Raw genomic sequence first — 177,618 nt, 5'->3', positions numbered from 1 at the left:
AGCGGCACAAGGCTCGAAACCCTCCCGGAGTGGATCGGCCAACTCACGAACCTCACCACCCTCAACCTCAGCGGCACAAGGCTCGAAACCCTCCCCGAATCAATGCGAGGACTCGTCAAACTGACCGCCTTGGATCTTGGGGGTGTGAGACTCGAAAACCTCCCGGAGTGGATCGGCCAGCTCACTAAGCTGGCCACGCTAAATCTCAACGGCACGCGCAGCAAAGTCCTGCCGGAGTGGATCAGCCAACTAGCCAACCTAAATACTCTTGAACTAAGTTTTTCTAGCGTAGAAATTTTGCCGGATTGGATCGACCAGCTGACTAATTTGAAGACTCTGGATCTTAGCGGCACTAATTTGGTAGACCTACCAGACGCTTTGGGAAATCTCGTCAGCCTAAATGAGCTGGATTTGAGTTTTACGCATACAGAGCTGCCAGCGAATCTGGGTGGTCTGACCAATTTGACTCGTCTGGACCTAACGTTCTCCAGGATGACCGCACTGCCGGATTGGATCAGCCAGCTAACCAAGCTGACTACCCTCAATTTGCTGGGCAGCAGTATTGAAACGCTACCGGAGTGGATCGGCGAGCTCACAAACCTAACCAATCTCAACGCTAGCACCTCCGACCTTGAACTCCTCCCGGACTCAATGCGTAATCTCGTCAAGCTAACGAGTCTCAACCTAAGCATCAAAGATTCATCCGCGCTGCCCGAGTGGATCAGCCAGCTCTCCGATTTGACTACGTTGGCTCTTACTGTACGTGAGTCGGGTACACTGCCAGACTGGCTCGGACAACTAACGAATCTGCATTCACTGCATCTGGGCATGCAAGGAATGGCCGCACCTCCAAACTGGATCTCTCAGCTGACCAATCTAGAATCCCTAAGTCTAGTGGGAGGCGAGTTGGCGGTCATCCCTGATTGGATTGGCAGACTCGCCAAATTGAAGATTCTAGGCCTGGCATACAACGAGCTGGAGAGCATCCCAGAGTCGATCGGCCAGCTCACCAAATTGCGGAGTCTCGACCTTAGCAACAATAATTTTTCCACATTCCCCGAGGTGATTAAACAGCTGCCCATGCTGACTTCACTCGACCTGGAAGCAAACGATCTGGCGGAACTTCCAAATTGGCTCGGGGAGCTTACTAGACTGAAAACACTGAGGCTGGGCCACAACAAGGGGATAGGAGAGAGCGTAAAATACATCGATAAACTGACTTCTCTGCAGTCAATCGATCTAAGCGGCTGCGGTTTGGCACACCTTCCAGAATCGCTGAGGAATCATGCGAGCCTGACTTCACTTAGGCTGAACGGGAACAAGCAGCTAGAGGTACTCCCATCATGGATCGGCCAACTGGGCGACCTTAGGCAACTGGATCTTATGAACTGCGGCCTCCGATCTCTGCCGGCAGAGATCGGAGAACTGAAACAACTGACGAACCTAGACCTAGACGGGAACTGTCTGACTTCTCTGCCTGATTCACTAGGCCAATCGGCGTCCCTCAAAATGCTCGACCTACGCAACAACGAAATCGGCACAATTCCTGAAAGTATCGCCGATCTTAAGAGACTTCAATCCCTGCATTTGCACAACAACAAGTTGACGCTGCTTCCGCCCAAGCTTGGTACGCTAAAACAACTGGCGACAGTTGTCGTCGAGAACAACCCTCTCCCTCCAGAGGTACTCGCTGCAGACGAGGAGGGGACTGAAGAGCTGCTCAATTTCATCCACCTACTACACTCCGAAGGCGAGCTAATTCGTGAGGCGAAACTTGTATTGGTGGGGGAAGGCGCTGTTGGAAAGTCGAGCCTTCTAGCAGCCCTTCGCGGGGAGGAATGGATCGAGGATCGCAATACCACTCACGGCATCGAGATTCGTCCGGTAGAAGTAACCCACGAGCAGTCCAGAATAGTTCTAAATAGCTGGGATTTCGGTGGTCAAAAGATTTACCGGCCTACCCATCAATTGTTTTTCACGGAACCAGCCGTATATCTCGTGGTCTGGAAGCCGCGAGAAGGGCCTGAATTGGGACTGGTCGATGAGTGGATCTCACTCATTCGACACCGGGCCGGAAGTAGTGCAAGGGTGCACGTTGTAGCTACCCACGGAGGCCCGGGCCAGCGCTACGCTCACATCGACGAAGCTGCACTGCGAGATCGCTACGGCGACATGATCGTCGCATTCCATCATGTCGACAGTAAATCCAGTCCTGCTGGAGGAATTTCCGAGCTCAAATCTGCAATTGCCGCAACGGCTGCTGGACTTCCTCATGTAACCCGTTGGTACCCGGGTACTTGGCGCAGCCTTCGGGAGACACTGGAGAACCACCCTGCCGCTTACTTGCGTTACTCGGAATACCAAGAAATTGCTGCACGGAATGGATTGTCACCGACCAGCGCCCGGTCTCTCGCAAAGAATGCGCATGCGCTCGGACACTGGATTTATTACGCAGACGATCCAAATTTGGCAGAGTTGATTATCCTCAAAGCCGACTGGCTGAGTGTGGCAATTGGATTGGTCCTTGAGGACGGACCCACCATTGCTAACGAAGGGCTGTTGCCGCATCGCCGACTGTCGGAAATCTGGGATGACCCGAATCGTGATGCCACGCATCGGTATCCACACCCACTACAGCAGGTATTCCTGCGTTTGATGGAGCGCTTCGAGATCAGCTACCGCGTTCCGGAGCTTACGGGAGGGGAACCGCTGAGCTTGGTTGCGCAGCTGCTGCCAAGTGAGCGCCCAAACCTGTCCGCCGAGTGGGACGGTTACCGGCCTAACGATTCTGAACTTGTACAGATCTGTAACATCCAAGAAAGAGAAGGCCGCAGAGCTGTCCAGCCTTATGGCCTCATGTATCGCCTGATTGTTCTTTTTCACCGACACTCTCTCGGTCGAGGCGACATCACCCAGGCCCTGCATTGGGCTGGTGGAATGGTGCTCCAAGATCGATATGGCGCCCGTGCCCTAATTGTCTTGGGCGATGAAGGATTGACTATTCGGGTCCGGGGACTCAACCCGCAGGCATTCCTTGACCACCTTATACAGGAGGTGCGTGAGTACGTAGAGGGTTTCTGGAGAGGACTGAATACTAGGGTGTTGATTCCCTGCAGGGCAGTCTGCCAGTTCGGCGATTCTGGGCACGGCCTTTTTGATCTAGACAAGTTGTACCGTCGGCTAGAGGCCGGTAAGCGTGAATACACGTGCACAGATCCGTCCTGCGACGATGATGTTAAGGTTGAAGCACTGCTGCGAGGTCTGGGCCGGCGAAAGGCTCCAGAAACACAACTGGAGCACGTTGTGCGTGAGGCTGTCAGCAACGCACTGGACTCTCACGTCACACGCCTACTCACGGCTCAGGATGCAGGCGCCAGGCAGGTCCTAGCTCGCATCGATGAATTGGACGACAACACCAAGGAAGCGTTCAGCCGCGCTGAAGATCAACTCGCGAATCTTCTGCGTAGCTTGGATGACGATGCAGCAGACGGGCCACGGCTGTTTAGCCTTGAAATGCTTGATCGCAGCGTGTGGCGCCCGGGAGTCACAAAGCGCCGAATGAAATTGACACTCTGGTGTGAACACAGCCGCCTACCTGTACACGTGCTTGAACCTGATCGAAGTGAGGCAGGTGTCTATTTTATCGATGTGCCTCGAGAGTGGTGGGTAAAAGCAGCTCCCGCCATCAAGGTAACATCCCTGCTACTTAAGACCATCTTGCCAGTCAGTCTTGCAGCGATCGAATTCGACCTCAACGATCAACAATGGGATGCAGTAAAAGAGCAGCTTGCCTTGAGTAAAGAAATCCTCGGTGCTTCTGCTGAGGCTGCAGAGGCACTGGAAGCAGAAGCGGATGGCTCGCTGGATGCAGATACGGGGCCAGCGCCAACCCGCGCGGAAGGTGGGCTGCTACGCATGTTGCATGCGTCACTGCGCGAGCAGGACGTGACATTCGCTGATCTCCGGCGAGTGCGTGATGCCCAGGGGCGGTTCCTATGGGTGCATCAAAGGTTCGTAAGCGAATATCAGCCGCCTCTACCTGTCATTCCGTCAGGCAGAGAAAATTAAGGCTCTCAGTGCGACGGTTACCCCCGACCAACTTCTGGACCTCATCGCCGACGGGCGTTCAGTAACCCGAACCCAGGAAACACAACCCCGCCCGCCCGGACCCGATCCACCCGGGTCGGTGAACCCGAGATCAGCCTATCTCGCGAAGATCGAGCGAGCGGTGGACCGGCCCCGTGCCTCATATGCAGGACAGCCATTCGTGGCGGTCCATCAGGGACTTGTATCAAAGCGCTGAAAGACGAGGGCGCTCAACATGTCGTGGACCAGGTCGTCCAGGAGTTAGCGCGTCAGATCTCTGATGTAGCAGCTGAGCCACAAAGAGCAGCGGGGTGAGTGTATAACTGCGTGACAACGCCGACGAACACCGGCGGACGAGCGCGAACGTCTGCGGACCATCAGCGCAGGTGACAGCCTCATTAGCCCAAGGCAGCGCTCCCACTCAAGTTGCTTCGGGACGAAGAGGTCCTCACCCAAGGTCTGGCGAACGAACCTGACTATGCGGCAGCTCGCGCCGCTGTTCGGGTCTGGATGCGGCTGCATCCCGGTGATATCTGTTGAGATCGCCAAGCGCAGCAAGGGGGGATGGCGTGACGAGCCAGCATGACGGTCAGCCGGGGGGCGAAGAGCAGCGGGCACTGACAGTGCTGCCGCCTAGGCTCAGCATGCCGAGGATGGCGACGCCGAAGCAGACGGTCACTTTCCTGTACGACCCCGACGAATTCGAGGAGTTCGTGAAGGAATGGGTGCCGACGCAGGGGGCGAAGTACGACCTCGTTGAACGGCAGGGAGGCGCGGGGGACCACGGCATCGACGTGGCGGGCTTCCTGACGCAGGCGAAGTTGGAGGGGGAATGGCACAACTACCAGTGCAAGCAGTACAAGCGGGATCTGTCCTGGACCACTGCGGCCCAGGAGATGCGGAAGATGTTCGTGGCCGCCGCGGCCGGTCACTTCACCGTCCCCAGCCGCTATGTCTTCGTTGCTCTCACCTTCGCTGCCAGCCTGAAGCGCCTCATCTCGAAGCCGTCCGAGTGCCGGGCAAAGTTCCTGGAGGACCTGTCTACAACCAGGGACAAGCTCGTGACCAAGCTCGATGATGACGAGCGCCGCAAGGTCGAGGAGCTGGCGGAAGGCACCGACTTCGGCATGTTCTCGTGCATCGATCTCGATCAGGTGCTCGAAGAGCACATGACCACACCGCACTGGCTCGCGCGTTTCCCGCACGTTCCGCCGGCGAACGGGCCGAGCAAGTTGACTCCTCCCGAGCGGCCCCGCCACGACGAGGCGCGGTATGTGCAGCGCCTCGTCGATGTCTACCGGGAGCGGTTTCCCGACAAGATCAACACACTGGAGCAGGTCGAGGACGTAGCCGAGGCCAAGGGGCACCTCCTGCGGCAGCGGGTGGCCTTCTTCGCCGCCGAGTCCGTGCGCGTGTTCGCGAGGGACTCGACCACGCCGGAATACTTTGACCAGGTCAAAGAGGATATCTACACAATTGTCGTGGAGGAGTCGGAGCGGTCTCACCCGAACGGCTGGGAACGCCACGCAGCCGTCATGATCTGCGCGGGAACCGTGGAAGTGACCGAGACGATCCTCAAGCCCTACGTGGGGCCGGAGGTCCGCAAGGGGGTATGCCACCACCTGGCGAACGACAACCGCCTTATCTGGTGCCGGGAAGGAGAACAGTGACCCCGCTCAACAGCCCGCTCGAGGTGGGCGTGCGCGCTCTTGTCCTCCTAGCCGAGAGCCACCCCCAGCCCCTGGACCTCACCCAGCTCGTCGCGCTGGACTACCTCGTACTCCACAGCGGCGAGTTCGACGGCCCGCACAGCCTCCACCCCGACCTGCCGGCTCGGGAGGGCGAACTCGGCAGGAAGCGAGAACTCCTGGAACAAGGTCTTCTCGTGCTGATCCGGGCCGGGCTGGCCGACCTCGTCAGCAGCGACGACGGCCTCATGTACGCGGCCACGGAAAACGGCCCCACCTTCATCGAAGTGCTGGAAGCCCCCTACATCGCATCTCTGCGCGAACGCGCCGAGTGGGCCCTCCGCCACTACGCCTCCCCGGCGCACGCCCGCGGCGTGACCCATCAGATCATCAACCGCGCCGCAACAGGCTCCGCATCCGAAGGGGCTGGCCATGGCTGACCTGCGTCTGACACACCTCACCTACGCCTCCGCGGCCAAGCCGCTCGCCACAGTGGACTTCGACCCGTCCCTCACCGTCGTCTACGGCGCCTCGGACACCGGCAAATCGTTCGTCGCGGAGTCCATTGAGTACATGCTCGGCGGCAGCAAGCTCGACCTCGTCTCAGAAGCCGAGGGATACAGCCAGATCCTCCTCGGCCTCGAACTCGACGACGGCACGCCGCTCACCCTGCTGCGCGTCCCGGAATCCAACACCATCCACGTGCACTGGGCCGACCTGCGGGAGCTGGTCACCCGCCCCTCCGACTTCGACGTCACGGCCAAGCACACCGCACGCAGCAAGAACAGCCTCTCCCAGTTCCTCCTGGGCAACCTGGGATGGGACGACCTGCGCATCCGCACGAACGACGCAGGCGGCACGCGCGAACTGCGCCTGAGCGACCTGGTGCACCTCTCGGTCGTTCCCGAGAACCGCATGGTCGACAAACGCTCCCCGGTCCTGCACTCCTCCTCGGCCAACGGGAAGACCGCGGCGACCTCCGTCATGCGGCTGCTGCTGACTGGAGAAGGCGACGCCGGGGTCACCATCGGCATGAACGCCGGCCAGCGCCGCGTCAACAAAGGACAGGTCAGCCTCCTCGACCGGATCATCGTCGACCTGCAGAACAAGCTCCGCACCTCTGAGAACGTCCAGGAACTCCGCGACCGGCACCGGCGCCTGCAGACAACCATCGACGGCTACTCCCGCGCAGTCGAGACCATCACCCAACAGCACCTGAACTCCGTGGCCGAACGTATGTCGGTCACGGAGGAGCTGGCCGGGATAGAAGCGCGCCTGGCCGAGGTCGGCGACCTCATGTCCCGGTTCACCCTGCTGGAAAAGCAGTACCGCTCCGACATCGACCGGCTCGTCATGGTCACCGAGGCCGGCAACCTCCTGGGGTTCTTCAAGGTCGGCACCTGCGTCTTCTGCGGCGCCGAACCCGAACACCAGCACCCCGACCACAGCGAACGCGAGACGACTCAGCTACATCTCGCAGTGGAGACCGAGATGGCCAAGACCACCTCCCTCCTTGATGACCTTCGGCCGACCATGCGCGACCTGCTCAGTCAGCTCGAAGAGCTCAGCAGCCGCAGGGAGGAGCTGAAGGCATCCGCTGCTCGCCTCGACGCGGACATCTCCGTCACCCGGGGACGGCTCGCCCCGCTGCGCGAGGACATGGACCAGCATCTTGAGGTCCGCTCGGCCATCGAACGCGACCTGGACCTTCACCAGCGCATCGAGGAACTGGAAGAACGCCGGTCGCAGCTGGACGGTGAAGCCGCAACTCCCGCCCACCGGCCCACCGACTACATTCCGAACCGGGCACTCTCCGCCTTTGACCAGGTCCTCCAGCACACGCTGGAGGCGTGGAGGGTGCCCTCCGTCGAGTACGCGGAGTACGACCAGTACCAGATGGAGATCAGGGCAGGTAACCGACTGCGGGCCTCTCGGGGCAAGGGCGTCCGCTCCGTGCTGCACTCCGCATTCACCACGGCCTTGGCCCACTACTGCCGTGAGCACGACCGGCCGCACCCCGGGCTCGTCGTCCTCGACTCGCCCGTCGTCACCTACCGCGGCCCCCACAGCGATCCCCAGGGCGACGCCCCAGGTGACGACGTACCGATGACATCGACCGTCGTCGATCACTTCTACCGGAACATGCTCACCTTCCCAGGACAGGTGATCATCTTCGAGAACGGTGACCCGCCCCACGACGTCATCGCCCAAGCCCGCACCCACCGGTTCGGCCTGCAAGAAGGCGACCGAGCCGGCTTCTTCCCTTCAAGGCGGGAGAGGCGGTCCGCTCCGTAAGCGGCTGACGTCACGAGCTGCTGAGGGCGTCAGCGGACATGAAGTTCGGTTTCTGGGTTAAGCAAGTAAAGCGACTTTACGAACGTCATGGAGCTGGTCTGGCCGTGGCCTGAGACCAGCTCTTTGAGTGTCTAACTGCGCGATAGCGACGACGGACAGCGGCGAACAAGCGCGGACGCCTCCGAACCATCGAACCAGGTGGAAGGCGTACGCACCCAAGGTCAGACGCCTCTCCAAGTTGCTTCGGGACAAGAGGTCGCCGGCGAGCGGCAGGCGGCCGGCCCGCGGGCATGCGAAGCACGCCAGGACTGAAAAGCCAGGTCAGAAGACTGTGGGAGCGCCTCACAGGCCGGTCCTAAAAGCCGGTCCCGTCGTGCTTCGGTGCTTGCCCCTGGGCTTCAGGGGCAAGCACCGAAGCACGTGTGTCACTTGAGCTTCGCCTCATGGAGGCGGCGCGCAGTAACGGCGAGGAGGCGTCGAAGCTTCTCTCTGTTCTCGCCGTAGGTCTTGAGGGCGTGGCAATTCGGGCATAGAGCGATCATGTTCGAGGGGACGTCGGGTCCGTCTTTGGCCAGGTCCTTGACGTGGTCGACCTGCAGGATGGGCAGGCCGGCTGTGGTTCGCTCGGTGGGGTGGCCGGCGCATTCAGGGCTTTCGCACCTGTTCTGGCAGCGCTTGATGACCGCGGCTCTCGCGCTGGGGTCGCGGACGTACTTGTCGGCCAGCGTGGGCTTCTTCAGCTGGCCCCGACGCTCGGCGTTCGCTTCTGCCTTCTGCGTCAAGCGCCTATACGTGCCCTCGTCGCTCTCTCCGGTGCCGGGCGCTTGGGGATCGACGTCACTGGGGCGGTAGTCGTCCGTTTCGTCGTGCAGCTCGCCCGTATCAGTCTCCAGTGCCTCGAGCACCTCAAGGGGCCAGGTTTTACGGTCCGGGGTGGGGACAGGCGCCAGAATCCAGAGGAACTCGCGGCGAGGCTGCTTATCCTCTCCGGTGCCCCAGCGCAGCCGGCGTTGCACGATCACGGCCCAGGTTTCGAAGCTCCACTGTCCCTGGAACGGCTTGTGCCAGTAGCGCAGCGGGCGACCAACGCTCTGATGCTCTGCCATGAGCTCGTTGCCGTCAGTGAGCTTCTGGTCGCCCGAGAGCCCGTCGCCGACGTAGGCGATCCAGTTTGCATCCGGGATGCGTCCGTCGGCGTAGGGGCCTTTGTCGTCCGAGAAGACGCTCAGGATCCCGTCGGCAAGACAGCCGATCCCTGCCATCTTCTGTCCGCCGTAGGTGCGCCAGATGGCCTCGCGGTCTTTGAACGTTTCCCCCAGCAGAGGCCGCAGAGCATCCGGCCACCTGCCGGCGAGCAGCTCGTGGAGGCCGAAGTCTTCCAACAAGCCTGCGGGAAGGAGGTGGAAGTAGCGGAGGATCAGTCCTGCCGCCGCGGAGGCCGCGGCATCAGGGTGCGAGCGGAGCAGGTTGTAGTCGTCCTCGCGTAGGCCGCCAGAGGGGTTGACCTCGTTCAGAGATTCCAGCGTGGGGCGCCGCCCCCGGCTGGTCAGGGTGAGCTCCTGCCCCTGCTCAATGGTCCAGAGCTCATCGCGGATAAGGGCCCAGAACGGGTAACGGGCTCCGTCCGCACCGTCTTCGACCTGGCCGTACTTCACCATGAGCGGAGCAACGGCATCACGGGTAGCCGACCAGGGCTGCAAGCGGGGGGCTCCGGCCACGGCCTGCCCGATTGACCACAGGAGAAGAACGGGGCGGTGCAGGGCGGGACCCTTCGCACGACGAGCCGGCCGGACATCTCCCACTCGCCGGTGAAAGGTCTTGGGAGGCTCTACGACGGTGAAGCCCTCCCGCCTCAACCAAGCCACTGCGTGCTTGAGACCACCACTGAACCCGGGGGTAGAGGGCTTGAGTGCTACGCCGAAGTCGTACTTGTGGGCAACGCCGGCTATCGCCTTCGAGTCGTACAACCTCCCCTCGTGCTCAAGGAGATAGGTAACCGCGGCGCGGTAGCCGTAGGTGTCCCGGAATGCCTCCGCGCCAAGCCGGTCATGCTCTGCAATCGCCTGCAGGATGCCTGCACGAGTGATCTCAGACGGTGCCATGGCCGACACCGTAGACCAGACCACTGACAACAGACTCTGGATGCCTCATCCAGGGCACCACCGATGACTCGTCCCGCCCGTTGCGCAGGTCTCAGTTCAGGTCATCGACGGCCCGCACAGGCAGCGTGGGATCGGCCGCGACGACGGGTGTTCGCCTGAACAACGGGGTGAGCGCCTGCAACGATGAGAGCATGCCGACGCCTGGAACGCCTCTCCCCGCTGCGCTCATCCCCGACTGCACCAAACCGGAAGCTCACCACGCGGCGTACAGAAGCGCCAAGACCAACGACGCGATCTTTGTGTGCATCGCTCGCCAGGGACCGCGCTGGATGGTGGAGCTTGACGCCTTTGCCAGCAGTGGACCCACCATCCCCGAACAGGCAGTGGCAGTCCTGCAGTCCGCGGTTGAAGCATTGATATCTGATGGCACAGTGACGCAGGCCAACATTGCACCTGACTACATCTCCATGCGGGCGATCGAGAGCGAGCAGAAGGCCCGCGAAATCGCGGCGGCATTCCACGCCGCCATGCACGGACTCCGACAGCTATACGTCGCCGTCCCAGTCCCGCGCAGAAAGGCCTAACCTCGCGCCTCGCGGTGCCTCGCGCCGAGGGCGGTGGTGCGGCCAACAGATCACCCATCCTGTCGAAGTGCCCAGGTAGGGCGTTGACCATCATCAGCCGCGTCGGTGATCAGTGTAGAGAACGGCTCCGCGAGGCTGCCACCTACCAGATGGACCGCGATTCCCTCTCCTACCATCGCAGTCACCATGCTCAGATCCTTACCAAAGCACCGTAAGACGACTTGCGAGAGCGCCACAGCCGCACGTGGACTACCTGTGGACTGGACCGCGTTCCAGCGGCAGATCACAGGCCTGTGACCTGCACAAACTTCGGACACTGAAGGGGCCTCCGGAGCCGTGTGCGCAGGTTCGAATCCTGCCGGGGGCACTCACCTAGGAACAGCAGAGATCAAGCGCTGACCAGGGCGGATGCCGAGAGAAGAGGGCGGGAGCCAGTCTCACTGACTCCCGCCCTCTCTCGTTGCCTCTCACTATTCGCACACTATCTGCCGTGGATCAGACCTGGAATTCTGGGAGCAGGGATCAGCATTCCAGCGCGGCGCTAGGCGTCATGGGGGTTACGCCAGCGGCAGGGCGCAGGCTCGCGGCACGGTCACGCCAGTACACCCACGCCGTCGAACACGTCCGACCCTGTACGGCGGGGACAGCCTTGAAGACCGTGGTCGTCGTCGCCTCATCGAGATCCGGCCCTGCCCACCAGAGCGGTGACCGGCCTCATGGTTCGCACGGCGCGCTGGCTTACGTTGCGCTGAGGCCCGCACACGGCCGCTCGCGGTCGGGCAGGACGCAAGGTGTGGGTCCGCCGCGATCGCGGCGGACCCACACCTTGACCGTCGCAGCCGTTACCGCCGGCTCGGCCCCCACCAGCCCGCCAGGACGGCGGACATCACTTCACCACGACGTTGTCCCCAGACGACGTCGACGGCCCGGTGGTGGTGTTGCCGTAGTACACCCAGCGCCACGTACCCGTCTTGGAAGCCTTCACGGTCGTCCTGAGATCACCCGAGCCGTTCGCGTACACCTTCTTCACCGTGGTGTAGGAGGTGGTGCCGGCAGGCTTGAACTGCAGGCTCACCAGGCGGCCTCCGTAGGAGGCGTACTTCCTGGTCTCCCAGTTGGCCCGCGTGACCTTTCCGGTCACGGTGATGGTCCTGTCCTTGGACACCGGTTCGGGCGAGGCGTTGACGGTCAGGCGGGAGTTGCGCTTGACGTGGACGGTCAGACCCTCGTCGTCGGTGTCACCACCGCCGCCCTCGAAGTACACCTCGGCACCGACCTTCCAGGCCCCGGCCTCGCTGTTACGCATGTCCCACACGCTCGGGTCGAAGTACATCGTCTCGTTGAAGTCGCAGACGCCCGAGCTCACCTTGATGCAGTCGCTCGTCTCGACGGCGTGCCACAGCCGATCACCCGCACCACTGCGGTACAGGAACACCGCTGGCCACTTCCACTTGTGAGTGGTCGCCATCCGGAAGGAGGCGGGCACCGCGACCTCGTTCGACACCCCGATCACAATCGGCTTGCCGCCGTTCACCTGGACACGGGTGAACGAGACCCCACCCTCGGCCGCCCCGGCCGGCACCGCAGCCACGGCCGTGAACACCGCCGCCGCACCACCGGCCACGACGACTCTCCAGACCTGCTTCCCCACCTGATCCCCAATCTCCTTACGGAAAGGCACCGAAGGCTCATGCCTCCAGCGCCTTACAGACAGCCGGGATCCACACGGGGTTGTACACCCGCGAATCACAATGGGGCATCAAACAATCCCCGCCTCCCGCGAGTCGGAGAGGTCGGTGCGGTGCGGCGAGCGAAGCACGCACTCCTAACTTGACTCTGTCGGGGATCTTGGATTTTCCCGGTGCGTCAGCGCGATCACCGTGCATGCTCAAGGCTGTTCCACAGGCCGATGCAGTTGTCGAGGTGTCGTTGTCGCTCCGTCCCCGTTCCGGTGAGCAAGTCCCTTCCATGACCGCGCAGATCGCGCGGGCGAGCAACCCGGCCGGTACGACAGCTATATGGGTGCGGGACCGGTTGGACGGGCTCTGGCGCGACGAGGACTTCGCCGGCTGGTACCCGCGCGACGGCCGTCCCGGTCTCTCGCCCGCCCAGTTGGCCACCGTCTGCGTGCTGCAGTTCCTGCTCGGTCTGTCGGACCGGCAAGCAGCAGAAGCGGTCCGCTGCCGCATCGACTTCAAGTACGCGCTGGCCATGGAACTGGACGACCCCGGCTTCCACCACAGTGTGCTGGCCGACTTCCGCGAGCGCATCGCCCAGGACGACCGCGCCGACCGACTCCTCGACCTCGCGCTCGCGCGCCTGAAGGAAGCCGGACTCGTACGCGAGCGCACCACTCAGCGAACCGACTCCACCCATGTCCTGGCCGCGGCGCGCGACCTGACCCGGCTGGAACTGGTCACCGAGGCCGTCCGCGCCGCGCTGGAAGAAGTCGCCCGCACGGCCGGGCACCTGCTGGTCGGCCTGGTCGACGAGGAGTGGGGACGCCGCTACGGCCGTCCGGTCCGCCTGGGCAAGAACCCCACCCGGCCCAAGACCAGGATCCTCGCCGCCGGCGACGACGCCTGTCGGCTGCTGGAACGCCTCCACCGGCCCGGCCCGCAGGCCAAGGCCCTGCGGCAGATCGTCGTGCAGAACTACTACCGCGACGCGGCGGGCCGCCTGCACCGGCGCACCGCCGACGACAGTGGGCTACCGCCCTCCTCCACGGCGATCGTCTCCCCTTACGACACCACGGCGCGCTACGTCCGCCACGGGCACATCATCCGCTGGAAGGGATTCGCCGCCCACGTCACCGAGACGTGCGCTTCCGACAGCGCCAACGTGATCACGGACGTGACCACCACCTCGGCCGCCACGAACGACGCCCAGACCCTGCCCGGCATCCACACCCGCCTGGCGCGTCGCGGACTGCTGCCGGCCGAGCACCTGGTCGACGGCGGCTACACCTCCCTGGTCCACCTGGAACGAGCCCAGCGCGAACACCAGATCACCGTCAGCGGTCCACTGCCGGGCAACCCCACCCGCCAGCACCGCAAGAACGAGGGATTCGACCGGGACGACTTCCACATCGACTTCGACCGCCGCGCCACCACGCGCGATCTGGAGATGATCGTGATGCTTACCGTCCACCAGCCCCGCTGCCGGCCATTCCCGCCCCTCGGCCGAACACCAGGCGCAATATCCATATCCTCCGGCCATGAGACTCTTCCGACCGCGCGCCAAGCGGACGACTGAACCCCCTGTGTCGCGGGCCATGGCCCTGTACAGGGCCGGGCGCTACGAAGAGGCGGTGATCGAGGCCCGTGCCGTGGCCCGGTCGCTGCCACACGATGACATGTACGCACCGCTGGCATCGAGCATCACCGCAAACGCGACGGGCGCCCAAGGCCGCCACGCCGACGCTCTCGCCATATACGACGAAGTACTGCCGGCCGTCGGAAAGACTTTCGGAGCTGATCACTGGCAGACCCTGAAACTGCGCTCCGACCGCGCCCAGACGCTGGCCGCGCTCGGTCGGTACGCCGAGTGTGAGGCAGAGTGTGCGGCCGTCGCCCAGACCGCGAGCCGCGGTACAGGGGAGTTGCAAAACGTAGTAAGGGCCGCCAGTAACGGGCTGGTCTTCGCTCTCAGCGCGCAGGGGCGCCACTCGGAGGCCGAGGCACGCGCCCGCGAGGCCCTGGCCGCCCATCCTGAACCGGACCGGCTGACTCTGACATTGCGGCTCGGCCTGGCACGCAGCCTCAACGGCCAAGCCCGCCACGAGGAGGCCCTCGCCGAGGCGGAGCGCGCCCATGAGCTGCGCCGCAGTCTGCCCGGGGGAGAGAGTCGCCCAGAGACCGGCGCTATCGAGCTGGCCGTGGCCACCGCCCTCCTGGGACTACGCCGCGACACCGAAGCTCGCCTTCAGGCCGCAGCTGCTCACGAGGCCTGTCTGGCCTCATTCGGCCCGGACCATCACCGGACAGTCGAGGCTCAGGCTCTGCTCGATCGAATCGACGGCGCTTGATCCGACGGGCATCGCGACTCCGAACAGGGGTGTCCCGGTGCCCGACTGTCCGGATGTGGCCCTCATCTGCACAAACAGCCCGGACAGCTCAGGGTGGCGGTGTCCGGGCTGTCCGGTCACAGACGGCTGCAACACTCAAGGGGGTGTTACAGCCCCGTCGGCGGAGCCGACCTTGACGGGTCGGCGTCGGGTGATGCTTGACACCTGACCCGGACAATCCTCTGCCAGCCGATCAGCAAGATCGACCAGTGAGTTCCCACCCGACCTCACGCTTGGGCGCGCGATGAGTGGGAACGCGATCAGTTCCAGAGCGTGCGGTGGTGTGAACGCCACGGACCATGACCACCCGGGCCCGCGGGCCAACCCGGCCATGCAGTGCTCGGGCCGCCAACGGACGGAATCCCCGTCCCCGGGGCCACGGACGGTGCCGACGGTGCAGCACTCGGGCCACCAGTGGGCTGGCTCCCCGTGCCCGGGGCCACGGTCGGTGCCGACGGTGCAGCACTCGGGCCGCCACCGGACTGGCTCCCCGTACCCGGAGCCTGCGCGCCTCCGCCGGCCCACAGCTCGTCGACACGCGCGCGCTCGGTTGCGTCCGGCTGGCGGTTGGTGCAGGACGGGCCGGGGCCGCCACCCGACATCAGCTCACTGCACGGCCCGCTGTAGTCGTCCGGCAGACCCAGCACGTGCCCGGTCTCGTGGGTGACGACGCGAATCGAGTCGTACTGCTGGCTCTGGGTGTAGTCGAGGAAGATCTGGCCGCCTCCGTGGCCGTCGGTGGAGGCGTGGGATCCGCGGGGGTCGTTGCCCTCGGTGTAGGAGAAGTCGGCGCTGCTCGAACCGCTCGAAGCCTCCTCGAGCTTCACGTTGGACTCGGCGCTGTTCCAGATCTCGGCCGCGCTCGATATCTGCGAACGGAACGTCGGCGCCTTGGAGGCGTCGTAGTGGAGGGTCACCGCCTGCCCGCTGGGCTGGGCGGCGCTCTTCTGGGCGACCGACTTGAGCACGGCCTCGAAGAACGCCTTGTTGTTCGCAGCCTCCCCAGCCGACCCGTCGTACCCCGCCACGGAGGTGTCGGCGGAATCGGAGGGAGTGGCGGCCGGCTGGGCGCTCGCCGGCACCGCCACGGCCAGCGCGCTGGAGGCCAGACCCAGGCCGAGAGCGAGGGCAAGGAATCTCGGGGACATCCGGGACGAATTCATGTGGGGGGTGCTCCTACTCACTCGGTGACGCCGAGCGCCACAGCGCGCGGTCGACTCGGCGTGAACACCGGTTCCGAACTGCAGCGACGTCCTGTGGGTCGACATTCTTAGAACCGGCCGACAAGGCGCGCAATGGGTCCCACCACTACGTCGCTTCGTAGGCCCGAGGACCTCGCCAGGGCCGTGCGCACGCCTCCGGTCCTCACACAGCGACAGGAGGAGAAGCTGTCACGGCGTCAAAAGCCTTACAGCGCGAGGCAATGGGCGTGCCGGTCGGCCGGGAAGAATTCCGACACACACCGCAGGACCCACATCCAGGTCAAGACGGACAAATACTCAGATGTACGCCATGACACATCTACTAAGCGCACCGGTTGATTCGCGGAGCACTGTGACTGACGTCACGAAATAATTGGCTTCCGCTCCTTTTGCGCCCCACTGACCCCGAGTCGCCCTCCCCAGGGAGTCACCCTCGGCGCAGGGCAGAGCCCCTCACCACTGAGCCGCCACCGCTCAGTCCTGATCACGATGGAAGCCAGGCCCGCCGTGCGGCACGGCGAGCGGCACAAGGAGAGGTCGGTCGGTTCCTCGCCCGCCTCCAGCAGCGCGTCCGCCGCATCCAGCGGCTTCAGGACCATGGGGGCCAGGCTGTCGCCAGCCGCACGAACAAGGCGCGCGCCCGGAAGTGGGCGGGACGCCCGAAAGCCGCTGACCGCCGGGCTTGATGGCGGACGCCGAAAGTCCCCCGGACGTGGACTCAGCTCCAAGGTCCGCCGACATCACGCTCAGTAGCGACACGGAAGTTGATCACAACCGATTCTGTCGTACGGCACAAGTCGAGCGTTCAGCCAGTCAACACGCTGTAACGGACTGTAGTAGAAGTGGACTGGCCCAGGGCGCGCGAAGTGCCCATGTGACTCACCACGGAGGAGCCGGTGCAGTCCCGGCAGCGACGGCGTGGTGGAGGTTCAGTCGAGGCTGTGCGCGACGGGGTGCAGCGACTGGTCAACGGAGGAGGCCGGCTGGGCGTGGTTTCCGGCACGCGCAGGCCACAGAGAGCAGGTGCGACGCAATGAACCGGCCCCGGCGCGCCCTTCGGGGGCGCCGGGGCCGGTTCGGTTCGGATCGCTGGCCCCTCCTACGGGCCGGTGCCGGCGTCAGCTACCGGGTCAGCGGTGGCAATCGCGGTGGACGGGGCGCCAGACGCGGGCCCACTGGCCGGGGTGCCAGCGGTGGTGCCGGTCCCGGAATGCCGGCTGCCAGTGGCGCGCCCAGTGGCCCCGCTCCTCCTGGCAGTGGTGCGACGCCACCGGCGGCCGGTGGTTCTGCGGCGCGGCCGACGCGGTGCCGACCATGCCGACGACCGTGCCCGTGGCCAGAGCCACCGTCGCCGCCCCCAGGGCCGCAGCCCTCTTCAACCGGTTGATCATGTTCAGACCTTTCCGTACGAACCGGGGCTGGCGCCCCGTCACTGCCCGAACCGTTCGGCCGGGCACGCCCCGATCCTTGCCCTCCGACACGGCAAAATCGCCATAGAACGCCGACTGTCATGAAATACCAATCAATTTCTCATTGCTCTCAAATACTCATATAAATACGGCAATAGGGTGTAGCGGGATGGTCAGCCGGCTGTCAGGAGTTGTGAGCGAGTCGGTCCGGCTGAGCAGCATTGCCGACTGAGCTGCACACGCTGCTTGTTCATCCGGTCGATGTCGACGCTGGAGCCGGATTGATCATGGAAAAGCGAGGCGAGCGGGGTGATTCACCTCGGCGGTGAGGGGGCTCGGCCGGGTTGGCAACTCGCCTTAGCCGTGCGGTGGGGCCCCGGGTGGCAACACGTTCCGGGCGGTGACCCGTTCGACGAGTCGACGCTCGTCGGGCCGCCGATCGGCGAGGCGGCGTACACCGGGATGCGGTCTGCCCTCGGTCGCGCGGCCGAGGAGGGCGGCACCGTGTGCCGGCAGCGTTCACGGTCAGATCGAGGTCCGCCGAAGGGGTCACGACGGCCGCGTTGTTGCCGCCGAACTCCAGGATGCTGCGCGACAGGGAGCCGACCGCAGGCGGCGCCGAGCCGCTCCACGACCGTGTCGGCGATGTCCTCGCGCACGATCAGCCTGCGGAGTGTGGTGCACCGCCGGCCGGCCGTCCCCGCGGCGGCGAACACGCGCGGGCGGCGGCTCGCGCAGGAGGCGCCCGGTGCCTACTACGTCGGTCCTGCCCTCGTGCGGATGCCGACGCAGACCCCTGTGCTGAGGGAGGAGACCTTCGCGCCGATCCTGTACGTCCTCACGTACCGCGATCCGGACGAGGCGATCGCGCTGCACACCGACGTGCCGCAGGGGCCGTCCTCGGGGATCTTCACCGGTGACCAGGGCGAGGCGGAGCGGTTCCTCGCGGCGGACGGCGCGGACTGCGGCATCGTCAACGTGAACATCGGCGCGTCGGGTGCCGGGATCGGGGGCGCGTTCGGCGGTGAGAAGGAGACCGGTGGGGGTCGTGAGTCCGGCTCCGACGCCTGGCGCGCGTACATGCGCCGGGCCACCAACACGGTGAACTTGTCAGGCGGGTGGCACTGGCGCAGGGCGTGGAGTTCTCCCGGCAGTCCCCAAGTCCGGCTGCTGCGAATATAAATGACGTGATGTCTGTTGCGCGGGTGGGGACATTTCGCGATCGTTCAGAGCGGCGGTAATTCTGTTTCCGTGACATCTGCGGGCCGGTGCGGAATTGCGGTCCTCGTGAACATATACCGCTGGCATATTTCATGCGGTACTTCGTCTTCTCCAGCGGTACGGGAATTGAGTGCGCGGCATTCGTGACGTTGCGCACTACCTGGCACAGGGACCTAGGCAACTGGCGAATCGTCGTCGACAGTTGATGCCGACATTCCCCCCATGCACCGAAGGCTCCGCCATGCGCGATTCGTCCGACGTCCCCGTACAGCCCCACGCCGTCACCGTCGCCGAAGTGATTCCCGGTGATCTCCTCGCCCTCTCCGAACAAGAGGTGGCGGCGGACACGTGGCACGTGGTCATGCACACGCTTCCGGAAAGCCCGCACACCATTCGGCTGACCCTGCGGCCGCCCCTCGGGGGAATCGATCACGACCAGGTGCTCGAGCGCGGCCGGCGGGTGACGGTGGACTGCCGTCGCATGGACGTCTCCGGAATTCCGCGGATCAAGTCGGCCGATCTCGCCGAGGCGGAGTTCCGCGACGGCGACCGCGTCACCTCGCTGCGCACCGTCGACCCCCGAGCCGTCGAGGAGTCGTACACCCGCCGGTGGGGCCGGTGGCACCGGGACCTGGAGAGCCGGACCGAGGAGCCGCTGCCGGACGCCGCGCTGCGCGAGCGTCTCGACGCCGCCGCCCAGGACGGTTGTGTCGTACGGCACTTCCCCCGGCCGCGGCGCGACGCGGCGGGCGGGGCCGGCGCACCCCGGCGGGTCGTCGTCACCGGCCTGGGTGCCGTCACACCGCTCGGCATCGGCGTCGAGGAGCTCTGGCAGGGGCTGATGGAAGGCCGTTGCGGGATACGGGAGCTGGAGGGCGAGGAGTTCGCCGAACTGCCCGTTCGGGTGGCGGGCAGCATCCCCGTGGACCCGGCCGGGCTGCTGCCGCGACCGCAGGCGCGGCGGATGAACCGCGCCGCCCAGCTGGCGGTGCTCGCCGCACGCGAGGCGTGGCAGAACGCCGGGTTCGACGTGGCCGGCACGGCCGGGAGCGGGCTGGACCCCGAGCGCGTCGGTGTGAGCGTCGGCGCCATCCTCGGCGACGCCTCCGTGCTGGTCGGCGGTGACCGCAAGCTCCGCGACAAGGGACCGCGCGCCGTGTCACCGCTGACCACGCCGATGACGGTACCCTCGCAGGCCGCGTCCCAGGTGTCGCTCGCGCTGCGGATCACGGGTGAGGCCCGCACGGTGACCAGTGCGTGCGCGTCCGGTACCGAGGCCATCGGGCAGGCCATCGACCGCATCCGGTACGGGCACGTCGACGTGGCCCTCGCCGGTGGCGCCGAGGCCGTGGTCACCCCGGCGATCATGGCCTCGTTCGCGGCGATGCGCGCCCTGTCCACCCATGAACTCGGAGGCATCAGCCCGTCACGTCCCTTCGCCAAGGACCGTGACGGCTTCGTCAACGGCGAAGGTGCCGGCTTCCTGCTGCTGGAGTCCGAGGAGCACGCGCGGGCGCGGGGCGCGCGGATCTACTGTGAGGCCGCCGGCTGGGGGCTGTCGGCCGACGCCCACCACATGGCGGCGCCGGACCCGTCGGGCAGTGGTGTCGCGCTCGCGCTGCGCCGCGCGGTACGGGACGCGGGCGCCCACGCGGTGGACGTCGTGCACGTCAACGCCCATGCCACCGCCACCACGGACGGCGACCTCGCCGAGGCGAGCGCTCTGCGTGCCGTACTGGGCGGGGACGTCCCGGTGACCGCCCTCAAGGGGCACCTCGGTCACCTCCAGGGCGCGGCGGGCGGGGTGGAGGCGGTGGCCACCGTCCTCACGCTCCATCACGGCCTGATCCCGCCGACCATCGGCTGCGAGGAGCAGGACGACGCCATCGAGCTGGATGTGGTGACCAAGGCTCCCCGTGCCCTACCGGCCCTCGGCGACCTGGCGCTCAGCAACTCCTTCGGCTTCGGCGGCCACAACGCGGTACTGGCCCTGCGCCGCACGGCCTGACCTCGGGCCTGCCGGGCCCGCCGGACCCACCGGGCCTGCCGGGCCTGCCGATCCCACCGGACCCGCCAAGCCCACCGGACCCACCGAACCGCCTACGAGGGCGGGGCGCCCGGGCATATGGGCGCCCACCTGCGAGGGCGGGTCCGCCGGGCATACGCGGCCGGTCTCCGGAGAGGCTCGCGCTCCGGTCCGCCGGGCACCGGTCTCTCCGGAGAGGCTCACGCTCCGGTCCGCCGCGCCACGGATGCCCGTGCCCGGGCCACTGGAGCGGGTCTGCGGGAACGGCCTCCGCGGGAACCGGTGGTCGGGCCCGTGGCACGGTGCCCGCGGCAACGGTCTCCACGGGGCCCCGGCCCGAGGCCGGTCTCCGCGCGCCTCCGCACGCGGCGCACCCGCCGAGCCCGCTGCGCCCGGCAAGCCCCACGCGCCCGCCGAAACCGCCAAGCCCCACGCGCCCGCCGAACCCGCCGAACCCGGCAAGCCCCCGCGCCCGCCAAGCCCGCTGCGCCCGCCGAACCCGCCGAACCCTCCGAGCCCGCCCCTCCCGCCCGCCGAGCCTCTCGCGCCCCCGTGTCCGCCCCTCAGGCAGAGGCCCGCTTGCGTCCCGTCGTCTTCTTCGCGGCCGTCTTCTTGGCGGCGGTCTTCTTGGCCGCCGCCTCCTTGCCGGTGCTCTTGGCGGTCTTGGACGTGCTCTTGGACGTGCTCTTGGCCGCCGTGCCGGACGCCGTCTTCTGGCCGGCCGACTTCTGGGCCGTCGACTTGTGGGCCGTCGACTTGTGGGCCGTCGACTTCTGCGCCGTCGACTTGTGCGCCGCCGACTTCTGGGCCGTGCTCTTCCTGGCCGCCGTCCGCTTCGTCGACGTGGACTTCTTTCCGCCGACCTCCTTGGGGGCCGTACGGGCGGACTTGCGGCGGGCCGGGAGCGGGGTGACCTCCGCCTCCCCGCCCTCTCCCGCTTCCGACCCGCCCGCTTCGGCCGCACCCGCTTCCTCCCCGGCCGCTTCCCCGCCGGCTGCCTCGCCCCGCGACTCCTTGGCCGCGCGCACGCTCTTCTCCAGCGCGGCCATCAGGTCCAGCACCTTGCCGCCGCCCGCCTCGCGCTCGGGCGCGCTGGGCGTCTCCGCGCCGGAGGCCTTGGCGGTAATAAGTTCCTCGACGGCCTCGCGGTAGTCGTCGTGCAGGTCTTCGAGGTCGACCTCGCCGAGGGTGTCCATCAGCGCGTCGGCGAGGTCCAGTTCCTGCTCGCGGACGGTGACACCGGTGTCCGGGGCGACCTCGTCCGTGCCGCGGATCTCGTCCGGCCAGAGCAGGCCGTGCATGGCGATGACGTCGTCGACGACCCGCAGCATGCCCAGCCGCTCGCGCCCGCGCAGGGCGAACTTGGCGATGGCGACCTTGTTGCTGCGCTTCAGTGCCTCGCGCAGCAGGGTGTAGGGCTTGGCGGCGGGGACGCCGTTGGCGGAGAGGTAGTACGCGGTGTCCATCTGGAGCGGGTCGATCCGGTCGGCCGGCACGAAGGCGACGATCTCGATCGTCCTGGCGGTGGGGATCGGCAGCGAGGCCAGGTCCTCGTCCGTGACCGGGATGAGTGTGCCGTCGGCGTCCTCGTACGCCTTGCCGATCTCCGGAGTCGTGACCTCGCGGTCCTCCAGTTCGCAGACCTTGCGGTAGCGGATCCTGCCGCCGTCGTCGGTGTGGATCTGGCGGAAGGAGATCGAGTGGCTCTCCGTGGCGTTCACGAGCTTGATGGGGATGCTGACCAGGCCGAAGGAGATGGCGCCGTTCCAGATGGATCGCACGTGCGGCATCCTTCCGATCGATATCCGATATCAGCCGGTTTCGTGGGATTCTCATCGTATGACGCCGATCACGGAGGTGGAGGGGCGAAGGCTCGCGCTCAGCAACCTGGAGAAGGTCCTCTATCCCGCCACCGGCTTCACCAAGGGCGAGGTGCTGCACTACTGCGCGACGGTGGCGGACGCCCTGCTCCCGCATCTGCGCGACCGGCCGGTGTCCTTCCTGCGCTACCCGGACGGGCCCGAGGGCCAGGTCTTCTTCACCAAGAACGTGCCGCCGGGTACGCCCGGCTGGGTCACGACCGCCGAGGTGCCGCGCATGGAGGGGCCCGCCCGCATGGTCCTGGTCCAGGACCTCGCCTCGCTGATGTGGGCGGCGAACCTGGTGACCGAGTTCCACACGCCGCAGTGGACCGTCGGCACGCCCGGGATCGCCGACCGGCTGGTCCTCGACCTGGACCCGGGGGCGCCGGCGACGGTGGTCGAGTGCTGCGAGGTGGCCCTGTGGCTGCGGGAGCGGCTGGGCGAGGACGGGATCGAGGCGTACGCGAAGACGTCCGGGGCGAAGGGGCTTCATCTGCTCGCCCCCGTCGCGCCGACGCCGTCCGAGGACGTCAGCGCGTACGCGAAGGAACTCGCCGTCGAGGCCGAGCGGGCGATGCCGGGGCAGGTCACGCACCGCATGACGAAGAGCCTGCGGCCGGGCAAGGTGTTCGTCGACTTCAGCCAGAACGCGGCGCGCAAGACCACGGCGACGCCGTACACGCTGCGGGCGCGGCCCGAGCCCACCGTGTCCACGCCGGTGACCTGGGACGAGGTCGCGTCCTGCACACATGCGTCGCAGCTCGCCTTCCTCGCGCCGGACGTCGTGCCGAGGCTGCAGCGGTACGGGGATCTGCTGGCGCCCCTGTTCGATGCGGGGCGCGCGGCCGCCCTGCCGTGACGGCCCGGGCGGCGCTTCGCACGGCCCGGGGCGGCGCTTCGTCGTCCTAGACCCGCAGCCAGGTGTGGCGGTCGCGGGCCATGGCGTGGAGGGCCTCGACGTCGGCCGGCTTCAGGACGCCGCCGAGGCGGGTCAGGTTCGGCAGGTCGGCGTCCTGGAGGATGCGGATCTCCCGCGGTGGTGCCACGACGTCCAGGGTGGCGGGGCCCGCCACGGCCAGCACGGGGTGGACCTCGGCGGTCAGCGCGTACGCGGCGCGGTCGGCGTCCGCGCGGAGCCGGCGCAGCAGCGGGCGCGGTTCGTGGCGGCCGACGGTGACCATGGGGTCGGTGACGAGGACGCGTTGTTTGCGCGCGTAGAGGGTGCGCACGGCGAAGATGCCGGCCGGGCCGACGACCAGGTGGTGGATGCGTTCGCCGCCGGGCAGGGGCACGGAGTGGAGGGTGTGCCACCCCGCGCCCTCCATGCGGTCCAGGGCCTCGCCGACCGTCTGCTCGGCGGCGAGTGCGCGGCGCCGCGGATCGGGTCGCAGGCGGCGTGGCGGGCCGGGGTCGCGGTCGAGGGCGACCAGCAGGGCCTCGCCGGGCCGGTTGGGCGCGAGGTCGTCGTCGGGGTGGAGGGTCAGCCGGGCCATTTCGGCCGGGGTCGGGGCGGGCGGCGGGCCCACCGTCACGGGGCCGGCCAGGAACGGGCCGAGCGCGTCGAGCACGTCCTCGCGCCGGTCCTCGCTGAGCAGGTTGACCCGGGCCGTCTCACGGTCGTACCAGGCGACGTTCCTGCCGTCCGTCAGGCACACGTACAGCCGCTCCTGACCGTGCCGCCAGGTCGGTACGACGCGCAGTCCCTTCATGCACCATCACCCCTTGACCATGGGAGCAGGCGGGGTGCTCCAGGGGCAAGAACCCGGATACCTTTGTGGACAGCTGGGGAGTTGGGTGGGAGGCGCCGTTGCGGACCCGCAGGACACAACCCGATGTACCGGCTCCGGACAGCCCGTGGAGCGAGATCGTGCCCGGCCTGTGGATGGGCGGGCACGCGTTCGCGGGCCGCGCCGGTCAGCCGGAATTCGCCGTCGTGCACGACGAGTTCGACCTCGTGCTCACGCTGCTGCGACTGCCGGGGCACGGGCCGGATCCGGGGGTGGAGCACCATGTATGGCCGATTCCGGACGGCCCCCTCGACGGTACGCAGTTGGCGGGCGTGATCCGGCTCGCCCAGGCGGCGGACGACGCGCTGGAGGCGGGGCGCCGGGTCCTGGTCCGCTGCTACCACGGCTACAACCGTTCGGGGCTGGTCGTGGCGCACGCGCTCGTCCTGGCGGGATACACCAGCGACGAGGCGATCCGCCTGATACGGAGCCGGCGCTCGCCCTGGGCGCTGCACAACGAGCTCTTCGAGGAGTACCTGCGTGCCGGGCTCGCCACCGCCCGGCTCCTGGAGGAGCTCGCGGAGCCGTGAGCCGGCGGGAGGCTCGCACGCGAGCGCGCCCACGGGAGCCGCGCGCGGTCCGGCCCGGGCGTGTGCCCGATGCCGCCGGGGCAGGCGCACCACCCGGCGGGAGCACACGATCCGCGGGAGGACGGGGCGCGGCCCGCGGGAGGACGAGCACAGTCCGCGGGACGGCGGGCGCGGCCCGATAGGTGAACAAAAAGTACTTCCATACGAATAAGGTGTACACGGCGACCGATCTCCCCGCGCCGTGTCCGCACACCCGTCGCGAACCGGTCGCGGACGGTCACCGCTTCGACGACATCGTTCTCCACGCCGGCCCGTGCCAGAGCGCCTGCGGGCCGGGGTGGCCCGGACGCGGGAGTGCAGTGATCCACAGCCGCCGTGCGCGCACAGCCCTCGGTGCCGCCGCCGCGAGCGCCCTGCTGGTGGCGGCGCTGGCGGGCTGTGGCGACTCCGGCGACCTGCGCGGCGCGGGCGCGACGCCCACCGCTGTCGGCCCGACCCGGCTGTGGCCCGAGCTGCCGCCGGCCTCCACGCCCGCCATCGACTACGGGGAGGCCGACACCGAGACGGTCAAGGGCATCACGGCGCCCGGCGACGACATCCACAAGGTGGACCCGCTCGCCGTGGTGCGCGCGGAGGTCGCCGCGCACCCGGCCGAGTACAGCGGTCCGCACGCGAAGTACGCGCAGACGGCCGACCGGCTGAAGGACTGCGGCGAGAAGGGCGCGACCGGCGAGAAGTGCCCGGTCCTCCAGGCGTACTACCGCGATCTGACCGGCGACGGCAAGGACGACATGGTGCTCGGCATCCGCTTCCCCGCAAACCAGCTCGCGGTGCGCGTCTACACGTTCCTGGACCACAGGCTGGTGCAGGTGATGGGGACCTCGGACAGGGTGGTCAGCGTGGAGCTCGCGGGCCGCGAGGTGATCATCCGCTCGCCGTCGACACTGCCGGGTTACGAGTTCCGCACGGTCTGGAGCTGGGATCCGCACCAGAACGCGATGCTCGCGACGCGCGACGAGATCCTCCGCGTCGGGCCTCCCACCGGGACCGCCGCACCCACGCCCTCCGCCACCCCCACACCCTCCGCCGCGCCTCCCGCCCCGCCGTCCGCTTCGGCGCCGTCCTTCTCGCCGTCGGCGTCCGCACGCACGCCCGCGCCGTCCGCGAGGGCCTCATGAGGCGGCCCCTGCTGCGTCCGCCGCGCTGGACCGCCACCCTCACCTGGAAGGCGGCCGCCTTCATTACGGTGATCTGCTGCGGTCTGGCCGCGCTCCTCGGGATCCTCGTGCACGTCTCGGTGACCAACCAGACGGTCGGCGAGGCACGCGGGCGCGCGCTCGACCGGCTCACGGACGCGACGGCCGCGTACGAGGCGGGCGACCGGCTGCCGCCCGGCGCGGGTGTCGACCCGCCCGGGCTGCCGGTCACGCTGCGCGCGCTGGCGGCGGGCGGGAGGCGCGGCACGATGGTCGCCGACCGGACCGCGCACCCGACCATGTGGGCGGCCGGGCCCGCGGACGGGGGACGCGCGCTCGCCGTCCAGTACGACTACGCGCAGGGCGCCCACATCATCAAGACCCTGGACCGGTCGATCGTGTGGTCGTCGGCGCTGGCGATCGGCGCGACGCTGCTGGTGGGTGCGTTCGCGGTGACGCGGGTGACGCGGCGGCTGCACGCGACGGCCCGGGTGGCGCGGCGGATCAGCGCGGGCGATCTGGACGCCCGCGTGAACGACCCGCGCGCGCAGGACCCCACGAGCCCGCAGGACGAGGTGGCCGCCGTCGCGGCGGCCCTCGACACCATGGCGTCGTCGCTCCAGAGCAAGCTGCTGAGCGAACAGCGCTTCACCGCCGACGTGGCGCACGAACTGCGCACCCCGCTGACCGGGCTGCACGCGGCGGCCGAACTGCTGCCGCCGGGACGGCCGACGGAGCTGGTGCGCGACCGGGTGGCGGCACTGCGCACGCTGACCGAGGACCTGCTGGAGATCTCCCGCCTGGACGCGCGCAGCGAACGCCTCGACCTGGACTCGGAGCAGCTCGCCCCGCTGGCCGAGCGGGTGGTGCGCGCCTCCGGGACGGACACCGAGGTCCGGGTCTTACGGGACGCGCGGGTGGAGACCGACCGGCGGCGGCTGGAGCGGGTGCTCGGCAATCTCGTGGCGAACGCGCACAACCACGGCGCGGACCCGGTGGTGCTGACGGTCGACGGGCCGGTCGTCACGGTGCGGGACCACGGCGAGGGCTATCCGGACTACCTGCTGGACCACGGGCCGCAGCGCTTTCGCACGGAGGGCGGGGCGAAGGGGCACGGGCTCGGGCTGACGATCGCGCTGGGCCAGTCCGAGGTGCTGGGCGCCCGGCTGCTGTTCGCCAACGCACCCGACGGCGGCGCGGTGGCGACGCTGACGCTCCCTCAGTCCGGTCCCGCCTGAGCGCCGCACCCGCACCGGGCCCGGTGGACGACCGTAGGGAGCAGCCCGGACGGCTCCGGGTCCCCGATGGCGCAGCGTGACCTGCGTGCGCCCGGCTTCGCTCCTAATGTGGCGATAAGTCAGGTCCGCCCCTACTCGGAGGAGTCACCCATGTTCCTGCGGTCCACGTGCAGCAGGCTCGGCATAGCGGTCGCCGCCGCGAGCCTCTTCGCCCTCGCCGGAGCCGGCCCCGCCCTCGCCGACGAGGCGACGACCTCGGGGCTCGACGTCGACCGCAGCCTGGAGGCCGGTGCCTCCTTCGACACGGGCATCGGGCGCAGCATCGGCTTCGACGACGAGTTCGGCCTCGGTGTCAGCGGCATCGACGAGGGGTTCTTGACCCGGGGCAGAGTCGACGCCCCCCGCGGGCTGGCGCTGCGCAGCGACCCGTTCCGCGGTGGGCGGCTGATCCGTATCGCCCGGCACGGCGAGCGGGTCGGGATCTTCTGCAAGACCCATGGCGAGCCGGTCGACGGCGACACGATCTGGTACCTGCTCGCCGACAGCACCTGGTCCTGGGCTCCCGCCCGTTCCATCGAGACCTTCGGCGACACGCCCCCGTGGTGCTGAGTTCCGGCTCACCGGTGTACCTCATCGGGACCGCACCCCGTGAGGTACACCGGAACAGCCCGTTTATCACTACATAACGGGACATCAGGTTCACCACTTGCTACGTTCCGGACATGATCCAGCCCGGACTGCCCGGAACGACCGTGGTGGCGGACCCGCCCGCCCCGGCCGTACGCCTGCCCCGGCGCCGGGGCATCGAGTTCACCCTCATCGTCGTCGCCGTCCTGCTCTGCGTGTGCGGCTACTGCGCCGTGGGTCTCGCACGGAAGGGCACCCTCCCGCCCGGCGCCGCCGGATACGGCGCCGGGCTCGGCGTGCTCTCCCTGCTCGCGCACGTCGCCGTGCGGTTCCGGGCGCCGTACGCCGACCCGCTGCTGCTCCCCATCGCCGTCCTCCTCAACGGTCTCGGACTGGTCCTCATCTACCGGCTCGACCTCGACACCCCGGCCGACCAGGCCGCCCCCATCCAGCTGATCTGGTCGACGCTGGGCGTCGCGTTCTTCATCGCGGCAGTGCTCTTCCTGCGCGACCACCGGGTGCTCCAGCGGTACACGTACGTCTCCGTGGTCGCCGCGCTGGGCCTGCTGACGCTGCCGATCTTCTTCCCGGCGGTGAACGGCGCCCGCATCTGGATCAGGATCGCCGGATTCTCCATCCAGCCGGGCGAGTTCGCGAAGGTGCTGCTGGCGGTGTTCTTCGCCGGATACCTCGCCGCCAACCGCAACGCGCTCGCCTACGCGGGCCGCCGTATCTGGCGGTTCGAGCGGCTCCAGCTGCCGGCCGGCCGGGTGCTCGGACCGATCGTCGCGATCTGGCTGCTGAGCGTCGGCGTGCTGGTGCTGGAGCGGGACCTGGGGACGTCCCTGCTGTTCTTCGGACTGTTCGTGATCCTGCTGTACGTCGCCACCGGCCGCACCGGCTGGATCGCCGTCGGGCTGCTGCTGGCCTGCGCGGGCGCGATGGCCGTCGGTCATCTCGAACCGCATGTGCACGGCCGGGTGCAGGACTGGATGCACCCCTTCGCCTCGATCGAGGCGGGCCAGGGGCCCAACCAACTCGCGCAGTCCCTCTTCTCGTTCGCCGCCGGAGGGGTGACCGGCACCGGTCTGGGGCTCGGCCACTCCATCCTGATCGGCTTCGCCGCCAAGTCGGACTTCATCCTGGCGACCGCCGGCGAGGAACTGGGACTGGCCGGCCTGTCGGCCATCTTCCTGCTCTACGCCCTGCTCGTGGAGCGCGGCTACCGGGCGGGCATCGCGCTGCGCGACCCGTTCGGGCGGCTCCTCGCGATCGGCCTGGCGTCGATCGTCGCGCTCCAGGTGTTCGTGATCGCGGGCGGGGTGACCGGCCTGATCCCGCTGACCGGGATGGCGATGCCCTTCCTCGCACAGGGCGGCTCGTCGGTGGTCACCAACTGGATCATCGTGGCGCTGCTGATCCGGATCAGCGACGTGGCCCGCAGCCAGTACGACGGGACGGCGGCGCCGTGAACGGCCGGGAGGTCGCCCCCATGACCAAGTACATCCGCCGGGCCGCCGGGCTGTGTGCCGTGCTGCTCGTCGCGCTCCTCGTGAACGCCGCACGCGTCCAGGTCTTCCAGGCCTCGTCCTACGACGACAACGTGGCGAACCGCCGTCAGACGATCGCGCGCTACGAGCAGCCGCGCGGGGACATCATCGTCGACGGCAGGACGATCACCGGCTCCGCGGACACGGGCGAGCAGCTGCGTTACGAACGGACTTACACGGACGGCCCGTTGTACGCGCCCGTCACCGGCTTCGCCTCCCAGCTGTACGGGACGACGTTCCTGGAGAACGCGGGCGACGAGATCCTCTCCGGCACCGACCCGATGCTCGCCCCGCTCCCCCTGTGGAACGACGTCACCCGCGCCCAGAACCCCGGCGGAAAGATCGTCACCACCCTGAACTCGGCGGCCCAGCGGGCGGCGTACGACGGGCTCGCCGGGCGCCGGGGCGCGGTCGCCGCGGTCGAACCGGCCACGGGGAAGATCCTCGCGCTGGTGTCCACGCCGTCGTACGACCCCGCGGAGCTGTCCGGGACGGGACCGGCGGCGACGCGGGCCTGGAACCGGCTGAACGACGCGCCGAGCAAGCCGATGCTCAACCGGGCGATCCGGCAGACGTATCCGCCCGGGTCGACGTTCAAGGTGGTGACCGCCGCCGCGGCGCTGGACGCGGGCGTGGTGCGGGATCTCGACGCGCCGACCGAGTCGCCCGACCCCTACCGTCTCCCCGGCACGACGACCTCGCTCACCAATGAGGTCGACGGCTGCGAGAACGCCTCCGTGCGGTACGCCTTCGAATGGTCCTGCAACTCGGTCTTCGCGAAGCTGGGAGTGGACATCGGCCTCGGCGACATGACGGAGGCGGCGGCGAACTTCGGCTTCAACGACCGGAAGCTGAAGATCCCGTTCTCCGTGTCGCCGAGCAACTTCGACCTGACGCTCGACAGGGCGCAGCTGGCGCTCTCCTCCATCGGGCAGTTCGACACCCGGGCGACTCCTCTCCAGATGGCGATGATCTCGTCGGCCGTCGCGGGCGGAGGTTCGGTCAAGGCGCCGTACCTGGTGGAGCGGACGACCACGCAGGGGGGCCGCACGATCGCCACGACCGGGCAGCGGACCCTCCACCAGGCGATGAGTCCGGCGACCGCGCAGCGGATGCGCGAGCTGATGACCGACGTCGTGCGCGAGGGCACCGGCAGGAACGCCGCCATCCCCGGCGCCACCGTCGGCGGCAAGACCGGCACCGCCCAGCACGGGATCGGCAACTCCGGGGTGCCGTACGCATGGTTCATCTCCTGGGCGCAGGCCGAGGGCTCGCTGGAGCCGGCGGTGGCCGTCGCGGTCGTCGTCGAGGACGCGGCCGCCGACCGCGGGGAGATCAGCGGGGGCGGGAACGCGGGGCCCATCGCCAAGGCGGTGATGAAGGCGGTGCTCGGGTTCTGAGACGGGGGTTCCGCCGGGCGCCCACGGCGACCTGACGTTCGGTCATGACTCGGTCCCCTGCCGTGCACGAGCTCGCCCAGGTGAACATCGCCCGTCTCAAGGCCCCTTTGGACTCGGCTGAGTTGAAGGACTTCGTGGAGGCGCTCGACCCGGTGAACGCCGTCGCGGACACGGCGGACGGCTTCGTCTGGAGGCTGCAGAGCGAGTCGGGCAACGCGACGGACGTACCCGTGTTCGGGGACGACTGGCTGATCGTCAACATGTCCACCTGGCGCGATCCGAACGCGCTGACCGCGTTCATGTACCAGGGGCAGCACCGTGAGCTGCCGGCCCGCCGCCGCGAGTGGTTCGAACGCCTCGACGAGGCGGTGACGGCGCTGTGGTGGGTCCCCGCGGGTCACCGGCCGACCGTGCGGGAGGCCGAGGCCCGCCTCCTCCACCTGCGTGAGCACGGGCCGACGGCGCACGCCTTCACCCTGCGGACGTCGTTCCCTCCGCAGGGCTAGGCGCCTTCGGTACGCGACGCGGGGGCCGGCGCCGTCGATGCGGCGGGCCGGCGGGCCCGGTCCGGCCGGTCAGGACTGCGCGCCCTGCTCGACGGCGTCCGCCACCTCGGCGACGCGCTCCCTCTCCTCCTCGGCGAACCGCCGCGCGTCCAGTTGTTCGGCGATCTCCTCGTCCTGGGCCATCAGCAGGTCCAGGTTGGAGTCGCCCATCTCGAAGACGCCCATGTCGACGTAGGCCTGCTGAAGACGCTTGCCCCACAGGCCGATGTCCTTGACGCAGGGGACGATGCGGCTGAAGAGCAGCCGGCGGAACAGGTGCAGGAACTCGGACTGCTCGCTGTACTCCTCGGCCTCGGCCTTCGGGATGCCGAAGTTCTCCAGGACCTCGGTGCCGCGCAGCCGGTCCCGCATCAGATAGCAGCCCTCGATGACGAACTCCTCGCGCTCGCGCAGTTCGGGGTCGGAGAGCTGCCGGTAGTGGTCGCGCAGGGCCATGCGGCCGAAGGCGACGTGCCGGGCCTCGTCCTGCATGACGTAGGCGAGGATCTGCTGCGGCAGGGGCTTGTCGGTGGTGTCGCGGATCATGCCGAAGGCGGCGAGGGCCAGCCCCTCGATCAGGACCTGCATCCCGAGGTACGGCATGTCCCAGCGGGAGTCGCGGAGGGTGTCGCCGAGGAGCGCCTGGAGGTTGTCGTTGATCGGGTAGAGCATGCCGATCTTCTCGTGCAGGAAGCGCGCGTAGATCTCCGCGTGCCGGGCCTCGTCCATCGTCTGGGTGGCCGAGTAGAACTTGGCGTCGAGGTCGGGGACCGATTCGACGATGCGCGCCGCGCAGACCATCGCGCCCTGTTCACCGTGCAGGAACTGGCTGAACTGCCAGGAGGCGTAGTGCATGCGCAGTTCGCCCTTGTCCCGGTCGGTGAGCCTCGCCCAGTACGGGGTTCCGTACAGCGTCATCGACTCGTCGGGGGTGCCCAGCGGGTCGTGCGGGTCGACCTCCAGCGCCCAGTCGATGCGCTTCTGGCCGTCCCACTGCTTGTCCTTGCCCTTCTGGTAGAGGGCGAGCAGCCGGTCGCGACCGTCGTCGTACTCCCAGCTGAAACGTGCCGCCCCGGAGGCCGGAACCTCCCAGTGGGGATCCCCCGCGTCCTTCGCGTACAGCTCATGAGTGGACATACATCGCAGGCTCACACGGGGTAGACGCGTCGTCAACAAGTCGCGCGCAGGGGATTGACGAGCTTGCTGACAAGCAGTCTCATAAGACGTGACCGCCGGTAACTCCTGTGGATCCCGTACGACGAGGTGGGAACAGTCATGACGACGGTGACGGAAGACGCACTCGATGGTCTCCGAGACGCGCTCGGTCGGCTCAAGGACCGGGAACAGGTGGCCGAGCGGCTGCTCGACTCTTCCGCCAAGCACTCCTTCGATCCGGACAGGGAACTGGACTGGGAGGCGCCCTTCGAGAAGGGCAAGTGGTTCTGGCCCCCGGAGCTGGTGTCCCTGTACGACACCCCGCTGTGGCGGCGGATGAGCGAGGAGCAGCGGATCGCGCTCTCACAGCACGAGTCCGCGGCCCTGGCGTCGCTGGGGATCTGGTTCGAGATCATCCTCATGCAGCTGCTGGTGCGGCACATCTACGACAAGGCGGCGACGAGCGCGCACGTGCGCTATGCGCTGACCGAGATCGAGGACGAGTGCCGGCACTCGAAGATGTTCGCCCGGCTGATCACCCGCGGCGGAACGCCGTACTACCCGGTCAGCCGCGCCCATCAGAACCTCGGGCGACTCTTCAAGACCATCTCGACCACACCCGGGTCCTTCACGGCCACGCTGCTCGGCGAGGAGATCCTCGACTGGATGCAGCGGCTGACCTTCCCGGACGAGCGGGTGCAGACCCTCATCCGCGGCGTCACCCGCATCCACGTGGTGGAGGAGGCGCGGCACGTGCGCTACGCGCGGGAGGAGCTGCGGCGCCAGATGGTGACCGCCCCGCGCTGGTCACAGGAGTTCACGCGGCTCACCTCCGGCGAGTTCGCACGCGTCTTCTCGGTCGCCTTCGTCAATCCCGAGGTCTACACGAACGTCGGACTCAACAAGCGCGAGGCGTTGGCCCAGGTCAAGGCCAGTGGTCACCGCCGCGAGGTGATGCAGACCGGCGCCAAGCGGCTGACGGACTTCCTCGACGACATCGGCGTGCTGCGGGGCGCCGGGCGCCGGCTGTGGAAGTCGTCCGGCCTGCTGGCCTGACCCCCGTTCTCCCGCCGTACGGGCACCCGCCCGGGCTGCGCCGAGCATCACGCGCGGGGCGCCTCGGGCCGGGCGGTCCGGCGGCCCCTGGGGCCACGGGCCCGCCCGCCTGTACCGGCACTTCGACACGGGCCGGTCCGCGTCAGTACCGGCACTTCGACACGGCCGGTCCGCGTCTGTACCAGCACTTCGACGCGGGCCGGTCCGCGTCTGTACCAGCACTTCGACGCGAGGCCGCCGCGAGCCTCTGTACCGGCGTTCCGCCCCGGGGCCGTCGCGGGCGCGGGAGGGCTGTCCGTCGCTGTCCGGTTACGCTGCCGGACATGACCTCGCAGGCGCCCACCCCCGCATACCGTCGGCTCAGCGTCGAGGAACGGCGCAGCCAGCTCCTCGACGCGGCGCTCTCGCTGTTCGCCCAGCGAGCGCCCGAGGAGGTCTCCCTGGACGACGTGGCGGAGGCGGCCGGGGTGTCACGGCCCTTGGTGTACCGGTACTTCCCGGGCGGCAAGCAACAGCTGTACGAGGCCGCCCTCCGGTCCGCCGCAACGGAGCTGGAGCAGTGTTTCGCGGAGCCGCCGCAGGGGCCGCTCACCCAGCGGCTCGGGCGGGCGCTCGACCGCTATCTCTCCTTCGTCGACGAGCACGACGCCGGGTTCAGCGCCTTGCTCCAGGGCGGCAGCGTCGTGGAGACGTCACGGACCACGGCCATCGTGGACGGGGTGCGCCGGGCCGCCGCCCGGCACATCCTCGATCATCTGGCCGTCCGCGACCCCGGGCCGCGGCTGCGCATGACCGTGCGGATGTGGATCACCGCCGTGGAGGCCGCCTCACTGATCTGGCTCGACGAGGACAAGGAGCCGCCGCTCGACGAGCTGCGGGACTGGCTCGTGGAGCAGTTCGTCGCGACGCTCGCGGCGGGCGCGGGCAGGGACGCGCAGACCGCGGCGGTGGTGAAGGCGGCGCTGGCCATGGAGACGGCGGACGGGGCGGTGGGCTCGCTGGCCCGCCGCGTGATCCCGGTGCTCGGTGACGCCGCGCACCTGCTGTGACGCGCGTGCCGCCGCGGCCGGGGCGCTCATGGACCGGCGTGACCGCGGCGTTTGTGACACTGGGGGCGTGAAGAGCCAAGACACCCCCTTCGTGGGCGGCCCCCTCGACGGGCGGGTGCTGCCGGTCCTGCTCGGGCCGACCGGCCATCCGCCGAAGACCTACCGCGTCCCGGTGCCGGACAAGGACGGCGGCCCGCCCACCGTGCTCGTCTACCGGCGCGTGGAAGCGGGCCGCAGCAAGCGGCTCGGGCTGCACCAGGGCTGGAAGTACGAGTACGACCCCGAGGGGAAGCGGGGGCGCGGGCCGGTCTGGCCGTGGTCCAAGAACAAGAGCGGGACCGCGACCGGGGCCGAGGGCAAAAGCGGGGAGACGGCCGGCGGCGCCACGCCGGGCCCCCATGCCGACGAGTGACCTTCTTGGGCCGAAGCGGCCAGTCTGCGCGCGATCGGGATGCGCTCGTCCCATCCTGCCGGTGCGAGGTGGAGGTACCACCCCGGCTCCGGAGGTGATGACGTGTCAGGAAGGCTTCTGCGTCTGGTCTGTACGGCGGCGGTCGCGGCCGGGACGCTGCTCGCGCCGGCCCCGGCGGCGGCCGTCCCGGAACCGGGCCCGGGCACGGGCACGGGCACGGGCACGGGCACGGGCACGGGCACGGGCACGGGCACGGGCAGGAAGGCGGACACGTCCGCGAGTACCGCCGGACAGCGCTCTGTCGCCCAGCTGCTGACGGACCTTCAGCGGTTGTACCGGGACGCGGAACGCGCCACCGAGACGTACAACGCGACCGCGGACAAGCTGAAGAAGCAGCGCGCCGAGGTCACCCGGCTCGACGCCGACCTCGCTCGGGCCCGCCTGTCCCTGCACGACAGCCGCGGGGAGGCGGGGCGGCTGGCCCGCCAGCAGTACCAGGGCAGCGGCGATATCTCCTCGTACGTGCGGCTGCTGCTCGCCCGCGATCCGCAGCACGCCCTCGACCAGGGCCACGTACTCGGGCAGCTGTCGCTGGAGCGCGCCGAGACGGTGCAGCGGGTGACGGGGAGCGAGAAGCGCACGCAGACGCTGGCGCTCGCGGCCCGCAAGGCGCTCGACACGCAACTCGGCCTCGCCGAAAGGCAGAAGAAGGAACGCGACGATGTGAGCAAGCGGCTCGACGCGGTGCAGGACCTGCTGGCCTCGCTGAGCGCCGATCAGCTCGCCGAGCTCGACAGGTTCGAGAAGTCGGGCGTGGCCGAGGCGCAGAAGAAGTTCCTGGCCTCGGGCTCGCTCAGCAGCGAGAAGCCGCCGTCGCGGGAGGGCGAGAAAGCGGTGCGGTACGCCGTGCGACAGATCGGGAAGCCGTACGTGTGGGGTGCCGAGGGCCCGAAGTCGTACGACTGCTCGGGGCTGACCTCGCAGGCATGGGTCCACGCCGGGGATCCCATCCCCCGGACCAGCCAGGAGCAGTGGGCGCGGCTGCCGCGGATCCCGCTGAGCGAGCTGCGCCCCGGCGACCTGGTGATCTACTTCCCCGAGGCCACCCATGTCGCCCTCTACCTGGGCGACGGCATGGTGGTGCAGGCGCCGCGGCCGGGAACCAACGTGAAGGTGTCACCGATCGCGGCGAACCCGCTGCTCGGCGCGGTCCGCCCCGACCCCGCAGGCAAGCCCCTGCGGCACTACACCCCGCCGAAGCTCCCGGCACAGGCGACGAAGGGCTCGGACACGGGCAACAACAACACGCTGTAGCCCGCGGCCGACGATCGGGCGACCCCAGCGACCGGCGCCGGGGACGCCTCGGCCTTCTCCGGCTCGGAGCGGTGCGCCCACGGCCGTGCAGGCCGTTCACCTGCAAGAAGTACACCGTCGGTCTCGCGAGCATTCCGAAGGGCGGCACGGTCGGCTCCGCCAAGGTTGTCCGCGTCGACGACGACGGCGACGCGAATACGTACAAGGTCGACGACATCCAGATCAAGAAGCCCGCGAGCGGCCCCCTTGACCGTCAACCTCGCGTGACCTGATCAAGACCCGGAGGCCCCGGGACGTGGTGTCCAGGGGCCTTGCGGTCGGTCGGATGTCACGCCCCGGCGACCGACGCCAGGTACGCCTCCGCCTTCTCCGGCTCGAAGAAGAAGTTCTCGAAGTCGGCCGGGTTGTCGAAGCCGTTGGCGAAACGGTCCGCCACGGGCTGGAGCTGGCCGGCGGCGCCGATGAGGTTCAGGACGTGCTCCGGCGGCACGCCCAGCATCGCGTTGGTCCACTTCGTGACGTGCTGGGCGGTGTCCCAGTAGCGGTCGAAGGTGGCCTGCATCCACTCCTCGTCGAAGGGCTTGTCGCCCTGTTCGAGGATCGAAGCGAGGTACGCGGCCGCACACTTGGAGGCCGAGTTGGAGCCCTGGCCGGTGATCGGGTCGTTCGCCACGACCACGTCGGCGACGCCGAGTACCAGGCCGCCGCCGGGCAGCCTGCCGATCGGGTTGCGGACGGTCGGGGCGTAGCGCCCGGACAGCGTGCCGTTCGCGTCGGTCAGTTCGACCTTGGTGGCGCGCGCGTACTCCCAGGGCGTGAACCGCTCCATGAGTTCCAGGGTCAGGGAGAGGTGCTCGGCGGGGTCCTTGACGCCGTTGAAGGCGTCGAGCGGGCCACCGGGTATGCCCTCCCAGAAGAGGATGTCGGCGCGGCCGGAGGTGGTCAGGGTCGGCATCACGAAGAGCTCGCCGACGCCGGGGACCAGGTTGCAGCGGACCGCGTCGAAGTCCGGGTGCTCGGGGCGCGGGCCCAGACCGTGCACGTAGGCGACGGCGAGGGCGCGCTGCGGCTCGCTGAACGGGGAGCGGGAGGCGTCGCGGCCGAACATCGACACCAGCTCGCCCTTGCCGGCCGAGACCAGCACCAGGTCGTAGGTGCGGGAGAAGTAGTCGAGGTCGGAGACCGCGGCGCCGTGGATGACCAGCTGGCCGCCGCGCTGGGCGAACGTCTCCATCCAGCCGGCCATCTTGACCCGCTGATCGACCGACTGGGCGTACCCGTCGAGCTTGCCCACCCAGTCGATCGCGCGCTGCGAGGGGCCCGGGTCGAAGGAGCCGGGGGCGGCGACCGAGACGCCGAGCCCCTCGATCTTCGGGGCCTGGGACTCCCAGAAGTTCAGCTGGAGATCGCGCTCGTGCTGCAGGGCCGTGTCGAACATGCACTGCGTCGACATGACACGGCCGGCACGGATCTCGTCCGCCGTCCGGTTCGACATCAGGGTGACCTCGTACCCGCGCGACTGGAGGCCGAGGGCGAGCTGGAGTCCGGACTGACCGGCTCCGACGACGAGTATCTTCCGCATGCGGCTTGTTTCTCCTAGGACCTAGGCGTCCCTATTCGGGGCTTACTTCGAGCGCGTGGCCGACCAGGGCCAGCAGGGTCTCCACGACCGAGATCCGGCGACGCGCGTCCATGATCATGACAGGTATGTGCGGAGGTACCGTGAGGGCCTCACGCACGTCCTCGGGCTCGAACCGCTCGCTGCCGTCGAAGTGGTTGACGGCGACGACGTACGGCAGTCCGCAGCTCTCGAAGTAGTCCAGTGCGGGGAAGCAGTCCGACAGGCGGCGGGTGTCGGCGAGGACCACCGCGCCGATCGCGCCGCGCACCAGGTCGTCCCACATGAACCAGAACCGCTGCTGGCCCGGCGTACCGAAGAGGTAGAGCACCAGGTCGTCGTCGAGCGTGATGCGGCCGAAGTCCATGGCCACGGTGGTGGTCAGTTTGTCCGGCGTACCGGTGAGGTCGTCGGTTTCCTCACTGGCCTGTGTCATCAGCGCCTCCGTCTGGAGGGGCTGGATCTCGGAGACCGCGGTGACCAGCGTGGTCTTGCCCACGCCGAAGCCGCCCGCGACGACGATCTTGGTGGCGATCGGGGCGCGGGTGCGATCCGTCTGCCAGGCCTGCAGATTCTCCTCGTCGTCGAGGAGAGGGGCGACGCCAGGGGCGGCGTCAGAGACGACGGAGTCCACTCAGCACCCTTTCCAGCAGAGCGCGGTCCGGCTGTCCCGGGCCGTGACCTGTTCCGTACACGCGGATCTTTCCCTGGTCCGCCAGGTCGCTCAGGAGGACCCGGACCACGCCGAGCGGCATCCTGAGGAGGGCGGCGATCTCGGCCACCGTCCGCATCCGGCGGCAGAGTTCGACGATGGCGCGCATCTCGGGCATCACCCGGTACGCGGGCCGGCCGTCGGTGAGTTCCTTGCGCTCCTCAGGAGCCTCCAGCGCCGCCACGAACGTCTCGACGAGCAGGACGTGCCCGAAGCGGGTCCGGCCGCCCGTGAGCGAATAGGGCCGTACGCGGGCGGGCTTGCGATCGCCGCCGCGCACCGGGAGCCGGGCCGCGGCGGACGTACTGCTCGACGTACTCATCGGGTACTCCCCATCGAGTCGGACTCAAGGGATTTTCGGAGTTCACTGCGCAGTTCGGGGGTCAGCACATGTCCGGCGCGGCCGACGAAGAGCGCCATGTGGTACGCCACCACGCTCATGTCGCAGTCCGGAGAACCGTGCACCCCGAGCAGCGAACCGTCGCTGATCGACATGACGAAGAGGCTGCCCTCGTCCATCGCGACCATCGTCTGCTTCACCCCGCCGGCGTCCATCAGCTTGGCGGCGCCGATGGTCAGGCTGCCGATGCCGGAGACGATGGTGGCGAGGTCCGCGGAGGATCCCTTGGGGCCGCTGGGGCGCTCCGTCTCCGCCGTCCGGGCCTCGGCGTTCCTGCCGGGGTCGGAGGAGAGCAGCAGCAGCCCGTCGGAGGAGACGACCGCGACCGACAGGAGTCCCGGCACCTCCTCGACGAGGTTCGTCAGCAGCCAGTGCAGATTGCGGGCCTCACTGCTCAGGCCGAAGGTACTGGGCGCGGTCAACTGCTTGCCTCCTCGACGGTGCCCCCCGATGCTTCTACGTCTCGCGCGTTGAGCGTCTGCGGCGCGTTGGTCTCCGTGGTGCGTTCGGCGATCTCCGCCTCCACGTCGCGGCGGCCCTCGACGGCGCCCCGGTGGAAGCCGCCGAGCCTGCGCCGCAGTGCCTCGGCGTCCACACCGCCGGTGCGCGGGCGCGGGGCCGGGGCGGGCGCGGAGATCTTCGGCGTCCGCTTGGGCAGGCCCTTGTCGGTGATCCGCGGGGTCTCGTCCGGCACCCGCTCGTGGGTGTCCGGGCCTATGGCGTACGGGTCGGAGGCCGCCTGGGCGGTTCCGTCCCCGTCCTGGGCGGTGCCGGCGGCGGGGCCGGTGAACCGGGGTGCCGCTCCCGTGGTCCGGGAGGTCTCCGCCCGGGGCTCGGGCTCCGGCTCGGGCGCCACAGGTCCGGGCTCCGGCACGGGGGCCGCGGTCTCGGGCGCTCCGGTCCCGGGCGTGGCCGGTCCGGGCTCCGGCGCGAGGGCCGCGGTCTCGGACGCTCCGGTCCCGGGCGTGGCCGGTTCCGGCGCCGGCGGTTCGGCCGGGGGGAACGGGAGCAGGAGCTCCATCGTGGTCTCGGGGGTCGGCCCGGGTGCCGACGTGTCCGCGAAGTCCGCCTCGGGCGCGATCCGGGGTTCGGCCTCGCGCCGGGGTCCGGGCACGCGGTGCTGCTCGGCGGCGGCCGGCGCCTCGGGCGCCTGCTCCGGCTCCGGCGTCCGCTCCGGCTCCGGAGCGACGGCGTCCTGCGACCGGTCGGCGTCCTGAGGCTGATCGGTGTCCTCGGGCCGGGATTCGGTGTCGGCCTCGCGGACGGCCGCCTGGGCCGCGGCGATCAGCGGGTCCTCGTCCCCGGCGGGGTCCGAGGCGGTGAGCGCCGCACGCCCGCGCAGGACGTTGGAGTTGGCCTCGGCGTCCGCTCCGGGGAGGGTCACCGAGGGCGCGCCCCCGACGTGCCGCGCGGTGGTGGGGACGGCCGCGGAGGGCGCGGCGGCGAGCAGTGCCTTCGGGAGGACGACCACGGCGGCGACGCCGCCCTGCTTCTGCTCGCGCAGCTGCACCCGCACACCGTGCCGGTGCGCGAGCCGCGCCACCACGTACAGGCCGAGGCCGAGGCCCTCGCCGCTCTCCTGGTCGTACGCGTCCTCGGGGTCGAAGGCGGCGAGGCGGTCGTTGAGCTGGGTCATCCGCTCCGACGTCATGCCGATGCCCTCGTCCTGCACGGAGAGCATCACCTCGCCGCTCTCCAGGAGCCAGCCGGAGACCTCGACGGGGAGGTCGGGCGGCGTGAACGACGTGGCGTTCTCCAGCAGTTCGGCCAGCAGGTGGCTCATGTCGTCGGCGGCGAAACCGGCGATGTGGGCGTGCGGCGGCAGCGCGGCGATCCGGACACGCTCGTAGCGCTCGATCTCGCTGACCGCGGCACGGACGACGTCGACGAGCGGGACCGGGCCCGCGTGGTGCTGGACGTGCTCGGCGCCCGCGAGGACCAGCAGGTTCTCGCTGTGCCGCCGCATGACGGTGGCGAAGTGGTCCAGCTTGAAAAGTGTGGAGAGACGGTCCGGGTCCTGCTCGCGGTCCTCCAGGCCCTCGATGACGCCGAGTTGACGCTCGACGAGGCCGAGCGTGCGCAGCGCGAGGTTGACGAAGGTGCCGTGGATGGTGCCGCGCACCTGCTCCAGGTGGGTGGCGGCCTCGGCGAGTTCGCCGCGCAGCCGGTCGCGTTCGTCGGCCATCAGCTGGCGCTGGCCGATGAGGTGCTTGCGGTCGCCCTCGAGGGTGGCGAGCCGCTCGTGGAGTCCGGCCGCGTGCGCGTGCAGCGCGTTGACGGAGCGGACCACCTGGGCGAACTCGTCGTTGCGGCCGGTGAACTTGACCGGTTCGTCGGTGCCCGGGTCGGCGGCGAGCCGGGCGGAGCCCAGGCGGAGCACGGCCAGCGGGCGGGTGAGCGAGCGGGCCATGGCCATCGAGACGCCGACCGCGACGAGCAGCAGCGTGCCGATCAGGGCGATACGGATCTCCAGCGCGGTGACGTCGTCGTCACGCAGCTGTTCGAGGTCCTCGGTGCGGTGCTCGTTGAGTGAGGCCTCCGCGCCGCGCATCAGCTCGATACGGGCGGACAGTGCGGCGTCCAGCTTCTTCACGGACGTGTCGAGTTCGGCGCCGGACAGCGTCGGCTGGTCGGTCAGGCGCGCGAGGTACCGGTCGGCGGTGCCGACGTCCGGTCCGGTGACCGTGGAGTCGTAGGACGCCTTGGCGCTCTTCGGCGCCGTCTCCCGGAAGTCCGCGAGGGCCGCGTCCGAGCGGAGGCGGGCCTGCTGGGCCGCCGCGCTCAGCGCGTCCCGCTGCTTGGTGTCGGCGGCCGACGAACTGCTGGTCGTGGTCGGCAGACCGGTGGCCGGGTCGATGACCGTCTGTGTGGAGCGCGGGACACCGAGGGCCGCGAGGAGCAGGCCCCGGGCGGCGGCGGACTGCTGCACCGCGGAGTCGAGTTCGGCGAGGGCGTGCGCGCCGGAGCCCGAGCGGGGCGGCAGCTGGTCGGCCAGGTCCTCGGCGAGGGCGTGGAGTTCGGTGATGGCGGCGGAGTACGCCTGGTGCGCTTCGAGGGCGGTGCTCTTGCCGGTGAGCGCGGACCTGCGCAGGGCGGAGATGCCGTCGAGGTCCTTCAGGAGGGTCGCCGGGGCGTCCTCGTCCGCTCGCAGCTCCTCGACCTGCCGGTCGACCCGGGCGCTGCGCTGCTCCGAGGGTGCCTTGTCCTTCGGCCGGCCCCCGGCGACGTAGGACGTGACCTCGTCGCGCTCGTCGGCCAGCGAGTGCGCGAGGGTCAGCGCCTGCTGGGTCCGCTGGGCGAGCGTCACGAGGTTCTGGGAGTCGTTCAGTTGCTCGGAGGCGGCGAGCACGGTCGGGGCTCCCGCGCCGGCGATGGCGGCCGCGACGACCGCCACGGCGACGATCAGCCGGTTGCGTACGTGGGCGCGCCTCCCCCGGCCCGCCGAGTCGGCGCCGTCGCCGGCGGCGGCCCCCGCCGATGGGCCCGAGGGCCCGGAGGGCCCGGTGGCCGCCTGCTTGCCTGTTCGCCTCGGCCGCGTCTTCTGCACCGGTGCTCGCATTCCTGACTCGTTAACCCATGGGCCCGGGTGACATCCCGTCAACTGCGGCGTCCGCCCGGTACGGCCCCGACCCTCCCAGTGCCGGTGGGCAGTGGTCCCGCATCATCTGACCCGCCACTCGAAGGAGTGAACCCCGGACGGGAGTTGGCGGGCAAGTTCCCCCGCCACCCGCCGACGCCTCGTGCGGCGGGCCGGTTGGACGTCGGCGACGCCCTTTGGCAGTATTCGCCGCCACGCCTTCCCGGAGTCGATCATTCCATGCCAAACCCGACGCCTGAGCTGCTGGTCCGCAGGCGTCGGGCAACCGATGTCGCCCTTTCGTGGGCCTTGTGAAGGGCTCGTGCAGACTGGCTGGATGCGCACTGAACTCGTCTCGGAACCGGGCGACCCGGGCCGCCCCAATGAGGACTTCGCGTCGGTCGGACTTCCCGCCTCGGGACAAGGGGGTTCACTGGTCATCCTCGACGGGGTGACACCTCCCCAGGGTGAGTACGGCTGTCTGCATTCCGTCTCCTGGTTCTCCGCCCGACTCGGCGGCGCCCTGACCGAACTGTCCGTTTCGCTCAGGGAATTGACCCTGACCGAGATCCTGTCGCGTGCCATTCGGAGGGTGGCCGAGTTCCACGTCGGCACATGTGACCTTTCTCACCCGCGCACGCCCCAGGCAACCGTGGTCCTCGTCCGGTGGTCCGCGACCGAGGTGGAGTACCTGGTCCTGTCGGACTCGGCCCTGCTGGTGGAGTCCCCCACCGGCGAGGTGACGGCGCTGCTGGACGACCGGCTGTCCCGCCTGCCGCGCGCCTTCCTCGCCACGGACGCGGTCGCCGACGCGACCGTGCGCAACATGGAGGGCGGCTTCTTCACGGCGGCGGCGGATCCTTCGGTGGCCTCCCGCGCGGTGACGGGCGCTCTGCCGCGGGACTCGGTCCGCGCCCTGGCCGCGCTCACGGACGGCGCCACCCGCTGGACGGAGAAGTTCCGCGCGGGCGGCTGGTCCGAACTGCTGGCCCTCGTGCGGAAGGAGGGCGCGCAGGCCCTCGTCGACCGCGTACGGGCCCTGGAGGCCGCGGACGCGGAGGAGCGGGTACATCTGCGCCGGAGCAAGACGCACGACGACGCGACGATCGTGTACGTGGAGCTGTGAGCGGGGCCCCGCGGGGACGCGGAGCGGGGTACGGGGCCCGGCGGGGAGTCCGGGCCGGGACGCGGGGCCCGGCAGAGACGCGGGCGGGGTACGGGGCCGGGGACGCGGGCGGGGTCCGGGGCCCGGCGGGGAGGTCCGGGCCGGGACGCGGGCCCGGGCAGAAAAGTCCGGGCCGGGGCCCGGGGACCGGGGCTGGGCCCGGGGCTTCGGCCCGGACCCCAGGACTTGAGAGGGGAGTCGCCCGTCTCCGGGACCTGGGAGAGGAGTCGCCCTTCTCCGGGACCTGGGAGGTGGGAGGGGAGTCGCCGGCACGGAACCCTCCGCCGGCGCCCGGGCGCGGCGATGACCGTCGGTCAGGGCGGGCTCAGGTGACCGGGACGCCCCGAAGTACGCCCCTAGCGCTGCTCCATGCCCGTGTTCAGCTGGTGCAGCAGACGGGCGAGTTCGGCGACCTCGCGAGGGTCCCAGTCCGCGAGCTGGCGGACGTAGCGCGCCCGGCGGGCCTCGCGGACCTTGCGGAAGCGTTCCCTCCCCTCGTCGGTGAGGTGGACGAGCCAGGCGCGGCCGTCGGCGGGGTCCGGCTCGCGGCCGACGAGGCCGAGCTCTTCGAGGGCGCGGAGCTGCCGCGACATCGTGGCCTTGCCGACACCGATGTACGCGGCGAGTTCCGTGGCGCGCTGCCGGCCGCACTCCTCCAGCCGGAACAGCAGCCCGTACGCCGAGGACTCCAGGTCGGGATGGACCTCCCGGGCCATCTCGCCGGAGGAGGCGCGTGCACGCCGCAGGAACACCGTCAACTCGCGCTCCAGTGCCGGGAACTCCTGGTCCACACCACTTCCCGACGCCGCGGATTCGACACGCTGCCCGCCGCCGTTTCCGTTGTCGTGCACGTCAGCACCCCTGACCCGGTTTCCCGATCCTGAAAGTTTCCGCCAGAACTCGCCATTGCCGCAGCTCCGTCAGTATTTCGCAGGCGTAGACCAACGGCAGCCTCCGACCCCTCTTCCCACGCCGCGCTCTACGTGCGTAGCTTCTTTATCAGGCACTCACTGGCATGCGCACGCCATTCCAGGCCGACGAAGGCCTGACTCCCCAGTGCCACGGCGGCGCGCATGCCCGCGCACTCCCCCCCACCGAGCTCCATCGAGCCCCTTCGGAGGCACGCACATGCCCGTGCACAGATCCGGAACGGCCCACCGCCTGCGTCTGCTCGCGGTAGGAATCCTGCTCGCCGCGTTCTCCTCGCTCAGCACACTCCCCTCGTCCGCCGCCGACACCCCGGCGCGGGGCACCGCCCGTATGGGCATGGGTGTCGTCGCGCACGACGGCCAGGGCGGCACCCCCAACAGCGGCGACGCCACCCAGACCGAAGGCGTCGACGTCTCCGGCCATCAGGGCAACGTCGCCTGGTCGACCCTGTGGAACAGCGGGGTCAAGTGGGCCTACACCAAGGCGACCGAGGGGACGTACTACACGAACCCGTACTTCGCCCAGCAGTACAACGGCTCGTACAACATCGGCATGATCCGCGGCGCCTACCACTTCGCGACGCCCGACACGACGACCGGCGCCACACAGGCCAACTACTTCGTCGACCACGGCGGCGGCTGGTCCCGTGACGGCAAGACGCTCCCCGGTGTCCTCGACATCGAGTGGAACCCGTACGGCGCCGCCTGCTACGGCAAGACGCAGAGCGCGATGGTCAGCTGGATCAGCAGCTTCCTCGCCCAGTACAAGGCCCGCACCGGCCGGGACGCCGTGATCTACACGGCCACCAGCTGGTGGGTCGACTGCACCGGCAACTACGGCGGCTTCGCCTCGGCCAACCCGCTGTGGATCGCCCGCTACGCCTCCACCCCGGGCACCCTGCCGGCCGGCTGGTCCTACTACACGATGTGGCAGTACACGTCGTCCGGACCGACGGTGGGCGACCACGACAAGTTCAACGGAGCCCTCGACCGGGTGCAGGCACTCGCCAACGGCTGACACCGCGGGCGGACATGGGGAAGGCCCGGGCTCCCTCACGGACCCGGGCCTTCCCGTACCGGACGCGCCGGCGGCGGCCGTCACGCCACCACCGGCGCCTCCGGGGTCACGCCGCGAGCGGTACCCGCGGGCTCGCGCCGTTCGTCGCCGGGGCGAGGGCCAGTTCGAGGACCTGGCGGACGTCCGTGACGGCGTGGACGTCGAGCTTCTCCAGGACCTCGGCCGGGACGTCGTCCAGGTCGGCCTCGTTGCGCTTCGGGATGATCACCGTGGTGACACCCGCCCGGTGCGCGGCGAGCAGCTTCTGCTTCACGCCGCCGATCGGCAGCACCCGACCGGTCAGGGAGACCTCACCGGTCATCGCCACGTCCGTACGGACCAGACGGCCAGACAGGAGGGACGCCAGCGCCGTCGTCATGGTGACGCCCGCGCTCGGCCCGTCCTTGGGGACCGCGCCCGCCGGGAAGTGGATGTGCACACCCCGGTCCTTCAGGTCGCCGACCGGCAGTTCCAGCTCGGCGCCGTGGCTGCGCAGGAAGGACAGCGCGATCTGCGCCGATTCCTTCATCACGTCGCCCAGCTGACCGGTCAGGGTCAGCCCGGCCGCGCCCGTCTCCGGGTCGGCGAGCGACGCCTCCACGAAGAGCACGTCGCCGCCGGCGCCCGTGACGGCCAGACCGGTCGCCACGCCGGGCACCGCGGTGCGGCGCTCGGCCGGGTCCTGAGCGGACTCGGGCACGTGGTGCGGCCGTCCGATGAGACCGCGCAGGTCCGCCTCGGTCACCGTGAAAGGCAGCTCGCGCTCACCCAGTTCGTGCTGGGCCGCGACCTTGCGCAGCAGTCGCGCGACGGCCCGCTCCATGTTGCGCACGCCCGCTTCCCGCGTGTACTCGCCGGCCAGCTTGCGCAGCGCACCCTCGTCGAGGGTGACCTCGTCCGGCTTGAGACCGGCCCGCTCCAGCTGGCGCGGGAGCAGGTGGTCCCTCGCGATGACGACCTTCTCGTCCTCGGTGTAGCCGTCGAGGCGGACCAGCTCCATACGGTCGAGCAGGGCCTCCGGGATGGCTTCGAGCACGTTGGCCGTGGCCAGGAACACCACGTCGCTGAGGTCGAGTTCGACCTCCAGGTAATGGTCGCGGAAGGTGTGGTTCTGTGCCGGGTCGAGCACTTCGAGCAGGGCCGCGGCCGGGTCGCCGCGGAAGTCCGACCCCACCTTGTCGATCTCGTCCAGCAGGACCACCGGGTTCATGGACCCGGCCTCCTTGATGGCACGGACGACACGGCCGGGCAGCGCTCCGACGTAGGTACGCCGGTGGCCGCGGATCTCCGCCTCGTCCCGGACGCCGCCGAGGGCGACGCGGACGAACTTGCGGCCCATCGCGTGGGCGACGGACTCGCCGAGCGAGGTCTTGCCGACGCCGGGCGGGCCGACGAGCGCGAGCACGGCACCGCCGCGACGTCCGCCGACCACTCCGAGACCGCGCTCGGAGCGCCGCTTGCGCACGGCGAGGTACTCGGTGATCCGCTCCTTCACGTCCTCCAGGCCGGCGTGCTCGGCGTCCAGCAGCGCCTTCGCGCCCTGGATGTCGTACTGGTCCTCGGTCCGCTCGTTCCACGGCAGTTCGAGGACGGTGTCGAGCCAGGTCCTGATCCAGCTGCCCTCGGGCGACTGGTCACTGGACCGCTCCAGCTTCTCGACCTCCTTGAGCGCGGCCTCACGGACGTTCTCCGGAAGATCGGCGGCCTCGACGCGGGCACGGTAGTCGTCGGACTCGTCCTCGGGGGACTCGCCCTTGAGGTCGCGCAGCTCCTTGCGCACGGCCTCCAGCTGGCGCCGCAGCAGGAACTCGCGCTGCTGCTTGTCGACGCCCTCCTGCACGTCCTTCGCGATGGACTCGGCGACATCCTGCTCGGCGAGGTGCTCGCGGAGCTGCTCGGTGGCCAGCTTCAGCCGGGCGACCGGGTCGGGGGTCTCCAGCAGCTCCACCTTCTGTTCGATGGACAGGAACGGGGAGTAACCGGAATTGTCGGCAAGGGCGGAAACATCGTCGATCTGCTGTACGCGGTCCACGACCTGCCAGGCGCCGCGCTTGCGCAGCCAGCTGGTGGCGAGGGCCTTGTATTCCTTGACCAGGTCGCCGACCCGGCCGGGCAGGGGCTCGGGCAAGGTCTCGTCGACCCGGGTGCCCTCCACCCACAGTGCGGCACCGGGGCCCGTCGTCCCCGCGCCGACCTTCACACGCCCGCGCCCGCGGATCAGCGCGCCCGGGTCGCCGTCGGCCAGGCGGCCGACCTGCTCGACGGTGCCGAGCACGCCGGTGCCCGCGTACGTCCCGTCGATGCGTGGAACCAGCAGCACCTGCGGCTTGCCGGGCGTCGATCGGGCGGCGGCCTGGGCGGCCTCCACCGCGGCGCGCACATCGGTGTCGTTCAGGTCCAGCGGAACCACCATTCCGGGCAGCACGACCTCGTCGTCGAGCGGCAGCACGGGCAAGGTGAGCGGTGTGGACGTCGAAGCCATGATCTCCCCTTCGGCAGTCAAGTTGAGCTACGCCGACTCAATGCTGGAGGCGCTTCGATTGTTCCCCGGGTTCCGTTCGCTGTGAGCGATCGCTCATTTCCGGGCCCGGTCCGGGGGCCCACCGACGGCGGTCGCCCCGGGGAATGCCTGGTGAAGCCGGTGGTCGGCGCCGGGCGGGGGCCATGGTCCACGATCGGGCGAGGGCCGTGGTCGGCGACGCCGGGCGACTCCGGTGCTCACGGTGCCGCCCGCGCCGCCCGCGCCGGGCCAGGGTGCGGGCGGAGATCCCCACGGCGAGGGCCATCGGTTGTCCCCACTCGGTCATGGGGGGGGCGATCAGGTCCGCGACCGGCATCGCGCCGAAGCCGGTCAGGAGCGGCAGGCACAACCGCGGGGACAGCGGTCCGGCGAGCGCGCCGACGTTCCTGGCGCCGCCGAAGCCGACGCCGCGGTCCAGGCGGTGCAGAGGGCTGGGGGCAGGTGGCCGACGAGGACCGCGAGGCCGACGGGCACCTCGGTGGCCGGCGTGGCGGCCGTGTGCCCGAGCAGGAAAACGCCGGGCCGTGCGCAGCCCGCCGGTCCGCGGCTCCAGCGCGGTGAGGACGACGGCACGTCCCGGGCGTTTCGTGCCGAGTCCGGCCCGCGCGGCCGTCTGCGCAGACCGTCGGACCGGGCCGCCCGTGACCCGCCGGGACACGTTCGGATGAATCCCCCGGCAGCCCCGGCGGGCCGCCGCACCGGAGGCGGCCGGCGACGGCGCCCCTCGTCGCGGGATCCCGTGGCGTCCGGCGCAGTTCGTCCCCCGCGGACACCACCCCGGACACGGAAAATTCGGATGCCCGTCCGGGCGGAAGTGCCAGGATGAGCGCCATGACCACCTCGTACGACACTCCTGTAGTCATCGACCGCAGCGAGGGCCCCTACGGCGAGGTCGTGCTGCGGCGACACGGTGCGCTGCTGCAGATCATCGCCAACGGGTGCTTCCTGATGGACACTTCCGACGGCCGCTCGGAGCGTCTGCTCGTCGACGCCGCGTACGACGCCCTGGACGGGCGCAGGGATCCGGACGTGCTCATCGGGGGTCTCGGCGTCGGGTTCTCGCTCGCACACGCCGCCGCCGATCCACGCTGGGGGCGTATCACCGTCGTCGAGCGCGAGCCCGCCGTCATCGGCTGGCACCGGGCAGGCCCACTGGGCGAGTTGTCCGCGGCGGCGCTCGCCGACCCGCGCACGGACATCGTCGAGGCCGATCTGCTCGCCTACGTCAATGAGACATCCGACACGTACGACGCGCTCTGCCTGGACATCGACAACGGACCCGACTGGACCGTCACCGAGAGCAACGAGGGGCTGTACGCGAACGCCGGACTGGCAAGCTGCGCAAGGGTGTTGAAGCCCGGCGGAGTGCTCGCTGTCTGGTCGGCCCAGCCCTCTCCGGAATTTGAAGGAACCTTGCGGAATGCCGGGTTCCAACGGGTGCGTACCGAAGAGATCCCGGTTGCCCGGGGCGTTCCGGACGTCGTGCATCTCGCGGTCAGGCCTGGATAGCCGCGGCACGGTGACTGCCCGTACTCTGCTTCCCTGACGCGGATCATTCAAGCGTCAAGCGCAGTCATGGGATCACCCCACGGATTCCGGAAAGCACACCTCAGGGGCGGGCGATGGAGCAGACACACACCTCCCAAAACGGCACGGCGGCGACTCCGGGCGCTCAGCGCCGGGTGCTGGTGGTCGAGGACGACCCGACGATCGTCGACGCCATCGCAGCCCGCCTGCGTGCCGAGGGATTCCTGGTGCAAACCGCGGGCGACGGCCCGGCCGCCGTCGACACCGCCGAGGCATGGCAGCCCGACCTGCTGATCCTCGACATCATGCTGCCCGGCTTCGACGGCCTGGAGGTCTGCCGCCGTGTGCAGGCCCAGCGCCCGGTTCCGGTGCTGATGCTCACCGCGCGCGACGACGAGACGGACATGCTGGTCGGGCTCGGCGTCGGCGCGGACGACTACATGACGAAGCCGTTCTCCATGCGTGAGCTGGCCGCCCGCGTGCACGTCCTGCTGCGGCGGGTCGAGCGCGCCGTGGTCGCGGCGTCGACGCCGCGCAGCGGCATCCTGCGGCTCGGCGAGCTGGAGATCGACCACGCCCAGCGGCGGGTTCGGGTCCGTTCCGAGGACGTGCACCTGACGCCCACCGAGTTCGACCTCCTGGTCTGCCTGGCGAACACCCCGCGCGCGGTACTCTCGCGCGAGCAGCTGCTCGCCGAGGTGTGGGACTGGGCGGACGCTTCCGGGACCCGCACCGTGGACAGCCACATCAAGGCCCTGCGCCGGAAGATCGGCGCCGAGCGGATCCGCACGGTCCACGGTGTCGGCTACGCGCTGGAGACCCCGACTCCCTGAGCCGGGTCGTCGGGACCTTCGAGGGGGCTGATGTGATGAGCGGGCTCGGGGAGCGCGGAGCCGGCCGGCGCGAGTTCGGCCGGCACGAGTTCGAGGAGCGCAGGAGCGTGAGCCCCTGGGGCGGCCTGCGGCCCTTCTCGATCAAGACGAAGCTCGGCACGCTCGTCGTCGTCTCCGTGTTCATCACGACCGGTCTGTCGATGATCGCGGTGCACACCAAGACCGAGCTGCGCTTCATCACGGTCTTCTCGATGATCGCCACGCTGCTGATCACGCAGTTCGTGGCGCATTCGCTCACCGCGCCGCTGGACGAGATGAACGCGGTCGCCCGGTACATCTCGCACGGCGACTACACGCGCCGGGTGAGCGACAACCGGCGCGACGAGCTCGGCGACCTGGCCGAGACGATCAATCTCATGGCCGACGAGCTGGAGGCCCAGGACCGCCAGCGCAAGGAGCTCGTGGCGAATGTCTCGCACGAGCTGCGCACCCCCATCGCGGGTCTGCGCGCCGTCCTGGAGAACGTCGTGGACGGCGTCTCCGCCGCGGACCCCGAGACCATGCGTACGGCCCTGAAGCAGACGGAGCGGCTGGGGCGGCTCGTGGAGACGCTGCTGGACCTGTCGCGGCTGGACAACGGCGTGGTGCCGCTGCACCAGCGGCGCTTCGAGGTCTGGCCGTATCTGTCGGGCGTGCTCAAGGAGGCCAACATGGTCTCCTCCGCGCGCGGGGGCATCGCCTCGGGCTCCGGCAGCCACACGCGCACCGACGTGCATCTGCACCTCGACGTGTCCCCGCCCGAGCTGACCGCGCACGCGGACCCGGAGCGGATCCACCAGGTGGTGGCGAATCTCATCGACAACGCGGTCAAGCACAGTCCGCCGCACGGCCGGGTGACGGTCAAGGCGCGACGAGGCGACTACCCGGAGTCGCTGGCCCTGGAGGTCCTGGACGAGGGCCCGGGCATCCCGAAGTCGGAGTGGCACCGCGTCTTCGAGCGGTTCAACCGGGGAGGGGTGCCCGCCCCGCACGGTCCGGGCAGCGACGGCGGCACGGGACTGGGCCTGGCGATCGCGCGCTGGGCGGTCGATCTGCACGGCGGCCGGATCGGTGTGGCCGAATCTCAGCGGGGCTGCCGGATTCAGGTCACCCTTCCGGGGCTCCCCTCTCTGCCAAGTTGACGTAAAGTTCGAACCGGAGCCACAAGATCCATCCGTGTCGGCGCTGGCGGACACGTGTGATCAGGCAGAGGGCCGCGTGAGGACTGCCGCGACCTCGAGCCGCCGTACCCATTCCGTACCGGAACCTCGCTTGTTTCCCGCCATTTCCATGCCCGAAACACGCTTTCCGGTGTGACTTACACGACGTTGGACGGGCCCGGCCTGACCTTCCCGGCCATGGGGGCGTAGCCTTTATTTCCGCTGTCCATCACCTTGTGAAGCGGAAGAGGGCGGTTGCCGCCGTGTCGCCACAGTCCCCCAGTAACTCGAGCTCCATGACCGACGACCAAGCCGGGAAGAACCCCGCTGCCGCGTTCGGTCCCAATGAGTGGCTCGTCGACGAGATCTATCAGCAGTACCTCCAGGACCCGAATTCGGTAGACCGTGCCTGGTGGGACTTCTTCGCCGACTACAAGCCGGGGGCGGCTGCCGCCTCGGCTCCGGCGGGTACTGCGGCCGCGGGGGCCGCAGGGACCACGATCACGCCGGCTCCGGCCGCTCCGGCGGCCCCTGCCGCGCCCGCGGCTCCGGCCAGGACCGCTCCGGCGGCTCCCGCGCCGGCTCCCGCGGCCCCGAAGCCCGCGGCCGCCGCCCCGGCTCCCGCGAAGGCCGCCCCGGCCGCCGCCAAGCCGAAGGCGGCCGAGGCCACCGCGCCCGCCGCAGGCCCCGAGCTCGTCACGCTGCGCGGCCCCGCCGCCGCGGTCGCGAAGAACATGAACGCCTCCCTGGAGCTGCCCACGGCCACGTCCGTGCGCGCGGTCCCGGTGAAGCTGCTCTTCGACAACCGCATCGTGATCAACAACCACCTGAAGCGTGCCCGGGGCGGGAAGATCTCCTTCACCCACCTCATCGGCTACGCGATGGTGCAGGCCATCAAGGCCATGCCGTCGATGAACTACTCCTTCGCGGAGAAGGACGGCAAGCCGACCCTGGTCAAGCCGGAGCACGTCAACTTCGGTCTCGCCATCGACCTGGTGAAGCCCAACGGCGACCGCCAGCTCGTCGTCGCCGGCATCAAGAAGGCCGAGACGCTGAACTTCTTCGAGTTCTGGCAGGCCTACGAGGACATCGTCCGCCGCGCCCGTGACGGCAAGCTGACGATGGACGACTTCACCGGTGTCACGGTCTCCCTGACCAACCCCGGCGGCCTCGGCACCGTCCACTCCGTGCCGCGTCTGATGCCCGGCCAGTCGGTCATCATGGGCGTCGGCTCCATGGACTACCCGGCTGAGTTCCAGGGCACCTCCCAGGACACCCTGAACAAGCTCGGCATCTCGAAGGTCATGACGCTCACGTCGACCTACGACCACCGGGTGATCCAGGGCGCCGCCTCCGGCGAGTTCCTGCGCATCGTCGCGAACCTGCTGCTCGGCGAGAACGGCTTCTTCGACGAGATCTTCGAGTCGCTGCGGATCCCCTACGAGCCGGTCCGCTGGCTCAAGGACATCGACGCCAGCCACGACGACGACGTCACCAAGGCCGCCCGCGTCTTCGAGCTGATCCACTCCTACCGGGTCCGCGGCCACGTCATGGCCGACACCGACCCGCTGGAGTACCGCCAGCGCAAGCACCCAGACCTGGACGTCACCGAGCACGGCCTCACCCTGTGGGACCTGGAGCGCGAGTTCGCCGTCGGCGGCTTCGCCGGCAAGTCCTTGATGAAGCTGCGCGACATCCTCGGCGTGCTGCGCGACTCGTACTGCCGCACCACCGGCATCGAGTTCATGCACATCCAGGACCCGAAGCAGCGCAAGTGGATCCAGGACCGCATCGAGCGCCCGCACACCAAGCCGGAGCGCGAGGAGCAGCTGCGCATCCTGCGCCGCCTGAACGCGGCGGAGGCCTTCGAGACCTTCCTGCAGACGAAGTACGTCGGCCAGAAGCGCTTCTCCCTGGAGGGCGGCGAGTCCGTCATCCCGCTCCTCGACGCCGTCATCGACAGCGCCGCGGAGTCCCGCCTGGACGAGGTCGTCATCGGTATGGCCCACCGCGGCCGCCTGAACGTCCTCGCGAACATCGTCGGCAAGTCGTACGCGCAGATCTTCCGCGAGTTCGAGGGCAACCTCGACCCGAAGTCGATGCACGGCTCGGGCGACGTGAAGTACCACCTGGGCGCCCGGGGCACCTTCACCGGCCTGGACGGCGAGCAGATCGCGGTCTCGCTGGCCGCGAACCCGTCCCACCTGGAGACGGTCGACCCGGTCATCGAGGGCATCACCCGCGCCAAGCAGGACATCATCAACAAGGGCGGCACGGACTTCACCGTCCTGCCGGTCGCCCTGCACGGTGACGCGGCCTTCGCCGGCCAGGGTGTGGTCGCCGAGACGCTCAACATGTCGCAGCTGCGCGGCTACCGCACGGGCGGCACGGTCCACATCGTCATCAACAACCAGGTCGGCTTCACCGCCGCCCCGGAGTCGTCGCGCTCGTCCATGTACGCCACCGACGTGGCCCGCATGATCGAGGCGCCGATCTTCCACGTGAACGGCGACGACCCCGAGGCCGTCGTCCGGGTCGCCCGTCTGGCCTTCGAGTTCCGCCAGGCGTTCAACAAGGACGTCGTCATCGACCTGATCTGCTACCGCCGCCGCGGACACAACGAGTCCGACAACCCGGCGTTCACGCAGCCGCTGATGTACGACCTGATCGACAAGAAGCGCTCGGTGCGCAAGCTCTACACCGAGTCCCTGATCGGTCGCGGCGACATCACCCTGGAAGAGGCCGAGCAGGCGCTGCAGGACTTCCAGGGCCAGCTGGAGAAGGTCTTCACCGAGGTCCGCGAGGCGATCTCGGCCCCGGCCGAGGCGCACGTGCCCGACCCGCAGGCCGAGTTCCCGGTGGCCGTGCAGACCGCGGTCTCCCAGGAGATCGTGAAGCGGATCGCCGAGTCCCAGGTCAACATCCCCGACCACGTCACGGTCCACCCGCGTCTGCTGCCGCAGCTCCAGCGCCGGGCCGCGATGATCGAGGACGACACGATCGACTGGGGCATGGGGGAGACCCTCGCCATCGGTTCGCTGCTCCTGGAGGGCACCCCGGTCCGCCTGTCGGGCCAGGACTCCCGCCGCGGCACCTTCGGCCAGCGTCACGCGGTGCTGATCGACCGGGTCACGGGCGAGGACTTCACCCCGCTCCAGTACCTCTCGGACGAGCAGGCCCGCCTGAACGTCTACGACTCGCTGCTCTCCGAGTACGCGGTCATGGGCTTCGAGTACGGCTACTCGCTGGCCCGCCCGGACGCGCTGGTGATGTGGGAGGCGCAGTTCGGCGACTTCGTCAACGGCGCGCAGACGGTCGTCGACGAGTACATCTCGGCCGCCGAGCAGAAGTGGGGCCAGACGTCCGGCGTCACGCTGCTGCTCCCGCACGGCTACGAGGGCCAGGGCCCGGACCACTCCTCGGCCCGCATCGAGCGCTTCCTCCAGCTGTGCGCCCAGAACAACATGACGGTCGCCCAGCCGACCCTGCCCTCGAACTACTTCCACCTCCTGCGGTGGCAGGTGCACAACCCGCACCACAAGCCGCTGGTGGTCTTCACCCCGAAGTCGATGCTGCGCCTCAAGGCCGCCGCGTCGAAGACGGAGGAGTTCACCACGGGCGCCTTCCGCCCCGTCATCGGCGACGACTCGGTCGACGCCGCGGCGGTCCGCAAGGTCGTCTTCTGCGCCGGCAAGCTGTACTACGACCTCGAGGCCGAGCGGAAGAAGCGCGGCGTCACGGACACGGCGATCATCCGCATCGAGCGCCTGTACCCGCTGCCGGGTGCCGAGCTCCAGGCGGAGGTCAACAAGTACCCGAACGCCGAGAAGTACCTGTGGGCCCAGGAGGAGCCGGCGAACCAGGGTGCCTGGCCGTTCATCGCGCTCAACCTGATCGACCACCTCGACCTGGCGGTCGGCGCGGACGTCCCGCACGGCGAGCGCCTGCGCCGGATCTCGCGTCCGCACTCCTCCTCCCCCGCCGTCGGTTCCGCGAAGCGGCACCAGGCGGAGCAGGAGCAGCTGGTCCGTGAGGTGTTCGAGGCCTAGTCCTCGGAGCACGACAGCCCGAAGGGCCCGGTGCCCGATCCCCGTCCGCGGGGTTCGGCACCGGGCCCTTCGGGCTTTTCACGTGCGGTCGCGGCCACCGGCCGTCGGGCCACCTGAGGAGCCGTCCCGGCACACATGCGGAAGCAGCCCACCCTCTTGACAAGAAACTTGACTGCAGATGACTGCGACTGTTGAAATTGATGCATCGGGAAGTCGGTCGAGGAGACAGGACAGCGATGGGGGACGACAGCACGGTCGGCATCATCCTGGCCGGCGGCCGGGGGGAGAGGGCGAAGCCCATCACCCTGCAGTCCGCCGACTACATCCGCAGCAAGGCACTCATCCCGTTCGCCGGCAGACCACTCATCGAGTGGATCGTCGAGTCCTGCCGTGACCAGGGCATCCGTTGCTTCTACGTGGTGGCGCAGGGAGCGGAGAACCGCAGTCAGATCAAGCTCGTCCTGGGCCACGGCGAGCGCTACGGCGTGGAGATCGACTACTCGCGGGCCCGCTTCGACCAGTACAACGTGGGCTCCGGAGCGGCCACGCTGCACAATCTGGAGCAATGGAACCTGACCGGCTCCGCGCTTGTCATGCCGGTTGACTCGCTGTTCGACTACTCGCTCGACGACCTGCGGGCCACTCACGAGGCGACCGACGCGGTGGTCACCGTGGCGGCCGTCCCCCGCACCCCGGAGGAGATCGCGGGGAAGTACGGCGTCATGCGGACCACCCGCGACGGCCTCGTCTCGGGGTTCCTGGAGAAGCCCCGACTGGGCCGTATCCACGAGGAGTTCGCCAGCATCGGCGTTCCGTGGGCGTCGTCCACCCTGCCCACCAACGCCGGGATGTATCTGATCGACTGCGCCCGGCTGCGGCTCGCCGCGCGCACCCCCGAGCTGATCCGGCTCGCCCAGCAGCGTCTGGACTGGGGGCACGACCTGCTGCCCTGGCTGGTGGGTCACGATCAGCCGGTGGCGGTCGACCCCATCGCGCGCCTGGGCGACCTGGGCAGCATCGGCGACTACCTCGGCACGCTCGGCGAGGCCCTCAACGGCCTCTACCCGTACGTGAACCGCGCGCTCGGCGACCCGCTCAGCGAGAAGCCGCGCTACTGGATCCACGAGACGAGCCTGCGCACCAAGGACAGCGTGAGCGGCACGACCCTCGCCCAGAAGATCGCCGAGGGCAGCGTCGTCCTCGGCCCCGGGGTGCGCATCGGCCGGCATGCCGAGATCGGCACCGGCGTCCACCTCCAGTACACGGACATCGGCGACGGTGTCGACGTCGCCGAGGGCGTACGGCTGGACCGGACCGTCATCGGGGACGGAGCCGTCATCGGCCCGCACGCGCACATCAGCGACTCGTACGTCGGCCCGATGGTCCAGGTGCAGTCGGACCGCCGTGCTCCGGTCCGGCTGGAACAGCACACCGCGGTCGGGGACGGCGCGCACCTGTGGCCGGGCACCCGGCTGTCCGGGGTCAGTGTCTATCCGCGGCTGCGCGTCCCCGCCCTGTCGGGGGTTCCCGCCGGCACCCAGCTCACCAGCTCGGACGACGTGCTGCAGTGGATATGAAGCCTGCTCAGGAGAGTTCCGTGAAGAGTCCCATCGGCGGCACCGGCACCGTGGGCCGGCTCGTCACACGCGAGCTGACGGCGCGGGTGGGACCATCCGCGTCATCGGTCGCGGCACCCTGCGTGCCCACCGTCATCTGCCGCCCCTGGCCCAGTGCTTCGTGTCCGACCTGCGGCGGCCCGAGACCCTGCGCACCCCGCTGACCGTCCGAGGGTCCTGACCGGCCCGGTTCACCCCGGGCGTCACGCCGAACAGCGCGACCGACCATCCGCACACCAGTGAGGCAAATGACCAGGGGTGACTCGACATCCCTGTCATGAGACCGGGGAGAGATCATGACCGAGGCGCCGGACATCACAGCAGGACGTCCGCAGCCGCTGGGCAGCACCGTGGACGCGGACGGCGTCAACTTCTCCGTCTTCTCGGAGCACGCGACACGTGTCGACCTGCTGCTCTTCGACCGCTGCGACGACCCCGAGCCCTCCCGCACCGTCCAGCTCCACGCGGAGGAGCACCGCAGCTTCCACTTCTGGCACTGCCATGTCGGCGGCATCGGCGCGGGGCAGGTCTACGCGTACCGCATGGACGGCCCCCATGACACGAGCAAGTCGGGCGCGCGGTTCGACCACCGCAAGGTGCTGCTGGACCCGTACGCCCGTGCCAACATCAACAGCCGCTGGGACCGCACCGCCGCCATCGGCCTGGAGGACAACGTCGCGCACTCCATGCGCAGTCTGGTCGTCGATCTCGACGACTACGACTGGGAGGGGGACCGGCCATTGCGGCTCCCGATGGCGGAGACCGTCCTTTACGAGATGCACGTGCGCGGTCTGACCGCGTCGCCGACCTCGCGCGCGGCGAGCCCCGGCACCTTCTCCGCGGTCGTCGAGAAGATCCCGTACCTGCAGGAACTGGGCATCACCGCGGTCGAGTTGCTGCCCGTCTTCGACTTCGACGAGACACAGGTGCTGCGCGTCGGCCCGGACGGCGAACGGCTGCCCAACTACTGGGGCTACGACCCCTACGGCTTCTTCGCGCCGCACACCGGCTACTGCACCTCACCCCATCTGAACACGCACATCAGCGAGTTCAGGGACATGGTGAAGGCCTTCCACCGGGCGGGCATCGAGGTGATCCTCGACGTCGTCTTCAACCACACCAGCGAGGGCAACGAGTTCGGCCCGACCATCAGCTTCCGTGGTCAGGCCAACGAGGCGTACTACCACCTGTGGCCGCAGGACCGCAGCCACTACATGGACTTCACTGGCTGCGGCAACGCCGTCAACGCCAACCATCCCTTCGTCTCCAAGTTCATCGTCGAGTCCCTGGAGTACTGGGTCACCGAGCATCACGTCGACGGATTCCGATTCGACCTGGCCTCGGAACTGTCCCGCGGCGACAAGGGCTACGAGATGGCCGTGCCGCCCGTGCTGTGGGCGATCGAGCTGTCGAAGGTGCTCGCCGAGACGAAGATCATCGCGGAGCCCTGGGACGGCGGCGGGCTCTATCAAGTAGGCCGGTTCCCGGGGAAGCGCTGGTCCCAGTGGAACGGACCGTTCCGCGACGACGTGCGCCGGTTCGTCCGCGGCGACGCCGGACTCGTCGGAGAGGTCGCCAAACGGCTCGGCGGCTCGGAGGACCTCTTCGGCCCGCAGAACGAACTGCCCACCAACAGCATCAACTTCATCACCTGCCACGACGGCTTCACCCTCAACGACCTGGTGTCGTACGACCACAAACACAACTACGCCAACGGAGAGGCCGAGGCCGACGGCGCGAACGAGAACTTCAGCTGGAACTGCGGGGTCGAGGGCCCCAGCGAGGAGCACGAGGTCGAGCGGCTGCGGGTACGGCAGATCAAGAACCTGCTGTCCGTTCTGATGCTGAGCCGCGGTGTGCCGATGCTGCTGGCCGGCGACGAGTTCCGCAACAGCCAGGGCGGCAACAACAACGCCTACTGCCAGGACAACGCGACGTCCTGGCTGGACTGGGACCAGGCCGAGAAGGAGCAGGAGACCAAGGACTTCACCCGCCGGATCATCGAGCTGCGCCGGCGCTACCGCACCTTCCGCGAGGCCCGGTTCTTCAACGGACACCTCAACGCGCGGCGGCTGCCCGACGTCACCTGGCACGGCACGCGGCTGGAGCAGCCCGGCTGGGAGGACACCAACGCCCGGGTGCTGGCGTGCACGCTCGGCGGGTTCGAGGGCGATCCCGACCTGCATCTGATCCTCAACATGTACCACCTGGGGCTGGACTTCGAGCTGCCCCACATACGCGGCCACCGGTGGCACCGCGTCCTCGACACGGCCTGCCGCGGACCGCACGACATCCTCGCCGAGGGCCGGGAGGAGGCGGTCGACGGCCACTTGCTGCACGCGCACGGCCGCAGTGTGGTCCTCCTCGTGTCCCTGCCGGACGACGCGGACGGCTCCCGGTGACGACCTGAGAGGTACCCCGGCGGCGGTTCCTCAGCCGCCGGGGGCGCCTTTCACCCAGCCGACCTCGGCGAAGTCGATGTCGCCGAGTCCCGGGACGCCGAAGTTGGCGAGGTCCTTGCGCACGGCCATCACCTGGGGGCGCTGGTAGAGCTCGACGTCGTGGCCGAGCCGCCATATCTCGGCGTCGGCCTGGTTGTAGAGCTCGGTGGCTCGGGTCCGGTCGAGGGTGCCGGCGGCCTGCTTGAGCAGGTGGTCCAGCTTGGCGTCGGAGACCCGCCCGTAGTTCAGGTAGGCCTGGTCGCCCTTGGGCTGCTGGTAGATCGACACGGTTGAGCTGGGGTGGACGAGCCCGGTGAAGCGGAAGATCACCATGTCGAAGTTGCCGGTGAACAGGTACTTCGGGCCGTAGTCGTTGGCCGGCACCTTGGTGATGTCCACCCTGATGCCCGCTTGGGCGAGCATCTGCTGGACCAGCTGGGCGAGGTCGAGACCGAGGCGGTTGGTCGCGTTGCTCAGCACGAACCGCAGCCGCAGTTCCTTGCCGTCCTTGACCCGTGGCCGGCCCGCGCCCCGGTTCTTCCAGCCCGCCCGGTCCAGGATGCGCCCGGCCTCCGCCAGGTCGTACTTGCCCCACGGTGCGGAGTGGTCGACGTAGCCGGGCTGGTTGGTCATGAAGATGTGGTTTCCGAGCAGCGGGACGCCGACGGGCAGCCCCTCGGCGGCGACGTCCGCGAGGGCCTGCCGGTTCACGGCCCGCTGGACAGCGTGCCGGACGTCGATGTCGGACAGCGGACCGCCGGCGCCGTTGAGGGACACATGGACCTCGTCCCAGGCCGAACCGATCCTGATGTCGCTGTTCTTGGCGCCCTTGAGCTTCCCGTAGTCCTCCGTGGTCGCCGCGTTGACCGCGTCGATCTCTCCGTTGAGGTAGGCCTGCTGGGCGGCGGCGGGCAGCAGCGTACGAAAGATGACCTTGTCGAGCCGCGGCGGCGTGCCCCACCAGTGCGGATCGGGCACCGCGGTGACGGTCTGCTCCGTGCGGTCGATCGACGCGATCCTGAAGGGGCCCGCGGTGACCGGGATCCTGTTGACCCAGCCCTTGTTGAACTGCTCCGGGGTGCCGATGGCGGAGGCCGGGAAGAGCGGCGTGAACAGCCGCTGCCAGTCGGCGTACGGGGTGCGGAAGACCACCTTCACCTCGTGCGGTCCGGCACCCTGCCGCACCTCCTTGATCCGGTCGTACCCGGACGGATCGGCGATGTTGTACCGCTCGTCGCCGGTGCCGAGGGCCCGCCACTGGGCCTCGAAGTCCGTCGCGGACAGGGGCCTTCCGTCGGACCAGCGGGCCTTGGGGTTCAGCCGGTAGGTCACGGTCTGCGGCGAGGTGGAGGTGACGGTCGCGGAAGCGAGGTAGTCCGGGTTGGCGTGCGGGACGCCCTTCGCGTCGAGGTGGAAGAGGACGGGTTCCACCAGGCTGTCGATCTGCGCGACCTGGTCGACCGCGCCGTCGGTCTGGTTGTAGTTGTACTGCGTCGCCCACTGTGGGATCGCCAGTGTGAAGGTGCCGCCCTTGCGCAGCTCACTCGCGGGACGGGCGTTGATGTCCTGTGTGCCGAACTCGACCGGCTTGGACGGGGTACCTCCGTCGGGACGGGCACCTCCGGAGGAGGTGCATCCCGCCAGCAGAACCGTCATCGCCAGACCTAACCCGAGCCACACCCGACGTAAACGCCCCACACCAGCTCCTTCACTGACATTGAGGTGAACTGGGCGAACTGATCTACGATTCACGCGCGGAGACCATAGCATTGCCGAGTGTCACACCGGTGAAGCCCATGACCCCCACTGACCATGAGGAGTCGCATGGTCGGCCGCCTGTCCCAGCGTCTCATCCACAGTGCCATCCTGCTCGTGGTCTCGACCCTTCTCTCGTATCTCGTCAGCTCCGCCGCACTCGATCCGCGGGCGTACTTCGCGGACCGTCAGCCACCGCCGCCCGCAGCCTCCGTCGACCGCGAGCTCGCCTCCTTGCAGCTCGACGAACGAGAGCCAGTACTGCACCGGTTCGCGCACTGGTCCTGGCACGCGCTCCACGGCGACCTCGGGCGCACCATCGACGGAGCCTCGGTCAACGACGAGTTCTGCCGCCGGGTGGGCGTCTCGGTGCGGCTGCTGCTCATCGGCACGCTCGTCGGCACCGGGCTCGGCGTCCTCGCGGGGGTGTGGGCCGCGGTGCGCAGAGGCCGGCTGCCGGACCGGACGCTGACGGTCTTCTCCTTCCTCGTGCTCTCGGTGCCCACCTTCGTACTGGCGCTGCTGCTCAAGGACGGAGCGCTCCAGCTGAACCAGGCCGTGGGCCACACGGTCATCCGCTACACGGGCGAGAGCACCCCGGGCCGCTCCGGCGGCCTGCTCTCCCATCTCCGCGACAGAGCGGGCCACTTGGTGCTGCCGGCGGCCACGGTCGCACTCGGCTCGATCGCGTCCTACAGCCGCTACCAGCGCGGCGCCACCCTGGACGTGCTGGGCTCCGACCACCTGCGCACGGCCCAGGCCAAGGGACTCACCCCCGGCCGGGCCCTGCTGCGGCACGGGCTGCGGACCTCGCTCATCCCGATGACCACCTTCTTCTCCTTCGGGTTCCTGACCCTGTTCACCGGTTCGGTCTTCGCCGAGCAGATCTTCGGCTGGCCCGGCATGGGCAGCTGGTTCATGGACGCGGCGCAGAAGGGCGACGTCAACTCGGTCGTCGCGGTCAATCTGTTCGCCTCCGTGACGGTCCTGCTCGCGGGCCTGGTCGCCGACGTCCTGCTCGTCGTGCTCGACCCGAGGGTGCGGCGCGGGTGACGCCGGGACTGCGCGGCCTGGCCCGCTCGCCGCGTGCCGTCGTCGGCGCGGTGCTGATCGCCGCCCTCTTCCTGCTCGCCTTCGTGGGTCCCCACCTCACCTCCTGGAGCCACACCGACGTGGACTACACCGCGCTGCGGTCGGCGCCGAGCACCCGACACTGGTTCGGCACCAGCCGGATCGGCCAGGACGTCTTCGCCCAGACGGTCCGCGGTCTGCAGAAGTCCCTGCTCATCGGGTTGTTCGTGGCGCTGTTCAGTACGGGGCTGGCCGCGGCCGTCGGCACCTGCGCGGGGTACTTCGGCGGCTGGACGGACCGCCTCCTGATGTTCGTGGTCGACCTGCTCCTGGTGATCCCCGGCTTCCTGGTCCTGGTCGTCGTGGCTCCGTCGCTGCGTGACGCGGGCTGGATGGCCTTCGTGGGGCTGCTCGCCGCGCTGGGCTGGATGCTCACGGCGCGGGCCGTGCGCGCCATGACGCTCTCCCTGAAGGAACGCCCCTACGTCGTCGCCGCCCGGCACATGGGCGTCCGGCCCTTCCTGATCATCCGGCGCCACGTCGTGCCGCACATGGCGTCCTTCCTGATCACCCACGCGACCATCGCGGTGGCGGGCGCGGTGATCAGCGAGACGGGCCTTTCCTACTTCGGCTTCGGGGTGCAGCCGCCGGACGTCTCCCTGGGCACGCTGATCGCCGACAGCACGGACGTGGCCCTCACCTATCCGTGGATGTTCTTCTTCCCGACCGGTCTGCTGCTCTGCTTCGTCCTCGCCGTGAACCTCGTGGGCGAGGCGCTGCGTGACGCGCTCGACCCGGTGGCGGTCCGCGCGGAGGTTCGCGCATGACGGGGGGCGCGATACTCGAAGTCCGTGACCTGCACGTCTCGTTACCGGCCGGGCGCCGGTCCGCACCCGTTCCGGTGGTCCGCGGTGTGAGCCTCACCCTGCGCGCCGGCGAGGTCCTGGGCCTCGTCGGGGAGTCGGGGGCGGGCAAGTCCATGACCGCGCTCTCGCTGCTCGGGCTGACCCCGCCCGGTGCCGTCGTCCGCGGCTCGGTCCGGCTGCTCGGCACCGAACTCGTCGGGCTCCCAGTGCGGGAGCTGGCGCAGCAGCGGGGGCGCCGGATCGCCATGGTGTTCCAGGACCCGCTGACCGCTTTCACCCCGGTGCGGCGCATCGGGGACCAGATCGGTGAGGCCCTCCGCATCCACCAACGGCCCCGGCCGACCCGGGAGTCGGCACTGCGCCGCGCCGTCGGGCTGCTGGAGAGCGTGGGCGTGCCCGAGCCGGACCGGGCCGCGCGCGCGTACCCGCACGAGCTGTCCGGCGGCCTGCGCCAGCGGGCCTTGATCGCGATGGCCGTAGCGAACCGCCCCGACGTCATCGTCGCGGACGAACCCACCAGCGCCCTCGACGTCACCGTGCAGGCACAGGTGCTCGACGCCCTCGCGGTGGCCCGCAAGGCGACCGGCGCCGCGCTGCTCCTGGTCAGCCACGACCTGGGAGTGATCGCGGGCGCGGCCGACCGGGTGGCGGTCATGTACGCCGGACGCATCGTGGAATCGGCGCCGGTGGACGACCTGTTCTCCCGCCCCCGGATGCCCTACACCGTGGGCCTGATCGGCTCGGTCCCCCGGCTGGACGACGTGGGGACGCTCACCCCGGTCCCGGGCACACCTCCCGCGCCCGGCGCCGCACCGCCTGGCTGCTCCTTCGCGCCGAGGTGCCCGATCGCGGACGCGCACTGCGAGCAGGCCGAGCCCCCGCTGGCCCGCGTGTCCGGGGCGACCGCCGCGACGGTGCCGGGGGCCGGGGACAGACATCTGGCCGCCTGCTTCCACACCGGCACGACCGCCCGGCACACCGCGCAGGAGCTGTTCCCCCCATCGGTGCCGGGCGAACGGTCCGGCGGGCCGGTCGCCGGGTCCAAGCCGGGGGCAGGCGCGGCCAAGGCGGCGGTCACCGGAGCGAAGGCGACGGCCCCCGGACTGAGGCCGGGGGCGGCCCAGGTGCTGCGGATCACCGGGCTCACCAAGAGCTACCCGCTCCCCCGCCGTTCCGGCCCCCGGCTGCGCCGCCGCCCCGCGGAGGCCCTGTACGCCGTGGAGCGGGCGGACCTGGACGTCCGGCGTGGGGAGACCGTCGCCCTGGTGGGCGAGTCGGGCGCCGGCAAGTCCACCACACTGTCCGAGGTCATCGCGTTCGCGGCACCCGAGGCGGGCCGCATCGAGATACTCGGCCACGACACGGCCCACCTGCGCCGGGCGGACGTACGGGGGCTGCGCGGACGCGTCCAGCTGCTCCTTCAGGACCCCATGGCCGCCCTCGACCCGCGGATGACGGTGGGCGCCATCATCGCCGAACCGCTGCTCGCCCAGCGGACCGACAAGGCGCGGGCCGCCGCCCGCACACCGGAGCTGCTCCGGCAGGTCGGCCTCGACCCCTCCGCCGCCGGACGCTACCCCCACGAGTTCTCCGGCGGCCAGCGGCAGCGCATCGCCTTCGCCCGCGCCCTGGCCGTCGAGCCGGAACTGCTGCTCCTGGACGAGCCGGTGTCCGCGCTCGACGTCTCCGTGCAGGCCGGGATCCTGGAGCTGCTGCGCCGGCTCAAGCGGGATCTCGGCCCCGCCTGCCTCTTCGTCACGCACGACCTGGCGGTGGTCCGGCAGATCGCGGACCGGCTGGTGGTGATGTACGGAGGCCGGACCATCGAGTCCGGGAACGTCACCGATGTGTTCGCCCGGCCCCGGCACCCGTACACCAAGGCCCTGTTGTCCGCGGTCCCGCTGCCCGACCCACGTGCCGAGCGGGCCCGTGAACGGATCATCCTGCCCGGTGACCCGCCGAGAGCCGGAGGAGGCACCGCCGGCTGCCTGTTCCGTGCGCGCTGCCCGGTCTACCAGGCGGCGGCGCCCGAAGCGCGTGCCCTGTGCGAGCGGGCGACGCCCCAGCCGGCCGGCCGGAGCGCCGACGACCCGCACGTGGCGGCCTGCCATTTCCCCTACCCGGACGGCAAAGCGCCCCTTCGACACCGGCCGGCGTCGAAGGGGCAGCTCTGAAGCATCGAGCGGGGCGCCTGGCCGGCGCCCTGGTTCACCGTGCGGAGAGGACGTCCTGATAGACCTCCATCGTCCGCTCGGCCGCGCGGTCCCACGAGAACTCCTCGACCGCCCGCACGCGGCCCGCTGCCCCGAGGACTGCGGCCCGTGCGGGATCGTCGAGCAGTTCACCGACCGCCGCGGCCAGTCCGGCCGCGAACTTCTCCGGATCCCGTGGCGCGCCCGAGGCATCGGAATGTGCCTCGAACCCGACCAGCGTTCCGGTCGTCCCGTCGTCGACGACCTCAGGGATCCCGCCGACCGCGGACGCCACCACGGGCGTACCGCACGCCATCGCCTCCAGGTTCACGATGCCCATCGGCTCGTACAGCGAAGGGCACACGAACACGGTGGCGTGGGTCAGCAGTTGTCGTACCGACGTCGTGTCCAGCATCCCGTCGATGCGGATCACTCCGTCCCGTTCCCTGCGCAGTTCCTCTACGAGCGCCGCCACCTCGGCGGCGATCTCGGGTGTGTCCGGCCGGCCGCAGCACAGCACGAGCTGGGCGTCCGGCGGCAGGTCGAACGCCGCGCGCAGCAGGTGCGGCAGTCCCTTCTGCCGGGTGACCCTGCCCACGAACAGCACGATCGGCCTGTCCTGTGCGATGCCGAAGCGACGGAGCGCCTCGGTGCCGTGATCGGCTCTGTACTCCTTCGTGTCGATGCCGTTGTGGATCACCCGGACCCGCGCCGGCGACACCTCCGGGTAGACCCGGAGGATGTCCTCCCGCATCGCGGCGGAGACCGCGACGACCTGGTCGGCCGACTCGACGGCGGTGCGCTCCATCCAGCACGAGAGCGCGTACCCGCCTCCCAACTGCTCGGCCTTCCAGGGGCGGAGTGGTTCCAGGCTGTGCATCGTCACGACGTGCGGTACCCCGTGCAGCAGTCCCGCGAGATGGCCGGCCATGTTGGCGTACCACGTGTGGCTGTGCACGACTCCCGTACCGGCACAGTCACCCGCCATCGCCAGGTCGACCCCGAGGAACTTCAGCGCCCCGTCGGCGTAGGCGAGTTCCTCGGGCGGTCGATACGCCTCCACGTCCGGAGCCGTCCTGGGGCTTCCCAGGCAGCGCACCCTCACGTCGGTGAGCCTGCGCAGACTCCTGGCGAGTTCGGCGACATGGACGCCCGCTCCACCGTAGATTTCGGGTGGGTATTCGCGGGTGAGTATGTCCACGCGAGGCTTTACACCGCTGTCAGCAGCAGTCACAGCAGAGGGGCTTCACCGTCGCACTCGGTGCCCCGATAATCGCTCCATTTGCAGACCCCTCGGAAGCCGCGGCGAATGCACTGGAGGAAACACCGATCGCACAGATCAAAGAAGCGACGACCAGAAAGAAGCGCCTTCTCATTGCTTCACCTTTCAATCCACGACGAATTGACTCCATGAGTCAAGTTCATCTTACTCAGTCAGTCAAGTTATGGTTTGGTAAAAGATGACCTTTGATTGAAATCGGAATACATGCATCCACTTCGAATGACCACTCCCGCTTTTTCTGGGCGTCACCCGGGGGTCAATTGACGCGTGCCACCACGCACACTGAGTTGACTTTTTGACAACCTTCGGTCAAACTGGTAACTTGGGTTTGTAATCTGGACTGTGAAAGCTCCGGAAGGAGTCCAGGTGGACTACACCGAGGCGCACGCACCCACAGGCCTTGGCGATCGCATAAGGACGCTCCGCACGAGGCATGGGCTGAAGCAGCAGGATCTGGCTTCCCAGGACGTGTCGATCAGCTACATCTCCTTGATCGAGGCGGGGAAGCGAACCCCGTCGGACGCGGTGCTGGCCACGATCGCCGCCAGACTCGGAAGCTCCGTCGAGTATCTCCGCACCGGACGGGACGGGCACGAGCTCGGCGAGACCCAGCTCAAGCTGGCGTTCGGCGAGATGGCGCTGCGCAACGGCGCCAACGGCGAGGCCCTGCAGACCTTCAGCGAAGTCCTGGCCCGCCGCTCGGCCCTGGACGCCGCGACGACACGCCGCGCCCTGGTCGGCCAGGCCACCGCGCTCGAGAAGCTGGACCGCCTGGAAGCCGCCATCCCGATCCTCGAGGACGTGTTCAACGACCCCACCCTCGCCGCCGGCTCGGACGACTGGTGCAGGATCGCCGTCGCTCTGTCCCGTTGCTACCGCAACGCCGGCGACATCACCGTCAGCATCGAGATCGGCGAGCGGGCCCTGGCGGAACTGGACTCGCTCGGGCTCGACGTGACGATGGATCACATCCAGCTCGGCTCGACGCTCATGGGGTCGTACCGCATGCGGGGCGACCTGACCCGGGCGCACCTCCTCGGTGAACGGCTCATCCCGGCCTCCGAGGCGGAGGGCTCCTACGCGGCACGCGGCGCCGTCTACTGGAACGCCGGACTCGTCGCCAACTCCAGGGGCAAGCTGAACGAGGCACTCGCCCTGGTCGAACGGGCTCTGGCCATGATGGCCGAGGGCGACAACCAGCGCCACGTCGCCATGCTCAAGCTGAACTTCAGCTACCTGCTGATGCAGAGCAGCATGCCCGACCCCGACCGGGCGAAGGAACTGCTCGAATCCGCCCAGCAGTCCCTGGCCGAGGTCGGCAACGCGGACGAGCTCGCCCACTGCGAGATCTCCCTCGCCGACGCGGAGAAGGCGCTCGGGCACTGGGACGAGGCAGTGGCCCACGCGGAACGCGCGCTGGGGCTGCTCGGCGCCGAGCCCCGGATCCAGTCCGTGACCGCTCGGGTGACCCTGGCCGAGATCTACTTCCTGAGGCAGGACCCCGACCGGGCACTGCAGTACCTGAAGGCGGCGACCCGGCACCTGCGGCACTTCCCGCCGTCCCGGGACACCACCCTCAACTGGCGCTACATCGGCGACCTGTGGCAGCGCCACGGCGGGGACGTCAAGGAGGCCCTCCAGGCCTACGACATGGCGCTCTCGGCGGCCGGCGTGGCCCGCACCCCCCACGTCCAGGCATCGCTCGCCGACGACCGGGGATAGCGACATCCCGCGCCGGGTGCGGAACGTCCCCGCTCGTCACTCCTCATCGCCTTCCGAAGAGGCGGGAGACAGCCAGAACACCCCGAGCGGCGGCAGCGTCAGCGCCGCGCTCCGCGCCTGCCCGTGCCAGGGCAGCGGCTCCGCCCTGATCACCCCGCCGTTGCGTACGCCTGTTCCGCCGTACGCGACGGCGTCGGTGTTGAGGGCCTCCCGCCACGGGCCGGCCTCCGGCAGCCCGACGCGGTACCCGGTGCGCACCACCGGGGAGAAGTTGCAGACGGCCACCAGCGGGCGCCCCTCCGCGTCGCGGCGGACGAACGACAGGACGTTGGCCTCCGCGTGGGACCCGTCGATCCAGGCGAAACCGTCCGGTGAGGTGTCCAGCTCCCACAGGGCGGGGGTCGCCGTGTAGACCCGGTTCAGGTCGCGGACCAGGGACTGTACGCCCCGGTGGTCGTCGTGGGCGGGCCAGTCCTCGTCCAGCAGCCACCACTGCGGGCCCGCGTCGTGGTCGAACTCGGCGCCCTGCCCGAACTCCTGTCCCATAAACAGGAGTTGCTTTCCGGGGTGGGCCCACATGAATGCCAGACAGGCTCGCAGATTCGCCCGCTGCTGCCACCAGTCCCCCGGCATCTTGGCCACCATGGCGCGTTTGCCGTGCACGACTTCGTCGTGGGAGAGCGGCAGCAGATACCGCTCGCTATAGGCATAGACCATTGCGAAGGTCATGTCGTCGTGGTGATGGACCCGGTGCACGGGGTCACGTTCCAGATAGCCGAGCGTGTCGTGCATCCAGCCGAGGTTCCATTTCAGATCGAAGCCGAGTCCGCCGAATCCGTCGGGTCCCACGTCGAAGGTGGGCCGGGTCACCCCCCGCCAGGCGGTGGACTCCTCGGCGATCGTGAGGGCGCCCGGCACCCGGCGGCGGACGGTGTCGGTCAGCTCCTGGAGGAAGGCGACCGCGGCGAGGTTCTCCCTGCCCCCGCGCTCGTTGGGGACCCAGCCGCCCTCCGGGCGCGAGTAGTCGAGGTAGAGCATGGAGGCGACCGCGTCCACCCGCAGCGCGTCGATGTGGAACTCGGAACACCAGTAGACCGCGTTCGCGACGAGGAAATTACGGACCTCGCGGCGGCCGTAGTCGAATTCGAGGGTGCCCCAGTCCGGATGGTTCGCGCGCCGCGGGTCGGAGGGTTCGTAGAGATGATCTCCGTCGAAACGGGAGAGGGCGAAGTCGTCCCGGGGGAAATGCGCGGGGACCCAGTCGGCGACGACCCCGATTCCGGCTGTGTGAAGCGCATTCACCAGGTGCCGAAAATCGTCGGGGCCGCCCATCCTTGCGGTGGGTGCGTAGAAACCGGAGACCTGATATCCCCAGGAGCCGCCGAAAGGATGCTCCATCACGGGCATGAACTCGACATGGGTGAATCCCATGTCGGCGAGATAGGCGGGGAGTTCCTCGGCGAGCTGCCGATAGGTGCGCCCGGGGCGCCAGGACGGCAGGTGCACCTCGTACACGGACATCGGGGTGAGCCGGCAGTCCTGCCCGCCGCGGCTCGCCATCCAGTCCGTGTCCGTCCACTCGTACGTGGAGGTGTGGACGACGGACGCCGTGGCGGGCGGGCACTCGGCGGCGCGGGCCAGCGGATCGGCCTTCTGGATCAGCCGTCCGTCGCGGGTGCGGATCTCGTACTTGTACCGGGTGCCGGCGCCCACGGCGGGCACGAACAGCTCCCAGACCCCGCTGGACCCGAGCGAGCGCATGGGGTGGGCCACGCCGTCCCAGCCGTTGAAGTCACCGACGACGCGCACACCTTGGGCGTTCGGAGCCCAGACGGCGAAGGCGGTGCCCGTGACGCCGTCGAGGGTCAGCACCCGTGCGCCGAGGACACGCCACAGCTCCTCGTGACGGCCCTCGGAGATGAGGTGCAGGTCGAGCTCGCCGAGCGTGGGCAGGAACCGGTAGCCGTCGTCGTGCGTCTCCGCGCCTTCCCCGTACGTCACCAGCAGGCGGTAGCGCGGGATCTCGTCGGCCGGCAGCCTGCCGGTGAACAGCCCGGCCGACTGATGGACCAGGTCGATCCGGGCGCCGCGGTCGGTGAGCACGGCGACGGCGCCGGCGAGCGGACGGAGCGCGCGCACGACGACGCCGGAGCCGTCCTCGGCCCGGTGGGCGCCGAGGACGGCGTGCGGGGCATGGTGCGCCCCGGCGAGCAGCCGGTCGAGCTCGGCGTCGGCCATCCGTGCCCCGGTGAGCCCGGGTCCGGCGGTGAGGGCGTCGGCGTCCCGTGTCTGCAGCAACGGTGGGGGTCCTCTCGTTGTCGGTGGTTACCGGTACCGGCCGGGCCGTGGTGCCGGGGCGGTGCCGGGCCGACCGTCGGATCGGCGTGACTTCCGTGCGGGGTGGGCTCCTCCAGGGCGGCCCGCGTCGGGCGGCGCGGCACTCAGCCGCGCACTCCGGCCAGACGGTGGACGGCGGTGAGCGGGATGCCGAGCCAGTCCGGGCGGTGCCGCGCCTCGTACACCGCCTCGTACACCGCCTTGTCGGCCTCGAACGCGCGCAGCGGCACCGGGTGGCAGCGCGGGTCGGCGCCCCCGGCACCGGCGTACCCGGCGATGAACGCACGGCGGTTGCGGATCGCCCAGGCCTCCGCGCGGCGGGCGTGCCGCAGACGGATCCCCGGCGTCCGGTCGGCGGACCGTTTCCGCACGGCGGCGAGGCCGGTCCGCGCGGCGTAGTCGAAGGAACGCAGCATCCCTGCGACGTCCCGCAGGACGGGCTGGGGCTCGGCGCGCTCGGCGGCGGAGCGGTCCGGCTCGCCCTCGAAGTCGATCAGGCGCCAGCCGTCCGCCGTGGGCAGCACCTGCCCCAGGTGCAGATCGCCGTGGACGCGCTGGGCGAAGACGGGGCAGCCGCGTCCCGCGTGGCGTGCGTAGTCGTCGTAGAGCGCGCCGATCCGGCCGCGGTAGCGGTCGAGGGCGGGCACCTCGTCGGCGGCCAGCCTCAGCCGCAGCTTCATCAGCCGGGCCTCCTCGGCCACCTCCTCCGGCGTGACCCTGGTCCGCGGGAAGGCGTCGGCGAGCACGGCGTGGACCTCGGCGACGGCCTCGCCGAGGGCGCGGGCGTGCGCCGTGAAGCCGCCGGTGGCGGGGGCCGCGCTGTCCCGCCCCTCCAGACAGTCGCCGACCTGGTGCAGGGCGGTCTGCCATCCGTCCGCCTCGACGGGCAGGAACTCCTCGAACATGCCGAGGACCAGGCCTTCGCCGCCGGGGGCGTCGGTGTACAGCGTGCCGTGCAGAGCGGGGGTACGGGCGCAGTGCCGCTCGGTGAGGGCCCGCAGGGCCTCCACCTCCAGGTGCGGCCCTGGCTCGGGACGCCGGTAGATCTTGAACAGCAGCCGGTCGCCGTACACCACGGCGCTGTTGCTCTGGTCGGCGGACAGCAGACGGGGCACCAGGCCGACGGGCAGGGGGTGCGCGAAGGTGCGCTCCAGGCGGGGGCCGTCGCGTCGGCCGCGGACGGCGAGGGAGCGCAGCAGCACCCCCATCAGCGCGGCGTCCTCCGTCGCCTCGTACAGCGTCCAGCCCTGCCAGCGGCCCTCGGGCACGGTGGCGATGGCCGCGCCCGCGAGGCGTGGCGGCAGCGCGGGGCACAGGCCGAGGAAGAGCTGGTAGAGCTGTTCGGCGCCGTCCGGCCGCGGGACGCCGAGCACGGCGTGCACGAGGACGGGCGCCTCGTCGTGGACGACGGAGACCACGACGGGCCTCACGGAGTCCAGGGCCCCGCCGCCGGCGCCGAACCAGCGGCGGGTGCGCAGCCACGGCGTCAGCGCGGGCAACAGGGGTTGGAGCACGGGCTCCGCGACGGCGACGGTCATGACGCCTCCCCCGAACCGGCGGGGACCAGCAGGTGCGCGGGCGTCAGCCCGGGTTCCAGGCGTACGTACGTGTCGCGGCCCCAGCTGTGGATCGCGCCGGTCAGTTCGTCGCGCACCTTCAGCGAGCCGTCCTCGGGCAGGCCGAGCGCGGCGAGATCCACGTCGACGGTGGTCTCGCACATGCGGTGCGGATCGAGGTTGACGACGACGATCACGGTGTCGGTGTCGCCGTCGGGCCGCACCACCTGCTTGGAGTAGGCGATCACCTGGTCGTGGCCGGTGTGGTGGAAGCGCAGGTTGCGCAGTTCCTGGAGGGCGGGGTGGGCGCGGCGCAGCTGGTTGAGGCGGGTGATGAGCGGGGTGATGGTGCGTCCCCCGGCCTCGGCCGCGGCCCAGTCGCGCGGGCGCAGTTCGTACTTCTCGGAATGCCGGTAGTCCTCGGTGCCGCCCTTCAGCACGTCGTTCTCGCACAGCTCGAACCCGGCGTAGACGCCCCAGGTGGGCGCGAGGGTCGCGGCGAGCACCGCACGGGCCTCGAACGCGGGCCGGCCGCCGTCCTGGAGGTAGGCGTGCAGGATGTCCGGGGTGTTGACGAACAGGTTGGGGCGCAGGAAGTCGCAGCTCTCGCGGGCGAGTTCGGTGGCGTAGGCGGTGAGCTCCCGCTTGTCGTTCTTCCACGTGAAGTAGGTGTACGACTGCTGGAATCCGGCCTGGGCGAGGGCGTGCACCATGGCCCGGCGGGTGAACGCCTCGGACAGGAACACCACGTCGGGGTCGGTCAGCGCGATGTCGCCGATGACCCGTTCCCAGAAGGCGACCGGCTTCGTGTGCGGGTTGTCGACGCGGAAGATGCGCACGCCCTGGTCCATCCAGTGACGCAGCAGCCGCAGGGACTCCTCGACCAGCCCCTCGAAGTCCGTGTCGAAGGAGAGGGGGTGGATGTCCTCGTACTTCTTCGGGGGGTTCTCGGCCGGGGCGAGGGTGCCGTCCGCCCGCTGGGTGAACCACTCGGGGTGCGCGGTCAGCCACGGGTGGTCGGGCGAGCACTGCAGCGCGAAGTCGAGGGCGATCTCCAGGCCCAGTTCCCCCGCCCGGGCGACGAACCGGCGGAAGTCGTCGAGGGTTCCGAGGTCCGGGTGCACGGCGTCGTGCCCGCCCCGGGCCGAGCCGATGGCCCAGGGCGACCCCACGTCGTCGGGCCCGGCGGTGAGCGCGTTGTCCGGCCCCTTGCGGTGCGTGTGCCCGATGGGGTGGATGGGCGGCAGGTACACCACGTCGAAGCCCATGGCGGCGATCGCGGGCAGCCGCCGGGCCGCCGTCTCGAAGGTGCCGCTCACCGGGGGCGCGCCGGGCCAAAGCACGGCGCCCTCCGAGCGCGGGAACATCTCGTACCAGGAGCCGACCAGGGCGCGCCGCCGCTCCACGAGCAGGGGCAACGGCCGGGAGACAGTGATGAGTTCTCGCAGTGGGTGGCTCTCCAGCGCGGCGACCACCTCACGGCCGGTGGTCGCTTCGAGCCGGCGGGGGGAGGGGCTCGCTTCGTCGCGGAGCGCTCCGGCCACTGCCGTCACCGCCTCCCGGCGGTCCTTGTCCGGGATGCCGAGGGCGGCCCGCTCGTGCAGCAGGGCCCCCTCCGCGAGCATCAGCTCGACGTCGACCCCGGCGGGGATCTTCAGATGTGCGTCGCGGCGCCATGTGGTGAGCGGGTCGGCCCAGGCCTCGACGGTGTACGTCCACAGCCCGGTGCGGCCCGCCCCGACGACGACCGTGGCCTCCCAGCGGTCCGAGTCGGCGTCCACGAGGGTCATCGGGGTCCAGGGGCCCCGGCGGCCGGCCGGGTCGTAGAGGACCACATTGGCGCCGACCGCGCCGGCGCCCTCCCGGAAGACGGTGGCGCTGATGGTGAGGGTCTCGCCGCGCACCGCCTTGGCGGGGACCTGCCCGCCGCGCACCTGGGGGCGGATGTCCCTGATCGGGATGCGTTCCCGTGTCGTCGGGTGGGCGTGCGAGGGCACGATGGCGGTCATGTCCCGCTCCTCACCGGTGTCCGGCGCCCCGGGACGCCCGGCCTCTCCTTGCTCGCGAGAAGGTCGATGATGGTGCGGGCGAACACGTGACAGTGCTGGCCGGTGCGCGCGGTGACCAGGTCGTCGTGGACGACGACGTCCTCGTCGACGTACTCGCCGCCCATGTTGCGCAGGTCGCCGAGGAGGTTGTTGTGGACGACGGCGCGCCGCCCGCGCACCAGGGAGGGCAGCGGCGCGGTGAGCCACATGCCGTGGCAGATGATGCCCTTGACGATGGCCGGGTCCTGGAAGGCGCGGCGCAGGAACGCGGACGCGGGCGGCAGTTTGTCCGGGTCCTCGGTGTAGCGGAGCCGGTCGGAGACCATCCCCGAGGGGACGATCACGGCGGAGAACTCCTTGAGGGCGAACTCGTCGATGTCCTCGAAGGACTCGGACACCTCGAAGGGCATCCGGTGCTCGTGTCCCTGGAAGGTCATCGAGTCCTGGCCCCACAGCCGGGACAGGAAGTGGACCTCGGCGCCCTCCTCCGGGAAGCGGAACTGGTAGTAGAGGATCTCGGGCTCGTAGAAGTCGCTCTCCATCAGGACGGCGATCTTGTGGCCGGAAAGCCGCACGGCTAGTCCCTCCCCCTGCCGGTGACCAGGTCGATCAGGAACGGCCCGTCGGTGCCCAGCGCCTCGGCGACGGCCGCCTCGACCTGGTCGGGCTTCTCGACGCGCACGGCGGGCACGCCGAGCGAGCGGGCGAGTCCGACGAAGTCGATCGCGGGCTGCGAGAGGTCGAAGATCTCCGGCTGCTCGTGCGCGTCGACGGACTGCGTCCTCCAGTACTCCTCGATGTTGAGTTCGAGGAGCTTGTAGCTGCTGTTGTTGCAGATCACGAACTTGGCGCCGATGCCGTGGCGGGCCGCCGTCCACAGCGCCTGGATGGTGTACATGGACCCGCCGTCGCCGGTGAAGCCCACGACGGTACGGTCCGGGTGCGCGAGCCGGGCGCCGAGCGCGCCGGGGATGCCCACGCCCAGGGAGCCGCCGCGGGTCTGGAACCAGTGGCCGGGGCGGTTGGGCGGAAGGTGCCGCGAGATGTCGGGCGAGGCGGTCAGCGCCTCGTCGAACACCATGGTGTCCTCGGGGAGCCTGCGGGCGAGTTCACGCAGGAACGCCGTGGTCGGCAGGGCGGTGGGGGCCAGTTCGCCGTCGTCGGGGCGGCGGGCGTCCGCGATCTGCCGCTCCCGCTCGACGGTCCTGCGGCGCAGCCACTCCCCGGCGCGTGCGCGGCCCGCGGCGTCCATGCGGGTGCCGAGCGCACGGGTGAGTCCCGCGAGGGCCCGCCGTGGGTCGGCCACCAGGCCGAGGTCGACGGGGAAGTTCTTCGCGATCGCGTCCGTGTCCAGGTCGATGTGGACGACCGGGGCGCCCTCGGCGAAGACCCCGTCGAGCAGCGGGTAGACCTCGGGCAGCGTGTACGTGCCGACGACGAGCACGGCGTCGGCGGCGGCGGTGACGCGCCTGCTGGACTCGCCGAACATGTGTCCCAACTGGCCCGCGTAGGCGGGATGTTCCGCCGGGAGGTTGACCTCGGCCCAGTCCGCGCCCCACACGTCGGCGCCCCATGTCTCCGCGAGGTCGCCGAGTTCCTTCTCGGCCCCTGCGAAGTGGACGCCGTCGCCGGCGATGACGATCGGCCGCTCCGCACCGGCGAGCAGCCCCGCGGCCCGGCCGAGCGTCTCCGCGTCGGGAACGCTGTCCGTGACCGGGTACGACGTCGGCACGGCCGCCTCGGAGGTGTCGCGATCCATCACGTCGGCGGGCAGCACGACGAGGACGGGCCCGTACGGGGGTGTGGCGGCCACCTTGAAGGCGCGGCGCAGGACGCGCAGCGTGGACTCGGGGTCGACGACCCGGGTGGCCCACTTGGTGACCGGCCGCGCCATGCCGACCAGGTCGGCGGCCATCTGCGCCTCCATCGCCTCGTAGCGCAGGCCCGCCTCTCCGACGAGCACCACCAGCGGGGCGTGTCCGCGCATCGCCTGGTAGAGCATGCCGATGCCGTTGCCGAGGCCGACGCCGCTGTGCAGCTGGCAGACGGTGGGCGTGCGGGTGGCCCGTGCGTAGCCGTCCGCCATGCCGACGGCGGTGGCCTCCTGCAGCGCGAGGACGTATTCGAGCTCTGGGAAGTTGCGCAACTCGTCGAGGAAACCCTGCTCGACCGTGCCGGGGTTTCCGAACATGTACCGGACCCCGTCGGCCCGCAGCTGTTCGAGGATCGCGACCCGCGCGGGCCTGCTGACCATGATGCGTCCACCTCTCGATCTACTGTGCCTTCCGGGGATCCCCCGGACCCCCGGCCGTGCCCGCTCCGTCAGCCGGCGGCCCTGAAACCCCACTGGCGCAGGCCGTTCTCCAGCACCTCGACGACCTTCTCGCCGGTCAGGTACGAGTCGGGCGTCGAACGACCGGTGATGAACGGGTAGTCGACGATGACGGAGGTCGTCCTGCCGAAGTTGCCGTGGAAGGCGCCGTCGGGGCCGGTCGCGTCGCGCAGGATGTACTCCAGCGGGTACGGCGGCGGGCCGATCACGAAGTCGGTGCCCATGAAGCCGGTGCCGTCCTTGTAGTCGTACTCGATGCAGTGCCCGGTGACGTGCTTGCCGCGGATGATGGAGCGGCGGTCCTCCTGGTCGCGGGCGAAGGCCAGCGCGGCCACTCCGTAGCACTCGGCGGCGATCGGCAGGTCGAGCGCGTGGAAGGCGAGGATCAGGTCGTGGACCCGCCAGTTGTTGGCGAGGTCGACGATCGGGCCGCTGCCGCCGACGACGAGCAGCGCGTCGTAACGGCCCGCGATCTGCTCGCGGATCTGCTCCAGGCGGGTGTTGTACGCCTCCCAGTCCCGCAGGAAGTAGGGCTTGCTGCGGTAGGGGCGGTCGGGCAGCCAGGACGACAGGTCGAGCGGGTCGTCGAGGCGGGAGGAGCTGTCGATGGCCCGGACCTTCGCCGCCATCTCGGGCGTCGTGACCGAGCGGCCGAGGGGCGGGTCGATGTAGTCGGGGTCCATGCTCGGCGGCAGCGCCACGGGGCGCTTCCCGGTCGGCGTGGCGAAGCTGACGTGGTACCCGGCCTTGTCGAAGGTCTCCAGAGGGCCGATCAACTCTTCGCCCCAGTACCCGTATTCGGACAGGACGACGAGGATGCGCTTGCTCATGGGGATGTCCTCTCGTTCGGTTCGGTCCGCGAACCGTCGAACTCATGTCTACGTTCCGCGGGTTCGGGACGACCACGAGTGGCTGATGTGATGGGTTCATATCGGCAAGTGGCCGGAAACACTTCCGCACATCGGGCATTCCTCAGGCGCCTGCCGGGCGTTGGCACGGTCCCGGAAGCCGGCGGATCGGTACCCGGAAGCGTGTCGGCCGGTTCCTTCGCAGGTCGGGGTGCGTTCCGGTACGGGCCGGAGCGGCTTTCCGTGCGGGTCGGGACCGGGTCCCGGCGGTGTGTGCCGTGCGGTCTCCGGGCGGCCCCCGAGCCGAGATCAGCCTGTCTCCGCCCCGACTTGGCGATGTACCCCCGCTGTCGCGCGGGAGCCCGGTCGCGCCGGTCCCCGGGGCCAAGGATGAGAACCGGCTGTGCGCCGACGGACGAGGAACGTCCGTGCGCCGACCGAACCGTGCGCCGACCGAAAGGATCCCCAGCCATGCCCGACACCCCGAGCACGGACCTGAGCCCCCGCGAGGTCCTGGAGGCCTACCACCGAGCGATCGTCGCGGCGGACGCGGACGCCGTCGCCGAGCTGTACGCGGTCGACGCCGTCCACGAGTTCCCGTTCCTGTTCCCCGGAGTCACCGACTACCACGGCCGCGAAGAGGTCCGGGCCGGCTATCGGGCCGCCTGGGAGCAGAGCCCGGCACGGACGGAGAAGGTCGTCGAGGTCGCCGTCCACGAGGGCAAGGACCGCGAACTCGTCATCGCGGAGCGCTTCTTCGAGGGGACGATCTCGCCGACGGGCGAGTCCTTCCTCGTCCCCAGCATCCTGGTCCTGCGGGTCCGGGACGGCCGGATCGTCCACGCCCGCGACTACATGGACGGCCTCGGCACCGCCAAGGCCATGGGCGCCCTGGAGTACGTGGTGAGCGCACTGGGCGCGAACGCCTGAGGGCCCACACCACCGCAGGACCCCCACCGCACCGGGCGGCACCGGAATCACGCCGCCCGGTGCACACGTGTGCGCGCCCTCCGGGGGCTCCGCCCCCAGACCCCCGGATCGGCCCGAACGGCCTCGTCCTCAAGCACCGGACGGGCTGAAACAGCCCCTCCGGCGCTTGAGGAGCGGGGTCCGGGGCCGGAGGCCCCGGGTACGGGACGGGCAGGGGCGTAGGGGGCGAAGAACGGCCGTACCCAAGTGGGCCGGCACATGCGAAGGCCCCCGCCGTCGGGGGGAGGAGATGACGGCGGGGGCAGGGGGCGGCCACGTTCGGTGTGACGTGGGCCCGCGACTCGCTAGGAGGCGGCCCCCGAGGCGTGCTGCTCGTCGACCGCGGTCTCGATGACCCGCGCGGCGGGCGCACTCTGCGCGGCAGGCCGCGTACGTGTCGCCAGCCAGCCGATCAGCGCACCCACGATGATCATCGCTGCTGCCACGAGGAAGCCGAGCCGGAACCCGGCGGTGAGCGCGGAGTCGTCCACGGGTCCGTCCGCGATCCGGTCGCTCCGCCAGTTCGCCACGGAGGCGAGGATGGCGAGCCCCAGGGCGCCACCGATCTGCTGGGACATGTTGATCATGCCGCCGGCGATGCCGGAGCGCTCCGGGTCGACACCCGACACGGAGGACACCACGAGCGCCGTGAAGGCGAACCCGCTGCCGACCGCGAGCAGGAGCCCGGGGCCGAGGATGCTCCGGAGGAAGGAGCCGTCCGTCGACAGCTGGGCGAACCACAGGAAGGACACGGCGGTCAGGCCGAGCCCGATGACGAGGATGGTGAAGATGTGCAGCTTGCCCATGAGCCGGCCGACGACCACCTGGGAGGTGATCACCTGGCCCACCGCGATCGGCAGGAAGCACAGCCCGGCCGCGATCGGACCGTAGTCCAGGACTCGTTGGACGTAGATGGTGACGAAGAAGGTCATGGCCACGGCGCCGGCCGAGAACATCAGCATGATGACGTTCGCGGCGCTGAGCCCACGCACCCGGAAGATGCTGAAGTCGACCACGGGCTCGGGCACGTTGAGCTCGGTGACCAAGAAGACGGCGAGCAGGACCGCCGCGGCGGCCAGCGCCACGCCCGCGCGCGCGTCCCAGCCGTGCTCACCGATCCGCACGAACCCGTAGATCAGCGCGGACAGACCGGCCGTCACACTGATCGCGCCGAGCAGGTCGAAGTGGCGTGCGTTGCCGCTGCGTTCGGCCTCGGTGAGCAGACGTACGCCGACCAGCGCGCCGCCCAGCGTCAGGGGCACGTTGATCCAGAAGACCCACTCCCAGCCGAAGGCGTCGGTCAGCACACCGCCGAGCACCACGCCGGCCGCGCCACCGGCGGCGGCGACGGCGCCCCACAGGGCCATCGCCCGGTTGCGCTCACGCTCCTCCGGGAAGGTCACGACGACCAGGGAGAGGGCCGCGGGCGACATCAGCGCACCGCCCAGACCCTGTGCCGCACGCGCCGCCACCAGCTGTCCGCTCGTGTCGGCGAAGCCGCAGGCGAAGGAGGCGAGGCCGAACAGGGTCAGGCCGAGCAGGAAGACCCGCTTGCGGCCGAACAGGTCGGCCGCACGCCCGCCCAGGAGCAGGAAGCCGCCGAATGTCAGCATGTAGGCGTCGACAACCCACTGCAGACCGTCCTGGGTGAACCCCAGCGGGGCTTGCATCGACGGCAGTGCGATGTTGACGACGCTGATGTCCAGGATTACCACGAACTGCGCTATGGCCAGCAGGGTGAAGACACCCCAGCGCCGGTCGATTACCGATTTCACGGCTGTCATACGCTCCTCGAATTCTGAACTCTGCCCCGTGGGGACCGAGCCGCCTTCCGTCACACCCCTTCGGGCAGCAACGGCTCCACGTTCGGGTCCCAGACGACCGAGATGTTGAAGTGCAGGTGCCGGATCTTCAGGAACATCCGGGAATAGAGAGCCACGAACATCTCGGGACCCCGGGCCGTCGTGATGTCACCCAGGTCGAAAATGGTGTCCTCGCCCCAGCCGAACTGGCCGAGCAGGGAGGCGACTTCGTCCTTGGCGGCCTTGTCGTTGCCGCTCACGAAGACGTTGTGGTGTCCGGACAGCACCTTCGGATTCACCATGATGTCGCAGTTCATGGTGTTGAGCGTCTTCACCACCCGCGCCGTCGGGAAACGGCGCTGGATGCGCTCGCCGAGGCTGTCGTCGTTGAGAATGCCGAGCGAGGGCGGCTCCACCTCGCTGGTGATGACCAGCGGGTTCGCCACATCCATGACGGTCTTGCCGGCGAGGTTCTCCTCGCCTGCCGCCTCCAGCACGTCGAGCGAGATGATGCCCCGGGTGGCGTTCACGACGACGGAGCCGAAGGCGGCGGCGTCGGCGAACGTACCGCCACTGGCCGACTCGCCGTTCTCCTCGACCCAATTCAGCAGATTCTCGTTGTCCGAGGTCCGCGACCCCAGACGCACTTCATGTCCGACTTCCACAAGGCGAGAAGCTATGGCCTTTCCGACCATTCCGGTGCCCAATACGCCGATGCGCATGCGATGCATCCTTCCGGTTGTCCGGCATACGAAGGCGATATCGCCCGCTCTTATTGCTAGCACCGGAAATGCGGGCCCGCCCGCGGCCGTGGCCGCCGTGCGGGAACTGTGTCAAGTCGCCGCCGGTGCTTCGTGATGACGCCCTCCACGGGCCGCGGGGCACCGCCGGCGCTGGTGCGCCGCGCGGGGACCGTCGGGCGCCGCGACCTGACGCAGTGCGGTCGCCTCGCGCGGTGCTACGCGTGTCACGGCAGCTCAGGCGTCTAGCATGCGGCCGAGTTCTACACGGGAGGACAGACATGCTCTATCAACTGCTGGGGCAGACGGGGCTACGGGTGTCTGAACTGTTCCTCGGCGCCATGACGTTCCACGGACGGGACCGCGACGGTAATGCGCACAAGGGATACGAACGTATCGTCGAAGCCTATGCGCAGGCCGGCGGAAATGTCATCGACACCGCGGTGAACTATGGCGAAGGGGAAAGCGAGGAAATTCTCGGGGAATTACTGAAGAAGGACCGGGACCGATTCGTTCTGTCCACCAAGTACACGCTCTACCGCGACGCCTCGGACCCCAACGCCTCCGGTAATCACCGGAAGAACCTGAGGCTGTCCCTCGAAACCAGCCTCCGCCGGCTGCGGACGGACTACATCGACCTCTACTGGGTGCACATCTGGGACCCGAACACACCGATCGAGGAGACGATGCGCGCCCTCGACGACGTGGTGCGCTCGGGGAAGGTCCTCTACCTCGGCATCTCCGACACCCCCGCCTGGGTGGTGGCGCGGGCCAACACACTGGCGGAGCAGCACAGCTGGACCCCGTTCTCGGCGGTCCAGGTGCCGTACAACCTGCTCAACCGGGATGTCGAGCGCGAGGTGCTGCCGATGGCGGAGGCGACCGGGCTGTCCGTCGCGGGCTGGGGTCCACTGGCCAGCGGCGCCCTCTCCGGCAAGTACACCCGGCCCGACCGCAGGCCGACCGGTCCGACCCGCATGTCGGCGCAGGACATGAGTCCGCGCGACCGTGCCGTCGCGGAGGCCGTGGCCGAGGTCGCGGACGAACTGGACGCCACGCCCTCCCAGGTGGCGATCGCCTGGACGCGGGCGCGGTACAGGTCGGTGCACCCGATCGTGGGCGTCCGTACGCTCGACCAGCTCACCGACAACCTGGGCGCCGCCGGCCTGTCGCTCTCCGCGGAGCAGCTGACCAGGCTGGAGGCGCCGACCGAGTTCAGTCGCGGGTTCCCGCTCGACTTCATCGAGCAGACGGCCCAGTGGGTCTACGGGTCGGTGGGGCACCGGGTCGTCCCGCGCGCTCGCTGAACACCCGGGACCGCACACGGAGCCGGCGCACGACGCGACGGTGGGCCGGGAGGTGTCCGCCTCCCGGCCCACCGTCGTCCGGCGCCGCCCGCGTCGCGGGCCGCGGCCGGGCAGCTCAGGCGAAGAACTCGTTGTATTCGGTGGTGCCGCTGCCGAAGATCGCGCCGCGACCCTCGACGATCTTGCCGTCGCGCCAGCGCATGACGTGCACCACGTCGATGTCGAGCTTGCGGGACGTGTCACCGGCGCGCGTGGCGGTGTTGTGCGTCAGGTCGACGCTGGTGTCGCCGAGCACGAGGGTGGCCGAACGCTCCATGACGAAGGAGTTGTCGGCGAGCGCGCCCACCTCGCCCATGAAGGAGAGGAAGTTGTCGAGGCCCTGCTTGAGGCCCGAGACCGGCGCCTCACCGGGAACCAGCCACGTCATGTCGGCATCCCAGTACTTGTCGATCTCGGCACGGTCGCCGCTCGCCAGCGCCGCGTAGGCGGCGACCACGCGCGCCTCGTCGAGACGGTGGGCGATCTGCTCGTTGGAGATGGCCTTGCCGCCGGCCACCATCTCCGCGTCCGCGACGACACCGCCGATGGACCAGGAGCCGGGCTTCACTTCCCGGATGAGGGAGAAGATGTTCGGCTTGGTGATCTCGCCGAAGACGTCGACGACCACGTTCGCGAGCCGGGTGATGACATCCGACTTCTGGTCGTCGTCGGCGAATCCCTCGACCAGGGTGAGCTCGATGATGGGCATGTGTGTCTCCTGTCTGGGTTCCGACCTAAGGGTGCGGGCCTGCTACTTGGCCCACCTGTCCGGAATGGGGGCCAAGTCGTAAGCGGCCCAGAAGAAGTTGTCGGCCGCGTACTGGTCGCTCATGTAGACCTGGACCTCCGCGATGCGCCCGTCGCGAATGCGGTAGTGCGTGCAGTTCAGCGCGTCCAGCTCGGCACCCCGGGATTCGCCGTATCCGCGGTGCACCTCGACCACGGTGTCGTCGCCCCAGGCGTCGATCTGAACGATGTCGACCTTGATTCCCGAATTGACGAGACCGCCGAAGAAGGCGATGACCTCGTCCGGTCCGTTCTTGACCCCACCGACCGGATTGCGTCCGGGCAGCGTCCATACGAGGTCCGCCGCGAAGACTTCTTCCTTCAGGAGGCTCAGGTCTCCGGTGTTGAAGAGCTCATACATCCGCTCGACCAGCGCCACATTCCGCTTGGCCGGCTCATCTTCGTGCGGCACAGCTTCTCCCTTCGGCACTGCGGTTTTCTCCCGTTCAGCAGTGAACTTCCGAAGGCGTCCGGTCCGCGACAACTTGAAAGTGCTTGCCCCACACTTCTGGGAGTCGACCTGGTATTCGACGACGCGCACCACAAAGGCCCGCACCCCTTTCACCAGGGGTACGGGCCTTCGGCACGCGTGCGGTGACGCTCAGGTCGACTGGGGTTCGAAGTCCCAGTAGGGCCGGGTGCGGGAGCGCGCCGAGATGGTGTGGACGTGCTGGTCGCCGAGGGTGGCGGCCAGGTCGGCGAGGGCTTCCTGCTCGATCTTCTCGGCCTGCTGACGCTCCCTGAGTGCCCGCAGGTCGGCGGCGAGGGCGATGCGCGCGGACAGCGTCAGGGGGTGGGTGCGGCCGAGGGTCTCGCCGGCCTGGGTGACCGCGGCCTGGCTGAGCGCGGCGGCCCCCTCGGGGTCGCCCACGAGGTTGCGCAGGGCGGCGGCGTTGATGGCGCACCCCAGCGTCCAGGGGTGGGCCTCCCCCACCGCGGCGGCCATGTCGGCCAGCGATTGTTCGATGAGGACGTGGGCGTGGTCCCGCTCGCCGACACTGCGCAGCACCAGGGCGTGGTTGGCGCGCACCCCGGCGATGTAGGGGTGGCCCTCGGCGAGCATCACCTCGTAGCGGGCGACGACGGACTCGCCGAGCTCCCGGGCCTGGTCGATGTCGCCGTGCTCGCGGGCGAAGCAGCTGGTGGTGGTCGCGAAACGCAGTGTCTGCGGGTCGGTCTCGCCCAGGACGCGCTCGCAGCGCTCCAGGACGCGGCTGAGCATGGGTCCGGCGGTGGCGCGGTCGCCGCTGCGGTAGTGGCACAGGGCGAGGTTGTGCTCGGCGTCCAGGGTCTGCGGTCGGTCGGCGCCCATGACGATGCGGTTCTCCCGCATGTTCTTGGTCTGGATCGACGCGGCCTCGGCGTAGCGGCCGAGCAGGCGCAGGTCGGTGGCGTACGAGTTCTCCGAGTTGAGCGTCCAGGGGTGGCGGGCGCGCAGCAGCAGTCTGCGTGCCTCCAGCGTCCGCCGGTCGGTGTCGAGGGCCTCCTGGTACCGGCCGAGCAGGCGCAGCGAGACCGCGAGGTTGTTCTGGGCGCCGAGGGTGCGGGAGTCCTGTTCGCCGAGGAGGTCCCGGTAGGTCACCAGGAGCCGCTGGGAGAGCGTCAGGGCCTCGTCGTACCGGGCGAGGCCGCGCAGGTCGGCGGCGAGGCCGCTGACGGCGCGGGAGTGGTCGAGGTCCTGCTCGCCGCGCTGTTCCCGCAGATGGTCGACGGCGGCACGCTCGATGGCCTCGGTGCGCTGGTAGTCGCCGACCGCGCGGAGCAGGTTCGCGTAGTGGTGGGTCAGCTCCCAGATCCTCGGGTGGTTCTCGCCGAGCAGTCCGCGCCAGGCCTTCAGGGCACGTTCGCCGAGCTTGATGCCCGCGCGGTACTCGCCCGAGATGTACATGTAGCGCAGGCAGTTGAAGACCAGCGACTGCACCGCCGGGTCCTTGCTCTGCAGGACGTCCGCGTACTTCAGGTGCGGGACGATCTCCGCGTAGCCGGGCCACAGCCGGGTGTCGGTGGGCCGACGGGGGTCGGCGGCGGCCAGGGCCCGCCGCACCACCTCGATGAACTCGGCGCGGTCCTCGTCGGGCATGTCCTTGTGGACGATCTGGTGGACCATGCGGTGCAGGTAGAGGGACTCGCCGGAGGAGGAGGTCTCGTCGCCGGCGGACTCGTGGGACTCCAGGCGGACGACGGAGTACTGGCGGAGCTGGTTGATCGCCTTGTTCCACAGGAGCGGGTCGTTGAGGAGGCCGGCGATCTGTTCGGGGAGCTCGTCGTGCGGCATCTCCTTCAGCAGGCGCACGGGGATGAATCCGGGGGCGAAGAAGGTGCACAGGCGCAGCAGGTCCACTGACTCCGGGACGGTGTCGCGGAGCTTGTTCAGCAGTATCGACCAGGCGGTCTGGAAGGCGACCGGGAAGTCGGTCGAGATCTTGACGACGTCCTGGTCGATGCCGCCTTCGAGGAGGCCGATGTACTCCTCGACGGAGAGGGCCGAGTCGTTCAGCCAGCCGGCGGTCTGGTCGAGCAGGAGGGGCAGGTCCTCCAGCGCCTCGGCGAGCTGGTCGGCCTCGGCCTCGGAGAGCCGCGGGGCGCGTCGGCGGATGAAGGCGACCGACTCGTCGCGGTCGTAGACCGGGACCTCCAGCAGTCGGCTGTTGTGCTCGCTCCACTCGGGGTTGCGCGAGGTGATCAGGACGTGTCCGGGACCGTTGGGCACCAGATCCCAGATCTGGTCCGGTTCGTCCGCGCCGTCCAGGATGAGCAGCCAGCGCGCGTACGGGTCGCCGCGGCGCAGCGAGTCCCTCACGGCGCGCAGCCGCTCGCCGTACTCGGCGCCGGTGTTCAGCCCCAACTGCGGTGCCAGTTCGGCCAGTCGGCGCCGGTAGGTGACGCGTTTCTCGGCGTTGACCCACCACACGACGTCGTACTCGGAGCCGAATCGGTAGACGTACTCGGCCGCCAGCTGTGTCTTGCCCACACCTGACATGCCGTGCAGGGTGACCACGCCCGCGCCCGGCTCGGCGCCCTGGAGCAGGTGGTAGGCGTCGTTCAGGAGCGGCTCACGGCCGGTGAAGCGGGTGTTGCGGCGCGGTACTCCGCCCCACACCTCGGGCATGGCCGCGGGAAAACGGGGGCCCTGGCGGGCGCCGTCGGCGGGGACCGGGAGCGGGTCGGCGGGCAGGTCGAGACGGTCCAGGACGCGCCGCTCGGCCTCGTCGGCACCCATGTTGTTCAGCTCGACCGCGCCGAGGACGGCGGCGGCGGCCGGCAGGGTGCTGTTGGTGACGGAGACGGCTGCGAACCGGGCCGGGTCGGGGGCGACGACCTCGCGCAGGGCGGTGTTCCACTCCTCGTGGGTGCGCGGGCCGAGCTGGAAGTACCACTCGCTGACGATGACGAGGATGCGGCCCTGGGCCAGCGTCAGGTCGCGGAGCAGGTCAACGAGCGCGACCTCGGCCGGGGAGTCCCAGCGCTGGTACACGACGCGATGGCCGCGCCGCTCCAGGCGGTCCCCGATCCAGGCCGCCCAGGCCCGGTTGAACCCGGCGAAGCTGATCGTGACGGTCTGCTTCGCGGCCCCCCTCTCGGTTGGCCCGACCGGCGTACGAGCTCCAGACATGCAGCGGCCTCCCCGCGTGATTTTAGAACCTGAGCCCGGCAACAACCAGTGGCCTGCCACCAGTAGCTGCTGCCGTGGTTCGTTTCCTCAAACGCGACGATCTTCGCGCAAGGATCTTGAAACGGCTGGCATCCGGGATTATTCGGCGGGTGCATGGCGCTGCGTCCACAGGGCGCGCGCCGCCCGGACGTACGCCGCCGCCCGTGCGGCCTGGCCCCGCGGTGCCGGGCGCTCGGCCAGTCGTTCGTACACCCGGACCATCTGGTTCACGAACCTGCGTCCCGGCTCGGTGAGATCGCCCGACCCGACGAGCGTCGGCAGGGCGGCTCCGACCTGCTCCTGGTAGCGCGCGTGCTGGGCCCAGGCGGCGTCCCGGTCGGCCGGCCGGTCGGTGGCGAGGGCGCGGCGCTGGAAGAAGTCGGCCAGCGCGAGGTGGGAGTAGGTGCCCTGCAACAGGCCGTCGTACGGCCGCGGGTCGGGTCGCCACGGCGCGAAGTAACGTGCGTGCTCTCCTGCGTGATGAAGCGTCATCATGTCCGTGAGTGCGGCGAGTTTGGTGTGCTGGATCTCGTGGACGAATGTGGCGGCCAGCGCGGTGGGTCCGGCCGGGGTGCTGCTGAGCACGGCGCCGAAGGTCTCGCGCCGGGTGACGCTGCAACTGCCGCCGGGGCGTCCGCCGGGCAGCGAGCCGGGCGGCGCGGACAGCGGGACCAGGCAGCGCAGCAGGGACACGGCCTCCGCGAGCCGCTGCGCGCCGCCGAGTCCGAGTTCGGGCGCGGTACCCGACCAGGCGTGCAGCCAGTGCTTGCGTTCCTCGTCGTCGAGCGTCACCGGGCCGCTGAGCGTGTGGGGGCGGGGCCCGCCGCGTGCGGTGCGGTAGGGGTCGAGGTCGTCCAGGGGCACGGGCGCCGAGCCCGGGAGCAGACCGGGCAGCGCGTGCGCCGGGGTCCAGGCGGCGGCGTCGGACCACGCTCCGACGCCGGTCTGGAGGTGCACGATCACGTCCGCCGCACCGGCCCTGCGGAACGTCAGGCGCCCGCGGCGATGCACCACGTCCACCGGTGTGTCCCCCGATGTGTGCGTACGCAGCGCGCCGAGCGAGGGCAGGGTGAGCACGCCGTCGAGTGCGGTCAGCCGTACCGCGAAGGCGATGCCGGCCCGCGTGGCCGCGGCCGCGGACAGTGCACCGAAGTGGGCGAGTCCGCAGGCCAGTTCACGCGTGTCGTGTTCCGTGCGCTGCCCCGGCAGGGTACCCAGTCCGCTCAGGCAGTGCCGGGCCCACGGGCCCACGAACGGATGCAGCAGGAGGGCTCGGACGGAGGACAACGGCGGGGCGGCGAGGGCGGAGACCGCCTCGGCGGCGCCACGCACCGCGGGGTCCGCGTGCGGTGCGGGGCCCGAGGGCAGCCCAGGGTCTCCGCACGTCCCGAGGTCGCCGTACGTCCCACGATCGCCGCGCGTCCCGCGATCGCCGTGCGTCCCGCGATCGCCGTGCGTCCCGCGATCGCCGTGCGTCCCGCGATCGCCGTGTAGCCCGGCGCAGCCGCCCGCCGCCCGTGCGGAGGGCACCGGGCCCCGGTGCGCCCGGCCCGGCCGTTCCACCCGGTCGGCCTCCTCCAGGAGCGCCCAGTCGTCCCGCAGCCGGGCCCGTGCCGCGGCGGAGCAGACCGCCGGGCCGGCCGCCTCCGCCGCGTCGAGCACCGCCCTCAGCAGCAGCAGCCGTCGGGTGTGCTGGTCGCGGACGAGGAGCCCCAGGGTCTCGGGGCCGCCTTCGGTGCGGCCGAGTTCGGTCAGGGCCCGCTCCGGGACCGCCGGCAGGATCACGGGATGCCTCCTTCGCGAGAGGCGGGGACGGGCGCCGCCCCGGCGAGCCTCACCGCCACATGGCGGATGAAGCGCTGCAGGTCGGCGCAGTAGACGGAGGGGTTGGCGAAGCCGTGGCCGGCCCGGTATCGATGCGCGTAGTGTCCGCCGCCGCAGACGGAGAGCAGCGGGCAGGCGCGGCAGCTCGTGGCGAGCCCGGCGGAGCCGGCCTGCCGGGCCACGACACCGGGGTGGCGCAGGGCGTCGTCGAAGCTGTGCCGGAAGACGTCGAGGCCGGTCTCGGCCGCTCCTTCGTAGCAGGACTTCAGTGAGTCGACCTGCTCGATCGACCCGTCGGTCTCCACCACCACGGCGTCGAAGGGGGCCAGGCCCAGCGACTCGGTGGCGGCCGGCAGCCCGAGCAGCAGCGCGACGCACTCCTCGAAGAGACGTACCCGTGTCTCCCGGCGTCCGGCTCCCCACCAGCGGTCGAAGACGGCGCACAGCCAGTTCCCGTAGGGGGTTCCGGTGCCGTCCCGGCCCGGTGGCGGGGCGGACCAGTTGCCGTGCGGCAGCAGCAGGTCCAGAGCCGGTGGCCGCAGCTCGAGCAGGGACTCGTAGACCTCGACCGGGTCGGTCGTGGGGTCCACGACGGTGAGGATGCCGGCGTACGCCTCGGGGTGGCGGTCGGCGATCAGGCGGGCGCCGCGCGCGGCGGCGGGCCAGGACGGGCGCCCGGCGCGGTCGGTGCGCAGCGCGTTGTGGGCGGGCAGGCCGCCGTCCAGGCTGATCCCGACGCGGATGCCGTGCCGGGCGAGGACGGCGAGCCGCCGCTCGTCGAGCAGGGTGGCGTTCGTCTGGACGGTGGCGTGGACGGCACAGGCGCCGGGGACACGGGCCCGCACGAGTCCGGTGAAGCGTGCGAGTGTGTCCGCGCCCGCGAGCAGCGGCTCGCCGCCGTGCAGCACCAGGGAGACGGCCGTGGCCCGGTGGGCGCGGGCGTGTTCGCCGATGCGGGCCGCGGTCCGCTCCAGCACGGCGGCCGGGGCGGCGGCGGGGCGGGTGCGCCAGCCGCGGTCGGGGCCTTCGTAGAGGTAGCAGTAGCGGCAGGCGAGGTTGCAGCGGCCGTGCATCTTCACGATGAACTGCCGGAAGGGAAAGGGTGGTTCAGGAGTACTCACGCGGCCGCGCGGGACCGGGGAGCGCGCCGGCGACCCGGCGGACGCCTCCTGCGCCGTGGCGGCTGCGGGGGCCGGAGTACCCGTCAATTTCGGAGTACCGGTCGGGGTCGGAGTACCGGTGAGGACCGGAGCCCCCGTGCGGGGCGGAGACGTGGCGGGGGCCGGAGGATCGGTGGGTGTCGCCGGGATCACGGAGGTCACCTCGTCAGACACTCCGGCACCCCCATGCTGTCCGGCCCGCGGCTTCGACCGTACGGTCCTTGCCACGGGCCCCTGCCCGTACGGAGCGCCATCCCCCGGCGGTCCGTACGGGGCGCCATTCCCTGACAGGGGCCCGACACAAACGCGGCACGTTGGAACTTGTCCGGTTCAACCACGGAACCGACCGGAACTGACGCTTAATGAGCGAAGATTGACCGCTTTTCGCTCGGCTCACCGGCCTCGTTCGCCCGTCAGAACGCGTTGTTGAACCCCCACAGCATCTCGCTCGGCTGCCCGGCCCGGTCCCTCAGCTCCGTCAGCACCTCGGCCAGCACCGGGTGCTGGATCGTCCTGAGATCGGCGAGGTCCAGCTCCAGCAGGTCCGGCAGTTCCTCCGGAGCCGGCCGGTCCGCCAGGCCGGGCAGCCGCTCCGCGGCGACGTCGGAATCCAGTGCTTCGTCCCGTGCACCCATGTCCTCCCCCTCATCCTCACTCGCCCCGGCGGCCGCCGGTACGCGCTCCCTCACTCCAGCTCGGCCAGTCGCTGAGCCGTCTGCCGGGCCGTCGGCTCGCCCATGCGCACGGCGCCGTCCGGCAGCCGGGACCACTCGCTCCTGGCGGCCCGGTAGGCCTCACGCGCGGCACGCGGACGCGCCGCCGCCTCGTAGGACATACCCCGCCAGTGGTGCGCCTGCGCACCCAGCTCCACGGCCTCCTCGCGCCTCCGGTCCGTCTCCGCGTCCTCCTCGGCCTCACGCGCCGACTCCGCCGCCGCGCGGAAGGCGTCGATGGCCTCGTCGAGCCGCGCCGGCCGGCCGAGGCTCTGGTACGCCTCGAACTGCGCCTGCCCGAGCTCCAGCCAGCAGCGCGCGGCCGTCAGCGGTTCGCCGGCCTCCAGGGCCGCGAGCCCGAAGAGGTGCTCGGCCTCCCTCAGGTCCACCCGGTCGCCGCGGACCCGGTAGCGCAACATCAGGGCACGGCCCAGGAGCAGCAGGCGGTGCGCCAGTTCCGCGCTGCCCGCCGGGGTCTCGGTCCGGCAGTCCCGCAGCACCCGGATGGCCCGGGAGAGCGTCTCCCGGGTGCCGTCGCCGTCGTCCAGCACGGCGCGGCGCAGCAGCGCCTCGCCCCATTCGGCGAGCACGTCCGCGTGCGCGGGGGCGTCCCGGGGCACGCCGCGCGCAGCGTGCTCGAACCGCTCCGCGGCGCCCTGGAGTTCACGAGGGTCGCCCGACTCGCCGTAGCGCGCGACCTTGATGCGCCCGGCGCGGACGGCCAGTTGTGCGCGCGGCCCCTGTTCACGGGTCAGGCCCAGTGCCTCGTCGACATGGGCCTGCGCCTCGTCCAGCGCGCCGCCCGACTTCAGGAGCGCGTCGACCAGGTCGAGGAGCACACGGACGCGTTCGCGCGGGGTCTCTGCCCCGGCCGCCCGGTCGCCCTCGGGCTCCGACTCCAGCGCGGCCCGCAGGGAGCGCGCACCCTGTTCCGCGTACAGCCTGGCCTGTTCGTGGTCGGGCGTGGCCCGCGACAGGTGCAGCAGCACACGGCCGTGCGCCAGCGGGAGTTCGGGCGGCCGGTGGCGCCGGTCGGGCCAGGCGTCCGCGAACGCCTCCAGCATCCCGACGGCGCCCTGGAGCAACGCGCTGTCGCCGCCGAGGCGCCACTGGGCCTCCAGCGCCCGCACCCGCTCCAGGGTGAGCCGCAGCGCCTCCGCGGCGTCCAGACCGGGTGCCGCGCAGGCCACCGCGTACTCGCGGTCGGCGCGGCGCAGCAGGTCGAGCGCGCCGCGCCGGTCGCCGCGCCGTCTGCGGTCGGTGGCGGCGGCGTGCAGCACCCGCGCCAGTACCGCCCGCTCGCGCAGGGCCCGCGGGTGCGCGACGGCCCGCTCGGCGGCGGTCTCCGCCTCGCGCAGCAGCTCGGCGCCGCCCTGCACCTCCCACAGCCGCAGCAGGCAGTTGGCGTACTCGGCCCACAGCTCCGGGTCGGCGCCGGCGGGCCGTTCGTGCTCGGTGGCACCGCGCAGGAACTGCACCGCGTCGATGAGGTCCTGCACCATCCCGTCCGTGTCGAACTGCTCGACGAGGGTGCGGGCCCGGATCACGGCCGTGTGCGTGGGCCGCTCGTCGGTCAGGTCCGCGCGCCCCCGGCCGCCGTACAGCGCGAACTGCTCGGGCAGCGGCATGAACCGCTCCAGGACCCGGGCGGCGACCTCCGCGAAGGGCTGCGGGACCAGCGTGGCGCCGCCGTTGTCGCCGTTGTCCCCGTGGCCGCCCGGATATCCGGTGCCCGGCGCGTAGGGCCGCCCGGAGCCGGCGTCGCCGAGCTGCGCCAGCGCGAGGGCCGGGAAGTTCGGGCCGCCCTTGCCGAAGCGGTACTCGATGTACTCCGAGCAGTGTTTGAGCACCAGCATGGCCTCGTCGCGGCCCAGCGGCGACAGCAGCGCCTCCTGCACGCCGGGCGCGAACTCGTACCACTGGGTGCCGTCCGCGCCGTGCTCCTCGGCCTTGGCGCGCGACACCAGGCCGCTGAGCAGAACCTCCGCCAGCTCGGACGGTCCGGAGTCGGGCAGCATGGTCCGCTGCACCAGCTGCATCACCGGCAGGCTGAGCGGCGCCGCGGCCAGATAGCCGGCGAGGCGTCCGGCCGCCTTCGAGGCGTTCGAGCGGAACCGGCTGACCAGTTCGAGGGCGGACAGCCGGCGTCCGGGGCGGGCGGCCCGGGCTGGCGGATGGTCGTGGCGCACCCAGCCGACGGCTCCGGCCACGGGTCCCGCGCCGGCCCCGGACAGCAGGCGGGCCCAGGCACCGAGTGCGGCGGGCTCGGGCGGCAGGACGGGCACGGGCAGCGCCCCGGCGCGGGCCTCGGGCGGGCTGCCGGCCGGCAGCCGGACCCTGAGCGTCGCGGCGCCCGCGAGGGCCTCGCCGCGCGTCAGGTCCCCGTACGAGACGGGCAGCCGGGTGCGGTTCCACATGCGCTGCGGCAGGGGCTGGAGCACGGCGGCGGGGCCCAGCCGGGACAGGTGGTGCAGCAGCCGGTGGGCGTGCCCGCTGTGCCACAGGGGGCCCGCGCAGTCACTGACCAGGAGGGTGATCCGGCGGCCGGTGGGGTCGCTGAGCCGGTCGGCTGAGTGCAGGGGGGCCGCGCCGGGCTCGGCGCTCCGGCTGACGGCGGGCTCGCCGTCCGGCCCCTGATGCAGATGACTGACCTCTATGTCCCAGAAGGCGCCCAACTGGCCGAATACCTGCTCCAGTTCGGCGAACATCCGGTCCCACACACGCATCGACGAGGAGGCGTCCATCACCAGCTGGAGCGCCGCGTCGGCCCGGGTCACGCCGCGGAACACCGGCAGGACGAGGCCGCCGGCCCGCGCGCTCAGCTCCGCCGTCGCCGTCTCGTCGAGGACCGTGCGCAGGGGTGGTGCCGCGGTGCGGTACCCCTGCAAGGGGCGTAATGCGCGCTGGAGTTCGAGCGGGGAGGGGAACGCGGCGGCCGCCGGGACCCCGATCGGGAGCACCGTCACCCGGCCCTGTCCGTACCCCCGGGGCGCACCGTCCCGCGGCACCGGGTAGAGGGCGACGCGGCGGTCCGCGCTCTCGTCCTGCGGCGGTGGCGCGGGCCGGTCGTCCGTCACGGGCGGGGCGGCATCGCGCGGGTCCGCGCGCTCAGGCACCGGATCGCGCCCCGCGCCCGGCGTCGTGCCGGTGGGCGCGCCTTGGCCCGTCGGTGGTTCGGCGGTGTCGGTGGGACGCGCCCAGCGGGCGAGCCACAGCGTGTCGCAGAGCTGTCCGGCATCCGGGTCGAGGCCGATCTGCCGCATCCGGGCGACCAGTTCGGCGATCGGATCACCGCCGGAGCCCGACGCGGATCCGGCGGAGCCGGACGGACCGGCGGAGTCGGCGGGCCCGGACGGACCGGCGGGTCCGGGAGGTACGGCAGGCTCGGCGGGTTCGGGCCCGTGGCGCGCCGCGGCATCAGGCATCAGGCATCACCTCGGACGGTCGAGTCGCTGGATGAGGAGATCCGCGAGCCGGTCACGACTGGGCGGTGCCGCCGCGTCGGTGAGGTAGATGGCGTTCAACAACTGGTCGGCTGCGACGAGTTCGCTGCGCGAGCGCTCCAGGAAGTGGGTGATGAGGTCGTCCCCGGCCCGCGCCGCCTCGTCGCCCAGGTGCGCGCGTACGAAGGTGGCGAGCCGCTTGTGGTCGGGCCGGCCCAGTTCGAGGTGAATGCAGCGGCGCATCAGCGGGGCGGGGAAATCGCGCTCGCCATTGCTGGTGAGCACCACGAAGGGGAAGGCGCGGCAGCGCACCCGGCCGTCGCGCACCTTCGCCTTGGTGCCGTCCGCGGTGAGCACCTCGGCCTCCCCGCCGGGCAGCCGGTCGGCGACGCGCTCCAGCTCGGGGATGGCGAACTCGCCCTCCTCCAGCACGTTCAGAAGGTCGTTGGGCAGGTCGATGTCGCTCTTGTCGAGCTCGTCGATGAGCAGCACCCGCGGGGTGTCGGAGGGCAGCAGAGCGGTGCCGAGCGGACCGAGGCGGATGTAGCTGCCGATGCCCTCGACGGAGCCGGGCGCCCCGGGAGCGGCCGGATCGCTGCCCAGCGGTGCGGCGATCTGGACGTCCTGGAGCCGGGCGATCGCGTCGTAGTGGTACAGCCCGTCCTGGAGGCTGGACCGGCTGACGATCGGCCAGCGCAGCACGTTGCCCAGGCCCAGTTCGTACGCCACCGAGTGCGCGAGCGTGCTCTTGCCCGCCCCGGGGCTGCCGGTGACCAGCAGCGGGCGGCGCAGATAGAGCGCCGCGTTGATCATTTCGAGTTCCTCGGCCCCGGGCCGGTGCAGTTCGGCCAGGTGGCGGTGCGCACCGAGCCTGCGGTCCTCGGAGCCGTCGCCGTCGCTCCCGGCCGTGTCCCGGCTCGCGAAGTCCCGCCATGGAGGCGGTGCGGGGAGACGGGCCAGGCCGTCATGGGGTTCGCCGGCGCCTCGGTAGATGAGCCACTCACTGGATTCGGTCATTGCCCAGTCCTCGTCGTCACTCGACCCCCCACGACAGCCGTCGATCGTGCTTCACCGTATCGACCCCCGTAAGTGCCCGGAAGGGGCTCCCGAGGGTGACTCGGTGCGGCCCTGCCCCGGCTCCTTCGGCGGTCGCGGTCACGGCGCCTCCAACAGGTCACCGGTCCCCGGCAGAGGCCGGCGCGGATCGTCGTAGAACAGGGCGATCCCGTCGGCCCAGAAGGTCTCCGGCTTGCCCGCCCGCAGTCCGGCGCGCAGCGCGTGCACCAGCTCCGGGAGCCGGTCCGCGCTGCCCGCGCCGGCCACGACGTCCCCGGCCCTTCGGTGGAACTCCCCGCACACTGCGTCGGGTTGGCCCCGCCAGCGCCGCCACAGCGCGACTCCGTACCCGCCGTGCACGATCCGGACGAGCGCCCCGGGGTCGCCGTCGAAGCGGTGGTCGCCGTAGCGGCACAGCACCGGGATCGTCCTGTGCGGCAGCCCGCGCAGCCACTCCCCGGGCGGCACGGGTACCCGCAACCCGTCCTCGCAGTCGAGGACTTCGGCCCGTGCGCCGTAGGCATGGATCCACCGCCATCTGGCCTCCCGCTCCTCCTGCTCGTCGTCCGCGGCGAATTCCTTCCCGCCGACCGCGAAGAGGGCGTCTCCATCGGGCAGTTGTTCGCGGTCGGCGCAGCGCACGACGACGGGCCGGTGGGCGCCGAGCGGAGGCTCGTCCGGCCCGAGCTCCCAGGCGTCGACGTCGAGACCGAGCAGCAGATGGGGCAGCGCGACCTGGAGGTCCGCGGGCCGCCCCGGTTCGTCGCACTGGCGGAACGCCTCCGCGAGCGGCTGGGCGAGGACACCGGGCAGGTCGTCCAGCGTGGCCCGTTCACCGTCGCGCAGGCGCGCCACCTCACCGGTCGGGTGGCCCACCGAGACGTGCCAGTCGCAGCGGCCTGGTTCCCAGCCGAGCTGCTCCAGTTCGAGCAGGACGAACATGCGGGGCGCACGATCGGCCGCATGCGCCGCGGTGCGCGCCGCCCGTGCATCGGCCGCGGACGGGTCGTGCCGCGGCACCTGGAGCCGCTCGATCCACTGCTGGCCCAGACGCCGCCGGTACGCCGGACCCGGGCGGCCCTCCGCGATCTGCCGCACCCACTCCCACAGCGCCCGCTCGGCGGCCTGGGTTCCCGGCGTGATGAAGGGACGCTCGGCGGACATGGCCCGCATCGCGTAGTCGAGGACGAGTTCCAGGGCGCCGTCCTGGCGCGAGCTCTCGTACAGCGCCCCCAAGGCGTCGCGCCAGCCGCGCGGCGCCGGATGCGGGATCGCGGCCCTGCCGCCGAGGAGCGATTCGAGCAGACCGAGCAGGGAGCGGGTGCTGACCGGGGGCGGCAGGTCGGCCAGCCTGCCGAGCAGCTGGGTCCGCTCCTCCGGGCTGAGCGCCCGTCCGGGCCGCGCACCGAGCTCGTTCTGCACGTCGGCCCAGGTGCTGCGGGCGGTGTCGGGGTGCCGCTGCCGGTCGCGGTGGTAGCGGTCGTGGGCGTGGAAGACGGACTGATAGACGTCGTCGTGCTCGGCCAGCACCTCGCCCGCCGGTACGGGCAGGGACCGTAACTGCTCCACTCCCGTGCAGGTGCCGCCGAGGCCGCGGTCCGCCTGGGACTTCAGGACGCCGACGACCTCCCCGCGCGCGAGATCGACGACCGGCCCCCCGGAGACGCCGGGCGGCAGCACGTCCCCGCCCAGCCGGATCTGCTCGTCGTCCGACCAGCCGCCGAGCGTCCCCTGGACCTTGCACGTCCCGCTGAGCCGGCGCAGCTCACCGCCGACCACGGACCAGCCGGAGTAGAGGACGACCGCCTCCTCGTAGTACGCGGCGGGTCGTTCGGTGACATAGGCGCAGTCGTGGTCCACGGGCTCGCGCAGCCGGACGAGCGCGAGGTCCGGGGCCGGCCACGTGCCCCGGACGGGACGCTCGGCGTGCTCCGGGAGGGCCGCGGCGACCTCGCCCGCCACGGCGGACGTACCGCGGCCCGGCCCCGTCTCGTAGACCACCGTCACCTCGCCCCCCTCGCCGCTCCGAGCCACGTGCGCACAGGTCAGAACCCAGTTCGGAGCGAGGAAGAAGCCGCTCCCGAGGAACGTGCCGGGTTCGTCCAGGGCATACCCGGAGCCCGCGCGATGGATGCGCACCGTGGCCGCCATGACGAGATCACGCAGCGCACGGTGAGCGGTCCCGGGGCCGCCCGGTGCGCCCGGGGCGTGCCCGTCCGTCATGCCCCGCCCCCGGCGGAGGAGTCACCGGGGCCGCCGTGCGCCGGGGCGCCGGTGGACGCGCCCGCGTGCGGGCCGGCCGTGCCGTCCGCCCGTGCGTTCGCGTCGGCAGCCGTGGCGTCCGGGTCGCCCCCGCTGCCGTCGAGGTCCGGCGGGCCGCCGTTCCACGTGAGCGTCACCGTGATCCCGGCCTTGGCCTCCCCGTCGGCGAGCAGGCCCACGACCTTGCCGGCCTTCGCCGTCAGTTCGATCCCGAACTCCACGCTGACCTCGTCCGGCCGCACGGCGCGCAGCGGCGCGGCCAGCGAACGCGCGACTCCCGTGATCACCGACTGGAGGCTCTCGACCTGCGCCTCGATCCGTTCACCGAACCCGGTGTCCGTGAACGACAGCTCGCCCGAGGGGAGCTCCAGTTCCTCCGCCCCCGAGATCCGTGCCCACACCGGTGTCCCGTCCGGCAACTCGATCCGTGCGATCCGGGTCACTGCGTCACCCATGGCATCCCCCGTTCCCCCACGCCCCCGTGGTACCGCCGACCTTGCAGGCTAGCCGCAGAGGAGGGCCCACGACAGAGGACCTCCGCGCGCCGCCCGCCCCGCCTATCCTTTTCCCAGCGTTGCACTTCACTTTCACCGACGGAGCACCATCCATGTACTTCACCGACCGTGGCATCGAGGAACTTGAGAAGCGGCGCGGCGAGGAAGAGGTCACCTTCGAGTGGCTCGCCGAGCAGCTGCGCACGTTCGTCGACCTCAACCCGGACTTCGAGGTGCCCGTGGAGCGGCTGGCGACCTGGCTGGCACGACTGGACGACGAGGACGACGAGGAGTAGCCGGAAGGTTCCCCAGGCGCTACCCGCGCCGGGGGCGGCAGTGCCGGACACGGCGCCTGCGGGCCGCCTGTGCCGCCTGGGGGAACGGGCCCGCCGCCCGAAGAGACGGCGGACCCCGCCTTTCACCGCTGAGACCACCAGACGAGGCCGGTCACCACGGCCGCGCCGAGCGCGGACGTCAGGCCCTGGACGAGGCCATGACCGGCGGTGCGGCCCAAGGACCGCAGACCGCTTCGTCGCTTCGTCGCTTCGCCCGGAGGCCTCGTCCGGCGTGGGACGAGGGCGAGACCATACCGGGGCGATCGGCCCGGCCATCCGTCGCCGCGCGGGGCCCTCCAGCAGGTGTCCGGTAGCGGGCAGCGGCCGCTACGGGTCGTCGTAGAGCAGGGCGATGCCGTGAGCCCAGAAAGTCACCGGCCGGCCTTCCCACCGGTGGAAATCCCCGCACACGGCGTCTGGCCGGCTCCGTCACGGCACGTCCCACGGCCGCCCGGCACGATGTGTGCGACGAGGTGCTCCCCTCTGGTCGTCGTGAAAGCCGGTCCCCCTGGCGGCAGAGCACCGGCACCGTCCCGCGGATCCGCGGGCGCAGGCCGGAACCCGGTTCGGAGCGACGAAGAAGCCACTTCCGAGGAACGTGCCGGGTTCGACCGGGTCTGCCCGGAGCGCACACGCTGGAGGCGCACCGTGGCCGCCATGACGAGATCACGCAGCGCACCGCGACGGGCCCGAAGCCCTCTGTGCGCCCCGGAGAACCCGCCGCCGCAGCGCCGGCATCGCGTGCCTGCGGCTCCGGCCGCAGCGCCTGCGCCAGGACCTGCGGTCCCGCGTCAGTCGAAGGCGCGCAGCCGGTCGTAGGCCAGGCCGAGACCGCCATGGATCGTCAGGAGCGCTCCCGCGGCGATCCACCCGGCGCTTCGCCGCCGCACGCCCCAGGCGGTGAGCGGGAGGCCGGCGCCGACTTCGGCGCAGGCCAGGACGCGTGCCCTCGTGCCGCGGAGCCAGGGTCCGAGGACCCCCTCCTCCGCCGTGCCGGGTTCCGCGCGCACGGCCGCGCTCCGACGGTCCCGCTCCGTCCGCTCGGCACCGGGCAGGACGCGGGCCACCTCACGGAGCCGGTCCGCGGGCACCCCGGGGCCGAGGCCGGCGGGGAGCACCATTCCCGTGCGTGTGAGGACGGCGAGGAGCGCCCGCACGCGCGCGTGCCCGTCGGCACCGGCGTCGGGTTTCGTCAGGCGCTCCAGGTCCTGCACGTCGAGCACCGGATCCAGACCGAGCCGGGCGGCGAAGGCGTGCATCGCCTCGTCCTCGCCGACCGGGGTGCCGTCCGCCAGCCATCCGTAGCCGACGGGGCGGCGGAACCCCGAGGCCAGGGCGCAGCCGCTGCGGTCGGCGTCCCACCACAGGGCCAGTACGGGCCAGGGGGTGCTGACGGCCAGGGCCGCGGCCCACCCGGTGAGAACCCGGTCGACGGGTTCGGCTCCGTGCCGCCAAGGACCGCCCTCCGGCACCAGCACGCTCCACTCGGGTCCGGCGCCGGCGAGCAGCATCCGCTCGTGCAGCAGCCGGGCGGCGGGACCGACGGACGCGGGGTGCGCACGGCACAGGAGCAGGGCACCGGGTTCTTGGGCCGAGGGCTCTCCGGACGGAGTCGACATGGTCACACTTTAGGACGATCTGCCCACTTCAAACTGCCACTGATCCCCAGAACGGGTGTCTTGACTTTCGCGATCCGCGATATATCGTGAATGACAGAAGACGCGATATGGCGCGTCGCGTTCGGGCTCACGTGGGGGGTCCGGCCCGGTCGAGGAGGTCTGCACCATGTCCGAGTGGTCCGTGGCAGAGCCGCAGAAGCTCTCCTTCGACGACCCGGTGACGGCACTGCACGTGCGCATCGTCAACGGAACGGTGAACGTCGTGGGCACCGACGAGGGTTCCGCCCGCCTGGAGGTCTCCGACCTGGAGGGCCCGCCGATCCGGGTGACCCAGCAGGACGGCACCCTCACCGTGGCGTACGAGGACCTTCCCTGGAAGGGCTTCCTCAAGTGGCTCGACCGCCAGGGGTGGCGTCGTGACGTGGTGGTCTCGCTCGCCGTCCCCAGCGACACCCGGGTCGAGGTCGGGGTGGTGGGCGCGGCCGCCGTGGTCTCCGGGATGGACGGGCGCGTCGAGGTGAAGGGCGTCACCGGCGACACGACCCTCGTCCGCGTCGCCGGGCCCGTGCGCGTGGACACGGTGTCCGGGAATCTGGAGGCGCAGGCCGTCACGGGCGACCTCCGCTTCAATTCCGTCTCCGGCGATCTGACCGTGGTCGAGGGCTCCGGTGCCTCCGTGCGCGCCGACTCGGTGAGCGGCTCGATGATCGTGGATCTCGACCCCACGGGCACCCCGACGAACGTCCAGCTGACGAACGTCTCGGGCGAGATCGCCATCCGCCTCCCGCATCCGGCGGACGCGGAGGTGGAGGCGAACACCGCGAGCGGCACCGTCTCCAACGCCTTCGAGGACCTCAGGGTCAGCGGACAGTGGGGCGCCAAGAAGATCACCGGCAGGCTCGGCGCGGGCAATGGCAGGCTGAAGGCGATCACCGCCTCCGGCTCCATCGCACTGCTGCGCAGGCCACCGGCGGAGGACGATCCGTACGACGACGGCCCGTACGACGACGGCCCGGAGCCGCTCGACGACATCCCGGCCGAGGCCCCCGCGGACACCGTGGCCCGGACCCCGGCCGACGACATCACGGCCGACGACACGGCGACCGAGGACACCGCAGCCGATGACGCCGTTCCGACGGCCGGCACCACCCCGTCCGACGCATCGACCGACGCCTCGACTGCCGACAAGGACGCATCGACCGACAAGAAGGTGCTCTGACATGCCTCCCGTCTTCGCCCACGGCCGTCTGCGCCTCTACCTCCTCAAGCTGCTGGACGAGGCCCCGCGCCACGGGTACGAGGTGATCCGGCTCCTGGAGGAGCGTTTCCAGGGTCTGTACGCGCCGTCGGCCGGGACCGTGTACCCGCGGCTGGCCAAGCTGGAGGCGGAGGGGCTGGTCACCCACACCACCGAGGGCGGCCGCAAGGTGTACGCCATCACGGACGCCGGCCGCGCCGAGCTGGCCGACCGCAGCGGCGAACTGGCCGATCTGGAACTGGAGATCCGCGAGTCCGTGGCGGAGCTCGCGGCGGAGATCCGCGCCGACGTGCGGGGCGCCGCGGGCGACCTGCGCCGCGAGATGCGGGCGGCGGCCACGGAGGCCAGGCGGGGCCCGAAGGGCGGCGGGGCGAAGGAGCGCGATGGCTCCGCGGGCGACTTCGGCGGCATCGGCGACTTCCAGGACAAGGAGTCGTGGCGGGCCGCGAAGGAGGAGATGCGGCGCGTCCGCCAGGAGTGGAAGGAACAGGCCCGCCGCGCCAAGGACGAGAGCCGCCGCGCCCGCGACGAGGCCCAGCGCGCCCGGCGCCAGGCCAAGGAGGCCCAGGAGAGGGCCCGCGCCCAGGCGCAGGAGGAGATGCAGCGCATGGCCAAGCGGGTCCAGGAGCAGGTTCAGGACCATTTCGCCCGGGGCGACTGGCCCACGGGCGTTCGCGAGGGCCTGAGTGAACTGGCCAAGGAGTTCGGCGAGTTCGGCAAGAACTTCGGCAAGGACTTCGGCTTCGGCCGCACCCCGTCCGGGGCGCCCACGGATCCGGAGTACACGGACACCCCGAAGGACTTCCCCGCCGACTACGAACCTTCGTGGGCCCACGAGGAGTCCACCGGCAACCCCGCCCGCGACCTCGACCGCCTGCTGGACCGCTTCCGCGACGACATCCGCGACACCTCCCGCGACCACGGGGTCACGGAGGAGCAACTGCGGGAGGCCCGCCGCCACCTGTCGACGGCGGCGGCCCACATCGGTGCGGCACTGCGCGGGCCGCTCGCCTCCGGCGAGCGCTGACCTCGGGACCATCGCCCTTCCCTCCGCCCAGGCCCCGGCATTGCGGACCGCGACCCCGGGGCGGGCAGGGCCGTCGACCCCGGGCCTCACCCGGCGTCGGGCCTTACCCCGCCTGGACCGCGCCCCCGTCGCCGTACAGCACCCGCGTCACCGCCTCGTAGGTCACCCCGTGGTCGGCGAGCACCTCCGTGGCGAGACCGCCTCGCGCGGTGAGTGCCATGAGCAGGTGCTCGTCACCGATGTGCCGGTCCCGGCGGACATGGGCCATCCTCAAGGACTGCGCCAGCACCCCCTTGGCCTCCGGCGCGAAGGGCCGCCGCCGCGTCCGCCGCCCGTCCACGGACTTCACGCCCGCTCCGGATCCCGGCCCCAACGCGCCTTCCCCGTGCGCCTCCTCGACCCGCGAGACGATCTTCGACAGATCGATACCGAGCCCGGAGAGGGCCTCGGCGTCGGCACGGGACAGGCCACCGCGACGGCGCGCCTCGGCGAGGTCGCGCTCGACCGAGTCCCGGCGGTCGGCGAGACCGAGCGCGGCCAGGGCGAAGGAGCCCCGGCTGCCCTCCCTGTCGAGGAGCGCGAGCAGCATGTGCTCCTCCCCCACAGTGTCGGCGCCCGTCCGCTCGGAGTGCAGCACCGCCCCCTCGACGACGGCACGCGCATCCTTCGTGAACCGCTCGAACATCACTGCCTCCCGTACTTCTTGTGCACGGCCTGCCTGCTCACTCCGAGTTCCGCGGCGATCTCCTGCCAGGACCAGCCCTGATTGCGCGCACTGCGCACCTGTACCGCCTCCAGCTGCTCCAGCAGCCTCCGCAGCGCGGAGACGGCCCGCAGCCCGATCCGCGGATCGCGATCACCCGCGCGCTCGGCGAGATCCGTTGCTTCGGTCATGATGTCAACTTACGTTGACGCGCCACTCGCGTCAACCATGGTTGACATATGCCGACGGCCGGCCCGGGAACCCGGACCGGCCGTGAAGGAGGCTTGCGAGAAGAGGAAACGTCAGCCGTTCGTCAGCACGATCTTCCCGAACTGGCCGCCCGACTCAAGGCGTTCGAACCCCTCGCGGGCACGGTCGAGCGGAAGCACCTCGTCGATGACGGGACGCACACCGGTCGCGGCACAGAAGGACAGCAGGTCCTCCAGCTCGTCCTTGGTGCCCATCGTGGAACCGACGACCTTGAGTTCGAGGAAGAAGATGCGCGTCAGCTCGGCGTGGGACGGCCGGTCGCCGCTGGTGGCGCCCGAGATGACCAGACTGCCGCCGGGGCGAAGCGACTTCACCGAGTGCGACCAGGTGGCCGCGCCGACCGTCTCGATGACCGCGTCCACACGCTGCGGCAGCCGCGCGCCGGATTCGAAGGCCTCGACGGCTCCCAGCTCGAGGGCCCGCTTCCGCTTGGCCTCGTCCCGGCTGGTGGCGAACATCCGCAGCCCCGCGGCCTTCCCGAGCACGATCGCGGCGGTGGCCACGCCGCCGCCCGCGCCCTGCACGAGCACGGAGTCGCCGGGCCGCACCCCGGCGTTGGTGAACAGCATGCGGTACGCCGTCAGCCAGGCGGTCGGCAGACAGGCGGCCTCCTCGAAGGACAGCTCCTTGGGCTTCGGGAGGACGTTCCACGTCGGCACGGAGACCTGCTCGGCGAAGGTGCCCTGGTAGCGCTCGGTGAGGATGGAACGGGGCTCGTCGGGGCCGACTCCGTGTCCGCTCTGGCCGATGACGGAGTGCAGCACGACCTCGTTGCCGTCCTCGTCGACTCCGGCGGCGTCGCAGCCGAGGATCATCGGCAGCTTGTCCTCGGCCAGGCCGACCCCGCGCAGGGACCACAGGTCGTGGTGGTTCAGCGAGGCGGCCCGCACGTTCACGGTGGTCCAGCCCGGCCTCTTCTCCGGGGCCGGGCGCTCCCCCAACTCCAGGCCGCTCAGCGGCTGGTCACGGTCGATTCGGGCGGCATAGGCAGCGAACATGACCTTGACGATAGGCTCCGCCCCCGCCGCACGGAACCACGTCCCGGTGTGACACAGGTCCCGCCAGGCCCGGCCCCGCGCTCCCCGGCGCCTCTCGTTCCTCCGCCCCTGCCCTTCAGCGTCCCTGGGGACTCCGCCCCCAGACCCCCGATCGGCCTGGACGGCCTCGTCCTCGATCGCCGGACAGGCTGAAATCAGCCCCTTGGGCGTTTGAGGAGCGGGATCCGGGGCGGAGCGCCGGGTACGGGAGGGGCAGGGGCGGAGGGGGCGAAACACGGCGAAACACCACCCACCCGGACCAGCCCCGGGGCGAGGAGCCCAGCCGGACGGACCATCCGACGGGAAAGGACCCGGTCCGACCGACCCCGGGGAAGGGCACCGGACCGACCCCGGGGAAAGGCACCGGACCAACCGACCCCGGGGAAGGGCACCAGACCGACCGACCGGGAAAGGAAAAGGCCCCGCCGGGACAACCCGGCGGGGCCACAGCGCGCGCACCGCGTCAGCGGCACCGCGTCCCGTCAGCGTCGAGCCACACCCTCGGCCCGCGCGGCCGCGGCGACCGCCGCGGTGACCGCCGGAGCGACCCGCTCGTCGAACGGCGAGGGGATCACGTAGTCGGCGGAGAGGTCGTCCCCGACGACCGCGGCCAGCGCCTCGGCCGCCGCGATCTTCATTCCCTCGGTGATCCGGGACGCCCGCACCTGGAGCGCTCCGGCGAAGATGCCGGGGAAGGCCAGCACGTTGTTGATCTGGTTCGGGAAGTCCGACCGCCCGGTCGCGACGACGGCCGCGTACTTGTGGGCGATGTCGGGGTGGACCTCGGGGTTCGGGTTGGCCATGGCGAAGACGAACGCGCCCTCGGCCATCGAGGCCACCGCCGGCTCCGGCACCGTACCGCCGGAGACGCCGATGAAGACGTCGGCGCCCGCCAGGGCGGACTCCAGCGAACCGGTGATCCCCGCCTTGTTGGTGATCTCCGCCAGCTCACGCTTGACGTCCGTCAGGTCGTCCCGGTCGCGCGACACGACGCCCTTGCGGTCCGCGACGGCGACGTCGCCGAGCCCCGCCTCCAGCAGGAACTTGGCGATCGCGACCCCGGCCGCACCGGCGCCGGAGATCACCGCACGCAGGTCGCCGAGCGAGCGCCCGGTCAGCTTCGCGGCGTTCCGCAGGGCCGCGAGGGTGACCACCGCGGTCCCGTGCTGGTCGTCGTGGAAGACGGGAATGTCCAGCCGCTCCTGGAGCTTTCGCTCGATCTCGAAGCACCGCGGCGCCGAGATGTCCTCCAGGTTGACGCCGCCGAAGGAGGGAGCGAGCCGGGCCACGGTCTCGACGATCTCGTCGACGCCCGTGCAGTCGAGCGCGATCGGGACGGCGTCCACGCCGCCGAACTGCTTGAAAAGAATCGCCTTGCCCTCCATGACCGGGAGGGAGGCCTCGGGACCGATGTCCCCGAGACCCAGGACAGCCGTCCCGTCCGTCACGACGGCGACGACGGACGACTTCCAGGTGTAGTCATGGACGAGTTCGGGCTGCTCGGCGATCGCGCTGCACACTTTCGCGACGCCGGGCGTGTACGCCAGGGACAGGTCGTCCTTGTCACGGATGGGCACGGTGGCCTGCACGGCCATCTTGCCGCCGCGATGCAGCGCGAACGCGGGATCGAAGGAATCGAGGGGCTCGGCCCCTCCGTCCTGATCCGTATTGCTGTCGCTGCGAGGATTGACGATCTCCGCTGCCACTTTGGTTTACCCCTTAAATCTTCATGGGTTGAGGGTGACCACTCCTGGTTGAGGGGTGGGCGGGCACCGCGCAGACCCTGCCGCCGTGATTGCGTACGGGCCGTGCGCGACGGGCGCGCCGCACACGCGCCCTGAGCCCCGGATGAGGGGTGTAAAGAACCTTCTTACCCGACCGACACTGCCGCCGACGAGACCATAACGTGAAGGTCACACGACGGTGACATGACTCATGGCCAGATGCATTGACAAGTCCGGACATGCACTCATGTTGTCGCGAGCGCGGAGTAACGGCCGCTCGCATCGCGAGATGCACCGAAGATCTTCCGGCCGGAATGAAAGATTCCCGCACAAGATCCGGCATGGACGTACCGGTCGGTAGCGGTTCGGGGGTCACCCGTTATCCGATTTTGACATAGCGAGTTCCCTGAATCGCGCAGTCCGAATGGCAAGATGCGGTCATCACACGAGGTCGCGACACCCGATGGTGTGTGTTCTCGTCGACCTATCGGCTACTCCCTCATCCGCCGGAGGAACCCACCATGACCGCAAGCTCCACCCGTCGTACGACCGCGAAGTCCCGGATAGCAGCGGTCGGTGCGATCGCGGTCGCTGGCGCCCTGATCCTCACCGGCTGCGGTGACCAGACCGACAAGGGCGGCAGCTCCTCGGAGACCGCCAAGTCGAACAGCGCTCCGCTGTTCTCCAAGCTGCCGAAGAAGATCCAGGACGCGGGCGTCATCAAGGTCGGCACGAACGCCGAGTACGCCCCCATGGAGTCGACCGAGGGCGGCAAGATCGTCGGCGTCGACCCCGACCTGGCGGACGCCCTGAGCAAGCAGCTCGGCGTGAAGTTCGAGTTCACCTCCGGCTCCTTCGACGGCCTGATCACGGCCGTCAACTCCGGCCGCTACGACATCGCGATGTCGTCCATCACGGACAACAAGCAGCGCCAGGAGGGCCTGGACGACAAGGGCAAGAAGCTCGGCGAGGGCGTCGACTTCGTCGACTACTTCGTCGCGGGTACGGCCATCTACGTGAAGAAGGGCAACCCGGAGAACATCCAGGGGCTCGAGGACCTGTGCGGCCGGACCGCCGCCGTCCAGCGGGGCACCACGTACGAGAAGGCCCTCCAGGACCAGTCCAAGAAGTGCAAGGACGCGGGCAAGAAGGCCATCGACATCGAGTCGTTCGAGAACGACACCGAGGCCCAGACCCGTGTGAAGTCCGGCGGTGCCGTGGCCGGCATCAACGACTACCCGGTCGCGGTCGACCTGGCCCGCAAGGCTGACGGCGGCAACGCCTTCGAGGTGATCAACAAGCAGTACGACGCCGGCCCGTTCGGCATCGTCCTCAGCAAGAAGAACACCGAGCTGCGCGACGTCCTGAAGGAAGCCGTCGACGCGATCATCAAGGACGGCTCGTACAAGAAGGTCCTCGAGAAGTGGGGCGCGCAGTCGGGCGCGATCGACCAGTCCGCGATCAACGGCGGCAAGTGAGCCGAGCGCACCACTGAAGGGCAGTCACGTGACTGACAATCTCGACAAGTCTCCCGCGGACACTCCGCCCTCGGGGCCGACGTTCTCCAAGACGTCGGTGCCCGCGGGCGGCCCGGAGGCCATCAGGGCGATCCCCGTGCGGCACTACGGCCGGTGGGCCAGCGCCGTCATCGTGGTCGCGCTCCTGGTGGCGCTCGGGTACGCGTTCTCGCAGGGCAACATCCAGTGGCACACGGTCGGCGACCAGCTCTTCGAGTCCAGCGTCGTCAAGGGCGCGGGCCGAACGCTGCTGATCAGCGTGCTCGCCATGATCGTGGGTGTGGTGCTGGGCATCCTCCTCGCGGTGATGCGGCTCTCGAAGAACCCGGTGACCAGCAGTGTCGCCTGGCTGTACATCTGGTTCTTCCGCGGCACCCCGGTCTACGTCCAGCTGCTGCTGTGGTTCAACCTGGCGCTGATCTTCCCGGTCCTCAATCTCGGTCCGATCTACAAGAACGAGATGACGGACGTCATGACCCCGTTCATGTGCGCCCTGCTGGGCCTCGGCCTGAACGAGGCCGCGTACATGGCCGAGATCTGCCGCGCCGGCCTGCTGGCCGTCGACGAGGGTCAGACGGAGGCCGCGCACGCGCTGGGCATGAGCCACGCCAAGACGCTGCGCCGGATCGTGATCCCGCAGGCCATGCGCGTGATCGTGCCGCCGACGGGCAACGAGTTCATCAACATGCTGAAGACCTCGTCGCTGGTGTACGCGGTCACCTACAACGAGCTGCTGCGTTCGACGTCGGCGATCGGTTCCACCAGTTACGCCGTGATGGAGATGCTCTTCGTGGCCTCCATCTGGTACCTGGCGATGACCAGCGTGTTCAGCGTCTTCCAGTACTACCTGGAGCGCTACTACGCCCGCGGTTCCAGCCGCAGCCTGCCGCCGACGGTCTTCCAGAAGATCCAGTTGAACCTGTTCTCGAAGGGCAGCTTGAGGGGAGCCGTGTGATGACCGCCATGGTGAAGGCCGAGGGCGTCCACAAGTCCTTCGGCCTGGTCGAAGTCCTCAAGGGGATCGACCTGGAGGTGAATTCCGGCGAGGTGTTCTGCCTCATCGGCCCGTCCGGGTCCGGCAAGTCCACGTTCCTCAGGTGCATCAACCACCTGGAGAAGATCAACGCCGGTCGCCTGTACGTCGACGGGGAGCTGGTCGGCTACCGCCAGAAGGGCGACAAGCTGTACGAGCTCAAGGACAGCGAGGTGGCCCTGAAGCGCCGGGACATCGGCATGGTCTTCCAGCGCTTCAACCTGTTCCCTCACATGACGGCCGTCGAGAACGTCATGGAGGCGCCCGTCCAGGTGAAGAGCGCCAAGAGGTCGGACGCGCACCACCGGGCGATGGAGCTCCTGGACCGGGTGGGTCTGTCCGACAAGGCGGGCAACTACCCCTCGCAGCTGTCCGGCGGCCAGCAGCAGCGTGTGGCGATCGCCCGCGCGCTGGCGATGGACCCGAAGCTGATGCTCTTCGACGAGCCGACCTCGGCGCTCGACCCGGAGCTGGTCGGTGACGTCCTCGACGTCATGCGCGACCTCGCCGAGTCCGGCATGACGATGGTGGTCGTCACGCACGAGATGGGCTTCGCCCGTGAGGTCGGCGACTCGCTGGTCTTCATGGACGGCGGTGTGGTGGTCGAGTCCGGCCACCCGCGTGACGTCCTGACGGACCCGCAGCACGAGCGCACCAAGTCGTTCCTGTCGAAGGTGCTCTGACTTCGGCGTTCGATTCCGCGAGAGCACGAGAAGGGGCGGTACGGGACTCTCCCGAACCGCCCCTTCTCCGTGTCCGCCCTCCCCCTGTCCGCCCTTCTCCGTGTCCGCCCGGCTACGGCAGCAGGTGCGGGTTCAGCGTCAGCTTGCGCAGCTGGTCCCGGTCCAGCGGCGGTGTCTTCAGCAGCGGGCCGAGCTGGCCCTTGCCCTGGAAGCCGCCGTTGGCGCGCACGTGCAGGACCCGGCCGTCGGCGAGCCGGAGGGTCGCGACGAGCTCCGGGCCCCACGTCGGGTAGGAGTAGGTGCCGGGATCCGGCGCGCCCGTCCGGTAGATGCCCAGTACGTTCCCGTTCGGGAGCTTCTCGCTGGTGCAGTCCACCGTGCCGTCGCGGGGCGAGTCCTTGCAGGGGTCCTGGAGCCCCAGGCCGCCCGTCTTGACCTCGACCTCCTTGGCCGTGGACAGGTGGACGCTGATGTAGCCGACTCCGCCGTGCCGGCTGACGGCGTAGTCCCCGTCGTACGGTCCGACGGGCTTGGGCAGCGGGGCCTTAGGCACCTGCTTGACCAGCCGCAGCAGCGAGACCTCGCTGATCCTGCCGGTCCCGGCGGGCAGCAGCTTCGCGAATCGGGCCGCCCTGGAGGTGAGCTCTCCGGCGGTGGGCCGGCCGGCCACGCTCGTCTCCCGGCCCTTGTCGTCGAGCAGTCCCGGTCCGAGGACGAGTGCCGCCGCCACGGCCGCCGCCGTGACGCCGGTCGTCGCCGCCCGGCGCCGCCACCGCAGCCGGGAGGCCCGTGCGAAGACGGCCTCGCTGCCGTGCTCGTGCGGCGTCCGGACGTCGTCCACGGCCCGTCCGAGCAGTTCCCGGACGCGCTCCGTCTCCATCTCCCGCAGGTTCATACGTATTCCTCCCGCACCGCGGCCCGCAGTGCCGCGAGTCCCCTGGCCGTGTGGCTCTTGACCGTGCTCTCCCGCATCCCGAGCAGCTGGGCCGTGGCGGCCACGCTCAGGTCCTCCCAGTAGCGCAGCACCAGTACGGCGCGCTGCTTGGGTGCGAGCCGCGCGAGGGCGGCCCGCACCACGAGTCCGGTGTCGCTGTCGACCGACAGTTCCGCGACGTCCGGCACGTCGCCGTACGCCTGCTCGCGCCGCCAGAAGCGGCGGCGCGCGGAGATGAAGGTGTTGACCAGCGTTCTGCGCGCATAGGCCTCGAGGTTGTCGAGGCGGCCGTGCCGGCGCGCACCGAGGACGACCTTCACCAGGGTCGTCTGGACGAGGTCCTCGGCCTCGTCCCGGTTTCCGCACAGCAGATAGGCGCTGCGGAACAGCGCCGTCCGTCTGCCCTCCACGAAGGCGTGCAGAGCGGCTTCCTCGCCGCGCGTCATCCCGCCCCCTTCCCCGGCCCGCGGTCGCGGGCCGTCTCACCCTTCCAGTGCGGTGGGCTCCTGCGGGGGTTGCAGAAGAGGCGGTACGGATTTTCCGTACCGCCTCCTGAGTGACGTACCGCGGCGGCTACTTGACCGCGAGGACCAGCGCGTCCGAGGGGGAGCGCCAGACCGTCCGGGCCTCCCCGAAGCCCTTCTCGCGCAGGACGCGCGCGTGCCAGTCGGCGGACGGGGTGTCGCCGTCGGCGTGCTCGCCGTAGATCTCGAAGCGCCGGGCGGTGGGGCCGGCGAGGACGGGGTCGGCGGCGGCCAGCTCCCACCATTGGGCCCAGTCGAGGGCGCCGTCCTTCTTGGCCTGATCCATGCGGGCGTGCCGCTGGGCGCGCTCGGCCGCGTTGATCCTGGGGGTCGTCTCGTCGATCATGTGGTCGGCGTTCATGAAGACACCGCCGTCGCGGACGAGTCCCGCGATCCGACCGTAGAGGGCCGCGAGGGGTTCGCTGTGCAGCCAGTGCAGGGCCGTCGCGGTCAGGACGGCGTCGTACGAGTCGTACGGCAGCAGGGACGCCCAGTCCGGGTCCTTGAGGTCGGCCGTGACGAAGGAGACCCGGTCGTCGCCCTCGAAGGTGCCCTCGGCGATGGCGAGCAGGGCGGGATCGAGGTCGACGCCGGTACTGACGGCCTTCGGGAAGCGGGCGAGCAGCCGGGCGGTGATGGTGCCGGTGCCGCAGGCCAGGTCCAGGATGCGCGGCTCGGGACCGACGAGGGCCTCGACCATGTCGAGCATGACCCGGAAGCGCTCCTCGCGGTCCGGCATGTACCACTCCTGCTGCCGGTCCCAGCTCTTCTGCCAGGCTGCCCAGTCGGTTCCCGGTGTGGTTCCGGTCGTGGTGGTCATGGAGTCCCCTTCTTCGCCGCACCTCGTAATACCCTGGAAGCACGATCAGCTGTTACCCGACCGCAGACATGACGATAGAGCGCGCCCGTAAGGACTACAAGTGGAACTGGCCTATTACTCGGATTACGCCGTCCGTCTCGTCAACAGCGAGGAACCGGCCCGGGGCAAGGACGCGCTGACCTCGGTCGAGGCGGTCCGCGACCTCTTCGGCGGCAACTCCTCGGCCGCGCGCCGTGCCACGGACGCGGACGTCACCCGCTTCCGCTCCGTACGGGCGCGGCTGCGCGGGGTCTTCGAGGCGGCGGACGGCGGCGACGAGACCCTCGCCGTCGACCTGCTGAACTCACTCCTCCTGGAGTTCCCGGTGAGCCCCCAGATCTCCGGCCACGACCACCGGGACGACGACGGCCGCCCCCTGTGGCACATGCACCTGGCGGACCACCCCTCGAACGCGACCGCGGGCTACGCGGCGATCGCCGCGATGGGGCTCGCCTTCCACCTCACCGAGTACGGCGTCGACCGGCTGGGGCTGTGCGAGGCGGCGCCCTGCCGCAACGCCTACCTGGACACCTCGACCAACCGCTCCCGGCGCTACTGCTCGGACCGCTGCGCGACCCGTGCCAATGTCGCGGCCTACCGGGCCCGCAAGCGCCTGGAGGCGGACCGGTCCGACAGTACGGGCCTGGCCGCGCCGAACGCCCAGCGCGCCAGCGCGACCGGCGAGCGCTGACCCCGCTTCAGGGGCCGGTAGCGGAACCACACCTTCCCGAGGACGAGTTCCTCGGGGACGGTTCCGTAGTCGGTGCTGTCCCCGCCCGCGAAGGCGTTGTCGCCGAGCACCCACCAGCCGCCGTCGCGCCGCTCCGCGGCCCGTTTGACGACCAGCAGGTCCTGCTGGAACGGATGGCGCAGGACGACGACGTCGCCGACCCTGACGCGTGCCCCCCATTGCACGACGAGCCGGTCCCCGTGCTGGAGCGTGGGCACCATGGACGGTCCCGTCACCTCGGCCGCGCCGAACGGCAAGACGGCCCTCCCACGCTCGGTCTCCTGCGACAGCTCCGGCATCACCGGCACCTCCCCGGTCCTATCCTCCACCAGTCCCAGTTTCACCCTGGACTTTTGTCCTAAGCCCATGGGGGCACTCGCGAAAACCCGTCTTCCACGGAGTAATGTCCCACCTGAGAAGACGATCACGAGGAAGGACAGCTCAATGCTCTCCCGCCTGTTTGCCCCCAAGGTCAAGGTCAGCGCACACTGCGACCTGCCCTGCGGTGTGTACGACCCGGCCCAGGCCCGCATCGAGGCGGAGTCGGTGAAGGCCGTCCAGGAAAAGATGGCCGCCAACGACGACCCGCACTTCCAGGCTCGCGCCACCGTCATCAAGGAGCAGCGCGCCGAGCTCGCCAAGCACCACGTGTCGGTGCTCTGGAGCGACTACTTCAAGCCCCCGCACTTCGAGAAGTACCCGGAGCTGCACCAGCTGGTCAACGACGCCCTGAAGGCCCTCTCGGCCGCCAAGGCGTCCACCGACCCGGCGACGGGCCAGAAGGCGCTGGACTACATCGCCCAGATCGACAAGATCTTCTGGGAGACCAAGAAGGCCTGATCCTTGGCCAGGCCGTTCGACCTGAGGTTTCGTGGGTCGTATCGCCTACCTGTCCGCACCCGGTCCGCAGGCCGCCGAGCACGGCGTCCATGACGGTCCGGGTGCGGTCGTCTTCTTCCTCGCCGTCCTTGACCCGTTGGTCTGGGGCACCGAGACCTTGATGACCGCCGAAGCCTCCCCACTGCCGACCCCGCCCGTCCGCAGCGACGAGGGTGAGCTACCGCAATTCACGTGGATCACGACCACACCCGAACTGCACCGCTCGGCACCGTCTTGAGCGACGGTTCGGTTCCGGGCAAGGCCCGAACGCGACACAGATCAAGGGGAGTTCAGGTGACTGACGTGCGACGCGGCCAACGCATGCGAGACCTCGGATTCGTCCGGCGAGGCGTCGGCTTCCTGATCGCGTGCGACATGCCACGTTCGACGTAATAGGCACTTTGGGCTGGTCGGCCGCGTCACACTGAGAAGGTTGATCACGGTCGTGTCGGGAGCCTGTGTGTACAGACCACGTGAGAGGGTCGAGCGGATCGGCCATGACCGCCGAAGGGCCCCGAGCCTGCCGGGGCGGGGGCCTCATCCGCGGCACGAGGTCAGCAGGAACACGATGACCGAGACTTCGGGGACACAGGTGCAAGAGCGCGGCCATGGCACAAGGTGAGCGGCGACCGGAAAGCGGCATGACGGACCGGTCGGAAGGGTTCGGTGAGCGGCTGCTGGGTGTGCTGCTGGACCGGGCACACGAGATGCCGCCGCAGCTGATCGCCCCGCTGATCGCGGAAGAGGTGGCCAGGGTCGGTGGTCGCGACGTCTCGATCCTGCTGCAGGACTACGGCCAGCTGGTTTTGGTGCCACTGCCAGGTCGGCGGCTGATGGTCGGTGAGCCCGAGCCGATCGATGACTCTCCCGCCGGCACCGCCTTCCGGCAAGCGACCACCGTCGAGGTGCCGGGGACCGACGGCGTCCGGATGTACCTGCCGCTGCTGGACGGCAGCGACCAGGTGGGCGTGATGGCCCTCACCCTGGACACCGTCGATGACGACGACCGGCGGCTGCTGCGCAGGCTCGCCGGCCTGGTCGCCGACATGCTGGCCACGAAGCACAGCTACACCGATCAGTTCTTCCGCGCCCGGCGCCGTGAACCGATGAGCGTGGCCGCGGAGATCCAGTGGTCCCTGCTGCCGCCGCTGGCGATGTCCGTCCCGCAGGTCGCGGTGGCCGGAATCCTGGAGCCCGCCTACGACGTAGCGGGCGACAGCTTCGACTACGCCCTCAACGAGGACATCCTGCACGTGGCCATGGTCGATGCGATGGGCCACGGCCTGGACGCCGCCACGATGGCGACCGTCGCCGTCGGGGCCTACCGGCACGCCAGACGTGCCGACATCGGCCTGTCCGAGATCTACGCGTTCATGGACCGGGCCATCGCCGACCAGTTCGGGCCCGACCACTTCGTCACCGCGCAGATGATGCGTCTGAACATCGCAACGGGCCACCTGCAATGGGTCAACGCGGGCCACCCCGCACCGCTGCTGATCCGCGACCACCAGGTCGTCCGGCAACTGGCAGGCCCGACCACCCTGCCGGTCGGCTTCGGCGGCGAAGAGCCCCGGATCAGCGAGCAGATGCTCCAACACGGCGACCGGGTGCTGTGCTTCACCGACGGCCTGATCGAGGAACACGAAGCCGGCGAAGAACAATTCGGCGAAGAACAACTCATCCACTGGGTCAACCGCGTCGAACACACGGAGAAGGGGGTACGCGCGGTGGTGCGCGCACTCTCCCACGCCCTCAAACAGCAACGGGGCGGCCGCACCACCGACGACGCGACGCTCTTCCTGATCGAATGGCGCGGCGGCACCGCCGAACACCTCGCCATCCTGGAGTGAGCCGACCCCGCACCACCATGAATGGCAGCTCGGTTCAGGAGACCGGCCGAGTCACGCTGCACGGGGCCGGATCCTCAGCTCTTCCTGCGCTCCGTGCGCGGTCGTGCTCGTGCAGAGAGGCGAACAGCCGGTCCGGCAGCCTGTGTTCCAGGCGCAGGGCCGACTGTCTCATGGCAGGCCGTCCTGGTACGTGGCCCCCTTCCGCTGAGCCGTTGTGCAGGCTGAGCCGGTCGTGCGGGGGTCACTTCTCGGTTCGGTGCCACGGCCGGAGCCGCCACAGCCGGGTATGACCGGAGGGCAAGGTCGCCGTGCGATCGTCGTGGCGCCTCGTGAACAGCTGAATCACGAGCACGCCCACGGCGATCATCGCCACAAGCAGGATCACTGTCGAGAAGGTCTCCATGCCTTCACATTCCTTCTGCCGGGGTCGGCAAGGGGGCAATGACCGTTTCGACAGGGCCATGTGAGGTCGGGTGGCGGGCGTCATGCCCGCCTTCGGATTCCCAGACCGCCTCCCGCATCGAGTCCGAGTCCGCCTCGTCCTCTGCCATGGTCCGGAAGCCTTCGGCCTCACGCATCAGGCCGCTCGCCGTGAGGTTCCGTGACGGGTCGGTGGCCGTGACCATCAGCCGGGCAGCGGTGGCCGGGTCTGTCTCCGGTGGGATCACCAGCAGGTCCCAGCGGCCAAAGGTGTAGGACAGCAGCAACAGCTTGTGCGCGTCTTGACGGGCGTCGGACCAGCCGACGCGCACCATGTGACCGTGCGCGGGTACTTTTCCCGGAATGACCGGCCAGAACGTGCGGCTCACCGCTACCCGGGTGATCCGCCCCCACAGCGCGTCGAGACATTCGACGAGCGCCGGGAGCTGCTCCGTCAGGTTGCGCGAACGGGGCCACCAGGCCCCGTCGACCAGGGCCGGAGAGACACCGGCCGGCGCCAGCGTGAGTCGGAGCGGTGACGAAGAAAGGGCCCGGTCTTCGACTGTGGGCGTGAACGGAATGGTCGCAGTCATGGCGCGGACCCAACCCCGGGCCGGTCACGGCCGGCCCGGTTGTCGTTAATCGCCGAGAACGACGTCGGCCTGGAAGCCTGTGTACGAGATGCTCTCGGTAATCGCCACGGTACTCCTCGCCGAGCCCCGACGGACCGATGCGGAGCGACGGGCTGAACGGACCACGAGACCCTGGTCGTCCGCCTCCGCAGTCAGCGGAGGAGTTGCCCATGCGAGCGCCGGAACAGTCGCACGGCGACGAGGGCCATGCCGGCCACGAGGCGCGTCCGACTACGACGGCCCGCCGCTGACCGCAAGCGCGCTCATCGCCGCAGGCGAGACCCGGTGGTGGTGCGGGCGAGCGATCCGTGCCACCGGAGCGGACTCGTGGCCGATGCCGGTCGCGCGGACTCCGGGCATCGGCTGATGATGGGAGTACGGCCGAACACGCGGAGCTGATCATGACGGGTTGGCGGGTCAGGGACTACACCCAGGACGATCTCGAAGCGCTGATCCGAGTCGACATGGAGAGCGGCACGACCGAGGAGCCGCCGCTCTTCCCGCTCTCGGATGCCGTGACGGCTCTCCAAGCACGCCACCCGGCTGTGGTGGCCACAACCGACGACGTGGTGATCGGCGCCGCGGTGAGCCGGGTGGAGGGCGAACGGGCATGGATCCTGCTCATCTGCATGGCGCCCGGCTGGCGGCAGCGCGGGCTGGGCAGTGCCCTGATCACCGCCCTTGAGCAACGGCTCTTCACCGCCGGCGTCCGGGCAGTGCACGCCGTCCTGCCCGAGGGTGAGACCGGTGACACCGCCCTGCGCAACTGCGACTTCGGCGCCCGCCCCGGGCTGGTCTTCTTCGAGAAACGCGGGCCGGTGACTCCGCAGTCGGCCGGCACGCTGTCCTCGCTCGGAGCGGAGCTGCCACCGGGGGGGCTGTGGCAGAAGGTCGCGGGCATGCAACGGGAGAAGCAGCTCATCGAGCGTCGCCTGGTCCTGCCGCTGGCCCATCCCGAACTGGCCGCCCAGCACGGAGTGGAACTGCCGCGGGCGGTGATGCTGTTCGGCCCGCCCGGGACCGGCAAGAGCACCTTCGCGCACGCGATCGCCAGCCGCCTGGGATGGCCCTTCCTCGAGCTGTTCCCCGCCCGTCTGGCCGCCGAGTACGGCCTGGCGACCGGGCTGAACCGGCGCTTCGACGAGATCGCCCGGCTCGACCACGTCCTCGTCTTCATCGACGAGGTCGAGGAGATCGCCGGCGAACGCTGCGGCGCGGACGCGACCGCTGTCGGCGTCGTCAACGAACTGCTCAAGGCGATCGTCCGGTTCCGAAGCCAGGACGGACGGCTGCTCGTCTGCGCCACGAACAACGTGACCACGCTCGACTCCGCGTTTTTGCGACACGGCCGCTTCGACTACGTGCTGCCGATCGGCCCTCCCGACCACACCGCCAGGACCGCGCTGTGGGAGAGCTACCTGGCCCGAGCGGGCGCGCAGGCCGACAGCGCGGTCCTGGCGTCCGCCAGCGAGGGGTTCACCCCCGCCGACATCGCCCATGCAGCGCGAACCGTCTCCCAGGCCCAGTTCGAGCGCACCTTCGACACCGGAACCCGGGCCGCCCCCACCACAGACGACTATCTGGACACGATCAGCGACACCAAGCCCACGGTCAGCGCCGCCATGGCCCAGGAATTCGCCCAGCAGACGGAGAAGTTCGCCCGCATCTAGCCTAAGGGAGTCGTCCGTGACGGAACTCCCCGTGCTGCGCGAGCGCTTCGCCGCAGTGCGCGGTTATGGAAACAGGCAACGGCTCCGGCGTGAAGCCGCCGGAGCCGCCCTTCCGGGTCATTGCACGTGAGCGTGCGCCGACCCGCTTTCCACATTACGCCAAAGGGATTAATCCGACACGAACAATCCTTGCGAAGGTTCGCTTCGGTCCGAGGAGCCGACGCGGCCGCTCAGCCACGTCCTTCCTCTTCTGTCTCCATCTGCCGGATCCCCTGGTGCGTCAGCGTGATCATCGCGGGCGTGTTGCCCCTCTCCCAGTCCACGACGACCCAGCCTTCGCCCGCCAGGTACATACAGGCGGCGGCCATGTCCTGCTCAGGGATACCGAGGTCGGTGCGGAGCTTCGCCCCATCGACGCCCAGGAGGCGATTGCCTTCGGCGGCTTGGTACAGAGCCTGCATGATCCTGTCGCGGTACGTCTTCCGGTCTCGCAATATCGCCATGACGTGCCTTCCTCTACCGCCCTCGGTCGGGCTGAAGTCGATGTCATCCACGGTCGCTGTCGCGGTGGGGCGCGGCGGAACGGTTTTTCCCGTCACCGCCGACCGACACTGTCTCCGGGGCCGACGCCCGATCCCCGGCAGAACATCGCTGTAGTGGAAGGCGGCGATCCGTTCGTCGTGCTGACCGTTGAGCCGGTGGATCAGAACGACTCCGACGGTGATCAGAAGGAGCAGCACGGCCACGGCGATGGCAGTCATGGTTCTCTCACCTCCGCGGACCGCCGGGCGAGAGCCCTGCCGAGCCGATGGGCCGGGGCAGGGACGACGGCCGATCCGCTCCGCCGTCGGTGTCCCACGCTTCTTGCCTGGTTCGGTCATCGATCCTGTCTGCTGCTTCCTCCCGGGCCGGGGCACCGATACCGTCGCCGGCCATCAGCTGCGCGGCGGCATCGGCACCGCTTTCCGGCGGAACCACCAGCACGTCCCGGCGGCCATCGGTGGAGAAGAAGGTCAGTCTGTGCGGATCCTGCTCCTCGGTGGTCCAGCCCACATGCACCGTGCGCCCGGCGACGGACACCCAAGTCGGGATGACGGGCCAGTAGGCCGGGTTCACCGTGATACGCGTGATGCGACCCCAGAGGTCGCCCAGTGCGGCCGTCAAGGGTGGCAGCTCACGGGTGAGGGCACGGGAGCGAGGCCACCACGTTCCGTCCAGCCCGCCGGGCGCCGACGTCAGGGACAGGCGAACCGGCAGCAACGGCGCGCGCCTGCTCGATTTCGTACGGTCAATGGTCACGGGCATGGCGCGGCCTGTCCCCGGGCTCGTGGGTGCGGCCCGGCGTTGTCGATCACCGGAAACGGCACCGCGGCGGAGCCGGTGCGCGAAGAACTCCCGGTGTCTTCACACTACTCCGCTCACCGGCCCGAAAAGCCGGGGGTGACCAGGTATTTCCCTGCCTTCGGAACCTGGCGTACAGCTTCGGTCTCACGGCGCCCGGCCGCGAAGAGCAGCCCCTCCAGCTCCTTGATGCCGTCGTGCAGTCGCTGGACCGCGGCGAAGTGCCCGTCCACGAGTGGTCGAGCAGGCCGTGCAACAGGAATCCGACGCCGTGACCGGCGGGTCCGGGCTCTCGTCCCAGCGGGCGACGACGTTCTCGATGTCGGGACCGTCGTCCTTGCGGACGGTGATCACGGCCTGGCCGATGAGGAATGCGGTGATCTCGCTGTACGTCAGTGCCGCACCGTCCGGGCTGACGGTCACGGTACGAGAGCGGCCACGTGCGCGCGGTACTTGCGCAAGGACACGTTCAGCGCACGGGCCCCGGTCTCTTCCTTGTCGTGCCCGGCCAGCGCGCGCAGGACCCGCGCCTCCGTCGCACTGAGGTCGAGCCCGTCGAGATCCGCGGCCCGCTCCCACAGTTTCTCGAACAGCGCGACGAGCACGGCCACGATGCCGGGCTGACGGATCATCAGCGCGTCGGTGTCCGACCGGCCCGGTTCGAGCAGCACGAGGGCGACCCGGCGGTCGATGACGAGCAGCGGCAGGAACGGCTCGGCCGTGACGCGGTGCAGATCGCCCAGGCCGTGCAAGTGCCGGGCGTAGGCCAGCTCTTCGGGCAGGTCGAGGGCCGCCGCACCGGCCAGGGTTCGGCTGACCGGACCGTCGGCGAGCTGCCGGCGGTCGCCGCGTTCGTCCTCCCCGTCCTGTTTACGGTGCGCCTCCCCGACATCGCACGCGCCCGTCACTCGGCGTCGCGCGACGCGGTCGCCGAGTGACCGAGCCGGCCGGGCGCGTCCCGGCCGGGGGCCTCCCCCGCTTCACCGGACGCGGCGCTCCCTGAGAGAGTGCGTTCCGGAAAGCACGATGAACGCCGAGGAGTCCCCCATGCCGTCCGCGCGCCCCCGCGTCCTGTTCGTCAGTGACCTGGCCTACCCGGCCAAGGGCCGCCGCTACTGCGACGAGGACATCCTCCTCACCTCTCGGCTGCGTGAGGAGTTCGACGTCGCCCTGTGCCACCCGCTGGACGCGGAGCGGCTGATGCACGGCTTCGACGCGGTGGCCGTGCGCAACAGCGGGCCGGTGCTGAACTACCAGGAGCAGTACGACGCGTTCCGCGCGCGGGCGGTGGCGGACGGTGTGCGCGTGTTCAACGAACTCTCCGGGAAGGGAGACATGGCGGGCAAGCGGTACCTCCTCGATCTGACGGCCGCCGGGTACCCGGTCATCCCCACCGTCGACCGTGCCGAGGACCTGGGCCTGCTGCCCGACGCCGGCCAGTACGTGGTGAAGCCCGAGCTGGGCGCGGACTCGATAGGCCTGGAGTTCGTCTCGCGCGAGCAGCTCGCCGGGCGCGCGTACGGCGACGTCCTCGTCCAGCCCCGTATCGACTTCCGCTACGAGGTGTCCTTCTACTTCGTCGACCGCACCTTCCAGTACGCCCTGTACGCCCCCGCCCCGGACCGGCGGTGGGCTTTGGAGCCGTACGAACCGACCGCGGCCGACCGTGAGTTCGCCCAGCGGTTCGTCGACTGGAACGACATCGACCACGGCATCCAGCGCGTGGACGCCTGCCGTGCCCCCGGCGGTGAACTGCTCCTCGTGGAGCTGGAGGACCTCAACCCGTACCTCTCCCTGGACGTCCTCTCCCCCGGCGTGCGGGACTCGTTCGTCGAGAGCGTGAAAACCTCGTTGCGCGGGCTGATCGCGCGGGAGACGGTACGAGCCGTACCGGCCGACCGACAGGGAGTGCCCCGATGACCGAGCCGATCCGGTGGACCTACGCCTTCGTCGACCGGCCCATGAAGGAGTCCGGCACCGCCCACGACTTCTGGACCGCCGTCACGGGGACGCGGTTGTCCGAACCGCGCGGCGACCGGGACGAGTTCGTCACGCTGCTGCACGACGGAGCGGACGCGTGCGTGAAGGTGCAGGGCGTCGCGGACGGCGACGCGGGCGCGCACCTGGACCTGGCCGTCCAGGACGTGACCGCGTTGGTGCGGTCGGCGCGGCGCCTGGGTGCCGAGGTCGTGGCCGGGCACGAGGGATGGACCGTCCTGCGCTCCCCCGGCGGGCAGTCGTTCTGCGTGGTGCCCTGGCAGGGCGAGTCGACGCGCCCACCGGTGGTCGAGGTGCCGGGCGGCGGGGCGACCAGCCGCCTCGACCAGGTGTGCCTGGACCTGGCGCCGTCCGTGTACGACGCCGAGGTGGCCTTCTGGGGTGAGCTGACCGGCTGGGCGTCACGGCCCGGCGCGTTCCCGGGGTTCCACGTGGTCAGGCCGCCCGCGACGCTGCCGTTCCGCATCCTCCTGCAACGTCTGGACGACGAGCGTCCCGCGTCCGCCCACCACGACATCGCGTGCTCGGACGTCGACGCGGTCCGCGCCCACCACGAGAGCCTCGGCGCCTCCCTCGTCGCGCGCGGCGCCCACTGGAACGTCATGCGGGACCCTGCCGGCGGCACGTACTGCCTGACCCCTCGGGATCCCGCGACGGGCAGCCTCACCTAGTGATCTGGTTCGGAGACCCTGTCGCAGTAGCGGCAGATGCGGTCGAGGATCTGGTCGGCGGTCTTGGTCCATTTGAAGGGCCTGGCATCGTCGTTCCAGACCTTGATCCACTCTTCGAGTGCGGTCTTGAGGTCGTCGAGTGAGCAGGACACCCCACGTGTGAGGCAGCGTCGTTCCAGCTCGGCGAACCACCGTTCGACCTGGCTGATCCAGGACGAGTAGGTCGGGGTTGAAGTGGAGCTGGAAGCGGGGGTGCGCGAGCAGCCACTTGTGCACCACGGGCGCCGTGTGGGCGTAGGCGTTGTCGCAGATGACGTGGACCGCAAGGCTCTTGTCGGTCTGGCGGTCGATCTCGTCGAGGAAGTCGCGGAAGTCGACGGCCCGGTGTTGGGCGGACAGTTTCGTGATCACCTTGCCCTTGGCGGTGTTCAGTGCGGCGGACAGGTCGACGGTCCCGTGCCGGACGTAGTCGAAACTCGGCCGCTCGGGCACTCCCGGAATCATCGGCAGGACCGGTGCGGTCCGCTCAAGAGCCTGGATCTGTGGTTTCTCGTCCATCGCGAAGATGACGGCATTGGCCGGCGGGGCGAGGTAAAGGCCGACGACATCGCGGATCTTGTCGATCAGGAACGGGTCGGGTGAGATCTTGAAGGTCTCAGTCCGCCACGGCTGCACGGCTGCAGGCCGAAGGCGTGCCAGATCCGCAGCACGCTCGCCGGCGAGATCCCCACGACCTTGGCCGGCTCCCGCTTCGACCAGTGCGTCCCGCCCTGTGGCGTCTGCTCCAGGGTACGGACCACGACCTCTTCCACCTGGACATCGGTGATGGTCCGCGGCACCCCGGGCCCGCGGCTCGTCGGCGAGTCCGTCCAGTCGCCGGGCAAGGAACCGTGTGCGCCAGCGGCGCACGGTATCTCTGCCGACACCGAGTCGCGCGGCGACCACGGTGTTGTTCCAGCCGTTCGCGCACGCCAGCACGATGCGTGCGCGAACGGCCAGTCCCTGGGCGGTCGAGCGGCGCTCGGCCCAGCTCTCCAGCGTCAGCCGCTCGGCCTCCGACAACACGACATGTTCCAGCCGGGTATCGCCCATCCACGCAGCACAGCGCGAGCGCGCTACCCGCCGCAGCAGCACGCCGCAATCTGAAAGAGGGGACGCCTCACGTGGCGACCCACGATCTCAAAACCAGATCACTAGTACGTCCTGCGAGACGCCGTTCCTAGCGCATCAGCAGTCCCCGCATCCCCAGCCCGTAGTGCACGCGCAGTCGGTGCAGCTCCCACAGGCCCACCGCCGTGACGGAGAGCGGGGCGCCCAGGATGAACACGTACCGGATCACCGTCGGCACGCCCTCGTGGGCGCCGGTGAACATGTCGATCAGTGCCATCTCCCACGCCAACGCCATGATCAGCAGCGGCGGCACCGTCTCGTGGATGTCCGCGGTGCGGAACACGTGCTGGACGGCGAGTCCCACGCCCCAGACGACGAACGGCGTCACCCAGAAGAGGACGAAGATGGTGAGCGCGAGGATGAGGCCCTTCGTCACGGTGAAGTGGCCCTCCACGAGGGGTTCCTGGCCCTCGAAGAACCCTGAGAGCACGATGATCGGGAAGACGGAGGCCGCCGCCATCATGGCCACGATCGCGCCGAAGCACCGCCCCGCCCGGTGCAGCAGGTCCCGTCGCGCCGCCGGAGCGGCCAGGCCGTACAGGACGCCGACGACGACCGGGAGGGTCGCCGCCAGCACGAGGGCGCTGGTCCACGACTTGTCGACCTGCTCGTCCGCCGCGTCGCTGAGCTTGGGGGCGAGCTTGTAGGCGTAGGACGTCCACAGGAACGCGCCCACGCCGACCAGGGTCCTGATCTTCCGCATCCGCGCCACCTCAGGATCCGAGACGATGCCCGGCCGTGACGGGGTGAAGACCCTGCGCGCGGTGTGGATGGGGCCGATCCGCCGCCGCAGCCGGGTGATCGGCCCGCCCGGCGGCGGCCCCGGCGGCCCCGGGTAGGGCGGCTGGGGCTGTGGCGGCACGTAGGGCTGGGGCGGATAGGGCTGAGGTGGCTGCGGCTGGTAGGGCTGCGGCCCCTGGGGCGGCTGTCCGCCCGGGTTCCAGTTGCTCATCGTTCGTCCCCCGGTATGCGAGTGTGCGCCGCGATGGGCGCGATCGCCGAGTGTATTGAGCACACAGGGTCCGCGCAGCCCTCGCCCCGGGTCGTGCACCGAACGGCCGCAATTATGCAATCATGCTTGCTTGTTTTCATCGGCGCTGCCATGCCCGAGGGGAGCGTCCCGTGTCCGATCCGACGCCCGTGTTCGACGACCTGCGCGAGGAGAGCGAGGAACTCGACCGGCTGGTGGCCGAGTTGCGCGCCGAGCAGTGGGCGCTCGCCACCCCGGCGCCCGGCTGGAGCGTCGCCCACCAGATCGCGCATCTCGCCTGGACGGACCATTCGGCGCTGCTGGCCGCGACCGACACGGACGCCTTCCACGTCCTGGTGGAGAAGGCGCTGGTGTCGCCGGGCTCCTTCGTCGACGACGGTGCCGAGGAGGACCGCTACGCCGGGACCTACCTCGGCAAACGCGAACTACGCGCGCTGGTCGCCAACCCCCGCCTCCAGGTCTACGAAGACCCGAAGGCGTTCCTGACCTGCAACCACTGCAGCCCTGGCGCACGAAACTTTCAAGATCTCTCCGGACCCGCTGCTGATCGACAAGATCCGTGACGTGGTCGGACTGTATCTCGCCCCGCCGGCGAACACGGCCGTCTTCGCGGTCGACGAGAAACCGCAGATCCAGGCCCTGGAACGGACAGCGCCGGTGCTGCCGATGGCGCCGGGCACCCCTGAGCGCCGCAGCTTCGACTACGTCCGGCACGGCACCGTGGACCTGTTCGCCGCCCTGAACACCGCCACCGGCAAGGTGATCGGGAAGCTGTCCGCACAGCACCGCGCGGTCGACTTCCGTGACTTCCTCGACGAGATCGACCGCCAGACCGATCCCGGCCTGGCGGTCCACGTGATCTGCGACAACCTCTCCGCCCACAAGGCGCCGGTTGCACAAGTGGCTGCTTGCGCATCCCCGGTTCCGCCTGCACTTCACCCCGACCTACTCGTCCTGGATCAACCAGGTCGAGCGGTGGTTCGCGGAGCTGGAACGACGCTGCCTTGAACGCGGCGTGTTCTGCTCACTTGATGAACTGAAGACCGGGCTCGAAGAGTGGATCAAGACCTGGAACGAACAGGCTCGGCCCTTCAAGTGGACCAAGACCTCAGATCAGATCATCGACCGCATCTGCCGCTACTGCGACAGGATCTCCGGACCGGGACACTAGGGGCCTGTCGACAGGCCCTGGGCAGGCCCCTAGGTCTGCGGGTCCCAGGTCTCCACGTCCACGACGGCCTCCACCGGGATGGGGCCGTAGACGTGCGGGAACTCCTCGCCCCCGGGCTTCATCGCCTCGTAGCGCACCGGCGCACCGACCCGCTCGGCGTCGATGACGAGGACGACGAGCTCGTCGGGACCGGCGTAGGAGCCGTACAGGAAGGAGGCCACGCCCGGGAGTTGGCGGCGTGTGGAGCAGTGGACGAAGCCCTCCTCGCCGAGGGTGCGGCCACGTGTGGACATCTCGTACGTGCCGGACGCGCGGGCCGCGTCCCACAGGGAGCGCTCGGTGATGTGCAGCAGAGGTTCAGGCATGCGCCCACGCTACGGTCCCCCGTCCGTGGCCCGCACACGGCTGATGTCCGCTCCCTGGGCGTTCGGGCGCGCCGGCTCCTCGGGACGGTCGCCCGGTCCTTGTTCCGGCCGGTCGACGGCCGCTCGGTCCGCCCGCTCGCCGGACGCGTCGTCCGGTGCGCAGCCCGGCGCGTCGTCCGCTGTGCGGCCCGGCGCGTCGTCCGCTGTGCGGCCCGGCGCGTCGTCCGGCTCGCGGACGGGGTGCCGGCGGGGCTCGGCGAACCCGGCCTCGCACTCGGGGTTGTGGCAGGGGCCGGGGCCCCACACGGGGACCCAGGCGCCCAGGGTCTTGTGGCGTCGCACTACGGTGTCGACCGGCTGCCCGCAGGAGGGGCAGACGTGCTCGTCGGTGCCCATGACCCCAGGGTATTGCGGCGGCGGCCTCAGCGCTTCCTGCTGTACGTCCGCACGAGCACGCCGTTCTCGAAGGTGCGCACCGAGTCGAGCGCGAACTCGGCGACGTCGAACCCGGACCCGAACATCGGCATACCCGAGCCGAGCACCACGGGGTAGGTCTTGATGACGAGCTCGTCGACCTCGTCGATCAGGGCTCCGGCGAGCTGCGAGCCGCCGCAGAGGTAGATCCCGAGTTCGCCGTCCTCGGCCTTGAGTTCGCGGATCTTCCCGACGACGTCGTCCCCGACGACCGTCACGTTCGGGTCGGGCGACTCGTCGAGGCCGCGCGAGGCGACGTACTCGCGCAGATGGGCGTACGGGCTGGTCACGCCGATATCCAGTGCCAGGTCGTAGCTGACGCGGCCCTGTATCACCGTGTCGAAGCGGCGGTTGGCCAGATTGTCGATGCCGAGCGCCCGCCGGCCGTGCGTCGCCAGGGTCTCCGGATACTCCGCCTTGAGGAAGGCGAAGTACTCCTCGTCGACGAACGGCATGAAGAACTGCCAGCCCCCCTTCGGGTCTGCGATGAAGCCGTCGATCGAGCAGGCGATGAAGTACGTGAGCTTGCGCAAGCGGGTCTCTTTTCGTGGACGACACGTTCGGGTGGTCCGGCCACGCGACCGAACCACTCCAGTTATAGTGCTTCATCTGTAGTGGTTACAAGGGGATTCCCGGAGGACGTCCATATGGCAAGGAACCCGGAGCGCAGGGCCGCCCTCGTCGACGCGGCCGTGGCGGTGCTGGCGCGCGAGGGGGCGCGCGGGCTGACGTTCCGTGCCGTGGACGGTGAGGCCGCCGTGCCGGTGGGGACCGCGTCGAACTACTTCACCGACCGGGACGACCTGCTGAACCAGGTCGACGCCCACCTCCACACGCGCCTCGCCCCCGACCCGGCGGTGTTCGCCGAACTGCTCACCAGACCGAAGGACCGCTCGCTGGTGCTGGAGTTCATGCGGGACCTGCTGGCCCGCGCCACCGGCGACCGCACGGGCTACCTGGCCCTGTTCGAGATGCGTCTGGAGGCCACCCGCCGCCCCGCTCTGCGGGCCTCGTACACCGAGTCGGTGCGCGGCGACCTGGAACAGGGCATGGCGTTCCACCGGGCGGCGGGGCTGCCCGGCGGCGACGAGACCGTGACGGTGCTCTACCTGGCCGTGCTCGGGCTGCTCCTGGAGCAGCTGACCCTGCCCGGTGTCCTGGACGGGGTGCTGCCGGGTGTCACCGTCCCGGACGAGCTGCTGGAACGGATCGTGGCGACGATCGTGCCCGAGGCCTGAGGCCTCAGGCCTGACAACTGACGCCTCAGGCCTGAGGCTCGCGCCACATGGGCCACATCTGCGGCCCGTCCGGCAGGTCGAGCGGGCGGCCCTCGAGGGCGAACCCGAGCCGCTCGTACAACGCGCGGCTGCGCGCGCTGCTCGCCTCCAGATACGCGGGCAGGCCCTCCCGGTCGCAGCGGTCGAGAACCGACCGGATCAGCGTCGTACCGAGTCCTTCGCCCTGCCGTTCCGGTGCCACGGCGATCATCCACAGATACTCGTGGGCGCGGCCCGCGGGGTGGATGTCCGCCGTCAGCCGGCCGATCTGCTCGACGCGTTCGTTGCCCGGGTCGACGGCCTCGCGCAGCTGCGCCGGACCGTCCTCGTCCGCGTCTCCCTCGCCGTGGTCACCGGCGGGGACGGACAGCCACAGGGCGCAGGCCGTGCCGTCCTCGGCCAGGTCCACCCGGCCCTCGGCCAGCACGGCGTCGAGGAAGGCGGCCATCAACTTGTGGTGCGTCGCACGGCGGTCCGCCTCGTCCGGGAAGACCCAGCCGCTGACCGGATCGTCCTGGAAGGCCTCGTCCAGCAGCCGGACGACCAGCTCTCTGTCGCCCTCGTCCGCCGCCCGGATCGCCACGCCCATGTCCCGCCCCGCCCTTCGCCCCAACTCACGTTGATCGTATGGCCGTTGCAGCCTAGTCGGTCTCCGCGGAGGGCGGGCACCGGAGGCCACGCACCGGGGGTGACGAAAGGGGGCGGCTCCCGCACACCGTGGGGATGTGCGGGACCCGCCCCGTCCGGGGCCCGGCGCCGTACGGAGGTCAGGTGCCGTACGGAACCGGGCCCCGGGGCCTGGGGCCGGCGCGCGGGCCGGACGACCGGCGCGCCGCTCCGGTCAGTTGCTGCGCCGCGTGACGAACTCCGCCAGCGCGAGGAGGCCGCCCGCCGCCTCCGGGTCCGGGATCGCCCGGGACAGCTCGTGCATCGCCCGGGCCATCCGGTCGGCCGCCTGGACCTGCGCCCAGTCACGGCCGCCCGCCCGCTCGACGGCCAGCACCGTGCGCTCCAGCTCCCCCGCGTCTCCTTCCCCGTACGGCACTCCGTACAACTCGGCCAGTTCGTCCGCCGCCGTGGTCCCCGAACCGAGCGCGGCGACCACGGGCAGGGACTTCTTGCGGGCGATGAGGTCCGCACCGGCCGGTTTGCCGGTGCGGCTCGGGTCCCCCCAGATCCCGATCACGTCGTCGATCAGCTGGAAGGCGAGCCCGGCCGCACGGCCGAACGCGTCCAGCGCCGCGACGTCCTCCTCGTCCGCCCCCGCGTAGAGCGCACCGACCGCGCAGGCGCAGCCGATCAGCGCTCCCGTCTTGGCCTCGGCCATGACCAGGCAGTCGTCGAGGGTGACCTCGTCCGGGCCCAGCTTCTCCATGGCCGTGTCCGCCTGCTGGCCCGCGCACAGCTCGACGACGCAGGCGGCGAGCCGGGCGGCGGCCGCCGAGGACGCCGGATGCGGGTCCTCGGCGAGCAGCTGCTGGGCCAGCGCCTGGAGCGCGTCGCCCGCCAGGATCGCGTCGGCGTCACCGAACACGGTCCATGCGGTGGGACGGTGCCTGCGGGTGGTGTCCCGGTCCATGACGTCGTCGTGCAGCAGCGTGAAGTTGTGGACCAGCTCCACTGCCGCCGCGGCCCGCACGGCCGCACTGTGCCGCCCGCCGAGCGCCCTGACCGCGGCGAGCACGAGCGCGGGCCGGATCGCCTTGCCCGCGTTGCCCGCCGCCGGGGTGCCGTCCGCGTGCTCCCAGCCGAAGTGGTACAGAGCTACCCGGCGCATGGAGCCGGGCAGCGTGTCGATCGCCCTGCGCAGCTCGGGGTCGACGGACGCCCGCGCGCGCTCCAGGATGCCCGCCGCCTCCTGCCCGTCGAGCGGACCCGGCGGGGCCTGTGTGTCCATGGGCCTCCCGGTGGGGCTCCGCCTTTCCAGGATCTCGGTCGGGCCCTGCTTCGTGTCCGTCATGAACTCACCCATGGGACCGCCTCGGAAGGTCTGCGGACGGTGGCTCTCCGCGGCTGCCGGGCGCGCGCCCCCTCGCGCACCCGCCCCAAAGGACGGGGACACGGCGCACGGCGTGCGGTGACGTCACCGCCAGCGGCCGATCTCGACGTTCTCCAGGATGCCGAGGGCGTCCGGCACGAGGACGGCGGCGGAGTAGTACGCCGTCACCAGGTAGGAGATGACCGCCTGTTCGTTGATGCCCATGAAGCGCACCGACAGGCTCGGCTCGATCTCGTCCGGGATGCCCGACTGCTGGAGGCCGATCACGCCCTGCTCGGCCTCGCCCGTACGCATGGCGATGATCGAGGTCGTACGGGTGTCGCTGACCGGGATCTTGTTGCACGGGAAGATCGGCACCCCGCGCCAGGTCGGGATGCGGTTGCCCGCCATCTCGACGGTCTCCGGGACCAGACCGCGCTTGTTGAGCTCGCGTCCGAACGCGGAGATCGCGCGGGGGTGCGCCAGAAACAGCTTGGTGCCGCGCCGTCGGCTGAGCAGCTCGTCGAGGTCGTCGGGCCCGGGTACGCCGTCGTGCGGCTGCAGCCGCTGGTCGTACTCGCAGTTGTTGAGCAGTCCGAACTCCCTGTTGTTGATGAGCTCGTGCTCCTGGCGCTCCTTCAACGCCTCGACGGTGAGCCGGAGCTGCTGCTCGGTCTGGTTCATGGGCTGGTTGTAGAGGTCGGCCACACGCGTGTGCAGGCGCAGCACGGTCTGGGCGATGCTCAGTTCGTACTCGCGCGGCGCCGCCTCGTAGTCCACGAAGGTGCCGGGGATGTCGGGCTCGCCGGTGTGGCCCGCCGCGAGGTCGATCTCCTTCTCGCCGTACTTGTTGGTGCGCTGCGCCGGAATGGAGCGCAGGCTCTGGAGATGGTCGCGCAGGGAGTCGGCGCGCTCCGCGACCTGTTCGAGGTCCTGGCGGGGCAGGGTGAGCACGGTGACCGAGGTGACCGCGCGAGCCGTGTACTCCCAGATCGCGTCCGGGTCGATGAGCGCCTGCTCGCCGAAGTAGGCGCCGTCGGCGAGGACACCGAGGACCGCGTCGTCCCCGTAGGGACCGGTGCCGATCTTCTCGACCCTGCCGTGCGCCAGCAGGAACACCGCGTCGGCCTGGCTGCCGAACGAGGCGAGCACCTCGCCCGGTGCGAACTCCCGCTGCCGGCAGCGCTGGGCGAGCTCGCCCAGTACTTCCTGGTCCTCGAACGACCTCAGCACGGACAGCTCGCCGAGCTCCGCCGGGACGACCTCGACCCGGTCGCCGGTCTTCACGAACGTCACGCGGCCGTCGCCCACGGAGTAGCTGAGCCGCCGGTTGACTCGGTACGTGCCACCCTGCACGTTCACCCACGGAAGCATGCGCAGCAGCCAGCGGGAGCTGATCTCCTGCATCTGGGGTGCGGACTTGGTGGTGGTGGCCAGGTTCCGCGCGGCGGATGTGCCGAGGCTCTGCTGCGGCTTGCCCTGCTGCGGGCGGACCTCTTCGCCTACCGACATGAAAATTGCCCTCCCGGTCGTGCATGCACTGATCTGCGCGGACCAGCCTTCCATCACGGAGCGTGCCGGTGCTATTACACGAATGAGGGGGAATGGATCACCGGCGAGTGGGCATTGGCCGCGATTCTGTCCAGGGAACTCCAAGATCCGGCCAACCGTTTGACCCAGCGACGGACAACGAAGGGAGACGGCAGTGGCAGGCTTCCTGGACCGCGCCAAGGAACAGGCGCAGCGCGGCCTCACACAGGGCAAGCAGAAGCTCGACGAGGTGCAGGCGCAGCGCGCCGGCGGCGACCTCCTGAAGAGGCTCGGCGCGGCGTATTACGCGGAGCGGCGCGGCAGCGGCACCCCCGAGGCGACCCAGCAGGCCCTCCAGGCCCTGGAGAGTCACATCGCCGCGCACGGGGACGCTTTCCTGCACTCCTGAGCGGCCCGGCCGGATTTCACGGTCCCGGCGGCCACCGGCCCAGCCGTTCGGCGGTCCGCCGGGCCGGTGAAGTGGCCCACCCGGCCGCACGATCCACCGGTTCCACCGCTTCCGTCCCGCATGTCCGGATCGGCTCGCACGCTGTGCGAACGAGTAGTACCGGCCACCCTGTCGCGGGTACAAGCTGCGGTACGAGACGGCCACGAGAGGTGGCCGCCGTGCAGCACGAAGGAGGCGGCCGTGGCCCCACCCATGTCCGCGCGTACTTTCCTGGACCGGCTCAGGGACGCAGGCGTCACCGTCGTCGAGGTCGGCGACTGGGAGCATCACAACCGCAACCACAAGGGCCCGTGGGGCCCGGTGCACGGCGTGATGATCCATCACACGGTGACCTCCGGCAGCGAGCGCACCGTCGAGATCTGCCGCAAGGGTCACTCGGAACTGCCCGGGCCGCTGTGCCACGGCGTCATCACCAAGGACGGAGTCGTCCACCTCGTCGGCTACGGACGCGCCAACCACGCGGGCCTGGGCGACGACGACGTCCTGCGGGCGGTGATCGCGGAGAAGGCGCTCCCCCACGACAACGAGGCGAACACCGACGGCAACCGCCATTTCTACGGCTTCGAGTGCGAGAACCTCGGCGACGGGAAGGACCCGTGGTCCGAGGCGCAGCTGGAGGCCGTCGAGCGGGTCTCCGCCGCGATCTGCCGCCACCACGGCTGGACGGAACGCTCGGTCATCGGCCATCTCGAATGGCAGCCGGGCAAGACCGACCCGCGGGGCTTCACGATGCGATCCATCCGGGAGCGCATCCGTGACCGCCTGAAGTGACGGGGCGACCGCCGCCCGGACCGGCGGTGGGCGCGGGCGCTGAGGCCTCGCCCGGTTCCGCCGGCCACGCCGAGCGCCCGCTGCTTTCTGATCCGGCCACCGGGGGCACCAGCGCGGGCCGCGCATCCGCGAGGCGGTGGCGCCCTCTCCGTGAGCCCAGCCCGCGCCCGCTCCGGACACGTGTCCGACAATGGGCGGATGACCAGCCCCGACGTCCAGGACGCCGCCGGCGCCCCCGAGCCTCACGCCGCCGGGGCGGCCGGCCCCGACGTACTGCGGCCGCGGCTGCCGTCACCGCTGCTGGAGGCCGGGGACGAGCGGTTCGCGCGCCACGGCGTCCGGCTGCTGCTCAAGCGGGATGATCTGATCCATCCCGAGCTGGTCGGCAACAAGTGGCGCAAGCTGACCCCCAACCTGGAGGCGGCGGCGGGCCGCACGGTGGTCACCTTCGGCGGTGCGTACTCGAACCATCTGCGGGCCACGGCCGCGGCCGGCCGTCTCCTCGGCATCCCGACGCTCGGCGTGGTCCGCGGCCAGGAGCTGGCCGGACGCCCGCCCAACCCCTCGCTCGCCCGGTGCGTGGCCGACGGCATGCGTCTGCACTTCGTCGACAGACGCACGTACCGCGCCAAGGCGGAGCCGGAGACGCTGTCCGGAATCCTGCGCGCGGTGGAGGCCGAGGACGCGTACGTGGTGCCCGAGGGCGGAAGCAACTCCCCGGCCGTGCGCGGATGCCAGGAACTCGGCCGCGAGCTGGGCGACGCGGCCGACGTCGTCGCCGTCGCCTGCGGCACCGGCGGGACCCTCGCGGGCCTGGCCGCCGGACTCGCCCCCGGCCGCCGCGCCCTCGGCATCCCGGTCCTGAAGGGCGGCTTCCTGGACGCCGGCGTACTGGCCCTCCAGCAGGCCGCGTTCGGCGCCCGCCGTGGCCTGTGGTCCCTGGACGACCGCTTCCACTTCGGCGGCTACGCCCGCGCCACTCCAGAACTCGACGCCTTCGCCGAGGACTTCGAGGACCGGCACGGGCTGCCCGTCGAACGTCTCTATGTCGCCAAGATGCTGTACGGACTTGTCGCCCTGGCCGAGGAGGGCGCGTTCCCGCACGGCACGACCGTGGCCGCGGTGATCACCGGGGCGCCGCTTCCCTGACGATACGGCGCACCCGGACGGTGTCGGCGCACCGGCTTCCTACGCCGTCTCGCGGTAGGCCGCCGCCTCCTCCAGGTCGAGCCGGCGCAGCAGCGTGCGCAGCATCTCGTCGTCGATGAAGCGGAGGTCGCGCAGCTTCACGAAGACCTCGCGCTCGGCGCCGATCATCTCCCGGGACAGCCGCCGGTAGGTGTCGTCGGCCGACTCGCCGGTCACCGGGTTGACCGCGCCGAGCCGCTCCCAGACGGCATTGCGACGGTGCTCCATGACACCGCGCAGCCGGTCGGCGAGGGGCGGCGGCAGGGCGTTGCGCTCGTCGGTGAGCAGGTCGTCGAGGCGCTGCTCGGCGGCCCGGGACGCCTGGGCCTGCGCGTTGGCCTCGGCGAGCGTCTCGGCCTGGACGTCGCGGCCCGGCAGCTTCAGGAGGCGGATCAGCGGCGGCAGGGTCAGTCCCTGCACGACCAGCGTCCCGATGACCGTCGTGAAGGTCAGGAACAGGATCAGGTTGCGGTCGGGAAAGACCTCGCCGCCGTGGACGGTGAGCGGGATCGAGAAGGCGATGGCCAGCGAGACCACGCCGCGCATGCCGGCCCAGCCGATGATGAAGGGGCCCTTCCAGGTGGGGTTGTCCTCGCGCTTCCTGATCCGCGCGGACAACAGCCGGGGCAGGAACGTCGCCGGGTACACCCACACGAACCGCGCCGCGACCACCACCAGGAAGACGGCGACCGCGTACCAGGCGGCGCTCGTGCCCTCGTACTGTCCGAGCCCCTTGAGGACGACCGGCAACTGGAGTCCGATCAGCGCGAACACCGCCGACTCCAGGACGAACGCGACCATCTTCCACACGGCCTCCTCCTGGAGCCGCGTCGCGAAGTCCACCTCCCAGGCACGGTGCCCCAGGTAGAGGGCGACGACCACCACCGCGAGCACACCGGAGGCCTTCAGCTGCTCGGCGACCCCGTACGCGACGAAGGGGATCAACAGGGACAGAGTGTTCTGGAGCAGTGCCTCCTTGATGTGGGTGCGCAGCCAGTGGATCGGGATCATCAGGACGAGACCGACGGCCACACCGCCGACCGCCGCGATCAGGAACTCACGGATGCCGCCCGCCCACGTCGCGCCCTCGCCGATCGCGGCCGCGATCGCCACCTTGTACGCGGTGATCGCGGTCGCGTCGTTCACCAGGGACTCGCCCTGCAGGATGGTGGTGGTCCGCGAGGGCAGGCCCACGCGCCGCGCGACCGCCGTCGCGGCGACCGCGTCCGGGGGCGCGACCACCGCGCCCAGGACGAGCGCCGCGGTCAGCGGCAGGCTCGGCACGATCAGGTACGCGGCCCAGCCGACCACGAGGGTCGCGAAGAGGACGTAGCCGACGGACAGCAGCGCGACGGGCCGCAGTTGCGCCCTCAGGTCGAGGTACGAGCTGTCGGTGGCCGCCGTGTACAGCAGCGGGGGCAGCACCAGCGGCAGCACGACCTCGGGGTCGAGTTCGTAGACGGGTACTCCCGGGATGTACGAGAAGACCAGGCCCGCCGCGACGAGCAGGAGCGGCGCGGGCACCGGTGTGCGGCGAGCCGCCCCGGCGACCGCGGCACTTCCCGCGACCAGCAACAGCAGTGGCAAAACGTGCATCGTCTTTCCGCCCGCCCTCGTTTTCGCGCGACTTCCCGCACACCCGACGTAACCTGGCAATCATGAAACAGTGCACGCACGCCGAAGCGCTGCCGCACCCCGAACCCCAGCCCCTCAGCGAGACGTGCCTGGAGTGCCTCGCGGCCGGCACGCACCCGGTGCAGCTTCGCCTGTGCCTGGAGTGCGGGCACCTCGGCTGCTGCGACTCCTCTCCGCTGCAACACGCGACGGAGCACTTCAAGACCACCGGGCATTCGATCATGCGCACCTTCGAGCTCGGGGAGAACTGGCGTTGGTGCTTCGTCGACCACGTACTCGTATGACACGACGCATGCATACTGGAACAGCCCGCGGATCGCATACGCGTGTGACCGGCGATCCGGACGGTTCGACCGTCTGACGCCTGGGTACGTCAACCCGGCGCGCGCTCTTCCTAATTGGGCCCGCAGACCCCTAGCCACTGTCCGTACTCGTAGGCTTACTATGAGTGACAGCAAGGGGCGGGGTCCCCAGGACAGGACACTTGGGAGCGCGGTAGCGTCACGGCTGAACGACATAGCGCGTTACCCGGGGGGCGACCCTCGGCCCCCGAAAGAGCTTGTACCACCATGGAGGTGAGGGTGTCCCAGATCGCAGGCGAGCCCGCGACGAAGGACTTCGTGGAAGTCCGGCTGCCGGCCGCGGGTGCCTACCTGTCGGTGCTGCGTACGGCCACGGCCGGGCTCGCGGCCCGTTTGGACTTCACCCTCGACGAGATCGAGGACCTGCGCATCGCGGTGGACGAGGCCTGCGCGATCCTGCTGCAACAGGCCGTCCCCGGCTCGGTGCTCAGCTGCGTCTTCCGGCTCATCGACGACTCGCTGGAGGTGACGGTCTCCGCGCCGACCACCGACGGTCACGCTCCGTCACGGGACACCTTCGCCTGGACCGTCCTCTCGGCGCTAGCGGGCAAGGTCGACTCCTCCGTCGCCGAGGACAAGACCGTTTCGATCAGCCTCTACAAACAGCGCGGCGCGGGACCCGGGCCGGCGTGAGGAACGGGGACGGGCCGGTGCGGGACGAAGAGCGCGGCACACGGGAACTTCCGGCCGGGCGCGTCGAAGGCCTCGACGGGCCGCGGCGGACGGCGGACGGCGTCGACGGCATTCCCGAGCAGGCCCGGCCGCATCCGGAGGACGGCGCCTCACCGGTCGTCGCACAGGCCGCGGCAGAACCGCGGACCGACGAGGACGAACGGGAGGAGCTCTCCGGCCGGGGCGATGGACAACGGGATCCGGAGGGTGCCGCGCTGAGCACGTCCTCGGGAGGGCGGCGGCTGGTGACGGGCGGGACTATGAGCGAGCACGAGCGACACGACAAACCAGGGGCACACAGCGTGCAGGGCGCGCAGCACGGGCCGAGCGCCCAGCACATCGAGCACGACCCTCAGGACCGCAGCGGTGCACGGGCGATGTTCGTCGAGCTGCGCAAGCTCAAGGAGGGCAGCGCCGAGTACGCGGAGCTGCGCAACCAGCTCGTCCGCATGCACCTCCCGCTCGTGGAGCATCTCGCCCGCCGCTTCCGCAATCGCGGCGAGCCCCTGGACGACCTGACGCAGGTCGCCACCATCGGCCTGATCAAGTCGGTCGACCGCTTCGACCCCGAGCGCGGCGTCGAGTTCTCGACGTACGCGACGCCGACGGTCGTCGGCGAGATCAAGCGGCACTTCCGCGACAAGGGCTGGGCGGTCCGCGTCCCGCGCCGCCTCCAGGAGCTGCGGCTGGCGCTGACCACGGCGACCGCGGAGCTCTCGCAGCTGCACGGCCGCTCCCCCACGGTCCACGAGCTGGCCGAGAAGCTCGCGATCTCCGAGGAAGAGGTGCTGGAGGGCCTGGAGTCCGCCAACGCCTACTCGACGCTGTCCCTGGACGTGCCCGACACGGACGACGAGTCGCCGGCCGTCGCGGACACCCTGGGCGCCGAGGACGAGGCGCTGGAGGGCGTCGAGTACCGCGAGTCCCTCAAGCCGCTGCTCGAAGATCTGCCGCCGCGGGAGAAGCGCATCCTGCTCCTCCGTTTCTTCGGGAACATGACGCAGTCGCAGATCGCCCAGGAGGTCGGCATCTCCCAGATGCACGTGTCACGGCTGCTGGCCCGCACCCTGGCCCAGCTGCGGGAGAAGCTCCTCGTCGAGGAGTGAGCCGGCCCCGGCCGACCCCTTCCGCCCCGCGCGACATTCCCGCGCAGCCGGCCTCATGGGAGACCTCCGCGCCGCCGGCCCTGCGGGACCGATCCCCCACGCCGCTGCGCCACCAGCTCCGCGCGACCGCTCCGCGCCGACCGGCCACCCCGGTCTGACGGACACCTCCGCGGCCACCCCGGTCCGACCGGACGATTCAGCGCCCCACCGGGCGTTACCGGTCCGGTCCGCTCGGGTCCCGCGCACCGACCGGTCACCTCCGGTCTCATCGGGACCCACCACCGGGCCCTTCCGGTCCCACCGAGTCACCGCGACCGGTCACGACCGGCCACGTCCGGTCCGGCCGGCACGCCCTCGGCCGCTTCCGGACCCACCGGACACGTCGCCGGACACCTCCCGCACCGGCTGAACACCTCCGCGCGCGCCCGGGTCCCGCACACCGACCGGTCACATCGCGTCCCGCGACGGAACCACCCAGTGGCACATGTCCGCCGACCCGGTCGGCATACGCATCCCGACCGATCGCTTCCGGTCCCACGACCGCCTCGGCCCTGGACGGAGGCCGGCTACGGACCCGGTCGGCCGGCGCCCGGGCCGGTCACTTCTGGTCGGGCGCTTCGGCGCCGGGCCCTCGGATGCCGAGGGCCTTCGTCGTCTCCGGGTTCAGCAACAGCACCAGGCCCACGATCGCGACGACCGCCAGCGCGATGCCGCCCGGGATCGCGACGCTGTCGGCCTGGAGCAGGGTGTAGGCCACGGGCAGCGACAGGATCTGGGTGATGAGCGCCGGGCCCCGGCTCCAGGAGCGGCGCAGCAGCAGTCCGCGCGCCGCCAGCAGGGGCAGCAGGGCCAGCACGATGAGCGTGACGCCGCCGGTGATGGCCTGCCCTCGGCTGTCCGGGCTGCCCGTGAGACCCCGGACGAGCACGTACACGCCGCCCGCGACGAGGGCGAGGCCCTCCAGCGCGGCCAGCGCCGCCGCGGCGGTAAGTCGCGCGGGGCGGGGTTCCGCGGCGGGGGCGTGCGAAGTGGTGGGGTTCTGCTCAGCGCTCACCCCTGAAGGGTAGCCGTCGGCGATGCGGCGGCCCGGGCGCGGGGGACCGCGCCGGAGGGGGTCCGACGTGCGCAGGCTCACGCTGCGATCTCTTACCCGATCCCTACCTCGCTCTGGGCCCGGTACCCCCCAGTAGGTACGCTGCAACCCATGCGTGCACTTCTCGTCGTCAATCCGGCAGCAACCACCACCAGTGCGCGCACGCGCGACGTGTTGATCCACGCGCTCGCCAGCGAGATGAAGCTGGAGGCGGTCACCACCGAGTACCGCGGGCACGCCCGGGATCTCGGCCGGCAGGCCGCGGAGAGCGAGGACATAGACCTGGTCGTGGCCCTCGGCGGCGACGGCACGGTCAACGAGGTCGTGAACGGACTGCTCCACGACGGCCCCGCCCCGGAGCGGTTGCCCGGCTTCGCGGTGGTCCCGGGCGGCTCCACCAACGTCTTCGCCCGCGCACTCGGCCTGCCCAACGACGCGGTGGAGGCGACCGGCGCCCTGCTGGACGCGCTGCGCGAGAGCCGTGAGCGCACGGTCGGCCTGGGTCTCGCCTCGGGCACTCCCGGCACGGAGGACGAAGCCGTGCCGTCCCGCTGGTTCACCTTCTGCGCCGGGCTCGGGTTCGACGCGGGGGTGGTCGGGCGCGTCGAGCAGCAGCGCGAGCGCGGCAAGCGCTCCACCCATGCGCTGTATCTCCGCCAGGTGATGCGCCAGTTTCTGGACGAACCGCACCGCCGGCACGGGACGATCACACTGGAGCGCCCCGGCGTGGACCCGGTGACCGATCTGGTCCTGTCCATCATCTGCAACACCTCGCCGTGGACGTTTCTCGGTAATCGTCCGGTGTACGCCTCGCCTAAGGCTTCGTTCGATACCGGTCTCGACGTACTCGGTCTCAGCCGCATGTCGACGGCCTCGGTTGCCCGGTATGCCACACAGTTGCTCACTTCGTCCCCCGAGCGTGGCCCCCATGGCAAGCATGCTGTCTCCCTGCACGACTTGACAGACTTCACCTTGCATTCGAAGGTCCCGCTGCCCCTCCAGATGGACGGTGACCACCTGGGGCTGCGAACAAGCGTGACGTTCACAGGCGTACGCCGTGCACTGCGTGTGATTGTGTGAGTAGAAGAGGCCAAAGTCCTTTCACTCGAACGTTTAGGCCAGGATCCACCCCATGGAAGTACGGCTGTGACCTAGTCGACACCGAGGAATCAAAAAAAACTTTCCGGAAGGGGTTGTATCCGCCGCTGAGGTTTGCGAGTCTCTACGTGGCGATCGGGACGGCCCGCAACATCGGCCCCACAGAGAGCCAGAACCCCTCCTCAAATCACAGGACCACGTCAGGGCAACCTGGCAGTCGGCCCTTCACTTGTTGAGGGATTCGTGAAAGCGTTCACATTCACAAGCAACTTGCATGTAATACCAAGGAGAGGTAGCAGCCATGGACTGGCGTCACAACGCCGTTTGCCGCGAGGAAGACCCCGAGCTCTTCTTCCCCATCGGCAACACCGGTCCTGCGCTGCTGCAGATCGAGGAAGCCAAGGCCGTCTGCCGCCGCTGCCCCGTCATGGAGCAGTGCCTGCAGTGGGCGCTCGAGTCCGGCCAGGACTCCGGCGTCTGGGGTGGCCTCAGCGAGGACGAGCGCCGTGCCATGAAGCGTCGCGCCGCCCGCAACCGGGCCCGTCAGGCCTCCGCCTGACACCCCACCCCGCACGAGCCTGAGCTTGGCGGCGCGTACAGCGAGTACGCATCTCCCGCCCCCGAGCCGCAGCGCGCAGTACCCCCGATGCGCATTTGAGCAACGAGCTTTCGGCCCCGGATCACCTGGTGATCCGGGGCTCATTGCTGTTTGCGACCGCGTGGATTGCTCCACCGCCCCGCTTGCCGGGTGCAGGGCGAACCGCTCCCGGCCGAGCCGGCCGGGAGCGACTACTTGTGGCCCCGCACCGGGATGTCCAGGATCACCTGCGTGCCGCGTTCCGGGGCCGCCACCATGTCGAAGGTGCCGCCCAACTCGCCCTCCACCAGCGTCCGTACGATCTGCAGGCCGAGGTTGCCCGAACGGTGCGGGTCGAAGTCCTCGGGCAGGCCCACCCCGTCGTCCTGGACCGTGACCAGCAGTCGGGCCTCCTTGCTGGTGCCGCCGCGCACCGCGGAGACCTCGACGGTGCCCCGGTCGCCCTCGCGGAAGCCGTGCTCCAGCGCGTTCTGCAGGATCTCCGTGAGGACCATCGACAGCGGGGTCGCGACCTCGGCGTCCAGGATTCCGAAGCGGCCGGTGCGCCGTCCGGTGACCTTGCCGGGCGAGATCTCCGCGACCATGGCGAGCACCCGGTCCGCGATCTCGTCGAACTCCACACGCTCGTCCAGATTCTGAGAGAGCGTCTCATGCACGATCGCAATCGAACCGACTCGGCGCACGGCCTCCTCCAGTGCCTCACGGCCCCGGTCCGACTCGATGCGACGGGCCTGCAGCCGCAGCAGCGCCGCCACGGTCTGGAGGTTGTTCTTCACCCGGTGGTGGATCTCCCGGATGGTCGCGTCCTTGGTGATCAACTCGCGCTCGCGGCGCCGCAGTTCGGTGACGTCGCGGAGCAGGACGAGGGAGCCGACCCGGGTGCCCTTGGGCTTGAGCGGGATGGCGCGCAGCTGGATCACGCCGTCGTTGCTCTCGATCTCGAACTCGCGGGGCGCCCAGCCGCTGGCGACCTTGGACAGCGCCTCGTCCACCGGGCCCCGGGACGGAGCCAGTTCGGCGGTGGTCACGCCGAGGTTGTGCCCCACGAGGTCGGAGGCCAGGCCGAGGCGGTGGTAGGCCGACAGCGCGTTCGGTGAGGCGTACTGGACGATGCCGTCCGCGTCGAGCCTGATCAGCCCGTCGCCCACCCGCGGGGAGGCGTCCATGTCGACCTGCTGGTCGGGGAACGGGAACGTGCCCGCGGCGATCATCTGCGCCAGGTCGGAGGCGCTCTGGAGATACGTCAGCTCCAGCCGGCTCGGGGTGCGCACCGTGAGCAGATTGGTGTTGCGCGCGATGACGCCGAGGACGCGCCCCTCACGCCGTACGGGAATGGACTCGACCCGTACCGGGACCTCTTCGCGCCACTCGGGGTCGCCCTCGCGCACGATCCGGCCCTCGTCGAGCGCGGCGTCCAGCATGGGCCGGCGGCCGCGCGGGACGAGGTGGCCGACCATGTCGTCCTGGTACGAGGTGGGGCCGGTGTTGGGCCGCATCTGGGCGACGGAGACGTAGCGGGTGCCGTCCCGCGTGGGAACCCACAGCACGAGGTCGGCGAAGGAGAGGTCGGAGAGCAACTGCCACTCGGAGACCAGCAGGTGCAGCCACTCGAGATCGGAGTCACCGAGAGCGGTGTGCTGGCGTACGAGGTCGTTCATGGAGGGCACGTGTGCGAGCGTACCCGGCGGATGCGCGATGCCTCGAAAACGGGCGCCTCGGTGCTCGTACGGCGGCCTCGGAGGACCCCGGAGACACCCGCGGGCCGCGGCGCCTGGGAGGGACCCTCAACCCTCCCGGCACCGCAGCCCGGAGCAACAACGGCCGCGGGGTGTGCGGTCCCGGTCGGCCGAAGAGAGGACCCGGTGCAGTCAGGGCAGAGAGCGCCGGCTCCTCGGTCCGCCTTCCTGTGCGGGGAAGACGGAGGTTTGTTCAGTCGCACCATCATTGTGGACTAGACCATGCTGCCGCGTCCATGCTCCTGCGTCCGCATGCCGTCTGTCCATGCGTCGGCAGCTGTTCGCCCTTGTCTGTTTATCCAACATGCAGCACTGTCCATCACGCAGACTAACCCGCTTCGGTTCGTGAACGGGCCGGATTGGCCGATGAATCGGGCCAGACGGTCATGGCGAGCGCGGCGAGAGCCTCCAGCTGCTCCCTCGTGGCGCCGTCACGGGCCTGCTGCGACCTGCCCTGAACGGATCGCGCCGGTGTGCCGGGCGAGCGCGGCGGCGTCGGTTTCGGCGGGCGGCTCGCCCGCGGCGATGCCCGCCTTCATACGACTCTCGAACGCGGCGATGTTCGCGTTGCGCCGCTCACGCAGGTCCCGACGAAGCGCGGCGAGCGGGAGGCGACCTGCCTGCCGCATCCTGGATCCGCGGCGCGCCCGTGTCGAGGAGCCGGCGCATCACGTTGGGCCGCCCGGCCATCTCACGGGCCATGATCCGGCCGGGACGGTCGCCCTGGGATTCCGGGGGCGTGGCGGTCATGGCGCCTCCTCGTGGAGTCGGTGTGCGGCTCCCGCCGCACTCCCGGGAGCGGGGGCACGCGCGTCTGGGCGGAGGTGGTGCGAACGGGAGCGGACATGTCCGGTTGAGGGCGGAGGTGTCCGGGTGCGTTCTCCGGGGCGACGTGAGGCGGGGCCTCTGCTAGATTGGTCTATACCACATGTGTCCCCTTTCGGGTTCCGGTTGAGTCCCCTGAGTCCCCTCTCCAGATCGGCAGGCCCAGCGTGGAAGTTGTCATCGTCCCGGACGCCAAGGCGGGCGGCGAGCTGATCGCCGAAGCCATGGCCGAGCTGCTCCGTCGCAAGCCCGACGCCCTGCTCGGCGTGGCCACCGGCTCGACCCCGCTGCCCATCTACGAGGCGCTGGCGGCCAAGGTGGGCTCCGGTGCCGTGGACGCCTCGCGGGCGCGGATCGCGCAGCTCGACGAGTACGTGGGACTGCCGGCCGAGCACCCCGAGTCGTACCGTTCGGTGCTCCGCCGCGAGGTGCTGGAGCCGCTGGGTCTCAGCATGGACGCGTTCATGGGTCCGGACGGCACCGCCGCGGACGTGCAGGCCGCGTGCGAGGCGTACGACAAGGCGCTGGCGTCGGCCGGCGGGGTCGACCTCCAGCTCCTCGGGATCGGCACGGACGGGCACATCGGGTTCAACGAGCCGTGTTCCTCGCTCGCCTCGCGGACCCGGATCAAGACGCTGACCGAGCAGACCCGGGTCGACAACGCCCGGTTCTTCGAGGGCGACATCGAGCAGGTCCCGCACCACGTGATCACCCAGGGCATCGGCACGATCCTGGAGGCACGGCACCTGGTGCTGCTCGCGACGGGCGAGGGCAAGGCGGACGCGGTGGCCGCGACGGTCGAGGGACCGGTGGCCGCGGTGTGCCCGGCGTCCGCGTTGCAGCTCCACCCGCACGCGACCGTCGTCGTGGACGAGGCGGCCGCCTCCAAGCTGAAGCTCGCGGACTACTTCCGGCACACCTTCGCCAACAAGCCCGACTGGCAGGGGATCTAGGCTCCGCCGCCGAGCGGATCGCGACGGCACGGGGTCCGGCACGGCTCGCCTGCTCTCTCCCGTCCTTGCGCTGCCGGTGCAGGCGGGCCTCCGGCCGCCGCGCCGTCCGCCCGTGCCGTCGCCGTCGCAGTTGCCGGTGCCGTCGCCGATGCCGACTGTTCGCGGCCGGTCGGTGCGAGGTGGATCGCACGTAAGCGTCGGCACCACGCCGTCCACGGCAAGGCGCTTTCCCACGGGCGTGCACACGAAGGCGCCGGGTGCTCCTCCCCCGAGGGCACCCGGCGCCTTCGCACGTCGCGGGTCACGCCCCGACGACGACCTCCGCCGCCGCCTGGCCGCACACGCGCGCCGCGCCGTGGGTGGCGATGTGCAGGGCGCCCCGGGGCGCGGCCTGGGGTACGCCCATCTCCACGACAACGGTGTCGGCGCGGGCGGCGAGCAGGACGTCGAGGGCGCCCGCCATCCATGGGTGACGGTGCTCGTCGCGCACGACGGCGACGATGCGGCGGGGTCCCGCGGCCTCGAGGGCGGCGAGGCCCGCGCCCTCACCGGTGAAGCTGCCCGTCTCGGTCCCGGGAAGCAGCCGGGCCAGCTCCGCGGCCACACCCCAGGGGGTCTCGTCACCGACGGCGATGTTCGCGACCGGGGTGAGAGCGGCGACGTACGGGGGCTCGGTGAGCGGGGCGTACGCCTCGGAATGGGTGACCGTGAGGGCGCGGCGGGCGGCGATCAGGCCGATCCCGGCCCGTTCCGCCGTGCCCGCGGCTGCCGCCTCGCGCGCGGCGGCGGCCGTCCAGCCGGACAGCGCCCGCACCCGGGCGGCGGCGTCGGCGAGCCTCTCCTCGGGGAGGTCACCGCTGCGGACCGCCGCGACGAGGGCGTCGCGGAGGCGGCACACGGTCTCGTCGTCGGCGAGTCCCCCGCCCACGCAGATCGCGTCGGCGCCGGCCGCGATGGCGAGGACGCTGCCGCGTTCGATGCCGTACGTCGCCGCGATGGCCTGCATCTCCATGCCGTCGGTGACGATGAGGCCCTCGTAGCCCAGTTCCTCGCGGAGCAGGCCCGTGAGGATGTGGCGGGACAGGGTGGCGGGCCGGTCAGGGTCCAGCGCCGGGACGAGGATGTGCGCGCTCATCACGGCCCGGGTGCCCGCGGTGATCGCGGCGCGGAACGGGGCGAGTTCACGGGACTGGAGCACGTCGAGCCCGGCGTCGATGCGCGGCAGCGCGTGGTGCGAGTCGACGGCCGTGTCGCCGTGTCCCGGGAAGTGCTTGGTGCAGGCCGCGACGCCGGCGGACTGAAGTCCGGTGACGTAGGCGGCCGTGTGCCGGGACACCAGGTCGGTGTCGGCGCCGAAGGACCGTACGCCGATGACCGGGTTGTCCGGGTTGGAGTTGACGTCCGCGGACGGCGCCCAGTTGAGGTTCACCCCGCAGGCGGCCAGGCGGCGGCCGAGTTCGCGGGCGACGTCCCGGGTGAGCGCGACGTCGTCCACCGCCCCGAGCGCGTGGTTCCCGGGGAAGGAGGAACCGGTGCGCACCTCCAGGCGGGTGACGTCGCCGCCCTCCTCGTCGATGGCGACGAGGACGTCGTCGCGCTCCGCGCGCAACTGGGCGGTCAGGGAGGCCAGTTGTTCAGGCGAGGCGATGTTGCGGCCGAACAGGCCGACCGAGGCGAGGCCCTCACCGAGGCGGCGGAGCAGCCAGTCGGGGGCCGTGGTGCCCGTGAAGCCGGGCTGGAGGACGGTCAGGGCGTCGCGTGTCGGACCGTCCTGGGCCGAATTGGACGCGGTGGTACCACTGGCGAGTGTCGTCATCGGGTGGCGTTATCCCTTCACGGCGCCCGCGGTCAGCCCCGCGGCCATCTTGCGCTGGACGATGAGGAACAGGACGACGATCGGCACGGCCATCATCGTGGAACCGGCCATCATCGGGGCGTATTCGGTGCCGTGCTTGGTGGTGAAGTTGCCGAGCCAGACGGTGGCCGTCTGGTTCTTCTGGCTCATCAGCATGAGGGCGTAGATGTACTCGTTCCACGCCTGGATGAACCCGTACACGGACGTGGCAACCATGCCGGGGGCGAGGAGCGGGAAGACGACGCGGACGAAGGCGCCCGTGCGGCTGCAGCCGTCGACCATGGCCGCTTCCTCCAGCTCCCTCGGGATGTTGACGATGAAGCCGCGCAGCGTCCAGACCGTGAACGGGAGGACGAAGGTCAGGTACGTGATGATCAGGCCGGAGAGCTTGTCGTACTGGTCGAGGTCGTTCAGCAGCAGGAAGACCGGGATGATCATGGCGACCAGCGGGACCATCTGGACGGCGAGGATGCCGACGATCACGATCTTCCGGCCGCGGAAGGCGAAGCGGGAGATGGCGAGTGCGGCGAGCAGGCCGACGGCGACACCGATCACGACCACCGCCACGGAGACGATCAGGCTGCGGCCCACCGGTCCCCAGAAGTCGGCGATGTCGAGGGCGCGACGGAAGTTGTCGAGCGTGAGCCCGGTGGGCAGCAGGCTCGGATCGGGGTCGATGGCGTCCTTGGCGGGCTTGAACGCGGTGTTCAGCATCCAGTAGACGGGGAAACCCGCGATGACGAAGACGAGAAGTCCGAGCAGGTTCCAGCCGGCCTTGGACTTGCGGGCCTTGCTGGGCCCGGAGCCCTCGCGCTGCGGGGAGGACGTACGTCCCGGGGTGGCGACGGCGCTCATTCGACCTCTCCGATCTTCAGCATCTGACGCATGTACACGGCCACCACGCCGAGCAGGAGCAACACGGTGAGCAGGGCGATCGCCGATCCCTGCGCGTAGTCGTTGACGACGAACGCGCGGTCGTAGGAGTAGGTGGTGAGCAGCTGGAACTCGGCCTCCGGGTGACCGCCGCGCATGACGAAGACCTGCGGGAAGACTCCCATGTCCCAGATGACGGAGAGCGTCGTGAGCATCACGACGATGGGCTTGAGGATCGGCAGCGTGACGTACCGGAAGACGCCCCAGGAGCCTGCCCCGTCGAGGCGTGCGGCCTCCTCCAGCTCCTTCGGCACCTGGGTCAGCCCCGCGCTGAGCGTGATGACGACGAACGGCACCGCGCCCCAGACCACCAGGAGCATGATCACGGCCAGCCCCTGCGGACCGCTCGCGAACCAGTTGTGGCCGATCATGTCGATGCCCGGCAGCTTGCTGAGCAGCGCGTTGAAGATGCCGTAGTCGGAGTCGAAGAGCCACTTGAAGACGGTGGTGGCCACGATGATCGGCATGCCCCAGCTGGCCACCAGCGCGATGTTGATGAGCGTCTTCACCCAGCCCGAGACCCGCTGGAGCAGCAGGGCGATCAGCATGCCGACGATCATCGTGAAGATGACGGACCCGGCCGCGAAGACGAACGTCCGGACGACCACGGCCCAGAACTCGCCGTCGCCGAGCACCTTGCTGAAGTTGTCGAAGCCGACCGACTCCGCGGGCTGGAAGCCCCACAGCTGGGACTGTCCGAACTTCTGGAAGGACAGCGTGACCAGGCGGACGAGCGGATAGCCCAGGACGAGCGCGAGGATCAGCAGACAGGGCGCGAGCAGCATCCAGGGGAGCGCGGCTCCACCCGGACTCCGCCGTGCTCGTGGCGCCTTCGGGACGGCTGGTGGCGGTGCCTGCCGCGGGGGCGGCACCTTGGCAGGGGTGGTCGTGTCTGCGGCACTCATCGCGCGCTCCTCAGCGGTCCCTCTGGTCGTACGTAAGCGGAGCCCCGCACGGCCGTGCCGTACGGAAGGCAGGGCCCCGCCCCTCCGTGGCGGAGGACCGCGGGGCCCTGCTCTCAGGTCACTTGGTGTTGATGACCTTGTCGATCGCGGCGTCCGCGTCCTTCGCGGCGGCCTCGACCGACTTCTTGCCGGTGCCGATGCTCTGCAGCATGGTCTGCAGGACCTGGGCCTTCTCGACCTGGCCCCAGCCCGGCGCCATCGGGACGAACCAGTTGGACTCGGCCGCGGTGGCCGGGACCTCCGTCTTCGGGTCGCTCTTCAGCGTCGCGAGGTCGGTCTTGTTGTTGGGCAGGTTGCCCTTGTCCATCAGGCCCTTCTGGCCCTTTGCGCCCGTGAAGGCGTTGATCCACTCGCCGGCGACGGCCTGCGCGTCGGACTTCACCGGTACGGCGAGGTCGGAGCCGCCGAGGAACACCGGGAGGTTCTTGCCGGACGGGCCGGGCATCACGAAGTTCTCGAGGTTGCCCTTGAGCTTGCCGGTCTTGTCGTTCTTCGGGTCCTCGGAGGTCGCGCCCTCCCAGGCGGCGCCGAAGATCATGCCGGACTTGCCCTGGCCGTAGACGATGTAGCGGTCGGACTCGTCCTTGGTCTTGTCGCCGTGCATGTACTTGTCGACGACGTTCTTGAACTCGGTGAGGCCCTTGATCGACTCGGGCGAGGAGAGGTTGGCCTTCCACTGGCCGCCCTCCTCCTTGGCGATGGAGCCGCCGGCGTCGTAGACGAAGGACATCGCGGCGTACCAGTCACGGGTGGGCTGGTACCAGGCGTTGAACTTGCTGCCCTCCTTCTTCTGGATCTTGTCCAGGGCGGAGGTGAGCTCCTTGTACGTCTTCGGCGCGCTCTTCACGCCGACGGAGGCGGCGAGATCCTTGCGCCAGTTGCCGACGCGGCCACCGGCGTAGTACGGCACGCCGTAGGTCTTGCCCTCGTAGGTGACGGAGGCCTTGAGGCCGTCCAGCCAGGCGTCCGAGTTCTCGAACTTGCTCGCGTCCAGGGGAGCGAAGGCGCCCTTGACCATGTAGCCGAGCATCTCGGTGTTGCCCATCTCGACGACGTCGGGGGCCTTGTCGGTGGCCAGGACCGCGTCGAGCTTGGTGTTCTTGTCCGGCCAGCCGTAGTACTCGTGGTTGATCTTGATGCCGGGGTGCTCGGCCTTGACGGCCGCGTCGGCGGCCTTGACCAGCTCGGGCCAGTTGTTCTGCGCGTCGACGGTGAGCCAGACGGTCAGCTCCTTGGCGTCCGCGCCCTTGTCCGACCCCCCGGACTTGTTGTCACTGTCCCCGCATGCCGCGATGGAGACCATCATGCCCGCGATACCGATCGCGGCTATCAGCTTGCGCTTCACGCCACCCTCCTCAGGGATGCCACAAACCCCCCTGCCTCCCCGCGGTGACATACGCCGTACCGCCCGTGGGGCCGGGACTGGACCAATGGTGTAGACCAGTACGGGGAGCTTGGCCTAGACCTAGGGGGGTGTCAAGACATTCGCGGGCACCCCGACCGTCCGTTATGGGACCTACATATGCAGGGACCTTTAACTAGCTAATCCGCATATCGGGCAGGGCTGTTCAAGCATTCGGCCCGGTACCCCGACCGGACCCACCCGCGCGCGGCACACGGGCCACGCGTCCGTGATGGACTAGACCAACAGGTGAGCCGACGGTATATAGAGGGGATCACGGAAGGTGCGGGGGGTACTCGCACATGAAGCCGTGCCACGATGTGAGCCGTGGCCGATGCGTAGGTCGGCCGCTTCGGCATCCGGAGCCGGGAAGGCAGAGCATGAGCACCGACGTCAGCAGTGCGGAGAACGAGGGTGGCGCGCCCATCCGTACCGCGCGCGTGCCCAAGTACTACCGCCTGAAGAAGCACCTGCTCGACATGACGGAGACCCTGCCGCCCGGCACGCCGGTACCGCCCGAGCGCACCCTCGCCGCCGAGTTCGACACCTCGCGCACCACCGTGCGGCAGGCCCTTCAGGAACTGGTCGTCGAGGGCCGCCTCGAGCGCATCCAGGGCAAGGGCACCTTCGTCGCCAAGCCGAAGGTCTCCCAGGCGCTCCAACTCACCTCGTACACCGAGGACATGCGAGCCCAGGGCCTCGAACCCACCTCGCAGCTCCTGGACATCGGCTACATCACTGCCGACGAGACGCTCGCCGGCCTGCTCGACATCTCGGCCGGCGGCCGGGTGCTGCGCATCGAGCGGCTGCGTCTGGCGAGCGGCGAGCCGATGGCGATCGAGACGACCCACCTGTCCGCGAAGCGCTTCCCCGCGCTGCGCAGGTCGCTGGTCAAGTACACCTCCCTCTACACCGCGCTCGCCGAGGTGTACGACGTCCATCTCGCCGAGGCCGAGGAGACCATCGAGACCTCGCTGGCCACCCCGCGCGAGGCAGGGCTGCTCGGCACCGACGTCGGCCTGCCCATGCTGATGCTCTCCCGTCACTCGCTCGACAAGCAGGGCGAGCCGGTGGAGTGGGTGCGTTCGGTGTACCGGGGCGACCGGTACAAGTTCGTGGCCCGCCTCAAGCGCCCCCAAGACTAGCCCGGGGCACCCGGCCGGCGGCACCGGAACGGGCCTGCGCCCCCCCCCGGGGGCGTCGCTTCGGGTGCTGTCGAGTTGACGGGGCGTCGCCGGTCTCATTGCTGTTGGGGACCGATATGCGGACGAGGGGTTCCGCTTTCCTGACGCCGTCGCCTACATTGCCTGCGCGTTACACAGGTGATCAGCGAGGGGACGGAGTCGCCGTATGTCAGATGTGCCTGAAGTGAAACCACCGGTGGTCACGCCGGTGCGCGTAGTGATCGCCCTGTGCCTGCTCGCGCCGTTCGTGGCGATGCTGTGGGTCGGCTCCTACGCCAAGGCCGACCCGGCCTTCATAGGCATCCCGTTCTTCTACTGGTACCAGATGGCGTGGGTGCTCATCTCCACGGCGCTCACGATGGTCGCGTACCAGCTGTGGCGGCGTGACCAGCGGGCCCGCGCCTCCGCCGCCACCCGCACCTCCACCAAGGGCGCCCCGGCCTCCGCCGAGGGTGCCGGAACATCGGCCGAGGGGAGTGCCGGAGCATGAAGGACGGCGTCAACGGCGTCGCACTCGGCGTCTTCATCTTCTTCTTCCTGGCCGTCACGGTCGTGGGGTTCCTGGCCGCGCGCTGGCGCAAGGCCGACAACGAGCACAGCCTCGACGAATGGGGACTGGGCGGACGGTCCTTCGGAACCTGGATCACCTGGTTCCTGCTCGGCGGTGACCTGTACACCGCGTACACGTTCGTGGCCGTACCGGCCGCCATCTACGCGGCGGGCGCGGCCGGATTCTTCGCCGTGCCGTACACGATCCTGGTCTACCCGCTGATCTTCACCTTCCTGCCGCGCCTGTGGTCGGTGTCCCACAAGCACGGATACGTGACGACGTCCGACTTCGTGCGCGGCCGCTTCGGTTCCAAGGGCCTGTCCCTGGCCGTGGCGATCACCGGCATCCTGGCGACCATGCCGTACATCGCGCTCCAGCTGGTCGGCATCCAGGCCGTTCTGGACGTGATGGGCGTGGGCGGCGGCGACAACACCAACTGGTTCGTCAAGGACCTTCCGCTGCTCATCGCCTTCGGTGTGCTGGCCGCCTACACCTATTCCTCGGGCCTGCGCGCCCCCGCCCTGATCGCGTTCGTGAAGGACACCCTGATCTACATCGTGATCGCGGTGGCCATCATCTACATCCCGATCAAGCTGGGCGGATTCGACGAGATCTTCAAGGCGGCGGGCGACAAGTACACCGCGGCCGGCGCGGGCGGCCTCGTGCCTCCCGAGGCGGGCCAGTGGACCTATGCCACGCTCGCGCTCGGCTCGGCCCTCGCGCTGTTCATGTACCCGCACTCGATCACGGCGACGCTGTCCAGCCGCAGCCGCGAGGTGATCCGCCGCAACACCACGATCCTCCCGCTGTACTCGCTGATGCTGGGCCTGCTCGCGCTGCTCGGGTTCATGGCGATCGCGGCCGGGGTGAAGGTCACGAACGGCCAGCTCGCGATCCCGCAGCTGTTCGAGAACATGTTCCCGGACTGGTTCGCGGGTGTGGCCTTCGCGGCCATCGGCATCGGCGCGCTGGTCCCCGCGGCCATCATGTCGATCGCCGCCGCGAACCTCTTCACGCGCAACATCTACAAGGACTTCATCAAGCCGGACGCCACTCCGCAGCAGGAGACCAAGGTCTCCAAGCTGGTCTCGCTGCTGGTGAAGGTGGGCGCGCTGGTCTTCGTCCTCACCATGGACAAGACGGTCGCCATCAACTTCCAGCTCCTGGGTGGCATCTGGATCCTGCAGACCTTCCCGGCCCTGGTCGGCGGCCTGTTCACACGCTGGTTCCACCGCTGGGCGCTCCTCACGGGCTGGGCCGTGGGCATGCTCTACGGCACGATCGCCGCGTACGGGGTGGCCTCGCCGACGCAGAAGCACTTCGGCGGCAGCGCCAAGGAGATCCCCGGCATCGGGGAGATCGGCTACATCGGCTTCACGGCGTTCACCCTGAACGTGGTCGTGACGGTCGTCCTCACGTTCGCGCTGCGTGCGTTCAAGGCCCCGGACGGCGTCGACGAGACGTCCGCCGAGGACTACACGGCGGACGCGGGCGACCCGGGCGTCGAGGTGGAGCTGCCGGTGGCGGCCCACTGAGCTCACGGTTCCACACTCCGCGGCGCCCCTCGGTCAGGGGGGCGCCGCGGTCTTTTTCCGCGCCGCGGACACGTGTGGGCTGCCGGGTCCGACCGGCACCGACACACGCATGCGGGCCGCCGCATCCGACCGGCACCGACAAACGCATGCGGGCTGCCGGGTCCGACAGAAGCCGGGTGGACCGCCGCGCCCCGAGGCCGAAGGGCGGACTCGGACCGTCGCGCCCGCCCGGCCCCGATGGCCGCCCCCTGGGAATCCGGCGGCCCTCCCGCGCGATCTCCCACAGACTGTGCGCATGGACACAGTCATCCGCGTCGCGCGTCCCGAGGAGTACCCGGACCTCGGCGAGATCACCGCCCAGGCCTATCTCCGCGACGGACTGCTCGACTTCGGGGAGAGCGACGCGTACCTGGGAGAGCTGCGGGACGTGGCCAAGCGCGCCGCCGCGGCCGACGTGCTCGTCGCGGTCGGACGCGAGTCCACGCCCGGCACGCAGCGGCTGCTCGGTGGGGTGACCTTCGTGCCGCGCGGCGGCGCCATGGCCGACATCGCCGGCCCTGGCGAGGCCGAGATCCGCATGCTCGCGGTCGCCCGCGAGGCACGTGGCCGAGGTGCCGGGGAGGCACTCGTCCGCGCCTGCCTCGATCGCGCGCGGAACACGGAGGACTGCGTACGCGTCGTGCTGTCCACCCAGCACTCCATGCACGCCGCCCACCGGATCTACGAGCGCCTCGGCTTCACCCGCACCCCGGACCGCGACTGGAACCCGATCCCGGAACTGGACGACATCCGGCTGCTCACCTATGAACTGACGCTCTGACAGCTCTTCTGCCACCCTCCGAAGCCGACACGACACAACATGTGGGGGTGGTCCCGCGGCCCGGCACAAGATGTATGCTCATGCTCGCTGTCGCCGCAGGGGAATCCGGTGCGAATCCGGAACTGTCCCGCAACGGTGTACTTGTGCGTGTTCGCGTATTTGCCTGCACGCGCTGGCTTCAGTCCGAGGACCTGCCGACAGCGCACCCCGGCCGTCCGGCCCGGGTGCCGACGACGTCCGGGCCTCGCGGAATGGGCCGGTGGACGCGGCGTGCTGCTCTCCGGTCAGCGCCCCCGTGTGCCTCCGTGCCTCCCGACAGGCCCCGTGCCGAGCGAGGGAGAGCCCCACGTGACCATCGCGCCAGCCGATCCGGCTTCAGCGTCAGCGCAGCAGGCCCCGGTGGAGACGGACGGTCCCGGTACCGCGCTGCTGCGGGTCCTGACCGATCTCACCGCCGACCTCCCCGACGCCGACCCCGGCCGGGTCGCGGCCGCCGCGCTGCGCGGCCGGTCCGCCCGGGCGGACGAGGCGGAGCTGCGTGAGCTGGCCACCGAGGCGGCGGCGGGACTCATCTCCGAGGACCCCGTGTACTCGCGGCTGGCCGCCCGGCTGCTGACGATCAGCATCGCGGCCGAGGCCGCCTCGCAAGGCGTCGCGTCCTTCTCCGAGTCGGTCGCCGTCGGCCACCGCGAGGGTCTTGTCGCGGACCGTACGGCGGAGTTCGTCCGCCTGCACACGGCCCGCCTCGACGCGCTCGTCGACGTCGAGGGCGACGACCGCTTCGGCTACTTCGGCCTGCGTACCCTGCACAGCCGCTATCTGCTCCGCCACCCGATCACCCGCCGGGTGATCGAGACACCCCAGCACTTCATGCTCCGGGTGGCGTCGGGTCTCGCCGAGGACGACACCGTCCGCTCCGTGGACGAAGTCGCCGCGCTCTACCGCCTGATGAGCCGCCTCGACTATCTGCCCTCCTCCCCCACGCTCTTCAACTCCGGCACGCGGCACCCGCAGATGTCGTCCTGCTACCTCCTCGACTCCCCGCTGGACGAGCTCGACTCCATCTACGACCGCTACCACCAGGTGGCCCGGCTCTCGAAGCACGCGGGCGGCATCGGGCTGTCGTACTCCCGCATCCGTTCGCGCGGTTCGCTGATCCGCGGCACGAACGGGCACTCCAACGGCATCGTCCCGTTCCTGAAGACCCTCGACGCCTCGGTCGCCGCGGTGAACCAGGGCGGCCGGCGCAAGGGCGCGGCGGCCGTCTACCTGGAGACCTGGCACTCCGACATCGAGGAGTTCCTGGAGCTGCGCGACAACACCGGTGAGGACGCCCGACGCACGCACAACCTGAACCTGGCGCACTGGATCCCGGACGAGTTCATGCGCCGGGTGAACGAGAACGGTGACTGGTCGCTGTTCTCCCCGGCCGACGTGCCGGAGCTGGTCGACCTGTGGGGCGACGAGTTCGACGCCGCCTACCGCAAGGCCGAGGAGGCCGGGCTCGCCCGGAAGACCATCCCGGCCCGCGACCTGTACGGCCGGATGATGCGCACCCTCGCGCAGACCGGCAACGGCTGGATGACCTTCAAGGACGCCGCCAACCGGGCCGCCAACCAGACCGCCGAGCCGGGCCACACAGTCCACTCCTCGAACCTGTGCACCGAGATCCTGGAGGTCACGGACGACGGGGAGACGGCGGTCTGCAACCTCGGTTCGGTCAACCTCGGTGCCTTCGTGAGCAACGGTGACATCGACTGGGAGCGGCTGGACGAGACCGTCCGCACGGCCGTGACGTTCCTGGACCGGGTCGTCGACATCAACTTCTACCCGACCGAGCAGGCGGGCCGTTCCAACGCCAGGTGGCGCCCGGTGGGCCTCGGCGCGATGGGTCTCCAGGACGTCTTCTTCAAGCTGCGGCTGCCCTTCGACTCGGCCGAGGCGAAGGCGCTGTCCACGCGGATCGCCGAGCGCATCATGCTCGCCGCGTACGAGGCCTCAGCAGACCTCGCCGAGCGCAACGGCCCGCTGCCGGCCTGGGAGAAGACCCGTACGGCGCGCGGTGTGCTGCACCCCGACCACTTCGACGCCGAGCTGACCTGGCCGGAGCGCTGGGCGGCACTGCGGGAACGCGTCGCCACGGTCGGCATGCGCAACGCGCTGCTGCTGGCCATCGCGCCCACCGCCACCATCGCGTCCATCGCGGGCGTGTACGAGTGCATCGAGCCGCAGGTCTCCAACCTGTTCAAGCGCGAGACGCTCTCCGGCGAGTTCCTCCAGGTCAACTCCTACCTGGTCGCCGACCTCAAGGAGCTCGGCGTCTGGGACGCGCGCACCCGGGAGGCGCTGCGCGACTCCAGCGGCTCCGTGCAGGACTTCGCGTGGATCCCCGCCGAGGTCCGGGCGCTGTACCGCACGGCGTGGGAGATCCCGCAGCGCGGCCTGATCGACATGGCCGCGGCGCGCACCCCGTTCCTGGACCAGTCGCAGTCGCTGAACCTGTTCATGGAGACGCCGACGATCGGCAAGCTCTCCTCGATGTACGCGTACGCCTGGAAGCAGGGCCTCAAGACGACGTACTACCTGCGCTCGCGCCCGGCGACCCGCATCGCCCGCGCGGCCCAGGCGCAGGCGCAGCCCGAGAAGACGATCCCCGTCCAGCAGGTGGCCGACCCCGACGCCGTCGCCTGCTCCCTTGAGAACCCCGAGTCCTGCGAGGCCTGCCAGTGACCACCGCCCCGAACACCGAGAAGAGCCTGCTCGACCCCGGCTTCGAGCTGACTCTGCGCCCGATGCGCTACCCCGACTTCTACGAGCGCTACCGGGACGCCATCAAGAACACCTGGACCGTCGAGGAGGTCGACCTCCACTCGGACGTCGCCGACCTCGCGAAGCTGTCCCCGGCGGAGCAGCACCTGATCGGCCGTCTGGTCGCCTTCTTCGCGACGGGCGACTCGATCGTGGCGAACAACCTGGTGCTGACGCTGTACAAGCACATCAACTCCCCGGAGGCGCGGCTCTACCTGAGCCGGCAGCTCTTCGAGGAGGCGGTCCACGTCCAGTTCTATCTGACGCTGCTCGACACCTATCTGCCCGACCCGGAGGACCGGACGGCCGCCTTCGCGGCCGTGGAGAACATCCCCTCCATCCGCGAGAAGGCCGAGTTCTGCTTCAAGTGGATGGACTCGGTCGAGAAGCTGGACCGGCTGGAGAGCAGGGCGGACCGCCGCCGCTTCCTGCTCAACCTCATCTGCTTCGCGGCGTGCATCGAGGGGCTCTTCTTCTACGGTGCCTTCGCCTACGTCTACTGGTTCCGCAGCCGCGGCCTGCTGCACGGCCTCGCGACCGGCACCAACTGGGTGTTCCGCGACGAGACGATGCACATGTCGTTCGCCTTCGAGGTGGTCGACACGGTCCGCAAGGAGGAGCCGGACCTGTTCGACGACCAGCTGGAGCAGCAGGTGACGGACATGCTGCGGGAGGCCGTCGAGGCCGAGCTGCAGTTCGCCCGCGACCTGTGCGGTGACGGTCTGCCGGGCATGAACACCGACTCGATGCGGCAGTACCTGGAGTGCGTCGCCGACCAGCGGCTCTCGCGGCTGGGCTTCGCTCCTGTGTACGGCTCGGAGAACCCCTTCTCCTTCATGGAGCTCCAGGGCGTGCAGGAGCTGACCAACTTCTTCGAGCGGCGCCCGTCGGCGTACCAGGTCGCCGTGGAGGGCACCGTCGACCTCGACGAGGACTTCTGACGGGTGCACCGTGGGCGAGGCCGGGCCGCTCGTGCGGCCCGGCCTCGTCATGTCGCGCCCACCCCGCGGCGCCCAGCCGGGCCGGAACGGGCCTCGCCACGGTGCCGTGCCCGGGGGCAGGTGGATCCTGGAGCGCGGGTGGCACGTCCAAGCGGCAAGGAGGTCATCTCATGCGCCGAACGACCCACCACCGGATGCCGGCCCTCGCCGCGCTGGCACTGCTCCTCGCGGGCTGCGGCACGCGGGGCGGGGGCGAAGCGGGCGGCAGCGGCACCGTGTCACCCGCCCCCACCACCCCGAAGAGCTGCGCCGCGGCACGGGCGGAGCTCGCCGCCACCGACACCGGCCGTACGTTCTGCCTGTCCGTGGGCGAGGTGATCCGTATCGGGCTGGACGGCACGTCCGCGCGGCCGTGGGCGCCCGTCAAGGCCGGCGGCAGCGGTCTGGAGGCCACCAACAGCGGTGTCGTCCTCCAGGCCGGTGACGCCAGCATGCGCCCCAGTGTGCCGTGGAAGTGGCAGTAATTCGAGGGTGCCGGACAGTCCTGCCACGAACGTGGCCGCCATCCTGCTCGACGGTGTACATCCCTTCGAACTAGGCGTGGTCTGCGAGGTGTTCGGGCTCGACCGCAGCGACGACGGCCTGCCCGTCTACGACTTCGCCGTGGCCTCGGCCGAGGGCCCGGACCTGGGTACGCATGTCGCGGGCCTCACCCTGTCCACCCCGTACGGCCTCGACCGGGTCGAGGAGGCCGACCTCGTCGTCGTCCCGGCCGGCGAGAACTTCACCGGCCGGGAGTACCCGCCCGCGCTGCTGGAGGCCCTGCGCCGGGCCGTCGGCCGCGGGGCCCGCGTCCTCAGCGTCTGCTCCGGGGTCTTCGCCCTCGGCGCGGCCGGACTCCTCGACGGGCGGCGGTGCAGCGCGCACTGGCGGCACGCGGAGGAGCTCGCCCACCGTCATCCCCGGGCGATCGTCGAACCGGACGTGCTGTACGTCGACGAGGACCCGGTGCTCACCTCCGCCGGCACCGCCGCGGGCATCGACGTCTGTCTCCATCTGGTCCGCAAGGAGCAGGGCCCGGAGGTCGCCAACGCCATCGCCCGCCGGATGGTGGTGCCCCCGCACCGCGACGGCGGTCAGGCCCAGTACATCGAGCGCCCGCTGCCCCGAGCCCCGGGCGACACGATCGGCGACGTGCTGGCATGGATGGAGCGGCACCTCTCCGAGGACGTGACCGTCGAACAGCTCGCGGCCCGAGCCCGCTTGGCCCCGCGTACCTTCGCGCGCCGCTTCCAGCAGGAGACGGGTACCACCCCGTACCGCTGGATCCTGCGCCAACGGGTACTCCTGGCACAGGAGTTGCTGGAGGCCACGGACGAGACGATGGATGCGATCGCGAGCCGGACCGGGTTCGGCAACGCGGCGGCCCTGCGCCATCAGTTCGTCCGGAGCCTGGGCACCACCCCGCAGACGTACCGGCGCACCTTCAGGGGCCCGCGGGCTGCCTGAAGGTGCGCCGGTGGGCGCGGCGGATCAGCGCGGACGTGCCGTGAGCAGCAGCTTGTGCGGGCGCAGGGTGATGCCGACACGGGTCGTGTCATTGGACCCGGACACCTGCTCGTAGCGCCAGCGGGACGCCACGGTCGCGGTGATCAGGGTGAGCTGCGCCATCGAGAAGTGGTCGCTCGGGCACTTCCGGTTGCCCAGGCTGAACGGACGCATCGCGTACTTCGGGATGTCCTTGGACCGTTCCGGAAGCCAGCGCTCAGGATCGAAATCCAGGTGCTGCCGGTACGAGCGGGGGTCGCGCTGGATCGCGTACGGGCTGTAGACGATGTCGGCACCGGCTGGAATGCGATAGCCGCCGAGCTCGGTTTCGGTCACCGCCCGCCGCGTCAATATCCATACAGCAGGGCACAACCGCATCGCCTCGACGACGACATTGTTCGTGTGGGACAGCTTCCGGACGTCGTCGAATCCGACGGGTCGGTCCCCCACGACGGATTTGACCTCTGCGGCCACCTTGTCCGCCTGTTCCGGATGTTCCGCAAGGACCTGGAGGAGCCACATGATCGTGGATGCGATGGTTTCACTGCCGGGCGTCAGTATCGCGACGACTTGGTCGTGGATCTCCTGTTCGTCGATGGGGTCGCCGTTGTCGTCCTTCGCTTCCAGCAATGCCGTCAGCAAATCGTCCGGCTTTTGACCAGATGACCGTCGTTCGTCGATGATCTCGTCCACGAGGTCATGCAAATCGGCCAATGCGTGGTCGAATTTGCGCAATGGGGGAAGAGGCAGCCGATAGAGCGGCCCCGCCGGGATGACCATGCGCCGGTACATGCCGCGGAACACGGTCGTGAGCGCGACGCTCAGCCGCTCCGCACGCTCGTCCATGAACTTGCCGCGCAGCAGGCAGCGGGCCGCGATCCGGACGGCGACACGGAACGACTCCGAGGTGCAGTCGACCGTCGTCCCCGGCTCCCAGCGGGCCGCGAACGCACGCGCCTCCTCCTCCATGATCGGCCCGTACTCGGGGATGATGTCGGCCCGGAACGCCGGCTGTATGGTGCGCCGTTGGCGCCGGTGCTGCGGTCCGTTGGCGGTGGCGACGCCCTTCTTGCCCAGCAGTCCTTCGAGGGACTCCCACAGCGGGCCGCCGATCTCGTAGTCGGGGTCGAGCGCCAGCGCGCCGGTGAGCGCGGGAGTGGTGACGGCATACACCGTCTTGGGACCCAGCTTGAGCCGGACGATGTCGCCGTGGTCGCGGAGCTGGGCCAGGAAGCCCAGCGGGTCGCGGACCAGTTTCCAGCCGTGGCCGAGCCCCGGTACACCGCCGCCCGCGAGCGGCGGGACGGACAGCTCCGGCGCACGGGGGGCCGGAGTCCGCGGGGGTGCCGCCCGGTCGAGCGCGGCCGAGAGCTCGGGGGATGACTCGACGGTCATTTCTCACCTGCCGCTTCATTGTTGACGTACGGGGGTGTGGAGCGGTCGTCCCAGTTGTCGACCATGTACCGGCCCGACTCGTGGTGGAACCAGTACACGGAGCTGAACCAGTTCCGCATATTTCCGATGCACGCCCTGACGGCGACGCCCGTCGCCTTTTCCTCCACGGTGCCGTCCATGAGGGAGTCGGCGAGCCGTAATGCGTCCCGTTCGGCGACGAGGAATTCACTGATGCATTCCTCGACGCGCCGCCTTATTTCCGTTACCGCCTCTTCGAGTGTCAGCCCGTCGTGATGAATGAGACTGATTCCGAGATTGTGGACCTCGTCACCCGCTATTTCCTTGGGAAGCGAACACAGATCGTTGTACCAGGCGGCGAATTCCTGACTGAGCAGTGCCGCGCGCTCATAGGCCGGGTGTTTCCGTACGGTGACGGGAAGTTCGAATTGTGCGCTGGGCTCCAGCAGATCGGTCCAGATCCAGTGCGCGAATGTCAGTCGGCGTAGTTCCAGGTATGCGTCGACCGTGGGGACGGTGCCGGACGTACGGTTGCGGAATTCTCGGTCGTACGCCTCGATCACCGCATGGAAGTGGAGTGCGAACCGCTCGTTCCACTTCTTGCCGAGGAACGAGTACAGGCGCACCATGCTGTCCGCGAACCCCGCGACCAGGGGATCGGGGTGGTGCAGGTGGTCCCCGGGGGAGTCGAGGGCCGCGTGGAGCCGGAACCTGAGCCTGCGCCAGGCGTCGGCCCGGCCGTGGATGACGTCCCGGTCGTGCCGGTCGTCCCAGACGAAGAACCAGGCGCTGTAGTCCGCTATCGCCTGCATGACGTCGTCGGGGGCGCCTATGTAGTAGCCCGCCATGAGGTCGGTGTAGCACAAGCCGTCGGCATATTCCTCGACCTTGTCCGCCGGCATGAGCCGTTTTTCGAGGAGCCAGGTCCTGGTCTTCTCCTGGAGCCTGGGCCAATACGGGTGCAGTTGCCGGGGAAACTCTGACTCGATCACCGGAAGAGAGAGCGCTGGTGGAACCGCGACCGCTGTCGGTGTCGATGAAGTGCCGTGTGAGAAAGCATGCACGAACAAACCCCTCTCAGCCGCCTGTTGGCGGTACGCCCCTCCCTGTGCCGGGCGTGCGCCGTTGCGTATCCCCGCACTCCCCATTCAGCACCACAACTGACCGTTCTGGGAACGGATTTGCTCCACTCACTACCCCACGATGCCGAGAATCTCCCCTTGTGTGACTGAATATGGATCACTAGAGGAGCACAAGGGATCGAACGTGCGACGCACGCACGAACGGCGCCTGGCCAGGAAGGTTCCCTGACCAGGCGCCGTTCGAGAGGGCTCACGAGAGGCCGTGAGTCCCACCTGTCATTTTCTGTCTCAGTCGTTCGCGAGGGCGGGCGCCGGTGGCCCGACCGCTCCCGGGGCGGTCGCCGGACCGCTCAGTCGTTCGCCACGATCGGGTAGCGGGGCTCGCCCTCGGCCATCTGCCGCAGCGCGTCCTTGCGCTCACGCTTGGAGAGACGGTCGATGTACAGGTAGCCGTACAGGTGATCCGTCTCGTGCTGGAGGCAACGGGCGAAGTAGCCGGTGCCCCGCACCTTGACCGGGTTGCCCTTCTCGTCCTGCCCGGTGACCTCGGCGTAGTCGGGACGGGCGAGCGGCGCGTACGCGGTCGGCACCGACAGGCAGCCCTCGTTGCTGTCGTCCAGACGGCGCAGCTCGGCAGGCAGTTCGACGAGCACGGGGTTGCAGACGACCCCGACGTGCCGCTTGCCCTCGTCGTCCATGCAGTCGTACACGAAGACCTTCAGGTCGACGCCGATCTGGTTCGCGGCCAGGCCGACGCCCTCGGCGGTGCGCTGGCTGGCGAACATGTCCGCGACCAGCTGGTCCAGCTCCCCGCCGAACTCCGTGACGTCCTTGCACTCCTTGTGCAGCACGGGATTCCCGACGACAGTGATCGGCCTCGAGGTCCCGCGCTCGCGGTAGGCCGTCTCGCGCTCCTCGCAGTCCTCGGTGTCGATGACGAAGCCGTCGTCGTCCACGGGGAGCACGCCCGCGTGCTGCTGATCGGTGTCCTGCTGCGCCATGACGACGTACGCCTTCCTCAAACCTTGGGAAATTCTGCGAGTACAGCCTACGGGGAGCGACCGGGTGACTTCCCGGCGATCCCACGGGACGGTCGCGGCCCGGCCGGCTTCCGCGGCCGTCGTACCGGCGCGCTCAGCAGACCTCTTCCAGGTCCCGCCAGTCCCGGGAGTCGGGGCTGTCGGCCACCCAGCCGTCCAGCAGACCGCGCACCAGCGAGGCCGGCGCCGCGAGACCGCACTCCCGCTCGGGCACCCACAGCTGCCCGTCGGTGCGGTGACCGAGCGGCCCCGGGTGGCCGGGTTCGCTGTGGTCGTGCGGGTCCAGGTGCTCGCCGTCACCCTCGTCGGACGGCATCCGCGACTCGGAGCACATCCGGCACAGCAGCCGTACGGAGGACGACCAGTCCTCGGCGGCGAAGCCCGCGTCCGCCGCGAGCTGCTCCAGCGCGTCGCGGTCGTCCTCGGTGGCGGCCTCCAGGAGGACCACCCAGGTGGGGACGGGCGAGGGCGCCCACAGCTCGATCTCGTCGAAGACCGGGTAGGCGTGTCCGGCGGCTGTGGTCCGCTCCCCGTGGGGCACCCCGTCGTGCAGCACGACCTCGCCCCAGCGCCGTCCGGAGGACGGCAGCGGAATGGACAGCACCTCCACGCGGGCGGGGTCGAGCCGCCGCCCCCACACCACCTCGGCCTCCCCCTCGGGGGACAGCCGTACGGCAGCACTGCCGAGGTCCATGCCCACCGGCTCCCCGGAGACCGCGGCGCCGCCCGGCACCCGCAGCCCGTACGCCTGCCAGGCGCGCCGGGCCAGCGGCCAGTCCTGAAGGGCGGTGGCCGCGATGCCCACGTTCCACCAGTCGGGCGCCCCGGTCTCCCGGTCGAGCAGCGCGACGGCCCGCAGGCCCGCCGCCCTTGCCTGTTCCCAGTCGTGCCGGAACTTGTGCAGCAGAGCCAGGTTGAACCAGGACTCGGACAGCCACGGCTCCAGGTCCGCGGCGCGTGTCAGCAGCGCGCCCGCGTCCTCGTACCGGCCGTCGCCGATCAGCGTGAACGCACGATCGGTGGCCTGCCGCCATGAGGCGGAGGGCCGGTGCCGTCCCTTGCCGAAGATCCTCACGATTCCCGCCTGCCAGTTCCTTGCGTTTCCCGCCTGCTGGTCCTTCGAAGAGTCCCTTGAAGACAGTGCAGCCCCGGGCTGGCCCGTGCCCCCGAACACCCTCTTCCTCGCATCCAACCACGTACCGTCGGACGGCCGCTCATTACCCATGGGTTACCCCGCCCCGGGCGAGGTCAGACCGGCCCTCGGTGCCCGGGTCGCCGCCCCCGGTCCGACGTTCTCACCCGTCGGTCCTGTTCTGCGACAGCACCCTGGCCAGCGACTCCACCACTTCCGGCTGGTAGTCGTGGGCCGTGGCCAGCCGGAGTCTCTCCAGCGCGGCCAGCGGCCCTTCGGGTCCTGCTTCCCTGGCCATCTCCTCGTATGCGTTCACGGTCCGGACGATCCGCGCGGTCATCGGCTGCTCCCGGTACGGGTCGGCCTGCCGCTCCACGACCACGGCGACCTCGGCGTCCACCCCGGTCTGGCGGACGACGGCCCCGCCCAGCAGTGCGATGCGCCGCTGCTCGTCCGCGGGCAACGCGGCGGTGGCCCCGGCGGGCACGGGGTCGACGAGGCTGAGCTGGCCGATGTCGTGCATGAGTGCCGCGTACTCCAGCACGACGAGGTCGGGCGCGGTGAGCCCCAGCTCCCGGCCGACGGCCCGGCTGAGGGCCGCCACCCGGCGTGCGTGCCCCACGGGCGTGTACCCGGCGATCTCGGTCGCCCGTGCCAGGGAGGCGATGGTCTGCCGGTAGGTGACCCGCACGGCCGCGTACCGGCGGAAGGAGAGCTGGGTGAGCAGCAGGGGGAGCGAGAAGACGGGCAGGGCCCACAGTCCGACCACGGCGGCCGCCAGCGACATCACGGCCCCCGTCGCGCAGACGGCCGATCCGATGCCGAGCGTGGCCCGCAGTTCGTCCCGCAGCAGGGGCCCGAACGGCCACCGGGCGCGCGAGTGCGCCATCGCCGCCGTGAGGACGGCGTCGCACAGCGCGGTGAGCACCAGCAGGGCGACCAGGAGCACCGCGTACCTCGGACCGCCCCACTCCAGCAATCTTCCCTGTTCGTAGAGGGGTTGGAAGCAGACGGCGGCGAAGGCGACGGTCAGCACCCGCCGGGTGAGGTGATCCGTGGTGGGCGCGTGGCCCCTGGCCACGTGGGGCACGCTGCCGAGCAGGGTGGCGGCCGACACCACGGCGACGACCTGGAGGGCACCGTGCTCGCTGGGCCGTCCCGCCTGCTCCCCGAGCAGGGCGTACGACAGGGCCGCGGCGGCACCGAGCGGCGCGGACTCGCGTTCCTCGGCGCCACTCCAGCGGGTGAGTTCCCCGAGAGTCACGAGGAGGCCGAAGGCGAGAGCGGTGCCCCGGTCGTCGAGCCCGTTCCACAGCGTGGAGGCGAGGGCGGCGAGCCCGAGCAGGGCGGCACCCGTGCGGGCGAGGGCGTTGAACGCGGCTGTGCCCGAACGGGTGAGGGCGGGCGCCGGGAGCGGCCGGGACAGGCTCATGGGCCTCCCCCGATCCCGATGTCCTCGGCGCCACCCCGGACACCGTCCTCCTGCGACGCATCCTCGCCCGGCCCGGCGCCGGGCGCCGCCCCCTCCGGCTGTCGCCCGTTCACACCCGTACCGCCCTCGGGCCCGCAGCCTTCACCGGGCGACGCCTCGCTCACGGGCGGGCCGGGCGGGCGGGAGCGGTTCGGGCCGGGGCCGCTCGACGCGGGGACCTGCCGGCCCCCCGCTCTCCGCGGGCCCGCCGGTGCGCCGGCCGGCGACGTGGTGTCCGCGGTGACCACGGGGTGCCAGCCGTGCCGGGAGAGCGCCCGGACGAGCGCCCGCACCATCCCGGGGTCGAACTGCGCTCCCGCGCACCGCTCCAGTTCCTCCAGCGCGGCAGGCACCGGCCGGGCTCGCCGGTACGAGCGGGTGGACGTCATGGCGTCGAACGCGTCCGCGACGGCCACGACCCGCGCGAATTCGGGAATCTGCGCCCCGACCAGGCCGTACGGGTATCCGCTTCCGTCGAGCCGCTCGTGGTGGTGGAGGATCGCCGACCGGGCCTCCCCGAGGAACCCGATGCCCCGCACCATCTCGTGCCCGTACTCGGGATGCAGTTCGATCACCCGCCGCTCCTCGGGGGTGAGCGGGCCGTCCTTGCGCAACAGCCGCGTCGGGACACCCAGTTTGCCGACGTCGTGGAGAATGCCGGCGAAGCGGAGGACCTCGACGCGCCGGTCGTCCATGTCCAGTTCGCGCGCGATCATCATGGCCGCCTGGCCGACCCGTTCGCTGTGCCCGCGGGTGTAGCCGTCCTTGATGTCGACGGCCTGGACGAGCGCGCGGATGGTGGCCTGATGGGCGGCCCGCTCACGGTGGTACTGGGCGAACACCCAGCAGGACACGTACATCGGCAGCAGCACGAGCAGCGCGGCGACGGGCCCGTACGGGCTGCGCCACAGGACCGCCATCATCAGCCCCGCGAGCCCGTGCACGCCGACCGGCGCGAGGGAGCGCGCGAACAGCCCGCACCAGGCGGCGCGCGCCGGCACCCGTTCGGCGAGCGCCAGAATGCCGCCGTCGAGGGCGGTCAGCACGAGGCAGAAGGTGAGCACCGCCGCCCCGGCGGGCAGCAGCGCGTACGGGAAGTCGGGCGCGAGGACCGCGTCCCGGCCGCCCAGCGCCCCGTGCACACGGGAGGCCGCCCAGACCGCGACGGCGAGTTGCGAGGCGCGCCAGACGCGGCGCAGCCAACGCGGGCGTTGTTCGACCTGGGTGAGCAGGGCACCCGGCACGGCGACCAGCGCGGCGGCAGGGGGCGGCAGCAGAAAGGCCCCGGCCAGCAGCACGGGGAGGAACGTGCCCATCCCCGGCGGGGCATCGCGGTCATGGGCGGTTCTGGAGGCGCGCCGGAGCGGGATCCGCTCGCACCCGGCGTAGAGCAGGGCCATCAGCGCGACGATCCACCACGGGGCGCGCAGGTCGGGCAGCGGAGCCAGACAGGCCAGGGCCGCGAGGGCGACACACGCCACGTAGACGCGGGCCCACGCCTGGACCGACCCCATCTCCTCGCCCCCTCCCCGGTTTCCGGCTCCGGAGCCTAGGGCGGTGGGGACTGCACGGGGACGCGTATGAACGAATCCGCGGGCTCGGAGCCCGCGGATTAGCACGTTCGGGTGATTGGTGGACGATCTCCGTGAGGAGGCGACGCCGCGCCGGGGGTCAGGACTCCTGCGGCGTCGCGGTCACGTCGTGTTCGGGCACGGCCTGCCCGGAGCGGATCAGGTCGATGCGGCCCATGACCTTGGCACGCAGGTCCGTCGGCACGTCGTCATGGCCGCAGCACCGCTTGACCAGCTTCTTCACGGCCTGCTCGAGGCCGTACTTCTCCAGGCACGGGGAGCACTCCTCGAAGTGCACCTCGAACTTGGTGCAGTCCGCGTCCGGCATCTCATGGTCGAGGAACTCGTACAGATGGTCGAGTACCTCACTGCAATCCGTCTCGTGCGGCTCTCCGCAGCTCATGAGCCCGAGCCTTTCGCTTCGTTCGACTCTCCGGCGCCGGCCGGAACCAGCCCGCGGTCACGCGCGTAGTCCTCGAGCATGCCGCGCAATTGGCGACGGCCCCGGTGGAGCCGGGACATCACCGTACCGATGGGTGTCCCCATGATGTCCGCGATCTCCTTGTACGCAAAGCCCTCTACGTCGGCGAGATAGACGGCGATGCGGAATTCCTCGGGGATCGCCTGCAGCGCCGCCTTGACGTCCGAGTCGGGCAGGTGGTCCAGCGCCTGCGACTCGGCGGAGCGCAGTCCCGTCGACATGTGCGACTCGGCACGTGCGAGCTGCCAGTCCTCGATCTCCTCGGCCGCGCTGCGCTGAGGTTCGCGCTGCTTCTTGCGGTACGAGTTGATGAAGGTGTTGGTGAGAATGCGGTACAGCCACGCCTTGAGGTTGGTCCCCTCGCGGAACTGGTGGAAGGACGCGTACGCCTTCGCGTACGTCTCCTGCACCAGGTCCTCGGCGTCGGCCGGATTGCGCGTCATGCGCAGGGCGGCCGAGTACATCTGGTCGAGGAATTCGAGCGCGTCCCGCTCGAAGCGCGCGGTGCGCTCGGCGGACGACTCCGTGCTCGTGCCCTGGCCCTCGGGCTGCTCCGCCTGGCCGTGTTCGGTCCCTGCGTCGGTCCCAGTGACCGGACCCACCTCCTCAAGCGATGTCGTGAGACCGAGACCGGTCCCACTGGAATCGGAGGATAGACGAACATCAGGCCCACCCGCCGCCCGAATAGGGGCGTTCTTACCCGCGTGCAGCACCGTCCAGTCCAGGTCAGCGCTGCTGCGACGGCTCGGGCAGATGGTCGAACCCATGCGGCGGACTTCCTCTCCTCGGAACGGTCAGCACGGTTCGTGCTGTCTGCTCCGCACAACAGTTGTCCGCCGCCCGGCATTCCCGTGCGTCACCCGAGTGACGCGGTCCACTTCGCGACACCGTCGGTGATGACCTTCAGCGCCTCGTCCTGGCCGAGCGGAGCCCGTTTCGGCACCGCGAAGCCGTGATCGCCGTACGGCACCTGGATCAGCTCGTACGGGCCCTCGGGGAACTCCTCCGGCTTCCCGAACGGATCGTTGCCGCCCTGGACGACGAGCGTGGGTACCCCGGCGCCGAGCAGTTCGTCGGCGCGGGACTTCTCCGGCTTGCCCGGCGGGTGCAGCGGGAAACTGAGGGCCAGCACGGCGGCGGCGCCCAGTTCCGTCGCGGTCCGGCAGGCGACGCGGGCGCCGGCGCTGCGTCCCCCGGCGATCACCGGCAGGCCCGGCCGCACCAGCGCCGGCCACAGTCCGCGCCACCCCACGTCCAGCGTCTTCGGCGCGGGTGCCAGCTTCTTCCCCGCCACCCGCCAGGGCTGCTCGACAAGGGCGACGCTCACACCGTGCGCGGGCAGCACCGCGGCCAGCGCACGGAGGTCGCGCGCCTCGATGCCGCCGCCCGCGCCGTGACTCGCGGCGAGGACGAGCCCCGCCTGCGCGGCCCGGTGCCAGGTGATCCGGGCCGTGCCCGCGTCGGTCTCGATCGTCTCGGTGGTCACGGCGGTCTCGTTCGTCCCGGTCGTCCCAGTGGTCTCGGTCACGTCAGAAGAGTGTGCCCTCTTCGGGGCCCTCCAGCTCCTTCAGCAGCTCCGGGCCGTTGTTGCGGACGTTGCTGACGGCCGTGGAGACGGGGTAGGCGCGCATCAGTCCGGCGGGCGGCGGCGCGAGCAGTTCGCGGAGGTCCTCGGCGTCCGTGCGGGCGGGGTCGAGCCAGGAGTTCCAGCGGTCCGGGGTCAGCATCAGGGGCATCCGGGGGTGGATGTCCGCCAGCGTGTACGGCCCGTCGGCGGGTGCGACCGCCAGGGGCGTGGTCTCGGCCTCGGTCGTGATCACGGAGCACGTCACCCACCAGGCCTGCGGGTGGTCGTCGGGCAGCGTCCTGTCGCGCCAGAACTCGTACAGTCCGGCCATCGCGAAGACCGAACCGTCCGCCGGCGTGACGAAGTACGGCTGCTTGCGCGGACGCTTCTTCTTGCCCTCGACCTCCAGCTCGCGCTCGGCCGCCGCGGTGACCCACTCGTAGTAGCCGTCGGCGGGGACGATGCAGCGCCGGGCCGCGAAGGCACGGCGGTACGAGGGCTTCTCGTGCACCGTCTCCGCGCGTGCGTTGATCATGCGGGCGCCGCCCTCGGGCGTCTTGGCCCAGGACGGTACGAGTCCCCACTTGAGCCGGCGCAGCTGGCGAACCGGCTTCGGGCTGTCCGCGTCCTTGAGAGGACGGTCGAGAACCGCGTACACCTCCTTCGTCGGGGCGACGTTGTAGTCGGGGGCCAGGGCCTCATCGGGCTCCCACTTCTCGACCTCGAAGATTCCCGCGAGATCTTCGGGCCTGCGACTCGCTGCATACCGTCCGCACATACGTGCCACACTGCCAGATTCCGCGACACCACAGGGAGCCACCGCAGACAATGGACAGCACCGCATCCACCTCGCTGGCGAGCCTCTGGGACCAGGTCTTCGGCAGTCAGCCGGACCCCGACCTGTGGGTGGTGATCGCCACTCTGGTCGCCGCCCTCGCGGTGATCGTCCCGCACGGCGTGTGGCGGATGTCCCGGAACGCCATCACCATCGCCCACGAGGGCGGCCACGGTCTCGTGGCCCTGCTCACGGGGCGCAGCCTCAGCGGTATCCGGCTGCACTCCGACACCAGCGGCCTGACGGTGAGCCGGGGCAAGCCCACGGGGCTCGGCATGATCCTCACCGCCGCCGCGGGCTACACCGCTCCCCCGCTGCTCGGCCTGGGCGGCGCCGCACTGCTCGCCGCGGGTCACATCACCGCGCTGCTGTGGCTGGCGACGGCCCTGCTCGTGGCCATGCTGGTGATGATCCGGAACGCGTACGGGGCGCTCACCGTGATCGCCACCGGCGGCACCTTCCTGCTGGTGTCCTGGCTGGCGGGGCCGCAGGTGCAGGCGGCGTTCGCGTACGCGGTGGTGTGGTTCCTGCTGCTCGGCGGGGTGCGGCCCGCCTTCGAGCTCCAGGCCAAGCGGCGCCGGGGCGGGGCGGGCGACTCCGACGCGGACCAGCTGTCGCGGCTCACGCACGTGCCGGCCGGGATGTGGCTGTTTCTCTTCCACGCGGTGTCGCTGTGCTCGCTGATAGGCGGCGGGCGGTGGCTGCTGGAGGTGTGACGGCCGGCGCACCGTCCGGGCGGGCTCCGGGCCGGCCGGGTCAGCCGGGTCGGCCGGGTCGGCTCCGGGCACGCGGCCCGAGCGGACTCCGGGCACCGTCCGAGCGGGTCTCGGGCGGGTCCCGAGGGGGTATCGGGCAGGGGCTGAGCGGACTCCGGGCAGGTCCGAGCGGGTCTCGGGCGGGTCCCTGGCAGGCCGCCTTGCCGAGCGCGGGGCGCGAGGGCGTTGGCGTGACGTCGCGCCGACCGGGAAGTGCTTCATATTCGCGCCCGAGTGGGCAAGAGGCGGCGCCTCACTTGACACAGCATGCGCCCGCGCATGCATCCGAGGGCTGTTTCGCTCATGTTTCGCCGCTTTTGATCAAGATTTCCATCCATCGCCAGCCACTAAAGTGGGGCGCATGACCGTGAACCCCGCCCACACCGCCCTCTGGCCCGCCCCGCACGCGAGCGGAGCCGTCGACGCGACGGTCCAAGTGCCGGGGTCCAAGTCGGTCACCAACCGCGCTCTCGTGCTGGCCGCGCTGGCCTCCGAGCCGGGCTGGCTGCGCCGCCCGCTGCGCTCCCGCGACACCTTGCTGATGGCGGGCGCCCTGCGGGCGATGGGCGTGGGCATCGAGGAGACGGTGGCCTCCAGCTCCACGGTCGCCGCCGGCCCTGACTCCTCCGGCGAGGCCTGGCGGATCATCCCCTCGGGCCTGCGCGGCCCGGCGACGGTCGACGTCGGCAACGCGGGCACCGTGATGCGCTTCCTCCCGCCGGTCGCCGCACTCGCCGACGGCCCCATCCGTTTCGACGGCGACCCGCGTTCGTACGAGCGCCCGTTGAACGGCGTGATCGACGCCCTGCGCCTGCTCGGCGCGCGCATCGACGACGACGCGCGCGGCGCGCTGCCGCTGACCGTGCACGGCGGCGGCGCCCTGGACGGCGGGCCGGTGGAGATCGACGCCTCCTCCTCGTCCCAGTTCGTCTCCGCCCTGCTGCTCTCCGGCCCGCGCTTCAACCAGGGGGTGGAGGTGCGGCACGTCGGCTCCACCCTGCCCTCCATGCCGCACATCCGGATGACCGTGGACATGCTGCGCGCGGTGGGCGCCCAGGTGGACGCCCCGGAGTCGGGCGGCGAGCCGAACGTCTGGCGGGTCACACCGGGCGCACTGCTCGGCCGCGACCTGATCATCGAGCCGGACCTGTCGAACGCCCAGCCGTTCCTGGCGGCCGCCCTGGTGACCGGCGGCAAGGTCGTCGTCCCCGACTGGCCCGCGCGCACCACCCAGCCGGGCGACCGGCTGCGGGAGATCTTCACCGAGATGGGCGGCTCCTGCGAACTGACCCACATCGGACTCGAGTTCACGGGTTCGGGTGCGATCCACGGCATCGATGTGGACCTGGGCGAGGTCGGCGAGCTGACCCCCGGCATCGCGGCGGTCGCGGCACTCGCCGACTCGCCCTCCACGCTGCGCGGCGTCGCCCACCTGCGGCTGCACGAGACGGACCGTCTGGCCGCGCTCACCAAGGAGATCAACGAACTCGGCGGCGACGTCACCGAGACCGCCGACGGCCTCCACATCCGCCCGCGTCCACTGCACGGCGGCGTCTTCCACACCTACGACGACCACCGCATGGCCACCGCGGGCGCGATCATCGGTCTGGCGGTGGAAGGAGTGCGGATCGAGAACGTGGCGACGACGGCGAAGACCCTGCCGGACTTCCCCGAGCTGTGGACCGGAATGCTCGGGAACTGACGGGCGGACCGGGATCATGCGCCGTTACGGCAAGCACACCGACGAGGACGACATCCGCGCGCGCCCCAACCGCAAGGGCAACCGTCCGCGTACGAACATCCGCCCCAAGCACGAGGACGCGGCCGAGGGCATGGTCCTCACCGTCGACCGGGGGCGTCTCACCTGCCTCGTGGAGGACCGCGTGGTGCTGGCGATGAAGGCCCGCGAGCTGGGCCGCAAGGCCGCCGTCGTCGGCGACCGGGTCGCCCTGGTCGGCGACCTGTCCGGCAAGAGGGACACGCTCGCCCGCATCGTCCGCATCGAGCCGCGCGACTCGGTCCTGCGCCGCACGGCCGACGACGACGATCCGTACGAGCGGGTGGTCGTGGCCAACGCCGACCAGCTCGCCATCGTGACCGCGCTCGCCGACCCGGAACCGCGCCCCCGGCTGATCGACCGCTGTCTCGTCGCGGCGTTCGACGGTGGTCTGGAGCCGCTGCTGGTGATGACCAAGTCGGACCTCGCCCCGCCGGACGAACTCCTGGAGCTTTACGGCGCGTTGGACATCCCGTACGTCGTCACCAGTCGTGAGGAGCTGGAGAACGGCGACGCGGCGGACCGGGTCCGCGAACAGCTGGACGGCCGGATCACCGCCTTCGTCGGGCACTCCGGCGTCGGCAAGACGACCCTGGTGAACGCCCTCGTACCGGCCGACCGGCGACGTACGACAGGACACGTGAACGCGGTGACCGGCCGCGGCCGGCACACCACCACCTCCGCGCTGGCGCTGCCGCTCTCGGACGACGAGGGCTGGGTCATCGACACCCCGGGCGTCCGTTCCTTCGGTCTGCACCACGTCGACCCGTCCCGGGTCATCCACGCCTTCCCCGATCTTGAACCGGGCACCGAGGGCTGCCCGCGCGCGTGCAGCCACGACGAGCCGGACTGCGCGCTGGACCAGTGGGTGGCGGACGGCCACGCGGACCCGCAGCGGCTGTACTCCCTGCGCCGTCTGCTGGCGGCGCGGGAGCGCCGCGAGGGCGACTGACCAGGAGGGCCGCGGCGGCCGTGGCCAGGTGTCCGAGGGACGATCTGACCTCGGAGGTGTTTGCGTCCGCGGCCCGTCGGTAAGGGTTTGGCCGGTCGGCAAATGCATAATCACACCGAGCGACCCGGAGAGGTTCGGGCAAACCCCACGCCGCCCGGCACGCACCGCGTCCGGGGCCGCCGGCCGGGTCCGACCCAGACGAAGCAGTCGACGTGCGGACACGGGAGGAAAAGAAATGGCGTGGCTGCTGGTCGTTGTGGCGGGACTGCTCGAAACCGGCTTCGCCGTCTGTCTGAAGCTCTCGCACGGCTTCACCAGACTCTGGCCGACGGTGGCCTTCTGCGTCTTCGCGCTCGGCAGCTTCGGCCTGCTGACCCTCTCCCTGAAGAAGCTGGACGTCGGTCCCGCGTACGCGGTGTGGACCGGCATCGGCGCGGCGGGCACGGCGATCTACGGCATGATCTTCCTCGGCGACCTGGTGTCGACCCTCAAGATCGTCTCGATCAGCCTCGTCATCATCGGGGTCATCGGGCTGCAACTGTCCGGATCGGCCCACTAGCCACGCGCTCGCCCGCGGTGCCGCCGGGCAGCGCGAAGCGGGCGCGGGCCGCGGGCGCGTACGGCCCCAGCGGTGCCGGTGGCACGTCGGCCCCGGCGCCCCGCCGGTCCGGCAGGCTCTGCCCGCCCCGCCGGTCCCGCCGGTCCCGCCGGTCCCATCGGTCCCGTCGCTGGCCCGCGGGCTCTGCCGTCCCCACCGTCCCGCGGACGCGCCCCTCTCGTGCGGACCGCTCAGCTGCCCAGCCGGTGGGACGGTGCCAACGCGGTCTTCACGAGGTCGGTGACCCTGCCGTCGCCGGGCGGTGCCGCCACGCAGGACAGAGCCAGACGGACGACGAGTTCACAGGAGCGGGCCACCTCCGCCGTGTCCGCGGGAGAGGCGGCGAGCGCCGCGACGGCACGGTCGCGCACCAGCGCCACGAAGTCCACGGGTGAGGGCAAGGGCCCGTCGGCCCGTCGCTGCGCGGGCACCGCGGACGACGAGGGCACCGCCGACAGCGTCGGCGCGGGCAGCCGCTCGCTCCAGCACCCCGTGAGCATCGCCCGCACGAGCGCGTTGCTCCGCGCGGCCGAAGCGGTCCACTCGGCGGTCGCGACGAGCCGGTCCCGCGCGTCGGTGTGCCCCGCCAGCGCCCGTTCGACGCCGGCGAGATAGGCGTCCGCCTCCCGCCGTACGAGGGCCCGCGCGAGCCCCTCCTTGCTCCCGAACTCGTTGTACAGCGTCTGGCGCGACACCCCGGCCACGGCGGCCACATCGACCATCCGTACCGCGGACCATGCGCGACGCGCCAACGCCGTGTACGCGGCGTCCAAGAGGGAATCCCGCGCTGCAGGCATCATCGCCTCCCTGGGGCGAGCGAGTCTGCAGCTCAGATTTGACGCGTACAAAGGCACTGTCAAGGGTTCACGGCGGCCCCGGGGGGCGCGCATCGTCCGGCACGCGCACCGGCCGGGGGTAAGCCGCATGGGTGCCGCAGCGCCGGAGGCCACCGCCGGGGCGACGCCGGCACACGTCCGGTGCCCGCCCACCTGCCGGTGCCGCAATGATCCTCTGCCCGTGTAGCCCCGGCCTGACACGGGCAGATACGGTTCGGTCATGCCCGACTATCTCGATGACCTGCGTCTCGCCCATGTCCTCGCGGACGCCGCCGACGCCGCGACGATGGACCGGTTCAAAGCGCTCGACCTGAAGGTCGAGACCAAGCCGGACATGACGCCGGTGAGCGAGGCGGACAAAGCCGCCGAGGAGCTCATCCGCGGTCAGCTCCAGCGGGCGAGGCCACGCGACGCGGTCCTCGGCGAGGAGTACGGCATCGAGGGCACGGGCCCGCGCCGCTGGGTCGTCGACCCGATCGACGGCACCAAGAACTACGTGCGAGGCGTGCCCGTCTGGGCGACGCTGATCTCTCTGACGGAGGCGGGCGAGGGCGGTTTCCAGCCCGTCGTAGGCGTGGTCTCCGCGCCCGCGCTGGGCCGCCGCTGGTGGGCGGCGAAGGGGCACGGCGCGTTCACCGGCCGCAGCCTCTCCTCCGCGTCCCGGCTCCAGGTCTCCCGCGTCTCGCGCATAGCCGACGCCTCGCTCGCGTACTCGTCACTGAGCGGCTGGGAGGAGCAGGGCCGCCTCGACGGCTTCCTCGACCTCACCCGGGCGGTCTGGCGCACCCGCGGATACGGCGACTTCTGGCCGTACATGATGGTCGCCGAGGGCTCGGTGGACATCTGCGCCGAACCGGAGCTGTCGCTCTGGGACATGGCGGCGAACGCGATCGTCGTGACCGAGGCGGGCGGCTCGTTCACCGGCCTCGACGGCCGTCCGGGCCCGCACAGCGGCAACGCCGCCGCGTCGAACGGCGTCCTGCACGACGAACTGCTGGGGTATTTGAACCAGCGGTACTGAACCGGGACCCCTGCGCACACTCCCCAGGCGCCCCGAACTCGCCGCACGCGCCCTCTTGTTGACCCTCTCTTTAACTGCCACCCTGAGAATCCCCCCACTTGTGAATTTGTGAATCCGCTCGCAAGCGCGAGGGATTCGTAGGAGGTGGCTCCGTCCATGCTCGTCCGCGACGCCATGAGCACGGTGGTCCTCACCATCGGCCCGGCACACACCCTCCGCCAGGCGGCCCGTCTGATGTCCGCACGCCGCGTCGGCGCGGCCGTGGTCCTCGACGAGGACTCCTCCGGCCTCGGGATCCTCACCGAGCGCGACATCCTCAACTCCCTCGCCCACGACCAGAATCCGGACGCCGAGACCGCGGGCACCCACACCACCACCGACGTCGTCTTCGCCGCACCCGCCTGGACGCTGGAGGAGGCCGCGTCGGCGATGGCCCACGGCGGCTTCCGTCATCTGATCGTGCTGGACGACAGCGGCCCGGTCGGCATCGTCTCGGTCCGCGACATCATCCGCTGCTGGGCCCCGGCACGGCAGCAGGTGCCCGCCTGACCTTCAGTCCACCCGTCCCCGCTCACGCCGGCGGGCCGGATCTCCTCGGTGTCCCGAGGAGATCCGGCCCGCCGCCCACGACAAGCGTTCCCTCGCTGGTGGTCAGCCGCGCAGGGCCTGGACCGCGGCCTCCAGCCGCTTGCCGAAGTCGCCGTCCGCCCGACGGAAGTTGTCGATCGCGCGCTCGGCGATGTCGTCGCGCGAGACCTTGGCGATGAAGCCGGCCAGGTTCTCGACGAGCCGGTGCTTCTCGTCCTCGGACATCAGACGGTAGAGGTTGCCCGCCTGCACGAAGTCGTCGTCCTCGGCGTGCACGGGGGCGGGGTGGTTGCCGGTTCCGCCGGTCACCGGGGTGGACTGCCACAGCGGCCGGTCCGTCTGGAACGGGCCGCCGAAGCTGTTGGGCTCGTAGTTCTTCCCGCCGCCGTGGCGGCCGTCGTACAGGAAGCCGTCACGGGAGTTGGTCCGCGCTTCGGTGGCGTGCGGGCGGTTCACCGGCAGATGGTCGGCGTTGATGCCGACGCGGTAGCGGTGGGCGTCGCCGTACGCGAACAGACGGCCCTGGAGCATCTTGTCGGGCGAGGGGCCGATGCCCGGCACGAAGTGCGCGGGGCTGAAGATCGACTGCTCGACCTCGGCGAAGACGTTCTGCGGGTTGCGGTTGAGCTCCAGCCTGCCGATCTCGACCGGCGGGTAGTCCTCGTGCGGCCACACCTTGGTGAGGTCGAACGGGTTGAAGCGGTACGTCGCCGCGTCCGCCGCGGGCATGATCTGCACCTGCACGGTCCAGGTCGGGAAGTCGCCGCGCTCGATGGACTCGCGCAGGTCGCGCTGATGGGAGTCGGGGTCCTCGCCGGCGAGCCGGTTGGCCTCGGCCTGGGTGAGGTTCTTGATGCCCTGGTCGGTCTTGAAGTGGTACTTGACCCAGAAGACCTCGCCGGCCTCGTTGTTCCACTGGTACGTGTGCGAGCCGTAGCCGTTCATGTGGCGGTAGGAGGCCGGGATGCCGCGGTCGCCGAACAGCCAGGTCACCTGGTGCGTGGACTCGGGGGACAGCCCCCAGAAGTCCCACACGTTGTCCGCCTCCTGCGAACCCGTGTACGGGTCGCGCTTCTGGGTGTGGATGAAGTCGGGGAACTTGATGGCGTCCTTGATGAAGAACACCGGGGTGTTGTTGCCGACGAGGTCGTAGTTGCCCTGTTCGGTGTAGAACTTCAGCGCCCAGCCGCGCGGGTCGCGGACCGCGTCCGCCGCGCCCAGGTTGCCGGCCACGGTCGAGAAGCGCAGGAAGGTCTCCGTCTGCTTGCCGACCTCCGAGAGGAACGCGGCACGTGTGTACCGGGTGACGTCGGCGGTGACCGTGAAGGTGCCGTACGCGCCCGCGCCCCGGGCGTGCACGACTCGCTCCGGGATGCGCTCACGGTTGAAGTGCGCGAGCTTCTCCAGCAGGAGCTGGTCCTGGACGAGGACCGGGCCGCCGACGCCCGCGGTCTCGCTGTTCTGGTTGTCGGCCACCGGCGCGCCGGCCTCCGTCGTAAGCGGTCCCTGCGTCACGTGCGCCTCCTGCGTCGTTCCAGGCCAATCCTGTCCATTGGCCGACTTCGATCTCGACCCTACAATAGACATTGTCTAAGTCAAGCTGGCATCCAAAGTCACACCTATTCGCGAACTGGTCCGGTTGCTGATACGCTGACCCTCATGAGTGACCTGTTGGAACGGCTGCGCGGACGCGGATGGCGGATGACCGCGCAGCGACGTGTCGTGGCCGAGGTCCTCGACGGCGATCACGTCCACCTGACGGCCGACGAGGTGCATGCGCGGGCCGTGGCCAAGCTGCCCGAGATCTCCCGGGCGACGGTCTACAACACGTTGGGTGAGCTGGTCTCGCTCGGCGAGGTGCTGGAAGTCGCCACGGACAAGCGCGCCAAGCGGTACGACCCGAACGCGCACCGCCCGCACCACCACCTGGTCTGCGCCCGCTGCGGCGCGATCCGCGACGTGCATCCGGACGGCAATCCGCTCGCCGACCTTCCGGACTCGGAGCGCTTCGGCTTCACCGTCTCGGACGTCGAGGTGACGTACCGCGGCGTCTGCCCGAACTGCGCGGCAGCCTAGAACGCACACGAAGGCCCCGGCACCCGTGACAGGTGCCGGGGCCTTCGCCTTGCCTCCCGCCTGTGAAAGGTGCCCGGGCCTTCGCGTTGCCTCCGTACCGCTCTCCCCCACCCTGCGCCGCTCCTGCGACCCCTGCGCCCCTTCTAGCGACCGGCCCGGGACGCACCGAAGGCCCGGAACCATTGGTTCCGGGCCTTCGGCCTTCAGTAGCGGGGACAGGATTTGAACCTGCGACCTCTGGGTTATGAGCCCAGCGAGCTACCGAGCTGCTCCACCCCGCGTCGGTGAACTGAACATTACGTCAACCGTGTGGACCAGCGCAAATCGCTTCCCCAGCCCGTCCGGCGCGGGGCACGGAGGCGGCTACCCCGGAACGGGACGGCGGCGCGAGAAGCAGCCCCCGGCG

At 70.3% G+C, this 177,618-nt stretch carries 150 protein-coding genes, 1 tRNA gene, 5 pseudogenes and 1 riboswitch; of the genes and pseudogenes, 77 read left to right on the top strand and 79 right to left on the bottom strand.

What is annotated here, in order from left to right; all coding sequences use genetic code 11:
• The first annotated feature begins 144 nt into the window (after positions 1-144).
• From H305_RS53465 to H305_RS0121280, 4 genes are all read left to right on the top strand, one after another.
• Positions 145-4,068, top strand: a complete 3,924-nt coding sequence (locus tag H305_RS53465; protein ID WP_234020985.1) for a COR domain-containing protein — start codon at positions 145-147, stop codon at positions 4,066-4,068.
• 671 nt (positions 4,069-4,739) lie between these two features.
• Positions 4,740-5,756, top strand: coding sequence for an ABC-three component system protein (locus H305_RS0121290; RefSeq protein ID WP_234020984.1), 1,017 nt, complete (start codon positions 4,740-4,742; stop codon positions 5,754-5,756).
• Complete coding sequence (locus H305_RS0121285) at positions 5,753-6,214, top strand: ABC-three component system middle component 2 (protein ID WP_028802160.1); 462 nt, start codon at positions 5,753-5,755, stop codon at positions 6,212-6,214. The genes H305_RS0121290 and H305_RS0121285 overlap by 4 nt, the downstream gene beginning before the upstream one ends.
• Positions 6,207-8,069 (top strand): hypothetical protein, encoded by a 1,863-nt coding sequence (locus tag H305_RS0121280; RefSeq protein ID WP_028802159.1) that lies wholly within the window; start codon positions 6,207-6,209, stop codon positions 8,067-8,069. The genes H305_RS0121285 and H305_RS0121280 overlap by 8 nt, the downstream gene beginning before the upstream one ends.
• A 425-nt stretch (positions 8,070-8,494) precedes the next feature.
• On the opposite strand, the gene H305_RS0121275 is transcribed toward H305_RS0121280, so the two are convergent.
• The gene (locus tag H305_RS0121275; RefSeq protein WP_028802158.1) at positions 8,495-10,171 is read right to left on the bottom strand and encodes an HNH endonuclease signature motif containing protein; all 1,677 of its coding nucleotides are present in this window, start codon (positions 10,169-10,171) and stop codon (positions 8,495-8,497) included.
• A gap of 329 nt (positions 10,172-10,500) precedes the next feature.
• On the opposite strand from H305_RS0121275, the gene H305_RS53460 reads away from it, so the two are divergent.
• Entirely contained in the window at positions 10,501-10,755 is a 255-nt protein-coding gene (locus H305_RS53460; protein WP_158690559.1) for a hypothetical protein, read from the top strand.
• Between the two features lie 886 nt (positions 10,756-11,641).
• Here the strand turns inward: H305_RS53460 and H305_RS0121265 are convergent.
• Positions 11,642-12,406, bottom strand: a complete 765-nt coding sequence (locus H305_RS0121265) for a hypothetical protein (protein WP_028802156.1) — start codon at positions 12,404-12,406, stop codon at positions 11,642-11,644.
• A gap of 317 nt (positions 12,407-12,723) precedes the next feature.
• On the opposite strand from H305_RS0121265, the gene H305_RS46700 reads away from it, so the two are divergent.
• Both H305_RS46700 and H305_RS0121255 read left to right on the top strand, forming a co-directional pair.
• A complete protein-coding gene (locus H305_RS46700; protein WP_234020982.1) occupies positions 12,724-14,010 on the top strand; it encodes a transposase in 1,287 nt (428 codons plus the stop codon).
• A complete protein-coding gene (locus H305_RS0121255) occupies positions 13,973-14,782 on the top strand; it encodes a tetratricopeptide repeat protein (protein ID WP_028802155.1) in 810 nt (269 codons plus the stop codon). The genes H305_RS46700 and H305_RS0121255 overlap by 38 nt, the downstream gene beginning before the upstream one ends.
• Positions 14,783-15,081: 299 nt before the next feature.
• Here H305_RS0121255 and snpA read toward each other — a convergent pair whose 3' ends face one another.
• The 3 genes and pseudogenes from snpA to H305_RS54935 all read right to left on the bottom strand — a co-directional run.
• Positions 15,082-15,984 carry a snapalysin gene (gene snpA / locus H305_RS0121250; protein WP_028802154.1) on the bottom strand — a complete coding sequence of 301 codons (903 nt, stop codon included), beginning with the start codon at positions 15,982-15,984 and terminating at the stop codon, positions 15,082-15,084.
• A gap of 1,169 nt (positions 15,985-17,153) precedes the next feature.
• Positions 17,154-17,414 (bottom strand): hypothetical protein, encoded by a 261-nt coding sequence (locus tag H305_RS0121245; RefSeq protein ID WP_028802153.1) that lies wholly within the window; start codon positions 17,412-17,414, stop codon positions 17,154-17,156.
• Between the two features lie 611 nt (positions 17,415-18,025).
• Positions 18,026-18,148 (bottom strand): annotated as a pseudogene (locus tag H305_RS54935) (aldehyde dehydrogenase family protein); the annotation flags it as partial.
• Positions 18,149-18,155: 7 nt separating this feature from the next.
• On the opposite strand from H305_RS54935, the pseudogene H305_RS46690 reads away from it, so the two are divergent.
• A pseudogene (locus H305_RS46690) lies at positions 18,156-18,580 on the top strand (aldehyde dehydrogenase family protein); the annotation flags it as partial.
• Positions 18,581-18,894: 314 nt separating this feature from the next.
• Entirely contained in the window at positions 18,895-20,661 is a 1,767-nt protein-coding gene (locus tag H305_RS0121235; protein ID WP_028802151.1) for a beta-ketoacyl-[acyl-carrier-protein] synthase family protein, read from the top strand.
• A gap of 581 nt (positions 20,662-21,242) precedes the next feature.
• Here the strand turns inward: H305_RS0121235 and H305_RS46685 are convergent.
• Positions 21,243-22,469, bottom strand: coding sequence for a Ku protein (locus tag H305_RS46685; RefSeq protein ID WP_078629155.1), 1,227 nt, complete (start codon positions 22,467-22,469; stop codon positions 21,243-21,245).
• Positions 22,470-22,518: 49 nt separating this feature from the next.
• Between H305_RS46685 and ligD the strand changes: the two genes are divergently transcribed.
• Positions 22,519-23,400, top strand: a complete 882-nt coding sequence (ligD, locus tag H305_RS0121225) for a non-homologous end-joining DNA ligase (RefSeq protein WP_028802150.1) — start codon at positions 22,519-22,521, stop codon at positions 23,398-23,400.
• A 46-nt stretch (positions 23,401-23,446) separates the two neighbouring features.
• On the opposite strand, the gene H305_RS0121220 is transcribed toward ligD, so the two are convergent.
• Positions 23,447-24,250: a nuclease-related domain-containing protein gene (locus H305_RS0121220; RefSeq protein WP_028802149.1), complete on the bottom strand. Its 804-nt coding sequence runs from the start codon at positions 24,248-24,250 to the stop codon at positions 23,447-23,449.
• A 98-nt stretch (positions 24,251-24,348) separates the two neighbouring features.
• Here H305_RS0121220 and H305_RS0121215 point away from each other — a divergent pair, with 98 nt between their 5' ends.
• The 7 genes from H305_RS0121215 to H305_RS46675 all read left to right on the top strand — a co-directional run bounded on the left by H305_RS0121215 (position 24,349) and on the right by H305_RS46675 (position 31,375).
• Positions 24,349-24,858: a protein-tyrosine phosphatase family protein gene (locus H305_RS0121215; RefSeq protein ID WP_028802148.1), complete on the top strand. Its 510-nt coding sequence runs from the start codon at positions 24,349-24,351 to the stop codon at positions 24,856-24,858.
• Positions 24,859-25,217: 359 nt separating this feature from the next.
• Entirely contained in the window at positions 25,218-26,036 is an 819-nt protein-coding gene (locus H305_RS46680; RefSeq protein WP_037764831.1) for a hypothetical protein, read from the top strand.
• Positions 26,033-27,292, top strand: a complete 1,260-nt coding sequence (locus tag H305_RS0121205; RefSeq protein ID WP_028802147.1) for an ATP-binding protein — start codon at positions 26,033-26,035, stop codon at positions 27,290-27,292. The genes H305_RS46680 and H305_RS0121205 overlap by 4 nt, the downstream gene beginning before the upstream one ends.
• Positions 27,293-27,442: 150 nt before the next feature.
• Positions 27,443-27,901 carry a hypothetical protein gene (locus H305_RS0121200; protein WP_037764762.1) on the top strand — a complete coding sequence of 153 codons (459 nt, stop codon included), beginning with the start codon at positions 27,443-27,445 and terminating at the stop codon, positions 27,899-27,901.
• 113 nt (positions 27,902-28,014) lie between these two features.
• On the top strand, positions 28,015-29,391 hold the full coding sequence (locus H305_RS0121195; RefSeq protein ID WP_028802145.1) for an FtsW/RodA/SpoVE family cell cycle protein: 1,377 nt from the start codon (positions 28,015-28,017) through the stop codon (positions 29,389-29,391).
• 20 nt (positions 29,392-29,411) lie between these two features.
• On the top strand, positions 29,412-30,869 hold the full coding sequence (locus H305_RS0121190) for a penicillin-binding transpeptidase domain-containing protein (RefSeq protein WP_028802144.1): 1,458 nt from the start codon (positions 29,412-29,414) through the stop codon (positions 30,867-30,869).
• Between the two features lie 44 nt (positions 30,870-30,913).
• The gene (locus H305_RS46675) at positions 30,914-31,375 is read left to right on the top strand and encodes a DUF3291 domain-containing protein (protein ID WP_107440072.1); all 462 of its coding nucleotides are present in this window, start codon (positions 30,914-30,916) and stop codon (positions 31,373-31,375) included.
• A gap of 69 nt (positions 31,376-31,444) precedes the next feature.
• Here H305_RS46675 and H305_RS0121180 read toward each other — a convergent pair whose 3' ends face one another.
• On the bottom strand, positions 31,445-32,551 hold the full coding sequence (locus H305_RS0121180; protein WP_028802143.1) for a ferritin-like domain-containing protein: 1,107 nt from the start codon (positions 32,549-32,551) through the stop codon (positions 31,445-31,447).
• Between the two features lie 138 nt (positions 32,552-32,689).
• Here H305_RS0121180 and H305_RS0121175 point away from each other — a divergent pair, with 138 nt between their 5' ends.
• From H305_RS0121175 to H305_RS0121155, 5 genes are all read left to right on the top strand, one after another.
• Positions 32,690-33,625 carry an AurF N-oxygenase family protein gene (locus H305_RS0121175; RefSeq protein ID WP_028802142.1) on the top strand — a complete coding sequence of 312 codons (936 nt, stop codon included), beginning with the start codon at positions 32,690-32,692 and terminating at the stop codon, positions 33,623-33,625.
• Positions 33,626-33,948: 323 nt separating this feature from the next.
• Entirely contained in the window at positions 33,949-34,674 is a 726-nt protein-coding gene (locus tag H305_RS0121170) for a TetR/AcrR family transcriptional regulator (protein WP_028802141.1), read from the top strand.
• A gap of 67 nt (positions 34,675-34,741) precedes the next feature.
• Positions 34,742-35,086, top strand: coding sequence for a hypothetical protein (locus tag H305_RS0121165; protein WP_028802140.1), 345 nt, complete (start codon positions 34,742-34,744; stop codon positions 35,084-35,086).
• Positions 35,087-35,188: 102 nt separating this feature from the next.
• Positions 35,189-36,400: a C40 family peptidase gene (locus H305_RS0121160; protein WP_028802139.1), complete on the top strand. Its 1,212-nt coding sequence runs from the start codon at positions 35,189-35,191 to the stop codon at positions 36,398-36,400.
• Between the two features lie 71 nt (positions 36,401-36,471).
• Positions 36,472-36,672 (top strand): hypothetical protein, encoded by a 201-nt coding sequence (locus H305_RS0121155; RefSeq protein WP_028802138.1) that lies wholly within the window; start codon positions 36,472-36,474, stop codon positions 36,670-36,672.
• Between the two features lie 56 nt (positions 36,673-36,728).
• On the opposite strand, the gene H305_RS0121150 is transcribed toward H305_RS0121155, so the two are convergent.
• Genes H305_RS0121150 through H305_RS0121130 form a run of 5 tightly spaced genes read right to left on the bottom strand, consistent with a single transcriptional unit; the run spans position 36,729 to position 42,689 of the window.
• A complete protein-coding gene (locus H305_RS0121150) occupies positions 36,729-37,982 on the bottom strand; it encodes a styrene monooxygenase/indole monooxygenase family protein (RefSeq protein WP_028802137.1) in 1,254 nt (417 codons plus the stop codon).
• Between the two features lie 31 nt (positions 37,983-38,013).
• Positions 38,014-38,652, bottom strand: coding sequence for a GTP-binding protein (locus H305_RS0121145; RefSeq protein ID WP_028802136.1), 639 nt, complete (start codon positions 38,650-38,652; stop codon positions 38,014-38,016).
• Positions 38,633-39,052: a DUF742 domain-containing protein gene (locus H305_RS0121140; protein WP_028802135.1), complete on the bottom strand. Its 420-nt coding sequence runs from the start codon at positions 39,050-39,052 to the stop codon at positions 38,633-38,635. Before H305_RS0121140 ends, H305_RS0121145 begins: the two co-directional genes overlap by 20 nt.
• Positions 39,049-39,552 (bottom strand): roadblock/LC7 domain-containing protein, encoded by a 504-nt coding sequence (locus H305_RS0121135; protein ID WP_028802134.1) that lies wholly within the window; start codon positions 39,550-39,552, stop codon positions 39,049-39,051. Before H305_RS0121135 ends, H305_RS0121140 begins: the two co-directional genes overlap by 4 nt.
• Positions 39,549-42,689: a nitrate- and nitrite sensing domain-containing protein gene (locus tag H305_RS0121130; protein ID WP_078629154.1), complete on the bottom strand. Its 3,141-nt coding sequence runs from the start codon at positions 42,687-42,689 to the stop codon at positions 39,549-39,551. Before H305_RS0121130 ends, H305_RS0121135 begins: the two co-directional genes overlap by 4 nt.
• A 355-nt stretch (positions 42,690-43,044) precedes the next feature.
• On the opposite strand from H305_RS0121130, the gene H305_RS0121125 reads away from it, so the two are divergent.
• The gene (locus tag H305_RS0121125; protein ID WP_028802132.1) at positions 43,045-43,833 is read left to right on the top strand and encodes a protein phosphatase 2C domain-containing protein; all 789 of its coding nucleotides are present in this window, start codon (positions 43,045-43,047) and stop codon (positions 43,831-43,833) included.
• A gap of 395 nt (positions 43,834-44,228) precedes the next feature.
• On the opposite strand, the gene H305_RS0121120 is transcribed toward H305_RS0121125, so the two are convergent.
• Complete coding sequence (locus tag H305_RS0121120; protein ID WP_028802131.1) at positions 44,229-44,723, bottom strand: MarR family winged helix-turn-helix transcriptional regulator; 495 nt, start codon at positions 44,721-44,723, stop codon at positions 44,229-44,231.
• Positions 44,724-45,000: 277 nt separating this feature from the next.
• Between H305_RS0121120 and H305_RS0121115 the strand changes: the two genes are divergently transcribed.
• Entirely contained in the window at positions 45,001-45,819 is an 819-nt protein-coding gene (locus tag H305_RS0121115; protein WP_028802130.1) for a lysozyme, read from the top strand.
• 106 nt (positions 45,820-45,925) lie between these two features.
• Here H305_RS0121115 and lon read toward each other — a convergent pair whose 3' ends face one another.
• Positions 45,926-48,340, bottom strand: coding sequence for an endopeptidase La (lon, locus tag H305_RS0121110; RefSeq protein WP_028802129.1), 2,415 nt, complete (start codon positions 48,338-48,340; stop codon positions 45,926-45,928).
• Positions 48,341-49,210: 870 nt separating this feature from the next.
• Here lon and H305_RS0121100 point away from each other — a divergent pair.
• The 6 genes from H305_RS0121100 (at position 49,211) to glgX (ending at position 60,005) form a co-directional block, all read left to right on the top strand.
• Complete coding sequence (locus tag H305_RS0121100) at positions 49,211-49,888, top strand: spermidine synthase (RefSeq protein ID WP_028802128.1); 678 nt, start codon at positions 49,211-49,213, stop codon at positions 49,886-49,888.
• Positions 49,889-50,001: 113 nt separating this feature from the next.
• Positions 50,002-50,739: a response regulator transcription factor gene (locus H305_RS0121095; protein WP_028802127.1), complete on the top strand. Its 738-nt coding sequence runs from the start codon at positions 50,002-50,004 to the stop codon at positions 50,737-50,739.
• A gap of 35 nt (positions 50,740-50,774) precedes the next feature.
• Positions 50,775-51,920 carry a HAMP domain-containing sensor histidine kinase gene (locus H305_RS0121090; RefSeq protein WP_028802126.1) on the top strand — a complete coding sequence of 382 codons (1,146 nt, stop codon included), beginning with the start codon at positions 50,775-50,777 and terminating at the stop codon, positions 51,918-51,920.
• A gap of 281 nt (positions 51,921-52,201) precedes the next feature.
• Positions 52,202-55,987 (top strand): multifunctional oxoglutarate decarboxylase/oxoglutarate dehydrogenase thiamine pyrophosphate-binding subunit/dihydrolipoyllysine-residue succinyltransferase subunit, encoded by a 3,786-nt coding sequence (locus H305_RS0121085; protein WP_028802125.1) that lies wholly within the window; start codon positions 52,202-52,204, stop codon positions 55,985-55,987.
• 236 nt (positions 55,988-56,223) lie between these two features.
• Positions 56,224-57,564 (top strand): sugar phosphate nucleotidyltransferase, encoded by a 1,341-nt coding sequence (locus H305_RS0121080; RefSeq protein WP_028802124.1) that lies wholly within the window; start codon positions 56,224-56,226, stop codon positions 57,562-57,564.
• 335 nt (positions 57,565-57,899) lie between these two features.
• Positions 57,900-60,005 (top strand): glycogen debranching protein GlgX, encoded by a 2,106-nt coding sequence (gene glgX / locus H305_RS46670; RefSeq protein ID WP_037764757.1) that lies wholly within the window; start codon positions 57,900-57,902, stop codon positions 60,003-60,005.
• Between the two features lie 30 nt (positions 60,006-60,035).
• Here the strand turns inward: glgX and H305_RS0121065 are convergent, their stop codons facing one another.
• Complete coding sequence (locus H305_RS0121065; RefSeq protein WP_078629153.1) at positions 60,036-61,700, bottom strand: ABC transporter family substrate-binding protein; 1,665 nt, start codon at positions 61,698-61,700, stop codon at positions 60,036-60,038.
• A 168-nt stretch (positions 61,701-61,868) separates the two neighbouring features.
• Between H305_RS0121065 and H305_RS0121060 the strand changes: the two genes are divergently transcribed.
• From H305_RS0121060 to H305_RS0121050, 3 genes are read left to right on the top strand one after another with little or no spacing between them, the layout of a single operon-like run.
• Positions 61,869-62,852 (top strand): ABC transporter permease, encoded by a 984-nt coding sequence (locus H305_RS0121060; protein ID WP_028802122.1) that lies wholly within the window; start codon positions 61,869-61,871, stop codon positions 62,850-62,852.
• Positions 62,849-63,697: an ABC transporter permease gene (locus H305_RS0121055; protein ID WP_037764754.1), complete on the top strand. Its 849-nt coding sequence runs from the start codon at positions 62,849-62,851 to the stop codon at positions 63,695-63,697. The genes H305_RS0121060 and H305_RS0121055 overlap by 4 nt, the downstream gene beginning before the upstream one ends.
• Positions 63,694-65,910, top strand: coding sequence for a dipeptide ABC transporter ATP-binding protein (locus tag H305_RS0121050; RefSeq protein WP_028802120.1), 2,217 nt, complete (start codon positions 63,694-63,696; stop codon positions 65,908-65,910). Before H305_RS0121055 ends, H305_RS0121050 begins: the two co-directional genes overlap by 4 nt.
• A 34-nt stretch (positions 65,911-65,944) precedes the next feature.
• On the opposite strand, the gene glgA is transcribed toward H305_RS0121050, so the two are convergent.
• Positions 65,945-67,129 carry a glycogen synthase gene (gene glgA, locus H305_RS0121045; RefSeq protein ID WP_028802119.1) on the bottom strand — a complete coding sequence of 395 codons (1,185 nt, stop codon included), beginning with the start codon at positions 67,127-67,129 and terminating at the stop codon, positions 65,945-65,947.
• Between the two features lie 447 nt (positions 67,130-67,576).
• Here glgA and H305_RS0121040 point away from each other — a divergent pair, with 447 nt between their 5' ends.
• On the top strand, positions 67,577-68,932 hold the full coding sequence (locus H305_RS0121040; RefSeq protein ID WP_028802118.1) for a helix-turn-helix domain-containing protein: 1,356 nt from the start codon (positions 67,577-67,579) through the stop codon (positions 68,930-68,932).
• A gap of 36 nt (positions 68,933-68,968) precedes the next feature.
• Here the strand turns inward: H305_RS0121040 and glgB are convergent, their stop codons facing one another.
• The 6 genes from glgB to H305_RS0121010 all read right to left on the bottom strand — a co-directional run bounded on the left by glgB (position 68,969) and on the right by H305_RS0121010 (position 78,035).
• The gene (glgB, locus tag H305_RS0121035) at positions 68,969-71,170 is read right to left on the bottom strand and encodes a 1,4-alpha-glucan branching protein GlgB (RefSeq protein ID WP_028802117.1); all 2,202 of its coding nucleotides are present in this window, start codon (positions 71,168-71,170) and stop codon (positions 68,969-68,971) included.
• 203 nt (positions 71,171-71,373) lie between these two features.
• Positions 71,374-72,807 carry a maltokinase N-terminal cap-like domain-containing protein gene (locus H305_RS0121030; RefSeq protein ID WP_028802116.1) on the bottom strand — a complete coding sequence of 478 codons (1,434 nt, stop codon included), beginning with the start codon at positions 72,805-72,807 and terminating at the stop codon, positions 71,374-71,376.
• A complete protein-coding gene (locus tag H305_RS0121025; RefSeq protein ID WP_051370798.1) occupies positions 72,804-74,834 on the bottom strand; it encodes an alpha-1,4-glucan--maltose-1-phosphate maltosyltransferase in 2,031 nt (676 codons plus the stop codon). The genes H305_RS0121030 and H305_RS0121025 overlap by 4 nt, the downstream gene beginning before the upstream one ends.
• Complete coding sequence (locus tag H305_RS46665) at positions 74,831-75,448, bottom strand: DJ-1/PfpI family protein (RefSeq protein ID WP_051370795.1); 618 nt, start codon at positions 75,446-75,448, stop codon at positions 74,831-74,833. Before H305_RS46665 ends, H305_RS0121025 begins: the two co-directional genes overlap by 4 nt.
• Positions 75,449-75,450: 2 nt before the next feature.
• Positions 75,451-77,127, bottom strand: a complete 1,677-nt coding sequence (locus H305_RS0121015) for a thiamine pyrophosphate-binding protein (RefSeq protein ID WP_028802114.1) — start codon at positions 77,125-77,127, stop codon at positions 75,451-75,453.
• 68 nt (positions 77,128-77,195) lie between these two features.
• Complete coding sequence (locus H305_RS0121010; RefSeq protein WP_028802113.1) at positions 77,196-78,035, bottom strand: type 1 glutamine amidotransferase domain-containing protein; 840 nt, start codon at positions 78,033-78,035, stop codon at positions 77,196-77,198.
• Between the two features lie 489 nt (positions 78,036-78,524).
• Between H305_RS0121010 and H305_RS0121005 the strand changes: the two genes are divergently transcribed.
• Positions 78,525-78,983, top strand: coding sequence for a nuclear transport factor 2 family protein (locus tag H305_RS0121005; RefSeq protein ID WP_028802112.1), 459 nt, complete (start codon positions 78,525-78,527; stop codon positions 78,981-78,983).
• Positions 78,984-79,327: 344 nt separating this feature from the next.
• Here the strand turns inward: H305_RS0121005 and H305_RS46660 are convergent, their stop codons facing one another.
• Complete coding sequence (locus H305_RS46660; RefSeq protein WP_158690558.1) at positions 79,328-80,797, bottom strand: MFS transporter; 1,470 nt, start codon at positions 80,795-80,797, stop codon at positions 79,328-79,330.
• Between the two features lie 59 nt (positions 80,798-80,856).
• The gene (locus H305_RS46655) at positions 80,857-81,546 is read right to left on the bottom strand and encodes an NADPH-dependent F420 reductase (RefSeq protein ID WP_051370791.1); all 690 of its coding nucleotides are present in this window, start codon (positions 81,544-81,546) and stop codon (positions 80,857-80,859) included.
• A gap of 299 nt (positions 81,547-81,845) precedes the next feature.
• Between H305_RS46655 and H305_RS0120990 the strand changes: the two genes are divergently transcribed.
• Complete coding sequence (locus H305_RS0120990) at positions 81,846-82,871, top strand: aldo/keto reductase (protein ID WP_028802111.1); 1,026 nt, start codon at positions 81,846-81,848, stop codon at positions 82,869-82,871.
• A gap of 115 nt (positions 82,872-82,986) precedes the next feature.
• On the opposite strand, the gene H305_RS49480 is transcribed toward H305_RS0120990, so the two are convergent.
• From H305_RS49480 to H305_RS0120940, 10 genes are all read right to left on the bottom strand, one after another.
• Positions 82,987-83,619, bottom strand: a complete 633-nt coding sequence (locus H305_RS49480; protein WP_051370789.1) for a nuclear transport factor 2 family protein — start codon at positions 83,617-83,619, stop codon at positions 82,987-82,989.
• A 42-nt stretch (positions 83,620-83,661) separates the two neighbouring features.
• Complete coding sequence (locus H305_RS46650) at positions 83,662-84,108, bottom strand: nuclear transport factor 2 family protein (protein ID WP_051370787.1); 447 nt, start codon at positions 84,106-84,108, stop codon at positions 83,662-83,664.
• Positions 84,109-84,297: 189 nt separating this feature from the next.
• A complete protein-coding gene (gene fxsT, locus H305_RS0120975) occupies positions 84,298-87,309 on the bottom strand; it encodes an FxSxx-COOH system tetratricopeptide repeat protein (RefSeq protein ID WP_028802109.1) in 3,012 nt (1,003 codons plus the stop codon).
• A gap of 138 nt (positions 87,310-87,447) precedes the next feature.
• Positions 87,448-89,133, bottom strand: a complete 1,686-nt coding sequence (locus H305_RS0120970) for an aKG-HExxH-type peptide beta-hydroxylase (RefSeq protein WP_420708106.1) — start codon at positions 89,131-89,133, stop codon at positions 87,448-87,450.
• Complete coding sequence (locus H305_RS46645) at positions 89,130-90,293, bottom strand: FxsB family cyclophane-forming radical SAM/SPASM peptide maturase (protein ID WP_037764746.1); 1,164 nt, start codon at positions 90,291-90,293, stop codon at positions 89,130-89,132. Before H305_RS46645 ends, H305_RS0120970 begins: the two co-directional genes overlap by 4 nt.
• A 452-nt stretch (positions 90,294-90,745) precedes the next feature.
• On the bottom strand, positions 90,746-90,967 hold the full coding sequence (gene fxsA / locus H305_RS46640) for an FxSxx-COOH cyclophane-containing RiPP peptide (RefSeq protein ID WP_037764743.1): 222 nt from the start codon (positions 90,965-90,967) through the stop codon (positions 90,746-90,748).
• A 50-nt stretch (positions 90,968-91,017) separates the two neighbouring features.
• The gene (locus H305_RS0120955; RefSeq protein ID WP_028802107.1) at positions 91,018-94,470 is read right to left on the bottom strand and encodes an SAV_2336 N-terminal domain-related protein; all 3,453 of its coding nucleotides are present in this window, start codon (positions 94,468-94,470) and stop codon (positions 91,018-91,020) included.
• Between the two features lie 6 nt (positions 94,471-94,476).
• Entirely contained in the window at positions 94,477-95,505 is a 1,029-nt protein-coding gene (locus H305_RS0120950; protein ID WP_028802106.1) for an AAA family ATPase, read from the bottom strand.
• 138 nt (positions 95,506-95,643) lie between these two features.
• Positions 95,644-97,767 carry a trypsin-like peptidase domain-containing protein gene (locus H305_RS0120945; protein ID WP_028802105.1) on the bottom strand — a complete coding sequence of 708 codons (2,124 nt, stop codon included), beginning with the start codon at positions 97,765-97,767 and terminating at the stop codon, positions 95,644-95,646.
• Positions 97,764-98,261, bottom strand: coding sequence for a CU044_2847 family protein (locus H305_RS0120940; RefSeq protein ID WP_028802104.1), 498 nt, complete (start codon positions 98,259-98,261; stop codon positions 97,764-97,766). The genes H305_RS0120945 and H305_RS0120940 overlap by 4 nt, the downstream gene beginning before the upstream one ends.
• A 152-nt stretch (positions 98,262-98,413) precedes the next feature.
• On the opposite strand from H305_RS0120940, the gene H305_RS0120935 reads away from it, so the two are divergent.
• Complete coding sequence (locus H305_RS0120935) at positions 98,414-98,596, top strand: DUF6104 family protein (RefSeq protein ID WP_005312030.1); 183 nt, start codon at positions 98,414-98,416, stop codon at positions 98,594-98,596.
• 830 nt (positions 98,597-99,426) lie between these two features.
• On the opposite strand, the gene H305_RS0120930 is transcribed toward H305_RS0120935, so the two are convergent.
• Positions 99,427-100,254 carry a hypothetical protein gene (locus H305_RS0120930; RefSeq protein ID WP_028802103.1) on the bottom strand — a complete coding sequence of 276 codons (828 nt, stop codon included), beginning with the start codon at positions 100,252-100,254 and terminating at the stop codon, positions 99,427-99,429.
• Positions 100,255-100,420: 166 nt separating this feature from the next.
• Here H305_RS0120930 and H305_RS0120925 point away from each other — a divergent pair, with 166 nt between their 5' ends.
• Entirely contained in the window at positions 100,421-101,473 is a 1,053-nt protein-coding gene (locus H305_RS0120925) for a DUF4097 family beta strand repeat-containing protein (protein ID WP_028802102.1), read from the top strand.
• Position 101,474: 1 nt separating this feature from the next.
• On the top strand, positions 101,475-102,539 hold the full coding sequence (locus tag H305_RS0120920) for a PadR family transcriptional regulator (protein WP_028802101.1): 1,065 nt from the start codon (positions 101,475-101,477) through the stop codon (positions 102,537-102,539).
• A gap of 103 nt (positions 102,540-102,642) precedes the next feature.
• Here the strand turns inward: H305_RS0120920 and H305_RS0120915 are convergent, their stop codons facing one another.
• The 4 genes from H305_RS0120915 to H305_RS0120900 all read right to left on the bottom strand — a co-directional run bounded on the left by H305_RS0120915 (position 102,643) and on the right by H305_RS0120900 (position 106,255).
• On the bottom strand, positions 102,643-103,224 hold the full coding sequence (locus H305_RS0120915; protein ID WP_028802100.1) for a Clp protease N-terminal domain-containing protein: 582 nt from the start codon (positions 103,222-103,224) through the stop codon (positions 102,643-102,645).
• Positions 103,224-103,433 carry a helix-turn-helix domain-containing protein gene (locus H305_RS0120910; RefSeq protein ID WP_010984411.1) on the bottom strand — a complete coding sequence of 70 codons (210 nt, stop codon included), beginning with the start codon at positions 103,431-103,433 and terminating at the stop codon, positions 103,224-103,226. The genes H305_RS0120915 and H305_RS0120910 overlap by 1 nt, the downstream gene beginning before the upstream one ends.
• A 111-nt stretch (positions 103,434-103,544) precedes the next feature.
• A complete protein-coding gene (locus H305_RS0120905; RefSeq protein WP_028802099.1) occupies positions 103,545-104,510 on the bottom strand; it encodes a zinc-binding dehydrogenase in 966 nt (321 codons plus the stop codon).
• Positions 104,511-105,031: 521 nt separating this feature from the next.
• Entirely contained in the window at positions 105,032-106,255 is a 1,224-nt protein-coding gene (locus tag H305_RS0120900; protein WP_028802098.1) for an NAD(P)-dependent malic enzyme, read from the bottom strand.
• Positions 106,256-106,794: 539 nt separating this feature from the next.
• Here H305_RS0120900 and H305_RS0120895 point away from each other — a divergent pair.
• Genes H305_RS0120895 through H305_RS0120885 form a run of 3 tightly spaced genes read left to right on the top strand, consistent with a single transcriptional unit; the run spans position 106,795 to position 109,506 of the window.
• Positions 106,795-107,751, top strand: a complete 957-nt coding sequence (locus H305_RS0120895) for an ABC transporter substrate-binding protein (protein ID WP_028802097.1) — start codon at positions 106,795-106,797, stop codon at positions 107,749-107,751.
• Between the two features lie 28 nt (positions 107,752-107,779).
• On the top strand, positions 107,780-108,745 hold the full coding sequence (locus tag H305_RS0120890) for an amino acid ABC transporter permease (RefSeq protein ID WP_028802096.1): 966 nt from the start codon (positions 107,780-107,782) through the stop codon (positions 108,743-108,745).
• Entirely contained in the window at positions 108,745-109,506 is a 762-nt protein-coding gene (locus H305_RS0120885) for an amino acid ABC transporter ATP-binding protein (protein ID WP_028802095.1), read from the top strand. Before H305_RS0120890 ends, H305_RS0120885 begins: the two co-directional genes overlap by 1 nt.
• A gap of 112 nt (positions 109,507-109,618) precedes the next feature.
• Here the strand turns inward: H305_RS0120885 and H305_RS0120880 are convergent, their stop codons facing one another.
• The 3 genes from H305_RS0120880 to H305_RS0120870 form a co-directional block, all read right to left on the bottom strand.
• On the bottom strand, positions 109,619-110,401 hold the full coding sequence (locus H305_RS0120880; protein WP_028802094.1) for a hypothetical protein: 783 nt from the start codon (positions 110,399-110,401) through the stop codon (positions 109,619-109,621).
• On the bottom strand, positions 110,398-110,886 hold the full coding sequence (locus tag H305_RS0120875; protein ID WP_028802093.1) for a sigma-70 family RNA polymerase sigma factor: 489 nt from the start codon (positions 110,884-110,886) through the stop codon (positions 110,398-110,400). The genes H305_RS0120880 and H305_RS0120875 overlap by 4 nt, the downstream gene beginning before the upstream one ends.
• A 127-nt stretch (positions 110,887-111,013) precedes the next feature.
• On the bottom strand, positions 111,014-111,784 hold the full coding sequence (locus H305_RS0120870) for a class I SAM-dependent methyltransferase (RefSeq protein WP_028802092.1): 771 nt from the start codon (positions 111,782-111,784) through the stop codon (positions 111,014-111,016).
• A 100-nt stretch (positions 111,785-111,884) separates the two neighbouring features.
• Between H305_RS0120870 and H305_RS0120865 the strand changes: the two genes are divergently transcribed.
• Positions 111,885-112,514 (top strand): CGNR zinc finger domain-containing protein, encoded by a 630-nt coding sequence (locus tag H305_RS0120865; RefSeq protein WP_028802091.1) that lies wholly within the window; start codon positions 111,885-111,887, stop codon positions 112,512-112,514.
• Here H305_RS0120865 and sodX read toward each other — a convergent pair.
• Positions 112,418-112,852 carry a nickel-type superoxide dismutase maturation protease gene (gene sodX, locus H305_RS0120860; protein ID WP_037764812.1) on the bottom strand — a complete coding sequence of 145 codons (435 nt, stop codon included), beginning with the start codon at positions 112,850-112,852 and terminating at the stop codon, positions 112,418-112,420. The genes H305_RS0120865 and sodX overlap by 97 nt on opposite strands.
• A gap of 145 nt (positions 112,853-112,997) precedes the next feature.
• Between sodX and sodN the strand changes: the two genes are divergently transcribed.
• The 3 genes from sodN (at position 112,998) to H305_RS0120845 (ending at position 115,282) form a co-directional block, all read left to right on the top strand.
• Entirely contained in the window at positions 112,998-113,393 is a 396-nt protein-coding gene (gene sodN, locus H305_RS0120855; RefSeq protein WP_020123534.1) for a superoxide dismutase, Ni, read from the top strand.
• A 31-nt stretch (positions 113,394-113,424) separates the two neighbouring features.
• A complete protein-coding gene (locus tag H305_RS52525) occupies positions 113,425-113,670 on the top strand; it encodes a hypothetical protein (protein ID WP_028802089.1) in 246 nt (81 codons plus the stop codon).
• A 370-nt stretch (positions 113,671-114,040) separates the two neighbouring features.
• The gene (locus H305_RS0120845) at positions 114,041-115,282 is read left to right on the top strand and encodes a PP2C family protein-serine/threonine phosphatase (protein ID WP_028802088.1); all 1,242 of its coding nucleotides are present in this window, start codon (positions 114,041-114,043) and stop codon (positions 115,280-115,282) included.
• Positions 115,283-115,523: 241 nt separating this feature from the next.
• Here the strand turns inward: H305_RS0120845 and H305_RS54055 are convergent, their stop codons facing one another.
• Together H305_RS54055 and H305_RS0120835 are read right to left on the bottom strand one after the other, a co-directional pair.
• Positions 115,524-115,685: a hypothetical protein gene (locus H305_RS54055; protein WP_199791433.1), complete on the bottom strand. Its 162-nt coding sequence runs from the start codon at positions 115,683-115,685 to the stop codon at positions 115,524-115,526.
• 4 nt (positions 115,686-115,689) lie between these two features.
• Positions 115,690-116,295 carry a DUF5994 family protein gene (locus H305_RS0120835; RefSeq protein ID WP_028802087.1) on the bottom strand — a complete coding sequence of 202 codons (606 nt, stop codon included), beginning with the start codon at positions 116,293-116,295 and terminating at the stop codon, positions 115,690-115,692.
• Positions 116,296-116,735: 440 nt separating this feature from the next.
• Between H305_RS0120835 and H305_RS0120830 the strand changes: the two genes are divergently transcribed.
• Positions 116,736-118,004, top strand: a complete 1,269-nt coding sequence (locus H305_RS0120830) for an ATP-binding protein (RefSeq protein WP_028802086.1) — start codon at positions 116,736-116,738, stop codon at positions 118,002-118,004.
• A 230-nt stretch (positions 118,005-118,234) separates the two neighbouring features.
• Here H305_RS0120830 and H305_RS56425 read toward each other — a convergent pair whose 3' ends face one another.
• From H305_RS56425 to H305_RS49475, 4 genes are all read right to left on the bottom strand, one after another.
• Complete coding sequence (locus H305_RS56425; RefSeq protein ID WP_420708105.1) at positions 118,235-118,765, bottom strand: hypothetical protein; 531 nt, start codon at positions 118,763-118,765, stop codon at positions 118,235-118,237.
• Between the two features lie 7 nt (positions 118,766-118,772).
• Positions 118,773-119,309 (bottom strand): DUF5994 family protein, encoded by a 537-nt coding sequence (locus H305_RS0120820; RefSeq protein ID WP_028802084.1) that lies wholly within the window; start codon positions 119,307-119,309, stop codon positions 118,773-118,775.
• Positions 119,310-119,422: 113 nt separating this feature from the next.
• Complete coding sequence (locus H305_RS54920) at positions 119,423-119,578, bottom strand: hypothetical protein (protein WP_234020978.1); 156 nt, start codon at positions 119,576-119,578, stop codon at positions 119,423-119,425.
• 186 nt (positions 119,579-119,764) lie between these two features.
• Positions 119,765-120,253, bottom strand: coding sequence for a hypothetical protein (locus tag H305_RS49475; protein WP_028802083.1), 489 nt, complete (start codon positions 120,251-120,253; stop codon positions 119,765-119,767).
• Between the two features lie 139 nt (positions 120,254-120,392).
• Here H305_RS49475 and H305_RS46630 point away from each other — a divergent pair, with 139 nt between their 5' ends.
• Both H305_RS46630 and H305_RS0120800 read left to right on the top strand, forming a co-directional pair.
• On the top strand, positions 120,393-121,265 hold the full coding sequence (locus H305_RS46630; protein WP_051370805.1) for a hypothetical protein: 873 nt from the start codon (positions 120,393-120,395) through the stop codon (positions 121,263-121,265).
• On the top strand, positions 121,262-122,014 hold the full coding sequence (locus H305_RS0120800; RefSeq protein ID WP_028802082.1) for a VOC family protein: 753 nt from the start codon (positions 121,262-121,264) through the stop codon (positions 122,012-122,014). Before H305_RS46630 ends, H305_RS0120800 begins: the two co-directional genes overlap by 4 nt.
• On the opposite strand, the pseudogene H305_RS46625 reads toward H305_RS0120800, so the two are convergent.
• Together H305_RS46625 and H305_RS0120785 are read right to left on the bottom strand one after the other, a co-directional pair.
• A pseudogene (locus H305_RS46625) lies at positions 122,011-123,106 on the bottom strand (IS630 family transposase). The gene H305_RS0120800 and the pseudogene H305_RS46625 sit on opposite strands and share 4 nt — an antisense overlap.
• A 127-nt stretch (positions 123,107-123,233) precedes the next feature.
• A complete protein-coding gene (locus H305_RS0120785; protein WP_234020977.1) occupies positions 123,234-124,136 on the bottom strand; it encodes a hypothetical protein in 903 nt (300 codons plus the stop codon).
• Between the two features lie 170 nt (positions 124,137-124,306).
• Here H305_RS0120785 and H305_RS55795 point away from each other — a divergent pair.
• The 3 genes and pseudogenes from H305_RS55795 to H305_RS55790 form a co-directional block, all read left to right on the top strand.
• Positions 124,307-124,609 (top strand): annotated as a pseudogene (locus tag H305_RS55795) (maleylpyruvate isomerase N-terminal domain-containing protein); the annotation flags it as partial.
• Positions 124,610-124,739: 130 nt separating this feature from the next.
• Entirely contained in the window at positions 124,740-125,183 is a 444-nt protein-coding gene (locus H305_RS54915; protein ID WP_028802078.1) for an IS630 family transposase, read from the top strand.
• Positions 125,068-125,346, top strand: a complete 279-nt coding sequence (locus H305_RS55790) for a transposase (RefSeq protein WP_267880801.1) — start codon at positions 125,068-125,070, stop codon at positions 125,344-125,346. The genes H305_RS54915 and H305_RS55790 overlap by 116 nt, the downstream gene beginning before the upstream one ends.
• 29 nt (positions 125,347-125,375) lie before the next feature.
• Here the strand turns inward: H305_RS55790 and H305_RS0120765 are convergent, their stop codons facing one another.
• The 3 genes from H305_RS0120765 to H305_RS0120755 are packed head-to-tail and all read right to left on the bottom strand — an operon-like array spanning position 125,376 to position 126,718.
• Entirely contained in the window at positions 125,376-125,711 is a 336-nt protein-coding gene (locus H305_RS0120765; protein ID WP_028802077.1) for a DUF952 domain-containing protein, read from the bottom strand.
• Between the two features lie 9 nt (positions 125,712-125,720).
• A complete protein-coding gene (locus H305_RS46610; protein WP_037764735.1) occupies positions 125,721-126,107 on the bottom strand; it encodes a hypothetical protein in 387 nt (128 codons plus the stop codon).
• Positions 126,108-126,133: 26 nt separating this feature from the next.
• Positions 126,134-126,718 (bottom strand): dihydrofolate reductase family protein, encoded by a 585-nt coding sequence (locus H305_RS0120755; protein ID WP_028802076.1) that lies wholly within the window; start codon positions 126,716-126,718, stop codon positions 126,134-126,136.
• Positions 126,719-126,832: 114 nt separating this feature from the next.
• Here H305_RS0120755 and H305_RS0120750 point away from each other — a divergent pair, with 114 nt between their 5' ends.
• Positions 126,833-127,423 carry a TetR/AcrR family transcriptional regulator gene (locus H305_RS0120750; RefSeq protein WP_028802075.1) on the top strand — a complete coding sequence of 197 codons (591 nt, stop codon included), beginning with the start codon at positions 126,833-126,835 and terminating at the stop codon, positions 127,421-127,423.
• Positions 127,424-127,448: 25 nt separating this feature from the next.
• Here the strand turns inward: H305_RS0120750 and H305_RS0120745 are convergent, their stop codons facing one another.
• The 3 genes from H305_RS0120745 to H305_RS0120735 form a co-directional block, all read right to left on the bottom strand.
• Complete coding sequence (locus tag H305_RS0120745; RefSeq protein WP_028802074.1) at positions 127,449-128,051, bottom strand: GNAT family N-acetyltransferase; 603 nt, start codon at positions 128,049-128,051, stop codon at positions 127,449-127,451.
• Between the two features lie 252 nt (positions 128,052-128,303).
• The gene (locus H305_RS0120740) at positions 128,304-129,359 is read right to left on the bottom strand and encodes a family 2 encapsulin nanocompartment cargo protein polyprenyl transferase (protein WP_234020989.1); all 1,056 of its coding nucleotides are present in this window, start codon (positions 129,357-129,359) and stop codon (positions 128,304-128,306) included.
• A gap of 186 nt (positions 129,360-129,545) precedes the next feature.
• Positions 129,546-130,952 (bottom strand): family 2B encapsulin nanocompartment shell protein, encoded by a 1,407-nt coding sequence (locus tag H305_RS0120735; protein ID WP_028802072.1) that lies wholly within the window; start codon positions 130,950-130,952, stop codon positions 129,546-129,548.
• A 193-nt stretch (positions 130,953-131,145) separates the two neighbouring features.
• On the opposite strand from H305_RS0120735, the gene H305_RS0120730 reads away from it, so the two are divergent.
• The 3 genes from H305_RS0120730 to H305_RS0120720 all read left to right on the top strand — a co-directional run bounded on the left by H305_RS0120730 (position 131,146) and on the right by H305_RS0120720 (position 133,359).
• The gene (locus tag H305_RS0120730; protein ID WP_028802071.1) at positions 131,146-131,379 is read left to right on the top strand and encodes a hypothetical protein; all 234 of its coding nucleotides are present in this window, start codon (positions 131,146-131,148) and stop codon (positions 131,377-131,379) included.
• Positions 131,380-131,619: 240 nt separating this feature from the next.
• Positions 131,620-132,210 carry an N-acetylmuramoyl-L-alanine amidase gene (locus H305_RS0120725; RefSeq protein WP_028802070.1) on the top strand — a complete coding sequence of 197 codons (591 nt, stop codon included), beginning with the start codon at positions 131,620-131,622 and terminating at the stop codon, positions 132,208-132,210.
• 198 nt (positions 132,211-132,408) lie between these two features.
• Positions 132,409-133,359, top strand: a complete 951-nt coding sequence (locus H305_RS0120720; RefSeq protein WP_078629150.1) for a 1-aminocyclopropane-1-carboxylate deaminase/D-cysteine desulfhydrase — start codon at positions 132,409-132,411, stop codon at positions 133,357-133,359.
• Between the two features lie 39 nt (positions 133,360-133,398).
• Here H305_RS0120720 and H305_RS0120715 read toward each other — a convergent pair whose 3' ends face one another.
• On the bottom strand, positions 133,399-134,994 hold the full coding sequence (locus tag H305_RS0120715) for a Na+/H+ antiporter (RefSeq protein WP_028802068.1): 1,596 nt from the start codon (positions 134,992-134,994) through the stop codon (positions 133,399-133,401).
• Positions 134,995-135,056: 62 nt separating this feature from the next.
• Between H305_RS0120715 and H305_RS0120710 the strand changes: the two genes are divergently transcribed.
• The 3 genes from H305_RS0120710 to H305_RS0120700 all read left to right on the top strand — a co-directional run bounded on the left by H305_RS0120710 (position 135,057) and on the right by H305_RS0120700 (position 137,173).
• Positions 135,057-135,317 carry a UBP-type zinc finger domain-containing protein gene (locus H305_RS0120710; protein ID WP_028802067.1) on the top strand — a complete coding sequence of 87 codons (261 nt, stop codon included), beginning with the start codon at positions 135,057-135,059 and terminating at the stop codon, positions 135,315-135,317.
• 297 nt (positions 135,318-135,614) lie between these two features.
• A complete protein-coding gene (locus tag H305_RS0120705) occupies positions 135,615-136,028 on the top strand; it encodes an anti-sigma regulatory factor (protein WP_028802066.1) in 414 nt (137 codons plus the stop codon).
• Positions 136,025-137,173: an RNA polymerase sigma factor SigF gene (locus H305_RS0120700; protein ID WP_078629149.1), complete on the top strand. Its 1,149-nt coding sequence runs from the start codon at positions 136,025-136,027 to the stop codon at positions 137,171-137,173. The genes H305_RS0120705 and H305_RS0120700 overlap by 4 nt, the downstream gene beginning before the upstream one ends.
• A 598-nt stretch (positions 137,174-137,771) precedes the next feature.
• Here the strand turns inward: H305_RS0120700 and H305_RS0120695 are convergent.
• On the bottom strand, positions 137,772-138,227 hold the full coding sequence (locus tag H305_RS0120695; protein ID WP_037764803.1) for a hypothetical protein: 456 nt from the start codon (positions 138,225-138,227) through the stop codon (positions 137,772-137,774).
• Positions 138,228-138,377: 150 nt separating this feature from the next.
• Here H305_RS0120695 and H305_RS0120690 point away from each other — a divergent pair, with 150 nt between their 5' ends.
• Together H305_RS0120690 and H305_RS0120685 are read left to right on the top strand one after the other, a co-directional pair.
• Entirely contained in the window at positions 138,378-139,346 is a 969-nt protein-coding gene (locus H305_RS0120690) for a diacylglycerol/lipid kinase family protein (protein WP_028802063.1), read from the top strand.
• 319 nt (positions 139,347-139,665) lie between these two features.
• Positions 139,666-139,923 (top strand): WhiB family transcriptional regulator, encoded by a 258-nt coding sequence (locus H305_RS0120685; RefSeq protein ID WP_016639615.1) that lies wholly within the window; start codon positions 139,666-139,668, stop codon positions 139,921-139,923.
• Between the two features lie 230 nt (positions 139,924-140,153).
• Here H305_RS0120685 and H305_RS0120680 read toward each other — a convergent pair whose 3' ends face one another.
• Positions 140,154-141,620, bottom strand: coding sequence for a sensor histidine kinase (locus H305_RS0120680; protein ID WP_028802062.1), 1,467 nt, complete (start codon positions 141,618-141,620; stop codon positions 140,154-140,156).
• A gap of 406 nt (positions 141,621-142,026) precedes the next feature.
• Positions 142,027-142,282, bottom strand: a pseudogene (locus tag H305_RS50810) (TetR/AcrR family transcriptional regulator); the annotation flags it as partial.
• Between the two features lie 408 nt (positions 142,283-142,690).
• Between H305_RS50810 and nagB the strand changes: the two are divergent.
• On the top strand, positions 142,691-143,476 hold the full coding sequence (nagB, locus tag H305_RS0120670; protein ID WP_028802060.1) for a glucosamine-6-phosphate deaminase: 786 nt from the start codon (positions 142,691-142,693) through the stop codon (positions 143,474-143,476).
• A gap of 301 nt (positions 143,477-143,777) precedes the next feature.
• Here nagB and H305_RS0120665 read toward each other — a convergent pair whose 3' ends face one another.
• The 4 genes from H305_RS0120665 to H305_RS0120650 form a co-directional block, all read right to left on the bottom strand.
• Complete coding sequence (locus H305_RS0120665; RefSeq protein ID WP_028802059.1) at positions 143,778-145,292, bottom strand: glycoside hydrolase family 3 protein; 1,515 nt, start codon at positions 145,290-145,292, stop codon at positions 143,778-143,780.
• A 9-nt stretch (positions 145,293-145,301) separates the two neighbouring features.
• On the bottom strand, positions 145,302-146,186 hold the full coding sequence (locus tag H305_RS0120660) for a carbohydrate ABC transporter permease (protein ID WP_028802058.1): 885 nt from the start codon (positions 146,184-146,186) through the stop codon (positions 145,302-145,304).
• Positions 146,183-147,169: a carbohydrate ABC transporter permease gene (locus H305_RS0120655; protein WP_028802057.1), complete on the bottom strand. Its 987-nt coding sequence runs from the start codon at positions 147,167-147,169 to the stop codon at positions 146,183-146,185. Before H305_RS0120655 ends, H305_RS0120660 begins: the two co-directional genes overlap by 4 nt.
• A gap of 118 nt (positions 147,170-147,287) precedes the next feature.
• A complete protein-coding gene (locus H305_RS0120650; RefSeq protein WP_028802056.1) occupies positions 147,288-148,574 on the bottom strand; it encodes an extracellular solute-binding protein in 1,287 nt (428 codons plus the stop codon).
• A gap of 437 nt (positions 148,575-149,011) precedes the next feature.
• Between H305_RS0120650 and H305_RS0120645 the strand changes: the two genes are divergently transcribed.
• The 8 genes from H305_RS0120645 to H305_RS0120610 all read left to right on the top strand — a co-directional run bounded on the left by H305_RS0120645 (position 149,012) and on the right by H305_RS0120610 (position 157,978).
• Positions 149,012-149,776, top strand: coding sequence for a GntR family transcriptional regulator (locus tag H305_RS0120645; protein WP_028802055.1), 765 nt, complete (start codon positions 149,012-149,014; stop codon positions 149,774-149,776).
• Positions 149,777-149,981: 205 nt separating this feature from the next.
• On the top strand, positions 149,982-150,305 hold the full coding sequence (locus H305_RS49790; protein ID WP_051370784.1) for a DUF3311 domain-containing protein: 324 nt from the start codon (positions 149,982-149,984) through the stop codon (positions 150,303-150,305).
• Positions 150,302-151,900 (top strand): monocarboxylate uptake permease MctP, encoded by a 1,599-nt coding sequence (gene mctP / locus H305_RS0120635; RefSeq protein ID WP_028802054.1) that lies wholly within the window; start codon positions 150,302-150,304, stop codon positions 151,898-151,900. Before H305_RS49790 ends, mctP begins: the two co-directional genes overlap by 4 nt.
• Before the next feature lie 295 nt (positions 151,901-152,195).
• On the top strand, positions 152,196-152,720 hold the full coding sequence (locus tag H305_RS0120630) for a GNAT family N-acetyltransferase (RefSeq protein WP_028802053.1): 525 nt from the start codon (positions 152,196-152,198) through the stop codon (positions 152,718-152,720).
• A gap of 31 nt (positions 152,721-152,751) precedes the next feature.
• A riboswitch (cobalamin riboswitch) is annotated at positions 152,752-152,934 on the top strand.
• A gap of 134 nt (positions 152,935-153,068) precedes the next feature.
• Complete coding sequence (locus H305_RS0120625) at positions 153,069-155,450, top strand: ribonucleoside-diphosphate reductase subunit alpha (RefSeq protein WP_028802052.1); 2,382 nt, start codon at positions 153,069-153,071, stop codon at positions 155,448-155,450.
• Between the two features lie 62 nt (positions 155,451-155,512).
• On the top strand, positions 155,513-156,469 hold the full coding sequence (locus tag H305_RS0120620) for a ribonucleotide-diphosphate reductase subunit beta (RefSeq protein ID WP_373557590.1): 957 nt from the start codon (positions 155,513-155,515) through the stop codon (positions 156,467-156,469).
• 170 nt (positions 156,470-156,639) lie between these two features.
• The gene (locus H305_RS46595) at positions 156,640-156,993 is read left to right on the top strand and encodes a hypothetical protein (protein WP_158690557.1); all 354 of its coding nucleotides are present in this window, start codon (positions 156,640-156,642) and stop codon (positions 156,991-156,993) included.
• Between the two features lie 7 nt (positions 156,994-157,000).
• A complete protein-coding gene (locus H305_RS0120610; RefSeq protein WP_037764727.1) occupies positions 157,001-157,978 on the top strand; it encodes a helix-turn-helix domain-containing protein in 978 nt (325 codons plus the stop codon).
• Between the two features lie 24 nt (positions 157,979-158,002).
• Here the strand turns inward: H305_RS0120610 and H305_RS0120605 are convergent, their stop codons facing one another.
• The 10 genes from H305_RS0120605 to H305_RS0120560 form a co-directional block, all read right to left on the bottom strand.
• On the bottom strand, positions 158,003-159,412 hold the full coding sequence (locus tag H305_RS0120605; RefSeq protein ID WP_028802049.1) for a cytochrome P450: 1,410 nt from the start codon (positions 159,410-159,412) through the stop codon (positions 158,003-158,005).
• Positions 159,409-160,494: an epi-isozizaene synthase gene (cyc1, locus tag H305_RS0120600; RefSeq protein WP_028802048.1), complete on the bottom strand. Its 1,086-nt coding sequence runs from the start codon at positions 160,492-160,494 to the stop codon at positions 159,409-159,411. The genes H305_RS0120605 and cyc1 overlap by 4 nt, the downstream gene beginning before the upstream one ends.
• 368 nt (positions 160,495-160,862) lie before the next feature.
• Positions 160,863-161,513, bottom strand: a complete 651-nt coding sequence (def, locus tag H305_RS0120595) for a peptide deformylase (RefSeq protein ID WP_028802047.1) — start codon at positions 161,511-161,513, stop codon at positions 160,863-160,865.
• Between the two features lie 133 nt (positions 161,514-161,646).
• Positions 161,647-162,627, bottom strand: coding sequence for a tetratricopeptide repeat protein (locus tag H305_RS0120590; RefSeq protein ID WP_028802046.1), 981 nt, complete (start codon positions 162,625-162,627; stop codon positions 161,647-161,649).
• Between the two features lie 220 nt (positions 162,628-162,847).
• Positions 162,848-164,116, bottom strand: a complete 1,269-nt coding sequence (locus tag H305_RS46590; protein ID WP_234020976.1) for an HD domain-containing protein — start codon at positions 164,114-164,116, stop codon at positions 162,848-162,850.
• Positions 164,113-165,669: an HD-GYP domain-containing protein gene (locus H305_RS46585; RefSeq protein ID WP_078629147.1), complete on the bottom strand. Its 1,557-nt coding sequence runs from the start codon at positions 165,667-165,669 to the stop codon at positions 164,113-164,115. Before H305_RS46585 ends, H305_RS46590 begins: the two co-directional genes overlap by 4 nt.
• Positions 165,670-165,826: 157 nt before the next feature.
• Positions 165,827-166,129 (bottom strand): mycothiol system anti-sigma-R factor, encoded by a 303-nt coding sequence (rsrA, locus tag H305_RS0120575; RefSeq protein WP_028802045.1) that lies wholly within the window; start codon positions 166,127-166,129, stop codon positions 165,827-165,829.
• Positions 166,126-166,809, bottom strand: a complete 684-nt coding sequence (sigR, locus tag H305_RS0120570) for an RNA polymerase sigma factor SigR (protein ID WP_028802044.1) — start codon at positions 166,807-166,809, stop codon at positions 166,126-166,128. The genes rsrA and sigR overlap by 4 nt, the downstream gene beginning before the upstream one ends.
• A gap of 254 nt (positions 166,810-167,063) precedes the next feature.
• Positions 167,064-167,735, bottom strand: coding sequence for an alpha/beta family hydrolase (locus H305_RS0120565; protein WP_420708102.1), 672 nt, complete (start codon positions 167,733-167,735; stop codon positions 167,064-167,066).
• Position 167,736: 1 nt separating this feature from the next.
• Positions 167,737-168,552: an SOS response-associated peptidase gene (locus H305_RS0120560; RefSeq protein WP_028802042.1), complete on the bottom strand. Its 816-nt coding sequence runs from the start codon at positions 168,550-168,552 to the stop codon at positions 167,737-167,739.
• Between the two features lie 50 nt (positions 168,553-168,602).
• Here H305_RS0120560 and H305_RS0120555 point away from each other — a divergent pair, with 50 nt between their 5' ends.
• From H305_RS0120555 to H305_RS0120540, 4 genes are all read left to right on the top strand, one after another.
• On the top strand, positions 168,603-169,325 hold the full coding sequence (locus tag H305_RS0120555; protein ID WP_028802041.1) for a M50 family metallopeptidase: 723 nt from the start codon (positions 168,603-168,605) through the stop codon (positions 169,323-169,325).
• A gap of 400 nt (positions 169,326-169,725) precedes the next feature.
• Complete coding sequence (aroA, locus tag H305_RS0120550) at positions 169,726-171,066, top strand: 3-phosphoshikimate 1-carboxyvinyltransferase (RefSeq protein ID WP_028802040.1); 1,341 nt, start codon at positions 169,726-169,728, stop codon at positions 171,064-171,066.
• Between the two features lie 16 nt (positions 171,067-171,082).
• Positions 171,083-172,093, top strand: coding sequence for a ribosome small subunit-dependent GTPase A (gene rsgA / locus H305_RS0120545; protein WP_028802039.1), 1,011 nt, complete (start codon positions 171,083-171,085; stop codon positions 172,091-172,093).
• Between the two features lie 235 nt (positions 172,094-172,328).
• Positions 172,329-172,652: a DMT family transporter gene (locus tag H305_RS0120540; protein WP_028802038.1), complete on the top strand. Its 324-nt coding sequence runs from the start codon at positions 172,329-172,331 to the stop codon at positions 172,650-172,652.
• 230 nt (positions 172,653-172,882) lie between these two features.
• Here H305_RS0120540 and H305_RS0120535 read toward each other — a convergent pair whose 3' ends face one another.
• The gene (locus tag H305_RS0120535; RefSeq protein WP_028802037.1) at positions 172,883-173,488 is read right to left on the bottom strand and encodes a TetR/AcrR family transcriptional regulator; all 606 of its coding nucleotides are present in this window, start codon (positions 173,486-173,488) and stop codon (positions 172,883-172,885) included.
• 259 nt (positions 173,489-173,747) lie between these two features.
• Between H305_RS0120535 and hisN the strand changes: the two genes are divergently transcribed.
• Both hisN and H305_RS0120525 read left to right on the top strand, forming a co-directional pair.
• Complete coding sequence (gene hisN / locus H305_RS0120530) at positions 173,748-174,548, top strand: histidinol-phosphatase (protein WP_028802036.1); 801 nt, start codon at positions 173,748-173,750, stop codon at positions 174,546-174,548.
• A 156-nt stretch (positions 174,549-174,704) separates the two neighbouring features.
• On the top strand, positions 174,705-175,097 hold the full coding sequence (locus H305_RS0120525; protein WP_028802035.1) for a cyclic nucleotide-binding/CBS domain-containing protein: 393 nt from the start codon (positions 174,705-174,707) through the stop codon (positions 175,095-175,097).
• A gap of 102 nt (positions 175,098-175,199) precedes the next feature.
• On the opposite strand, the gene H305_RS0120520 is transcribed toward H305_RS0120525, so the two are convergent.
• Positions 175,200-176,723, bottom strand: a complete 1,524-nt coding sequence (locus H305_RS0120520; protein WP_051370781.1) for a catalase — start codon at positions 176,721-176,723, stop codon at positions 175,200-175,202.
• 72 nt (positions 176,724-176,795) lie between these two features.
• On the opposite strand from H305_RS0120520, the gene H305_RS0120515 reads away from it, so the two are divergent.
• Positions 176,796-177,212, top strand: coding sequence for a Fur family transcriptional regulator (locus H305_RS0120515; protein ID WP_028802033.1), 417 nt, complete (start codon positions 176,796-176,798; stop codon positions 177,210-177,212).
• A gap of 207 nt (positions 177,213-177,419) precedes the next feature.
• On the opposite strand, the gene H305_RS0120510 is transcribed toward H305_RS0120515, so the two are convergent.
• Positions 177,420-177,493: transfer RNA gene (locus H305_RS0120510), tRNA-Met, on the bottom strand.
• Between the last annotated feature and the right edge of the window lie 125 nt (positions 177,494-177,618).

Origin of the sequence: Streptomyces sp. 142MFCol3.1 (assembly GCF_000424945.1) — a bacterium.
In the GTDB taxonomy this organism is placed as follows: domain Bacteria; phylum Actinomycetota; class Actinomycetes; order Streptomycetales; family Streptomycetaceae; genus Streptomyces; species Streptomyces siamensis.
Note: the sequence above shows the minus strand (reverse complement) of the source record. Positions and strands in the feature narration are given on the sequence as shown.

What these genes read in the sequence shown, in the direction of transcription:
- H305_RS0120645 (WP_028802055.1), top strand. Translation starts at nt 149,012, where the DNA reads ATGAGCACCGACGTCAGCAGTGCGGAGAACGAGGGTGGCGCGCCCATC.
- H305_RS0121090 (WP_028802126.1), top strand. Translation starts at nt 50,775, where the DNA reads ATGAGCGGGCTCGGGGAGCGCGGAGCCGGCCGGCGCGAGTTCGGCCGG.
- H305_RS0121080 (WP_028802124.1), top strand. Translation starts at nt 56,224, where the DNA reads ATGGGGGACGACAGCACGGTCGGCATCATCCTGGCCGGCGGCCGGGGG.
- H305_RS0120660 (WP_028802058.1), bottom strand. Translation starts at nt 146,186, where the DNA reads ATGAGCGCCGTCGCCACCCCGGGACGTACGTCCTCCCCGCAGCGCGAG.
- H305_RS0120990 (WP_028802111.1), top strand. Translation starts at nt 81,846, where the DNA reads ATGCTCTATCAACTGCTGGGGCAGACGGGGCTACGGGTGTCTGAACTG.
- H305_RS0121255 (WP_028802155.1), top strand. Translation starts at nt 13,973, where the DNA reads ATGAGACTCTTCCGACCGCGCGCCAAGCGGACGACTGAACCCCCTGTG.
- H305_RS0120655 (WP_028802057.1), bottom strand. Translation starts at nt 147,169, where the DNA reads ATGAGTGCCGCAGACACGACCACCCCTGCCAAGGTGCCGCCCCCGCGG.
- H305_RS0120930 (WP_028802103.1), bottom strand. Translation starts at nt 100,254, where the DNA reads ATGTCGACTCCGTCCGGAGAGCCCTCGGCCCAAGAACCCGGTGCCCTG.
- H305_RS0120910 (WP_010984411.1), bottom strand. Translation starts at nt 103,433, where the DNA reads ATGACCGAAGCAACGGATCTCGCCGAGCGCGCGGGTGATCGCGATCCG.
- H305_RS0120750 (WP_028802075.1), top strand. Translation starts at nt 126,833, where the DNA reads ATGGCAAGGAACCCGGAGCGCAGGGCCGCCCTCGTCGACGCGGCCGTG.
- H305_RS49480 (WP_051370789.1), bottom strand. Translation starts at nt 83,619, where the DNA reads ATGCCCATCATCGAGCTCACCCTGGTCGAGGGATTCGCCGACGACGAC.
- H305_RS0121245 (WP_028802153.1), bottom strand. Translation starts at nt 17,414, where the DNA reads ATGATCAACCGGTTGAAGAGGGCTGCGGCCCTGGGGGCGGCGACGGTG.
- H305_RS0120520 (WP_051370781.1), bottom strand. Translation starts at nt 176,723, where the DNA reads ATGTCTATTGTAGGGTCGAGATCGAAGTCGGCCAATGGACAGGATTGG.
- H305_RS0120555 (WP_028802041.1), top strand. Translation starts at nt 168,603, where the DNA reads ATGGACAGCACCGCATCCACCTCGCTGGCGAGCCTCTGGGACCAGGTC.
- fxsA (WP_037764743.1), bottom strand. Translation starts at nt 90,967, where the DNA reads ATGGGTGCACGGGACGAAGCACTGGATTCCGACGTCGCCGCGGAGCGG.
- H305_RS0121280 (WP_028802159.1), top strand. Translation starts at nt 6,207, where the DNA reads ATGGCTGACCTGCGTCTGACACACCTCACCTACGCCTCCGCGGCCAAG.
- H305_RS0120935 (WP_005312030.1), top strand. Translation starts at nt 98,414, where the DNA reads ATGTACTTCACCGACCGTGGCATCGAGGAACTTGAGAAGCGGCGCGGC.
- H305_RS0121010 (WP_028802113.1), bottom strand. Translation starts at nt 78,035, where the DNA reads ATGAGCAAGCGCATCCTCGTCGTCCTGTCCGAATACGGGTACTGGGGC.
- H305_RS0120845 (WP_028802088.1), top strand. Translation starts at nt 114,041, where the DNA reads ATGGCACAAGGTGAGCGGCGACCGGAAAGCGGCATGACGGACCGGTCG.
- H305_RS0120835 (WP_028802087.1), bottom strand. Translation starts at nt 116,295, where the DNA reads ATGACTGCGACCATTCCGTTCACGCCCACAGTCGAAGACCGGGCCCTT.
- H305_RS0120630 (WP_028802053.1), top strand. Translation starts at nt 152,196, where the DNA reads ATGGACACAGTCATCCGCGTCGCGCGTCCCGAGGAGTACCCGGACCTC.
- H305_RS0120875 (WP_028802093.1), bottom strand. Translation starts at nt 110,886, where the DNA reads ATGACGCGCGGCGAGGAAGCCGCTCTGCACGCCTTCGTGGAGGGCAGA.
- H305_RS0120940 (WP_028802104.1), bottom strand. Translation starts at nt 98,261, where the DNA reads ATGGGTGACGCAGTGACCCGGATCGCACGGATCGAGTTGCCGGACGGG.
- H305_RS46585 (WP_078629147.1), bottom strand. Translation starts at nt 165,669, where the DNA reads ATGGGGTCGGTCCAGGCGTGGGCCCGCGTCTACGTGGCGTGTGTCGCC.
- H305_RS0120535 (WP_028802037.1), bottom strand. Translation starts at nt 173,488, where the DNA reads ATGCCTGCAGCGCGGGATTCCCTCTTGGACGCCGCGTACACGGCGTTG.
- H305_RS0120720 (WP_078629150.1), top strand. Translation starts at nt 132,409, where the DNA reads ATGACCAGCCCCGACGTCCAGGACGCCGCCGGCGCCCCCGAGCCTCAC.
- H305_RS0120820 (WP_028802084.1), bottom strand. Translation starts at nt 119,309, where the DNA reads ATGCCCGTGACCATTGACCGTACGAAATCGAGCAGGCGCGCGCCGTTG.
- H305_RS0120735 (WP_028802072.1), bottom strand. Translation starts at nt 130,952, where the DNA reads ATGTCGGTAGGCGAAGAGGTCCGCCCGCAGCAGGGCAAGCCGCAGCAG.
- H305_RS0120745 (WP_028802074.1), bottom strand. Translation starts at nt 128,051, where the DNA reads ATGGGCGTGGCGATCCGGGCGGCGGACGAGGGCGACAGAGAGCTGGTC.
- H305_RS0121290 (WP_234020984.1), top strand. Translation starts at nt 4,740, where the DNA reads ATGGCGACGCCGAAGCAGACGGTCACTTTCCTGTACGACCCCGACGAA.
- rsrA (WP_028802045.1), bottom strand. Translation starts at nt 166,129, where the DNA reads ATGAGCTGCGGAGAGCCGCACGAGACGGATTGCAGTGAGGTACTCGAC.
- mctP (WP_028802054.1), top strand. Translation starts at nt 150,302, where the DNA reads ATGAAGGACGGCGTCAACGGCGTCGCACTCGGCGTCTTCATCTTCTTC.
- H305_RS46595 (WP_158690557.1), top strand. Translation starts at nt 156,640, where the DNA reads ATGCGCCGAACGACCCACCACCGGATGCCGGCCCTCGCCGCGCTGGCA.
- H305_RS46590 (WP_234020976.1), bottom strand. Translation starts at nt 164,116, where the DNA reads ATGAGCCTGTCCCGGCCGCTCCCGGCGCCCGCCCTCACCCGTTCGGGC.
- H305_RS0121190 (WP_028802144.1), top strand. Translation starts at nt 29,412, where the DNA reads ATGACCAAGTACATCCGCCGGGCCGCCGGGCTGTGTGCCGTGCTGCTC.
- H305_RS0121220 (WP_028802149.1), bottom strand. Translation starts at nt 24,250, where the DNA reads ATGAAGGGACTGCGCGTCGTACCGACCTGGCGGCACGGTCAGGAGCGG.
- H305_RS0120950 (WP_028802106.1), bottom strand. Translation starts at nt 95,505, where the DNA reads ATGACCGAATCCAGTGAGTGGCTCATCTACCGAGGCGCCGGCGAACCC.
- H305_RS0120605 (WP_028802049.1), bottom strand. Translation starts at nt 159,412, where the DNA reads ATGACCGTCGAGTCATCCCCCGAGCTCTCGGCCGCGCTCGACCGGGCG.
- H305_RS0121065 (WP_078629153.1), bottom strand. Translation starts at nt 61,700, where the DNA reads ATGACGGTTCTGCTGGCGGGATGCACCTCCTCCGGAGGTGCCCGTCCC.
- H305_RS0120665 (WP_028802059.1), bottom strand. Translation starts at nt 145,292, where the DNA reads ATGACGACACTCGCCAGTGGTACCACCGCGTCCAATTCGGCCCAGGAC.
- H305_RS0120515 (WP_028802033.1), top strand. Translation starts at nt 176,796, where the DNA reads ATGAGTGACCTGTTGGAACGGCTGCGCGGACGCGGATGGCGGATGACC.
- H305_RS46610 (WP_037764735.1), bottom strand. Translation starts at nt 126,107, where the DNA reads ATGGGCACCGACGAGCACGTCTGCCCCTCCTGCGGGCAGCCGGTCGAC.
- H305_RS0121050 (WP_028802120.1), top strand. Translation starts at nt 63,694, where the DNA reads ATGACGGGGGGCGCGATACTCGAAGTCCGTGACCTGCACGTCTCGTTA.
- H305_RS0120740 (WP_234020989.1), bottom strand. Translation starts at nt 129,359, where the DNA reads ATGGACACACAGGCCCCGCCGGGTCCGCTCGACGGGCAGGAGGCGGCG.
- H305_RS0120905 (WP_028802099.1), bottom strand. Translation starts at nt 104,510, where the DNA reads ATGTTCGCTGCCTATGCCGCCCGAATCGACCGTGACCAGCCGCTGAGC.
- H305_RS46685 (WP_078629155.1), bottom strand. Translation starts at nt 22,469, where the DNA reads ATGCCGCACGTGCGATCCATCTGGAACGGCGCCATCTCCTTCGGCCTG.
- H305_RS0120560 (WP_028802042.1), bottom strand. Translation starts at nt 168,552, where the DNA reads ATGTGCGGACGGTATGCAGCGAGTCGCAGGCCCGAAGATCTCGCGGGA.
- H305_RS0120620 (WP_373557590.1), top strand. Translation starts at nt 155,513, where the DNA reads ATGCGCTACCCCGACTTCTACGAGCGCTACCGGGACGCCATCAAGAAC.
- H305_RS0121025 (WP_051370798.1), bottom strand. Translation starts at nt 74,834, where the DNA reads ATGACCGCCATCGTGCCCTCGCACGCCCACCCGACGACACGGGAACGC.
- fxsT (WP_028802109.1), bottom strand. Translation starts at nt 87,309, where the DNA reads ATGTCTGGAGCTCGTACGCCGGTCGGGCCAACCGAGAGGGGGGCCGCG.
- H305_RS0121030 (WP_028802116.1), bottom strand. Translation starts at nt 72,807, where the DNA reads ATGACCGTCGCCGTCGCGGAGCCCGTGCTCCAACCCCTGTTGCCCGCG.
- H305_RS0120710 (WP_028802067.1), top strand. Translation starts at nt 135,057, where the DNA reads ATGAAACAGTGCACGCACGCCGAAGCGCTGCCGCACCCCGAACCCCAG.
- H305_RS0120690 (WP_028802063.1), top strand. Translation starts at nt 138,378, where the DNA reads ATGCGTGCACTTCTCGTCGTCAATCCGGCAGCAACCACCACCAGTGCG.
- H305_RS0120895 (WP_028802097.1), top strand. Translation starts at nt 106,795, where the DNA reads ATGACCGCAAGCTCCACCCGTCGTACGACCGCGAAGTCCCGGATAGCA.
- H305_RS53460 (WP_158690559.1), top strand. Translation starts at nt 10,501, where the DNA reads ATGGTGGAGCTTGACGCCTTTGCCAGCAGTGGACCCACCATCCCCGAA.
- H305_RS0120880 (WP_028802094.1), bottom strand. Translation starts at nt 110,401, where the DNA reads ATGAACCTGCGGGAGATGGAGACGGAGCGCGTCCGGGAACTGCTCGGA.
- H305_RS0120685 (WP_016639615.1), top strand. Translation starts at nt 139,666, where the DNA reads ATGGACTGGCGTCACAACGCCGTTTGCCGCGAGGAAGACCCCGAGCTC.
- H305_RS0121060 (WP_028802122.1), top strand. Translation starts at nt 61,869, where the DNA reads ATGGTCGGCCGCCTGTCCCAGCGTCTCATCCACAGTGCCATCCTGCTC.
- def (WP_028802047.1), bottom strand. Translation starts at nt 161,513, where the DNA reads ATGGCGCAGCAGGACACCGATCAGCAGCACGCGGGCGTGCTCCCCGTG.
- H305_RS0120955 (WP_028802107.1), bottom strand. Translation starts at nt 94,470, where the DNA reads ATGCCTGATGCCGCGGCGCGCCACGGGCCCGAACCCGCCGAGCCTGCC.
- H305_RS0120945 (WP_028802105.1), bottom strand. Translation starts at nt 97,767, where the DNA reads ATGACGGACGGGCACGCCCCGGGCGCACCGGGCGGCCCCGGGACCGCT.
- H305_RS0120870 (WP_028802092.1), bottom strand. Translation starts at nt 111,784, where the DNA reads ATGACCACCACGACCGGAACCACACCGGGAACCGACTGGGCAGCCTGG.
- H305_RS0121100 (WP_028802128.1), top strand. Translation starts at nt 49,211, where the DNA reads ATGACCACCTCGTACGACACTCCTGTAGTCATCGACCGCAGCGAGGGC.
- H305_RS0121275 (WP_028802158.1), bottom strand. Translation starts at nt 10,171, where the DNA reads ATGGCACCGTCTGAGATCACTCGTGCAGGCATCCTGCAGGCGATTGCA.
- H305_RS0121125 (WP_028802132.1), top strand. Translation starts at nt 43,045, where the DNA reads ATGCGCACTGAACTCGTCTCGGAACCGGGCGACCCGGGCCGCCCCAAT.
- H305_RS0120915 (WP_028802100.1), bottom strand. Translation starts at nt 103,224, where the DNA reads ATGTTCGAGCGGTTCACGAAGGATGCGCGTGCCGTCGTCGAGGGGGCG.
- H305_RS0120765 (WP_028802077.1), bottom strand. Translation starts at nt 125,711, where the DNA reads ATGCCTGAACCTCTGCTGCACATCACCGAGCGCTCCCTGTGGGACGCG.
- hisN (WP_028802036.1), top strand. Translation starts at nt 173,748, where the DNA reads ATGCCCGACTATCTCGATGACCTGCGTCTCGCCCATGTCCTCGCGGAC.
- H305_RS0121195 (WP_028802145.1), top strand. Translation starts at nt 28,015, where the DNA reads ATGATCCAGCCCGGACTGCCCGGAACGACCGTGGTGGCGGACCCGCCC.
- H305_RS0120800 (WP_028802082.1), top strand. Translation starts at nt 121,262, where the DNA reads ATGACCGAGCCGATCCGGTGGACCTACGCCTTCGTCGACCGGCCCATG.
- ligD (WP_028802150.1), top strand. Translation starts at nt 22,519, where the DNA reads ATGACGCCGATCACGGAGGTGGAGGGGCGAAGGCTCGCGCTCAGCAAC.
- H305_RS46655 (WP_051370791.1), bottom strand. Translation starts at nt 81,546, where the DNA reads ATGCGCATCGGCGTATTGGGCACCGGAATGGTCGGAAAGGCCATAGCT.
- H305_RS0120925 (WP_028802102.1), top strand. Translation starts at nt 100,421, where the DNA reads ATGTCCGAGTGGTCCGTGGCAGAGCCGCAGAAGCTCTCCTTCGACGAC.
- H305_RS0121175 (WP_028802142.1), top strand. Translation starts at nt 32,690, where the DNA reads ATGACGACGGTGACGGAAGACGCACTCGATGGTCTCCGAGACGCGCTC.
- H305_RS46700 (WP_234020982.1), top strand. Translation starts at nt 12,724, where the DNA reads ATGACCGCGCAGATCGCGCGGGCGAGCAACCCGGCCGGTACGACAGCT.
- H305_RS46675 (WP_107440072.1), top strand. Translation starts at nt 30,914, where the DNA reads ATGACTCGGTCCCCTGCCGTGCACGAGCTCGCCCAGGTGAACATCGCC.
- H305_RS0121140 (WP_028802135.1), bottom strand. Translation starts at nt 39,052, where the DNA reads ATGAGTACGTCGAGCAGTACGTCCGCCGCGGCCCGGCTCCCGGTGCGC.
- H305_RS0120680 (WP_028802062.1), bottom strand. Translation starts at nt 141,620, where the DNA reads ATGAACGACCTCGTACGCCAGCACACCGCTCTCGGTGACTCCGATCTC.
- H305_RS0121180 (WP_028802143.1), bottom strand. Translation starts at nt 32,551, where the DNA reads ATGTCCACTCATGAGCTGTACGCGAAGGACGCGGGGGATCCCCACTGG.
- H305_RS56425 (WP_420708105.1), bottom strand. Translation starts at nt 118,765, where the DNA reads ATGACTGCCATCGCCGTGGCCGTGCTGCTCCTTCTGATCACCGTCGGA.
- sodN (WP_020123534.1), top strand. Translation starts at nt 112,998, where the DNA reads ATGCTCTCCCGCCTGTTTGCCCCCAAGGTCAAGGTCAGCGCACACTGC.
- H305_RS49790 (WP_051370784.1), top strand. Translation starts at nt 149,982, where the DNA reads ATGTCAGATGTGCCTGAAGTGAAACCACCGGTGGTCACGCCGGTGCGC.
- H305_RS0121170 (WP_028802141.1), top strand. Translation starts at nt 33,949, where the DNA reads ATGACCTCGCAGGCGCCCACCCCCGCATACCGTCGGCTCAGCGTCGAG.
- H305_RS0121005 (WP_028802112.1), top strand. Translation starts at nt 78,525, where the DNA reads ATGCCCGACACCCCGAGCACGGACCTGAGCCCCCGCGAGGTCCTGGAG.
- glgX (WP_037764757.1), top strand. Translation starts at nt 57,900, where the DNA reads ATGACCGAGGCGCCGGACATCACAGCAGGACGTCCGCAGCCGCTGGGC.
- H305_RS0121150 (WP_028802137.1), bottom strand. Translation starts at nt 37,982, where the DNA reads ATGCGGAAGATACTCGTCGTCGGAGCCGGTCAGTCCGGACTCCAGCTC.
- snpA (WP_028802154.1), bottom strand. Translation starts at nt 15,984, where the DNA reads ATGAATTCGTCCCGGATGTCCCCGAGATTCCTTGCCCTCGCTCTCGGC.
- glgB (WP_028802117.1), bottom strand. Translation starts at nt 71,170, where the DNA reads ATGGCCGACGCCGAGCTCGACCGGCTGCTCGCCGGGGCGCACCATGCC.
- sodX (WP_037764812.1), bottom strand. Translation starts at nt 112,852, where the DNA reads ATGCCGGAGCTGTCGCAGGAGACCGAGCGTGGGAGGGCCGTCTTGCCG.
- H305_RS0121235 (WP_028802151.1), top strand. Translation starts at nt 18,895, where the DNA reads ATGCGCGATTCGTCCGACGTCCCCGTACAGCCCCACGCCGTCACCGTC.
- H305_RS0120785 (WP_234020977.1), bottom strand. Translation starts at nt 124,136, where the DNA reads ATGAGCAACTGGAACCCGGGCGGACAGCCGCCCCAGGGGCCGCAGCCC.
- aroA (WP_028802040.1), top strand. Translation starts at nt 169,726, where the DNA reads ATGACCGTGAACCCCGCCCACACCGCCCTCTGGCCCGCCCCGCACGCG.
- H305_RS0120920 (WP_028802101.1), top strand. Translation starts at nt 101,475, where the DNA reads ATGCCTCCCGTCTTCGCCCACGGCCGTCTGCGCCTCTACCTCCTCAAG.
- H305_RS0120715 (WP_028802068.1), bottom strand. Translation starts at nt 134,994, where the DNA reads ATGCACGTTTTGCCACTGCTGTTGCTGGTCGCGGGAAGTGCCGCGGTC.
- H305_RS0121200 (WP_037764762.1), top strand. Translation starts at nt 27,443, where the DNA reads ATGTTCCTGCGGTCCACGTGCAGCAGGCTCGGCATAGCGGTCGCCGCC.
- H305_RS0121130 (WP_078629154.1), bottom strand. Translation starts at nt 42,689, where the DNA reads ATGCGAGCACCGGTGCAGAAGACGCGGCCGAGGCGAACAGGCAAGCAG.
- H305_RS54055 (WP_199791433.1), bottom strand. Translation starts at nt 115,685, where the DNA reads ATGGAGACCTTCTCGACAGTGATCCTGCTTGTGGCGATGATCGCCGTG.
- H305_RS0121015 (WP_028802114.1), bottom strand. Translation starts at nt 77,127, where the DNA reads ATGGTCAGCAGGCCCGCGCGGGTCGCGATCCTCGAACAGCTGCGGGCC.
- H305_RS0121115 (WP_028802130.1), top strand. Translation starts at nt 45,001, where the DNA reads ATGCCCGTGCACAGATCCGGAACGGCCCACCGCCTGCGTCTGCTCGCG.
- H305_RS0120525 (WP_028802035.1), top strand. Translation starts at nt 174,705, where the DNA reads ATGCTCGTCCGCGACGCCATGAGCACGGTGGTCCTCACCATCGGCCCG.
- H305_RS0120830 (WP_028802086.1), top strand. Translation starts at nt 116,736, where the DNA reads ATGACGGGTTGGCGGGTCAGGGACTACACCCAGGACGATCTCGAAGCG.
- lon (WP_028802129.1), bottom strand. Translation starts at nt 48,340, where the DNA reads ATGGCTTCGACGTCCACACCGCTCACCTTGCCCGTGCTGCCGCTCGAC.
- H305_RS0121205 (WP_028802147.1), top strand. Translation starts at nt 26,033, where the DNA reads ATGAGGCGGCCCCTGCTGCGTCCGCCGCGCTGGACCGCCACCCTCACC.
- rsgA (WP_028802039.1), top strand. Translation starts at nt 171,083, where the DNA reads ATGCGCCGTTACGGCAAGCACACCGACGAGGACGACATCCGCGCGCGC.
- H305_RS0121095 (WP_028802127.1), top strand. Translation starts at nt 50,002, where the DNA reads ATGGAGCAGACACACACCTCCCAAAACGGCACGGCGGCGACTCCGGGC.
- H305_RS0120540 (WP_028802038.1), top strand. Translation starts at nt 172,329, where the DNA reads ATGGCGTGGCTGCTGGTCGTTGTGGCGGGACTGCTCGAAACCGGCTTC.
- H305_RS0120885 (WP_028802095.1), top strand. Translation starts at nt 108,745, where the DNA reads ATGACCGCCATGGTGAAGGCCGAGGGCGTCCACAAGTCCTTCGGCCTG.
- H305_RS46630 (WP_051370805.1), top strand. Translation starts at nt 120,393, where the DNA reads ATGCCGTCCGCGCGCCCCCGCGTCCTGTTCGTCAGTGACCTGGCCTAC.